We start from the raw sequence: 230,686 nt of genomic DNA, 5'->3' as shown, positions 1-230,686 counted from the left end.
TTACCATTGACTGATAGGGGGCTTATATTATAGTAATTTCAAAACCACTTGTGTCACCGCGCTTCAGTTAACTTTTTAATTTGGGCAAAGTGGACTTAACTTTTTAAGGAACAACCACTCGATAATGCTTGCCTTAATGTTATGAAAATTATAGTTATAATTTATGTGAATTTATTTGTAAAGGTTAAAACTGAGTGCATTATAAGTTAATGCTTGGCAACTATGAATTAAAAATAACCTTGCCTGATTACCCTATATTCTCTGATAACATATTTCATTTACTATGTTTTATCGCTTTTTATTCAATAATCATTTGTAGCTCTTGAAGAAATGGGCTGAAAAAAGCCGCAGATGTTGTATTAAAGGATGTATGGAAACTGAATATTATACCAAGTATCTTAACTATGATTCACATATAGAGTGTGACTAAAAAAGTATTACTACGTTCCCTCCCGTCAACGACAGCCAGCGGAGTAATTGTAAATTATATTGGAGTAATTCAAAGTATCGCTTTCTAATTTCACCATGGATCAGTTAACAGGAATTATTTGTCTGGCATTGCAAAAACAGAAATCCAATCTTCGAATTCCTTATTCGTTAATCGTGATGCTCAACTTTACCACAATACTCACTAAGCGTGTTGCTTAATAGTGAAATAAGGGTATTTTCGGTGATTGAAGTAAATTTTAGGCTGTTCTGAGATGGAAATTCCAAAGACCGGCACTAAGGAGTAAAAAGGTATCATCAATAAAGGGTCTACGATTCCGTAAAATTTGGGTCATACAACCGAGGCGCTTGATACCCGCGATGGCGTGTTCAACCGTAATACGGATGCCCGAGATTATTTTATTTTCTTGTTTTTGTTCAGGCGATAAAGGTCTTTTTCGAGTTCCTTTTTTTGGGATTTGTGTATTAGGATGCTGTTTATCTATACCCTGAAAACCGGTATCGGCCCAGATGGTTACCTCAGGGGGAATATGGCGAATTATATCGACTTTATCGAGTAAGCGTTTATCGTGACGGCGCCCATTTTTGATCATGGGGATAAATCCAATTTTCCTCGTTTCGTCAGTCATAATAAGCCCTTTTCGAGTGGTCTGTCTTTTCTTTCCCGAATACATTTTTTTTCGCGGACACAGATTCTTAGGCTTTTGGACAGGTCGCTCTGTCCCATCAATAAAGACGTCTTTAACTCCAGGAAAGGCGCGAAAAAATTCCTCAGCAGAGCGAATTTGACGAGCGGGCAAAACACATTCTCGCCCCAAGGTCATCTCTAAAACCGGCAATAATATTTTTACCCAGCGACATACCCGTGTTCTATCTAAACCAAAAAGAAGTCCTTGCAAATCATAGGTCGGATAACATTTTAAATACAATAAAATAAAAAGCAGTTTATCTAATGGGGTTGGGATAAATCCTTTCTGCCCTGCACCCATCTGCCGCTCGTGATCTTTTCGATTCTTTTTCCGATAAATCAAATAACAAGCTGAAAATTCAGCGGCTAAATTTTTCAATTCTTCGACTGATAATCCAATGATTGCTTTACATAAACGATTATCTCGTAACAACCGCTCTTTGTTGATCATTTCAAACCGTTATTTTCTAAGTTAAACCTCTTTTTATTGTCTATAGCGTGACAAAAAATGCAAGTCTCTATTCAGCAACTATTTTGTTGGGTCTTTTGGCCGGTTATTGTTTTGATTTGCTTGCTAAAATAACGGGTAAAAAATTTCCTATAAGCAGTATTCGTGTCAAAAAATTCTGTGCTCGCACCCAATTTAAATCTGATATAGCTAGGCGACTTAATTTTGATTACAAGGTGTGTTATGAGTTATACAATTGATTTTCGACGTAAAGTAATATCTGTAAGGAAAGCCGAAGGTTTAACAATTCGAGAAACTGCGAAACAATTCCGTATTGGAAAAGCGTCTTTAGTACGTTGGCTTAAACGACCAGAGCCAAAAAATTCAACGCCACGTAAGAGGAAGCTCGATAAAAATGCTTTAGCAAAAGATGTGGAACAGTATCCAGATGCTTACCAAAAGGAACGGGCAGAGCGATTCGGTGTTTGTAAAAAGACTATTTGGCAATCCCTTAAAAAGCTGGGATTAACCTATAAAAAAAACTCTATTCCATCCAAAAACCAACGAAAGCGACAAGCTGGCACATCAGCAAAAAAGACAACAGTATGAAAAAAAAGATAAATCTGTTGTTTTTATTGATGAAAGTGGTTTTTCACATGACACTCCACGAACTCACGGCTATTCCCCAAAAGGTCACCGTTGTTTTGGCCTGAAAAACTGGGGTGCTAAGGGAAGAACAAATGTTATTGGCGCTTTATTGGGAACAACCCTTTTTGCTATCGGATTATTTGATTGCAATATTAATCGTGATGTTTTTTATGTTTGGATCACAAAAATATTGCTCCCAGAACTTCCTGAAAATTCTGTTATTTTTATGGACAACGCTAGCTTTCACAAAGGTAAGAATATTGAACAGGCAATTATAAACGCAGGACACCAGATAGAATATTTGCCTGTGTATTCACCAGATTTAAATCCTATAGAACATAAATGGTCTCAAGCTAAACGTAAAAAGATGGAAACAGGATGCACTATCGATGACCTGTTTTTAATACATATGCTGTAATCAAAATTAAGTCGCCTAGCTATACCATAGCTGAAACGGAATTTGAACCGCCGGTAACCTTGGCAAAGGGGATAGAAAATACCGTTCAGTTTGAGTTAAAAAAATCATTAGATTAATAAAAAATTCTGTTTGCTTGATCGGTCGCAATTGAAATCGTTATCAGAGACAATGATTGTGTTAGAATACAGCACTTATTATTGAGGGCTGTATGCTAAACATCGTTTTATTTGAACCTGAAATTCCACCGAATACCGGTAATATTATTCGTCTATGCGCGAATACCGGTTGTCAATTACATCTCATTGAACCATTGGGTTTTACCTGGGACGATAAACGGTTACGGCGGGCAGGGTTAGATTATCATGAGTTTGCCAATATTAAGCGTCATCATGATTATTTTGCTTTTCTAACTAGTATTGCTTTGTCCAAAGCGCATTGTCAGACAGCATCTGCTAACCGTTTGTTTGCTTTGACAACCAAAGGAACGCCAAGTCATAGCAGTGTGGAATATCGGCTGGGAGATTATTTAATGTTTGGTCCGGAGACACGCGGTTTACCTGCATATGTTCTTGATGAGCTATCAACCAGTCAAAAGATCCGTATCCCAATGTTAGCAGATAGCCGCAGTATGAATTTGTCCAATTCCGTTGCAGTGGTGGTATTTGAAGCATGGCGCCAGTTGGATTACTCCGGTGCACTGTTGCGTGAGTAATTTTATTCACCACAGGCTGATGGCATGGTTAGATACCCTCACCAAAACCATGGATTGAGTTGCTAAAGTTTTGATCCATATCTAGTGAAGGTTTTTTGCTGTTTGGTGTTCCCACTTTGCGCGCTGGTACTCCTGCCACGGTAGTATGAGGTGGTACAGGGTGTAAAACTACTGAACCCGCGCCAATTTTAGCACCCTTGCCAATTTCTATATTGCCTAAAATTTTTGCTCCCGCCCCGATCATCACCCCTTCACGAACTTTAGGATGACTATCTCCACCTGTTTTGCCGGTTCCACCAAGGGTGACTGATTGCAATATCGAAACGTCATTTTCAACTACCGCCGTTTCTCCTATAACGATACCTATTGCGTGATCAAGCATAATACCGTAGCCAATACTAGCCGCGGGATGGGTATCAACCCCAAAAGAGACAGATATTTGGCTTTGCAGATAAGTTGCTAATGTCGTGCGATCCACTTTCCATAACCAGTAGCCGATACGATAAGCCTGTAAAGCATGAATGCCCTTTAAATATAATAACGGGATTGAATATTTGTCGACTGCCGGATCACGTTGCACGATAGCTTTTAGATCACGAGCGGCATAAGCGATCATTTGTTTATCGTTTTTATAAGCATCTTGAATGATCTCTCGAACGGCAATCGTTGGCATAATCGGGGTAGCTAACTTGTTTGCCAAGATATAACTTAACGCATTACCAAGATTATCATGTTTAAGTAATGTCGCATGAAAAAAACTGGCTAATATTGGTTCACAATTGGCTAAAATTTCACCCTCTTGCTTTATTATCGTCCAAATTTCCTCAAGTTGCTGTCGAGACATATTCACACTCTACTATTTTTAATGATCAAGAAGCACGTGTATCATTAGTTTCGTCTTTGGTTGCGCGGCTAAGTAACGTATTTGCCGCTTCGAGTACATTTTTATTACCGTACAGAACCTGATAGATTTGCTCGGTAATTGGCATTTCTACACCAACACGTTGCGCTAATGCACGGACTTCTTTGGTATTTAAGTAACCTTCAACCACCTGACCAATCTGCTTTTCAGCTTCTTTAGTCTGCATGCCTTGGCCGAGCAACATGCCAAAGCGACGATTACGCGATTGATTGTCGGTACATGTCAAAACCAAATCACCTAAGCCAGCCATTCCCATAAATGTAGAGGGTTGGGCACCCATAGCGATGCCTAAGCGGCTGATTTCAGCTAATCCTCGGGTGATCAACGCTGTGCGAGCATTGGCGCCAAATCCCATACCATCGGATATACCTGCACCAATCGCAATGACATTTTTGATCGCCCCACCTAACTGAACACCGATCATATCTGGATTTTTATAAACTCGAAAACTCTTTCCGCAATGGAAAAGTTGCTGTAGCTCTTCACTAAATTCTGTATTAGAAGCGGCTACCGCAATAGCAGTCGGTAAGCCGGCAGCCAGTTCTTTGGCAAAAGTTGGGCCGGAAAGAACAGCTAGCTGAATTTTATCTCCGAGCGTTTCGCGGGCAACGTCTTGTAACAGGCGTCCAGTCCCGTGTTCGAGCCCTTTTGTTGCCCAAATAATCCGTGAGTATTGCGTTAAGTAAGGTTGGATATTTTGCAAAACTTGATTAAATGCATGGCTTGGAACGACGATCAATATATTGTGGCTTGCGGTTATTGCCGTCTTCAGGGAAACTTCAGGTAACAAATTGTCTGGGAATGGAACGTTGGGTAAAAATGCTTGGTTGCAGCGGTCTTGTTGTAATTTTTTAATGTGCTGAGGATCATGTCCCCAAAGCAAAACGCGGTGGCCATTACAGGCAAGTGTAATGGCTAATGCGGTGCCATAAGAGCCGGCACCGATAATTGTCATCGAAACAGTATTCATTAAGCTTCCTGATGATCTGCCGAATTTTCAGTTTTGGCAGTATGCTGTTGTTGTAGATAGTTCATAAACAATGCATCAAAATTAACAGGTGCTAAGTTTAGTTGAGGAAAAGTTCCACGGCTAACTAAATTGGTAATACATTCACGCGCATAGGGAAATAAAATATTTGGGCAATAAGCGCCTAAACAATGAGCCATTTGGCTTTCTTCGATACCATCAATAGAGAAAATGCCTGCTTGTTGCACTTCACACAGGAAAGCGGTTTCTTCAGCGACGCTGGCGGTAACCGTGACCCGTAAGATAACTTCATAAACATGTTCAGCTAATTCATTAGACGAGGTGTCTAAATCTAATTTGACTTCTGGTTGCCACTCTTGCTGAAAAATATTGGGGGCACTTGGTGTTTCAAATGAGATATCTTTAGTATAAATTCGTTGGATCTGGAATACCATCTCTTCATGACTTTGTTCTGACATAATGTTAATTACCTTTTAAATTTCCTTATGATATTGAATTGTATAAACATAATTGCTGATGTGTCCGATGAATTACTTTTTGCCGCGGGCTAGAGGTAAATTTTCGCTAGACCAGCCGGTAATTCCTTCTTTTAGAATAAAGACACGTTCAAAACCATATTGCACCAGTTGTTCAGCAGGTTTAGATGCTTCCATGCCATTTGCTGAGACAACAATAATGGGTTTTTGTTTATGTTTTTCCAATTCTCCGATATTATTGTCTTTAATTTCTGATGGAGTCAGGTTAATTGAATCAATAATGTGTCCTTTACGAAAATCGTCACGGGAACGTAAATCAATACTGATCGCTTCTTCTTTATTAATCAATTGTATCGCTTGGGCACGGGTGATATTTTTTGTTTTAGCGAACAAACCCTTAAAGGTTAAGATAATTACAGCGATCAGCAAAGCGATCCAGGCCAGACTGAGTATTGGATGTCGGCTAATAAATTGCATGATTTCTTGCATCATGTGGGGTAATTACTCCCGTAGTTAGTAATAGATAGATCTAGGTTGCAAAGTATACCTTTGTCGCTGCGCAATTACAGCCAATTTGCAAAAATGACTAATTTTTTTGCAAATTAGTGTTCATACCGGCGATATTCGCCAGCGATATCAGTTAATTGATACCACTCAAAAAGTAGCTGAATGAAAGTAATACACGAGTTTCGCACCAATAAAAAAACGCTCTATTTTTAAGTTTAATTCAGCATAATATATAAATAGACAAAATCTTATAAATTAAAAGCAACTTATTGTAATTTAAAAAATTTATACATTTTAGTAACTTGCAAATTAACCATTGCTTTTAAGCCATTTCTGGAATTTTATATGCCTGTGCGAAACTCGTGTAATATTAATAATAACCTATGGTTATTTTATAATTTGTTGTATAAATGGAGAAATTAAGTTTTTTCAGTATCATCCTAAAAGAAGCAGAAATGTTTACTAATTATATTAATTGTCAATAATTTTAAGTGATATTGTTTCAGGATGCTGAACTAAGATGAACAATACCAGCCGATATGATTTAATCCTAATCCTTTTGGCTCTACTAAAGAGAGTAGTGGTTAAGTCGTTACTCTTTGTCTCGCTATTTATTATCTGGCCATTGATTACCACTGCCAATCCCATCAGTGACAATAAAGTAAAACTGAAAGATTTGTTATCAAATATTGCAGAAAAAGAGAAAAGTGTTAAACAGCAGCAAGCTGAAAGAAATCATTTAGTTGAGCAATTAAAAAATCAGGAAAAAAATATTGCTGCTGCTGGACGAGCATTACATGAAACACGTAAAAAACTTTCGCAGTTAGCAAAAGAACTGACGCAACTAAATAAAAATATTAGCCGTTTACAACAGCAAAAACAGCTCCATGAAACATTATTAGCTAAGCAGCTCGATGCCGCGTTTCGATTAGGTCAGCAAAAAGGGATTGAATTGTTATTTAAAGGTGAACAAGGACAACGAGAAGAGCGTATTTTAGCCTATTATAGCTACTTAAATGCAGCCAGAGAGCAAACGATTATTAAATTGCAGCAGACAACGACCTTACTCGCTGAGCAGAAACAACAGAAGCAGCAAACGCAATTGGCACAGAAAAAAAACTTAGCCAAACAAGATCAAGAAAAGAAAACGCTAGATTCGGCGCAGGATGCTAGAAAGAAAACTCTGTTATCTTTGGAATCGACTTTAAAAGCTGAGCAAAAAAGTTTGACGGTGATGAAACGTAACGAAACACTGTTGCGTAGTAAAATTGCCAGAGCTGAACGAGAGGCAAAAGTTAGAGCAGAAAGAGAAGCGAAAGAGGCGGCACATATACGAGCAAAACAACGGCAGGCACAGCAAAAAGGAACCACTTATCGTCCAACTGAAGATGAGCGGGCTCTGATGGCACGTACTGGCGGTTTAGGCCGTCCTGTTGGTCAGGCTCTGTGGCCGGTTCATGGCCAGATCCTTCATCACTATGGTGACAGTATTTCCGATGAATTACGCTGGAAGGGTATGGTGATCAATGCCGCTGAAGGAACAGAGGTTAAAGCCATTTCTGCCGGCCGTGTTTTACTGGCTGATTGGCTACAAGGCTATGGTTTGGTGGTGGTTATTGATCATGGTCAGGGAGATATGAGTTTATATGGTTATAACCAGAGTGCATTAGTGAATGTTGGTCAACAGGTTCGTTCGGGTCAGCCTGTTGCGTTAGTGGGTAGTAGTGGTGGACAGCAACGTTCCTCACTCTATTTTGAGATCCGTCGTCAAGGTAAAACCGTTAATCCACAGCCTTGGTTAGGGAGATAACAGTGCAAAAGCGGATTGTTTTGATAATCATGCTTCTATTGTTACTTGTAAGCGGACAAGTTAATGCTGGCAAATTAGCCATTGTGATTGATGATATTGGTTATCGTAAAACGGAAGACAATCAAATATTAGCTTTGCCGGTGGCACTTTCTATTGCCATTTTACCAGACTACCTTTATGGCAGAGAAATGGCCGAAAAAACTTATCAACAAGGGCGAGAAATTTTAATTCACATGCCGGTGAAGCGGATTAGCCATCAACCACTGGAAAAAAATACCTTAACGCCTGGGATGAGTGCCAGTGAAATAGAGCAGCATATCGTTGCTGCGGCCAAAGGTATGAATAATCATATGGGCAGACGGCTAATTTAGCGGCTATGATAAATGTTATGCGCGTACTTTCGCATTATGATCTCTATTTTCTCGATAGTGTGACGATAGCAAACACTAAGGTCAATGAAGTGGCTAAAGTTTTCACGTTGCCAACCATACGTCGCAACGTTTTTTTAGATGATATAAAAGCAGAAGTGCAAATTCGTAAACAGTTTGCCCATGCCATTTCATTTGCCCGTAAGCATGGTAGCAGTATTGTTATTGGCCACCCTCATCCTGCTACCATTGATATGTTACAACAAACATTATTTGAGTTACCTGATGATATTGAACTAGTGGCGGTTAGTACTCTACTGAACAATAAAATAAAAGATAAATTGGCGAGTCAAACGGTTAGACAAAATCCAAAGAAAGTTCCGGTGCAACCCTTGGCATTGCCGAAAGTTGTCAGCGGTTACTGCGAAATATCACCAGTCACAAAAGCATTATCGGGTATTGATTTAATGATATATTTTGTCGATGCGATGTATCATGATCCTGACTTAAAAAAACTATTTACTGAACAGAGAAAGCCACTTTTTGGCTAAATGTTTCATCATTCTAATAAAATAATAGCTGACAACAATGACACATTATTTTGTTCGCGTGAAAAAATTCGTCATAATATTTTTTTCTATGTCTTTAATAAATTAAGTGAAAATTGTGCTGACGCGTTCTGCTGTAATTTATTTTAATAGAGTAGTTAATTGACAAACATATTCACGAGTTTCGCACCAATAAAAAAACGCTCTATTTTTAAGTTTAATTCAGCATAATATATAAATAGACAAAATCTTATAAATTAAAAGCAACTTATTGTAAGTTAAACAAATTTATACGTTTTAGTAACTTGCAAATTAACCATTGCTTTTAAGCCATTTTTGGAATTTTATATGCCTGTGCGAAACTCGTGATATTGAGGAGTGCAACCGTTTTGTTGCTTCTGGTTAGTTATTCTATTTGGATAAATCAGATGAGTTACTGTAGTTATAGCTAGGCGACTTAATTTTGATTACAGCATATGTATTAAAAACAGGTCATCGATAGTGCATCCTGTTTCCATCTTTTTACGTTTAGCTTGAGACCATTTATGTTCTATAGGATTTAAATCTGGTGAATACACAGGCAAATATTCTATCTGGTGTCCTGCGTTTATAATTGCCTGTTCAATATTCTTACCTTTGTGAAAGCTAGCGTTGTCCATAAAAATAACAGAATTTTCAGGAAGTTCTGGGAGCAATATTTTTGTGATCCAAACATAAAAAACATCACGATTAATATTGCAATCAAATAATCCGATAGCAAAAAGGGTTGTTCCCAATAAAGCGCCAATAACATTTGTTCTTCCCTTAGCACCCCAGTTTTTCAGGCCAAAACAACGGTGACCTTTTGGGGAATAGCCGTGAGTTCGTGGAGTGTCATGTGAAAAACCACTTTCATCAATAAAAACAACAGATTTATCTTTTTTTTCATACTGTTGTCTTTTTTGCTGATGTGCCAGCCTGTCGCTTTCGTTGGTTTTTGGATGGAATAGAGTTTTTTTTATAGGTTAATCCCAGCTTTTTAAGGGATTGCCAAATAGTCTTTTTACAAACACCGAATCGCTCTGCCCGTTCCTTTTGGTAAGCATCTGGATACTGTTCCACATCTTTTGCTAAAGCATTTTTATCGAGCTTCCTCTTACGTGGCGTTGAATTTTTTGGCTCTGGTCGTTTAAGCCAACGTACTAAAGACGCTTTTCCAATACGGAATTGTTTCGCAGTTTCTCGAATTGTTAAACCTTCGGCTTTCCTTACAGATATTACTTTACGTCGAAAATCAATTGTATAACTCATAACACACCTTGTAATCAAAATTAAGTCGCCTAGCTATAACGTGGGATAAATGTTATTATCACCTAATATAAGCAACGATTAGATCGATTGAGTAGAGGTAAATCCAATGATCATAGTCACGGGTGGGGCTGGTTTTATTGGCAGCAATATTGTTAAAGCACTGAATGATATAGGGCGTAGCGACATTCTGGTGGTCGATAATCTTAAAAATGGCGCTAAATTTGTTAATTTAGTCGATTTAGATATTGCAGATTATATCGACAAAGAAGATTTTATTACCAGTATAATGGCTGGTGATAATATTGGTGAAGTTGATGCGGTTTTTCATGAAGGCGCTTGTTCATCAACTACTGAGTGGAATGGTCAGTATATGATGAATAACAACTATGAATATTCGAAAGAGTTACTTCATTACTGTGTTGAACGAGATATTGCGTTTTTGTATGCTTCTTCGGCTGCAACTTATGGTGGGCGCAGTGATCATTTTATTGAAGAGCGGCAATATGAAAAACCATTAAATGTATATGGTTATTCCAAGTTTTTATTTGATCAATATGTTCGTGGGCTTTTACCTCAAATTACTTCACAAGTTTGTGGCTTCCGTTATTTTAATGTTTATGGTCCGCGTGAGGGGCATAAGGGGAGTATGGCCAGCGTCGCTTTCCATTTAAATAGCCAAATCAATCAAGGGCAAAGGCCAAAACTTTTTGCCGGTAGTGAAAAATTCAAACGTGATTTTATTCATGTGAGTGATGTTGCTGCGGTTAATTTATGGTGTTGGCAAAATAAAATCTCCGGCATATTTAACTGCGGTACCGGTAAGGCTGATTCTTTTCAGGCGGTAGCTGATGCTGTAATCGCTTTTCATCAGGAAAAAAAACTGGCAGTGGAATATATTGCCTTTCCTGATAAATTGAAAGGTTGTTATCAGGCATTTACCGAAGCAGATCTCACCAAATTACGTGCTGCGGGTTACGATAAATCGTTCAAAACTGTGGCGGAAGGGGTTGCTGACTATATGCAATGGTTAAATTACAATGATTAAATGGAAATAGTATGAAGATACTGGTAGTTGGCCCTTCATGGGTGGGCGATATGATGATGTCGCAGAGTCTTTACCGTACTTTGAAGACCCTACACCCAGACGCAGAAATTGATGTTATGGCACCTGATTGGTGTCGGCCACTATTAAACAAAATGCCTGAAGTCAGGCAGGGCATATCGATGCCTTTGGGTCATGGTCGTTTAGCTATCAGTGTACGTCGTCAGCTTGGTATTCATTTACGTACTCAGCGTTATGATCAAGCCTATATTTTACCCAACTCTTTTAAATCTGCGCTGGTGCCTTTTTTTGCCCAAATACCAATACGGACAGGATGGCGCGGTGAGATGCGTTATTGGTTGCTAAATGATATTCGCCTATTAGATAAAGCCGCTTTTCCACAAATGGTTCAGCATTATGTGGCTTTAGCTTATGAAAAAGGCACTGTTAACAACGCCGATGAGATCCCCAAGCCTATTTTATGGCCGCAACTTTCGGTGACAGAAACCGAGATTGTCCAGAGTAAACGCATTTTTCATATTCCAGAACAGTTACCGATTATCGTTTTTTGTCCAGGTGCAGAATTTGGTCCAGCTAAACGCTGGCCAGCTTATCATTATGCTGAGTTGGCGCAATTATTATTTGCTGCCCATGGTTATCAAATTTTAATCTTTGGCTCGCAAAAAGATAGTCTTATCGGTGAAGATATTCGACAGTCACTTTCTGCAGATTGTCGGCAGCATTGTTTTAATCTGGCAGGTAAAACAACCCTGGAGCAGGCAGTTAATCTACTGGCATCTTGCCGAGCTGTGGTGACCAATGATTCTGGGCTAATGCATATTGCGGCAGCATTAAATCGGCCTTTGGTAGCACTTTATGGGCCAAGTAGTCCTGATTTTACGCCACCATTGTCAAATCGAGTAGAAATTATCCGTTTAATAACCGGTTATCATAAGGTGAGGAAAGGGAGCGCAGAGAGTGGTTATCATCAAAGTTTGATTGATATAAAACCCGAATGCGTGCTCACCGCATTAACTCAGTTATTGGCGGAGAGCCAATAGCCATGAAAGTGTTAATTGTTAAAACCTCATCGATGGGTGATGTGTTACATACTTTACCTGCACTGACTGATGCAGTTATGCACTATCCTGATATTCAGTTTGATTGGGTTGTTGAAGAAAATTTTGTCGAAATTCCACACTGGCATCATGCTGTTAAGCGAGTTATTCCGGTAGCTATTCGACGCTGGCGAAAAAATTGGCTGGCAAGATCTGTCAGGCAGCAAAGAGCCGTTTTTCGTGCTCAATTGCAACAACAAGAATATGATGCTGTGATCGATGCACAAGGATTATTGAAAAGTGCTTTTTTGATCACACGGTTAGCTAATGGTGTAAGTCATTGTTATGATTGGAAAAGTGCTCGCGAGCCTATAGCAAGCCTATTTTATGATTGTCGCTATAGTGTCAATAAACAGCTGCATGCGGTTGAACGTATCCGACAATTATTTGCCGATAGTTTACATTATAGTAAACCGACTATTGTCGGTGATTATGGTATTGCAGCCTATTTTTCGCCACCGGCTTTGGCAAAAGAAAACGATCCTTATATTATTTTTTTCCATGCCACCACACGTGATGAGAAACATTGGCCTGAGTCCCATTGGCGACAATTGATCACCGCTGTAGCAGCTAAAGGCTTGACAGTTAAATTACCGTGGGGAACCAATCTGGAACATCAACGTGCCCTGAGGCTGGCCGCTGGTTTTAAGCATGTTGAGGTATTGCCTAAGCTGTCATTAGACAAATTAGCTCAACAAATTGTCGCAGCTAAAGCGGTTGTCTCTGTTGATACAGGATTAAGCCATTTAACCGCTGCACTGAGCAAACCGAATATTGCCCTCTATGGCCCTACCGATCCGGGATTAATTGGCGGTTATGGTGAAACACAACAAGCAATTGTTTCAGCCGATGGTAATATGGCGACAATTAAACCGGATGAAATCTACCAACGATTAGTTTTAATAATAGAGAATAAATAGTGAAAATTTTTATCTATCTATTTGTTGACAGATAAGGCACAACCGAGCAAGGCAATTTACTCAGTTAAACTTAAGTTAGCTTTAGTAAAACTGTCAGGTTGATACAAATATAGGTAGCAATTTTGTGACAATGAAAATTTTCTTCCTATTTCATTGTAACTCTATTTTTAATGATAATTTTTTTCTGGCGCAATAAATCCCAAGCACATTGATTGCGGATCAGCGTTTGGTTCTGATTGGTAAATAATGGCTTCTTTTTTAATGGTAAATTGTGGCCAATGTTTTGACATCCGAGTAAAATTTTCTTGGCTACAATCTTTACCTTTTCGCCCTAATAATAAAGCACCATGTTTTTTAATTTTTTCTGCCGTAATATCGCGATAATAAACATTCGGTGGCTGATCTTCACTGCTATCCCAAGGCTGGATAGTGTGCGGTCTATCAGAAGCATAGATGATAAACCATTGATAAAGGTTATCTTCGCCACCAACATATTTTAATGGTTGACCATATTTTTGCCGCCAGCGCTGTTGTCCTTCTGCTGTGAGTGCTTTAATACCGATCATTTTCTGGCCAGCACCACGGATATTATAATTTAATACCAGGCAGTAACCTAAAAAGATCAGGCTGCCAATGATAATTAAACCAAAAAATGTCTTTCGTAGTGATTTCTTGGGCGAAATGGAGATAGAGCCAATAAATAATGGCGCCGCAATCATCATAAATGGTTGTAACCATTCGGTCATCCTCCCTCCATCATGAAACAAAAACCAACCGAAAATTACGGCCAAAGGAAGGAGCAAAATAAAATTAACTAATTTATTAGGTTGCTCTTTAGGCCAGCCTATTTTACCACCTAATAGATAGAGAATAATGGTAGCAATAACTAACGGATAGAAAACAGATAATGTTGAGCTGACAACATGCAGGTTAAAGCATTGTTCGATCTGTGAATCAACCCATTTAAAGGCAGAAAAATCATTTTCTAATAGCCAGAACAAATTAGGCAAGATCAATGCAAACCAAAGTGCAATTGCAATATAAAAAAGAGATTGCTGATAACTTTTGCGCACCTTAGGCACGAAAAGGGTTAATAAAAAAACCGTGCCAACCAGGGCCAATGTTGAATACTTACCCATGGTGGCCAAGCCAGATACCAGTGCAAAGGCAAGCCACCATTTAGGATGATCATAAACAGCACGCAGAAAGAAGAGCAGCACCCAGGGCCATAGAGTGACCAAAATATAGTTATCATTATAAGGGATGATATCAAAATTAATGATGCCTGATAAATTTAGTATCAATAATGCAAACCAAGCCAATTTAATTTTGTGGCTGAGGCGGTAAGCCAGTTGCCATACCCCTATCATACCAATAGCTATACCAACAAAGTGGATAAAATACCAATAAAAACTGTAGGAGAGGTTTAAGTAGATGGTGGGCCACATAACGGCACCAACAAACCAAGGGTTTTTGGGGGAGCCCCATTCACCATTCATTCCCCAGTTAACTGCTTCAACAGCATCGTAAGGTACGGTTGGATCTAAAAAATAACTTCCACAAATCCATAAAATTGCATAAATCGACACCCACAGATAGAGCAATATTTTTGAATTTGTGTTAGATAAAGGCATATTATTTTTCATCGTTAGTTATAAAATTGGTGGGTAAGGATCCCATTTATTTGAATTAAACCAGTAACACTATAATGAAGAAAAGACAAAATATGTAGTATTTGTTAAGTTATTATTGTTTAGTGAATTATCATAAGTGCTATTTTGTTATGGGTTTTAGCGATATTCAATATATTAAATAATATTCGTATTTAATGGGTTACTGGTGGCAGGTAGGGTTCCAGTAGCTTTAGTAATTTTTGCAATGCCCCTTGATTCTCATGTAAAACTTCTGCTGCTTGACGACCATGGTATAGACGATAATCTTCATCTTTAAGCAAATGGGAAACAGTAAGAGTTAAGGATTTACTATCATTAACCGTAATAAGACCATCTGCTTGTTTTAGTTTGGTACAAATATCTTTGAAATTGAAAGTATAAGGCCCCATTAAAACAGGAAGGGCATGTGCGGCTGCTTCTAAAGGATTATGCCCGCCTTTTTCGACTAAACTACCGCCGACAAAGGCCAGATCAGCAATACCATAGAGTAGCATCAGTTCACCCATGGTATCGCCAATAATAACTTGAGTATCCGTATTAGGAACTCGATTTTCACTACGGCAAATATAGCGTAGTTTAGCTTTTTGGGTTAACGCTTTTGCCTGTGCAAAGCGTTCCGGATGGCGAGGAACAAGGATCAGCAATAAGTCGGGAAATTGTTTTAATAGTTTAGTATGAGCCTGTAAAATAATTGACTCTTCTCCTTCATGGGTGCTGGTAGCAATCCAAACTGGGCGGTGCGGAGCCCATTGTCGACGTAATGTTATAGCTTTTACGGCCAATTCAGGGACGACAGAAATATCAAACTTTAGACTACCTGTAACATTCAATTTTTTTCTTGCTAAACCCAGTTTAATAAAACGTTCGCCATCTTCTTGGTTTTGTGCTGCGATTAAGGTGATTTTTTGCAATAACTTTTTGATAAAATAACCCAATTTTTGATAACGTGCCGCTGATCGTTCAGACAGACGGGCGTTAGCAATAACTAATGGGATTTTACGTTGTCTTAATTGAATAATAAGATTTGGCCAAAGTTCTGTTTCCATAATAATGGTTAATTTAGGATCTGCATAATTAAGGAAACGGCTTACAGATCCTGCCAAATCGTAGGGTAAATAGACATGTTGAACATCATCACCAAATGCAGATAAAACACGCTCCGAACCAGTTGGGGTCATGGTAGTAACGGTAATAGGTAGTGTTGGATAGTGATGGCGCAATGCTCTAACTAACGGAACCGCGGCTAAGGTTTCACCTACTGAAACAGAATGTAATAATATACCGCCGGGAATTACCTTACCATTACAAAAACCATATCGTTCACTCCAACGTTTGCGATAAGCGGGAGATTTGTGACTACGCCACAATAAACGTAACCAAATAATAGGTTGAATAAGGTAAATAAGTATTTGATATAGACGTAATAACATTCTATCACATTGACTGATTGAGATTAGCACTATAGTAGCATATTGCACATAAGAAAGTGCAATGAATATCTATTTAAATAGCGTTTTTATTCACCATTAAAGATAAAATTTTGTCCGCTAATTAAAATAAAACTAGTGATTAATTAAAAATATGATAGTAATTATCATTTATTTTCAAAAGATAATAAATTGTAGCTATTCTTAATCAATGACACGAGTTTCGCACCAATAAAAAAACGCTCTATTTTTAAGTTTAATTCAGCATAATATATAAATAGACAAAATCTTATAAATTAAAAGCAACTTATTATAATTTAAACAAATTTATACGTTTTAGTAACGTGCAAATTAACCATTGCTTTTAAGCCATTTCTGGAATTTTATATGCCTGTGCGAAACTCGTGAATGATAGGGATTTATTCTGTCAACATAATTATTCAATATGCTTAAACAATACGATAATATGTGTTCAGTTGTTCGTTATTAGTGAAAATAACTTTATGAAAAAAAAAGCAATTTACCCTGGTACTTTTGATCCCATAACTTATGGCCACTTGGATATTATAGAGCGCGCTGCCTTAATATTTGAACAGGTAATGTTGGCTATTGCTGATAGTTCGCGTAAAAATCCGATGTTTACCCTCGATGAACGTATTTTGTTTGCTAAAGAACAGACAAAACATTTAACTAACGTTGAAGTAATCGGGTTTTGTGGGCTCACGGTAAATTTTGCGCAAAAACACCAGGCTAATATTTTGATTAGAGGTGTGCGAACCGTGTCAGATTTTGAATATGAATGTCAGTTGGCTAATATGAATAGCCATCTAATGGCTGATCTAGAAACCATCTTTTTATTACCTTCTCTGAAGTTATCGTTTGTTTCTTCTTCTTTGATTAAAAATGTTGCCCGCCATGGCGGGGATATTTCATCTTTTATACCAGAACCAATAGCTAAAGCAATGTTGCAAAAAATTGAACAATAAAAACGAGTTATACTTAAGTTTATTTCTGGCAACTATGACAGAAAAAAGTACTGCGTTGCCCTAGCTTTATAGATTCAATCAGTTGACCACAATGGGTACAAGCTTGATCTTTTTTACCATAAACAAACAGTTGTTGAGCAAAATAACCCGGTTTTCCATCTGACTGTAAAAAATCTTTCAATGTTGTTCCACCCTGTTCTATTGAACGTTGAAGAACTTGTTTAATTTGAATAACTAAATTGCTGATCTCTTTTTTTGTCAATGAATGTGCAGCTCTGGTTGGCAGAATTTTGGCAGCGAATAGTGCTTCATTAGCATAAATATTGCCTATACCGACGACAACTTTATTATCCATTAACCAAGGTTTGATGGCGTTTTTTTTATTTTTTGCTCGTTGATAAAGATAATTGGCGTTAAAATCGATAGAAAGGGGTTCCGGTCCTAGATGGGAAAGTACAGAGCAATTAGCCAGGTCATTAGTCCATAACCAGGCACCAAAACGTCTGGGATCGGTATAACGCAATATTTTGCCATCGGCTAGAATCAAGTCGATATGATCGTGTTTTTCGGCTAATTGTTGCTTGGTTAAGATGCGTATACTACCTGACATACCCAAGTGAATGATTATCCAACCATGCAGGAACTGAATGAGTAAATATTTAGCGCGCCGTTTAACACTAATCACTGATTCATTGGCGATATGTACAATTTCTGTCGCTACCGGCCAGCGTAATTTGCTATTGCGTACTATGCTATATTGTATTTTATTACCAACCAAGTAGGGTTCAATTCCACGTCGGCTGGTTTCAACTTCAGGTAGTTCTGGCATAGATCCCTTTATTATGTAACTAGTCGTTAATGTTAATATATACTACTGTATCTTGTGTTGGTTAGTCGATAGAATAGAATGCGTCAATATGTTATCTGGAGTGCAAATGAAGAAGGTTATCTCTATAATTAATAAACGATTTAATTACTACTCTTATTGGAATTTAGGGATAGTGTTTTTTTTTATTGCTATTTATTTTCTTGATGGGGTTACGCGCTATAAACATTCCTTAGCTGGATTAATTTATCTTACTGCGATTATCTATTTAATTAAAGATAGAAAGCGAGCTTTTAGTATATTTAAGAATAATTTATTTTTATCTTTAGTGTTTTTTGTTGTGGCAATGCTTTGTTCATTAATTATTTCTAAAGATGTTAACATTTCGTTAAAAGCTATTAATAAAAGTGTTGTCGAAAAATTATTTATTACCGCAATAGCTATTGCGATAGTACTCTATCGAGAAAAAAGAAAGCATATATCTAATCTATTGATTTTCTCTTTAATTTTTTCTATGTTACCGTTAACCATTAAGGAAATTTTGCAATATATTAATGAATATCGTCAGGGTATCATGCCGTTATCAGCATTTGAACATCGATATATTTCTGATTGGTTAATATTTATTGTACCCGCTTTATTTACTTTGTGGTTATATAAAGGTGTAAAAAATAAGATCTTATTTTTCTCGCTTTCGGTTATTTTTGTCGCTATAACAATCGGCACATTACAACGAGGTACTTGGTTATCTATTGTGGTAGCATTTATTATCTGGTGTGTAGTAAAAAAAGAAATTAAATTGCCGGTTATTGCTATTATTGGTTTTAGTATTTTGTTGTCTGGTTTAGCAACAGTTAATCAAGGTCAGTTTGATAGATTATTTTTTAAATTAGAGCAGACCAATAGTAGTCATCGATATGGTAATGGTACTCAGGATTCAGCATTAGATTTGATTAAAGAGAATCCAATAACAGGTTATGGCTATGGCGAGCAATTATTTTATAAAATTTATAATGAAAGGGTAATTGATTATCCTGACTGGATTTTTAAACAATCGATTGGGCCTCATAATACAGTTTTGTCAATTTGGTTTGCCGCTGGAATATTTGGACTAATTACTACCCTCTATCTTTTTGTTTCAATTTTTATCTATTTATTTAATGGATATCGTAATAATACGGTAAAAGATGGTTTTTTGATTCTGATGTTGATATTTATCGGTGATATAATTGTTAGAGGTTTGTTTGAAACTGTAAATATTTCAAATATGGCTATTATAATAGGAATAGCATTAGCACTGAATAGCGATAAAAAATTGATCAATTAGCTAAGTGGAAACACCTATCTGTAAGGTGCTTTAAAATTATTTTTTTAGTAGTTTATATTTAATTGAACATAACAAACCATGCATATATTTATGTTGTAAAAATAGATGCTTATATTTTTCTTGCAGTTCCGTTCTCTTTTCTGCAATTTTTAGTGGCTGATTTTTCCACGGTGAGTGAATATATGAATTGAAAAAAAATTGACTGGCCGGATAATTAATACCCCAAGTATGCCAGGGTTTTGTGACGCCAGTATAGTGGATAAGAATGGTGCTATCAGTTATGGTATTTTTGTATTTGGATAAATCATGGTAAGCCAATTCATTTTTCAACGTATATATACAGTTGTAATCACGAGATAAATAGATGTTTTGCGTCTGAAATAATATATTTAGTGCATCTTGATCAAGGTATTTTAATTTACCAAAATTTGTTTTTCCGCGTACCAGTTCTAATGATTTTTTGGATAAATCATTTTCAATCCATTTCTTTAAATTCACATAGATTACTCCGGCATTAAAATATTTGCCATTTAAATCGGTTAACTTTAGTCGAGTCGCACTTGATTGCTGCATGTTGTCGACATCGAGTACCACGGCGGCAAAAGAATTCGCTAAGTTTAGCTGAAATAGTTTTTTTAGACTGCCTTTGCAAATAACATCAGCATCTAGATATAAAATAGAGTTTATGTTCGTACTTAAATATTCAAAAGCGATTAACCTAAAATAGGTGGCATAAGACCAGAAATCTGAGGTTGATAGTTGTTTTAATTCTTCAGCATCTAACAGATAAATAATTATATTAGAATTATACTTTGTTATCATTTTTTGGAAACATTGTATATATTCGTCATCAATATAATCAGTAAATAGGTGAAAATTGAAATCTGTATCAATATTATTTATTAATACGGAATTTATTGATATCGCTGCACCAAGTAGGAAATTTTTATCAACTCCATAAACAATGTTAAAATTTTTATTCTTTTCAAGAAGGTTTTTTTTTCCCGCAATGTTAAAACTTTGTTTTATAAAATGCCTCATGATAAACATAGCCCTTTAACTCTTTTAAAGAGAATTTTAAATTTTGCTAAATAATAGTGAGTATAATTCTTTAAACCTTCGTGGTCACGAGTTTCGCACAAAACTAATTTGGGTACGCAATAAAACACGGATGTGCTCAGTAATAGCATTTTTGATTACGTCCCAATTTTGTTGATAAAGGGTTATTTTTTCAGATATCCGACGTTTATGTTGTTCAAACCACGCAGAAATAACGAGAAAAATATGATTTCTTTGCGCTCGGCTCGTGCGAGCCTGACAGCGTTCAATACCACAATTTTGTTTAACTTCTCGATGATAAACTTCAACAGACCAACGGGCATCCATGATAGATTTGACGTATTGACGGGTGGGATTGTCTTTATTTGTTACTATGTAATCAATACGGCCGTTTTTGGCTGTAAATTTGAAAACAGTCACCCAACCGTAGCCTCGTAAGTGTATTGGAGTTCCTTCTTCTGAGATGTCTAACTTGTTCAGTTGTTTGTTATGGTTAACAATCCTGTTTTTCCTCCGCGTGGTTACCCAGACCCAACCATGAGAGCGAATTGATTTCAGATTATCCAGGCTAGAATACCAGGTATCCATCACTACCGCTTCTGGTATGATCCCTCTTTTTTTAGCAAGAGCGAGCATTTCGGAAAAGTGCGTGTTTTTTGTTTTTCCATCAGAATCTTTATCATAAATACGATAATCAATAGGAATTGATTCAACAGTTGTTAGATTATGCCAAAGTAAATTAACTAAACCTATGCCAGCAATAGCATCATGTTCATTACCTGAATATTAATAATAGACCATCTCTATTTTTTTACTACGTGTTTTGGCAATCAATGTATCATCGGCAATTAGTATGCAAGGGCTTTTTTGTCTATAGAAGGTTGAACTAATCGCCATAAGTCTTTAGGTCGAAAACATCTACTTTTAGCCATCGGCTAACAGTGTCATGAGATAAAGGCGATGGGCTTACTTCTGATAACGCCAAACCAGAGTATCTTACACTTCTTACTTGTAAGAATGTTTTATACACGAGTTTCGCACAGGCATATAAAATTCCAGAAATGGCTTAAAAGCAATGGTTAATTTGCAAGTTACTAAAACGTATAAATTTTTTAAATTACAAGTAAGTTGCTTTTTAATTTATAAAATTTTGTCTATTTATATATTATGCTGAATTAAACTTAAAAATAGAGCGTTTTTTTATTGGTGCGAAACTCGTGTTATAGATATTTTTAATGCATGGATAACCGGACAAAATATAAACACCCTAATTTTTTCTTGTTTTGAACTTTATACTTCTTTTTTGGAGATTGCGAAATTCGTGGTGGTATTTTCTTTGTTTGAATTTATGTTTAGCGAATACCTTAAAAGATGTACGCTTTCTGCTTTTAATAGCGGTTTATTTTGCCAGGGGAAAGCATTTTTTGCTTTTATGAATGGTTGGGAAAAAGGCGATATTGCCCACTCATGCCATGGCTTGGTCGGACCAATATAGTGAATAAAAATAGTATCAATAGCAAATGCAGCATGTTTAACACTTTTCAGACCATAATTTATACTATATTGAGTATTATATTTTTTGGCCAAATAGATTATTTTATTTGCCAGCAGAATATTTAAAACATCTTGGTTTAAAAAAGAGAATTTGTTTTTTAACGCATTATTTTTAAGTAACCTCATTGGCTGCGTTGAAATATCCTCTTCTGTCCAGCGATCAAGATTAATGAATAAAAATCCAGTATTAAAATATCCTTGCGAGATATTTTCTACTTCTAATTCGGATGCTCTTTTTTGCCACCATTTTTTATCTTTTTCTGTCACAACTGCAGCAATTTCATTATTATTGAAGTGAATATTTTGTAATCTATCTAAACTATTATTACATATGATATCTGCATCTAAGTATAAAATTTTATCTAATTCATTTGAAAAATAGTCAGCAATGATGAACCTAAAGTAGGTGGCATAGGACCAGTTTTTAGTACTAGATAATGATTTTAAGCTTTGATTGTTAACCAAATAAATATTTATTTCAATTTTATATTGTTGCGCAAAGGTATCGAATAAAGTTTCTTACTCATGATCAAAATAATCGGTAAAATGATTATTATTAATATTATGCAGTGCAATTGATGTTATCGAAATTCCGCAACCATATAAAAATTTTTGTCTACTCCATAGGCAATATGGAATTTAGGGTGACAATCAGCATGCAAATTTGGCGTTAAGCAGAGTTTTTGTGTAATAACTTTATGCTTGTCAAAATACATGTACTATACCTATTTCCTAAAATTTTTTATAAAACAAAACGGTTAGAGTTATAATTCTCTCCTAACGGTTCTTTCTTTTATTCTTTCTGCTTTAAAATTAGCGCTCGATATCAATTTTTGTTCATTGTTGAGAATATTTTTTAAATTATCAGAAAAATAAATCTGTATAAAACGAAAAATATCTCGTTGGGTTAAACCAATATTCAGTGATGAAAAATATAATCCAATCAAATCCTTATCTTTCCAACGTTTTGGTTCATGCTGACGTATTTGGGCACGATGCAAGTCAATGATTGAAATCTTTAATTTTTTTTCATCGCCGCCAAAGGGCAAATGTAATAAAAAATGGCAAATATAGCAATCGCGATGATTGACACCACATACATACATTTTACGTACTATTTCAGCCATTTGACAAATTAATATTTTTTAGTACTAAATTTGGGAGATGAATTTTTCCAATTTGCGCAGTACTCTTCTAAGCTAATGGTCGGAATAAGCGCTTCGGTAACAATAAATGACTTACGGCGTAAAGGATTAATTCCTTTTTGACCGAAAGCTTTACCATGCATAGTGTCAATGCCTGCCTCAGTTAGGCGATGGATTGCTTTCCATTCTCTATCCGCACCTAATACTGGTAAGCGTAAAGAAAATAGATTTTTTAGTATTTCTTTTAACGTAGTACCATAATGATATTTTGAGAAAATAACTCACGAGTTTCGCACCAATAAAAAAACGCTCTATTTTTAAGTTTAATTCAGCATAATATATAAATAGACAAAATCTTATAAATAAAAAGCAACTTATTGTAATTTAAACAAATTTATACGTTTTAGTAACTTGCAAATTAACCATTGCTTTTAAGCCATTTCTGGAATTTTATATGCCTGTGCGAAACTCGTGTAACTTTTTTCATTAAGCATAATGTTTTGCGTGTCTCTAATTGACGAAAGATTTTACCATCTAATTTTTCTATTTCTATAAAGGGATCTTTGCCTTGCCATAAGTTTTTAAAAGGTTGTTTAAGTTCAAGCATGCTAGCATCCCAAAATAATATCTGCAGCTTTTTCAGGCAAACTGTATAAATCTTGAGTATCAGCAAAGTGGCGTGCAGATTTCGACCATTGATTTAATAAAGATTTATTAGTTAAACTTGTTGTCAAAGCATTATTAAGATTTTTTTGTTTATAAGGCTCATCTATTACTATGCCACAATCAGCATGTTTGATATAGAACGCATAGCCACAAATCTCTGTTGTAATTACCGGTAAACCCGCTGCAATGGCTTCAATTAATACTATGCCAGCAGCTTCTTGATAGGCAGGATGAATTAACATATCAGCAGCAGCCATCAATTCTACGACATCATTGCGCCCCTGAAAAAATAAAACTTGTTTATCTATCCCAAAATTTTTTGCTAGCCGTTGATAACGGGTAGGTGAGTCTTGTCCTACTACCATTAACATAGTCTTATTTTTTATTTTGTTAGGCAGGGAAGCTATTGATTTGAGTGTTCTGTCTACGCCTTTACGTTTAAAATATGAACCGACTTGTAATAAAAGAAATTGGTCTTCAGAGATAGCATTTTTTTTACGATAAATTGGTTTTGCGTCAATAATTTGTTGGTCATATTTTCTACTAAGGTCAATGCCCGGTGGTAACAGATAAAAACGTGCGTCAGGTGTTTTGTAATGTTTTTTAAAATCATTAATTTGATGTTGGGTAAGCATTAATAATTTGGTGTGACTGTCTGCATCAAAAACCGCTTTTTCATAAGCGATATAATGTTTGTATCGTTTTGTCAGTTTATAAAAAAAACCTTTTTCTTTTTCAACTTTTTCTGCATAACAAACATCTGCTGCATAATAAATATCTAATCCTGGCATCTTATTAAAACCGACAATAATATCAGCAGGATGCTGGGTTAAATGTGTTTTGACCTGATGATAAAATGCTTCATTACGCCCATTATTCGTACGTGCTTTAACTGGGATTATGATAACGTTAATATCAGCAGGAATTTCACCATCCCATACCATTGTGTAAACACGTATTTGATGCCCTCGTTTTTGGCAAGCAGAGAGAATCTGAATGAAATCTCTTTGTAGTCCACCAAAAGGGAAATATTTATATAAACAAAATGCAATTTCCATCGAATTATATCTCTATCTCAGATTTTATGGTTTGTATATCCACTGGTAACATTTTTTTTATAGCGATAATAACATCTTTAACGGGAATTATTGATAGATACTTTTTATTACGATCACGTTCATGTCGTTCTGGCATTTTTTCATAATTGCCAGACCAAATTTGAATAACATTTTTACTCCATGGTTTCCAATATTGATGATCTGTCGCACCGAACAAGCAAATAATAGGGGTTTCTAATGCTGCTGCAATATGCATTGGTGCTGAATCTACACCGATGAATAAGGCGGCATGGCTAATTAGAGCACCTAATTCTGGAAATGTTGTTTTTCCTGCAAATTCGGTAATGGGTGATTGACGGCATTGTTGTGCAATATTAACCACACAGCTGATATCATCTTTACTCGGACCTGATGTTAGTATCACCTGGTATCCTCTAGATTGTAGATTATCAACCACCTCAGCAAATTTTTCATCATCCCAGCACTTAAATTTTTGTCTAGCTGTTGGTTGGATAACAACATAACTACTATGTACACCTAGAGATATTAATTGGTGATTAATTTTTTCCCAATCAGTTGGTTGGTAAGTCATTGTTGTACCCGAATATATAGTATTAAGTTGAAGTGGTTTTAATATTGAGAGATTTTGTTCAACAACATGTTTTCCCGTTGGTTTAACCATGTGTGTAAAACTTTCAGACCAATAGTTTGTATTTCTATGGTTGAATTGATGAGAAATTTTTATCTTGGCAGGGATACATCTTACCAAAAAAGGCACAATCCATTGATCAGCTAAATTTATAATTAAATCATAGTGATTTTTTCGTAGTTTATTGATTAATAAAATAAAATTAACTAATTTAGCTATTGTGTTATTTTTTTTGTTTTTAATGCCATAAAGTGCATGAATTTCTCTATTTTCAGACAAAATTGGTATTGTATCTTGATGGAGAAGAATATCAATTTTAGCGGCTGGATAATTTTTTTTGAGCGTGCTAACGACAGGTGTTGTCAGCAACATATCTCCATGAAATCGCATTTTAATGATCAAAATTTTTTTAAATTGTTTATCCACTTGCTGCAGTCACTCTTGAATTGTTTGTTTATAAGTTTATCTGATTTTTTGACCAATGTTATCACTATAAATTCAACAAATTTAAGATAGTTAATTTATTAGAGTAATCTAAATGGTTACCTATTTTGGCATTAAAAATAACTTTTATTTTAAAAATTTTCAGCAGATTTGAAAAAATAATAAAAATTTGAAGTTATGTAAAGTAAAGGATTTTTAATATTACCGATTATTTTAACAATAAAATTACTGAATTGTAATTTATTATCTACTATTTTCTAAATAGAAATATCCATAAATATTTTTAGAAAGTTTGAATCGATAGTAGTGAAAGATTATATGGCTAGTATGAAAATAAGATAACTCGATGGTTTGATTTAGTTTATTATAACAAAAATTGAATAATTTTGTTACTTTTCAAATTTCTGTTAACGGTTTGAGCAATTATGGTAATAATTTTAAAGGTAGTGTTCAAAAATCTGTGTCATATCTTAAACTCAAAAAAAAGAGGTATGACATATGAGAAATCAATCATTTAATTTTGATGAAGCGTTGAAACAATTACAATCAGGTAAAAATTTACTCGGTACGGATGGAATGCTCACACCACTCATAAAACAGCTGACCGAAGCTGCCCTGCAGGCAGAAATAGAACACTACCTATCGACAACAAGCGTGTTGCTTAATAGTGAAATAAGGGTATTTCGGTGATTGAAGTAAATTTTAGGCTGTTCTGAGATGGAAATTCCAAAGACCGGCACTAAGGAGTAAAAAGGTATCATCAATAAAGGGTCTACGATTCCGTAAAATTTGGGTCATACAACCGAGGCGCTTGATACCCGCGATGGCGTGTTCAACCGTAATACGGATGCCCGAGATTATTTTATTTTCTTGTTTTTGTTCAGGCGATAAAGGTCTTTTTCGAGTTCCTTTTTTTGGGATTTGTGTATTAGGATGCTGTTTATCTATACCTTGAAAACCGGTATCGGCCCAGATGGTTACCTCAGGGGGAATATGGCGAATTATATCGACTTTATCGAGTAAGCGTTTATCGTGACGGCGCCCATTTTTGATCATGGGGATAAATCCAATTTTCCTCGTTTCGTCAGTCATAATAAGCCCTTTTCGAGTGGTCTGTCTTTTCTTTCCCGAATACATTTTTTTCGCCGACGCAGATTCTTAGGCTTTTGGACAGGTCGCTCTGTCCCATCAATAAAGACGTCTTTAACTCCAGGAAAGGCGCGAAAAAATTCCTCAGCAGAGCGAATTTGACGAGCGGGCAAAACACATTCTCGCCCCAAGGTCATCTCTAAAACCGGCAATAATATTTTTACCCAGCGACATACCCGTGTTCTATCTAAACCAAAAAGAAGTCCTTGCAAATCATAGGTCGGATAACATTTTAAATACAATAAAATAAAAAGCAGTTTATCTAATGGGGTTGGGATAAATCCTTTCTGCCCTGCACCCATCTGCCGCTCGTGATCTTTTCGATTCTTTTTCCGATAAATCAAATAACAAGCTGAAAATTCAGCGGCTAAATTTTTCAATTCTTCGACTGATAATCCAATGATTGCTTTACATAAACGATTATCTCGTAACAACCGCTCTTTGTTGATCATTTCAAACCGTTATTTTCTAAGTTAAACCTCTTTTTATTGTCTATAGCGTGACAAAAAATGCAACTCTCTATTCAGCAACTATTTTAACGTCAATCGATACGCGTAAAAATGGCTATACTCGAAAAACGGTTAAATCGACATCAGGTCAATTTGAACTGAAAACGCCCAGAGACAGGTCAGGTGCTTTTGAGCCTCAGCTCATTAAGAAAAATCAGACAAAATTATCAGAGGATATTGATAACAAAATCCTATCGTTATTTGCATTAGGCATGAGTTATCGTGATATTCAAAAACATGTTGCAGAATTATATGGACTGGAAATATCAGATGGAGCTATTACGCATATTACTGACAAATTACTCCCTGAATTAAAAGCCTGGCAACAACGCCCTCTGGAGGCGCTCTATCCTTTTGTCTGGCTCGATGCCATTCATTTACAAGATAAAACATGATGGTCACTATATCAATAAGGCAATCTACACAGTACTTGGACTAACCACCCGATGGGCATAAGGAATTGTTAGGACTCTATATGTCTGAAACAGAAGGAGCACATCATTGGTTGAGCGTTCTGACTGACTTACATAACCGTGGTATACAAGATATTTTAATCGCTTGTGTTGACGGATTAAAAGGGTTTCCAGAAGCGATAGCCAGTATTTTCCCGCAGACAAAAGTTCAGCTATGCGTAGTTCATCAAATTCGCAATAGCTTACGTTATATTGCCAGTAAAGACCAAAAAGCCTTTATGGCTGATTTAAAGCCGGTTTATCGTGCAGATACTAAAGCGGCTGCTGAGCTTGTCCTTGATGAACTGGAAACGAAATGGGGTGAAAAATACCCGATAGTGCTAGAATCCTGGCGAAGTAAATGGGAGTTGCTCAGTGCTTATTTTCGATACCCTAAAGCCATTAGAAAACCCATTTACACGACCAATGCAGTAGAGGCGGTTCATCGGCAGTTTAGGACATTAACTAAAACCAAAGGGGCTTTTCCTAATGAAAACAGCTTATTAAAATTACTCTATATTGGCATCAATCAGGTATCCAACAAATGGACTATGCCGATTAGTAACTGGGCGTTAACCATTGCTCAATTGTCCATCTATTTTAAAGGGCGCCTAGATGGTATAATCAAAATATAAAATCCCCTGACACAGAATTATGAACACCCTCTTTGACGTGTTCGATTTCTTCTGAGACTTGCTCTACCTGATGCTCGATACTCTTTAACCGACGCTCCTGTGCAACGTTAGCTAATGCCATTGCCGCAATAATTTCATTGGCGCTTTGTGGTTTACTTTGCTGCTCCAGTTTATCAATCAGCGAGCGGCGAACGGCTTGTAGTGGTCAACTAAATTTGGCCACCTAAGTTGAGGTGATGTGCTTACCTCATAATTTTTATAGGTGCCGAAATGAGTAAAATAATTACTGCTGAATTTTAATGTGAAACCGCCAAATTAGTCCTTGACCAAAATTACACCTACCAGGAAGCCGCGAAAGGCATGAACGTCAGTCTTTCAGCGATTAGCCGGTGGGTAAGAGCCCTTCGTTTAGAACGTCAAGGGAAAACATCGCCTGGTCTGCCATTAACACCTGAACAAATTGAGTTCAGAGAAATGAAGAAAAAAATCCACCGGCTGGAAATGGAGAATGACATCTTAAAAAAGGCTACTGCGCTCTTAATGTCCGACTCACTGAAAAATTTTCGGTAGTTGAAAAGCTAAGAAAGCGTGTTGCTTAATAGTGAAATAAGGGTATTTCGGTGATTGAAGTAAATTTTAGGCTGTTCTGAGATGGAAATTCCAAAGACCGGCACTAAGGAGTAAAAAGGTATCATCAATAAAGGGTCTACGATTCCGTAAAATTTGGGTCATACAACCGAGGCGCTTGATACCCGCGATGGCGTGTTCAACCGTAATACGGATGCCCGAGATTATTTTATTTTCTTGTTTTTGTTCAGGCGATAAAGGTCTTTTTCGAGTTCCTTTTTTTGGGATTTGTGTATTAGGATGCTGTTTATCTATACCTTGAAAACCGGTATCGGCCCAGATGGTTACCTCAGGGGGAATATGGCGAATTATATCGACTTTATCGAGTAAGCGTTTATCGTGACGGCGCCCATTTTTGATCATGGGGATAAATCCAATTTTCCTCGTTTCGTCAGTCATAATAAGCCCTTTTCGAGTGGTCTGTCTTTTCTTTCCCGAATACATTTTTTTTCGCCGACGCAGATTCTTAGGCTTTTGGACAGGTCGCTCTGTCCCATCAATAAAGACGTCTTTAACTCCAGGAAAGGCGCGAAAAAATTCCTCAGCAGAGCGAATTTGACGAGCGGGCAAAACACATTCTCGCCCCAAGGTCATCTCTAAAACCGGCAATAATATTTTTACCCAGCGACATACCCGTGTTCTATCTAAACCAAAAAGAAGTCCTTGCAAATCATAGGTCGGATAACATTTTAAATACAATAAAATAAAAAGCAGTTTATCTAATGGGGTTGGGATAAATCCTTTCTGCCCTGCACCCATCTGCCGCTCGTGATCTTTTCGATTCTTTTTCCGATAAATCAAATAACAAGCTGAAAATTCAGCGGCTAAATTTTTCAATTCTTCGACTGATAATCCAATGATTGCTTTACATAAACGATTATCTCGTAACAACCGCTCTTTGTTGATCATTTCAAACCGTTATTTTCTAAGTTAAACCTCTTTTTATTGTCTATAGCGTGACAAAAAATGCAAGTCTCTATTCAGCAACTATTTTAGAGTGCTTTATCCGGTGAAAACTTTGTGTCGTATTTTTAATGTTCACCGAAGCAGTTATCGCTATTGGTGTCGGCCTAAGGAGCCAGATATTGAGCGGACGATAAAACGTAGCCTAGTCAGCGAAGCGTGGAACGTTAGTGGCGGCTCTGCTGGCGCAAGGACTATCGCCACGATGGTTACCAATACACACAACGTGAAACTTGGGCGGTGGTTAGCGGGTAAGTTGATGAAAGAATTAATCATCGTCAGTTGCCAAGAGCGAAAACATAAATACAACCGCGGTGGAAATGAACGTATTGATATTCCAAATCTGCTCAATAGGCAGTTCGCTGTTACAAAGCCTGACCAGGTTTGGTGCGGCGATGTAACCTATATTTGGACAGGCTCACGATGGGCCTATCTGGCTGTGGTATTGGATTTGTTTGCCCGAAAACCGGTGGGCTGGGCAATGTCATTTGCACCAGACTCAGAATTAACCGCCAAAGCACTACAAATGGCTTGGGAACTACGTGGGCATCCCAAACAGGTGATGTTCCATAGTGATCAGGGAAGTCATTATACCAGTCGTCAGTATAGGCAGGCATTGTGGCGTTATCAGATGACCCAAAGTATCAGTCGCAGAGGGAATTGTTGGGATAATAGTCCGATGGAACGATTATTCCGTAGTCTGAAGACCGAATGGGTGCCAACGACTGGCTACCAAAGCTTTAGTACTGCTCAGTCAGCCATTATTCGCTACATAACCCACTACTATAGCGATATAAGACCTCACTGGTATAACGGTGGATCAACGCCAAACGAATCAGAGCGACTGTTCCGTGAACAGTCAGGTAGGGTGGCCAAATTTAGTATGCCACTACAGCTTTCGATTCGCGCGAGGCGACGCGGAGCGCTTGCTTAAGCGTCATTTCGATAACTTCTGATTCCGTGTTGTTCATTTTTTGCACTACACTTTTTGTGTAGTACTCTCCTTCAAGCTCATCCTTAATTTTTTCAATAAATTTGTTATTCCTGTTCGGCGGTTCGCCGTATTCTTTTCGTCACGAGTTTCACACAGGCATATAAAATTCCAGAAATGGCTAAAAGCAATGGTTAATTTGCAAGTTACTAAAACGTATAAATTTATTTAAATTACAATAAGTTGCTTTTAACTTATAAGATTTTGTCTATTTATATATTATGCTCAATTAAACTTAAAAATAGAGCGTTTTTTATTGGTGCGAAACTCGTGTTCGTGTTTCGTTGACCATGACCAGTAATTGTTGTGAGTCTATCTTTTCACTGTCGGATAGGGTGATATTTTGTGCGTTCATTAGATTTTGCATGTAAAAATTCCTCAATAGTTAAATTGATGAAAGATTGCCCATATAAAAAGGGGCGTTAGGATTAATTAGTGGCGTTCTAAGAAATGGGTCAGTTCACCTTCGTACCAGTGGTTGTAAATATACGAGATGATTTAATAAAAAAAGCGGTTTTTATTTTTATTAAAAACTACTATTAATTATAAAAATTAAATTGTAAGGGGGATATCTGTGAATACTAGCGATGTATTAACAAACCATCTAATCTCGTTTATGGAGAAACAGGAAGATTTTTGGGATATAAAAGATACTGAATTATGCTTTGTTTATGCTAATAAAAGCGCATTTACTACTTCCCGCTTACCGGTGAACTTCAACATTGAAGGAAAACGAACCTTTGAATGCCCTGTTTCATGGAGTGAATGTGCTAACATAAGTGATACCTATGAACAAATTGTTCTTACATCTGGTAAGCCAATATTTTTTATTGTTACACACATTGCAGGAAAAGAGGGAATATTGCAGTCGTTTTTCGTTAAAAAAAAACCTTATTACAATCAGAGTAAAATTGTAGGCACTATTTGTCATGGGAGAAAAATATCACCTATATTATTACCAAAATATTTCTTTAAACAGCCAACAGCTCCTTCTATTTTAATCAATTATCCACCGAATAATTTATTTACGACTGAAGAACTGAATGTGCTATTTTTCGCGATGAAACTTATGAGTAATCAAGAAATCGCATTGCGTTTAGGTACCTATTCTTGTGTTGTAGAGCAAATAATCCGACAGATATATAAAAAGACTGATATTTATTCACGAAAACAACTGAGAGATTACGGGATAGCCGAAGGATTTGATAATTACTTCCCGCCATGTTTATTAAAGGGATTGTTATAAAAAATATTATGGGTTATTAGCTCAGTTGGTAGAGCAGTGGACTCTTAATCCATCGGTCGCAGGGAGGGTGTTCATAATTCTGTGTCAGGGGATTTTATATTTTGATTATACCATCTAGGCGCCCTTTAAAATAGATGGACAATTGAGCAATGGTTAACGCCCAGTTACTAATCGGCATAGTCCATTTGTTGGATACCTGATTGATGCCAATATAGAGTAATTTTAATAAGCTGTTTTCATTAGGAAAAGCCCCTTTGGTTTTAGTTAATGTCCTAAACTGCCGATGAACCGCCTCTACTGCATTGGTCGTGTAAATGGGTTTTCTAATGGCTTTAGGGTATCGAAAATAAGCACTGAGCAACTCCCATTTACTTCGCCAGGATTCTAGCACTATCGGGTATTTTTCACCCCATTTCGTTTCCAGTTCATCAAGGGCAAGCTCAGCAGCCGCTTTAGTATAGCTAGGCGACTTAATTTTGATTACAGCATATGTATTAAAAACAGGTCATCGATAGTGCATCCTGTTTCCATCTTTTTACGTTTAGCTTGAGACCATTTATGTTCTATAGGATTTAAATCTGGTGAATACACAGGCAAATATTCTATCTGGTGTCCTGCGTTTATAATTGCCTGTTCAATATTCTTACCTTTGTGAAAGCTAGCGTTGTCCATAAAAATAACAGAATTTTCAGGAAGTTCTGGGAGCAATATTTTTGTGATCCAAACATAAAAAACATCACGGTTAATATTGCAATCAAATAATCCGATAGCAAAAAGGGTTGTTCCCAATAAAGCGCCAATAACATTTGTTCTTCCCTTAGCACCCCAGTTTTTCAGGCCAAAACAACGGTGACCTTTTGGGGAATAGCCGTGAGTTCGTGGAGTGTCATGTGAAAAACCACTTTCATCAATAAAAACAACAGATTTATCTTTTTTTTCATACTGTTGTCTTTTTTGCTGATGTGCCAGCCTGTCGCTTTCGTTGGTTTTTGGATGGAATAGAGTTTTTTTTATAGGTTAATCCCAGCTTTTTAAGGGATTGCCAAATAGTCTTTTTACAAACACCGAATCGCTCTGCCCGTTCCTTTTGGTAAGCATCTGGATACTGTTCCACATCTTTTGCTAAAGCATTTTTATCGAGCTTCCTCTTACGTGGCGTTGAATTTTTTGGCTCTGGTCGTTTAAGCCAACGTACTAAAGACGCTTTTCCAATACGGAATTGTTTCGCAGTTTCTCGAATTGTTAAACCTTCGGCTTTCCTTACAGATATTACTTTACGTCGAAAATCAATTGTATAACTCATAACACACCTTGTAATCAAAATTAAGTCGCCTAGCTATATCTGCACGATAAACCGGCTTAAAATCAGCCATAAAGGCTTTTTGGTCTTTACTGACAATATAACGTAAGCTATTGCAAATTTGATGAACTACGCATAGCTGAACTTCTGTCTGCGGGAAAATACTGGCCATCGCTTCTGGAAACCCTTTTAATCCGTCAACACAAGCGATTAAAATATCTTGTATACCACGGTTATGTAAGTCAGTCAGAACGCTCAGCCAATGATGTGCTCCTTCTGTTTCAGACATATAGAGTCCTAACCATTCCTTATGCCCATCGGTGGTTAGTCCAAGTACTGTGTAGATTGCCTTATTGATATAGTGACCATCTGTTTTATCTTGTAATGAATGGCATCGAGCCAGACAAAAGGATAGAGCGCCTCCAGAGGGCGTTGTTGCCAGGCTTTTAATTCAGGGAGTAATTTGTCAGTAATATGCGTAATAGCTCCATCTGATATTTCCAGTCCATATAATTCTGCAACATGTTTTTGAATATCACGATAACTCATGCCTAATGCAAATAACGATAGGATTTTGTTATCAATATCCTCTGATAATTTTGTCTGATTTTTCTTAATGAGCTGAGGCTCAAAAGCACCTGACCTGTCTCTGGGCGTTTTCAGTTCAAATTGACCTGATGTCGATTTAACCGTTTTTCGAGTATAGCCATTTTTACGCGTATCGATTGACGTTGTCGATAGGTAGTGCTCTATTTCTGCCTGCAGGGCAGCTTCGGTCAGCTGTTTTATGAGTGGTGTGAGTATTCCATCCGTACCGAGTAAATTTTTACCTGATTGTAATTGCTTCAACGCTTCATCAAAATTAAATGATTGATTTCTCATATGTCATACCTCTTTTTTTGAATTTAAGATATGACACAGATTTTTTGAACACTACCTGAATACGGTAGTAAGCGTCGTAGACGGTCTACTGAGCTTTCATTGGCGAAATGATGACACTGGTTGTTTTGTTTCATCAACTCCGATTCAGACGATTCAAGGTATTTTATCTCTATTATGTCCGTTTATATCTCAGGAAGGATTTCCTAACTTGCCATCATATTCACGCTGCGTAGAGTTACTTCCGCGCAGTGCCTTAGCTTTAACGGCACTGTTTGAGTCAATTAAGGGAAAGTGCACGGGTCTGTCGGTTGCCAGATTCTACTCCTATAGCTGTGTGTGATAACTTACGGATCCGCCGGCATAAAGTCTTCGATGGGATAGCTGAACGAGGAAAAACCTCAACAGGTTGGTTCTTTGGTTTCAAACTTCATGTAATTATCAATCATTTGGGGGAAATACTTAGTTTTCGACTTACACCAGGAAACACAGATGATCGGAAACCATTACCTGAGCTGATAAAAGATCTTTCTGGTTGTTTGTATGCGGATAAAGGGTATTTATCGGCTTCACTGAAACAGCAACTGAAAACAATGGGAATTAACCTTATAACGAATATCAAGAAGAAAATGAAGCCTGTTGAACAGACTTGTTTCGACAAAGCCATCTTGCGTCATGGTTCTGTCATTGAAACGGTATTTGATGAGTTAAAAAATCTTTTTCAGATAGCGCATACGCGGCACCGCTCTCCTGCTAACTTTGTAGTGAATTTATTAGCCGGGCTGGTTGCATATTGTTTAATTCCATCTAAACCAAAGTACCGGTGGCAGGAACATCTCTTCAAGCATAATTGATAATGCTTATCCCGAACTTAGGTTAAATAATAGTATTCTCCTGTCCTAATTCATTATTCACACGAGTTTCGCACAGGCATATAAAATTCCAGAAATGGCTTAAAAGCAATGGTTAATTTGCAAGTTACTAAAACGTATAAATTTGTTTAAATTACAATAAGTTGCTTTTAATTTATAAGATTTTGTCTATTTATATATTATGCTGAATTAAACTTAAAAATAGAGCGTTTTTTTATTGGTGCGAAACTCGTGATTCATTTTCCTCACCCGGCAATGTTAACTAACATTCAGATTTATAGTGAACCTTTTATAAGAAAATTCCTATTTTTTTAATAATTGAAAAAAATCGATTACTAAATAGTGAATTAATTTTTTATTATAGATATTAATAGATTAAATTACTATTTGGGCTTCAAATTGATCAATAAAATATTGATTGAAATATATTTCAGTATTTAGCCAGTTAGTTTAATAAAATGACAATAGACAAACATTGGTGGCATAAAAGCACAATTTTATCTATATTGGAGGATTATTAAACTACATTATTCGTTTAATTTAGATAACATGCAAGTAATAATAGGAGAACGCATGATCACCTTTGATAAAAAAGTTTTATGGATGACATTTTTTATTAGTCCTCTTGCGGTAGCTAATGATAGCCTATTTACCGTTATGGATGACCCTGCAACGGCAAAAAAAGATATTGAAATGTCGATCTCAGGTGGTTATCAAGTACAAACAGGAAACTCAAAGAGTTCAAACTTAACAGCAAAATCAGCACTAACACTCTACTCTTCAAACTTAGCTTATAGCTTTTGGGGAAATGCTACCAATAACTCATCCAATGATAAAAGATCATCGGAAACCTATCAGTTAGGCGCCAGGACTCGATACAATTTAACTAAATATGATTATCTATTCGGCCAAGCTAGCTGGTTAACCGATAGATATAATGGCTTTGATTCTAAAGACGTATTTGCTGTGGGTTATGGCCGACAAATATTTTATGGGCCAATTCATTCACTAAAAGTTGAAGCTGGTCCAAGTGTCAGATATAAACATTTTACTAGTGATGGCCATGAAATAACAGGATTAGGCTACATTGGTGCAAACTATGAATGGAAAATTACTGATAATACGTCATTTAAACAAGGTATATCATTTTTTACCCGACTCAGCAATGACTCTTCCGCTCTCTCAGAAACCGCCTTACAAGTTGCCATGAGTGAACGCCTGTCACTCAATTTGATCTACAACGTTAACTGGAATGATAATCCTCCGTTCTCGGCACCAAAACGGATCAGCACCAAAACATCCATCCAATTAGGTTATGCTTTCTGATAAATCGATTATTAATACTAGTTTACTATAGCTAGGCTACTTAATTTTGATTACAAGGTGTGTTATGAGTTATACAATTGATTTTCGACGTAAAGTAATATCTGTAAGGAAAGCCGAAGGTTTAACAATTCGAGAAACTGCGAAACAATTCCGTATTGGAAAAGCGTCTTTAGTACGTTGGCTTAAACGACCAGAGCCAAAAAATTCAACGCCACGTAAGAGGAAGCTCGATAAAAATGCTTTAGCAAAAGATGTGGAACAGTATCCAGATGCTTACCAAAAGGAACAGGCAGAGCGATTCGGTGTTTGTAAAAAGACTATTTGGCAATCCCTTAAAAAGCTGGGATTAACCTATAAAAAAAACTCTATTCCATCCAAAAACCAACGAAAGCGACAGGCTGGCACATCAGCAAAAAAGACAACAGTATGAAAAAAAAGATAAATCTGTTGTTTTTATTGATGAAAGTGGTTTTTCACATGACACTCCACGAACTCACGGCTATTCCCCAAAAGGTCACCGTTGTTTTGGCCTGAAAAACTGGGGTGCTAAGGGAAGAACAAATGTTATTGGCGCTTTATTGGGAACAACCCTTTTTGCTATCGGATTATTTGATTGCAATATTAATCGTGATGTTTTTTATGTTTGGATCACAAAAATATTGCTCCCAGAACTTCCTGAAAATTCTGTTATTTTTATGGACAACGCTAGCTTTCACAAAGGTAAGAATATTGAACAGGCAATTATAAACGCAGGACACCAGATAGAATATTTGCCTGTGTATTCACCAGATTTAAATCCTATAGAACATAAATGGTCTCAAGCTAAACGTAAAAAGATGGAAACAGGATGCACTATCGATGACCTGTTTTTAATACATATGCTGTAATCAAAATTAAGTCGCCTAGCTATAATAACCTGTTTATTAGTAATTAATATTTTCAATAGACCTATCTAATTAGGTCTATTGAAAATATTATTAAAACTCTTGCAGGGTTGGACGAAACAGAATTTCATTAATATCAACATTTTCTGGTTGTTTTATAGCACGAGTTTCGCACAGGAATATAAAATTCCAGAAATGGCTTAAAAGCAATGGTTAATTTGCAAGTTACTAAAACGTATAAATTTGTTTAAATTACAATAAGTTGCTTTTAATTTATAAGATTTTGTCTATTTATATATTATGCTGAATTAAACTTAAAAATAGAGCGTTTTTTTATTGGTGCGAAACTCGTGATTTATTCTGTTTGTTCTGCTCACTCCTGGGTATTAGAAAGCGCTTTACAGCTAGCAAAAGAGAGAAAAACCGCACTCTTAATTGAAGCTACTTCTAATCAAGTACACGAGTTTCGCAATCTCCAAAAAAGAAGTATAAATTTAAAAACAAAAAAAATTAGGGTGTTTGTATTTTGTCCGGTTATCCATGCATTAAAAATATCTATAAAACGTTCTTACAAGTAAGCAGTGTAAGATACTCTGGTTTGGCGTTATCAGAAGTAAGCCCATCGCCTTTATCTCATGACACTATTAGTCTATGGCTAAAAAAGCAGGTGTTTTCGACCTAAAGACCTGTGGAGATTAGTTGAAACATCTATAGACAAAAAGCCCTTGTGTACTAATAGTTGACGATACACTAATTGCCAAAACACGTAGTAAAAAAATAGAGATGGTTCATTATCAGTATTCAGGTAACGAACATGATGTTATTGCTGGCATAGGTTTAGTTAATTTACTTTGGCATAATCTAACAACTGTTGAATCAATTCTCCTATTGATCACGAGTTTCGCACCAATAAAAAAACGCTCTATTTTTAAGTTTAATTCAGCATAATATATAAATAGACAAAATCTTATAAATTAAAAGCAACTTATTGTAATTTAAACAAATTTATACGTTTTAGTAACTTGCAAATTAACCATTGCTTTTAAGCCATTTCTGGAATTTTATATGCCTGTGCGAAACTCGTGTTGATTATCGTATTTATGATAAAGATTCTGATGGAAAAACAAAAAACACGCACTTTTTCGAAATGCTCGCTCTTGCTAAAAAAAGAGGGATCAAGCCCGAAGCGGTAGCGATGGATGCTTGGTATTCTAGCCGGGATAATCTGAAATCAATTCGATCTCATGGTTGGGTTTGGGTAACTACGCTGAGAAAAAATCGGATTGTTAACCGCAATATACAATTGAACAAGTTAGACATCTCAGAAGAAGGAACTTCAATACACTTACGAGGCTACGGTTGGGTGACAGTTTTCAAATTTATAGCCAAAAACGGCCGTATTGATTACAGAGTAACAAACAAAGACAATCCCACCCGTGAATACGTCAAATCTATCATGGATGCCCGTTGGTCTGTTGAAGTTTATCATCGAGAAGTTAAACCAAATTGTGGTATTGAACGCTGTCAGGCTCGCACGAGCCGAGCGCAAAGAAATCATATTTTTCTCGCTATTTCTGCGTGGTTTGAACAACATAAACGCCGTATATCTGAAAAAATAACTCTTTATCAACAAAATTGGCATGTAATCAAAAATGCTATTGCTGAGCAGATCAGGGGGGTTATTAGTATACACAAATTAGGTTTGTGCGAAACTCGTGTAAAAATAAAACTAAATTGTATAGGAAGTTTTGTTAAGCTCACGTTTAACTTGTTGGAATTAACCTTAATTTATTTTTATATAGAAATTTAAGCAGAAAACTTGCATAAAACAGGCAAAATTAATCTTGAAAATTAAAATTTTTAAATATAATTTGCATAAATTGAACGAATTAAATAACCACAATTAACCTGCGAGAGGGTGTTCATAATTCTGTGTCAGGGGATTTTATATTTTGATTATACCATCTAGGCACCCTTTAAAATAGATGGACAATTGAGCAATGGTTAACGCCCAGTTACTAATCGGCATAGTCCATTTGTTGGATACCTGATTGATGCCAATATAGAGTAATTTTAATAAGCTGTTTTCATTAGAAAAAGCCCCTTTGGTTTTAGTTAATTTCCTAAACTGCCGATGAACCGCCTCTACTGCATTGGTCGTATAAATGGGTTTTCTAATGGCTTTAGGGTATCGAAAATAAGCACTGAGCAACTCCCATTTGCTTCGCCAGGATTCTAGCACTATCGGGTATTTTTCACCCCATTTCGTTTCCAGTTTATCAGGCAAGGGTAGTGTTCAAAAATCTGTGTCATATCTTAAACTCAAAAAAAAGAGGTATGACAATATGAGAAATCAATCATTTAATTTTGATGAAGCGTTGAAGCAATTACAATCAGGTAAAAGTTTACTGGTACGGATGGAATACTCACACCACTCATAAAACAGCTGACCGAAGCTGCCCTGCAGGCAGAAATAGAACACTACCTATCGACAACGTCAATCGATACGCGTAAAAATGGCTATACTCGAAAAACGGTTAAATCGACATCAGGTCAATTTGAACTGAAAACGCCCAGAGACAGGTCAGGTGCTTTTGAGCCTCAGCTCATTTAAGAAAAATCAGACAAAATTATCAGAGGATATTGATAACAAATCCTATCGTTATTTGCATTAGGCATGAGTTATCGTGATATTCAAAAACATGTTGCAGAATTATATGGACTGGAAATATCAGATGGAGCTATTACGCATATTACTGAATTACTCCCTGAATTAAAAGCCTGGCAACAACGCCCTCTGGAGGCGCTTTATCCTTGTAGTGGTTGTAGTGGTCAACTAAAATTGGCCACTACAGTATCGTTACTTGGTCAGATCATCAAAAAACTTTTTCACACTATCTAAGAAACTCTTTGAACGAGGGCTGTTCTTGCCATCACTTTCACCATTCAAGGATTCACCAAATTCCTTCAACAATACTTTTTGTTTTTCATTTAGTTTAACCGGTGTTTCCACCAGGATGCGGCACATTAAATCTCCCGTCATACCACCACGAACAGGCTTCACACCTTTTCCTTTCATGCGGAAAATTTTTCCTGTTTGTGTTTCAGCTGGAATTTTGAGACTTACCCGACCATCAAGTGTCGGTACATCAATTTCACCACCCAGAGCCGCAATCGCAAAATTAATGGGTACTTCGCAATATAAGTTATTTCCATCGCGCTCAAAAATAGCATGTCTTGCGACATTGACCTGAACATATAGATCACCAGCTTGGGCGCCGTTTTCTCCGGCCTCACCTTCACCATTTAAGCGAATACGATCGCCTGTATTAACTCCTGGTGGAATTTTTACTGATAAAGTTTTGTATTTCTCTACTCGACCATGACCATGACATTTAATACAAGGTTCTTTGATGATTTGACCACGACCATGGCAAGTTGGACAAGTTTGTTGAACTGCAAAAAATCCTTGCCGGATTTGAACCTGCCCTGCCCCATGACAAGTTGAGCAAGTTTCTGGTTTCGTGCCTGGTTTAGCGCCACTGCCGTTGCAAACATCACATTTTTCTAAAGTCGGGATACGGATCTCTTTGCTGACTCCGCGAACTGCTTCCTCTAAGGTTAAGGTAATTTCGTACTGGAGATCAGCCCCACGAGCCGATCGCTGACGCCTACCACCACCAAAAATATCACCAAATACATCACCAAAAATATCACTAAAATCAGCACCCGAAGCAAAACCGCCGCTAAATCCACCGCCCATGCCACCTTGTTCAAAAGCTGCATGTCCATATTGATCATAAGCAGCGCGTTTTTGCGCATCAGTTAAAATTTCATAAGCTTCTTTAATTTCTTTAAACTTACTTTCTGCTTCCTTATCACCCTGATTTCGATCTGGATGATACTTCATTGCCAGACGTTTATACGCTTTTTTGATCTCTTTCTCGTCAGCGGTTTTAGTAACACCTAAAACTTGATAATAATCTCTTTTTGCCATATTTATTTTACCCTTAACACACGGAAACGGGCGTAGAGTTCCCCCAACGCCCGTACTCGGTTTTCAGTAACAGAGGAAATGATCCTTAACACCATTACTGTGCCCGCTAAGGGCCACTATTTTTTATCTTTATCCTTGTCGTTGACTTCTTCAAATTCAGCATCAACAACATTATCATCCTGTTTAGGTTGGGCGCCTGCGCCTGCATCAGAGGTGCCTGCTTGAGCCTGCTGTTGAGCTAACTCAAGTAGCTTGGCCGAAGCTTGAACCAAAGCTTGAATTTTCTCTTCAATGATGGCTTTATCTTCACCTTTCACAGCAGTTTCCAGCTCAGAAATGGCTTTCTCTATGTTAGCTTTATCATCAGCAGGTAACTTATCAGCCGCTTCTTCAACTTGTTTACGCGTACCATGAATCAATTGATCAGCCTGATTACGTACCTGAACTAACTCTTCAAACTTACGATCTGCTTCCGCATTTGCTTCTGCATCGCTTACCATTCTTTGGATTTCATCTTCCTTCAGACCAGAAGATGCCTTAATAGTAATCTTTTGCTCGCGGCCAGTATTCTTATCTTTAGCTGATACATGTAAGATACCATCAGCGTCAATATCAAAGGTAACTTCAATTTGTGGCATACCACGCGGTGCCGCTTGGATACCATCCAAATTGAACTGGCCTAATGATTTGTTATCACCTGAGCGTTTACGTTCACCTTGCAATACATGAATGGTTACTGCCGACTGGTTATCTTCTGCGGTTGAAAACACCTGACTATGTTTAGTCGGAATAGTGGTATTTTTGGCAATTAACGTTGTCATTACACCACCCATGGTTTCAATACCTAAAGATAGTGGAGTTACATCAAGTAACAAGACATCTTTCACATCACCAGCTAATACACCACCTTGCACCGCCGCACCCATAGCAACCGCTTCATCAGGGTTAACGTCTTTACGAGGTTCTTTACCGAAAAAGTCAGCAACCGCTTTTTGCACCATTGGCATGCGCGTCTGACCACCAACCAGAATGACGTCGTTTATGTCATTAACATTTAAGCCGGCATCTTGCAGTGCAACTTTCAGCGGCTCCATTAAGCGCTTAACCAAATCTTCAACCAGTGATTCAAGTTTCGCTCGAGTCACCTTAATATTCATATGTTTAGGACCACTTGCATCTGCGGTAATGTAAGGCAGATTGACATCGGTCTGTTGAGCAGAAGAGAGCTCAATTTTGGCTTTCTCTGCTGCTTCTTTTAAGCGTTGCATTGCTAGTGGATCATTGCGTAGATCAAAACCTTGTTCTTTCTTAAATTCATCGACCAAATAGTTGATCAGACGATTATCAAAGTCTCCACCGCCTAAGTGAGTATCACCATTAGTGGCCAGCACTTCATAGGTTTTTTCACCATCAACTTCATCAATTTCAATAATTGAAATATCAAAAGTACCACCACCTAAGTCATATACCGCAATGGTACGGTTACCTATTTCACGATCTAAACCATAAGCAAGCGCCGCTGCCGTTGGTTCATTAATAATACGTTTTACATCTAAACCTGCAATACGACCTGCATCTTTAGTTGCTTGACGCTGAGCATCATTAAAATAAGCCGGTACAGTAATAACAGCCTCAGTAACGGGTTCACCCAGATAATCTTCCGCCGTTTTTTTCATTTTTTTCAACACCTCAGCAGAAACCTGAGGAGGAGCTATTTTTTGCCCCTTAACATCCAGCCAGGCATCACCATTATCTGCGGCTATGATTTTATAAGGCATAATAGAAATGTCACGTTGAACTTCTTCATCTTTAAAGCGACGTCCAATCAGACGCTTAATGGCAAAAAATGTATTTTGTGGATTTGTCACAGCCTGACGTTTTGCCGGCTGCCCCACAAGAATTTCACTATCTTGAGTATATGCAACAATAGAAGGTGTGGTACGATCGCCCTCACTGTTTTCCAATACCCGCGCATTTGTGCCATCCATAATAGCTACACAAGAGTTAGTTGTACCCAGGTCAATCCCGACAATTTTACCCATCTAAACAGCCTCCAAAGGGAATTCTTAACCAATCTAGTTACCAACCTATATGAGGCTCAATGAATTTTTTTCAAGGGATTTTTTCCCTGACCTCAAAAAAAATCTACCTAACGAGAAACCTTGTGACAGGTTGATAGATTGACCATTGGTAACTACGCTATTTATTAATAGTGGGGACATAAAAATATTCATCAAGGGGAAAGTAAAAAAATATTTTTTAAATGAAAAGTCATTTTAATCTTTGTTTTGAACCAAACACTACCTATTATACTTGCTTTATGTAAGCCCTAATAGCATATAAAAATTTATATCCTATTGAATATTATATATTTAATGACATTTAGAGGAATGTATGAGTTCAAATAATATTGCCAATCCAGGCCCATTAGGTTTGATGGGTTTTGGTATGACAACCATTTTATTAAATATTCACAATGCTGGATTTTTTCCATTAACTTCAGTAATACCACGAGTTTCGCACCAATAAATTAAAAGCAACTTATTGTAATTTAAACAAATTTATACGTTTTAGTAACTTGCAAATTAACCATTGCTTTTAAGCCATTTCTGGAATTTTATATTTCTGTGCGAAACTCGTGTCAGGTAAAAATTTACTCGGTACGGATGGAATACTCACACCACTCATAAAACAGCTGACCGAAGCTGCCCTGCAGGCAGAAATAGAACACTACCTATCGACAACGTCAATCTATACGCGTAAAAATGGCTATACTCGAAAAACGGTTAAATCGACATCAGGTCAATTTGAACTGAAAACGCCGAGAGACAGGTCAGGTGCTTTTGAGCCTCAGCTCATTAAGAAAAATCAGACAAAATTATCAGAGGATATTGATATAGCTAGGCGACTTAATTTTGATTACAGCATATGTATTAAAAACAGGTCATCGATAGTGCATCCTGTTTCCATCTTTTTACGTTTAGCTTGAGACCATTTATGTTCTATAGGATTTAAATCTGGTGAATACACAGGCAAATATTCTATCTGGTGTCCTGCGTTTATAATTGCCTATTCAATATTCTTACCTTTGTGAAAGCTAGCGTTGTCCATAAAAATAACAGAATTTTCAGGAAGTTCTGGGAGCAATATTTTTGTGATCCAAACATAAAAAACATCACGATTAATATTGCAATCAAATAATCCGATAGCAAAAAGGGTTGTTCCCAATAAAGCGCCAATAACATTTGTTCTTCCCTTAGCACCCCAGTTTTTCAGGCCAAAACAACGGTGACCTTTTGGGGAATAGCCGTGAGTTCGTGGAGTGTCTGTCATGTGAAAAACCACTTTCATCAATAAAAACAACAGATTTATCTTTTTTTTCATACTGTTGTCTTTTTTGCTGATGTGCCAGCCTGTCGCTTTCGTTGGTTTTTGGATGGAATAGAGTTTTTTTTATAGGTTAATCCCAGCTTTTTAAGGGATTGCCAAATAGTCTTTTTACAAACACCGAATCGCTCTGCCCGTTCCTTTTGGTAAGCATCTGGATACTGTTCCACATCTTTTGCTAAAGCATTTTTATCGAGCTTCCTCTTACGTGGCGTTGAATTTTTTGGCTCTGGTCGTTTAAGCCAACGTACTAAAGACGCTTTTCCAATACGGAATTGTTTCGCAGTTTCTCGAATTGTTAAACCTTCGGCTTTCCTTACAGATATTACTTTACGTCGAAAATCAATTGTATAACTCATAACACACCTTGTAATCAAAATTAAGTCGCCTAGCTATAACAAAATCCTATCGTTATTTGCATTAGGCATGAGTTATCGTGATATTCAAAAACATGTTGCAGAATTATATGGACTGGAAATATCAGATGGAGCTATTACGCATATTACTGACAAATTACTCCCTGAATTAAAAGCCTGGCAACAACGCCCTCTGGAGGCGCTCTATCCTTTTGTCTGGCTCGATGCCATTCATTACAAGATAAAACAGATGGTCACTATATCAATAAGGCAATCTACACAGTACTTGGACTAACCACCGATGGGCATAAGGAATGGTTAGGACTCTATATGTCTGAAACAGAAGGAGCACATCATTGGCTGAGCGTTCTGACTGACTTACATAACCGTGGTATACAAGATATTTTAATCGCTTGTGTTGACGGATTAAAAGGGTTTCCAGAAGCGATAGCCAGTATTTTCCCGCAGACAGAAGTTCAGCTATGCGTAGTTCATCAAATTCGCAATAGCTTACGTTATATTGCCAGTAAAGACCAAAAAGCCTTTATGGCTGATTTAAAGCCGGTTTATCGTGCAGATACTAAAGCGGCTGCTTCTGCCTGCAGGGCAGCTTCGGTCAGCTGTTTTATGAGTGGTGTGAGTATTCCATCCGTACCGAGTAAATTTTTACCTGATTGTAATTGCTTCAACGCTTCATCAAAATTAAATGATTGATTTCTCATATGTCATACTTCTTTTTTTGAGTTTAAGATATGACACAGATTTTTGAATACTACTCTCTCCAAAGTTGTTTTCCCTCGTATAAAGTTGCCATAGGCGTTCGACCGCAACACATTTTTCCTTGATGAGTGCGTTGGTTATTATATTCCGCTAACCATTTATCTAAATCAGCTTGTAATTCATCTAAAGCACTATAGCTTTTCTTACGAAAAGCCACCTGATAGAACTCTTGTAATACAGTTTTATGAAAGCGTTCACAAATCCCATTAGTTTGAGGTGAACGGATCAATATCATTGATAGCGAGATAAAGTTGATAATCGTGATGTTCAACTTTACACAATACTCACTGCCTCTGTCCGTCAGTATACGTAACACCGGTAACTCATGCTGGGAATAAAAAGGGAGAACCTTGTCATTTAATAAATCTGCCGCCGTTATCGCGCTTTTTGTTGTGTAAAGCTTACAATGAACGACTTTACTGTAAGTATCAATGTAAGTTTGTTGATAAACACGACCAACGCCTTTTAAATGACCGACATAAAAAGTATCTTGTGAACCCAGATAACCTGGATGCGCTGTTTCAATCTCACCACAGGCTTCATCATCTTGCGCTTTCTTTTCTAGAGCACTGATTTGTGATTCTGACAGGATAATTCCTTCTGTTGCGATTTTATCTTCAAGCGCTTTTAGGTGTTTTGTAAAATTTTCGAGATTATGGCGCAGCCAAATAGAGCGAACGCCACTCCCCGAAACAAAAATGCCTTTTTTTCTTAGTTCATTACTACTGCGGTGTTGACCGTGTGCAGGGTATTCAATCGCATACTCAACTACAGCGCTTTCAATCTGTTCATCTACTCTATTTTTTACGTTAGGTACCCGTCGATTTTGATTAATTAAAGCGTCTATCCCACCATCGTTAACAAGTTCTTGATAGCGATAGAAAGTATCTCGGGATAACACCCATAACCTTACAGGCTTTTGATACGTTATGAAGCTCTTCAGCGAGGTTAAGTAACCCGACTTTATGTTTGATGATAGGATTATTTGTTTGATACATAGAATTACCTTTTATTTAATTATCTAATGATGTTAATTAAAACCGGTAACGTTCTTTTTCAAATCAGAATTGTCAGATTAAGTTAAGACTAACACAAAATATTTAAATCAAATTTAACCTGACAGGTACTGTATAAATAACCGGTAACTGTCAGATCAAGCCTGAGCGACTACAAATAATCAATATTTTGTATTAACTGTATATAGAATGTATTGAATTTTCTAACCATAAATTTTACCCAGTTTCGATATCGCTTTTTTTGCTAACATATTCATTATGGTTTTAGAGTCAAGATTTGCTGTGGTCAAACCTGTATTTTCTAAGTTTGTCTGCTTTAATTTCGCTTTATATAAAATTAGCTTCTATTAAGTTAGCATCTTTCTCAACGAAGCTTTTTAAAATTGCTTTTAGTTAAGTTTGCACCATTCAGATTAGCTTCTGTAATATTGGCTTTTTTCAAAATAGCGCCTTCTAGATTTGCATTGATTAAATTAGATTCTCTTAACACCGCTTTCATTAAATTACTTTTACTTAAATTTGCACTCTCTAAATTTGTTTGGGTCAGATTAGCTTCTTGTAAGACAGCGCCTTCTAGATTTGCGTTGCTTAAATTAGATTTTACTAATATAGCTTGGGCTAAATTGGTATAACTTAAATCTGCTTGGTGAAGATTAGCTTCTGCTAAATTTGCCTTTTCCAGATTTGCTCCATATAGATTTGCCTGATAAAAATCCGTTTCTATTAGAATAGATTGACTTAGGTCTGCTTTTTTTAAGTTCGCATATCTTAGTTTTGCTTGGTTTAGGTTTGCTCTGCTCAGATTTGCCCCTTTCATTTTTGTCGAAAACAGATTTGCATCTGTTAAATTTGTTTCAGCCATCTCTGCAAGTGTTAAATCTGAGGCGACAATGGTTGCCTTATTTAATTTTGCATACTGTAGATTTGCGTCAGCCAAGATAGATATTCTTATATCTGCTTCCTTTAAATCTGCATCAATAAGCGTTGATCCGATTAAATTAGTACCAAGCATTGTTACTTTATTTAACAAGGCTGAATTTAAATTTGCATTCTTTAATTGAGCCTGTTCTAGATTTGCTCCGTTTAGATTGGTTTGAATTAGCCTGGCTTTATTGAGTATTGAATGCGTTATATTTGCTTTTTCCAGATTTGCTCCGCTTAAGTCGGCCTCGCTTAGATCTGCGAATGATAAATTTGCTCCTTCTAAGTTAATTCCCGATAAATTTTTTCCAGATAGATTTATGCCGGATAAATCTATCTTACCTTCCTTCATGTTAACATTTACATTAAGCCGTTTTTGCAATAACAATAAAGTAGCGACATTTTTAAACTCTTTCTCACTTATTTCTGAAGTAAAACGCTCTCCTTTTTGTCCTTCAACGCTAATAGTTACCCTATCAGGAGAAGAATCACAGGGGCTAATTGTTACTAGACAACCTTTGAAATTAAATTCCATTTTCTCAGGCAAATGATAAGAGTTTGGATCAGCGCTCTTTTCTTCAATAGAGTGAGTTACTGCTTGAATAAAATTATCGTATTGCTTAGATAATTCCCTTTTGATCCCTCCTGCGGTAAAAAAATTTATTATATATTCAAGTAGTCCTTTCGGTGATGTTATTAAATTTTTACCTTCTACATTGTTAACATCCATTATATGATGAGCAAAACTTGAACAACGTTCTGCATTCAAATTTACGTATGCCATATTTTCTATTTTCCAAAAAGTATAAAATAAACTTCATCTGCTTATTTTGGTTTATCCATTTAATAACTTATCTGTGTTAAATAGTAATCAGTCTGTATCACATTTTAACATTGACACGAGTTTCGCACCAATAAAAAAACGCTCTATTTTTAAGTTTAATTCAGCATAATATATAAATAGATAAAATCTTATAAATTAAAAGCAACTTATTATAATTTAAATAAATTTATACGTTTTAGTAACTTGCAAATTAACCATTGCTTTTAAGCCATTTCTGGAATTTTATATGCCTGTGCGAAACTCGTGATTGATGGAGATTATTCAAATAATTAACATTATTGTGATGCCAAATGCGTCTAAGACTTCCAAAATAGCTAATATATTTGTGGTTTTTAATTAAATCCGTTTAACAATAAACTATTGTTTATTATAATATTTATTTTGGGTCCTTCCTAACATTTTCATAAAAGGTGGGCATTGCGCACCGCAGTATTTCACTAGCTAAACGTTTTTGAATTTGTGTCCCATGTCCCATGATATGGGAGGGTCACTTTTATTTTTATTTCATCGAGTTAACGAAAAATTATTTGGATTTTGTGTCCCCTGTTTTATGGGGCATGTCACACGCTATGCCCCATGTGTCCCAATGTCCCATTGATTGTGGAGAATGTCCCATGTCGACGATGAATATTTCTGAGTACGCCAAGCATACGGGTGTAAACCGTAAAACTATCTCGCGATGGATTAAAAGCGGAAAATATATCGTGATGCTCAATGGCGAGATTGATGTTGAAAGCAGTGATGAAAATCTAAAACAGTATCGTGACAGTCATGATCTTCGTATCCAAAACGCAAAGAAAAAACCAGCGCCTCATCAAGCAACGGTCATTGATACTCATGATTTTCAACAACGTGCAGAATCGTTATATGCTTCATTAGTATCAAATGATGAGCAAATCCGCAGTTTGGAAGCATCACGCGCTATCAAAGAGCACTATTTAGCTGAATTGGTAAAACTGGAGCACCGTATTAAATCGGGTGAAGTTCTCCCCTGGTTCGATATGATCAATCAGGTTGGAAAAGAATACGCGCGGATACGTACACGTTTAATCGCTATTGCGCCTGAACATGGCCCCAGACTGCGGGCATTAGCGAACACCGCAAACGACACACAGTTTGTCGCTACCTTGCAGGAAATCATTTATGAGGCCATGGAGGAGTTTAGCCTTGATGACTGTGAACAGGCGGGATAATGCATGACAGCTATTTACCGATGCCCTATTTCAAAAACGCATCGATATCACCCCCCCCCCCCCCCAGAAGCGTTATCACTCAGTAAATGGGCGAATAAATATGCAGTGCTCTCCAAGGAGAACAGTGCGCAAACCGGTAAATTTCGTTCTTTTGCCTATCAGGATGGCATTATGGATGCGGTGACTGATCCGGATGTCACGCAAGTCTCTGTCATGAAATCCGCCCTGGTTGGTTATACCAAAATCCTTGACCATGTGGTGGCCTATTATCTTTCATATGATCCGTCACCCATCTTAGTGGTACAACCGCGTGTGGAGGATGCCGAAGATTATAGTAAAACAGAAATCGCGCCGATGATACGCGATACCCCGAGACTCACGGCTATCGCCCCTGAAGCCAAAGCGAAAGACACTGGCCAGACTATCCTTAAAAAGCAATTTTCAAATGGGGCAAATTTAACCCTGGTCGGCGCGAATTCGCCAGGTGGTTTTCGACGTATTACCTGTCGCATTATTTTATTTGACGAGGTGGATGGTTACCCCTTTGGGGGGGCTGGCGCAGAAGGTGATCAAATCGCACTGGGTATAGCTAGGCGACTTAATTTTGATTACAGCATATGTATTAAAAACAGGTCATCGATAGTGCATCCTGTTTCCATCTTTTTACGTTTAGCTTGAGACCATTTATGTTCTATAGGATTTAAATCTGGTGAATACACAGGCAAATATTCTATCTGGTGTCCTGCGTTTATAATTGCCTGTTCAATATTCTTACCTTTGTGAAAGCTAGCGTTGTCCATAAAAATAACAGAATTTTCAGGAAGTTCTGGGAGCAATATTTTTGTGATCCAAACACAAAAAACATCACGATTAATATTGCAATCAAATAATCCGATAGCAAAAAGGGTTGTTCCCAATAAAGCGCCAATAACATTTGTTCTTCCCTTAGCACCCCAGTTTTTCAGGCCAAAACAACGGTGACCTTTTGGGGAATAGCCGTGAGTTCGTGGAGTGTCATGTGAAAAACCACTTTCATCAATAAAAACAACAGATTTATCTTTTTTTTCATACTGTTGTCTTTTTTGCTGATGTGCCAGCCTGTCGCTTTCGTTGGTTTTTGGATGGAATAGAGTTTTTTTTATAGGTTAATCCCAGCTTTTTAAGGGATTGCCAAATAGTCTTTTTACAAACACCGAATCGCTCTGCCCGTTCCTTTTGGTAAGCATCTGGATACTGTTCCACATCTTTTGCTAAAGCATTTTTATCGAGCTTCCTCTTACGTGGCGTTGAATTTTTTGGCTCTGGTCGTTTAAGCCAACGTACTAAAGACGCTTTTCCAATACGGAATTGTTTCGCAGTTTCTCGAATTGTTAAACCTTCGGCTTTCCTTACAGATATTACTTTACGTCGAAAATCAATTGTATAACTCATAACACACCTTGTAATCAAAATTAAGTCGCCTAGCTATACCTATCGACAACGTCAATCGATACGCGTAAAAATGGCTATATTCGAAAAACGGTTAAATCGACATCAGGTCAATTTGAACTGAAAACGCCCAGAGACAGGTCAGGTGCTTTTGAGCCTCAGCTCATTAAGAAAAATCAGACAAAATTATCAGAGGATATTGATAATAAAATCCTATCGTTATTTGCATTAGGCATGAGTTATCGTGATATTCAAAAACATGTTGCAGAATTATATGGACTGGAAATATCAGATGGAGCTATTACGCATATTACTGACAAATTACTCCCTGAATTAAAAGCCTGGCAACAACGCCCTCTGGAGGCGCTCTATCCTTTTGTCTGGCTCGATGCCATTCATTACAAGATAAAACAGATGGTCACTATATCAATAAGGCAATCTACACAGTACTTGGACTAACCACCGATGGGCATAAGGAATGGTTAGGACTCTATATGTCTGAAACAGAAGGAGCACATCATTGGCTGAGCGTTCTGACTTACATAACCGTGGTATACAAGATATTTTAATCGCTTGTGTTGACGGATTAAAAGGGTTTCCAGAAGCGATAGCCAGTATTTTCCCGCAGACAGAAGTTCAGCTATGCGTAGTTCATCAAATTCGCAATAGCTTACGTTATATTGCCAGTAAAGACCAAAAAGCCTTTATGGCTGATCTAAAGCCGGTTTATCGTGCAGATACTAAAGCGGCTGCTGAGCTTGCCCTTGATGAACTGGAAACGAAATGGGGTGAAAAATACCCGATAGTGCTAGAATCCTGGCGAAGTAAATGGGAGTTGCTCAGTGCTTATTTTCGATACCCTAAAGCCATTAGAAAACCCATTTATACGACCAATGCAGTAGAGGCGGTTCATCGGCAGTTTAGGACATTAACTAAAACCAAAGGGGCTTTTCCTAATGAAAACAGCTTATTAAAATTACTCTATATTGGCATCAATCAGGCAATAAAGTTCAGTAAGATTTTCCATAATTGTTTAATAATGCTCTACTCTTTAATCAAATTGTTAGAGTATTTTAACGAAATATGCACATTCAACTATTTGAATAGCAAGACTTTCACTTTATTTCTTATCCCGAACTCAGGTTATTTAATTTTTTATCTATTGGTATTAATTAAAACAATGCTTATTTTCCTAGTAAGGCTTGCTTTATTGCATTCAATTGACTCCCAATAGTGGCATTTAACATACCGACTTCGGTTTCTAAAATACAATCTTTCTCTTCTAATCTCGAATCTTCAACAATGTCGATATACTCAATTTCTGGTTGTATTTTATGTAGTTCGGTTAATTTACTTTGCAAAAAATTAACTTGCTTATGTGAAATGCGTAAGATAACTTTTTTATGTTGATGAACAAGCGCAAGATTTTGCGCTGATATTTTTATATAAAAGTTCATCAGGTTCATAATTAGCAATAATTTTTCGCATCGCTTCTATAGTGATGTTAACTAATTGGCTTTCAACTTGTTGATAAAAAATTTGGCAATTTATTAAAGTTTGATGAATAATTTCTGCTTGTTGTTGGGCTGATTGTGCCAAACCTTCTTGCCAGCCTGCAGTATAACGAGCTTGATAAATACTATCTGCATCATTTTCAATTTTTCTGGCATGCTGTTTGGCAATATCGATAAATTCTTGGCCATTAAGATAGGATTGATAATCGGCTTTTTTTAAAATTTTTATTTCATCGTTAATGACAATCTGATCATCTATTTGAGTAAATGGTAACATTGTAAATTTACTTCTTTGGTTATATTTTGACATAATATCTCTGCAACAAGTTTATACTTATCGGCTATGATAATATTTTTTTCTATCTTTCACGAGTTTCGCAATCTCCAAAAAAGAAGTATAAAGTTCAAAACAAGAAAAAATTAGGGTGTTTATATTTTGTCCGGTTATCCATGCATTAAAAATATCTATAGCACGAGTTTCGCACCGACAAATAAACAAGTTATTTTTAAGTTCAATTCAACATAATATATAATTCGCAAAAATTGCTAATTCAAATATAAATTATTGAAATAAACATATATTTTATATTATTTAGTATCTTGCGGATAAAACATTATTTTAGCTATTTTTAGAACTTTATATGTCTGGGCGAAACTCGTGTATAGAACATTCTTACAAGTAAGCAGTGTGAGATACTCTGGTTTGGCGTTATCAGAAGTAAACCCATCGCCTTTATCTCATGACACTATCACGAGTTTCGCACCAATAAAAAACGCTCTATTTTTAAGTTTAATTCAGCATAATATATAAATAGAAAAAACCTTATAAATTAAAAGCAACTTATTGTAATTTAAACAAATTTATACGTTTTAGTAACTTGCAAATTAACCATTGCTTTTAAGCCATTTCTGGAATTTTATATGCCTGTGCGAAACTCGTGACTATTAGTCGATGGCTAAAAGTAGATGTTTTCGACCTAAACTAAAGACTTATTGCGATTAGTTCAACCTTCTATAGACAAAAAAAGCCCTTGCGTACTAATTGCCGATGATACATTGATTGCCAAAACACGTAGTAAAAAAATAGAGATGGTCCATTATCAATATTCAGGTAATGAACATGATGTTATTGCTGGCATAGGTTTAGTTAATTTACTTTGGCATAATCTAACAACTGTTGAATCAATTCCTATTGATTATCGTATTTATGATAAAGATTCCGATGGAAAAACAAAAAACACGCACTTTTCCGAAATGCTCGCTCTTGCTAAAAAAAGAGGGATCATACCAGAAGCGGTAGTGATGGATGCCTGGTATTCTAGCCTGGATAATCTGAAATCAATTCGCTCTCATGGTTGGGTCTGGGTAACCACGCTGAGGAAAAACAGGATTGTTAACCATAACAAACAACTGAACAAGTTAGACATCTCAGAAGAAGGAACTTCAATACACTTACGAGGCTACGGTTAGGTGACTGTTTTCAAATTTACAGCCAAAAACAGCCGTATTGATTACATAGTAACAAACAAAAACAATCCCACCCGTCAATACGTCAAATCTATCATGGATGCCCGTTGGTCTGTTGAAGTCTATCATCGAGAAGTTAAACAAAATTGTGGTATTGAACGCTGTCAGGCTCGCACGAGCCGAGCACAAAGAAATCATATTTTTCTCGCTATTTCTGCGTGGTTTGACAACATAAACGTCGTATATCTGAAAAAATAACCCTTTATCAACAAAATTGGGACGTAATCAAAAATGCTATTACTGAGCACATCCGTGTTTTATTAGCGTACCCAAATTAGTTTTGTGCGAAACTCGTGACTTTTTTCCCTTGTGTAGATGCGATGTGAATATCGCCTTAACTTTATCAAGATAATGAAGTTGAGGATTGAAAGTTTCTACTGACAAAGGTTTATCTACTATCTCGTTGATGCCATCTATATCGGTAAAATCGGCAATATTTAATAACTCGCCCTCGTCAGGACTACAACGCCCATCAAACGGTATAAGTTCAGGCTCGTTCCCCCAAAAAGATTCGAATTGCTTACTAAACAATGCATTTATTTCAACTTGCAAAGATTCAGTAAGCGGAAATCTAATAATTCGCGCACCTAGAACGTCAATCAATACAAAAAGATTCATCAAGCCTATTCCTTAATTTGCCACACTAGTGTCTAAAATCCCATGTTCCCAAAGTTGCACAACATAATTCACAATAGTGATGTCATTTATTTTTCTTTTGGTTATTATCAGGTAGGTTATCCCGTCTGCGGTTTCAACTTCATAGAAATGATAGATAGCCAAACAAACCGAGAACAGGATTTACCTGAAAAGCGTGCGTGCTCCACAATACAAACAAAAGCATAAAGGCAGCCATAGCCCAAGCGCCCAAATCTGGTGCAGATACGCCTTTGAGTACCAACGGTAATACATAAGCAGTAAAAAAACCGATAACTTCTTTATCTGCGCTTTTTGCTTTTTTTATATTTATTGGTAAGCGTTCTAGATGTGAGCGTGCTTTATTGACGACAATAATTGCAGTCAATCCGAGAATAAGACATGCCACAAGAGCGATTACTGCAAATTGAAACTTATTACTTGTTACAAACACATATGTTAATGATATAGAAAGTGGAGCAATAGCAGTAAGCGCGAACAAAATATGGATGAGTCGGCTTAACATGCATTACCTCCTCCTTTCCAGTATCACAAAAAGCTTCAAATCATAATAAGATTATAACTGTTGAAATGAAAATACAACGCACATTTTGAAGGTATAAACCCCCCGCTTTCACGTGGGGCTATGCACTACTGCCTTATTTAACCTGAGTTCGGGATAAGCATTATCAATTGTGCTTGAAGATATGTTCCTGCCACAGGTATCTTTGGTTTAGATGGAATTAAACAATATTCAACCCGCCCGGCTAATAAATCCACTACAAAGTTAGCAGGAGAGCGGTGCCGCGTATGCGCTATCTGACAAAGATTTTTTAACTCATCAAATACCGTTTCAATGACAGAACGATGACGCAAGATGACTTTGTCGAAACAAGTCTGTTCAACAGGCTTCATTTTCTTCTTGACTGACACGAGTTTCGCACCAATAAAAAACGCTCTATTTTTAAGTTTAATTCAGCATAATATATAAATAGAAAAAATCTTATAAATTAAAAGCAACTTATTGTAATTTAAACAAATTTATACGTTTTAGTAACTTGCAAATTAACCATTGCTTTTAAGCCATTTCTGGAATTTTATATGCCTGTGCGAAACTCGTGTTGTGATTAATTTAGACATAACTATTTCTCCGTAGTTAAACGAATGGTTAAGGTTATTTGGGAATTAAAAAAGAGTGTGAATTTAAACTGAGATTTCAGTCAAAATTAGGCAAAACCAGAATTCACTATGAGCGGTAAGTAATTGATTTATGGTGAGTGAAATTGCTTATTTTCGCCTGTAAATGCATATATTAAATGGGCTATATTTTTTAACCGATTGATATTTAAGCTTTATTTTTTATTTAATATCTTATTACCATTAAATAAAGCTAAACTACCTTTACAACGACTTATATTTTTTTGACTCCTTACCCAACTTGCCACAATTAATAAGGTCGCTATCAACCAAGTAACCAGATTATTTGGCGGCCAAGATGAAAAGAAAACTAACAAGCCAATTCGCACATGAACACCCATTGAAAAAAGCTATGTCAGCCACGAAACATTGATATTAAATTTCCAAAGAACCACGTTGTTTATTTCTACTCTGTATCAATTGAATCATATGATAAAGACCATCATCATCAGGACGTCCATGATTCATCAACCAGTTGAACAAATCAGGATCTGCATACTCTAGTAAACGAACAAACAGACATTTCTCATCCTCCGTAAGTGAATCATATTCATACTCAAAAAAAGGCATAATGGCGATGTCCAACTCGCGCATTCCTCTACGACAAGCCCAGTGGATCCTGGGTTTATTATTGATATCCATACGATAAAATAACCTTAAAAACTTTTGTGAATAATTTTTGATTCCATATCAGAATTTAGCATAGCAAATTCTCATCAATATCGAAATGATTTAAGTAACATTTTTGTAAAAACCACAACTAACCACTAACTAAAAACTTTATATAGATAAATTATTCGACATTAATTTTGTTAGTTAATTTTAATAATATTACTTGCTTTGTCTGTTAGCTATTTTACCATTATGACTACTCTTATCCAAGTTACTAGCGGATGAACACATGACAAGCCTAAATAAATTTACACCAGCAACTTGTGAAATAGACCATCAATTACCCTTAACGTTAATGTCACTTAATGATTGGAGTTTCATCACAGCAACAGGGGTTGATGCTGAAAAATATCTACAGGGTCAATTAACCGCGGATATTGCTACATTAACTGCACAACAACATATATTTACCGCCCACTGTGATGCCAAAGGAAAAATGTGGAGCACACTACGTTTATTTCATTATAACCAAGGCTTTGGCTATATTTTACGCACTAGTGTGGCAGTAAAACAACTTACTGAACTGAAAAAATACGCGGTTTTCTCGCAAATAACACTCAGCCAGCAGCACAATACTGTGCTGTTAGGTGTTGCCGGCCAAGGAATTCGTGACGCATTGAGCAGCCACTTTTCTCTATTACCCGATAAGGAAAAGCACGTTATTCATCTAGGACAGGCGACTTTACTGCACTTTAGTTTACCGTTTGAACGTTTTTTAATTGTTACTGATAGCGCAACTGCCGCTGAACTGACAAAACATTTCCCCCAACATGGTGATAGTCAGCAATGGTTAGCTTTCGATATTGCCGCTGGAATTGCTAATATTGATGTTGAGAATAGTGAACAATTTATTCCTCAAGCCGTTAATCTACAGGCATTACCCGCAAGTATTAGTTTTCAGAAAGGCTGCTATAGCGGGCAAGAAACAGTCGCTCGAGCAAAATATCGCGGCGCCAATAAGCGTGCCATGTTTTGGTTAACGGGGACAGCAAATACGCTGCCAAAAACTGGAGATGCTATCGAGTGGAAAATAGGTGATAACTGGCGGCGCACTGGAACAGTATTAGCTGCTGTTACCATGACAAAAGGTTTTATTAGTGTGCAAGTTGTCATGAATAATGATATGCCTAAAGAGAGTATTTTTCGGCTGGTTGGCGAAACCAATAGTCAGCTCACTATTCAACCTTTGCCTTACTCATTGCCGGAAGAGGAATAGCATATCCGTCGATTGCTAATAAAAAGTTATTCAAATAAGCAGTTTTCATATTAGCAAAACAGGGATCCTGAAAATATCCCTGTTATAAAATCAATACCTCACGAGTTTCGCACCAATAAAAAAGCGCTCTATTTTTAAGTTTAATTCAGCATAATATATAAATAGAAAAAATCTTATAAATTAAAAGCAACTTATTGTAATTTAAACAAATTTATACGTTTTAGTAACTTGCAAATTAACCATTGCTTTTAAGCCATTTCTGGAGTTTTATATGCTTCACGAGTTTCGCACCAATAAAAAAACGCTCTATTTTTAAGTTTAATTCAACATAATATATAAATAAAAAAAATCTTATAAATTAAAAGCAACTTATTGTAATTTAAACAAATTTATACGTTTTAGTAACTTGCAAATTAACCATTGCTTTTAAGCCATTTCTGGAATTTTATATGCCTGTGCGAAACTCGTGAAAATATCATAATCGACTTTATGTTATAAACCTAAAGCATATTTAAGTAGCTTTTTCTTAACTGTATTTAGTCTTTGTACTAACATTAATGCTAAATTTCGGCCTGATTTTACACCCGCTAGCTGAGAACTAAACAGTGTATAAATAGTATCCATACCGGCCTGCATCAATTTGTTATCTGGCATCCTATCCTGTTGATAAGTCAGTAAAGTTTTTCGAGCATAAAAAGGTAATAAATAGGTCTTTGCATTAATCAATATTTTCAACAAACTATCAACATCACGGTAACCAAGATTAACGCCCTGACCGGCAAGTGGATTAATAGTATGAGCAGCATCGCCAATCAACGCTAGCCCCTCTTCAACATAACGATTAGCATGATGGCGGGTCAGTGGAAAACTCCCTTTAGCAACAACTTGCAGTGAGCCAAAGCGAGCAGGAAAAGCTGCCATAATTTCTTGCTTAAGCTGCTCCAGGGACATAACTTGCAGTTGTCTAATTCGGGCAGGTTTATCATACCAAACCAAACAGGCCCAATGATCAAATAACGGCAAAAATGCTCGCGGACCAGAAGGAAAAAATTGTTGCCAAGTAATATCCTGTTGCGGTTGGTCCATCTTAACTGTAATAAGCAGACATGATTGATTATATTGCCAACCGCTACTGCCAATTCCAGCTAAAGGTCGCACCTGAGAACATGCGCCATCAGCAGCAATAATTAACTTTGCCGATAGTCGCTGATTATTACTTAAAGTCATTTCCCACTGTTGATTCTGACGCTGCATTGCTACCAATTTGGCGGGACATAACAAGCTAAGATTGGGATATTGAAAAAATTGTTGCCATAATGCCAATTGCAAAACACGGTTTTCAACCATATAACCCAGTTCAGGTAAACCAAGGCTGTCTGCTTCAAACATCACATGTGAGTTTTCCCCTTCCCACGTTTCTAACCTTCGATAAGGGGCTGCGCGCATATTTAAAACACTATTCCACACACCAAGTTGCTTAAGTAGATCCACCGAAGTATAACTTAGCGCTGAAACGCGTAAATCAGGCTGCTCTAACGGATCGAAAGGTGCAGGTTTAGTGTGTTCAAGTAACAGGATCTGCCAACCTTCTTTGGCCAATCCAATTGCCATGGCTGCACCTATCATACCGGCACCAACCACTACAATGTCATAATTTTCATCTATTCTATTCATATCAACTTAGCTATCAATAGTCATCAATCTAATAGTAGGCCTAGTTTTTCTTAAGTCATTTACTAATAATCTATCCAACATACTGGTCACCGATGCCCCAAACGAATACAATACATATCAAAATTTTCTAATTTAATACATAATGTTCCCAGTATGACAGATTTTGCTACTGAAAACTTCGGATATACAAAATGTTGACGAATAAAAAACTATACATTAAAACCTGGGGCTGCCAGATGAATGAATACGATTCATCAAAAATGGCTGACCTGCTCAACAGCACCCATGGATATCAATTAACAGAGATAGCCGAAGAAGCCGATATTCTACTGCTAAATACCTGCTCAATTCGTGAAAAAGCGCAAGAAAAAGTATTTCATCAATTAGGGCGTTGGAAAAATCTAAAAGATATTAATCCCGATATTATTATTGGTGTTGGTGGTTGTGTCGCTTCACAGGAGGGGGATTTCATTCGTCAACGGGCTCCCAGTGTTGACATTATTTTTGGCCCACAGACTTTGCATCGTCTACCAGAGATGATCAATCAAGTCAAAGGTACACGTAGCCCAATCGTCGACATCAGTTTTCCAGAAATTGAAAAATTTGATCGATTACCGGAACCTCGAGCAGAAGGCACTTCAGCTTATGTTCCAATTATGGAAGGCTGTAATAAATACTGCTCATTTTGTGTCGTTCCTTACACGCGTGGTGAGGAAGTCAGCCGACCATGTGATGACGTTTTATTTGAAATCGCACAATTAGCTGCGCAAGGTGTGCGTGAAATTCACTTATTGGGTCAAAATGTCAATGCCTATCGTGGGGCAACTTTTGACGGTGCAATTTGTTCATTTGCCGAATTATTACGTCTGGTTGCCGCCATTGACGGCGTTGATCGCATCCGTTTTACCACCAGTCATCCAATTGAATTTACCGATGATATTATTGCTGTCTATGAAGATACCCCTGAACTTGTTAGCTTCTTGCATCTTCCCGTCCAAAGTGGGTCAGATCGTATTTTGACGATGATGAAACGGTCTCATACAGCCCTTGAGTATAAAAGCATTATCCGTAAATTACGTAAAGCACGACCCGATATTCTCATTAGCTCAGATTTCATTGTTGGTTTTCCGGGTGAAACAGAAGATGATTTTCAAAAAACCATGCAGCTTATTGCCGATGTTAATTTTGATATGAGTTTTAGTTTTATCTACTCACCACGCCCTGGTACCCCGGCCGCTGATTTACCTGACGATGTAAGCAAAGATGAAAAAAAACAACGCCTCTATCTACTTCAGCAACGTATTAATCAGCAAGCAATGAATTATAGCCGAACAATGTTGGGTAGCATTCAACGTATTCTGGTCGAAGGACCTTCACGTAAAAATATTATGGAACTTTCCGGCCGTGCCGAAAATAATCGGGTGGTAAACTTCGAAGGTAGCCAAAATATGATCGGAAAGTTTGTTGATGTCGAAATTGTCGATGTCTATGCCAATTCTTTACGCGGTAAAGTAGTTAAAACAGAAGATAGTATGGCATTAAGGAGCCAAGAATCACCCGAATCGGTTATTGCACGGACACGCAAAGAAGACGATCTCGGTGTAGCAAATTACCAACCTTAATATTAAGTAGAGAGACTCAGTGATCGCAAAAGATAATCCACAAATTGCCACCAGCGAAATATTTTTAGAGCCAGCCGATAACCAACGGTCAATCAGCCTTTGTGGCCCGTTCGATGATAATATAAAGCAATTGGAACGTAGACTCGGTATCGAAATTAATCGTCGAAATAACCGTTTCAAATTGATTGGCAAACCACTTAATATCAATGCAGCTAGCAACATTTTTCGCCGCCTATATGTTGATACAGCCCTTATACGTGGCATTATCCCTAACATTGTCCCTGAACAAATCCACTTATCTATTATGGAAAGTCAATTTCTTGAGCAATCCGTTGAAAATATTGGCAGTTACGACAAATTTTAAACATTAAAATCAAACGAGGCGTTGTCAAACCACGTACAGCGAATCAGGCTCAATATATTGCTAATATACATAGCCATGATATCACTTTCGGCATTGGTCCTGCCGGAACAGGTAAAACCGATCTCGCCGTTGCTGCTGCTGTTGATGCTTTAGAACGTCGAAAAATACGTCGTATTCTACTCACTCGCCCCGCTGTCAAGGTCGGCGAAAAACTCGGCTTTCTGCCAGGTGATCTTAGTCCGAAAGTTGATCCTTATTTACGGCCTCTTTATGATGCCCTATTTGAAATGCTGGGTTTTGAAAAAGTAGAAAAATTGATTGAGCGCAATGTGATTGAAGTGGCTCCATTAGCCTATATGCGAGGTCGCACACTCAATGACGCTTTTATCATTCTTGATGAAAGCCAGAACACCACCATTGAACAGATGAAAATGTTTCTGACCCGCATCGGCTTTAACTCTAAAACCGTGACACCGGCGATGTAACTCAAATTGATCTGCCTCGTGGCCAGAAATCAGGTTTACGCCACGCAATTGAAGTACTTTCTGAAGTTAAAGAACTTAGCTTTAATTTTTTTCATAGTGATGATGTAGTACGCCATCCTGTAGTAGCAAAAGTGGTTATTGCCTACGAAAACTGGGAAACAAAAGAACAAGAACGGAAACAGTTACTTCGTCAACAAAAAGAACCATCAAGCGCCCTATAGAAAAGGAGATATTTGCTTGCAATCAGTTATTCTTGATCTCCAGCTGGCCTGTAGCGATCATAATGGATTATTACCCAGTGAAACGACATTCCAACACTGGCTTGAAGCTTTCCTGCCACAATTTCAATCTGAAAGTGAAATCACAATTCGTATTGTCGATATAGCAGAAAGCCAATATTTAAATTTGACATATCGAGGAAAAGATAAACCAACAAATGTGCTATCCTTCCCTTTTGAAGCGCCAGAAAATATTACATTACCCTTACTTGGCGATCTGATTATTTGTCGTCAAGTTGTTGAAAAAGAAGCGATTGAACAACAAAAAAACCAGGATGCTCACTGGGCGCATATGGTAATACACGGTTGTCTTCATCTATTAGGTTATGATCATCTAAATGACTTTGAAGCAGAAGAAATGGAGACAATAGAAACTGAAATTATGCAAAAATTGGGTTATCCTGATCCTTATCAGCATGAAAAAGCATAACTATAATGCTACCTTTATGCTAAATAATTATGATACGATAAACTACTTAGAGAAATTTTAATAAAACTCCATGAGCGACGACCATCCTACAAACAATGATAATCATCACTCGAAAAAGAGTTTTTTCGGGCGCCTAAATCAATTATTTCACGGTGAACCCAAAAATCGTGATGACTTAGTTGAACTCATTCGTGATTCAGAGCAAAAAGATGTTATTGATCCTGATACCAGAGAAATGCTTGAAGGGGTAATGAATATTTCCGACGAGCGTGTTCGGGATATCATGATCCCACGCTCTCAGATAGTAACCTTAAAACGAAATCAATCGTTAGATGAATGCCTTGATGTGATTATCGACTCAGCACATTCTCGTTTTCCAGTAATTAGTGAAGATAAAGACCATATTGAAGGTCTATTAATGGCTAAAGATTTACTGCCATTTATGCGTACTGATGCTGAACCTTTCACTATCGATAAAGTATTACGTCCCGCCGTTGTTGTGCCTGAAAGTAAACGTGTTGATCTGTTATTAAAAGAGTTCCGTTCACAACGTTATCATATGGCAATTGTCATCGATGAATTTGGTGGCGTTTCTGGTTTGGTGACAATCGAAGATATTCTCGAATTAATTGTTGGTGAAATTGAAGACGAATATGATGATGAAGAAGACATTGATATTCGCCAGTTAAGCAAACATGCTTACTCTGTTCGTGCGTTAACCCAAATTGATGATTTCAACAAAGCATTTAGCACGCGCTTTAATGATGAAGAAGTTGATACCATTGGTGGCTTGGTGATGCAAGCATTTGGACATTTGCCTGCCCGGGGGGAAGTCATCACAATTGATGGTTATATGTTTAAAATTACCATGGCTGATAGCCGCAAAATCATTCAAGTTCAGATAAAAATTCCTGATGAAGCACCTATCCCAAATCTTATAGAAGAATAGCATTAATGAAAAAAATGCCACTCTATCACCGTCAGTGGTTACGAGCTTTGATCGCGTTAATTTTCGGGCTCTGCGGAACACTGGCTTTTTCACCTTTTGATATTTGGTTAGCCGCTCTTTTTTCTCTTTTTGGCTTACAGCTGCTAATTGTTAATTGCTCAAGCAAACAAGCAGGTTTAATAGCGTTTTGTTGGGGAATTGGTCTATTTGGCAGTGGTATTAACTGGGTTTATGTCAGTATTGCCGATTTTGGTGGTATGCCATTAGTGGTTAATGTCTTTTTAGTCATCTTACTGGCAGCTTATTTATCACTTTATCCCGCGCTATTTGCTTATCTACTCAATCGATTCTTTCCGCGCCTTAGTATTGCTCGCTTTATTTTTGCCGCACCAGCAATATGGCAAATAACTGAATATTTACGTGGCTGGATACTAACTGGTTTCCCTTGGCTGCAATTTGGTTATAGTCAAATCGACGGGCCACTTAAAGGCATCGCTCCGATATTTGGCGTTGAGATGATAACATTACTACTGCTGATTATTAGTAGTTGCTTAGTGTTTACTTGCCTAAAACGCAGAATTATTCCGCTAATTACAGCAATTATCTTATTATTGTTACCCCTAATATTTAAAAATTATCACTGGTTCACGCCGGTCGCAGAAAAAAAATCACAAATTGTTTTAGTTCAAGGTAACATCCCGCAAAGCTTAAAATGGCAACCAGGATTTCTCGAACAAACCATTAGTACTTATCTCGATCTCTCTAAACCTTATTTTGGCAATGCCAATATCGTTATCTGGCCTGAATCCGCTATTCCATCGATAGAATTGGATAATAACGTTTGGCTAACCTCATTAGATAAACTACTGCGCTTACAAAATACTCGCCTAATTACTGGTATAGTTGATGCTAAACCAAGCACACAGGGAGTGAGTAATTTTTTTAGTAGTATTATTGTGTTGGGAGAAAATAAACCTTACCAATATCCAACCAGTAATCGTTATCAGAAACACCACCTGGTGCCTTTTGGTGAATTTGTACCATTAGAAAATATTCTTCGACCAATTGCCCCTTTATTCAATTTACCAATGTCAAATTTTAGTCGTGGTGATTATGAGCAACAGCAGTTAATTGCTGGTAATATTCATCTAACTGCTGCTATCTGCTATGAAATTATTTTAGGCTCCCAAGTTAGAGACAACTTTAAATCAGATACCGATTTTCTATTAACGCTTTCAAATGATGCATGGTTTGGGCATTCTATCGGCCCATGGCAGCACTTTCAAATGGCGCGCATGCGGGCACTCGAGCTTGGTCGACCACTATTGCGTGCCACTAATAATGGTGTTACAGCAGTGATCAAACCTAATGGTGATATTCAGGCAGAACTTCCTCAATTCACTCGCTCAGTATTAAATACTGAGGTAACACCAACATCTGGTCTTACACCTTATGCACGTTGGAATAACTGGCCTATGTGGGCATTGGTTGCCCTATTTATCATATTGGCATGTTTTATTAAGCAAAAAGAAGACTAATCAATTTAGCATATATTAATCATCATCATGTCTTAACAACCGATGATACGGTTTTATCTTGTTTATTGATATTTATCATTAAATTTAGTTAATGAGCTCTTTTATTATAATTATTTGTTAAAACATTAACATTTTATTAATTTATATAGATTTATGCTGGTTAGCTATCTGAAAAAGGACTATTAATGATTTCTTTAAAAAATGTTTCTAAATGGTATGGACAGTTTCAGGTGCTTACTGATTGTTCGATGAATGTCAAAAGAGGGGAAGTTGTCGTTATTTGTGGCCCTTCCGGTTCAGGTAAATCAACATTAATAAAAACCATTAATGGCTTAGAACCGATTCAACGTGGTGAGATATATATTGATAATATTCATGTTAATGACAAAAAGACAGATTTGGCTAAATTGCGCTCAAAAGTCGGTATGGTATTTCAACATTTTGAATTATTCCCTCATCTATCAATTATTGAGAACTTAACACTAGCACAGATAAAAGTCTTAAACAGAGATAAAAAAACCGCTGAAAGTACTGCCTTAAAATTATTAGAGCGAGTTGGATTAGCTAACCATACCAATAAATTTCCAGCTCAATTATCTGGTGGGCAACAACAACGCGTTGCCATTACCAGAGCACTCTGTATGGATCCGATTGCGATGCTTTTTGACGAACCGACCTCCGCATTAGATCCAGAAATGATCAACGAAGTACTTGATGTAATGATAAAGCTTGCTAATGAAGGAATGACCATGATAGTAGTCACTCACGAAATGGGATTTGCTAAAAAAGTTGCTCATCGAATGATTTTTATGAACGAAGGAAAAATTATTGAGGATAGCAATAAAGACGATTTCTTTGCTGCGCCGAAATCAAAACGTGCTAAAGAATTTCTTGCTAAGATCATACATTAATTCCTCTATCCTTATTGGGTGACAAAAATCGTCGCCCAATCGGCTAATAACATTAAAATATAGCTAGGCGACTTAATTTTGATTACAGCATATGTATTAAAAACAGGTCATCGATAGTGCATCCTGTTTCCATCTTTTTACGTTTAGCTTGAGACCATTTATGTTCTATAGGATTTAAATCTGGTGAATACACAGGCAAATATTCTATCTGGTGTCCTGCGTTTATAATTGCCTGTTCAATATTCTTACCTTTGTGAAAGCTAGCGTTGTCCATAAAAATAACAGAATTTTCAGGAAGTTCTGGGAGCAATATTTTTGTGATCCAAACATAAAAAACATCACGGTTAATATTGCAATCAAATAATCCGATAGCAAAAAGGGTTGTTCCCAATAAAGCGCCAATAACATTTGTTCTTCCCTTAGCACCCCAGTTTTTCAGGCCAAAACAACGGTGACCTTTTGGGGAATAGCCGTGAGTTCGTGGAGTGTCATGTGAAAAACCACTTTCATCAATAAAAACAACAGATTTATCTTTTTTTTCATACTGTTGTCTTTTTTGCTGATGTGCCAGCCTGTCGCTTTCGTTGGTTTTTGGATGGAATAGAGTTTTTTTTTATAGGTTAATCCCAGCTTTTTAAGGGATTGCCAAATAGTCTTTTTACAAACACCGAATCGCTCTGCCCGTTCCTTTTGGTAAGCATCTGGATACTGTTCCACATCTTTTGCTAAAGCATTTTTATCGAGCTTCCTCTTACGTGGCGTTGAATTTTTTGGCTCTGGTCGTTTAAGCCAACGTACTAAAGACGCTTTTCCAATACGGAATTGTTTCGCAGTTTCTCGAATTGTTAAACCTTCGGCTTTCCTTACAGATATTACTTTACGTCGAAAATCAATTGTATAACTCATAACACACCTTGTAATCAAAATTAAGTCGCCTAGCTATAGCGCCTAAAGCGGGCTAGACTGACCATCTAAAATGCTACCCTCTAAAACAACACATCATTTGCATTAATAAAATTAATTTAACTTGATCGTTAAATAACCTGAGTTCGGGATAAGAAATAAACACGAGTCTCGCACCAATAAAAAAACGCTTTATTTTTAAGTTTAATTCAGCATAATATATAAATAGACAAAATCTTATAAATTAAAAGCAACTTATTGTAATTTAAACAAATTTATACGTTTTAGTAACTTGCAAATTAACCATTGCTTTTAAGCCATTTCTGGAATTTTATATTCCTGTACGAAACTCGTGATAAAGTGAAAGTCTTGCTATTCAAATAGTTGAATGCGCATATTTCGTTAAAATACTCTAACAATCTGGTTAAAGAGTAGAGCATTGTTAAACAATTATGGAAAATCTTACTGAACTTTATTGCCTGATGGATGATTTTTGTAAAGACTTCGAGCCAAAAATGCATGAAATTTTGCTGAATAACGGTAATAAGCGTCGTAGACGGTCTACTCAGCTTTCATTGGCTGAAATGATGACACTGGTTGTTTTGTTTCATCAACTCCGATTCAGCCAATTCAAGGTATTTTATCTCTATCATGTCCGTTTATATCTCAGGAAGGAATTTCCTAACTTGCCATCATATTCACGCTGCGTAGAGTTACTTCCGCGCAGTACCTTAGCTTTAACGGTTCTGTTTGAGTCAATTAAGGGAAAGTGCACGGGTCTGTCGGTTACCGATTCTACTCCGATAGCTGTGTGTGATAACTTACGGATCCGCCGGCATAAAGTCTTCGATGGGATAGCTGAACAAGGAAAAACCTCAACAGGTTGGTTCTTTGGTTTCAAACTTCATGTAATTATCAATCATTTGGGGGAAATACTCAGTTTTCGACTTACACCAGGAAACACAGATGATCGGAAACCATTACCTGAGCTGATGAAAGATCTTTCTGGTTGTTTGTATACGGATAAAGGGTATTTATCGGCTTCATTGAAACAGCAACTGAAAACAATGGGAATTAACCTTATAACGAATATCAAGAAGAAAATGAAGCCTGTTGAACAGACTTGTTTCGACAAAGCCATCTTGCGTCATCGTTCTGTCATTGAAACGGTATTTGATGAGTTAAAAAATCTTTTTCAGATAGAGCATACGCGGCACCGCTCTCCTGCTAACTTTGTAGTGAATTTATTAGCTGTGCTGGTTGCATATTGTTTAATTCCATCTAAACCAAAGATACCGGTGGCAGGAACATCTCTTCAAGCATAATTGATAATGCTTATCTCGAACTCAGGTTAAATATTTATCAATAGTTGTTGTTAGAGGCATTTATCCGCTATTCTATGCAGATCTAAAATATACTATATCATTCGCGGCCAATGCCGCATTATCGCCATAGGAACATCGGTGTCATGCAAGAACAATATCGACCAGAAGAGATAGAGCAATACGTACAACGTCATTGGGAAGAAAAACAATCATTTAAAGTAATAGAAGATAATAACAAAGAAAAATACTATTGCCTGTCAATGTTACCTTACCCATCTGGTCAGCTACATATGGGGCATGTTCGCAACTATACCATTGGTGATGTTATCTCACGTTATCAACGCATGCTAGGCAAAAATGTGCTGCAACCTATCGGCTGGGATGCTTTTGGTCTACCGGCAGAGGGTGCCGCAGTAAAAAATAATACCGCTCCAGCACCTTGGACTTATACCAATATCGATTACATGAAAAATCAATTAAAAATGCTCGGATTTGGTTATGACTGGAGTCGAGAGGTCACAACTTGTACACCGGAGTATTATCGTTGGGAGCAATGGTTTTTTACTAAGCTTTATGAAAAAGGTTTGGTTTATAAAAAAACCGCTACCGTTAACTGGTGTCCAAATGATTTAACGGTGTTAGCAAACGAGCAAGTCATTGATGGTTGCTGCTGGCGTTGTGATAACCCTGTCGAACGCAAAGAAATTCCCCAATGGTTCATAAAAATTACCGCTTATGCTGAAGAGCTACTTAATGATTTAGATAAACTCGATGGCTGGCCAGAGCAAGTTAAAACCATGCAGCGTAATTGGATCGGCCGCTCAGAAGGGGTTGAAATTACCTTTGAACTGGCAGACATGGATGAAAAGCTAACTGTCTATACTACTCGGCCGGATACTTTTATGGGGGTGACTTATCTCGCTATTGCAGCAACTCATCCGTTAGCAAAAAGCGCGGCAAAAAAAAATGCTAAACTTAGCACTTTTATTGATGAATGTCGTAATACCAAAGTTGCTGAAGCAGAAATGGCAACCATGGAAAAAAAAGGTATTGCCACCAATTTGTTCGCAATTCACCCGCTAACTAATGAAAAAATTCCGATCTGGATAGCCAATTTTGTGTTAATGGAATATGGTACAGGGGCAGTAATGGCGGTTCCAGGGCATGACCAACGTGACTGGGAATTCGCAACCAAATATCATTTACCGATCAAAGCGGTTATTGCTGATAATGAAGGACAGATCCCCGATCTAAAAGCGGGTCCGTTGACTGATAAAAATGCACTGATTAATTCAGGCAAATTTAGTGGCATGGACAACGAAACAGGCGCTAATGCGATTGCCGATAAACTGGTTTCACAAGGTTCGGCGCAACGTAAAGTCAATTATCGTCTACGTGATTGGGGGGTTTCTCGCCAACGTTATTGGGGAGCACCAATTCCTATGGTAACCATGGAAGATGGTTCTGTCATGCCAGTACCAGAACAACAACTACCTGTCATCTTACCTGAAGATGTGGTAATGAATGGCATCACAAGTCCTATCAAAGCCGACTCACAATGGGCCAAGACTAACATCAATGGTCATGCAGCATTACGTGAAACGGATACCTTTGATACCTTTATGGAGTCTTCCTGGTATTATGCCCGTTATACCTGTCCTAATTATGACCAAGGGATGCTAGATCCAGCCGCGGCCAATTACTGGTTGCCTGTTGATCAATATATCGGTGGTATTGAACATGCCATTATGCATCTATTATATTTCCGTTTTTTCCACAAACTAATGCGTGATGCAGGCTTAGTAAATTCTGATGAACCAGCTAAACGCCTGTTATGTCAAGGAATGGTATTAGCCGATTCCTTTTATTGCTTAGGTGAAAATGGACAACGAGTTTGGGTGTCACCCGTTGATGTAACTGTTGAACGGGATGAAAAAGGTAAGATTGTCAAAGCAACTGATCAGCATGGACATCAACTCTCCTATACAGGGATGAGCAAAATGTCTAAATCGAAAAATAACGGTATTGTTCCACAATTAATGGTAGAAAAATATGGGGCGGATACGGTTCGCTTATTTATTATGTTTGCCGCTCCGCCGGAACTTACTTTGGAATGGCAAGAATCAAGTGTAGAAGGTGCAAATCGTTTTGTTCGTCGTCTCTGGCGCACCGTTTTTGAACATACGCAAAAAGGTAAAACAGCGCCATTAGATAGCACCAACCTTACGACAGAGCAGAAAAACCTGCGGCGTGATCTACATAAAACCATCGCTAAAGTGACCGATGATATCGGCCGCCGTTATGCATTTAATACTGCGATTGCTGCTATTATGGAGTTCATGAATAAACTGACGCGAGCCTCCCATGATAGTGAACAGGATCGGGCATTAATACAAGAATCTTTAGAGGCTATTGTGCGGATGCTGTCGCCCATTATCCCCCATGCTTGCTTTATCCTGTGGAAAGCACTTGGTCAGCTGGAAGATATCGATAATGCGCCTTGGCCAGTTGCTGACGAACAAGCAAAAATAGACGATACTAAATTAGTCATTATTCAAGTTAATGGTAAAGTTCGTGGGCGTATTACTGTCGATATCAATGCATTACAAGATTCTGTGTTAGCTATGGCAACGCAAGAATATGGTGTGGCAAAATACCTTGAAGGTATGAACATCCGTAAGGTAATTTATGTGCCAGGCAAGCTGTTAAACCTTGTTGTCGGCTAACTTAATAAGGAGACCATGTGCGTTATTTAATTACCTTATTTCTAAGCTTAGCCATGTTGATCACGGCTGGCTGCGGATTTCGCCTACAAGGTACGACGCAAATACCTGAAGAACTAAAAACATTAAGATTAAGTAGTGATGATCCCTACGGCCCGCTGGCACGTGCAATTAGACAGCAATTACGCCTAAATAATGTCAACTTAATCGATGAAAATCTTCAGAATGTGCCGATTTTAAAAATAGTGGGGTCATCTGAAAACACCAAAACCGTTTCCATCTATCAAGACGGTAAAAGTGCAGAAAAACAATTAAATTTCTGGGTCAGCGCACAAATTATCCTCCCTAACGGCACTGTTTATCCGATCAAAACACGCGTCGAGCGCGCTTTCTTCGACAATCCGTTAGAAACACTAGCTAAAGACGCCGAAAACGAACTTGTTAAACAAGAAATGCGTGAACAAGCGGCTCGCCAGTTAATTCGTAAATTACTGATCGTTCATAGCACTATTCAGAATGAGCCAGAAGGATCAGTAGTTGTCGAGAAAGCGCTATCGGTAGACTCAGAATGATCCGTATTTACCCTGAGCAGCTAATTTCGCAGCTTACTGATAAGCTGCGAACCTGTTACCTGATTTTTGGCAATGATCCGCTTTTATCACAAGAAAGCATGGATAAAATTTATCAAGTTGCTCAACAGCAGGGTTTTTCTGAACGTTATACCTATTCGCTAGATACAAGCACCGACTGGGACACTATTTATCATCTTAGTCAATCACTTAGCCTATTTGCTAGCCGACAAATCCTGATCTTAATATTACCTGAAAGTGGCCCCACAACCGTCATAGCGGAAAAGCTGCTTAAGTTGGCTGAATTATTACATCCTGATTTATTACTCATATTATGCGGCGGCAAATTAACGAAAGCACAAGAAAATAGTGCCTGGTGCAAAAAAATAGGCCAAGATGGAGTCTATATTAATTGTCTAACACCAGAACAGTCCAGATTACCTCAATGGGTAACCCAACGAGCAAAAGCCATATCTGTTACTTTAGATAAACAAGCTAATGAGCTTCTTTGCTACTGCTATGAAGGCAATTTACTAGCTCTTAACCAAGCTCTTGAACGTTTATCACTCTTATATCCCGACGGTAACCTCACCCTACCTCGTGTCAAAGAGGCGGTAAATAATGCCGTTAATTTTACACCTTATCATTGGGTTGATGCGCTACTTGCAGGTAAAATTAAACGCGTTTGGCATATCCTACAACAATTACAACGCGAAGATCATGAAGCAGTGATTCTATTACGTATAATTCAACATGAACTCATATTGCTTTTGACATTAACACAACAAAATAGCGATAAAGATTTAAAAAAATTATTTGATCAGCATAAAATTTGGCAAGCCCGCCGCCCTCTCATTAGCGCTGCGCTACAGCGTTTATCACTTCGCGAACTACAGCTTGCAATACAGTTAATTACCCATGCTGAATTACATTTAAAACAAGATTATGGCCACTCAATTTGGCCAAAATTAGAAACTTTATCTATGCTATTGTGCGGTAAATCACTGCCCGAGAGTTTTATTAATGACTCAACAAACTAAGCAAACAGCTAATTCTAAATCTATTCAAGCACTATTTGGTGGTACCTTTGATCCTATTCACTATGGTCACTTACTTCCCGTTGAAGCGCTAGCCAAGCAAGTCGGTTTACAACAGGTTGTTTTACTTCCCAATCATGTGCCACCCCATCGCCCACAACCTGAAGCAACCGTTCAACAAAGATTGGCAATGATAAAATTAGCTATCAAAAATAATCCGCTATTTAGTATTGATACCCGTGAACTTAAACGTAAAACTCCCTCTTATACCGTTGAAACACTACTCTCTTTTCGGCAACAAATCGGTAGGCAAAAACCACTAGCCTTTATTATCGGACAAGATTCACTACTATCAATCAATACCTGGTTTGATTGGCAAAAAATTTTAGATCTTTGTAATTTATTAGTATGCGCTCGCCCAGGCTATACCACTTATTTTTCAATTCCATCAATGCAACAATGGCTAAAACATCATCAAGTGCATGAGCCGGAAATACTCAGCCATAAACCCTGTGGTGCCATATATCTGGCTGATACTCCCTTATTAAATATTTCTGCAACTGAAATTCGTGAACGAAAACGTGATAGAAAAAGTTGCAAAGATATATTGCCACCTGCAGTTTTGCGTTATATTGATAAACATCATCTTTATCAAAATTGCTCATAATTAACCAATAAATATAAAAAATTGACAAAAATACCCTTAAACTATTGTGAGTATATAAGGTGATTGGTAATATTTTGGCGCTTTTTACATTGCTGATGAAAATAAGGCATAATTTCCGATACTTTATCTTAAAACTAATTAAAATATTCAGCTGGTTGGTTTTACTAAAAATTAGATTAAAATATAGATTATCTTATGCTTATTTCTTTCAACAGAATTTTATAACTGAATAAAATATAACATTAATATTTTTTTATTTAACTTGAAATTAAAGGTGAACCTTTGCAAGGAACTGAACTCCAACAATTTATTATCGACAGGCTTGTCGATACAAAAGCGCAAGATATTGTCACTATTGATGTACGTGGAAAATCTAGCATTACCGATTGCATGATAATCTGTACCGGAACATCTAATCGCCACTTGACATCAGTTTCGGACAAATTAATTGAATCATGCCGTAAGACAGGAATAATTCCTCTGGGTGTTGAAGGACAAGGTGTTTCTGATTGGATCGTTGTCGATTTAGGCGATGCAATTGTTCATATCATGCAAAAAGATAGTCGCCGTATGTATGAACTTGAAAAACTCTGGAGTTGAATTTGAAATTACAACTGATTGCCGTTGGTAGCAAAATGGTTGATTGGATCCAAACCGGTTTTCAAGATTATCTTCATCGTTTTCCAAAAGATATGGCTTTTGAACTCATAGAGATCCCTGTGGGAAAAATACTGATCTCAAACGTATCATCGAGAAAAGAAGGAGAACAGAGTTGGCAAGGGTAACCGCATAATTACCCTTGATATACCAGGCACAAGCTGGACAACTTGCTGAACAATAAGATCAACGGAAACAAGATGGACCTAATATTAGCTTTCTAATTGGTGGCCCAGAAGGTCTTGCCTTTGCCTGTAAAGCAGCAGCAGAACAAAGTTGGTCACTTTCATCCTTAACAATTCCTCATCTTTTAGTTCGAATATTTGTTGTAGAGAGCCTTTACCGGGCATGGAGCATTACAACAAATCATCCTTACCATCGGGAATAACATATTTATGTAGGTTTTTAGTGTGAATGCGAAGAAAGAAACAAAAAAAAAGAAACTCACCCCTTTTCGCGATTACACCGCTGAATCTACTCTATTCATTCGTCGGGCGTTGATAGCTTTTATTATCATTGTGATATTAGTAAGTATTTTAATTGCTAATCTTTATCATCTACAAGTGGTTCGCCATGAAGACTACCAAACTCGCTCCAATGATAATCGGATAAAATTGGTTCCTGTTCCACCTAGTAGAGGTATTATTTATGACAGAAATGGTATTCCTCTCGCGTTAAACCGAACATTTTATCAGTTAGAAGTCATTCCTGAAAAAGTCGCTAATTTAACAGAACTATTGGCACAATTGCGTGATGTGGTTGATCTCACTGACGACGACATTGCAAACTTCAAAAAAGAGCGTAAACGTTCACGCCGCTTTACCTCTATACCGTTAAAAACCTCACTAGATGAAGTGCAAGTTGCACGTTTTGCCGTTAATCAATACCTATTCCCCGGGATTGAAGTCAAAGGTTACCAACGCCGCTATTACCCTTATGGCTCAGCGCTAACGCATGTTATTGGTTATGTAGCCAAAATTAATGATAAGGATATAGAACGTCTAGAAAATGATGGTCTACTAAAAAATTACACTGCCACCCATGATATTGGTAAATTAGGTATAGAACGGTATTACGAAAATATTTTACATGGCAAAACAGGCTATGAAGAGGTCGAAGTTAATAGTCGGGGAAAAGTCATACGCCAACTTCATGAACAAGCACCTCAGGCAGGCAAAGATATTTATCTCACTATTGATCTCAATTTACAAATTGAGATCGAAAAGTTGCTCACCACCAGCCGAGCTGCCGTTGTTGTAACAGATCCTCGCAACGGAGAAGTACTAGCGCTGGTATCTACCCCGAGCTATGACCCTAATCTATTTGTTAATGGTATCTCTAATAAAGATTACCAAGCTTTATTAAATAATCCTAATCGCCCGCTAATTAATAGAACTACCCAGGGATTATATCCGCCGGCCTCAACCGTTAAACCATTTATGGCGGTCGCAGCGTTAAGTGAAAATATTGTCACCGCCAACTCCACCATTTTTGATCCTGGTTGGTGGCAGTTACCAAATTCCGAAAAACGTTACCGAGACTGGAAAAAATGGGGACACGGTAGATTAAATGTCGTTAGAGCCATTATCGAATCAGCCGACACCTTTTTCTACCAGGTTGCTTATGATATGGGTATCGATCGTATCTCCGATTGGATGCAGAAATTTGGCTATGGGCATTATACTGGTATTGATCTTGCCGAAGAACGTTCTGGCATTATGCCAACCCGGAAATGGAAACTAAAACGCTACAAAAAACCTTGGTATCAAGGAGACACTATTCCAGTCGGCATCGGCCAAGGCTATTGGACCACAACGCCGATCCAAATGGCAAAAGCATTAATGACGTTAATTAATGACGGCACGGTTAAAATTCCCCATCTACTTTATGGCACTAAATTAGGTAATGCTATGCTGCCTTATGAGCAGAAAGAGCATATCCAAATTGGTGATATTCATTCAGGCTTTTGGGAGTTAGCTAAAGAAGGTATGTATGGCGTTGCTAATGCACCAAACGGTACAGCACGTAAAAGTTTTGCCAACACTCCCTACAAAGCTGCTGTCAAATCAGGTACGGCGCAGGTATTCAGTTATGAAACCTATAATGCAAGTAAATTGGCTGAGCACTTGCGTGATCATAAATTAATGATTGGATTTGCCCCTTATCAAAAGCCGACCGTTTCCGTTGCTATTATTCTAGAAAATGGTGGGGCTGGACCGGCCGTTGGCGATCTTGTCCGCAATATTCTTGATTATGTATTGCTTGGTAAAAAAACGATATCACAAACACCAGATACCAATGTATCTCCAGAAGAAGATCAGTAATATATGACCGATAAATCACATAAATTACCTATTTGGACACGTTTACATATTGATATTCCAATGTTGCTGATTATTCTTGCCTTAACGATATACAGTGTCATGATCATGTGGAGTGCTAGTGGGCAAGACATTTATATGATGCAGCGTAAGCTGATACAAATCGCGATTGGATTTGTTGTCATGATTGTTATGGCGCAGATTTCACCGCGTATCTATGAAAATTGGGCGCCCTACCTGTATATCTTTTGCTTAATGCTGTTAATTTTTGTCGATGCATTTGGGCAAATCAGTAAAGGTGCGCAACGATGGTTAGATCTTGGCTTCGTTCGTTTTCAACCGTCTGAAATTGCTAAAATTGCGGTTCCATTGATGGTTGCACGTTTTGTCAATCGCGATCTCTGCCCCCCCACCCTAAAAAATACCCTGCTGGCATTGATACTTATATTTCTCCCCACATTACTGATTGCCGCTCAACCTGATCTGGGCACATCTATTTTAGTTGCTGCCTCCGGTTTGTTTATCCTGTTCTTAGCTGGTATGAATTGGAAATTGATTGCCATTGCGGCCACGGGTATCGCTTGCTTTATTCCTATTCTATGGTTCTTTCTTATGCATGATTATCAACGAGATCGTGTTATGATGTTACTCGATCCAGAAACAGATCCACTTGGTGCTGGTTATCATATTATCCAATCTAAAATTGCTATTGGCTCAGGGGGATTATTTGGCAAAGGCTGGTTACATGGCACGCAATCGCAATTAGAATTTCTACCAGAACGCCATACTGATTTTATTTTTGCCGTATTAGCTGAAGAGCTCGGGTTAATTGGCGTAGTTATTTTACTGGTATTATATCTACTACTAATTATGCGAGGGTTAATAATTGCAGCTAATGCACAAAATACCTTTGGTAGAGTTATGGTTGGTGGCTTAATGTTAATTCTGTTTGTCTACACATTTGTCAACATTGGCATGGTTAGCGGTATCTTACCTGTAGTGGGTGTTCCTTTACCGTTGGTAAGTTATGGCGGCTCGGCATTAATCGTTTTAATGGCTGGATTTGGAATTATTATGTCAATCCATACCCACCGAAAATTTCTGTCAAAAAGCTTATAATCACGAGGTCTGTAATGCACTACCACTGGCTTATATTTAGCATTACTATAGCACTTTTAGCAGGCTGTGTTTCTCAAAGTAAACAAAATATCAATATGCCTATGGCGCCGGTACAAGATATATCAGGAGCAGAGCCGCGTTACGAACCTTATCACTCTGGCGCTAATAATGACTATCAACTTAATGGCCAAACTTATCAAATAGTAAAAGATCCTGCCCATTTCAGTGAAACAGGCTTTGCTAGCATTTTTGGCTCTGAAGTTATCGGTAAAACAACTACGACGGGTGAAAAAGCCAGCCCTTATGAGTTCACAGCTTCACACCCTACTTTACCTATTCCAAGTTATGCCCGTATTACTAATTTAATCAATGGCAGAATGATGATAGTCCGCATTAATGATCGAGGCCCCTATATAGCCGGTAAAAATATAGCGCTATCACAGGCAGCTGCCGATCGGTTAAATTTAATGCTAACTACACGTATTAAAATTGATCCAATTTTAGTTTCCCCTACCGGCAACTTAACTGGACCTGGCACGATTGGTGTTAATATTACGAAGCAGAGTTATGCCTTGCCTAAACCACCAAAATTAGAGACCCACTCCTCAAGCAGCAATCAATCAACAGCAGAAAATTACACTCACCAACCCGCTTTATCTCAATCAATACAATCAACAAAAATCCCTAATACGGTATCAACCAATATGGTGAGTCAAAATAATCCTGCTAATCCGTCGTCAATGAAATCAACAAGCGTGGCTACTGAACGTTATTTCGTACAAATAGGCGCGTTAAGTGATCAGGCTAGAGCAGCAACATGGCAACAGTCTGTTTCAAAAAAGCTAAACACACCTGGGCGTATTCAACCATTTAATAATATCTATCGCGTGCAGCTTGGCCCTTTTCAAAATGCTAAAATAGCGGAACAAATAAAAAACAAAATATTAATAGAATTAAATCAATCGAGCATTATCATAAATACCGAATAATCTATTGATTAATCAATAAAATCTCATTAGAGTAAAATAAAAAGCAACTGACCAGGCATCTCTGTTTCAGAAATAGTATATGACTTTTTAAGCTGATATTACGATGCCCACTCTATTAACATATTGCCAGCGGATCCCGTATATTATTATGAAATATGCAATTTTCTCCCGTTCTATTGGTAGCCTAATACTTAATATTAGCCTTATATTTTCCAGCACTCTATTTGCTAATAGCAATAATGCTATGCAAATCAACGTGATCCCTTCTGCACCAAATATTGACGCTGAAGCTTATATTCTTATTGATTATTATTCAGGCAAAGTGTTAGCGGAAAAAAATGCCGATCAACGTCGTGCCCCTACCAGTCTGACTAAAATGATGACAAGTTATATCATTGGTCAAACAATTAAAGCCGGTAAAATTAGCATGAACGATATCGTCACTATCGACGAGAATGCCTGGGCCACAGGTAACCCAGTGTTTAAAGGCTCTTCGCTGATGTTCTTAAAACCCGGTGATCGTGTCTCTGTATCTCAATTGATACGTGGTATTAATTTACAATCTGGTAATGATGCTTGTGTGGCAATGGCTGAGTATGTGGCGGGTGACGAAGCCAGTTTTGTCAAATTAATGAACAACAATGTTCAACAGCTTGGTTTAAAAAACACCCACTTTCTTACTGTACATGGCTTAGATGCTGATGGACAATATAGTTCCGCACATGATATGGCGCTAATCGGCCAAGCGCTGATCCGCGATGTTCCGGAAGAATATGCCATTTACAAAGAAAAAGAGTTCACTTTTAATAAGATCCGTCAATTAAATAGAAATGGTTTGTTATGGGATAAAAGCCTGAATGTAGATGGCATTAAGACAGGACACACTGCCGCGGCAGGTTACAACCTGGTTGCCTCCGCTACCGAAGGGAATATGCGACTCATATCTGTTGTATTAGGTGGTCATAGCAGTAAAGGGCGAGACACCGAAAGCAAAAAATTACTCACTTGGGGCTTTCGCTTTTTTGAAACCGTTAAACCATTAGAAGGCGGGGTGGAGTTTGCCTCTCAACCGGTTTGGTTTGCTAATACTGATCAAGCAAAATTAGGTATTGAAAACGATCTCTATCTGACCATTCCCCGTGGTCGTATGAAAGATTTAAAAGCTAGCTATACATTAAACAATATTGAACTACAGGCACCATTAGCGAAAAACCAAGTTGTTGGCACCATTAACTTACAATTAGATAATAAGATCATTGAACAACGGCCGCTCGTTGTCTTGAAAGAGGTCGATGAAGGTGGATTTTTTAGTAAAATATTAGATTATATTAAATTGCTTTTCCAGCGCTGGTTTGGCTAAAGATTGAAAAATAACATTGCAACCTCCTTATGGTAAATATATTCAATTTATAACTTAATTTTTTATTTAAGAAATATGAATAAATATACTATCTAAATCATATAACATTTAATATTGCAATAAGCGTGCTGGTAGTATTTTAGGAGAAGCTATGAAAACCAAACTGCATGAGTTACTAGAGTTTCCTTGCTCATTTACCTACAAAGTGATGGGGCTTGCTAAACCTGAGTTAACAGATCAAATCGTTGAAGTGGTTCAACGACATGTTCCGGGTGATTATGTACCATCGGTTAAACCAAGTAGTAAAGGTAACTTTCACTCAGTATCAATTACCATCACAGCAACCAATATTGAACAAATAGAAAAACTGTACGAAGAATTAGCTAAACTAGAATTAGTTCACATGGTGTTGTAGACATAAATTATTGTTGCGCTTGAAATTATAAACCCGAAGATAGCAGATTTTCGGGTTTATAATTTCAAGTGTCACGCTAACTATACTAGCAAGAATAATTTATGCAGGTTATACTGCATAATCATTGCGTATCCCTATCAGTGGCAGAAAAAGTTTGTTAAAAAAAACCATTATATTACGTCAATTTGGGCTGCATGCTTACCAACCCATTTCTGATGAGATGCATCAGTTTACTAAAAAACGCACGGTTGATACACTAGATGAACTTTGGCTAGTGGAACATTACCCTGTTTTTACCCAAGGCCAAGCGGGTAAAAAAGAGCACCTACTCGCGCCCGGGAATATTCCAGTTATCCAATCTGATCGTGGCGGACAAATCACTTATCATGGCCCCGGTCAGCAAATAATGTATATTTTATTAGACTTAAAGCGTAATCAAATTGGTGTGAGAGAGCTGGTAACTACACTGGAAAATACGGTAATTAACACTTTATCCGAATTTAGTATTACCGCCTACGCACAGCGCGAAGCCCCCGGGGTTTATGTTGAACAAAAAAAAATATGCTCTCTCGGGTTACGTATTCATAAAGGTTGTTCGTTTCATGGCTTAGCATTAAATATTAATATGGATCTTGCGCCCTTCGAACGTATTAATCCTTGTGGCCATGCCGGTATGCAAATGACGCAACTAAATGATTTAGTCCCTGGCAGCCAGGTTAAAGATGTCGAACCTTTATTAATAAAACATTTCTGCAACCTAATAGGATTTCAACTTGCAGAATAAGTTGTTACAATTTTTGTATAATTATTAAAAAAATTGAAACATGACATAAATAATGATCACATGTGATAGCATAAAATATATCTATTATTGATCCGCAGCAGGAACCTAATGGAACTGGCATAATTATGAGTAGACCAATTAAAATGGAGCGTGGTGTTAAATATCGTGACGCTGATAAAATGGCACTGATCCCTGTCAAAACAATAAGAACGGATCATACAGAAATTTTACCTAAACCTGAGTGGATGAAAATAAAACTTCCCGCTGATTCCAGCAGAATAAAAGAGATAAAAAACGCAATGCGTAAGAATGGCTTACACTCAGTCTGTGAAGAAGCCTCTTGTCCTAACCTCGCTGAATGCTTTAATCACGGTACCGCCACTTTTATGATTTTAGGGGCTATCTGTACTCGTCGCTGTCCATTCTGCGATGTTGCCCATGGACGTCCTAATGCCCCTGATCCTAATGAACCAGCAAAATTAGCAGAAACCATTAAAGATATGGGATTAAAATACGTTGTTATTACTTCAGTAGATCGTGATGATCTGCGCGATGGAGGAGCCCAACATTTTGCTGACAGCATTACCGCTATTCGAGAGAAAAATCCAAACATCAAAATAGAAACGCTAGTGCCTGATTTCCGCGGTCGTATGGATCTCGCCTTAGCAATTTTAGCCGCTGCGCCACCCGATGTTTTTAATCACAATCTTGAGAATGTTCCGCGTATCTATCGCCAAGTACGTCCTGGCGCTAATTACGAATGGTCATTACAACTACTAGCAAAATTCAAGCAAATGCATCCTGAAATACCGACAAAATCAGGATTAATGGTTGGACTAGGTGAAACTAATGAAGAAATAGTTGATGTTATGCGAAACTTACGCCGCCACGGCGTTACCATGCTAACCTTAGGCCAATATCTCCAACCCAGTCGGCATCATTTATCAATAAAACGTTATGTCAGCCCTAAAGAATTTGAAGAAATGAAAAATGAGTCAATAGCAATGGGCTTCACACATGTAGCCTGTGGCCCATTAGTACGCTCATCTTATCATGCAGATTTACAAGCGAAAGGCATAGAAATTAAATGATTTATCATTTAATTTCTATGCCAATATAAAAACCCGTCTCAATAATTGAGACGGACTATTATAAATTCTTATAGTAAATCAAATAGCGACAGCGTTTATAGCAGATGGCCCTTTCTCCCCCTCAGTAATATCAAACTCAACTTTCTGACCTTCGGCCAAAGTCTTAAAACCTTCGGTTTTAATAGAACTGAAGTGAACGAACACGTCTTTACTGCCATCTTCTGGAGTGATAAAACCAAAACCTTTTACTTCGTTGAACCACTTAACGCTACCTTTAACTTTTGACATCAATATTACCTTTACATAAATAAAAACACACAGTTTGTGTCTTATATAGTACAGCAAAAATTATGCTTCATTGTCTACTACTAAGATCACGAAATTAATAAAAAACTTAAATTATCATTGTAATATAGGATAACAACCTAAAAAACCAATAATAGTGTTTATAAATGTTTATTATAACATTTTTAGCCAATTTTTCGACTATTTCCATTCTTTTCATAATCTAAAAGCCAACTTTTTATATCTAACCCACCGCTGTAACCTACTAATTTACCATCATGACCAATAACACGATGACACGGAATAATAAGCGCAATAGGATTACGCGAATTCGCCATACCAACTGCTCTACAGAAATTAGCAGAACCTAGTGCAATTGCGAGTTCCTTATAACTCCAACATTGGCCATACGGAATTTCACCAAGTTGCCACCAAACTCTTTTCTGAAAATGGGTACCGGAAGGATTCAATATGACAGAAAAATTGTCTCTTTCACCATTAAAATATTCCTGTAATTCTTTTATACACTGTTCGGTATGAGCATTTTTACGTTCTTTTTCATTTATTTGGTTAACAAAATCAACACCGATTATTCCATTATTATCAGCGGTAATGTGAATGAAAGGTCTTGGAAAACCTTTTGGGGTAGAAAAATAATGGTGGTACATAACCACTTCCTTAAAATAGTGAACTATTTTAACAATTCATTTTATCCCGCAAACAAAATTACCGCTGTTGGCAAAAATATTTCTGCCTATTGGAATATTTGTTAAAAAATATAATAAAAATACAAATTAGATAACAGTATATATAGTATGGTTTAATAAAAATAAATCAAGATATAGTATTTATAATGGCTGATCAATTGTAAACTTAGTCATTACCAAATTAAGGAGCCAACAATGAATATTATCGTCTACAGTAAACCAGATTGTGTACAGTGCAATGCAACTTGTCTAGCACTAAAACGTAAAAATTTACCTTATGATGTCGTGGATCTAACCCAAGATCATGAAGCATTGCGTTTTATTACCAAATTAGGCTATCAGCAAGTACCCGTTGTTATAGCCGGTAAGCAACATTGGTCAGGCTTTCGCCCTGATATGATCAATCAATTAGCTAGTAATTAACATAATATGATGAAAACTCAGTCACTTATTTACTATTCCAGTAAATCGGAAAATTGCCATCGCTTTGTGCAAAGATTGGGCTTCCCTGCTACACGCATTCCTATTGATACGAATGAGATACTACCAAATGCGACCCAACCTTACGTTTTAGTGCTCCCTACCTATGGTGGCGGTGGCACAACCGGTGCTGTACCCAAAGCTGTTATTTACTTTTTAAATCAACCCCAAAATCGAAAGTTTTTACGGGGCGTCATTGCATCAGGAAATAGTAATTTTGGTGAAACTTACGCTATAGCAGGCAACATTATTTCCGCTAAATGCCAAGTACCATTGCTCTATCGTTTTGAATTACTCGGTACTGAACGGGATCTTCAACAAGTACGCCAAGGGTTACAACAATTTTGGCAACAACAAATGCAGTGAAGTAATACGGGAGCTTTCTTATGACAGTACAGCCTCAAGAACAACTCGATTATCATGCACTCAATGCAATGCTAAACCTGTATGATAAAGATAATAAAATTCAACTCGATAAAGATAAGCAGGCGGCCCATCATTACTTTCGCCACCATGTCAATCAAAACACGGTTTTTTTTCATAATTTACAAGAAAAACTGGATTTTTTAGTAGCAGAAAATTATTACGACTCGGCAATACTGGCACAATATGCATTTATTTTTATTAAAAAACTTTTCCAGCAAGCCTATAACCACAAGTTTCGTTTTCAAACATTTCTTGGTGCTTTTAAATATTATACTAGCTACACCTTAAAAACTTTTGATGGTAAGCGTTACTTAGAGCGTTATGAAGATAGAGCTTGCATGGTTGCTTTGACGCTTGCACAAGAAAATCAAGAGTTAGCTAGTCAAACTGCTAGATGAAATTATTAGTGGCCGCTTCCAACCAGCAACGCCCACTTTTTCAAATTACGGTAAAACAACAGCGAGGTGAACTGGTAGTATCTTGTTTCTTACTACGAATAGAAGATAACATGGAATCGATAGGCCGTTCTGTCAATTCCGCCTTGCAACTTTCAAAACGTGGCGGTGGCGTAGCTTTCTTATTGACTAATTTATGTGAAGCTGGGGCACCGATAAAACTCATTGAAAACCAATCTTCTGGCGTAGTACCTGTAATGAAAATGCTAGAAGATGCCTTCTCTTATACCAATCAACTTGGCGCAAGACAAGGGGCTGGAGCAGTCTATCTGCACGCCCATCACCCTGATATTTTAAGCTTTTTAGATACTAAACGTGAAAATGCCGATGAAAAAATCCGGATTAAAACCTTATCACTGGGTGTAGTTATCCCGGATATTACCTTTCATCTAGCTAAAAACAATCAAGATATATATCTTTTCTCACCTTACGATATTGAGCGCTGTTATATAGCTAGGCGACTTAATTTTGATTACAGCATATGTATTAAAAACAGGTCATCGATAGTGCATCCTGTTTCCATCTTTTTACGTTTAGCTTGAGACCATTTATGTTCTATAGGATTTAAATCTGGTGAATACACAGGCAAATATTCTATCTGGTGTCCTGCGTTTATAATTGCCTGTTCAATATTCTTACCTTTGTGAAAGCTAGCGTTGTCCATAAAAATAACAGAATTTTCAGGAAGTTCTGGGAGCAATATTTTTGTGATCCAAACATAAAAAACATCACGGTTAATATTGCAATCAAATAATCCGATAGCAAAAAGGGTTGTTCCCAATAAAGCGCCAATAACATTTGTTCTTCCCTTAGCACCCCAGTTTTTCAGGCCAAAACAACGGTGACCTTTTGGGGAATAGCCGTGAGTTCGTGGAGTGTCATGTGAAAAACCACTTTCATCAATAAAAACAACAGATTTATCTTTTTTTTCATACTGTTGTCTTTTTTGCTGATGTGCCAGCCTGTCGCTTTCGTTGGTTTTTGGATGGAATAGAGTTTTTTTTATAGGTTAATCCCAGCTTTTTAAGGGATTGCCAAATAGTCTTTTTACAAACACCGAATCGCTCTGCCCGTTCCTTTTGGTAAGCATCTGGATACTGTTCCACATCTTTTGCTAAAGCATTTTTATCGAGCTTCCTCTTACGTGGCGTTGAATTTTTTGGCTCTGGTCGTTTAAGCCAACGTACTAAAGACGCTTTTCCAATACGGAATTGTTTCGCAGTTTCTCGAATTGTTAAACCTTCGGCTTTCCTTACAGATATTACTTTACGTCGAAAATCAATTGTATAACTCATAACACACCTTGTAATCAAAATTAAGTCGCCTAGCTATAGACAATAAAAAGAGGTTTAACTTAGAAAATAACGGTTTGAAATGATCAACAAAGAGCGGTTGTTACGAGATAATCGTTTATGTAAAGCAATCATTGGATTATCAGTCGAAGAATTGAAAAATTTAGCCGCTGAATTTTCAGCTTGTTATTTGATTTATCGGAAAAAGAATCGAAAAGATCACAAGCGGCAGATGGGTGCAGGGCAGAAAGGATTTATCCCAACCCCATTAGATAAACTGCTTTTTATTTTATTGTATTTAAAATGTTATCCGACCTATGATTTGCAAGGACTTCTTTTTGGTTTAGATAGAACACGGGTATGTCGCTGGGTAAAAATATTATTGCCGGTTTTAGAGATGACCTTGGGGCGAGAATGTGTTTTGCCCGCTCGTCAAATTCGCTCTGCTGAGGAATTTTTTCGCGCCTTTCCTGGAGTTAAAGACGTCTTTATTGATGGGACAGAGCGACCTGTCCAAAAGCCTAAGAATCTGCGTCGGCGAAAAAAAATGTATTCGGGAAAGAAAAGACAGACCACTCGAAAAGGGCTTATTATGACTGACGAAACGAGGAAAATTGGATTTATCCCCATGATCAAAAATGGGCGCCGTCACGATAAACGCTTACTCGATAAAGTCGATATAATTCGCCATATTCCCCCTGAGGTAACCATCTGGGCCGATACCGGTTTTCAAGGTATAGATAAACAGCATCCTAATACACAAATCCCAAAAAAAGGAACTCGAAAAAGACCTTTATCGCCTGAACAAAAACAAGAAAATAAAATAATCTCGGGCATCCGTATTACGGTTGAACACGCCATCGCGGGTATCAAAGCGCCTCGGTTGTATGACCCAAATTTTACGGAATCGTAGACCCTTTATTGATGATACCTTTTTACTCCTTAGTGCCGGTCTTTGGAATTTCCATCTCAGAACAGCCTAAAATTTACTTCAATCACCGAAATACCCTTATTTCACTATTAAGCAATACGCTTATTGGAGCACTATTGTCACACTCATCCTCTTAAGAAAAAAATTGCCAGTGTCTTTCTCGAATCCTTTCTCTTCTATTCCGGATTTTACTTGCCAATGTACTGGTCAAGCCGAGGAAAACTAACCAACACGGCCGATCTTATTCGGTTAATAATTCGCGACGAAGCGATCCATGGCTACTATACCGGCTATAAATTTCAAAAATCACTCATCAAATATAGTGATAAAGAAAAAAATGAAATAAAAGATTTCGCTTATGAATTATTATTAAACTTATACGATAATGAAATTAAATATAGTGAATCTTTATATGATGACGTTGGTTGGACAGAGGATGTAAAAAAATTTCTTCACTATAATGCCAATAAAGCATTAATAAATTTAGGCTATGAGTCTCTTTTCCCAGAAGAGACGACTAATGTCAGCCCGGCAATCTTGTCAGCACTCTCACAAAATGCTAACGAAAACCACGATTTCTTTTCTGGTTCAGGTTCCTCTTACATCATTGGTAAAATGATCACCACAGAAGATGAGGATTGGAACTTTTAATTTATTAATATTCTATTAAATAATGATAAAAAAGCAGTTAAATAAATACGGCATACAATATTATATATGTATATTTTATTTAGCCTGCTTTTTATAGCTAGGCGACTTAATTTTGATTACAGCATATGTATTAAAAACAGGTCATCGATAGTGCATCCTGTTTCCATCTTTTTACGTTTAGCTTGAGACCATTTATGTTCTATAGGATTTAAATCTGGTGAATACACAGGCAAATATTCTATCTGGTGTCCTGCGTTTATAATTGCCTGTTCAATATTCTTACCTTTGTGAAAGCTAGCGTTGTCCATAAAAATAACAGAATTTTCAGGAAGTTCTGGGAGCAATATTTTTGTGATCCAAACATAAAAAACATCACGATTAATATTGCAATCAAATAATCCGATAGCAAAAAGGGTTGTTCCCAATAAAGCGCCAATAACATTTGTTCTTCCCTTAGCACCCCAGTTTTTCAGGCCAAAACAACGGTGACCTTTTGGGGAATAGCCGTGAGTTCGTGGAGTGTCATGTGAAAAACCACTTTCATCAATAAAAACAACAGATTTATCTTTTTTTTCATACTGTTGTCTTTTTTGCTGATGTGCCAGCCTGTCGCTTTCGTTGGTTTTTGGATGGAATCGAGTTTTTTTTATAGGTTAATCCCAGCTTTTTAAGGGATTGCCAAATAGTCTTTTTACAAACACCGAATCGCTCTGCCCGTTCCTTTTGGTAAGCATCTGGATACTGTTCCACATCTTTTGCTAAAGCATTTTTATCGAGCTTCCTCTTACGTGGCGTTGAATTTTTTGGCTCTGGTCGTTTAAGCCAACGTACTAAAGACGCTTTTCCAATACGGAATTGTTTCGCAGTTTCTCGAATTGTTAAACCTTCGGCTTTCCTTACAGATATTACTTTACGTCGAAAATCAATTGTATAACTCATAACACACCTTGTAATCAAAATTAAGTCGCCTAGCTATATTATCAATAACAGCTAGAAAATCAATTTTTTTAGTTGATAACATAAAGTAAACCTATCTTTACTGCTTTATAATAATCAATTACTCATATTATTCTTCTATAAAAAAACAAAAAATAATTAAATTTATAAATTAATTTAATTGGTAAATAAAAAATCATATTAAAGATTATTTAATAATACAAAAAATGCCACCCTCAAAGTAAAAATCAATTCATTTCCAATAATAACAAAGGGTTAAAAAGAAAAACATGATTTATAAAAAAATAATTTAGCAATAAAAATAACGTTTTATGCAATATTTGCTAAAAATTACACCCACCTTTTTGATTAATTTTGTTAAACATAGGGTTGTCAGCATATTTCATTATGTTAGGTTATATAAAACATAAATTTAAAGTAAGGATACGAAAAAATTAATACGCCAATTAACTAACCATAGGATATTGTTATTGCATGTCATTTAAAATAGAAGTGAAAAATTTGTACAAAATATTCGGAGATCATCCTAATCAAGCTTTTAAACTTATCAATAAAGGCTTAACTAAAGAACAAATATTTAATAAAACCGGTTTAGCTATTGGTGTTAAAGACGCCAATCTGGCCATTGAAGAAGGCGAAATTTTCGTCATTATGGGTCTATCGGGTTCAGGAAAGTCTACCCTAGTACGCCTCCTCAATCGCCTAATTGAACCGACCAAAGGCCAAGTCTTAATTGACGGCGAAGATATTGCTAATATTTCGCAGGAAAAATTACGTAAAGTACGGCGTAAAAAAATCAGTATGGTATTTCAATCCTTCGCGTTAATGCCCCATCTCGATGTATTAGATAATGTCGCATTTGGTATGGAATTAGCTGGTGTTGCCAAACCAGAACGAACAGAAAAAGCATTAGCCGCTTTGCGACAAGTTAATCTTGAACAATGGACACAATCTTTTCCAAACGAATTATCAGGTGGTATGCGCCAACGTATTGGCCTTGCACGAGCATTGGCTAATGATCCTGATATTTTGCTGATGGATGAGGCATTCTCTGCGCTAGATCCACTAATTAGAACAGAAATGCAAGATGAATTACTGTCATTACAAGGTGATAAACAACGCACGATTATTTTTATCTCTCATGATCTGGATGAAGCTATGCGGATAGGTGACAGGATCGCGGTTATGCAGGATGGTGTTATTATCCAAGTCGGTACCCCTGATGAGATCTTAAATAATCCGGTTAATAATTATGTTAAAACGTTTTTTCGTGGCGTCGATATTAGCCAAGTATTCTCTGCCAAAGATATTGCCCGCCGTCGACCCGACGCCCTGTTACATATTACTCCTGGTTTTGGCCCACGTTCAGCACTAAAAATACTGAATGATGAAGATCGTGATTATGGTTATTTAATTGAAAGAGGTCAAAAATTTATCGGTATCGTTTCAATCAACTCATTGGAACAAGCATTACACGATAAAAAAAATATTGAACAGGCAATCTTAACCTCACCTTGTGCTATTGATGCCAACACTCCACTTAATGAACTTATTTCAACTATTGCTCAATCTCCCTGTGCAGTTCCTGTTATTGGTGATAATCAACATTATATTGGCGTTATTTCTAAAGGGATCTTACTGCAAACATTGGATAAGGAGACAATAAATGGATAACCAAACTCACATAAATAAAGAAATAATTCATGACCCTTGGAACACTATAACGACAGAAACCTCTACAGATTGGTTAGACATCCCCGTAACCGGTGTACCAATAAAACATTTTGATATCATGCATCCCTTTCAACAGCCACTCATACCGCTAGACTCATGGGTTTCACATGCTATCGATTGGATAGTTTTACACTTCCGCCCATTATTTCAAGGGATCCGTCTGCCGATTGATTTTATGTTAAGTCGTTTTGAACAAATCCTAACAACATTACCTGCTACTTTTATCATTATTTGTTTCGCACTGTTAGCCTGGCAGTTATCAAATAAAAAAGTGGCAGTAGCAACTTTCATCTCATTGGTCTTCATTGGAGCTATTGGCGCCTGGCCAGAAGCAATGATAACTTTATCTCTGGTATTAACTTCCTTATTTTTCTGTCTGTTAATAGGTTTACCATTGGGAATATGGTTAGCAAATAGCAAACGAGCAAGCCAAATAATTCGGCCTCTACTAGATGCAATGCAAACTACACCAGCATTTGTTTATTTGGTACCTATTGTTATGTTATTTGGTATTGGTAATGTCCCTGGTATTGTCGTCACAATTATTTTTGCTCTACCGCCAATTATTCGACTAACTATTTTGGGAATAAGGCAAGTACCCGATGATCTTATTGAAGCTGCAGAATCGTTTGGTGCCAGTCGAAATCAACTTTTGTTTAAAGTTCAGTTACCGCTTGCTGCGCCTACTATCATGGCGGGAGTTAATCAGACATTGATGTTATCACTTTCAATGGTTGTTATTGCATCTATGATTGCTGTTGGCGGGTTAGGACAAATGGTACTAAGGGGAATTGGTCGATTAGATATGGGATTAGCAGCGGTAGGCGGTACTGGTATTGTTATATTAGCTATTATTCTGGATCGGCTAACCCAATCATTAGGTGAAAAAGCCTGCATAAAAAAAAATACCGCTTGGTATCACTCGGGGCCTATTGGCTTAATGACCTGTTTATTGCAAAAAACTAAAACTCGTTTCTGCAAATAAACATGATGTCATTTTTATCATATAAAAAATTTTAGCCTATTCATTTTGCGATACCCCCTAGAGAGGAAATCACATGCGTAAAACTATTTTCCTGGCTGCGGCTTTAACAACATTAATCAGTATTAAACTTTCCGCCACTGAACTACCAGGCAAAGGTATAAAAGTACAACCGATACAAAGCACAATTGCAGAAGAGACTTTCCAAACTTTGATTGTTAATAAAGCATTGGAAAAATTAGGCTATCAAATTTTGCCCATCCAAGAGGTCGACTATACCGTTGCTTACGCATCAATTGCGGCCGGTGATGCAACGTTTATGGCAGTCAATTGGCAACCATTACACAATGCCCAATATGCAGCGATTGGTGGAGATAACCGCCTATACCGTAAAGGCATTTATGTCAGTAATGCCGTTCAAGGTTATCTGATAGATAAAAAAACGGCGGATAAATACAACATCACCAACATAGCTCAATTTAAAGATGCTAATATTGCTAAATTATTTGATACCAATGGTAACGGTAAAGCCGATCTCACTGGTTGTAACCCGGGTTGGGGCTGTGAAGCCGCCATTAATAACCATTTAAATGCTTATCAACTAAACACAACCGTTGAACATAATCAGGGTAATTATGCGGCGATGATAGCGGATACCATCACTCGTTACAAAGAAGGTAAACCCATTTTCTATTATACCTGGGCACCTTATTGGGTTAACGCCGTGCTTAAACCGGGTAAAGACGTTGTTTGGTTGCAAGTTCCTTTTTCTTCACTACCAAATAATGATAAAAGTGATACCACTTTAGCAAATGGTAAAAATTATGGTTTTCCACCTAGTACAATGCATATCGTCGCCAATAAAATTTGGGCAGCAAAGAATCCTGCGGCGGCAAAACTATTTGCCATTATGGAAATTCCAATTACAGATATTAATGCCCAAAATCTTCGTATGCATAATGGTGAAGCTTCGCAAGCTGACCTTGAACGTCATGCTCAAGGTTGGATAAAAGCTCATCAACAACTTTTTAATAACTGGATAAAGATTGCTTTAAAAACTAACTAGCAAAAATCCTGTTGTTACACATTTTATGTGATTTTCTATAAATAGGCTGAATATTATCTTTTTAACCTTTTTTATATTATATGGCAACTTAATGGCAATAAAAACATTCGCCTTTATTTAAATGAATAAGGAAATTAATTTTTAACTTATCATCTAACAATCAAGTAGATAGCTAGTTTAGATTAACCATTGTTTATTTTAATTTATCTATATTTAATTTAATATTAGTGTTATAACAAAACAATTAATTAATATTAAATGTATATAATTTATTGCAAATAATATTTATTTTTTATTAATTGGATAATTAAATTATTTTGCAAATAAGAAGTTATAGACTATTTAAAGCTATTTTAAAATCTATTTTTCTTATATTAACATTTAAAATATTTATGAATTAAATACCAATAACAAAATAAATTTCGCGATAATAAATAACTATAATTGATAATTTTAGCTTTTGATATACCATTTAGATTGATTATGACAGTTGCTATCTTACCAACTGAAACTAATAAGGTATATAAATAATGGAAAGCACACAAACACAAAAAGAAACTTCATTTTCTCCCATAGAGCAATTACTTAATGAACGCAAACAGCAACAACAAAAATCAACTATTCCGCTACCCTATCAGCAAATTTTGCTAACGCGTTTATGTATGCATGTACAAGGGAAATTGTTAGAAAATAGAAATAATATGCTTAAAAAACAAGGAATTAATGAAACGTTATTTATGGCATTAATCATTCTCGACACCCAAACAACACATAGTATTCAACCGTCTGAACTTAGCGATGCTTTAGGCTCCTCAAGAACAAATGCAACGCGCATTGCAGATGAATTGGAAAATCGAAAATGGATTGAACGCAAAGAAAGTCACAATGATCGCCGATGCTTATATCTCCACTTAACCGAAGAGGGTTCAGACTTTCTAAAAAAAATACTTCCTCGCCAAAATGAAAATTTAGAAAAAATTTGGTCTGTTTTTAGCGCTGAAGAAAAAAATACTATCGAAAAATTGATGAGAAAGTTATTAGTTAAACTTGATGATCTTGACAATCAAACAGTATGTTGATGACTACCCCAAAACCATCCCAAATCATAAAAAATTATTAATAATAACCATACCGTTTCCAGTGGTATAATTATAAGCTACTGGAAACTTTTGCTTATTAAGCGTAGATTAAACATTAGTAAAATGAATAATATGGAGTTTAATACAACATGGGCGTTAATGAACAACAATTAACAGCGACTAAAACCCAAAAACGCCGAACTATAATTGTACTAGTTAGCATTTTTTTTATCATTACTGCACTAATATGTGGAATTTATTGGTTTTTAGTGCTCCGATACCATCAAAGTACTGATAATGCCTACATTGCAGGCAATCAAATTCAGATAATGTCTCAAGTACCTGGCAGCGTTATTACCGTTAATGTTGAAAATACTGATTTTGTAAAAAGTGGCACAGTGCTGGTTAAACTTGATCCCAGAGATGCTATTTTAGAATTGGAAAAAGCAAAAACTAACTTAGCTAACAGCGTCAGGCAAACCCATCAACATATGATTAATAGCCGACAGTATCAAGCTAATATCTCTTTTCGTCGTTCTGAACTGAATAAATTACAACAAGATCTTCAACGTCGCGAAATACTTGGCCAATCAAAAGTTATTGGTAAAGAAGAATTACAACATGCTCGTGAGGCGGTGACCAGTGCTAAAGCTGCCCTCGATGTGGCTGTTGAGCAATTTAATGCTAACCAAGCTATCGTGTTAGATACTCCACTAGATAAACAACCTACAGTTTTACAAGCCGCCACTGAACTTCGTAACGCTTGGCTAACATTAGAACGGACGCAAATTGTTACCCCTGTTGATGGGTATGTTTCACGTCGTAGTGTTCAAGTCGGCGCTCGTATCACCCCGGCAACACCGCTTATGGCGGTAGTACCAACTGACAATATGTGGATTGACACAAATTTTAAAGAAACTCAACTTGCCGATATTCGTATCGGTCAACCAGCAAAAATCACTACCGATTTTTATGGTAAAAACATTGTTTATCAAGGACGTGTTGAAGGCTTAGATATGGGAACAGGTAGCGCGTTTTCACTATTACCTGCCCAAAATGCAAGTGGTAACTGGATCAAAATTGTGCAACGCTTACCTGTTCGTATAACCATTGATACAGAACAATTAAAAAAATACCCTTTGCGGATCGGACTTTCCAGTGAAGTTACCGTCGATACAAGTGACAAAAATGGCCCAATACTTTCACGAAAAACTCGCAATAACCCAGCTTATCATACTAATGCGTTTAAAATTAATATGGCTCCTGTCGATCAACTAGTTGCCGATATTATTAATAATAATTCAGGAACAAAATAAAAGGAGCTAATCGTGGCTAAAGAGCCATTACAAGGTACAAAACTGGCATGGATGACATTTGCGCTATCACTAGCTACCTTTATGCAGGTTTTGGATTCAACCATTGCTAATGTTGCAATCCCAACTATCGCTGGTAATTTAGGTGCTTCTAATTCACAAGGTACCTGGGTGATCACCTCCTTTGGCGTAGCTAATGCAATTTCGATCCCCATCACAGGTTGGCTGGCCAAACGCATTGGAGAAGTTAAACTTTTTCTTTGGTCAACCGCGCTATTCACCCTAACCTCATGGCTATGTGGCATTGCCGGCAGTTTGGAAACATTGATTTTCTTTCGCATCTTACAAGGAATGGTGGCAGGTCCCCTTATTCCTTTGTCACAAAGCCTGCTGCTTAATAACTACCCTCCTCTTAAACGTAATATGGCGCTTGCACTTTGGTCAATAACAATTGTTATTGCCCCCATTTGTGGGCCGATCTTAGGTGGCTATATTAGTGATAATTATCACTGGGGATGGATTTTTTTTATTAATGTCCCATTTGGTATTGCTATTATTTTCATTATTATGCAAACACTCGCTGATCGTGAAACCGCAACGGAGATAAAGCCAATTGATACCATTGGATTAACATTACTGATCGTTGGTATCGGTGCATTACAAATTATGCTTGATCGAGGTAAAGAGCTAGATTGGTTTAATTCAACAGAAATTGTTGTGCTGGCAATAACCGCAGTAATTGCATTGAGCTTCCTTATTATTTGGGAACTGACAGATAATAACCCTGTTATTGATCTTTCCTTGTTCAAAGAGCGTAATTTTACTATTGGCTGTTTGTCACTAAGTCTGGCTTATATGCTCTACTTTGGTACTATTGTATTACTACCGCAGTTATTACAGGAAGTGTTTGGTTATACAGCAACATGGGCGGGTTTAGCCTCCGCACCAGTCGGGATTTTACCACTATTAATAACGCCATTGATCGGGCGATTTAGCCATAAAATTGATATGCGTATTATCGTTACTTTCAGCTTTATTGTTTACGCCATCTGCTATTATTGGCGAGCATGGACATTTGAGCCAGCGATGGATTTTGCCGCTGCAGCATGGCCACAATTCGTGCAAGGATTAGCTATTGCTTGCTTTTTCATGCCACTTACCACCATTACTTTATCTGGTTTGCCAGCTGAAAAGCTCGCCTCAGCATCCAGTCTATCAAATTTTGCCCGGACACTTGCCGGAGCGATAGGAACGTCTGTGACAACCACTTTATGGACACAAAGGGAAGCTATGCATCATGCCCACTTTACTGAAATTATTACCCCCTATAATCCAGAGTCGCAACAATTCTATGCAAAATTGTCCGCATTAGGATTAAATGAGCAACAGTCATCCGCTTATCTAGCAAAAATGATTACTGATCAAGGATTAATTATCTCAGCCAATGAAATTTTTTGGTTATCAGCGGGCGTTTTTATTGCTCTTTTAGTTTTACTTTGGTTGGCAAAACCCCCTTTCACTGCCGGCGAGAGCCAAAGCAGTGGCGGCGCACATTAATAGCGGAGACTGATAAAAAATAGGCTAGATAACAGAAATGATAGTTATTGAGATAGTTTTATACTAACTATCTCAATAAATATGACTAAATTTTATTTTTTTGCCACCGTTTAGCCAATATAATACCTGCAGCGACCGAAACGTTTAAACTTTCCACCTGACCTGTGCCACCAATACAGAGGTTTATACTAAGCGTGTTGCTTAATAGTGAAATAAGGGTATTTCGGTGATTGAAGTAAATTTTAGGCTGTTCTGAGATGGAAATTCCAAAGACCGGCACTAAGGAGTAAAAAGGTATCATCAATAAAGGGTCTACGATTCCGTAAAATTTGGGTCATACAACCGAGGTGCTTGATACCCGCGATGGCGTGTTCAACCGTAATACGGATGCCCGAGATTATTTTATTTTCTTGTTTTTGTTCAGGCGATAAAGGTCTTTTTCGAGTTCCTTTTTTTGGGATTTGTGTATTAGGATGCTGTTTATCTATACCTTGAAAACCGGTATCGGCCCAGATGGTTACCTCAGGGGGAATATGGCGAATTATATCGACTTTATCGAGTAAGCGTTTATCGTGACGGCGCCCATTTTTGATCATGGGGATAAATCCAATTTTCCTCGTTTCGTCAGTCATAATAAGCCCTTTTCGAGTGGTCTGTTTTTTCTTTCCCGAATACATTTTTTTTCGCCGACGCAGATTCTTAGGCTTTTGGACAGGTCGCTCTGTCCCATCAATAAAGACGTCTTTAACTCCAGGAAAGGCGCGAAAAAATTCCTCAGCAGAGCGAATTTGACGAGCGGGCAAAACACATTCTCGCCCCAAGGTCATCTCTAAAACCGGCAATAATATTTTTACCCAGCGACATACCCGTGTTCTATCTAAACCAAAAAGAAGTCCTTGCAAATCATAGGTCGGATAACATTTTAAATACAATAAAATAAAAAGCAGTTTATCTAATGGGGTTGGGATAAATCCTTTCTGCCCTGCACCCATCTGCCGCTCGTGATCTTTTCGATTCTTTTTCCGATAAATCAAATAACAAGCTGAAAATTCAGCGGCTAAATTTTTCAATTCTTCGACTGATAATCCAATGATTGCTTTACATAAACGATTATCTCGTAACAACCGCTCTTTGTTGATCATTTCAAACCGTTATTTTCTAAGTTAAACCTCTTTTTATTGTCTATAGCGTGACAAAAAATGCAAGTCTCTATTCAGCAACTATTTTACTGTCTTCCTGCCAAGCATTTTCAGTTAACCCATTACTTTCCTGCCCCAATAGTGTAACCTGAGTTCGGGATAAGCATTATCAATTATGCTTGAAGATATGTTCCTGCCACCGGTATCTTTGGTTTAGATGGAATTAAACAATATGCAACCAGCCCTGCTAATAAATCCACTACAAAGTTAGCAGGAGAGCGGTGCCGCGTATGCGCTATCTGACAAAGATTTTTTAACTCATCAAATACCGTTTCAATGACAGAACGATGACGCAAGATGGCTTTGTCGAAACAAGTCTGTTCAACAGGCTTCATTTTCTTCTTGATATTCGTTATAAGGTTAATTCCCATTGTTTTCAGTTGCTGTTTCAGTGAAGCCGATAAATACCCTTTATCCGCATACAAACAACCAGAAAGATCTTTTCACGAGTTTCGCACCAATAAAAAACGCTCTATTTTTAAGTTTAATTCAGCATAATATATAAATAGACAAAATCTTATAAATTAAAAGCAACTTATTGTAATTTAAACAAATTTATACGTTTTAGTAACTTGCAAATTAACCATTGCTTTTAAGCCATTTCTGGAATTTTATATGCCTGTGCGAAACTCGTGCTTTAGTGAAATTAGCGAATTTACCCATGATGACTTAGCGAATATGACACAAATCGATTATGACCGAGAAATGGCCTTTATCGCTATTAAAAAAAATTCCGAGATTATTGGAGTGGTTCGTGTGGTAGAAGATCCTGACAATCAGCAAGCAGAATTTGCTGTTTTAGTACGTTCTGATATGAAAGGTAATACACTTGGATATCAGTTAGTGGACAAAATTATTAGATATAGCCGTAGTCGAGGCACTCGACGACTTACTGCAATCACAATGCCTGAAAATAAAAAAATGCTACAGCTAGCACAAAAATTAGGTTTTAGTCTCGATATTCAATTTGAAAATAGTATTGTCAATCTTGATCTAGCACTATGAAGAAAATAATCTTGTAACCAAATAAATAGAACAAATAATGCAATAAATAGTGGCTGAACAATCGGTCAACATAGCTAGGATTAATAGATACAAAAAATCAAACTAATGGTATCATAAATCACCAATTTTCAATAAACCTAAACCAGAATATGTAATCTACTCCTTTAATAAAAAAGAGAAAATTTACACTGTGATGTTGTCCAAATTAAAAAAAGCAAAGCATCAACAATATCTTGAGCAATTAGCAAAATTACCTCAATCTGCTGCTGGAGTTGTCACCCTATACCAAACAGAAAGTTTTCGAAAAGCTCTGTTGGACAAAATTGCCAACGCTCAACGGTATATTTATATTACTGCACTTTACTTCGAACATGATGATGCAGGACGAGACATACTAAATGCGCTTTATCAAGCAAAAATGGCACGACCAGAATTAGATATCAAAATAATGGTTGACTGGCATCGTGCTCAACGTGGTCGCATTGGTGCAGATGCCAGCGCAACTAATGCCGATTGGTATTATCAAATGGCAATGGCACACCCAGGATCAGGTATCGCTATTTTTGGTATCCCCGTCAATACACGTGAGGCATTAGGTGTTTTACATCTAAAAGGTTTTATCTTCGATGATACGGTTATTTATAGCGGCGCCAGCATTAATGATGTCTATCTCCAGCAACACCAACGTTATCGTTACGATCGTTATCATATATTAGATAATGCCCAATTAGCTGCGACTATGAAAAGCTTTATCGACCAAAGCTTGCTATCTTCACCCGCCATCCAGCGTCTAGATCAAGCACATCGCCCCCGCAATACTCAAATTAAAAGTTTAATTAAACAATTTCGCCATAGCTTAAAAAGTTGTCACTATCAATTGCAAAATAATGCCACAAATGAAGAGTTAGCAGTAACTCCATTAATCGGTTTAGGCAAAAAAAACGAATTAAATAAAACTATTACGCATTTAATGAACAGTACAGAAAAGAAAATGACTATCTGTACACCCTATTTTAATTTACCCACTATTTTAACGCGTATAATTAGTAAATTATTGCGTGACGGCAAACAAATTGAAATTATCATTGGCGATAAAACGGCTAATGACTTTTATATTCCACCAGAAGAACCTTTTAAAATTATCAGTGCATTACCTTATTTATATGAAATTAACCTACGCCGTTTTATCTGTCGGTTACAACGCTTTGTAGATAACCAGCAATTAACTATTAGATTATGGAAAGACGGAGAAAATAGCTATCATTTAAAAGGAATTTGGATAGATAATAACTGGCAATTAATAACCGGTAATAATCTCAATCCTCGTGCATGGGGACTGGATTTGGAGAATGCAATATTAATTCACGATCCCCAAAAAGTTCTGTTGCAGCAAAAAAACAAAGAATTAAAATGTATAACAACTAATACTCATATTGTGAGTCACTATCAAGAGCTTGAAAATATCCAGCGCTATCCAGTAAAAATTAAAAAACTTATTCGCCGTTTACGCAGGATCCGCGTTGATAGGCTAATACGCCGCATTCTTTAATAGGTTAACTCAATTTCCGACCACAAAATAATGAGCTTTTTTTGTTTTAAAAATCAATGTGTTATCAATAATTAAAACGTCAAAAAGCCACCCATGGTGGCTTTCTTAACACAATGTAAGGTCTGGCAGCTCCCTACTCTCACATGGGGAGACCCCACACTACCATCGGCGCTACGGCATTTCACTTATGAGTTCGGCATGGGGTCAAGTGGGACCACCGCGCTATTGCTGCCAGACAAATTCTTTTTTATTTATCCCGTCTTATTTCGCTGCCTTCTGGCTTCGCTTTCACCCTGCTCACCTACCTCAGTACGCGACCAAGTCTCTGCCATCAGCAAAATTCGACCAGATTCAATCTCTGAACAAGCTAAAATTCTCTCTCTCAAAAACACCTTCGGTGTTGTTAGGTTAAGCCTCTCGGGTCATTAGTACTGGTTAGCTCAACGTATCGCTACGCTTACACACCCAGCCTATCTACGTCCTCGTCTCGAACACCCCTTATAGGACATTACTGTCAGGGAAGATTCATCTATATTAGTCTTAACTTAATCTGACAATTCTGATTTAAAAAAGAGCGTTACCGGTTTTAATTAACATCATTAGATAATTAAATAAAAGGTAATTCTATGTATCAAACAAATAATCCTATCATCAAACATAAAGTCGGGTTACTTAACCTCGCTGAAGAGCTTAATAACGTCTCAAAAGCCTGTAAGATTATGGGGGTATCCCGAGATACGTTTTATCGCTACCAGGAACTTGTTAACGATGGTGGGATAGACGCTTTAATTAATCAAAATCGACGGGTGCCTATGTAGTGGCATACTAAATTTGGCCACCTAAGTTGAGGTGATATGCTTACCTCATAATTTTTATAGGTGCCGAAATGAGTAAAATAATTACTGCTGAATTTAAATGTGAAACCGCCAAATTAGTCCTTGACCAAAATTACACCTACCAGGAAGCCGCGAAAGGCATGAACGTCAGTCTTTCAGCGATTAGCCGGTGGGTAAGAGCCCTTCGTTTAGAACGTCAAGGGAAAACATCGCCTGGTCTGCCATTAACACCTGAACAAATTGAGTTCAGAGAAATGAAGAAAAAAATCCACCGGCTGGAAATGGAGAATGACATCTTAAAAAAGGCTACTGCGCTCTTAATGTCCGACTCACTGAAAAATTTTCGGTAGTTGAAAAGCTAAGAGTGCTTTATCCGGTGAAAACTTTGTGTCGTATTTTTAATGTTCACCGAAGCAGTTATCGCTATTGGTGTCGGCCTAAGGAGCCAGATATTGAGCGGACGATAAAACGTAGCCTAGTCAGCGAAGCGTGGAACGTTAGTGGCGGCTCTGCTGGCGCAAGGACTATCGCCACGATGGTTACCAATACACACAACGTGAAACTTGGGCGGTGGTTAGCGGGTAAGTTGATGAAAGAATTAATCATCGTCAGTTGCCAAGAGCGAAAACATAAATACAACCGCGGTGGAAATGAACGTATTGATATTCCAAATCTGCTCAATAGGCAGTTCGCTGTTACAAAGCCTGACCAGGTTTGGTGCGGCGATGTAACCTATATTTGGACAGGCTCACGATGGGCCTATCTGGCTGTGGTATTGGATTTGTTTGCCCGAAAACCGGTGGGCTGGGCAATGTCATTTGCACCAGACTCAGAATTAACCGCCAAAGCACTACAAATGGCTTGGGAACTACGTGGGCATCCCAAACAGGTGATGTTCCATAGTGATCAGGGAAGTCATTATACCAGTCGTCAGTATAGGCAGGCATTGTGGCGTTATCAGATGACCCAAAGTATCAGTCGCAGAGGGAATTGTTGGGATAATAGTCCGATGGAACGATTCTTCCGTAGTCTGAAGACCGAATGGGTGCCAACGACTGGCTACCAAAGCTTTAGTACTGCTCAGTCAGCCATTATTCGCTACATAACCCACTACTATAGCGATATAAGACCTCACTGGTATAACGGTGGATTAACGCCAAACGAATCAGAGCGACTGTTCCGTGAACAGTCAGGTAGGGTGGCCAATTTTAGTTGACCACTACACAACGCCCAGTAATTTCGATTAACGCTCGCACCCTCCGTATTACCGCGGCTGCTGGCACGGAGTTAGCCGGTGCTTCTTCTGTCGCTAACGTCAATTGCTAAGGCTATTAACCTTAACACCTTCCTCACGACTGAAAGTACTTTACAACCCGAAGGCCTTCTTCATACACGCAGCATGGCTGCATCAGGCTTGCGCCCATTGTGCAATATTCCCCACTGCTGCCTCCCGTAGGAGTCTGAGCCGTGTCTCAGTCCCAGTGTGGCTGATCATCCTCTCAGACCAGCTAGAGATCGTCGCCTAGGTGAGCCTTTACCCCACCTACTAGCTAATCTCATATGGGTTCATCCGAAGGTGTGAGGCCATAATGGTCCCCTACTTTGCTCCTTAGAGATTATGCGGTATTAGCCACCGTTTCCAGTGGTTATCCCCCGCCTTCGGCCAGATCCCCATACCTTACTCACCCGTCCGCCACTCGCCGGCAAGGAAGTAAGCTTCCTTCCGCTGCCGCTCGACTTGCATGTGTTAGGCCTGCCGCCAGCGTTCAATCTGAGCCATGATCAAACTCTTCAATTAAAAACTTGATGCTCAAAGAATGTTTTACTGACCGTAACGCGCTTTTGTTCAACTCGCTTTGCCGGTGTTTTACCACCTTCGCCGCTGCCTACCAAAATAATGTTACTGCATATTAGTTCATATATGAATTAACTGTTTTGTCACTCTTCAAGACTTTAAAATCAAATATTTTTTGATGATGTCTTGCGAGTGCCCACACAGATTGTCTGATTAATTGTTAAAGAGCGTGCGACCTGGGCCGCAAGGTGGCATGTATTACGCTTTTCACCTGTAAAGTCAAGCAGTTATTTCTACTTTTCTTCACCTTCTTTACCCTGCGTCAAGAAAATTCAATTCAATCGATTCGTTCTATACTGACTCAGTGGGAGCGCGCATTATAGAGCGCCTAAAAATTTACTCAACTATTTTTTGCGTTTTTTATTTATATAAATATGTTTTATATGTTTTCGCCATAATGAATTAAAACACGAGTTTCGCACAGGCATATAAAATTCCAGAAATGGCTTAAAAGCTATGGTTAATTTGCAAGTTACTAAAACGTATAAATTTGTTTAAATTACAATAAGTTACTTTTAATTCATAAGATTTTGTCTATTTATATATTATGCTGAATTAAACTTAAAAATAGAGCGTTTTTTTATTGGTGCGAAACTCGTGTAAAATTCTACGAAATTAGCTCTATCTTATAGTATCCATTCAACTTTATGATTTAAAAAAGTTCAAAGATAAGACTATATGGTATTTTATTAAATCTAAATTCACTTCATTTGATTAAAAAATATTTAATAATATAAAATACAAATTTATCTATTCACTGTTTGTTAACTAATTCAAATAGTTTACTTAGGATAAAATAGTAATGACTTCTAATATAAGACCTTACTTGCATTCAAAACCTGTTATTGGAAATAGTGTGTTTATCGATCCAACTGCAGTGATAATTGGCGATGTACGTATCTCTGACAATGTAAGTATTTGGCCACTAACTGTCATACGCGATGATGTTAATTATATATCTATTGGAGCAAGAACTAATATTCAAGATGGTTCAGTACTTCATGTTACTCATAAAAATAAACTTAATCCTCAAGGATATCCTCTCATTATTGGCGAAGAGGTTACCATTGGACATAAAGTTATGTTGCATGGATGTACTATTGGTAACCAAACTTTAGTTGGAATGGGTTCAATTATTTTAGATGGCGCAAAGATTGAAGCTGATGTCGTTATCGGTGCAGATAGTTTAGTCACTCAAGGCAAAAAATTAGAAAGTGGTTATTTATATATTGGCAGTCCTGTAAAACAGATTAGAAGATTATCGTCAGAAGAGTTAGAAGGCTTAGTTCAGTCCGCAACTAATTATGACAATTGGAAAAATAATTACTTATAAGTGCATTATTAAAAATGCTATCCTCAATTGTTACCTGATATCGTTATCATTTTTTCCGTATAAATATACCAACTAATTTATGTTAGCATTTTCTTTTAATCGCTGTAATACAGATGAAATATCAGGTAATTTACCGTGCCATAGTTTAAAAGCAAAAGCCGCCTGACCGACTAACGTACCAATACCATCAGCATATTTTAATACTCCGTGGGTTTTCGCTAATGTTAAAAATGGTGTTTCATTTAATCGATAGAACATGTCATAACAAAAAACATTTTGCTTAAATATATTGGATGAAATAGCAGGAACTTCCCCTGCAACACCAGAAGATGTCGCATTGATCACTAAATCATACTCAGCGGAATGAATAGACTCCAACATCAATGAATTAATATGTCCTATAGCAGAAAATTGTTTTGCTAGTTTATCTGCTTTGCTAAATGTTCGATTCGTAATCGTTATTCGACAGCCATAATTTAAAATAGGAGCTATAACACCACGTGCTGCACCACCAGCACCAATTACTAATATATGCATTCCCTTTTCAATAAAGCGCAAACGCTCAAGATCTAAAACCAAACCTATTCCATCGGTATTATCACCAAGTAATCTATGATCATCTAACCTCTTGATAGTATTAATTGAACCACATATTTGAGCTTGTTCAGTTAATTCATGAACTTTATGGTAGGCTAATTCCTTGAAGGGTAAAGTAATATTTGCTCCCTTTCCTCCTCGGCAAAAAAAATCATCCAATTTTTCTTCAAATTTATTTAAAGGAACTAGCACTTTTCCATATTTATATTTAATACCAGTTTGCTCAGCAAATAATTTATGAATAAGTGGTGATTTACTATGTACTACTGGATTTCCAAATACCGTAAATTCTTCCATTTGCATTAACCTTTTCGATACAAGTGACCTGTCATTATATCTCGAATTTCAGATGGATTCTTATGTCCTCCAACAAAACCCTCTAAAACGGATACTTGGCCATTAAACTGGGCAATAACTTCTTCTTTTGTTCTGCATGGTGATAATCCATTTAAATTAGCACTAGTAGAAATCAATGGTTTGCCATATAAAAAACAAAGCTTTTTAATTAATTCAAAATTTGTAATACGAACTGCAAGTGAATCAAATTTTCCTGTTAACCATTTTGGTATGTCTTTTCCAGCGGGCACTACCCAAGTTATAGCTTCAGACCCTATTGAAAGCATCATTTCTTTTTGTAAATTAGTTAATTTATTATTATCAATATAAGGTGTTAATTGTTTATAGTCTCCAGCTATTAAAATTAGTCCTTTTTTCCATGAACGCTGTTTTAATAATAATAACTTACGGACTGCTTTATCGTTATCAGGATCACATCCAAGGCCAAAAACAGCTTCTGTCGGATAGGCTATAATTTTGCCTTCATTTAGCGCTAAAATAATATTCCGAAATGAAGGGGATATTTCATCAACCATACCAATTTATTCCATATATTTTTATTACTGCTGTTTATTACATAATTTATTTGCACAAAATATTTCCATATCTTGTAAAACCTTTTTTTCTATTAATAATGGATACTGACAGAAAGAACATTTACCAGAAATTGGTTTAGCATTCACCACAAATTGACACTTAGGATAACAATTACAACCATAAAATACTTTGCCAAAACGTGATATTCTTTGCAGTAATTCACCACCTTGACACTGTGGACATCCAACTAACGTTTCATCGGGTTTATCAATTAACTCTGTATGTTCACATTGAGGATAATAACTGCAACCAATAAACATACCAAAACGTCCTCGCTTCAACACCAAATTATGCCCACATTTGGGACAAAAATAATCTGGTAATTCTTTAATTATTTGGCTGTCTGCTGCTTGTTTTAATGACCGAACATAATCACATTTAGGATAATTAGAGCAAGCAACAAAAGACCCATATCCCCCATTTCGAATAATAAGTTCACCTTGACATTTAGGGCAATGCTCCTTATCTTCACCTGCCATTTTTCTAAAAAGGGTTGGCTTTTGCATTCTCATCTCACTTTAATTACTCAACTCTAATATATCCACCAGACACAAAGATAATTTTACTCATCAATTCAAATTCCAATAATTGAGCAGATACCTCAGTAATTGATAAGCCACTTCTTTCAGCAATTAAATCTATAGGCGTTGGTTCATAATTAATATAACGCAATATATTATTCATAGAATTATCGATCAATAGATTATCAGATAGGATTTTATTTTCTGGTAACCATTGTCGTCCACTGTTTAAATATTCAATAACATATTGGGGCGAAGAGGCTAAATAAGCCCCCTTGTTGAATTAACCAGTGATTACCTTCATATAAGGTATTTCCTAACGCACCTGGTAAAGCAAAAATATCTTTACCTTGCTCCAATGCACATTTAGCTGTAATTAATGAACCACTTTTTAATCCAGCCTCAATCACAATGACTGCTTTAATTAAGCCACTAACTTATACGATTTCGACGCGGAAAATTCTTGGCTAATGGAGGAGTATCTGGTAGATATTCTGATACTAACGCTCCTCTTGCTCCTTAATTTTATCCGCTAAACTAGTATGATAATTTATTTAAACCACTACCTAATACAGCAACAGTTATTCCATCATGCTTTAATGCAGTTTTATGGCTAATTCCATCAATACCTATTGCTAAACCACTGGTAATTGTAAATTTGTGAAGTACCAGTTCCTGACTAAATATTTGAGCCCATTTCTCACCATAAAAATCATTATAACGACTGCCTACCATAGCAATTTGAGTAGAAGAAAGCGCTTTCTCTTTACCAGCAACGAAGAGTATAATTGGTGGCGAATATATCTGTTATAATAAATATGGATAATTTGGATCGGATAACGTAATGAGTTTATGCTCGCTTACATCAAGCCATTTCATTGCCGCATAAATAGCTTTTGAATTTGCATGAATAAATTGTATACATTGATTAGGTGATAACCCACATGCCCGAAGAGAAGCAATTTTAACATTATTTAATGCAATAAGTTTCTCTACAATTGCAGCAGCATTAACAGTTGAAAGATGAGAGACCATTCTCATACGTAACCATATTTCCATTGGATCCATATACTTTCTAGACTTAATTGGCAATAAGTGTGTTCCATTTATAACCAATACTGTCAATCATAATGAGAAATGTCTAGAATAGGTATTAAATAACTTTCACTTTTTGGATATAGCTTTAAACATTTATGTCAGTATTAAATATATTACATTATCCAGATGAGCGTCTTCGCAAAATTGCAGAACCGGTAAAAAAAGTTGATGCAGAAATACAACGTATCGTGAATGATATGCTTGAAACGATGTATGAAGAAGAAGGTATTGGTTTAGCCGCAACACAGGTTAATATTCATCAAAGAATTATTGTTATTGACGTTTCAGAATCTCGTAATGAAAGATTGGTACTTATAAATCCTGTTATCCTAGAAACAGCTGGTGAAACTGGAATTGAAGAAGGTTGTCTTTCTGTACCGGAACAACGGGCATTTGTATCTCGTGCTAAATGGGTCAAAATTAAAGCCTTAGATGTCAATGGTAAAGAGTTTGAATTAGAAACTGATGATCTACTTGCTATCTGTATTCAACATGAAATAGATCATCTAAATGGCAAATTATTTATTGACTATCTTTCTGCATTAAAACGCCAACGCATTAGACAAAAAATTGAAAAGCTTGAACGTCTAAAAGCTAAAACAACAAAATGATATTTATCATATTTTATAATATAGGGATCTTTACGTGTCAGACTGTCTACGAATGATTTTTGCCGGCACCCCAGATTTTGCAGCACAACATTTAGCTGCATTACTCAGTATCAAGGATAAGTATCAAATTGTTGGCGTTCTAACACAACCTGATAAACCAGCTGGAAGAGGACGAAAACTCGCATCAAGCCCAGTAAAAACGCTAGCCGAAGAAAATAATATTCCTATTTTTCAGCCAACAACTCTAAAAATAACAGACAGTCAGCGCTGGATTGAAAATCAACATGCCGATATTATGGTTGTTGTCGCATATGGCCTAATTTTACCTGAAATTGTATTAAATATGCTACCAATGGGCTGCCTGAATGTTCATGGCTCACTACTACCCCGCTGGAGAGGCGCTGCGCCAATTCAACGCTCAATTTGGGCTGGTGATAAAGAAACCGGTATTACAATTATGCAAATGGATATTGGTCTGGATACCGGGGATATGCTTTACAAAATAAGCTGCCCCATTGAACTAAAAGATACCAGCGCAACACTATATCAAAAACTTGCAAAACTAGGCCCTATTGCACTCCTACATACTCTTGATTTACTCACTTCAGGTCAAGCAAAACCAGAAAAACAAAATGATACATTCGCTAGCTATGCTGAAAAACTGAGTAAAGATGAAGCATTAATTGATTGGACACTTTCGGCTGAACAAATTGAGCGATGTATCAGGGCATTCAATCCTTGGCCAGTAAGTTATTTTATTGTTGCAAATCAACCTATTAAAGTTTGGTATGCCGAAGTCATTGATCATGAAATTGACGCTTCACAGGGAACAATTTTAAGTGCCGATAAAACAGGGATTAAAGTGGCAACCGCGAAAGGTATTTTAAATATCTTAAAAATACAACCGGCCGGTAAAAAAATAATGTTAGCTAGTGATTTTCTAAACTCTCGTCACGGATGGTTTATTCCTGGCAGAATAATAAATTCACCATTGCAACCAAATTAATAATAAATTTCTTGTTTGCATTTATGATTAGTGGGTAATTATATTTAACATGAATAAAAAATATAACCTTAGAAGCATTTGTGCCCAAGTCATTGCCCAGGTTATTGATCAAAAAAAATCATTAAGCACTGTACTTCCCGAATGGCAAAAAAATATATCAGATAAAGATAAAGCTCTTTTACAAGAACTCAGTTTTGGTGTACTTAGAGTGTTACCCTTATTGGAATGGTTTATTCAACAATTAATAACTAAACCATTAAAGGGAAAAAAACGCATTATTCATTATCTTATTATGGTAGGAATTTACCAACTTCATTTTACTCGTATTCCCCCACATGCCGCGCTAGCAGAAACTGTTGATGGTGCTATCACACTGAAACACCCTCAACTAAAAGGCTTAATTAATGGTGTATTAAGACAATTTCAACGGCAAGAACAAACATTAAATGCAAAAGCCAATAATAATGAAAGCAATTATTTACATCCTAAATGGCTATTAGAAAAAATTCAGCAAGTTTATCCTGCTCAGTGGGAAGAGATTCTTGAGGCCAATAACCAAAAACCATCTATGTGGCTAAGAGTAAATCAATTGTATCATTCTACTCATGATTATCTAATACTATTACAACAAGCAGGTATAGAGGCCAGTTTAAGCAATGACAGTAAATTCGCTATCAAATTACAAAAACCGTGTGCGATTAACCAGTTACCAGGCTTTGACCAAGGTTGGGTAACAATTCAAGATTTATCTGCTCAACGATGCGTTGAATTATTAGCACCTAAAAATGGTGAATATATCCTTGATCTTTGTGCAGCTCCAGGTGGTAAGACAACTTATATACTAGAACTTGCTCCAAAAGCTGATGTTTTAGCGGTTGATATTGATGAACTACGAATAAAACGTATCCAAGAAAATCTTAATCGCCTAAAATTACATGCAAGAGTTATTGTTGGTGATGGACGTAGACCACTAGAATGGACATCGGGTGCGAAATTTGATCGTATATTGCTAGATGCCCCTTGCTCTGCGACAGGAGTGATTCGTAGGCATACGGATATAAAATGGTTAAGAAAACCGACAGATATCCAGCAGTTGGTTAAATTACAATATGAAATTCTAGAAGCTATCTGGCCTTATTTAAAAACCAATGGCATCCTGGTTTATGCAACTTGCTCTATTTTACCGGATGAAAACAAAGAACAAATACAGAAATTTCTTTTTCATCATCCTGAAGCATCTTTAAATAACAATATGGAACTGGGCCAACAAATATTACCCACTCAACGTGGAGGAGACGGTTTCTTTTATGCTTCTCTGATAAAAAATTAACACTACTATTTGAATAAATACTCAATCTGGCAGTAAGATAAAAATATAATGAAAATTATCATATTAGGTGCAGGACAAGTTGGTGGAACACTTGCAGAAAATTTAGTTGATGAAAACAACGATATCACTATCGTTGATACTAATACTGAACGTTTGCGCCAGCTACAAGATAAATTCGACCTAAGAGTTGTCAGTGGCCATGGCTCATACCCTAGGATCCTAAGGGAAGCCGGTGCTGAAGATGCTGATATGCTAGTCGCTGTGACAAATTCAGATGAAACTAATATGATTGCATGCCAAATCGCTTATTCTCTTTTTAACACGCCAAATAAAGTTGCTAGAATACGTGCATCTGAATATATCAAAGAAACTGAAAAACTTTTTACCCCTGATCACATAGCGATTGATTATCTTATTTCACCAGAGCAGCTTGTCATTGATTATATTTATAAATTAATCCAATATCCTGGTGCACTTCAGGTTGTTAACTTCGCAAGTGGCAAAGTAAGTATTGTTGCTGCAAAAGCCTACTATGGAGGTTCATTAGTAGGAAATTCCCTTTTAAATTTACGCGAACATTTACCCCATATTGATACCCGAATTGCTGCTATATTTCGCCAAGATAGACCCATTCGACCACAAGGATCCACTATTATTGAGGAAGGAGATGAAATCTTCTTTGTTGTAGCCACTGAGCATATTCGTGCTGTAATGAGCGAACTGCAACGACTGGAAAAACCCTACAAGCGAATTATGATAGTTGGTGGTGGCAATGTTGGTGCGGGTCTAGCAAAACAGCTAGAAAAAGATTACAGCGTTAAATTAATAGAACGTGATCAAAAAAGAGCAACGGAATTAGCAGAACTATTACATGATACAATCGTGTTTTATGGTGATGCTTCAGATCAAGAGCTTTTAGCGGAAGAACATATTGAGCAAACAGATGTTTTTATAGCACTGACTAATGATGATGAAGCCAATATTATGTCAGCTATGCTTGCCAAAAAAATGGGCGCAAAGAAAGTGATGGTTCTTATCCAACGTTCTGCTTATGTTGATCTTGTACAAGGAGGAGTCATTGATATCGCTATATCACCTCAACAAGCAACAATTTCCGCTTTATTAGGACATGTGCGTAAAGCAGATATAATCAATGTTTCATCCTTGCGTAAAGGCGTTGCTGAAGCGATAGAAGCTATTGCTCACGGCGATGAAAACACATCCAAAGTTGTTGGTAGAAAAATTTCAGAAATAAAGCTTCCTCCAGGCACAATTATCGGTGCTATTGTTCGTGATGATGAAGTCATCATTGCAAATAGCTATCATATTATCGAACATGATGATCACATCATTATGTTCATTACTGATAAAAAGCATGTTCCTGAAGTAGAAAAGATCTTCCAACCTAGCCCATTCTTTTTGTAAAATTTTTGATAGAAATATATTAATAGATATCATAATTTAAACATTATTATAAAATTTTACGTTCTATTTTGATTAACGGTAAGGGGACTATGAGCTTTTTAAAAGAATTCCGTGAATTTGCAATGAAAGGCAACGTTATTGATCTAGCTGTGGGTGTTATTATTGGTGCAGCATTTGGCAAAATTGTTTCTTCTCTTGTTGCAGATATTATTATGCCTCCCCTTGGATTACTTATCGGCGGTATTGATTTTAAGCAATTTCATCTTGTCTTAAGGGAAGCCCACGATAATATACCTGCTGTTACTATGAATTATGGTGTCTTTATTCAAAATATTTTTGATTTTCTAATCATCTCTATAGCAATTTTTATTGCGATAAAACTTATAAATAAATTGCGTCGAGAAAAAAAAGAAGCACCAGCAGCTGCACCAACTAAAGAAGTCACATTATTAACTGAAATTCGTGATTTATTAAAAAAACAAAAATAATCAAAACTAGTGGGTTAGTAATATGTAGTAGCTCAGACTTAATCTGACAGTTACCGGTTATTTATACAGTACCTGTCAGGTTAAATTTGATTTAAATCTTTCTCTCTCCAAAGTTGTTTTCCATCGTGTAAAGTTGCCATAGGAGTTCGACCGCAACACACTTTTCCTTGATGAGTGCGTTGGTTATTATATTCCGCTAACCATTTATCTAAATCAGCTTGTAATTCATCTAAAGCCCTATAGATTTTCTTACGAAAAGCCACCTGATAGAACTCTTGTAATACAGTTTTATGAAAGCGTTCACAAATCCCATTGGTTTGAGGTGAACGAGCTTTAGTTTTTGTATGATCAATATCATTGATAGCGAGATAAAGTTGATAATCGTGATGTTCAACTTTACCACAATACTCACTGCCTCTGTCCGTCAATAAGCGTGTTGCTTAATAGTGAAATAAGGGTATTTCGGTGATTGAAGTAAATTTTAGGCTGTTCTGAGATGGAAATTCCAAAGACCGGCACTAAGGAGTAAAAAGGTATCATCAATAAAGGGTCTACGATTCCGTAAAATTTGGGTCATATAGCTAGGCGACTTAATTTTGATTACAGCATATGTATTAAAAACAGGTCATCGATAGTGCATCCTGTTTCCATCTTTTTACGTTTAGCTTGAGACCATTTATGTTCTATAGGATTTAAATCTGGTGAATACACAGGCAAATATTCTATCTGGTGTCCTGCGTTTATAATTGCCTGTTCAATATTCTTACCTTTGTGAAAGCTAGCGTTGTCCATAAAAATAACAGAATTTTCAGGAAGTTCTGGGAGCAATATTTTTGTGATCCAAACATAAAAAACATCACGATTAATATTGCAATCAAATAATCCGATAGCAAAAAGGGTTGTTCCCAATAAAGCGCCAATAACATTTGTTCTTCCCTTAGCACCCCAGTTTTTCAGGCCAAAACAACGGTGACCTTTTGGGGAATAGCCGTGAGTTCGTGGAGTGTCATGTGAAAAACCACTTTCATCAATAAAAACAACAGATTTATCTTTTTTTTCATACTGTTGTCTTTTTTGCTGATGTGCCAGCCTGTCGCTTTCGTTGGTTTTTGGATGGAATAGAGTTTTTTTTATAGGTTAATCCCAGCTTTTTAAGGGATTGCCAAATAGTCTTTTTACAAACACCGAATCGCTCTGCCCGTTCCTTTTGGTAAGCATCTGGATACTGTTCCACATCTTTTGCTAAAGCATTTTTATCGAGCTTCCTCTTACGTGGCGTTGAATTTTTTGGCTCTGGTCGTTTAAGCCAACGTACTAAAGACGCTTTTCCAATACGGAATTGTTTCGCAGTTTCTCGAATTGTTAAACCTTCGGCTTTCCTTACAGATATTACTTTACGTCGAAAATCAATTGTATAACTCATAACACACCTTGTAATCAAAATTAAGTCGCCTAGCTATACGTAACACCGGTAACCCATGCTGGGAATAAAAAGGGAGAACCTTGTAATAAATCTGCCGCCGTTATCGCGCTTTTTGTTGTGTAAAGCTTACAATGAACGACTTTACTGTAAGTATCAATGTAAGTTTGTTGATAAACACGACCAACGCCTTTTAAATGACCGACATAAAAAGTATCTTGTGAACCCAGATAACCTGGATGCGCTGTTTCAATCTCACCACAGGCTTCATCATCTTGCGCTTTCTTTTCTAGAGCACTGATTTGTGATTCTGACAGGATAATTCCTTCTGTTGCGATTTTATCTTCAAGCGCTTTTAGGCGTTTTGTAAAATTTTCGAGATTATGGCGCAGCCAAATAGAGCGAACGCCACTCCCCGAAACAAAAATGCCTTTTTTTCTTAGTTCATTACTACTGCGGTGTTGACCGTGTGCAGGGTATTCAATCGCATACTCAACTACAGCGCTTTCAATCTGTTCATCTACTCTATTTTTTACGTTAGGCACCCGTCGATTTTGATTAATTAAAGCGTCTATCCCACCATCGTTAACAAGTTCCTGGTAGCGATAAAACGTATCTCGGGATACCACCCCCATAATCTTACAGGCTTTTGATACGTTATTAAGCTCTTCAGCAAGGTTAAGTAACCCGACTTTATCACGAATTTCGCACAGGAATATAAAATTCCAGAAATGGCTTAAAAGCAATGGTTAATTTGCAAGTTACTAAAACGTATAAATTTGTTTAAATTACAATAAGTTGCTTTTAATTTATAAGATTTTGTCTATTTATATATTATGCTGAATTAAACTTAAAAATAGAGCGTTTTTTTATTGGTGCGAAACTCTTGTTTATGTTTGATGATAGGATTATTTGTTTGATACATAGAATTACCTTTTATTTAATTATCTAATGATGTTAATTAAAACCGGTAACGCTCTTTTTTAAATCAGAATTGTCAGATTAAGTTAAGATTAATATAAGTAATAATAAATTTTTAAAATTAAGCAATACTAACCCACCCGTTTGCTCTTTATTATGTTTCATTTTTCTTTGATAACTCTCCCTTTTCCTTTCTTATTTTTTTAATTCGTTGCCTAAACAGAGGATCATACAGTATCGCTTCTACTGCACTCTTCTTTCATAATGCCTCGTTTATGCTGATAATTTGCCATACCAAATTCTCCAATATCAATGACTTTTTAAATAAACATCTATAAAATTTTATTTTATCCAAAACGGACATGTCATTTAATGTTTACTGGCGCCTTGTTCGAGGATCTCTAAAATTGAACATCCAGTACTAACATGTTTACTACCACAACAAGCCGCACTAAGCATTTTTAATGAATTCCTAATTCTCTCCATCTCTATAATTTTAATTTCAATCTCTTGCAAGCGAGCATCTACAATATTTTTCGACTCCTGGCAAGTATGATGAGCAGGATCAATGCGAATAGACAATAATTCTGAAATAGATTCCAAAGTAAAACCTAACTGCTTAGCATAACGAATAAAACGTAAACGTTGTAAATCTTTTTTGCTATAAAGACGATAACCACTTTCTGTACGATTAGGACGTTCCATTAACCCTTGTTTTTCATAGAAACGAATTGTATCGGTTGTAACATCTGCTAACTTAGCTAATTTACCTATATGATACATAACCACCTCTTATATATGTATAAATATTATCCACTATGATAGCAAACTATGAAATGACAAAAAGTTAATTTTTAGATAATAAAAAACCGGGATTAATCCCGGTTTTTTATGTAATTGCAAATTTATTCTGCAGTTACTTCTGCTTGAGACTCAACAGTACGATCAACAAGCTCGATGTAAGCCATCGGCGCATTGTCACCTGCACGGAAGCCACACTTCATAATACGAGTATAACCACCTGCACGGGTCGCGAAACGCGGTCCAAGTTCATTAAATAATTTTGCCACGATCTCATTATCACGAGTACGGGCAAACGCCAGACGACGATTAGCTACGCTATCGGTCTTGGCAAGAGTAATCAGTGGCTCAACGACACGGCGCAACTCTTTCGCCTTTGGTAAAGTTGTCTTGATAATCTCATGACGAACTAAAGAGCCAGCCATGTTACGAAACATAGCTTGGCGATGGCTACTATTGCGGTTCAATTGACGACCACTCTTACGATGGCGCATGACCTTATCCTTCTCAGTAAAACCTTAACCTGTGATCTTATTCATCAGCAATACTTGCTGGAGGCCAATTTTCTAGACGCATGCCTAGCGATAAACCTCTTGATGCCAAAACATCCTTAATTTCAGTAAGTGATTTTTTACCAAGATTAGGCGTTTTAAGCAACTCAACTTCAGTGCGCTGAACCAAATCACCGATGTAGTGGATAGCTTCTGCTTTTAAACAGTTAGCAGAGCGGACCGTCAATTCCAGATCGTCAACTGCGCGCAGCAGAATCGGATCAAACTCTGGCTTCTCATCTTTAACTTCAACCTTAGCAACATCGCGTAAATCAACGAAAGTTTCGAGTTGTTCAGCCAAGATAGTTGCTGCTCGACGAATCGCCTCTTCTGGATCGATTGTGCCGTTAGTTTCCATCTCGATAACCAGCTTATCCAAATCAGTGCGTTGTTCTACACGCGTCGCTTCAACATTGTAGGCAATACGCTCCACAGGGCTATAGCATGCATCAACTAATAAACGACCGATTGGGCGCTCATCTTCTTCCGAATGAATACGAGCAGAAGCCGGCACATACCCACGACCACGCTGTACTTTAATACGCATATTAATAGCAGCGCTTTCATCAGTTAGATGGCAGATAACATGTTGCGGCTTGACGATTTCGATATCATCATTAGGGGTGATATCGGCGGCAGTCACAGGGCCAATTCCAGATTTATTCAAGATCAGAATAACTTCATCTTTACCGTGAACTTTTACCGCCAGCCCTTTCAGGTTAAGGAGAATCTCCAGGATATCTTCCTGCACACCTTCTTTAGTGCTGTACTCATGCAGTACACCATCAATTTCAACCTCGGTCACAGAACAACCCGGCATAGACGAAAGCAAAATACGGCGTAGTGCGTTACCAAGAGTATGGCCAAAGCCACGTTCTAACGGTTCAAGGGTTACCTTGGCGTGCGTCGAACTAATTTGCTCGATATCAACCAGGCGCGGTTTAAGAAACTCTGTCACAGAACCCTGCATTGTGTCCTCTCTTTGGTACTAAGCTTTACTTAGAGTAAAGCTCGACGATCAGGTGTTCGTTAATGTCAGCAGACAGATCAGCACGTTCAGGAATACGTTTGAACACACCTTCCATCTTAACCGCATCAACCTCCAGCCAATTTGGCTTCTCACGCTGTTCAGCAAGTTCTAAAGCAGCCTTAATACGAGATTGTTTTTTTACTTTTTCACGAACGCTGATAACGTCATTCGGGGAAACCTGATAAGAAGCAATATTAACGACTTGACCATTTACCATGATAGCTTTATGGCTAACCATCTGACGTGCTTCCGCGCGTGTTGCGCCAAAGCCCATACGATAAACAGTATTGTCTAAACGACCTTCAAGCAAATTGAGCAAATTTTCGCCCGTATTACCTTTCAATCGTGTTGCTTCTTTATAATAGTTACGGAATTGACGTTCTAGAACACCGTAAATACGACGAACTTTTTGTTTCTCACGTAACTGAACACCATAATCAGATAGCCGCGGTTTACGTGCGCCATGCTGTCCTGGTGCCTGTTCTAATTTACACTTGGTGTCAATCGCGCGAACGCCAGACTTAAGAAAAAGATCTGTACCCTCGCGACGGCTCAGCTTGAGCTTAGGACCCAAATATCTAGCCATTTTCTTTCTCCAACAATCCTAAAAACGCAACGTAATTAAACACGACGTTTCTTCGGTGGACGACAACCGTTATGAGGAATCGGAGTCACATCAGTAATGTTAGTAATGCGGAAACCAGCCGCATTTAACGCACGGATAGTTGACTCACGGCCAGGACCAGGTCCTTTAACCATAACTTCTAAGTTTTTGATTCCGTACTCTTTCACTGCCTCGGCACAACGTTCTGCTGCAACTTGAGCGGCAAACGGAGTAGACTTACGAGAACCACGAAAACCAGAACCACCTGCGGTTGCCCAACCCAATGCATTACCTTGACGATCAGTAATGGTAACAATTGTGTTGTTAAAAGAAGCATGGATATGAGCCACACCGTCTGAAACTTGTTTTCTTACACGCTTACGTGCACGAATAGGTGCTTTTGCCATTATTTAATACCCCGACTATTTCTTGATCGGCTTACGCGGGCCCTTACGGGTACGCGCATTAGTCTTAGTACGTTGACCACGCACAGGAAGACCACGGCGGTGACGTAAACCACGATAGCAACCAAGATCCATTAAGCGCTTGATGCTTAGGGTAACTTCACGACGCAAATCACCTTCAACAATGTATTTAGCAACTTCGTCACGTAACTTGTCGATTTGCTCTTCAGACAGCTCACTGATCTTAACATGCTCAGCAATACCAGTTGCTGCACAGATTGACTGTGAGCGAGTTTTGCCGATGCCGTAAATCGACGTTAATGCGATTACGGTGTGTTGATCAGGAATGTTAATGCCTGCTATACGGGCCACTATGCACTCCTAAAGTTAAATACTGCATAACTGTGCTGAAAAGCCCGCTTTCAGGATACTCAAACAGTTATACATTTTCTTAGATAAAAAGTTTGGCTGGCTAATTTAGCCAGCTCAACCCAACTTTGCAAGAAAAAAATGCTTTTTTTAACCTTGACGTTGTTTATGTCTTGGTTCAACGCTGCAAATCACACGAACAATACCTTCGCGTCTAATGATTTTACAGTTACGGCATAATTTCTTGACTGAAGCACGAACTTTCATTTTTACTCTCCGTAACTTCCTAAGCAAATTAATTTAAAGACAATTATTTGCCTTTAAGATTTGCCTTTTTCAATGCAGACTCATATTGACTGGACATCATAAGAGTTTGCACTTGAGCCATAAAGTCCATAATAACGACGACAACAATTAGAAGTGAAGTACCACCAAAATAGAATGGAACTTTCATTGCGTCACGCATGAACTCCGGGATTAAGCAAATAAAAGTAATATACAATGCACCTACTAATGTTAGGCGTGTCATTACTTTGTCAATATACTTGGCCGTTTGCTCTCCCGGACGAATTCCTGGTACAAATGCACCGGACTTCTTCAGGTTATCTGCTGTCTCTCTCGGATTAAAAACTAATGCCGTATAAAAGAAACAGAAGAAGATGATTGCAGATGCATAAAGTAACACATAAAGCGGTTGTCCTGGCTGCAAATACATTGAAATAGCTGTCAGCCAGCCCCAACCTGTTCCATCACCAAACCAGGAAGCTATTGTACCTGGGAACAGTATAATACTGGAAGCAAAAATTGCAGGAATAACACCTGCCATATTTACCTTTAATGGTAAATGTGTGCTTTGTGCAGCATAAATGCGACGACCTTGTTGACGTTTTGCGTAGTTAACCACTATGCGGCGCTGACCACGTTCCATAAAGACAACAAAATAAGTCACAACAAATACTAAAACTGCAATCAACAACAACAGGAGGAAGTGCAAATCGCCTTGCCGAGCTTGCTCAATGGTATGGCCGATGGCCGGCGGGAGCCCCGCAACTATACCTGCAAAGATAATGATAGAGATACCGTTTCCAATACCTCTTTCAGTAATTTGTTCGCCTAGCCACATCAGAAACATTGTTCCTGTCACTAAACTAACAACAGCCGTGAAATAAAATGGAAAACCAGGATTGATTACCAACCCTCGCATTCCAGCCATATTTGGTAAACCTGTCGCAATACCAATAGATTGGAATATCGCCAATACCAAAGTACCATAACGCGTATATTGACTAATCTTACGGCGACCGGCTTCCCCTTCCTTCTTAATCTCTGCTAGCCGTGGATTAACTACAGTCAGTAATTGGACAATAATCGATGCCGAAATATACGGCATAATTCCCAATGCAAAGATAGAAGCACGACTAAGTGCACCACCAGAGAACATATTAAACATTTCAATGATGGTGCCTCTTTGCTGTTCAAGCAATTTGGCAAGCACAGTGGCATCAATACCAGGAATAGGAATAAAAGAACCAATACGGAAAACAATCAGCGCCCCAATAACAAACAAAAGCCTGCGTTTAAGTTCGCCTATGCCACCTTTAGCACTTTGAAAATCTAAACCTGGTTGCTTCGCCATCTGTAACTTATTCCTCGATTTTACCGCCAGCCGCTTCAATTGCAGTCCGTGCACCTTTTGTTACACGAAGACCACGTACAGTTACTGGACGATTAACTTCACCAGAAAGAATAACTTTCGCATATTCTATTTGAATGCCAACTATATTAGCAGCTTTCAGCGTATTCAGATTAATGACATCGCCTTCAACTTTAGCAAAGTCTGACAAACGAATTTCTGCAGTAATCATTGCTTTACGTGAAGTAAAACCAAATTTTGGTAAACGACGATATAGAGGCATCTGACCACCTTCAAAACCACGACGGATGCCACCGCCAGAACGAGATTTCTGACCTTTATGACCACGTCCGCCTGTTTTACCTAAACCGGAACCAATACCGCGACCTACGCGTTTAGGTGCATGTTTAGCACCTTCAGCTGGAGACAGAGTATTTAAGCGCATCTGTTACTCCTCAACTTTAACCATGTAGGAAACCAAATTGATCATGCCGCGGAGCGCTGGTGTATCTTCACGTTCTACAGTATGACCGATACGACGCAGACCTAAACCGATCATGGTTGCCTTATGTTTTGGCAAACGACCAATAGTACTGCGAAATTGTGTAATTTTAATAGTCTTAGCCATGGTCCATTACCCCAGAATTTCTTCGACGGATTTACCACGCTTAGCTGCGACCATTTCTGGAGACTTCATACTGTCTAAAGCATCCAGCGTTGCACGAACAACATTAATTGGGTTCGTGGAACCATAGGTTTTAGCCAGTACGTTATGAACACCCGCGACTTCCAAAACAGCACGCATTGCACCGCCTGCGATGATACCCGTACCTTCATAAGCAGGTTGCATAAACACACGAGAACCTGTGTGAGCACCTTTTACAGGATGATACAAAGTACCATTATTGAGAGCGACGTTTTTCATATTGCGACGGGCTTTTTCCATCGCTTTCTGGATTGCTGCCGGAACTTCGCGTGCCTTACCGTAGCCAAAACCAACACGACCGTTACCATCACCAACGACAGTTAGTGCTGTAAAACTAAAAATACGGCCACCTTTAACGGTTTTTGCTACACGATTTACCGCGATCAGCTTTTCCTGCAGTTCGCCAGCTTGTTTCTCGATGTGAGCCATCTTACACCTCTACCTTAGAACTGAAGGCCAGCTTCACGGGCAGCATCTGCCAGTGTCTGGACTCGACCATGATATTGGAAACCAGAACGGTCAAAAGCAACTTCTTTGATGCCTTTTTCCAACGCGCGCTCAGCAATTAATTTACCAACTGCTGCTGCGGCTTCTTTGTTTCCTGTGTACTTTACTTGCTCATTGATAGTTTTTTCTGTAGTAGAAGCAACCACCAAAGTTTCAGAACCGTTTGGTGCAATAACCTGCGCATAAATATGTCTAGGGGTACGGTGTACCACCAAGCGCGTTGCACTCAGTTCATGTAGTTTGCGGCGTGCGCGGGTCGCACGACGGATACGAGCTACTTTCTTATCCATAGTGTTACCTTACTTCTTCTTCTTAGCCTCTTTAGTACGCACGATTTCATCGGCGTAATGAACACCTTTACCTTTATAAGGTTCAGGACGACGGTAAGCACGCAATTCAGCTGCAACTTGGCCAATTGCCTGTTTATCTACTCCTTCCAACACAATTTCAGTCTGTGAAGGACATTTTGCAGTAATACCTGCTGGCAGTTCATGCTCTACCGGATGAGAGAAACCTAAGGACAAACTTATAGTATTGCCTTTAATAGCTGCACGATAACCGACACCACCCAGCTGAAGTTTCTTAGTGAAGCCTTCGGTAACACCAATAACCATTGCATTCAATAAAGAACGCGTCGTACCCGCTTGCGCCCATGCATCAGCAAAACCTTCACGAGCTGCAAACGTTAATTGATTATCAGCATGTTTGACTTCAACAGCTTTATGGATTGTACGAGTAAGCTCGCCATTTTTACCTTTAATCGCTATATCCTGACCGTCAAGTTTAACTTCTACGCCGGCAGGAATGACGACAGGTGCTTTTGCCACACGAGACATTCTTTCCTCCCGAATTAAGCTACGTAGCAGAGAATTTCGCCACCTAAACCTGCTTGGCGAGCTGCACGATCAGTCATGACACCTTTAGAAGTAGAAATAATCGCAATGCCTAAACCAGCCATAACCTGTGGTAACTCATCTTTTTTCTTATAGATGCGCAAACTTGGGCGGCTTACACGCTGAATGCTTTCTACAACAGCCTTACCTTGGAAATATTTCAATGTAATTTCCAATGTTGGCTTGATGTCGCCTTCAATTTTATAATCTTCAATATAACCTTCTTCCTTAAGCACTGTAGCAATCGCTACTTTTAGCTTAGCGGAAGGCATGTTGACCGCAGCTTTATTAGCGGCCTGACCGTTACGGATACGGGTTAGCATATCCGCGATGGGATCTTGCATGCTCATCTGTCTTTACTCCCGTGATTCAATTGGTGAAATTACCAGCTAGCCTTTTTAAGACCCGGGATTTCACCGCGCATAGCGGATTCACGGACTTTAATACGGCTTAGACCAAATTTCCGCAGAAAACCATGCGGACGCCCAGTTTGACGACAGCGGTTACGCCGACGAGAAGGGCTGGAATCACGTGGTAGCGTTTGCAGCTTAAGAACAGCATTCCAACGATCTTCATCAGATGTATTCACATCAGAAATAATAGCTTTCAATTCTGTGCGCTTTGCAAAGAATTTTTCAGCTAATTTTGCACGTTTTACATCACGTGCTTTCATTGATTGTTTAGCCATGAATACCCTGCCTTACTTACGGAACGGAAAGTTAAACGCCATCAACAGTGCAAGACCTTCATCATCTGATTTCGCACTAGTGGTGATAGTAATATCTAAACCACGTACACGATCCACTTTATCATAATCGATTTCAGGAAAGATGATTTGTTCACGTACACCCATGCTGTAGTTGCCACGACCATCAAATGATTTAGTGGATAAACCACGGAAATCACGGATACGTGGTACAGCAATAAAAATCAGACGCTCAAAGAATTCCCACATACGTTCGCCACGCAGGGTCACTTTACAGCCGATTGGATAGCCCTGACGGATTTTGAAGCCTGCAACAGATTTGCGCGCTTTGGTGATAAATGGTTTTTGCCCTGTTATTGCCGCTAAATCAGCAGCTGCATTATCAAGCAGCTTTTTATCAGCAACAGCTTCACCAACACCCATGTTCAGGGTGATCTTCTCGACCCGAGGGACTTGCATGACAGAATTGTAGCCAAACTGAGTCATCAGCTTTTGGACTACCTCGTCTTTATAGTAATCATGCAGTTTCGCCATCGTATACTCCAAAAATTACTTAATAGTTTCACTGTTAGATTTGAAGAAACGCACTTTTTTGCCATCTTCAATTCTAAAACCTACTCGGTCAGCCTTGCCTGTTGTCACATTAAAGATTGCAACGTTAGAAACATCAATTGCTGCTTCTTTTTCGACGATGCCACCTGGTTGATTCAGAGCCGGAACAGGCTTCTGATGTTTTTTAACCAGATTAATCCCTTCAACAATGACTTTACCAGAAGAAAGAACCTGTTTTACTTTACCGCGTTTGCCTTTATCTTTACCAGCTAACACGATAACTTCGTCATCACGACGGATTTTCGCTGCCATTGTGCCCGCTCCTTAGAGTACTTCTGGTGCCAGAGAGATAATTTTCATAAACTTCTCAGTACGAAGTTCACGAGTTACCGGCCCAAAAATACGCGTACCGATAACTTGCTCACTTGTATTGTTTAACAACACACAAGCATTGCCATCGAAACGAATGACAGAACCGTCAGGGCGACGAACACCCTTCTTGGTGCGCACCACTACCGCTTTCAGGACATCACCTTTTTTTACTTTACCGCGTGGAATTGCTTCTTTAACAGTAATTTTGATGATATCACCTACATCTGCGTAGCGACGGTGCGAGCCACCTAGAACCTTGATACACATTACGCGACGTGCGCCGGAGTTGTCGGCTACGTTCAGCATAGTCTGTTCTTGGATCATTTTAGTGCTCCGCTAAATGTCAACTACAACTAAGCCGCTTCTTATATAAATTGAAGAGGCAGTACAATTACCCATACATGAAGGCGCAGCATTATAACACCACAACATCAATATGGACAGAAAAAATAAACGGCCGCTTTATTAAGAGCCGCTTATTCTATTACTAAATGACTATCCTATTACAGAACAGCTTTTTCTATAACGCGAACAAGTGTCCATGACTTTGTTTTGGACAGAGGGCGGGTTTCACTGATTTCCACTAGATCACCGATACCACATTCATTGTTCTCGTCATGTACATGCAATTTGGTCGTACGACGGATAAACTTACCATATAAAGGATGTTTTACCATACGCTCAATAGCAACGACAATAGATTTCTCCATCTTATCGCTAGTTACACGACCTTGCAAAGTACGGATTTTATCGCTCATTACGCACCCGCCTTTTCAGTCAATAAAGTCTTAACGCGTGCAATATCACGACGTACTTGTTTCAACAGGTGAGACTGTTGCAGCTGTCCACTTACTGCCTGCATACTCAAGTTAAATTGCTCACGTAGCAGGTTAAGCAGTTCAGTGTTCAAATCTTCAACGCTTTTTTCGCGCAGCTCTTTTGCTTTCATTACATCACCGTCTTAGTTACAAAGGTGGTTTTGATAGGCAGTTTTGCTGCTGCCAACTTGAATGCTTCACGAGCTAGCTCTTCTGGAACACTGTCCATTTCATAAAGAACTTTACCAGGTTGGATCAAGGCAACCCAATACTCTACGTTACCTTTACCTTTACCCATACGCACTTCAAGTGGCTTTTCAGTAATAGGTTTATCTGGAAACACACGGATCCAGATTTTACCCTGACGCTTAACTGCACGGGTCATGGCACGACGTGCCGCTTCAATCTGACGTGCAGTCAGACGTCCACGCCCCACTGCCTTCAGACCGAAAGTGCCGAAGCTAACATCCGTACCTGCAGCCAGACCACGATTGCGGCCTTTATGCATTTTACGGAATTTCGTACGCTTTGGTTGTAACATCAGCGACTCTCCTTGCGGCCTTTACGCTGCTGCTTTTTAGGTTGAACTGTAGGTTTCTCTACCTGTTCAACAGCAGCCATACCACCCAGAATCTCACCTTCGAAGATCCATACCTTAACGCCGAGTACACCATAAGTGGTGTGCGCTTCTGCAGTGTTATAATCGATATCAGCACGCAAGGTGTGCAATGGCACACGGCCTTCACGATACCACTCAGTACGTGCAATTTCAGCGCCGCCTAAACGACCACTGACTTCCACTTTTATGCCTTTTGCACCTAGACGCATAGCATTCTGTACCGCTCGTTTCATAGCTCGACGGAACATAACACGACGTTCCAGCTGTGAAGCGATACTATCAGCAACTAATTTAGCATCCAGTTCAGGCTTACGTACTTCAGCAATATTGATTTGCGCAGGGGCACCAGCAATATCTGCTACTGTTTTACGCAGTTTCTCGACATCTTCACCTTTTTTACCGATAACGATACCAGGACGAGCAGTGTGAATAGTTACACGGATGCTCTTCGCAGGACGTTCGATAACGATACGTGAAATAGATGCCTTTGCCAGTTCTTTATTCAAATACTGGCGTACTTTAAAATCGCTGTCTAGGTTGTCAGCGAATTCTTTTGTATTCGCATACCAAGTAGAGTTCCAAGGTTTGACAATACCCAGGCGAATACCATTAGGATGTACTTTTTGACCCATTGCTAATCTCCAGAGTCTCAGCGATCGGACACAACCACAGTAATGTGGCTGGTGCGCTTCAAAATACGATCTGCACGGCCTTTCGCGCGAGGCATGATGCGTTTCATAGTTGGACCTTCGTTAACGAAAATTTTCGTAACTTTTAAGTCATCAATATCAGCACCATCGTTGTGCTCGGCGTTAGCGATAGCAGACTCAAGTACTTTCTTCACTAAACCAGCAGCTTTCTTGTTGGTATAGTTCAGAATTTCTAGAGCTTGCGACACTTTCTTACCGCGAATCAGATCAGCCACTAAACGAACCTTCTGAGCAGAAGAACGAGCGTGGCGATGCATAGCGATAGTTTCCATCTCTTCCTCCTACCTTAACGTTTCTTGGCCTTTTTATCGGCCGCATGGCCGCGATAAGTACGGGTCGGCGCGAATTCACCCAATTTATGACCAACCATTTCGTCGGTAACAAAAACTGGAACATGCTGACGACCATTATGGATAGCGATGGTCAAACCGATCATGTTAGGAAAGATCGTTGAACGACGGGACCAAGTCTTGAGAGGCTTTTTGTCTCCGCTTTCCACTGCTTTCTCTACCTTCTTCAGCAAGTGCAGGTCAATAAAAGGACCTTTCTTGAGAGAACGTGGCATGGTTTATCCTCTAATTATTTTTTAGAACGGTGACGTACGATATATTTATCAGTACGCTTATTGCTACGGGTCTTTTTACCTTTGGTTTGAACGCCCCAAGGTGTTACTGGGTGTTTACCAAAGTTACGACCTTCACCACCACCATGTGGATGGTCTACTGGGTTCATCGCTGTACCACGAACGGTAGGGCGAATTCCACGCCAGCGGCTAGCACCAGCTTTACCCAGAACACGCAGCATATGCTCCGCATTACCAACTTCACCTAATGTCGCACGGCAATCAGAAAGCACTTTACGCATTTCGCCAGAACGTAAACGGATAGTTACATAACTACCATCACGTGCAACGATTTGCACATAAGCACCGGCTGAACGCGCCAGCTGACCACCTTTACCCGGTTTAAGCTCAACATTATGAACCGTTGAACCGACAGGAATATTACGCATAGGTAAAGCATTACCTGCTTTAATTGCTGCATCTGCACCAGACTGAATTTGGTCTCCGGCTTTTAAGCCTTTTGGTGCCAGAATATAGCGACGCTCTCCATCTTTATAGATAACTAATGCAATATTCGCCGAACGATTTGGATCATATTCCAGACGCTCAACAGTAGCAGCAATACCATCTTTATTGCGTTTAAAGTCAATTAGACGATAATGCTGTTTGTGACCACCACCAATATGACGCGTAGTAATACGGCCATTATTGTTACGTCCACCGGTTTTGTTGATTTTTTCTAGCAACGGAGCATAAGGTTTACCCTTATGCAGCTCAGGGTTAACCACTTTAACTACGTGGCGACGGCCCGGAGACGTAGGTTTACATTTAACAACTGCCATTGTTCTTTACTCCTCCGACTTACTCTGAACCACCGATGAAGTCCAGATTCTGGCCTTCTTTCAGAGTGACGTAAGCTTTTTTCCAGTCGCTACGACGACCAATTCGCTGACCGTGGCGTTTGGTTTTGCCTTTAACTAGTAAAGTATTTACACCTTTGACTTCAACTTCGAACAGTTTCTGTACGGCAGCCTTAATCTCTGCTTTAGTCACATCTTTCGCTACTTTAAGCACGATGGTGTTACTTTTTTCCATCGCTGTAGAAGCTTTCTCAGAGACATGCGGCGCACGTAGTACTTTCAGCAGACGTTCTTCACGGATCATGCTAGCATCTCCTCAATTTGCTTCACAGCATCAGCAGTCATAACTACTTTGTCGAAGGCAATTAGGCTAACAGGATCGATACCGATTGCATCGCGAACATCAACTTTATATAAGTTACGGGCTGCTAAAAACAAGTTTTCATCAACCTCATTCGTGACGATCAATACGTCATCCAGCGCCATTTCCTTTAATTTTTGTACCAGAAGCTTAGTTTTCGGCGCTTCCAGTGCAAATTTCTCGACAACAATTAGACGATCCTGACGTACCAATTCAGACAAGATGCTTTTCAAAGCACCGCGGTACATCTTTTTATTTACTTTTTGACTGTGGTCCTGTGGTCTCGCTGCGAAAGTGACACCACCAGAGCGCCAAATTGGGCTCTTAACTGAACCAGCACGTGCACGACCAGTGCCTTTTTGACGCCATGGCTTTTTAGCAGAACCTGAAACCTCAGCACGAGTTTTCTGAGCACGAGTACCTTGACGAGCACCAGCTGCATACGCAACAACTACTTGATGCACAAGCGCTTCATTGAAATCACGCCCGAAGGTAGTTTCGGAAACAGTCAGCGCGCTTTGCGCGTCTTTCATTACCAATTCCATTCCTATCTCCTCGACGTTACGCCTTAACAGCTGGTTTTACAATCAGGTTGCTACCAGTCGCACCTGGAACAGCACCCTTGACCAACAGCAGATTACGCTCAGCGTCAACGCGTACTACATCCAGACTTTGAACAGTTACACGTTCATTACCCAATTGGCCTGCCATTTTCTTGCCTTTAAATACCTTACCCGGAGTTTGGTTTTGACCAATAGAACCCGGAACACGGTGTGACAAGGAGTTACCATGAGTAGCGTCCTGAGTGCGAAAATTCCAGCGTTTAACCGTACCAGCAAAACCCTTACCTTTGGAGGTACCAGTAACGTCGACTTTCTTGACGTCAGCAAAAATTTCAACACTAATGCTTTGACCTACAGTAAACTCTTCGTTTTCACTCAAACGAAATTCACGTAGGATACGGCCAGCTTCAACACCAGCTTTAGCAAAATGCCCAGCTTCAGGTTTCTTTACACGGTTTGCTTTTTTGCTACCGGTAGTAACCTGAATTGCATTATAACCATCTGTTTCCAGGCTCTTAACCTGAGTCACTCGGTTATTTTCAATTTCGATAACAGTTACAGGAATAGAAACACCATCTTCAGTGAAGATACGTGTCATTCCTACTTTCTTCCCGACTAAACCAATCATTGTTTCAACCTCTCAATCGCGCAACGACCTGATTAACCCAGGCTGATCTGCACATCTACACCGGCAGCCAGATCCAGACGCATCAGAGCATCAACGGTTTTCTCAGTTGGCTCAACGATGTCAACCAGACGCTTATGAGTACGAATTTCGTACTGATCACGTGCATCTTTATTAACATGCGGCGAAATCAGAACGGTAAAACGTTCTTTACGTGTAGGTAACGGGATCGGACCACGTACTTGAGCGCCAGTGCGCTTAGCTGTTTCAACGATTTCCGCAGTTGATTGATCAATTAAACGATGATCAAAGGCTTTCAGGCGGATACGGATTCTTTGGTTCTGCATGAGACCAGAGCTCCAACTATTTATAAACGTAAAAAATTACTCCTCGCACCCATTTCGATTGATAGGGGAGTGTAATCGTTGTCATAATAACCTCCAAATCGGAGGTATTGTTTTTTAACGCAGTTTTACTGCTTACTAGCCTTTACGGCCAGGCTCTTGAATTAAAAAGCCCGTGCATTATACGTAATTTCAAAATAAGAGCAAGCCGTAGATAAAAAAATTGCATAAAAATTTATTTATAAAAATCTTATGCGATAATATTTGTTAAAATCTTAATGAATACCGATTAAATCATGTCTCTTCACCCAGCTGAGATTGTAGGTAATTTTTTAGGTCTATGTTTGCTATCCAATCAATATGTTTTTCTTCATCCGTTAGTATTTCAATCATTAAATCGCGACTAACTGAATCCGCATAAGCAATTGCTGAACGCAAACCAAACCTTTCGCCCCATCCAATTCAAGCAGTAAATCTGATTTAAGCATTTCTTCAACATTCTCACCAATAATTTAATTTACCTAAAATCCTGCAAATTTGGTATACCTTCAAGAAAGAGGATCCTTTATATTATATTTATCAGCATGTTTCATCTCATCAATAGATTCTTCATATTCAATATCATTAAGACGTAATAAACCCCAATTTTTAAACATACGGGCATGTAAAAATATTGATTGATTGCAACAAGCTCATTGCCCAATAATGTATTTAAATGGGTTATGATTTTTTTATCGCCTTTCATTTTTTATCCTCCACTTCCAGTATCTAAAGTGTAGATAGAAATTATTAGACGAACAGAATAGAAAAATATTTTTATTGAAAAGCGAAGAGTAATTTATTAATTAAAACTAGGAAAGGTTCTTTGATAGCATTTAAATTTATTCTATTAATTCATTGTACTGCGTCAATATCAGTAACAACAGAAAAATTTATTTGCTCATTTTGAATTAGCTGAGTTGCTTGAGGCAAGCATTTTCCACAATGGCTACCAATAGATACACACTTCTTTAATCCACTAATGGATGTTATGTGATTATCGCGAACTAAAGTTTTTATTACTTTATCACTAATTCGATTACATAGACAGACATTTTTAATACCGAACAGTTAAAATCTCATCAGCAATACTAAATGATAATGATTTTCATTTCAATATTAGTTTGAGTTTATATACTCAAAAAATTAGATTATCGATAATAATTTTACAGCGATCATAATAAAAGAGGCTTTCGCCTCTTTTATTCAAATTTAATATCGAATCAAGCAATAATTTTAGCAACGACACCGGCACCGACTGTACGACCACCTTCACGGATCGCAAAACGCAATCCTTCATCCATCGCAATTGGCGCTATCAACGTCACTTTCATGTTGATATTATCACCTGGCATTACCATCTCTACGCCTTCTGGCAACTCGATTGTGCCCGTTACGTCCGTCGTTCTAAAATAAAACTGTGGACGGTAACCTTTAAAGAATGGCGTGTGGCGACCGCCCTCATCTTTGCTCAAAATATATACTTCTGATTCAAATTGAGTATGTGGATTGATTGAACCTGGTTTTGCTAATACTTGACCACGCTCTACATCTTCACGCTTGGTACCACGTAACAATACACCCACGTTCTCACCTGCACGACCTTCGTCCAGCAGTTTGCGGAACATTTCTACGCCCGTACACGTCGTTTTGGTCGTTTCTTTAATTCCGACGATTTCGACTTCTTCACCAACCTTAACTACACCACGCTCTACACGGCCTGTTACTACGGTTCCACGACCTGAGATCGAAAATACGTCTTCGATTGGCAATAAGAACGGTTTATCTATCGCACGCTCTGGCTCTGGAATATAATCATCTAACGCTTTCGCTAACTCTAGAATTTTCTCTTCCCACTCAGCAACACCTTCCAACGCCTTCAACGCTGAACCTTTGATTACCGGCGTGTCGTCTCCTGGGAAATCATACTGAGAAAGAAGTTCACGCACTTCCATTTCAACCAGTTCCAACAACTCTTCATCATCAACCATATCACATTTGTTCAGGAAAACGATGATGTAAGGAACACCTACCTGGCGACCTAATAGGATATGCTCACGTGTTTGTGGCATTGGACCATCTGTTGCTGCAACCACTAAAATTGCGCCGTCCATTTGTGCCGCACCGGTGATCATGTTTTTTACATAATCTGCGTGGCCTGGGCAATCAACGTGGGCATAATGGCGGGTTGGGGTATCATATTCTACGTGAGAGGTAGAAATTGTGATACCGCGCGCTTTTTCTTCCGGTGCATTATCAATTTGATCAAATGCACGTGCACTACCGCCATAAGTTTTTGCTAATACAGTGGTGATTGCTGCAGTTAAAGTTGTTTTACCATGGTCAACGTGGCCAATTGTACCAACGTTAACGTGCGGTTTTTTACGTTCAAATTTTTCTTTAGACATTAGATTGTCCTTCTAAGACACGGAATCGGTGGTTACACCACATTAACCAAGCAGTAAAAGTCATATACTCGTTGCTTGTTTTTTCGCAGGAAAAAAATCAGGGAACAATTAAGAACACATTCTAGGAGTGGTGCTGATAGGCAGATTCGAACTGCCGACCTCACCCTTACCAAGGGTGTGCTCTACCGACTGAGCTATATCAGCACATCTTGGAGCGGGCAGCGGGAATCGAACCCGCATCATCAGCTTGGAAGGCTGAGGTAATAGCCATTATACGATGCCCGCGATGAACCCGGCTACCTGACTTTAATCAGCTGCAAATTTTATCTTAAGTATTTTGCATTGAGGTAGCATTTTAAGCTGAACACTTAAGATGAAACTTATGGTGGTGGGAGAAGGATTCGAACCTTCGAAGTCTGTGACGGCAGATTTACAGTCTGCTCCCTTTGGCCGCTCGGGAATCCCACCTTTTACTTATATCCAAATTTTTAATGGTGCCGGCACCAAGAGTCGAACTCGGGACCTACTGATTACAAGTCAGTTGCTCTACCAACTGAGCTATGCCGGCACCAGGTGCTGCGCATTTTAGGTAGAGAACGAGCATGTTGCAACAAAAAAATTAAAATATTTATTCTTTTGCTTATAAAATACTCACTTTAACCTTTTTTGCTGCTTTTTTCTATAGTAAATGTTTAAATACTCAACAGTATAAATTTTTTATTTACTATTTACTCTAGTGAAAAATGACATCAAATTTTTCTCACTAACACGAGTTTCGCATAGGCATATAAAATTCCAGAAATGGCTTAAAAGCAATGGTTAATTTGCAAGTTACTAAAAAGTATAAATTTGTTTAAATTACAATAAGTTGCTTTTAATTTATAAGATTTTGTCTATTTATATATTATGCTGAATTAAACTTAAAAATAGAACGTTTTTTTATTGGGGCGAAACTCGTGACTAATAAAAACGTATCGTAAAACAGACAATATTATTTCATTGCTAAAAATAAAAAACGGATAAATTGTGATCAATTATTTAATTAATACAAAAAAACAGAAAAAACTCTACGCCTAAAGATATTCAATCGTTATTATGCAATCTATTTTTTTATTGGTTATGAATGATTATGACAACCTGTACACAGGTAAATGTTGACTTATGAAACAACAACAAAACTTTTCAATAACACCTTATTTAGAATTTGACCGTGAACATTGGGCAACATTACGTGATTCTGTTCCACTAGAGCTACTAACGGATAAAGAGCTGCTGGAACTAAAGGGTATCAATGATGAAATTTCAATGGATGAAGTAAATAAAATTTATCTTCCTATTTCACGGCTACTTAATTTCTATATCAGTTCAAATTTACGTAGACAAACCGTTTTACAACAATTCTTAGGTACTAATGGTACTAAAGTACCTTATGTTATCGGTATTGCAGGCAGTGTTGCAGTTGGTAAAAGTACCACAGCTCGCCTATTACAAACTTTATTAAGTCGGTGGCCCGAGCATCGTAAAGTTGATCTTATTACAACAGATGGTTTCTTATACCCAAATCAGATTTTAAACGAACGTGGAATAATGAAGAAAAAAGGATTTCCACAATCCTATGATATGCATCGTTTAGTAAAATTTGTTTCTGATATAAAATCTGGAGTCAAACAGGTTACCACTCCGGTATACTCCCATTTTACTTATGATATCGTTCCCGGTAAAAAGCAAGTGATTGAGCAGCCTGATATTCTTATTTTGGAAGGTTTAAACGTTTTGCAAAGCGGAATGGATTATCCACATGCTCCCCATCATGTTTTCGTATCTGACTTTGTCGATTTTTCAATTTATGTTGATGCCCCTGAAAATTTATTGAAAAAATGGTATATCAGTCGATTTTTGGAATTCTGCCAAGGTGCTTTTTCCGACCCTCACGCCTATTTCTACCATTATTCTAAATTAGAGCAAGAAGAAGCGATCAATACAGCTAAAACAATATGGGAAGAAATTAATAAAATAAATTTGGAAGAGAATATAATACCAACCAAAGAAAGAGCCAGTTTGATCATGACTAAAGGCTCTAATCATTCAATTACAAATGTTAGATTAAGAAAATAATTTCAAACATTGAGTCGATGATTGAGGGTGTTCATAATTCTGTGTCAGGGGATTTTATATTTTGATTATACCATCTAGGCGCCCTTTAAAATAGATGGACAATTGAGCAATGGTTGACGCCCAGTTACTAATCGGCATAGTCCATTTGTTGGATACCTGATTGATGCCAATATAGAGTAATTTTAATAAGCTGTTTTCATTAGGAAAAGCCCCTTTGGTTTTAGTTAATTTCCTAAACTGCCGATGAACAGCCTCTACTGCATCGGTCGTATAAATGGGTTTTCTAATGGCTTTAGGGTATCGAAAATAAGCACTGAGCAACTCCCATTTACTTCGCCAGGATTCTAGCACTATCGGGTATTTTTCATCCCATTTCGTTTCCAGTTCATCAAGGGCAAGCTCAGCAGCCGCTTTAGTATCTGCACGATAAACCGGCTTTAAATCAGCCATAAAGGCTTTTTGGTCTTTACTGGCAATATAACGTAAGCTATTGCGAATTTGATGAACTACGCATAGCTGAACTTCTGTCTGCGGGAAAATACTGGCTATCGCTTCTGGAAACCCTTTTAATCCGTCAACACAAGCGATTAAAATATCTTGTATACCACGGTTATAGCTAGGCGACTTAATTTTGATTACAGCATATGTATTAAAAACAGGTCATCGATAGTGCATCCTGTTTCCATCTTTTTACGTTTAGCTTGAGACCATTTATGTTCTATAGGATTTAAATCTGGTGAATACACAGGCAAATATTCTATCTGGTGTCCTGCGTTTATAATTGCCTGTTCAATATTCTTACCTTTGTGAAAGCTAGCGTTGTCCATAAAAATAACAGAATTTTCAGGAAGTTCTGGGAGCAATATTTTTGTGATCCAAACATAAAAAACATCACGATTAATATTGCAATCAAATAATCCGATAGCAAAAAGGGTTGTTCCCAATAAAGCGCCAATAACATTTGTTCTTCCCTTAGCACCCCAGTTTTTCAGGCCAAAACAACGGTGACCTTTTGGGGAATAGCCGTGAGTTCGTGGAGTGTCATGTGAAAAACCACTTTCATCAATAAAAACAACAGATTTATCTTTTTTTTCATACTGTTGTCTTTTTTGCTGATGTGCCAGCCTGTCGCTTTCGTTGGTTTTTGGATGGAATAGAGTTTTTTTTATAGGTTAATCCCAGCTTTTTAAGGGATTGCCAAATAGTCTTTTTACAAACACCGAATCGCTCTGCCCGTTCCTTTTGGTAAGCATCTGGATACTGTTCCACATCTTTTGCTAAAGCATTTTTATCGAGCTTCCTCTTACGTGGCGTTGAATTTTTTGGCTCTGGTCGTTTAAGCCAACGTACTAAAGACGCTTTTCCAATACGGAATTGTTTCGCAGTTTCTCGAATTGTTAAACCTTCGGCTTTCCTTACAGATATTACTTTACGTCGAAAATCAATTGTATAACTCATAACACACCTTGTAATCAAAATTAAGTCGCCTAGCTATATGTAAGTCAGTCAGAACGCTCAGCCAATGATGTGCTCCTTCTGTTTCAGACATATAGAGTCCTAACCATTCCTTATGCCCATCGGTGGTTAGTCCAAGTACTGTGTAGATTGCCTTATTGATATAGTGACCATCATGTTTTATCTTGTAATGAATGGCATCGAGCCAGACAAAAGGATAGAGCGCCTCCAGAGGGTGTTGTTGCCAGGCTTTTAATTCAGGGAGTAATTTGTCAGTAATATGCGTAATAGCTCCATCTGATATTTCCAGTCCATATAATTCTGCAACATGTTTTTGAATATCACGATAACTCATGCCTAATGCAAATAACGATAGAATTTTGTTATCAATATCCTCTGATAATTTTGTCTGATTTTTCTTAATGAGCTGAGGCTCAAAAGCACCTGACCTGTCTCTGGGCGTTTTCAGTTCAAATTGACCTGATGTCGATTTAACCGTTTTTCGAGTATAGCCATTTTTACGCGTATCGATTGACGTTGTCGATAGGTAGTGTTCTATTTCTGCCTGCAGGGCAGCTTCGGTCAGCTGTTTTATGAGTGGTGTGAGTATTCCATCCGTACCGAGTAAATTTTTACCTGATTGTAATTGCTTCAACGCTTCATCAAAATTAAATGATTGATTTCTCATATGTCATACCTCTTTTTTTTTGAGTTTAAGATATGACACAGATTTTTGAACACTACCCGATGATTAGCTTCGACTCAATTGTTCTAATTATCTGGCCGTAATGAAATTTCACCACCTATATAAGAAACAATTTCACCATTTTGTTCTAACAAAATTGCGCCGTGTTCATTAATACCTTTCACGATACCGATCTCAAGGTGGTCACCAATATGTAATCTTACTTTTTTATGTAAAAAATTATCCAACACCAGCCAACGTTTAATAAAAGGAACAAGACCATATTTCTCAAATTGCACTAATTCATGACGTAATGCCAAAATGATCTGACCTGCTATCACATTTCTTTCTATTTGAATACCAGCCTGCTCAAGATTAATCCATCCTTGATTAATATTTGTTTCATAATTACGACTCATTGCAATATTAAGCCCAATACCAATCACAATATGTGCCGCATCGCCAGTTTTACCTACCATTTCAATCAAAATACCTGCAAGCTTTTTTTCATTAAGATAAAGATCATTAGGCCATTTAACTTTTATATTACTACCGCTCAATTTATTAAGAGTCTCAGCTATCACAATCCCCGCAACCAAGCTCAGTCCCATGGCAGCAGCCGGCCCTTGGTCTAAATACCAGTACAATGATAAATAAAGATTACAGCCGAAAGGAGAAGCCCAATATCGACCACGCCTCCCTCTACCGGCTGTTTGATATTCTGCAACACAAGCATCACCAGAACTTAATTGATCGATGCGCTCAAGTAGATATTGATTGGTAGAATTAATAACCGGTTTTACAATTATATCTCCGCGTCTCACTAAACCATAAATTCGCTCGTAATCTAATAAATCCATTTTTCTAGTAAGTTGATAACCCTTACTAGTAATAGTATTAACCTCAATACCCCATTTACGTAGTGTGTGAATATGTTTATTAATACCAGCTCGGGTCATGCCAAGTAATTCACCTAACTGCTCGCCTGAATGTATACTACCCTCAGAAAGTATTTTGATGAGTTTTAAAGGAATAGTTACATCTTTCATGAAATAGCATCCATAGCGTTTACTTCACCATATTTACCAATAAAACGCACTTCTGGTTCTAGTGTAATAGCAAATTTCTCTATAACTTTTTTTCGGATATAACGGGCTAAATCTACAATATCTTCTCCAGTCGCATTATTTTTATTAATTAAAATCAATGCTTGCTCCTTATGTACTGCTGCGCCACCACATTGATAACCCTTTAGATCACATTGATCAATGAGCCATCCAGCAGCAAGCTTTACTGTACCATCGATTTGAGGATATTCTGAACATCGAGGATAATGGGCCTTTATTTCATTTGCCACCATACTAGAAATAACGGGATTTTTGAAAAAACTACCCGCATTTCCTACAAAAAATGGATCAGGTAACTTACTTTGCCGGATTTTACAAACAGCGTCAAAGATAGTTTCCGCTGTCACTGTTTGTGCTGCTAAGGAAGTCAAACCAGCATATGTTAATCTGGGTTGCCATAGTTTGTTAAGCTTCAGACCAACTGCAACAATAGCAAAATTTTCACGATATATATGCTTAAAAATACTATCCCGATAACCAAATTGACATTCAGCGGCATCTAAACGATATTGTTGACCATTATTCAGATAAACAATATCGACATAGTGACATGCATCTTTAAATTCCATACCATAAGCACCGATATTTTGTATAGGCGCAGCCCCTACAGATCCCGGAATTAACGCCATATTTTCTAATCCATAGATGCCATTTTTTATAAGTGTTTCAACCAATTGATGCCAATTATTTCCTGCGCCAACATGAATAAACCATTCCTTAGGTGATTCAATTATCTCTAACGCCGTAATTCGATTTAAAATAACTAGGCCATCAAAGTCACTAATGAAGAGAACATTACTCCCGCCGCCCAATAATAAAATAGGCCACCCTTTTAGTCGTGCATTTTTCCATAACATAAGCAACTCTTCTACTGAAGTAGCGGAGTATATTGCTTTTGCCTTAGCATCAAGACTAAAAGTATTATATTTTTTTAATTCATTATGATTATCAGAATGCATATATCAAAACTCAATTCATATATAGTAATTATATAGTCTATTAATGTAGATATATAGAGAATAGATAAGAATTACAAAATCAAACAATAAAACGTCAAAAAGCCACCCTTGAGTGGCTTTCTTAACATAATTAACCTGAATTCGGGATAAGCATCATCAATTATGCTTGAAGAGATGTTCCTGCCACCGGTATCTTTGGTTTAGATGGAATTAAACAATATAGCTAGGCGACTTAATTTTGATTACAGCATATGTATTAAAAACAGGTCATCGATAGTGCATCCTGTTTCCATCTTTTTACGTTTAGCTTGAGACCATTTATGTTCTATAGGATTTAAATCTGGTGAATACACAGGCAAATATTCTATCTGGTGTCCTGCGTTTATAATTGCCTGTTCAATATTCTTACCTTTGTGAAAGCTAGCGTTGTCCATAAAAATAACAGAATTTTCAGGAAGTTCTGGGAGCAATATTTTTGTGATCCAAACATAAAAAACATCACGATTAATATTGCAATCAAATAATCCGATAGCAAAAAGGGTTGTTCCCAATAAAGCGCCAATAACATTTGTTCTTCCCTTAGCACCCCAGTTTTTCAGGCCAAAACAACGGTGACCTTTTGGGGAATAGCCGTGAGTTCGTGGAGTGTCATGTGAAAAACCACTTTCATCAATAAAAACAACAGATTTATCTTTTTTTTCATACTGTTGTCTTTTTTGCTGATGTGCCAGCCTGTCGCTTTCGTTGGTTTTTGGATGGAATAGAGTTTTTTTTATAGGTTAATCCCAGCTTTTTAAGGGATTGCCAAATAGTCTTTTTACAAACACCGAATCGCTCTGCCCGTTCCTTTTGGTAAGCATCTGGATACTGTTCCACATCTTTTGCTAAAGCATTTTTATCGAGCTTCCTCTTACGTGGCGTTGAATTTTTTGGCTCTGGTCGTTTAAGCCAACGTACTAAAGACGCTTTTCCAATACGGAATTGTTTCGCAGTTTCTCGAATTGTTAAACCTTCGGCTTTCCTTACAGATATTACTTTACGTCGAAAATCAATTGTATAACTCATAACACACCTTGTAATCAAAATTAAGTCGCCTAGCTATATGCAACCAGCCCAGCTAATAAATTCACTACAAAGTTAGCAGGAGAGCGGTGCCGCGTATGCGCTATCTGACAAAAAGCGTGTTGCTTAATAGTGAAATAAGGGTATTTCGGTGATTGGAAGTAAATTTTAGGCTGTTCTGAGATGGAAATTCCAAAGACCGGCACTAAGGAGTAAAAAGGTATCATCAATAAAGGGTCTACGATTCCGTAAAATTTGGGTCATACAACCGAGGCGCTTGATACCCGCGATGGCGTGTTTAACCGTAATACGGATGCCCGAGATTATTTTATTTTCTTGTTTTTGTTCAGGCGATAAAGGTCTTTTTCGAGTTCCTTTTTTTGGGATTTGTGTATTAGGATGCTGTTTATCTATACCTTGAAAACCGGTATCGGCCCAGATGGTTACCTCAGGGGGAATATGGCGAATTATATCGACTTTATCGAGTAAGCGTTTATCGTGACGGCGCCCATTTTTGATCATGGGGATAAATCCAATTTTCCTCGTTTCGTCAGTCATAATAAGCCCTTTTCGAGTGGTCTGTCTTTTCTTTCCCGAATACATTTTTTTTCGCCGACGCAGATTCTTAGGCTTTTGGACAGGTCGCTCTGTCCCATCAATAAAGACGTCTTTAACTCCAGGAAAGGCGCGAAAAAATTCCTCAGCAGAGCGAATTTGACGAGCGGGCAAAACACATTCTCGCCCCAAGGTCATCTCTAAAACCGGCAATAATATTTTTACCCAGCGACATACCCGTGTTCTATCTAAACCAAAAAGAAGTCCTTGCAAATCATAGGTCGGATAACATTTTAAATACAATAAAATAAAAAGCAGTTTATCTAATGGGGTTGGGATAAATCCTTTCTGCCCTGCACCCATCTGCCGCTCGTGATCTTTTCGATTCTTTTTCCGATAAATCAAATAACAAGCTGAAAATTCAGCGGCTAAATTTTTCAATTCTTCGACTGATAATCCAATGATTGCTTTACATAAACGATTATCTCGTAACAACCGCTCTTTGTTGATCATTTCAAACCGTTATTTTCTAAGTTAAACCTCTTTTTATTGTCTATAGCGTGACAAAAAATGCAAGTCTCTATTCAGCAACTATTTTAAAGAACCAACCTGTTGAGGTTTTTCCTCGTTCAGCTATCCCATCGAAGACTTTATGCCGGCGGATCCGTAAGTTATCACACACAGCTATCGGAGTAGAATCGGCAACCGACAGACCCGTGCACTTTCCCTTAATTGACTCAAACAGTGCCGTTAAAGCTAAGGCACTGCGCGGAAGTAACTCTACACAGCGTGAATATGATGGCAAGTTAGGAAATTCCTTCCTGAGATATAAACGGACATGATAGAAATAAAATACCTTGAATTGGCTGAATCGGAGTTGATGAAACAAAACAACCAGTGTCATCACTTCAGCCAATAAAAGCTGAGTAGACCGTCTACGACGCTTACTACCGTTATTCAGCAAAATTTCATGCATTTTTGGCTCGAAGTCTTTACAAAAATCATCCATCAGGCAATAAAGTTCAGTAAGATTTTCCATCATTGTTTAACAATGCTCTACTCTTTAACCAGATTGTTAGAGTATTTTAACGAAATATGCGCATTCAACTATTTGAATAGCAAGACTTTCACTTTATTTCTTATCCCGAACTCAGGTTATTTATGATAAAGATTCTGATGGAAAAACAAAAAACACGCACTTTTCCGAAATGCTCGCTCTTGCTAAAAAAAGAGGGATTATACCAGAAGCGGTAGTGATGGATGCCTGGTATTCTAGCCTGGATAATCTGAAATCAATTCGCTCTCATGGTTGGGTCTGGGTAACTACGCTGAGAAAAAATCGGATTATTAACCATAACAAACAACTGAACAAGTTAGACATCTTAGAAGAAGGAACCTTAATACACTTACGAGGTTATGGTTGGGTGACAGTTTTCAAATTTATAGCCAAAAACGACCGTATTGATTACATAGTAACAAACAAAGACAATCCCACCCGTCAATACGTCAAATCTATCATGGATGCCCGTTGGTCTGTTGAAGTTTATCATCGAGAAGTTAAACAAAATTGTGGTATTGAACGCTGTCAGGCTCGCACGAGCCGAGCGCAAAGAAATCATATTTTTCTCGCTATTTCTGCGTGGTTTGAACAACATAAACGTATATCTGAAAAAATAACCCTTTATCAACAAAATTGGGACGTAATCAAAAATGCTATTACTGAGCACATCCGTGTTTTATTAGCGTACCCAAATTAGTTTTGTGCGAAACTCGTGCATATATAAATTAACTGTTTTGTTACTCTTCAAGACTTTAAAATCAAATATTTTTTGATGATGTCTTGCGAGTGCCCACACAGATTGTCTGATTAATTGTTAAAGAGTGTGCGACCTAGACCGCGAGGTGGCGTATATTACGCTTTTCACCTTAATTCGCGTTTATTCTTTTATTCACTTATTGATGAATAAGTCGCGATAACGGGTCAGCATTATAGGGGAGTTTCTGAAACTACAACTATTATTTACATTTTTTCTGTTTAAGTGCTCATTTATTGCTCTAACTTTGAATTGATAGTATCTATCGCTAGTTGCTAATAATGATCTTTAATCAAGGCGACTGAGTTCTTATAATACTATTGAAGAGGCACATATTACCTCTTCAAATAAGATTAACAATTTAATTTTATTTATTGCTTAGCAATAATAACACCTTTTTTAATATCTAAAGTTACTTGTTTGCCTGGCACTAATTTGCCTGATAGCATCTGTTCAGCCAATGGATTTTCTATCTCTTGTTGGATCGCTCGTTTCAAAGGGCGTGCGCCAAATACCGGATCAAATCCCGCTTCGCCTAATTTTTCTAACGCCACTGGCGTGATTTTTACTTTATAGCCTCGCTCTTCCATTCGCTTATATAAACGCGATAGTTGGATCTGCGCAATTTCTGTAATTTGCTCTTTATCGAGTGGATGGAATACTACTACTTCATCAATACGGTTAATAAATTCGGGTCGGAAACTACGGCTGACAACTTCCATGACGAGCTCTTTCATTTCGTCATAACCCAAACTACCAAAACGCTCTTGGATTAAATCCGAACCTAAGTTTGATGTCATAGTGACAACCGTATTACGAAAATCGACCGTTCTTCCTTGCCCATCGGTTAAACGTCCATCATCCAGAACTTGTAATAAAATATTGAAAACATCGGGATGCGCTTTTTCGATTTCATCAAGCAAAATAACAGAATAAGGGCGGCGTCGGATTGCTTCGGTTAAATAACCGCCTTCTTCATATCCTACATAACCTGGAGGTGCACCAACTAGCCTGGAGACTGTATGTTTTTCCATAAACTCGGACATATCAATACGTACCATTGCATCGTCACTATCAAATAAAAAATTTGCCAGTGCCTTACATAGCTCGGTTTTACCAACACCCGTAGGACCTAAAAATAAGAATGAGCCAATAGGCCGATTTGGATCTGATAAACCAGCACGGCTACGCCTAATAGCATTAGATACCACATCAACAGCTTCATTCTGACCAATGACACGCTTATGCAGATCCTGTTCCATATGGAGTAACTTTTCACGTTCACTTTCTAACATTCTTGAAACGGGAATGCCTGTCCAGCGCGCTAATATTTCTGCAATCTCTGCATCAGTTACTTTATTGCGCAATAACTTCATGGTGTGACTTTCCGTTTTAGTGGCAGCTTCAAGTTGTTTTTCTAATTCAGGAATTTTACCATATTGCAATTCTGACATTTTAGCTAAATCACCACTACGCCGAGCCTGCTCCATACTTATACGTGCGTTTTCCAATTCCGCTTTTATATGCTGTGTACCAGTAAGCTCTGCTTTTTCCGCTTTCCACTCTTCTTCTAGCTCTGAATATTCCCGTTCTTTTTCCGTTAGTTCTTCCTCTAACATTTTAAGCCGCTTTTTACTGGCGTCATCAGATTCCTTTTTTAGAGCTTGTTGTTCAAGTTTTAATTGAATAACTCGACGTTCTAAACGATCAAGCGCTTCCGGTTTAGAATCCATCTGCATCCGTAAGCTAGCGCCAGCCTCATCAATTAAATCTATTGCTTTATCAGGTAGCATACGATCAGAAATATAACGATTTGATAAACTGGCAGCAGCAACAATGGCAGGGTCAGTTATTTGTACATGATGATGCAGCTCATAACGTTCTTTCAGTCCCCTTAATATTGCAATGGTATCCTCAACGGTAGGTTCAGCAACATAAACTTTCTGGAAACGACGCTCTAATGCCGCATCCTTTTCAATATACTGTCGATATTCATCAAGTGTAGTCGCACCAACACAATGCAATTCTCCTCGCGCTAGTGCTGGTTTTAACATATTACCAGCATCCATTGCTCCTTCAGCTTTACCTGCACCAACCATAGTATGTAATTCATCGATAAACAGAATCACACTTCCTTCTTGTTTGGACAGATCATTTAAGACAGCCTTTAAGCGCTCTTCAAATTCGCCCCGATATTTTGCGCCAGCCAGCAAAGCACCCATATCTAAAGAGAGAACGCGTTTATTTTTCAGCCCTTCGGGTACTTCACCATTAACAATTCTTTGAGCGAGACCTTCAACAATCGCGGTTTTACCTACTCCTGGTTCACCAATTAAAACCGGATTGTTTTTTGTTCGGCGCTGGAGAACTTGTATCGTTCGGCGGATCTCCTCATCACGTCCAATAACAGGATCGAGTTTGCCTTGTTCAGCTCTTTCAGTTAAATCAATTGTGTATTTTTTAAGTGCTTGACGCTGCTCTTCAGCACCTTGGTCATTAACATTATCACCACCACGCATTTGTTCTATCGCCTTTTCTATATTTACTTTATTCGCTCCCATCGTTTTAAGCGTATCTGCCAGGGAGGTTTTGGCATCAAAAATTGCCAGAAGAAATAGCTCTGAGGATATAAACGTATCACCTAGCTGTTGCGCCAACTTATCACACAAATTTAAGTGCCGAATAAGATCGTTTGATGGCTGGATATCACCAGCAGTGCCATGCACTTGCGGTAAAGTATTGAGAATATCGTTTAATTTGTTACTAAGCTGACTGATATTAACCCCTATCGATGTCAATAAAGGACGTAATGTACCGCCTTCTTGATCTAATAAGGCAACCAGTAAATGTACTGGTTCAATAAATTGATTATCTTGTCCAATTGCTAAAGATTGAGCATCAGCTAGTGCTTGTTGAAATTTGTTGGTAAGACGATCCAAACGCATAATACCTCCAAAATACAATTGCAATCATTTATGCAGATTAAATGAGGTTTTATTTCATATTATTCAAGTTACTTACGATAAAAATCAGCTATTGATATAAAAAATAATAATTAATCTGATTAAAGATTTATTTTAACCAGATCAATGATGCCATTCGTCCTGTTACGCCATCACGCCGATAGGAAAAAAAACGCGTTGGCTCACTAACCGTACAATAGGTTCCACCATAAATATTTTGGACACCCACTGCATTTAATTTCAAACGCGCTAGCAAGTAGAGATCAGCGAGATATTTACCATTATCATAAGCTTTAAAACCTTGCACTAATTCTGCATCATGTTCAATAAAAGCATCCCTGACTTCACTGCCTACTTCAAATTTTTCCTCACTAATTGCCGGTCCCAACCAGGCCATAATAGAGGAACCCTGTGATTTAAATTGTTTTATTGCCTTTTCCAGGATCCCATCACACAAACCGCACCAGCCAGCATGTACGGCAGCAATTTCCGTACCTTGTTCGTTACAGAGTAAAACAGGCAAACAGTCTGCTGTCATCACGACACATACCTGTCCTCGCTCGCTACTATATGCAGCATCCGCTTGCCGATTACCATTTTTTTCGTTAGCCAAATCGATAATATGCATGCCATGTACCTGATTAAGCCAGTAAGGCTGTGTTGGTAGTTGTGCAATTTTCATTAAGCTACTGCGATTCTGTTCCACTAATCTCGTTTGATCTCCGACATGTAAGCCTAGATTGAAACTGTCATAAGGTGGCAAACTATCGCCACCAATACGGGTTGTACTACAAGCCATGACTGTTTTAGGTTGCGGCCAGTCCGGATATATTAAGCTATCCATTTACCAATCCATCTCATCTTTGTGCATCATTGCATCTGCTTTAAGTATATTAATTAGTATAACCATATCTGCAGGAATATCTGCGTGCCACTCCATTTCAATACCTGTACGAGGGTGATATAAACGTAACATCGTGGCATGGAGTGCCTGACGATCAAAATTGTTCATAACTTGACGAAACTCTTCCGAAACACCTTTTAATGGGCGTGGACGGCCACCATATACCGGATCGCCAACTAAAGGATGATTAATATGCGCCATGTGAACACGAATTTGATGCGTTCTACCCGATTCTAACCGCAATCTAAGCCTGGTATGAGCGCGAAAATGCTCCATCACCCGATAATGGGTAATAGCGGGTTTGCCCAGCGGGTGAATGGCCATATGTGTTCGCTTAGTTGGGTGACGAGCAATAGGTTCATCTACCGTTCCACCAGCAGTCATACGACCATTTACTACCGCTTCATATTCACGCGTAATCTCTCTTAGCTGTAAAGCTTCAACCAGATGAGTCTGGGCAGGTATCGTTTTTGCAATAACTATTAACCCTGTAGTATCTTTATCAAGCCGATGAACGATCCCCGCTCGTGGAACATTAATAATCTCAGGATAACGATATAAAAGTGCATTTAGTACCGTTCCATCAGGATTCCCTGCACCAGGATGAACCACTAAATCACGAGGTTTATTAATGACAATTATTTCGTCATCTTCATAAACAATATTTAATGGAATATTTTGTGGCTGCCAGCGCATATCATCTTCAATAAGTACATCAATGGCAATTTGTTCGCTACCAAATACTTTTTCTTTCGGCCTATTTATAATTTTGCCATTTACCTGCACTCTATTATCTAAAATCCACTCTTTTATTCGTGAGCGAGAATAATCAGGAAATAATTCAGCTAATGCTTGGTCTAAACGTTGGCCAAGTTGCGATTCTAGAATTTGCGCCTGGAGTTGTAATTGTTGAGCCATAAAATTATCTACAGTAAAGTTTACATTTTGACGGCAGTGCCGTTTTAATTAAAATATGTGCTATTGTAACTCATATTCCGTCAGGGGCTTTATGGAGATCGCCCCAAAAACATTCAGAGGAAATAACCACGTGATTAGAAGTATAAAATATCTGCTGGCAGCAGCCACATTGATTTTATTTGTTACCGGATGCTCCAGCAATAAGGATACTGTACCAGAAAGCTCTCCCACTGATATCTATACCAGCAGCCAAGAGAAACTACAAAACGGTAATTATAAAGGGGCAATTAAATTATTGGAAACCCTTGATAATCGTTATCCATTTGGCCCTTATGCCCAACAGGCTCAGCTGGATATGATTTATGCCTACTATAAATCAGCGGAGCTGCCATTAACGATAGCAACCATTGACCGATTTATTCGCCTGAATCCAACACACCCCAATATTGACTATGTTTTGTATATGCGCGGTCTTACAGCACAAGCGTTAGACGATAGTGCCCTACAAGATTTTTTTGGTATTGATCACTCAGATCGCGATCCTCAACATGCAATTGTAGCCTTTAGAGACTTTAGCCAATTGGTTCGTTTTTATCCAAATAGTCTGTATGCAACAGATGCTAGCAAACGTTTAGCCTTCCTAAAAGAGCGTTTAGCAAAATATGAACTGGCTATTATTAAATATTATAATAAACGTGGTGCTTATGTTGCTGTGATTAATCGCACTGAACAGATGCTAAAAAATTATCCTGATACCCAGTCAACACGCAATGCATTAAAATACATGGAAATAGCCTATAATAAGTTAGGTTTAACACAGGAAAAAAATAAGGTTGCAGAATTAATTGCAGCTAACCCTGCCTAGAAATTGTTAGAAACTATTGATTAAAAACAGCAAAGCTATTTTGCTGTTTTTAACTTTATAATAAAAAGAGTTTTAGCCAGATGCTAACTTTTTAAACCGATAAAAATAGCTCAATCAAGCAATAATGCAAAAAACCAGTATCTTATGCAAGTAGCAGGCATCTTTTTTTGATAATGCATCACAATCTCACTATTACTTTAACCAGAGACCAAATAAAACCAATCAAGATCACTTTTTTTCTATTAATTATCGCTATTCTGAAAACATCCACAACTCAATGATAAGTGAGGTAGCGATATGATAGTTAGTATAACAAGCAAATGCATAGAAATTACACCTGCTATACGTCACCACATTGAAGAACGTTTGAATAAACTTAGCAAATGGCGAGTTTAATTAATCCTCGCATTGTGCTATCAAAAGAGCCTCAAGAGTTTATTGTCGGCGCCAACATTCATACATCTAATGGAAAATTATTTGCTAGCGCAAAACATACACGAGTTTCGCACAGGCATATAAAATTCCAGAAATGGCTTAAAAGCAATGGTTAATTTGCAAGTTACTAAAACGTATAAATTTGTTTAAATTACAATAAGTTGCTTTTAATTTATAAGATTTTGTCTATTTATATATTATGCTGAATTAAAAATTAAACTTAAAAATAGAGCGTTTTTTTATTGGTGCGAAACTCGTGTATGTCTGAAACAGAAGGAGCACATCATTGGCTGAGCGTTCTGACTGACTTACATAACCGTGGTATACAAGATATTTTAATCGCTTGTGTTGACGGATTAAAAGGGTTTCCAGAAGCGATAGCCAGTATTTTCCCGCAGACAGAAGTTCAGCTATGCGTAGTTCATCAAATTCGCAATAGCTTACGTTATATGCCAGTAAAGACCAAAAAGCCTTTATGGCTGATTTAAAGCCGGTTTATCGTGCAGATACTAAAGCGGCTGCTGAGCTTGCCCTTGATGAACTGGAAACGAAATGGGGTGAAAAATACCCGATAGTGCTAGAATCCTGGCGAAGTAAATGGGAGTTGCTCAGTGCTTATTTTCGATACCCTAACCCATTTATACGACCAATGCAGTAGAGGCGGTTCATCGGCAGTAGAACATTAACTAAAACCAAAGGGGCTTTTCCTAATGAAAACAGCTTATTAAAATTACTCTATATTGGCATCAATCAGGTATCCAACAAATGGACTATGCCGATTAGTAACTGGGCGTTAACCATTGCTCAATTGTCCATCTATTTTAAAGGGCGCCTAGATAGGTATAATCAAAATATAAAATCCCCTGACACAGAATTATGAACACCCTCGCAAAAGAGATAGATCTTGCCGCCTTGTAATAACCATTTCGCCATTTTATCTTTCTCCAAGATGGTCGCCTATGGCCACGACTTGTCATTGCTTGTTAGTACTGGTATAACCCGATACCTATTGTCTCAATCTTTTGGTCCCTTTTATGTCACCGCGTTTTAGTCATGTTTTTCAATTTGGTCAACGCTGGCTCAATTGGCTTAATCGCCAACCCCCTGATAGTGTCCGCACTGTTGTGATGGAAACCATGGTAAAGCGGCACTTCGCTTATGGGGTGGTCAATTTGGCGCTGTCCTAACCCTCAATGTAATTCTGAGAAACGGGTTAAATTTACCTGCAAAAGTCGAAGCTGCCCACATTGTGGCGTCAAAGCTTGCCTACAATGGATTAACAATACGCTAGCTTGGTTACCCGAAGTTCCTTGGCAGCACATCACTTTTACCATGCATTGTGAATATAGCTAGGCGACTTAATTTTGATTACAGCATATGTATTAAAAACAGGTCATCGATAGTGCATCCTGTTTCCATCTTTTTACGTTTAGCTTGAGACCATTTATGTTCTATAGGATTTAAATCTGGTGAATACACAGGCAAATATTCTATCTGGTGTCCTGCGTTTATAATTGCCTGTTCAATATTCTTACCTTTGTGAAAGCTAGCGTTGTCCATAAAAATAACAGAATTTTCAGGAAGTTCTGGGAGCAATATTTTTGTGATCCAAACATAAAAAACATCACGGTTAATATTGCAATCAAATAATCCGATAGCAAAAAGGGTTGTTCCCAATAAAGCGCCAATAACATTTGTTCTTCCCTTAGCACCCCAGTTTTTCAGGCCAAAACAACGGTGACCTTTTGGGGAATAGCCGTGAGTTCGTGGAGTGTCATGTGAAAAACCACTTTCATCAATAAAAACAACAGATTTATCTTTTTTTTCATACTGTTGTCTTTTTTGCTGATGTGCCAGCCTGTCGCTTTCGTTGGTTTTTGGATGGAATAGAGTTTTTTTTATAGGTTAATCCCAGCTTTTTAAGGGATTGCCAAATAGTCTTTTTACAAACACCGAATCGCTCTGCCCGTTCCTTTTGGTAAGCATCTGGATACTGTTCCACATCTTTTGCTAAAGCATTTTTATCGAGCTTCCTCTTACGTGGCGTTGAATTTTTTGGCTCTGGTCGTTTAAGCCAACGTACTAAAGACGCTTTTCCAATACGGAATTGTTTCGCAGTTTCTCGAATTGTTAAACCTTCGGCTTTCCTTACAGATATTACTTTACGTCGAAAATCAATTGTATAACTCATAACACACCTTGTAATCAAAATTAAGTCGCCTAGCTATATTGGCCTATTATTCGCGCCAACCGTTGGCTTCTCGGTGAAATGAATCGATTAGCCGCTGATGTGATATTAACCATCTGCCGTGACCTCAATATCACCCGGGCGTTTTCACTGCCATCCATACCTGGAGACGAGACCCAAAATGGCATCCGCATATTCATTTTTCAACCACAGCCGGCGGGGTGACTAAATAAGAATACCTGGCGGGATATCAGCTTTTATCGCGAAAACATTATGACAATAAGCGTGTTGCTTAATAGTGAAATAAGGGTATTTCGGTGATTGAAGTAAATTTTAGGCTGTTCTGAGATGGAAATTCCAAAGACCGGCACTAAGGAGTAAAAAGGTATCATCAATAAAGGGTCTACGATTCCGTAAAATTTGGGTCATACAACCGAGGCGCTTGATACCCGCGATGGCGTGTTCAACCGTAATACGGATGCCCGAGATTATTTTATTTTCTTGTTTTTGTTCAGGCGATAAAGGTCTTTTTCGAGTTCCTTTTTTTGGGATTTGTGTATTAGGATGCTGTTTATCTATACCTTGAAAACCGGTATCGGCCCAGATGGTTACCTCAGGGGGAATATGGCGAATTATATCGACTTTATCGAGTAAGCGTTTATCGTGACGGCGCCCATTTTTGATCATGGGGATAAATCCAATTTTCCTCGTTTCGTCAGTCATAATAAGCCCTTTTCGAGTGGTCTGTCTTTTCTTTCCCGAATACATTTTTTTTCGCCGACGCAGATTCTTAGGCTTTTGGACAGGTCGCTCTGTCCCATCAATAAAGACGTCTTTAACTCCAGGAAAGGCGCGAAAAAATTCCTCAGCAGAGCGAATTTGACGAGCGGGCAAAACATATTCTCGCCCCAAGGTCATCTCTAAAACCGGCAATAATATTTTTACCCAGCGACATACCCGTGTTCTATCTAAACCAAAAAGAAGTCCTTGCAAATCATAGGTCGGATAACATTTTAAATACAATAAAATAAAAAGCAGTTTATCTAATGGGGTTGGGATAAATCCTTTCTGCCCTGCACCCATCTGCCGCTCGTGATCTTTTCGATTCTTTTTCCGATAAATCAAATAACAAGCTGAAAATTCAGCGGCTAAATTTTTCAATTCTTCGACTGATAATCCAATGATTGCTTTACATAAACGATTATCTCGTAACAACCGCTCTTTGTTGATCATTTCAAACCGTTATTTTCTAAGTTAAACCTCTTTTTATTGTCTATAGCGTGACAAAAAATGCAACTCTCTATTCAGCAACTATTTTAATGTGGCGATAACGGCATTATTGAGAAAACATTATTACACGCTCACCATTCCCGATGAGCTTAAAGCTGAAGGAAAAAGTAAAGCATCATGGAATCAATTACTTAACACTCACTACAAGCGCGGGTGGAATATTAATCTTTCTGATATTCTTTCCAATATTACCCATGTCACCCTTTATCTCGGATTTTATCTAAAGAAACCCCCTGTCTCGCTCAGTCGCTTAAAACATTATTCTGGCGAAAATAACATCACGTTACGCTATAGCTAGGCGACTTAATTTTGATTACAAGGTGTGTTATGAGTTATACAATTGATTTTCGACGTAAAGTAATATCTGTAAGGAAAGCCGAAGGTTTAACAATTCGAGAAACTGCGAAACAATTCCGTATTGGAAAAGCGTCTTTAGTACGTTGGCTTAAACGACCAGAGCCAAAAAATTCAACGCCACGTAAGAGGAAGCTCGATAAAAATGCTTTAGCAAAGGAACAGTATCCAGATGCTTACCAAAAGGAACGGGCAGAGCGATTCGGTGTTTGTAAAAAGACTATTTGGCAATCCCTTAAAAAGCTGGGATTAACCTATAAAAAAAACTCTATTCCATCCAAAAACCAACGAAAGCGACAGGCTGGCACATCAGCAAAAAAGACAACAGTATGAAAAAAAAAGATAAATCTGTTGTTTTTATTGATGAAAGTGGTTTTTCACATGACACTCCACGAACTCACGGCTATTCCCCAAAAGGTCACCGTTGTTTTGGCCTGAAAAACTGGGGTGCTAAGGGAAGAACAAATGTTATTGGCGCTTTATTGGGAACAACCCTTTTTGCTATCGGATTATTTGATTGCAATATTAACCGTGATGTTTTTTATGTTTGGATCACAAAAATATTGCTCCCAGAACTTCCTGAAAATTCTGTTATTTTTATGGACAACGCTAGCTTTCACAAAGGTAAGAATATTGAACAGGCAATTATAAACGCAGGACACCAGATAGAATATTTGCCTGTGTATTCACCAGATTTAAATCCTATAGAACATAAATGGTCTCAAGCTAAACGTAAAAAGATGGAAACAGGATGCACTATCGATGACCTGTTTTTAATACATATGCTGTAATCAAAATTAAGTCGCCTAGCTATATAAGAGCCACCGCACGAAAAAACAGGAAGACCTGGTCATGACATCCGATGAATTTATTACCCAGTTTGCGTCTCATGTGCCAGAAAAATGGTTTCACATGATCCGCTATTACGGCTTTTTAAGTCCATCAGCACGGATGCGAAAAATGTTAACGGAGGTTGTTTATCCCTTTAGCCCAGCAAGATAAAAAACCCGCTAAAAAAGTCACCTGGCGAAACATGTATCAACACGTCTTTAAAGTCGATCCACTTGCTTGTCTCTTATTGTGGGAAAAAATCACCACGAGTTTCGCACAGGCATATAAAATTCCAGAAATGGCTTAAAAGCAATGGTTAATTTGCAAGTTACTAAAACGTACAAATTTTTTAAATTACAATAAGTTGTTTTTAATTTATAAGATTTTGTCTATTTATATATTATGCTGAATTAAACTTAAAAATAGAGCGTTTTTTTATTGGTGCGAAACTCGTGGTATAAAAGTTCAAAACAAGAAAAAATTAGGATGTTTATATTTTGTCAGCTTATCCATGCATTAAAGATATCTACAAAACATTCTTACAAGTAAACAGTGTAAGATGCTCTGGTTTGGCGTTATCAGAAGTAAGCCCATCACCTTTGTCTCATGACACTATTAGTCGATGGCTAAAAAGCAAGTGTTTTCGACCTAAAGAGCTATGGAGATTAGTTGAAACATCTATAGACAAAAAAAGCCCTTGTGTACTAATAGCTGACGATACACTAATTGCCAAAACACGTAGTAAAAAAATAGAGATGGTTCATTATCAGTATTCAGGTAACGAACATGATGTTATTGCTGGCATAGGTTTAGTTAATTTACTTTGGCATAATCTAACAACTGTTGAATCAATTCCTATTGATTATCGTATTTATGATAAAGATTCCGATGGAAAAACAAAAAATACGTACTTTTCCGAAATGCTCGCTCTTGCTAAAAAAAGAGGGATCAAGCCTGAAGCGGTAGCGATGGATGCTTGGTATTCTAGCCTGGATAATCTGGAATCAATTCGATCTCATGGTTGGGTTTGGGTAACTACGCTGAGAAAAAATCGGATTGTTAACCGTAATATAACCTGAGTTCGGGATAAGCGATAGTTGTGAGAAAATAAAAATAGCCGATTTATCAAAAAATATTTTAAAATCAAGAAGATAAAAAAACAGGAAAATTCTTAGTGATAGCAGGTTAAAAAAGAAGCTATGTTTCTCTACTAAAATCATGAAAAAAACCAAAATTAATACTGTTTTATGTAATTATTTTAAATTAACTATTTGAATATGTCACGAGTTTCGCACAGGCATATAAAATTCCAGAAATAGCTTAAAAGCAATGGTTAATTTACAAGTTACTAAAACGTATAAATTTGTTTAAATTACAATAAGTTGCTTTTAATTTATAAGATTTTGTCTATTTATATATTATGCTGAATTAAACTTAAAAATAGAGCGTTTTTTTATTGGTGCGAAACTCGTGTATGTGATAAAAAATTAGGATCCTTATCCCGAACTCAGGTTAATATACAATTGAACAAGTTAGACATCTCAGAAGAAGGACCCTTAATACACTTACGAGGTTATGGTTGGATGACAGTTTTCAAATTTATAGCCAAAAACGGCCGTATTAATTACTTAGTAACAAACAAAGACAATCCCACCCGTCAATATGTCAAATCTATCATGGATGCCCGTTGGTCTGTTGAAGTTTATCATCGAGAAGTTAAACAAAATTGTGGTATTGAACGCTGTCAGGCTCGCACGAGTCGGGCGCAAAGAAATCATATTTTTCTCGCAATTTCTGCGTGGTTTGAACAACATAAACGCCGTATATCTGAAAAAATAACTCTTTATCAACAAAATTGGCATGTAATCAAAAATGCTATTGCTGAGCAGATCAGGGGGTTATTAGTATACCCAAATTAGGTTTGTGCGAAACTCGTGAATGTATTACTTTCTTGCATGAACCGTTTAGCATCTTGACCAAACCATTGGCTAATTCTCTCAAATTGAGAAATAAACTCTTCCTTATCTTTCTCTTTAAGCAATGCAACAGAATGACCAAAACTTTGGTAATATTTAGCAATTAAATCAATGTTTTGATCGGATGCCATAATAATATCTGCATAAAGCTGTGGATCCTGAGCAAACAGACGTCCAACCATTGCTAACTCTAATCGATAAATGGGCGATGAAAGGGTTAACAATTGTTGCAGATCGACTTTTTGTTCAGATAAATATTGTCCATAAGCAAAAGTAGTAAAATGACGAAGTGCCTGGATAAATCCCATACATTTATCATGTTCTACAGCATTGATTTTATGTAATCTGGCTCCCCAAACAGTCAATTGTTCTAATAACCATTGGTATGCTTGTGGATTTCTCCCTTCACAATAAATAATAACCTGTTTAGCAATACTATTTACATCTGAGCCAAACATGGGATGTAAGCCAACAACAGGCCCATTATGCACTGATAACATAGCTTCAAGCGGTTGCTGCTTAATAGAAGAGATATCCATCAATAATGTATCTTCAGACAATTTCGGCAATCTATGGATAACTTCTAGCGCTGAGTGGATGGGAACACTAATCATTACTACAGCCGCATTAGCCAATAATTCATCAGCCCTATCCCAATCTTGTTCGCTCAAACTATAAACTTCATAGCCCGAGAGTCTAAATAAGCGACTAAACAATTTTCCCATCCGACCTTGACCACCTACAATGATAATCAGCCCTAGATCAGCATTTAATTTTTTAAATCCTTGATTATTTTCATGCAGATAAGATTCTCGCATAATGCGACGTAAGATATCTTCAATCAGATCAGGGACAATACCTATTTTTTCCGCTTCTTTGCGACGCGCCTCCAACATTGAAGCCTCACGCTCTGGCACATAGATAGGTAACCCTTTTTGGCTTTTTACTTCACCAACTGCCGTCACTAATTGCATTCTTTTTGCTAATAAAGCTAGTAATGATTTATCGATTTCATCAATTTGTTGACGTAATTGTAATAATTCTGCTGACATCAATTTACCTTGAATTAACTTGCTTTTTCTAGGGTCTTAATTCGCTCTTTACGTATTGAACGAATTTTAGTATGTAATTTTCTTAATACTGCGTCTGTTGGTTTCCCAACTAATACAAGCATCAGTGACAAAAACACCATATTTCATTTTATAACGTAATTGTTCTGAAGATTGACTTCCTTCATTAATATGGCTTTCCAGCATCATACCCGTAATTGACCGATTACCATTTGTAATTTGTTCAATGAATAGATTCAACAACCTGCGGTTGACGGCGAAAATCTTTTTGGGAATTACCATGGCTACAATCAATCATTAAAGAGGGTGATAAATTAGCATTGCGCATCTGTATTTCGCAATTTGCAATATCTTGCACACTGTAATTTGGCTTTTCCCCTCCTCTTAAAATGATATGACCATCAGGGTTACCTTGTGTTTGTAATAAACAAACCTGACCTGATTGATTAATACCCATAAACCGATGTGGCATTGCGCAGCTTTCATTACATTAATTGCTGTAACTAAATTACTACCAGTACCATTTTTAAAACCAACCGGCATGGAGAGTCCTGAAGCCATTTCTGGAATTTTATATGCCTGTGCGAAACTCGTGGATGTGTTTGCGATTCAGTTGTTCTAGCACCTATAGCGGACCAACTAAATAAATCACCTAAATATTGTGGACTATTTGGATCAAGTGTTTCTGTCGCTAATGGCAATCCCATATCGACAAGCGATAATAGTAGTTTACGTGCGATATGTAGTCCTTTTTCCATATCAAAAGAACCATCCATCATCGGATCGCTAATCAGACCTTTCCAGCCCGTACTGGTTCGTAGTTTTTCAAAATAAACCCGCATGGCAATATATAAACTATCACTCAGTTTGATTGCTAACTGCTTTAAACAATGAGCATATTCCAGCGCTACATCCACATCATGGATAGAGTAGGGGCCATAAATGACTAACAACCGTGGATCACTATGCTGAATAATATCAGCAATAATTCGGCGAGATTGGCTAATTATTTGCTGGTTATTATGATCCAATGGATAATATTTTTTAAGCTTTTTCGGTGTAATTAAAATTTGTTCATCAGAAATATTAACATTATTAAGCTCATCTTTTTGCATGATCATTATCTTTACCTGTTTAACTTTTTTCCTACATTGCATTACACCGATTTGAAATTCAGCTATACGATAACATGAACTGTAAACAATACAATCCAATGACAACGACACATAGTAACATTTACTTTACTAATAAAATGAAAGCAGAACAAAAAATATATAATCTAATGAAAATAAACAAAAAAACTTACGCCTCAAATAAAGAAAAATATTTTCCCGTTTATAAAAAATTACACAAAAGATTTAATAAAAATAACAACGAATAATGCAATAAGCTGAAAATAGGTAATAAAAAAGCTCGCAAAAATTGCGAGCTTTTAAGATTTTAGGATGAAGCGAAGCGAAAAGCGAATTATTTAGTGTTCAAGCGCTCTTTAATACGAGCTGCTTTACCAGAACGCTCTCGCAGGTAGTACAATTTAGCTCTGCGAACAGCACCACAACGTTTAACTGTGATACTGTCGATAACTGGTGAATGTGTCTGGAATACACGCTCAACACCCTCACCATTAGAAATTTTACGAACAGTAAATGCTGAATGCAAACCGCGGTTACGAATAGCGATAACCACGCCCTCAAATGCCTGCAAACGTCTTTTAGAACCTTCAACCACCCATACCTTAACTTCTACGGTATCCCCTGGACGGAATGAAGGGATATTTTGCTTCATTTGCTCTTCTTCAAGCTGTTTAATAATGTTGCTCATAATTACTCTCTTACCCTAGGTAAACTGATATATACAAGACAGTGTGATACAATGTCTCAATTAATACGTTGCTGTTCTTCATATTCCTGTTGGAATTCTGCCAACAACATTCTCTGCTCGTCAGTCAGAGCTAGGCTTGTTAGAAGTTCAGGTCTTCTAAGCCAAGTTCGGCCTAGTGACTGTTTTCTTCTCCAACGCTCTATTTCAGCATGGTTGCCCGACAATAAGACACTCGGAACTTCCATACCTTCTAACACCTCAGGACGGGTATAGTGAGGACAATCAAGTAACCCAGTCATGAAAGAATCTTCTTCCGCTGATGCATGATGCCCTAATACACCAGGAATAAACCGGGAAATTGAATCGATCATTACCATTGCTGGTAATTCTCCTCCGCTAAGAACATAATCACCAATTGACCATTCTTCATCAATTTCAGTTTCAATGATCCGTTCATCAATACCTTCATATCGACCACAAACTAAAATAAGCTTTTTATTTGCCGTCAATTGGCAAACACCTTGCTGATTAAGTTTGCATCCCTGTGGTGAAAGATAAATTACTTTAGCATCTTCACCGATCTCAGATTTTGCTGCATGAATGGCATCTCTAAGAGGTTGTACCATCATCAACATACCTGGACCACCGCCATAAGGGCGATCATCTACAGTGCGGTGCCTGTCGTGAGTATAATCTCGCGGATCCCAACACTGTATATTCAATAGGCCATTTTTTACTGCACGACCTATCACTCCATACTCGGTTATTGCGCGAAACATTTCTGGAAACAGGCTAATAATCCCAATCCACATCTTGCGTTCCACTCATAAAATCTTCAATCGGCGTTTAAAATCCAGGATCCCAATCTACTTCAATTGTTTTAGTAGTAAGATCAACGTTTTTGATCACCTGTTCATCAAGAAACGGTATTAACCGTTCTTTAATACCGAATACATCTTTCAGATTTGCCTTAATTACCAGTACATCATTTGAGCCTGTTTCCATTAAATCTTGAACATAGCCCAAACTATAACCTTTAGTAGTTATGACCTGGCAACCAATCAGATCCTTCCAATAATACTCATTACCTTCAAGTATAGGTAGTTGTGCTGAATCGACGATAATTTCGCAATTAGCCATTGAATTAGCAGCACTTCTATCATCAATATGTTTTATTTTAATGATAATATCTTGGTTATGATGTTTCCAACCTTCTAATTCCAGTCGTTGCCACTGACCTGAACGTTGAATAAACCAAGGCTGATACTCAAAAATATCTTCGGTATATTCGGTGGATGAAAAAACTCTGAGCCAACCACGAATGCCATGCGCAGAGCCTAATTTTCCTAACACAATAGGATTAACAGGGATCTTAAGGCAAACCTCTTTGCTCACCACCGTAGTAAATTAAGCTGCTTTTTTTGCTTGTTTGATCAGTGTCGAAACACGATCAGAAACTGATGCACCCAACCCAACCCAATGCTCAACACGATCTAAATCTAGACGCAACTCTTCTGCTTTACCTGATGCGATAGGGTTAAAAGAGCCTATACGCTCAATAAAGCGACCATCACGCGCATTACGGCTATCTGTGACAACGATTTGATAAAACGGACGCTTCTTTGCGCCACCACGAGCTAAACGAATTGTTACCATAACATCCTCATTAGTTAACAAAACAACCAGACCCTATCTAGGAATAGAGTCTGGTTGTATATAAAAAGCCCCCCCTCCCCAGCATTTTACTCTTTTTAAGACAAAAAGCAATCAAAAGTACGAATTGTTTATTTAATGCCTGGTTGTTAACCGCCAGGGAAACCCTGTGGCATCATACCTTTCATCCCACGCATCATCTTAGCTAACCCGCCTTTTTTCATTTTCTTCATCATGCGCTGCATATCATCAAACTGTTTAAGTAGTCGGTTAACATCCTGTACCTGTGTGCCAGAACCGGCTGCAATACGCCGCTTGCGTGATCCCTTAATAATCTCTGGTTTTTGTCGTTCTTTAGTGGTCATCGAGCTAATAATCGCTTCCATTCTAACCAACACTTTATCATCCATTTGTGACTTAACCGCATCAGGAACTTGGGATATGCCTGGCACTTTACTTAACATACTCGCCATACCGCCCATATTTCGCATCTGTTTAAGCTGCTCAAGAAAATCATTTAAATCAAAACTATTCCCTTCTTTAAGTTTATGAGCAAGCTTCTCCGCCTTTTCACGGTCAACTTTGCTTTCTATCTCTTCAATCAGTGATAAGACATCTCCCATACCAAGGATACGAGAGGCAATCCTGTCAGGATAAAAAGGCTCTAAGCCATCAATTTTCTCGCCTATACCCAAAAATTTAATCGGTTTACCCGTAATATGACGGATTGATAATGCGGCACCACCACGAGCATCACCATCAATTTTCGTTAATATAATACCGGTTAATGGCAACGTTTCATTAAAAGACTTAGCAATGTTAGCGGCATCTTGCCCAGTCATCGCATCAACGATAAATAGGGTTTCAATTGGATTAATGGCGCGATGGATTGCCTGAATTTCTTCCATCATGGCTTCATCAACATGCAGACGACCAGCGGTATCGATGATTAGCACATCATAAAATTTTAATTTTGCATGTTGTAGCGCATTAGTCGCAATCTCAACGGGTTTCTCGCTTGTAGTTGATGGAAAAAAATCAATCCCGACTGTTTGAGTGAGTGTTTCTAATTGCTTAATAGCCGCAGGACGATAAATATCAGCAGAAACCACTAAAACCTTTTTCTTCTGTTTTTCTTTTAATAATTTGCCTAATTTAGCCACAGTGGTGGTTTTACCCGCACCTTGCAAGCCGGCCATAAGAATAACAGCGGGAGGTTGTACGGCTAAATTTAAAGCACTGTTCTCCTCACCCATCGCTTTAATGAGCTCATTTTGCACAATTTTAACGAATTCTTGGCCCGGTGTTAGGCTTTTATTGACATCTTGACCTACTGCACTTTCTTTTACCGATTGAATAAATTCGCGTACGACTGGCAAAGCAACATCAGCTTCTAATAACGCCATGCGAACTTCACGTAATGTTTCTTTAATATTGTCATCAGTCAATCTTCCACGGCCACTAATATTACGCAATGTACGCGAAAGTCTGTCAGTTAAATTATCAAACATGTGCTTAACTCAATTCTGTTAAAGGGATCTGCTGTCAGTTAATTTTTATTATAACACGATGATAATTCAATCTCTGCATCGAGTTTCATAAGAATAGTGAACAATTGTTGGAGGCAATGCTGGCAAACGCTATACTAATTAACTCACATTTAATAAATTAGCTAACAAATAAAAATATTATGCCAGTATTCGCTATTATCGCCATTAGTACCTATTTTTTGAGTGTGATACTCATCATGCCAGCTTTAGCTGGTAAACAAAAACTTTATGCCAGGCTGACACTCATATTAGCGGTTATTGCTCTGGTAAGTCATTGTATCGCATTAAAAACATTGATCTTTGTTAGCGGAGGCCAGAATTTAACTTTATTAAACTTAGGCTCTATCGTCAGTTTGTTAATTAGTATCATTATGACCATTGTTGCCTTTAACGGCCGCGCCTGGTTCCTACTACCAATCGTTTATAGTTTGTCTATTATCAACTTACTATTAGCAACCATTATGCCCGGTGAGTTTATTACGCACTTAGAAGCAAGTGTGGCGACTTTTATTCATATCGGATTAGCACTATTAGGCTATGCAACCCTGATAATTGCCGCTTTATATGCCCTACAATTAGCTTTATTAGACTATCAATTAAAAAATAAAAAATTAATATTTACACCTGATATGCCACCATTAATGGTTATTGAACGTAAAATGTTCCACATTATACAAGTTGGGGTCATTTTACTGACACTCACCCTCGGGACAGGAGGAATGATGTTTATGGATAATGTTTTTAATAAAGAAAACATCCATAAAGCTATTTTATCTATTTGTGCTTGGGTTATTTACATTATTTTGTTATGGGGTCACTTTCATCACGGATGGTGCGGTAGAAGGGTGATTGTTTTTAATCTGATTGGCGCATTTATTTTAACATTGGCTTTTTTTGGTAATCGATTACTACAGCATGTAATCGTCATTTAATTTTTTAGACTATTTTATGATTAACTAATGAACAAAATAGGAATTTTACCTTGGAGCAGGTCTCAACAAGTACTTTAATTATCATACTTATTGTCATGATTATCTTATCAGCCTATTTTTCTGCCTCAGAAACAGGAATGATGACCCTTAATCGATATCGATTACGCCATTTAGTCAAACATGGCCATCAAGCTGCTCGTCGCGTTGAATCACTATTAAAACAACCAGATCGCCTAATCAGTCTTATTTTGATTGGTAATAATCTGATTAATATATTGGCCTCATCGTTAGCAACTATTGTTGGTATGAGACTTTATGGTGATGTCGGTGTTGCCATCGCTACTGGTATCTTAACTTTTGTGATCCTGGTTTTTGCTGAAGTGCTACCAAAGACAATGGCGGCACTCTATCCAGAAAAAGTGGCTTTTCCTAGCAGTCTTCTACTTAAACCGCTACAGAAATTGATGTTACCCGTTGTTTGGTTATTTAACACTATCACCCTTATGTTCATGCATTTCTTTGGTATTAAATCATCCATTATTAGCAGTGATGCGATTAGCAAAGATGAATTGCGCACGATTGTTAATGAATCCAAAAGTAAACTTTCTCGCCGTAATCAGGATATGTTGATCTCAATCTTAGATTTAGAAAAAGTTACTGTAGGAGACATCATGGTTCCTCGCAATGAAATCGTTGGGATCGACGTTAATACCGAATGGAAATCGATTATCCGCCAATTAACTCATTCACCACACGGTCGAATTGTTCTTTACCGAGATACCCTTGATGATATTATCGGCATGCTACGTGTTCGTGAAGCCTATCGACTAATGGTCGAAAAGAAAGAATTTAACAAGCAAAATCTAATCAGAGCTGCGGATAAAATTTATTTTATTCCAGAGAATACGCCATTAAATACACAGCTAATAAAATTTCAACATAATAATGAAAAAGTAGGTATTATTGTTGATGAATATGGTGATATTCAAGGGCTGGTAACAGTAGAAGATATTCTTGAAGAGATTGTTGGTGATTTTACCACCTCAATGTCTCCCAGTTTAGCCGAGGAAGCTTTACCACAAACCGATGGTTCTGTATTAATTGATGGTACTGCTAATATACGAGAAATCAATAAAGCTTTTGATTGGCACTTACCGGTTGACGGCGCCAGAACTATAAATGGTCTGTTATTAGAAGAGCTAGGTGACATTCCAATGCTAAATACTGAAATCCTAATAGGTAAGTACCGTTTTATAGTATTAGCTATCAATGGTAACGTGATTAAACAAGTTAGAGCAATGCCTATTGACTTGCCCTTTACGATAGAACAAAAACCATCCTAGCTATCATTTTAGCCGCTTTTTATAGGCTATTTTATGGTGATAATTGCGTTAACTTTTCTTTCGATAACATTAATTCGTTATTTTTATTAACCACAATGCCACTTTCAATCACATTGCGAGCAATTTGCTGAGCTTCAACTAAAGAGTGCATTTCATAAGTACCACACTGATATTTATTTAACTCAGGTATTTGATTCTGAGTCGTCACTTTAAGTACATCTTGCATGGCCATTTTCCAGGCATCAGCAACAGATTGTTCATTAGGCTGGCCGATTAGACTCATATAAAATCCCGTACGACATCCCATCGGTGAAATATCAATAATCTCTACATCGCTACTATTGAGGTGATCACGCATAAAACCGGCAAATAAATGTTCTAATGTATGGATACCTTTCTCCGTTAATAGCTGTTTATTTGGCACACAAAAACGAAGATCAAATACCGTGATCGCATCACCATGAGGAGTCTTCATCGTTTTAGCAATACGCACAGCAGGTGCTTTCATCCGGGTATGATCAACCATAAAACTATCAAGTAATGGCATTACTGTGATCTCCAAAAAATTAATTTTTTACAAAATATATGGAACTTCCTTTCATATCGCAAGTCTTATTTTAGCAAGACGCGAAAATTGTTGTTATCATCCTATTCTCTAAGAGATTTTATTTTGGCCACTTCAAAGTGGCCATTTCTTTTATTCTTACCCGATATGTGTCTTTAAGTAGCGCTCAAAACTTATTTTATCCGCTTGTTCAATTGCAAACTGTTTGCTAATCGAGGTGTGACGAACATTAGTAAACTCAGTTTCAGTAATCACTTCATAATGTTCATTACTTAATTGTTGATAATAGGTCTTGGCCAATTGCAAACCATATTGACTAATACTTTGTTCAATCATCGGGGATAATATTTGGCCAGAATAAGTAAGATCTGGATTTTCAAACATTGCTATCAATTGAGAACAAATTTCACGATATCGCGTATTGCCACTAACATCTAACACATCAGCAACTCTAATTAAATCATCAAATAATATCTGCCCTACCTCTTTTAAAGGTCTCATTGATTCACCACAACCCACACCGATTATTTGTCCAGGTCTACGACCTTCAAGGATCACTCGATTCCAATTCGTGCGACAACAATTTAATTCTCTTTCATCTATCACGGGCGCATCCGCTAATACACACCAGATTAAAAAGAGATCAAGAAAATGGAGCTGCGCTTCATCAATACCAATGGCAGTAAATGGGTTAATATCCAAAGCTCTAACTTCAATATATTCGATTCCTCTGTTTAACAGTGCATCAGATAGCGATTCATCACCAATAAGTACTCGTTTGGGTCGAATCGGCGCATATAACTCATTTTCAATTTGTAAAATATTGGTATTCAGCTGCAAATGTTTACCATCTTTATTGTATATACCTAATTTTGTAAACTCGGGTGAAGGCTGTTTTATTGCTTGCTTAAGACCAGTAACATAAGTCGTTAGATCATTAAAGGTGATTTTCAGATCACTTTGAGATTTGTTGGCATATCCCAAATCACTCATTCGTAGCGATGTGGCATAAGGGAGATAATAGGTTCCTTTAGCTGTCTTCTCAAAAGGAAGATGCCTGGCATTTCCATGCAAAAAAAAACCACAAATTGCAGGCGAGGCTCCAAATAAATAGGGGATAACCCAACCAAAGCGGTAATAATTACGAATGAGTCGAAAGTAACCAGCAGAAATTTCATCTTTACCACTTTCGGCATCCTTAACACCAACCAACGCTTGCCAGAATTCAACCGGTAAAGAAAAATTATAATGGATCCCTGCAATTGTTTGCATTAACGCCCCATAACGATTCTTTAATCCTTCCCGATATAAAGTTTTAAAACGACCAATATTAGAAACACCATATTGAGCCAATTTAATGTTATCTTGGCACTCTATAAAACAAGGCATACTTAATGGCCACATCAATTCATGATCAAGATGACGTGCTGTATAACGATGTAAATCTCTTAAAAATGCCAGAACGTGCCCAATATTATTATCAACTGGGGTGATGAATTCCAACAAAGCTTCAGCAAAGTCAGTCGTGATCCATGGATGAGTTAACGCTTTCCCTAAACTATCAGGGTGCGGAGACTTAGCCAATCCGCCTGTTGGTGTAATTCTCAGTGTTTCACGTTCAATACCTCGACGAAGACCATGTAAAATATTAGGACGTGCCTCTAACCATGATAGCGCTTTTGATACATTCGGGATCAAATTAACCTCCCGTTATCCGTTCGTTATTTTTACTTTTAGAAAAGTTACTTTAGCGTAAATAATTAAAATTGTCGCCGTCTAGATTATCTAGAGCAAATCACTAAAGTAATCGTATATTTTATTAACAAACACATTTTAATTATAAAACAAAAAACCCTGCCATTGATTGACAGGGTTTTATGATATGGCGCATCCAGAAGGATTCGAACCTCCGACCGCTCGGTTCGTAGCCGAGTACTCTATCCAGCTGAGCTATGGATGCAATTTTTGTTTTGCTATTATTAAAGATACGCTAGTTAGCTTTAATAAACAATATTCTTTATTCTAAAATTAACGGCGCATCCAAAAGGATTTAAACCTCCACCGCTCGGTTCGTAGCCGAGTACTCTATCCAGCTGAGCTATGGATACACTATCAAAATGGCGGTGAGGGAGGGATTCGAACCCTCGATGCAGCTATTAACCGCATACTCCCTTAGCAGGGGAGCGCCTTCAGCCTCTCGGCCACCTCACCATCGAATAAGCAACGAGACAATTTCAAACCATCTCTCTGTTGCGTGGCGCTCATATTACTTTCCCAGACTTAGAAGTCAAACAATTTTTCCGATCTTTTTACGTTCTTTAGTTCGTTTGCACATTTCACAATCAAGATGAGTAGTGTAACAACGAAATAAAATAATATAGCATTCTATATTCACCAATAAAAAATCGTCAAAACAGGAAAATTAACAGAAAAAAACAGATCAAAAGTAGGTTCTTATCCTTTAATAAAGAAAACTATTCCAGAGTAAAATTAGTTAACCTAAACATTTTCTTTTTATAAGTTATGTCAGCTAATAATCTATTGATTTATCTGTAAGTATTTTAAAAAATGCGTTGGTATAGCTAGGCGACTTAATTTTGATTACAAGGTGTGTTATGAGTTATACAATTGATTTTCGACGTAAAGTAATATCTGTAAGGAAAGCCGAAGGTTTAACAATTCGAGAAACTGCGAAACAATTCCGTATTGGAAAAGCGTCTTTAGTACGTTGGCTTAAACGACCAGAGCCAAAAAATTCAACGCCACGTAAGAGGAAGCTCGATAAAAATGCTTTAGCAAAAGATGTGGAACAGTATCCAGATGCTTACCAAAAGGAACGGGCAGAGCGATTCGGTGTTTGTAAAAAGACTATTTGGCAATCCCTTAAAAAGCTGGGATTAACCTATAAAAAAAAACTCTATTCCATCCAAAAACCAACGAAAGCGACAGGCTGGCACATCAGCAAAAAAGACAACAGTATGAAAAAAAAAGATAAATCTGTTGTTTTTATTGATGAAAGTGGTTTTTCACATGACACTCCACGAACTCACGGCTATTCCCCAAAAGGTCACCGTTGTTTTGGTCTGAAAAACTGGGGTGCTAAGGGAAGAACAAATGTTATTGGCGCTTTATTGGGAACAACCCTTTTTGCTATCGGATTATTTGATTGCAATATTAACCGTGATGTTTTTTATGTTTGGATCACAAAAATATTGCTCCCAGAACTTCCTGAAAATTCTGTTATTTTTATGGACAACGCTAGCTTTCACAAAGGTAAGAATATTGAACAGGCAATTATAAACGCAGGACACCAGATAGAATATTTGCCTGTGTATTCACCAGATTTAAATCCTATAGAACATAAATGGTCTCAAGCTAAACGTAAAAAGATGGAAACAGGATGCACTATCGATGACCTGTTTTTAATACATATGCTGTAATCAAAATTAAGTCGCCTAGCTATATCTAACAATTAAAATCCGGCATTTGATTCATAATGTAAAAAAAATACTAAAAAAAGACATTTTTTACAATCTATCTAATTGGTTTTATAGGATACTAAACTTAAAAAAATACAGACATAAAATAGATGGCAATAAGAAACAGCGCTCATTCTATAAATATAATTAACATATACCTAAGAATGAACGCTTTACTAAAAATTACTGATTATCGGGCTGGCTTTTTTCAGCTTGGATCCGTTGATAAATTTCTTCACGGTGAACAGAAACCTCTTTGGGTGCATTAACCCCTATACGTACCTGATTGCCTTTTACACCCAGTACCGTTACTGTTACCTCATCGCCTATCATGAGCGTTTCACCAACTCGACGAGTCAGAATAAGCATTCTTTGCTCCTTGAAAATTAAAAAGAGTCGGGTCTCTAGGTTTCCCCCGCTATTATCCATCACACACCGTGAAAACGTAAAGCAATGATATTCACCTAAAGTATTTAACCTAAAGCAATCATCATACTAATATTGTAGCTAAAAATATAATTTTGTACTTAGGTCATTTAAAAACAATCCGTTAAAGGTTGCATAATTAAGTTATGCAACCCTCATGGTTAATTCATGTCAAGCGCGAATTAACCCACTCTTCAACTGATGCTAATGCAGCAGGAAGTGCTGTTATATTAGAGCCGCCCGCCTGAGCCATGTCAGGGCGACCACCCCCTTTTCCGCCTACTTGTTGCGCAACAAATGAAATTAAATCACCAGCCTTTATTTTAGCAGTCAAATCATTGGTTACACCAACAATTAGACTGACTTTATCATTACTTATAGTAGAAAGCACAATAATTGCTGATTTTAATTGATTTTTTAAGTCATCCACAATGATACGTAGCTGTTTAGGCTCAGTGTTATTTAACTGAGTAACTAATAGGTTAACTCCGTTAATTTTTTTAACTTGTTGACTTAAAGAAACGCTTTCTTGGGCAGCTTGTTGCCCTTTTAATTGATCTAACGACCTTTCTAATAACTTAACTTTATCTAATGTCATTTTAATTTTTTCCATTAGATTATTAGCATCACCTTTCATTAATTGGCCAATTTCAGCCAATAAATTGGATTGCTGATGAAGATCATCTATAGCAACTTGCCCTGTTATAGCTTCTATCCGCCGAATTCCAGCTGCCGTACCCGATTCGCTACTAATACGAAATAATCCTATATCGCCAGTCCGATTGGCATGAGTGCCGCCACATAACTCAATAGAAAAATCGCCGATACTGAGAACGCGTACCTGTGCATCATATTTTTCACCAAAAAGCGCCATCGCACCTTTTTCTTTTGCCGCCTCTAAATCCATTAATGTCGTTATAATAGGGTCATTTTTACGAATTTGATAATTTACGATATCTTCTATTTGGCGTATTTGCATTGGCGTCATTGCAGCAAAATGAGAAAAATCAAAACGCAAATATTTCTCATTCACTAAAGATCCTTTTTGGCTTACATGATTTCCCAATACATCACGCAAAGCGGCATGCAACAAATGGGTAGCTGAGTGATTGAGACGAATAGCTTTACAACGTTCAATGTCAATTCTTGCGTCGACCGAATTATTTACCGCTATTGAGCCAGTCATTACTTTACCAATATGTCCAATTGCTTGAGCATATTTTTGTGTGTCAGACACAGCAAATTGACAATGGCTATTGCTAAGTATACCGCTATCACCAACCTGACCACCTGACTCAGCATAAAAAGAGGTTTTATCAAGAATAATAATCCCTCCTTCACCTTGGTTTAATACATTGACAGGCTTACCATGATGAAAAATAGCCGTTACTGTAGCTTGTTGGTTGTTATTTTCATAGCCTGAAAAATCACTATGACTATCTACTTTAATGGCATCATTATAATCGATCGCAAATCCACTTGACTCTCGAGCTCGATATCTTTGCTGCTCCATCGCAGCGTTAAAACCTAACTCGTCGACTTTAATATCGCGTTCACGGCAAACATCAGCGATTAAATCAAATGGGAAACCATAAGTATCATAGAGGCGAAATGCAATTTCGCCAGCTAAAGTGTTGCCTTGTAATTGTGCTAATTCATCATCCAATAGTTGCAGTCCACGCGCTAAAGTACGAGCAAACTGTTCCTCTTCATTCTTCAATGTTTTTTCAATCGTTGCTTGTTGAGATCTTAGCTCATCAGCTGCCTTACCCATTACTTGAATCAATGGTGCAACTAATTTATAGAAAAATGTCTCTTTTGCTCCTAGCATATATCCATGACGAACCGCTCGACGAATAATACGACGCAATACATATCCACGTCCTTCATTAGCCGGAAATACCCCATCACCAATAAGAAAAGCGCTTGATCGAATATGATCAGCGATGACGCGTAACGATTTATTATTCAGATCCGATAAAGCAATCACTTTGGCAATAGCAGCAATTAATTGACGAAATAAATCAATCTCATAATTTGAATTAACATGTTGTAATACAGCGGCAATACGTTCAAGCCCCATACCTGTATCAACAGAAGGCGTTGGAAGTTCCTTTAAACTGCCATCAGACTGGCGGTTAAATTGCATGAAAACAATATTCCAGATTTCAATATAGCGATCACCATCCTCTTCAGGTGACCCTGGCGGCCCTCCCCAAATATGTTCACCATGATCATAAAAAATTTCTGTACAAGGGCCACAAGGACCGGTATCCCCCATTTGCCAGAAATTGTCAGAAGCATAAGGAGCACCCTTATTATCACCTATCCGAATAATACGCTCAGCAGGAATGCCAATTTCTTGCTGCCAAATATTATAAGCTTCCTCATCAGTGTGATAAACGGTGATCCAAAGTCGCTCTTTGGGTAAATTAAACCACTGCTCACTTGTCAGTAGTTCCCAGGCATATTTGATTGCATCCTGTTTAAAATAATCACCAAAGCTGAAGTTACCTAACATTTCAAAAAAAGTATGATGGCGAGCAGTATAACCAACATTCTCTAAATCATTATGTTTGCCTCCAGCTCGAACACAACGTTGTGCGGTTGTTGCTCGAGAATAAGCTCTTTTATCCAATCCCAAAAATACATCTTTAAATTGGTTCATGCCTGCATTAATAAACAATAATGTTGGGTCATTATTTGGTACTAATGAACTACTAGGTACAACTTCATGCCCTTTAGTATGAAAAAAGCCGAGAAACGCTTGACGGATCTCAGCGGTGCTTTTACTACTCATAATTATCCTGAAATCAAACTGGAAAAATAGATCTATGACTTGATGTAATAAACACATTTTTATCATCAATCAAGTTACCGACGGCATTTTTACCTGGCAAACCTCAGAAATCCTTAAATTGTTTTATGACTAAATCGGTGACAAGAATCTACTAACTGATGTGTTGTATTAATACATCGCTCAAATGCTCAAGCTTTATAGGTACACCTTTCCCTAAATATATCGTTTTCTAACTAATACAACAACGACTAGTCTGATTAGTTTAACATAAAACGATTTAACTATTATGCAGGGAAACTAACACTACATTAACACTATTTCATTATATTTATTTTCCTATCTATAGGGACAAAGCGGTTAAATTTTGTCTCCATCTACATTTAGAAAGATAATTTCCAATAGATAACTCCAGTGGCTAATTTCACTTAGTTTAAATTACGTATAAGCTATAGTTATCAGCTAAATAGAAGATTAAGGAAAGCAATAGCATAAGTCTAACACAAATTAATCAAAAACTGCGCCTGAATATATTAAGCCAATAATAACAATTTGCTATATATAACAAAACAAAGCACTTTTTGTAAAAAATGAACTAATCATATCCATTAATTGTTAATAATATTGTAAATCCTAAGACTATTTTATTAAAGTGTGTTTCAAATCATAATTCAATCTAACTTGTATTAATAACTAATTTATAATAAGCAAAAGGCCATATCCAGATAGAATATAGCCCATAGATTTAATCAATTTTATTTATTAAGTTAAAATTCTTCTGGTAATGAAATTTCCTCTACCGCTTCTGTCGCAAAATCAGAAGCGGCACTACTAAATTCACCAGCGTGATTAAGCAACATAGCCCGTAATTTTTTATCTAATTCAGTGTAAATTTGCGGGCGTTCTTTCAAATAAACTGTCGCATTTGCTTTACCTTGACCTATTTTCTCGCCATTATAACTGTACCAAGCACCCGCTTTTTCAATCAATTTATACTTCACACCTAGATCAATAAGCTCACTATAGATATTAATCCCTTCTCCGTACAAGATTTGAAACTCTGCTTGTTTAAAAGGAGCCGCAACCTTATTTTTTACTACTTTAACGCGAGTTTCGCTACCAATAACTTCTTCACCATTTTTGACGGAACCAATACGTCGGATATCAAGACGCACTGAAGCATAAAATTTTAACGCATTTCCACCGGTCGTTGTTTCAGGATTGCCAAACATAACGCCAATTTTCATTCGGATCTGATTAATAAAAATTAATAGTGTATTAGAATTTTTTAAATTTCCGGCTAACTTACGCATCGCTTGACTCATCATACGAGCAGCTAGTCCCATATGTGAATCACCAATTTCACCTTCAATTTCAGCTTTTGGTGTTAAAGCTGCTACAGAATCGACAATAATAACATCTACTGCCCCAGACCGAGTTAAAGCGTCACAAATCTCCAGTGCTTGTTCACCCGTATCCGGCTGTGAGCAAAGTAAATTATCAATATCAACACCAAGTTTTTTGGCATAAATAGGATCTAAAGCGTGTTCTGCGTCAATAAAAGCACAAGTCTTACCTTCACGTTGAGCTGCCGCAATAACCTGTAATGTTAACGTGGTTTTACCGGAAGATTCTGGGCCATAAATTTCAACAATACGACCTAATGGCAAGCCTCCCGCACCTAAGGCGACATCAAGAGATAATGAACCGGTAGAGATAGTTTCTACATCCATAGAACGATCTTCACCTAAGCGCATAATTGATCCTTTACCAAATTGCTTTTCAATTTGACCTAATGCGGCAGCGAGTGCTTTCCGTTTGTTTTCATCAATAGCCATTGTTTAACTCCCCCGAGCAATGAAGTGAAGATAATATTTCACTGCAGATAAGACGATTTGATATCGGTTGTTGATAATTATACTGTATAACCATCCAGTATCAAGTTAATTTTTGATTATTTCTTTCAATAATGTTGTTAGTGAAAATATCACGGCTTGGCGTCGGATTTGAATACGATCGCCTTTAAACAAGCAACAACGGGTTACTATCCTTGCAATAGAAAGGGATTTGCTAGCAAAACCAAACCAAACTGTACCAACCGGTTTCACATTAGTACCACCATCAGGACCGGCAATACCGCTAACTGAAACCGCAAAATCAGCATTAGCCCTAGCTAATGCTCTTTCTGCCATCTCTATGACAACTTGTTCACTAACAGCACCATATTTATGCAACGTATTTTCACTCACACCTAGCATATCATGTTTAGCTTCATTGCTATAAGTAACAAAACCTCGCTGAAAATAGGCAGAACTACCTGAAATATCAGTAATGACTTTAGCAATCCATCCTCCTGTACATGACTCTGCACAAGTTATTGTTTTACCCCGTTCTTTTAGGCTATTAGCAAGATTATTACTTAATTCATAGAGCAGCTGCTCACTATTCATTTTAGCCATTTTCCTTTTTCATACATCTTGCGATATAGATACCAAATCCAGAGGATGCCGATTGCTGTTGCAAAGGTTATAACCAAACACTATTCCTATCGTAATAAATAGAAATACCTGTTTTGAACGCTAATGAATAAAAGCCTAAGATAATTAGCATAGTGGTATTTTCACTTAAATTCTGAATAGCGACAGCGTTACCTGCACCAATCGTCTGTTTGCCTTTTTCTTGTAGCAAAGCATTAAACGGAACAACAAATAAACCACCTAATATAATAAGGATCAAATAAGTAGATAAAAGATGTTGTTGCATTGATAAAATAATAATTATCACACCCATAAAGATCCCTACCGGCATACAACGACTAACTTTATTGAATGCAATGATATGTGCCGCAAATCCGGCACCAATGATGATACCTACTGCCCACCACCCCATTAAGCAATGTAGGTGTAGTATTATCGGTAATATTAAGTGCTATTGGCACCCAGAGCACTAATAAAAAACGCAGTGCTACACTAGCGCCCCAAAAAAGACTGGTACCAATTAAAGAAAATCGCCCGCCATGATCACTCCAAAGTGTTTTAAATAGACAAATAAAATTGAAAATTAACTGACGAAAAACCCATTTTTGTTTATTTTTAGCCAGCGCTAATCGAGGAATATATAAATTAATCACCACCGCGATTGCATAAAACAGGACACACATAGCTAAAGCAAATAACAGATCGATATTGGAAAAAAAACCACCCGCAATAGAACCAAACAAAATTGCCTCTATTGTCGAAGCTTCGATAAAACCATTCGCTTTAACTAAATTATTGCCAGCGGTGAGCTCAGCTAAGATGCCATATTTTGCTGGCGAGTAAGCTGCTGCACCAATGCCAACTAAACCATAACAGAGAAAAGGATCCAGTCCTAACAGAATGCCTACCGCTCCGATCAACTTACTAATATTAGCTAATAACATGACCCGACCTTTAGCAAAACAATCTGCTATTTGTCCCACAAAAGGCGCTAATATAATATAAGTTAAAAACAAACACCACTTGTAAGATAGGTTGGCTCCAGTCGGGATAAAGCGCGGCTTTGAGTTGCGCTAAAATGAAAAATAATAGGGCATTATCAGCAAAAACAGAAAAAAATTGAGATAAAAGTAGCGCTTTTATACCTCTAGTTAATAGAGGCAGCGGCGATACTATTAAATCTTTCATCAAGACTCCTCATCCGCGATTTTTTTTTAACGCCACAAAATCCGGTTTCCCACTGCCGAGTACAGGAAATGTTTTTAGGTAGCGAATATCTCTTGGTACCGCTAATTCAGGTAATTCTTTTGCTGCCGCTAATAATCGACGACGATCTAATGTGTTATCGGTGGTGTATAAGATCAGACTTTCACCTTTATTATTGGTAGTTTTGATAACCACGCCATGCTGAGCATGGGGTGATAAACTGCCAGCAAGATGCTCGACTGTTTCTAGTGAAACCATTTCACCTGCTAGTTTTGCAAAACGTTTTGCTCTACCACGGATAATACAATAATCATCATTATCAAATTCAACAATATCACCGGTATCATACCATCCCTTCTCATTCTCTCCTTGGCTATTTTTTGCATGAGGCAATTCTAAATGATTAGGATACTCAACTCGTAAATAACCTAAGTTCGGGATAAGGATTCTAATTTTTTATCACATATTCAAATAGTTAATTTAAAATAATTACATAAAACAGTATTAATTTTGGTTTTTTTCATGATTTTAGTAGAGAAAAATAGCTTCTTTTTTAACCTGCTATCACTAAGAATTTTCCCACTTCTTTATCTTATTGATTTTAAAATATTTTTTGATAAATCGGCTATTTTTATTTTCTCGCAACTATCGCTTATCACGAGCTCAGGTTAAATAGCCTTTCATGACATTTGGACCACGTAACTGCAAACGGCCGGCTTTCTCAATACCTGACACCAGCAGTAGTCTGGTTTCTATACCAGGCAAAATTTGACCAACAGTATCAACTTTAGCCGCCATAGGAACGCTGATTGATACAATGGGGGCACATTCGGTCACACCATAGCCTTCAAGTATTCGGATACCAAATTTGTCGAACCAAATTTTTTTGTGCTTTCAATAAGTTTTTCAGCTCCCGCAACAACATAACGCACGCGCGCAAAATCATAAGGGTGAGCAAAACGAGCATAATGTGCCAGAAAAGTAGGAGTAGCAAAAAGTACCGTGCAATTTTTGTCATAAACCAACTCTGGGATCATCCGATAATGTAGTGGACTAGGATAAAGCAGGACATGACTACCTGAAAAAATAGGAATAAATAAACCTACCGTCAGCCCAAAAGCATGGAAAAGCGGTAATGCGGACATAAATCGATCTTTAGGCGTAAAATCAGCCACTGTTTTAACTTGCTCTACATTAGCTAATAAACTGGTATGGCTATGAACTACCCCTTTAGGCGTTCCCTCCGATCCTGAGGTAAAAAAGATCAATGCCACATCATCTGGTTTTGCTGGTATATAGCTAGGCGACTTAATTTTGATTGCAGCATATGTATTAAAAACAGGTCATCGATAGTGCATCCTGTTTCCATCTTTTTACGTTTAGCTTGAGACCATTTATGTTCTATAGGATTTAAATCTGGTGAATACACAGGCAAATATTCTATCTGGTGTCCTGCGTTTATAATTGCCTGTTCAATATTCTTACCTTTGTGAAAGCTAGCGTTGTCCATAAAAATAACAGAATTTTCAGGAAGTTCTGGGAGCAATATTTTTGTGATCCAAACATAAAAAACATCACGGTTAATATTGCAATCAAATAATCCGATAGCAAAAAGGGTTGTTCCCAATAAAGCGCCAATAACATTTGTTCTTCCCTTAGCACCCCAGTTTTTCAGGCCAAAACAACGGTGACCTTTTGGGGAATAGCCGTGAGTTCGTGGAGTGTCATGTGAAAAACCACTTTCATCAATAAAAACAACAGATTTATCTTTTTTTTTCATACTGTTGTCTTTTTTGCTGATGTGCCAGCCTGTCGCTTTCGTTGGTTTTTGGATGGAATAGAGTTTTTTTTATAGGTTAATCCCAGCTTTTTAAGGGATTGCCAAATAGTCTTTTTACAAACACCGAATCGCTCTGCCCGTTCCTTTTGGTAAGCATCTGGATACTGTTCCACATCTTTTGCTAAAGCATTTTTATCGAGCTTCCTCTTACGTGGCGTTGAATTTTTTGGCTCTGGTCGTTTAAGCCAACGTACTAAAGACGCTTTTCCAATACGGAATTGTTTCGCAGTTTCTCGAATTGTTAAACCTTCGGCTTTCCTTACAGATATTACTTTACGTCGAAAATCAATTGTATAACTCATAACACACCTTGTAATCAAAATTAAGTCGCCTAGCTATAAGCGCCTTTTTTGGCAATAGTAAGTGATATAGGATCTATTTTTTATCTTGCCAAGTCAGGGTATTTTGCAGATCTTCTAAAAAAATCCAATTGACTTCAGTAACCTGTTCAGGCAAATGTGATAACTTACCTTTTTCAATAAACTGACGAGAACTAAAAATTGTTTTAATGGAAGCCGCTTTGATGGCATTTTTTAAGCCATTGCTACCAGCAGTATAATTCATCATGGCAGGGATCCGGCCACGCAATATTGCGCCAAAAATAGTAGCCGCCGTCATTTTTGCATTAGGTAAAAGTAAGCCGATATGCTCATGCTGTTTGGTATAACGTTCAATAATAAGCCCCGCCGCTAAGGTTTTCTTGAAAAAACTTTTATAGCTGTCTTCTTTAAAACTAATATCTTCGATACAACCTGTGAAACGGCCAAAACATTTCATCGCAGCAAAATAAGCTTCCATTAATGTTTGCTGGCAACGGCTATGCAATCGAGCCTCTTTCATAATCTTATAAAGTTGTGCTCCCGCCAGCCGACGACGGTCTGCCGCTCGTTTCGCCTCAGGCATGGTAATTTTTGTTGCTGGTAAAATCGTTAATGTTATTTTAGGAAAATATTTAAGCTTAAAAATGCCTTTCAACCGACTGAAATAACTCAATTCAGGTCCATCAATTCTAATTGGAATAACTTTAGCAGCTGTTTTTGCCGCAACAAAAGCAGCACCATCATAAATTTTCATCAGTGAACCATGAACGCTAGTTCTTCCTTCAGGAAAAATGACGATCGGACGCCCTTTCTCTATTTCTCTAACTAAAGTTCGAATAGCCATTGGGTTGGCAGGATCAAGCGGAACAACATCGGCATAGAGTTTTAATAATTTAATAAAGCGTGGTGTGCCGATAGATGAATATAGCTAGGCGACTTAATTTTGATTACAAGGTGTGTTATGAGTTATACAATTGATTTTCGACGTAAAGTAATATCTGTAAGGAAAGCCGAAGGTTTAACAATTCGAGAAACTGCGAAACAATTCCGTATTGGAAAAGCGTCTTTAGTACGTTGGCTTAAACGACCAGAGCCAAAAAATTCAACGCCACGTAAGAGGAAGCTCGATAAAAATGCTTTAGCAAAAGATGTGGAACAGTATCCAGATGCTTACCAAAAGGAACGGGCAGAGCGATTCGGTGTTTGTAAAAAGACTATTTGGCAATCCCTTAAAAAGCTGGGATTAACCTATAAAAAAAACTCTATTCCATCCAAAAACCAACGAAAGCGACAGGCTGGCACATCAGCAAAAAAGGCAACAGTATGAAAAAAAAGATAAATCTGTTGTTTTTATTGATGAAAGTGGTTTTTCACATGACACTCCACGAACTCACGGCTATTCCCCAAAAGGTCACCGTTGTTTTGGCCTGAAAAACTGGGGTGCTAAGGGAAGAACAAATGTTATTGGCGCTTTATTGGGAACAACCCTTTTTGCTATCGGATTATTTGATTGCAATATTAATCGTGATGTTTTTTATGTTTGGATCACAAAAATATTGCTCCCAGAACTTCCTGAAAATTCTGTTATTTTTATGGACAACGCTAGCTTTCACAAAGGTAAGAATATTGAACAGGCAATTATAAACGCAGGACACCAGATAGAATATTTGCCTGTGTATTCACCAGATTTAAATCCTATAGAACATAAATGGTCTCAAGCTAAACGTAAAAAGATGGAAACAGGATGCACTATCGATGACCTGTTTTTAATACATATGCTGTAATCAAAATTAAGTCGCCTAGCTATAAACAGCAAAAAGCGGGCTAATAGGTAAAAAAAGAGCGAGCAGAATCCCATCTAAAAAAGAGACATGATTAGGTGTTATTAAACATCGCTCATATTCTTTAAGTTTTATTTCACCAACCACAGTTACGTGAGGTAGTGTTCAAAAATCTGTGTCATATCTTAAACTCAAAAAAAAAGAGGTATGACATATGAGAAATCAATCATTTAATTTTGATGAAGCGTTGAAGCAATTACAATCAGGTAAAAATTTACTCGGTACGGATGGAATACTCACACCACTCATAAAACAGCTGACCGAAGCTGCCCTGCAGGCAGAAATAGAACACTCCCTATCGACAACGTCAATCGATACGCGTAAAAATGGCTATACTCGAAAAACGGTTAAATCGACATCAGGTCAATTTGAACTGAAAACGTCCAGAGACAGGTCAGGTGCTTTTGAGCCTCAGCTCATTAAGAGAGGATATTGATAACAAAATCCTATCGTTATTTGCATTAGGCATGAGTTATCGTGATATTCAAAAACATGTTGCAGAATTATATGGACTGGAAATATCAGATGGAGCTATTACGCATATTACTGACAAATTACTTCCTGACACGAGTTTCGCACAGGAATATAAAATTCCAGAAATGGCTTAAAAGCAATGGTTAATTTGCAAGTTACTAAAACGTATAAATTTGTTTAAATTACAATAAGTTGCTTTTAATTTATAAGATTTTGTCTATTTAATATATTATGCTGAATTAAACTTAAAAATAGAGCGTTTTTTTATTGGTGCGAAACTCGCGCCTGAATTAAAAGCCTGGCAACAACGCCCTCTGGAGGCGCTCTATCCTTTTGTCTGGCTCGATGCCATTCATTACAAGATAAAACATGATGGTCACTATATCAATAAGGCAATCTACACAGTACTTGGACTAACCACCGATGGGCATAAGGAATTGTTAGGACTCTATATGTCTGAAACAGAAGGAGCACATCATTGGCTGAGCGTTCTGACTGACTTACATAACCGTGGTTACAAGATATTTTAATCGCTTGTGTTGACGGATTAAAAGGGTTTCCAGAAGCGATAGCCAGTATTTTCCCGCAGACAGAAGTTCAGCTATGCGTAGTTCATCAAATTCGCAATAGCTTACGTTATATTGCCAGTAAAGACCAAAAAGCCTTTATGGCTGATTAAAGCCGGTTTATCGTGCAGATACTAAAGCGGCTGCTGAGCTTGCCCTTGATGAACTGGAAACGAAATGGGGTGAAAAATACCCGATAGTGCTATAATCCTGGCGAAGTAAATGGGAGTTGCTCAGTGCTTATTTTCGATACCCTAAAGCCATTAGAAAACCCATTTATACGACCAATGCAGTAGAGGCGGTTCATCGGCAGTTTAGGACATTAACTAAAACCAAAGGGGCTTTTCCTAATGAAAACAGATTATTAAAATTACTCTATATTGGCATCAATCCGGTATCCAACAAATGGACTATGCCGATTAGTAACTGGGCGTTAACCATTGCTCAATTGTCCATCTATTTTAAAGGGCGCCTAGATGGTATAATCAAAATATAAAATCCCCTGACACAGAATTATGAACACCCTCTCACGCGAAAAAAAACTGGAATATTGCGCGCAATAATTTTATCAGCATATCTCTTTCCTTACTCCTTAATGTTATTGATCATTTTAGAGTACATCTTTCACCGAAGATGACTAACATGGCAAAATTAAGATCATACAAAGTATTTTTTATCGTTTTGCAAAAAATGGTCTATTTGGTAAACAATTTTTGTCGTCGGTAAGGCGGCATCAATAATGTAATCAGCGGTATCTAAATAGTAACCTTCTCTTTCATTCATTACTTCAGCTATCTCTTCTGCTAAGGGCTTACCTGTTAATGTTGGTCGTTGCGAAGTTTCAGGATCAGCAGACAAACGCCTAATCAATACATCAGGTGGAACTTGTAAATAAATAATACAGCCATTTTTTTTCATAAAATCACGATTTTCTTTCAGTAAAATAATCCCTCCACCGGTTGAGATCACTGAGTTTGGCTGTTGGATTGATCGCAAGACGCTAGACTCCAAATCACGAAAGCAATCCCAACCATCTCGTTCAACTAACTCGGCAATACTTATTTTAGCATTTTGTTTAACTAACAAATCGGTATCAAAAAAATGACACATCCTAGACTCAGCTAACGTTCTTCCTACTGTTGTCTTCCCTGCACCTCTTGGTCCAATAAGATAAAGCATGTCAAGTCGTCCTAATCGATAATTTATTTAATTAGTTAGAATATATATGTCAGCTTACAAGCGAGATTTAAAATTTACAAAAGTAAAAATCCTAAATTCCCACGATTAAAGTAAAGCCACACAACAACAGTGTGGCTCAAAAAATCGTGAAGCAATGACTCAAGAACGTGTTAAATTATCTCCATAACCAATCCATTTATAGGTTGTTAATGCATCTAATCCCATCGGACCTCTTGCATGCAGTTTTTGTGTGCTTACCGCAACCTCTGCACCTAAACCAAATTGTCCACCATCTGTAAATCGCGTACTGGCATTAACATAAACAACCGCAGAATCAACGCGCTGAACAAAATAATCAGCTTGTTGAATTGAGTGGGTCAAAATAGCATCAGAATGGGCCGTTCCATAATCCCGAATGTGGTTAATCGCAGCATCGATATCGTTCACGACTTTAACGTTAACATCAAGCGATAACCATTCATCGCGGTAATTCTGCTCCATCACTTCAACAACGCTTGCCGGGCTTGACTTTAAATAGGACATTGCATGCCGACTGGCATGTAGCGTCACATTTTGCTCAGCCATTTTCTTAGCCAAAAGCGGCAGAAATGTAGCCGCAATACTTTTATGAACTAATAAAGTTTCCAATGAATTACATGCACTCGGACTCTGTACTTTAGCATTCACAATGAGTGGCAGTGCTTTGTTAAAATCAATATGCTGATCGACATAAATATGACAGATACCAATGCCACCAGTGATCACAGAGATGGTTGATTGCTCACGGCATAGCTTATGTAAACCTACACCACCACGCGGAATCAACATATCTACATAGCGATCCATTTTCAGTAATTGGGTTACTAATTTTCTATCTGGATCATCAATAGATTGAACCGCTGCCTGTGGAATATCATTTTGTTGCAACGCTTGCTGAATAACTTTAACGATTGCTTGATTAGTCTGTGAGGTCTCTTTACCACCACGTAAAATTACCGCATTACCAGTTTTCAAACATAACGAGGCAACATCGATCGTTACATTCGGACGCGCTTCATAAATAACACCAATCACGCCCAGTGGAACACATCGACGTTGTATATTTAAGCCATTATCTAATAAACCGCCATCGAGTATACGTCCAACCGGATCAACCAATTGACATACCTTTCTTACATCATTCGCAATAGCATCTAATCGCTCAACAGTTAGCAATAGTCTGTCTTGCATAGCTGCACTCATATGGCCAGCTTTTGCTGCTTCCATATCCTGAGCATTAGCCGCTAAAATTGCATCACTCTGTTGTTGCAGGCAATCAACAATATCCATTAAAACATTATTTTTCTGTTTTGTATTTAACCCTGCCAGGTACCATGAAGCTTGTTTAGCCGCTTTGCCTATTTTTTCCAACATCATTTACTCACTATCATATCGTCACGGTGAACAGCAACAGCACCATACTCATAACCCAAAATTCGATTAATTTCTTGCGAATGATATCCTGCGATTAGGCGTAAAGCATCGCTATTATAATGAGTCACCCCATGCGCTAAATCTTTGCCTAATAAATTAAGAATACGCACAACGTCGCCGCGCGAAAAATTACCACTAATTTTCTTTATTCCTTTTGGTAATAATGAGCTGCCTTTATGCTGGATAGCCAAAGCAGCACCCTCATCGACAACAATTTCACCCGCCAAAGGCGCGCCAAAAATCCACCATTTTCGGTTTTCCATCGGCGTTTTTAAGCGATGAAATTTTGTTCCTACTTGCAGACCTTCGAGCACATTTGCGATCACATTAGGCTTATCACCGGCGGCAATAATCACTTCAATTCCCGCTCGGCCAGCAATGCCCGCTGCTTGCAACTTTGTTGCCATTCCACCAGTGCCTAAGCCGGTTACACTATCACCTGCCATGCATCTTAGTTCATCATTAATATCATGAACTTCAGTGATCAATTGTGCATTTGGATTGTTGCGGGGATCTGCGGTATACAGTCCCTCGATATCCGTTAATAATAGTAACTTATCCGCATTAGCTAAAATTGCAACCAATGCCGATAAATTATCATTATCACCAACTTTAATTTCGGCTGTCGCAACGGCATCATTTTCATTGATAACAGGAATAATACGGTTATCCAGTAACGCTTGTAATGTGTCGTGTGCATTCAAAAAACGTTCGCGATCTTCAATATCAGCTCGGGTCAATAACATCTGACCAATATGAATACCATAAATGGAAAACAACCGTTCCCAAAGTTGGATCAGATGACTTTGCCCAACCGCCGCGAGTAATTGTTTCGAAGCAGTTGTCTCAGGTAATGTTGGATAACCTAAATGCGCTCGACCAGCAGTAATTGCACCCGAAGTGACAATGATAATGTGGTGACCTTTTTCATGCTGCTGTGCGCATTGTCGCACTAATTCAACAATACGAGCCTGATCCAGACAACGCGATCCACCCGTTAATACACTTGTTCCTAATTTTATCACCAAAGTTTGGCTATTGTTCATCATGCTTCTGCCATTAACTCTCTATAACAATAAATATTTAGTCATCAGTTTTACCAAGTAAGAAGCGTTATGCCAACTGACATAACGCAATTTTAATGAAAAGTTAATATTCAATAGCTGTCAACAATATAAGCTATATATTAATTGCAACCATTTTGGGGCAAGGGGTTAATGTTAATTCCAATGTATTAAGTGAATCACTTAAACTTTTGTGGAATTCTTGCAATGTCTCTTCAAGCGACTTGATAATATTTGATTTATTAATTTCGATATTCTGCCAATTACCCGCTTTATCAAACATACCTAATTTATAATGATATACAAATCCGTCAAGTTCTCGTCTTAATTCCAACCACCATCCCCAAAATTCACGCTTTTCTGGAGCAGTCTTTGCATTAACACAAATAGCAAGACAGTCGAAAAAAAAGAGATCATCCTGACATTGAGATTCGCGGAGATAAGGTCCTAACCTGGTAAAATGCTTCAATAATTTACTTTTAGAATAATTTGAAGTTAAAGCCATAATAAGGATCTCCTTGTTGTTAAGCTACTTTTTTAGCAAATAAGGAAAAATAATCAAGTAATCACAACTATTATTCAATTTTGCTTTTCAACCAACTCACTACTGTAGAAAGTGACTGATGAAAATTTTGATACAGCGGCTTGGTTGGTAAAGTCAATAACTTACCTTCAATGGACGAACGTACGACAAGTAGTGCGTCTTCTTTAGGACTAAAAATATCATTTTGCCAGTTAACAGCCATAAACAATACAGAACAGCGACGCCCTAATAATCCCTGTTTTTTTAGCGAATAACAACTTAGTTCTGAACGTAAAACAGCTTCATCTACCTGATAGAAGCCTAATCGACTGGCAAAGAGGTCAATATTCATTACCAGTATTTGATCCTGATATTTTTGTTCAGTAAGCAAGCTGTGGACAATGGGCCCTAAAACTGCAACGTCTTTTAAGCGCTTGGGTTCTAAGCTAATCGAAGTGCAATATTGGCACCAAAACACAAACCAATTACACCTATTCGAGTATGATCGATCCATGGAATATTAGCCAATTGATTAAGTACCTGTTGATGCAGTGCGCTAGTATCCTGAGAAAGTTTATATTTAATAGAATAGCCAATTGATGGCATATCCAGGGTTAACATAGCAAAACCTTGCGGGGCCAGATAGTTGTTGAAAAAGCGATAATAATCTAGTTGTAAACTATCTAATGTGCCACAAATTAAAATCGTGGGACACGGGCCTTGGCTGGTATCCGGTAAATGTAAAAAACCAATCATCTCTTTTTTACCATCCGCTATTTTGCACGAGTTTCGCACCAATAAAAACGCTCTATTTTTAAGTTTAATTCAGCATAATATATAAATAGACAAAATCTTATAAATTAAAAGCAACTTATTGTAATTTAAACAAATTTATATGTTTTAGTAACTTGCAAATTAACCATTGCTTTTAAGCCATTTCTGGAATTTTATATGCCTGTGCGAAACTCGTGTTTTGAAAGAAATTTTTTTCAGGCGAAAATCGGTCAATTGCGCTGCATTTTCATAAGCTTTATTAGCTAAGAACACCGCTTGTTCGGCAAGATTATCACCTTTAAGATGAGAATATGCGGCAATACTATATAAATTAGCTGCCCGTAACCAAGCCTGGCTTGCTGCTATTTTTGTTGGCAATTTAAGTGCTTTTTTCTGCCAGCCCATCGCTTGTTGTGACCACTCATAAGCCCAATTTCCTGGCTGGTAACCAATTATGGTATCGAGTAAATTATCACAACTTCGAATACGATTATTTGCCGCAATACGACTTAATGCTGCTTCAATCTCCAACCCATCGTTGCCATGCCAAATCCATATTAGCCGGTTAAGCATACGATACCAACTAACATAACTCGTCCCTTCGAATGTTGAGCTATGCTTTAATAAATGCGTTTTAGGCACGCTATAAGTCACCAGAACAGAAGTTTCAGCTTTGATTTAGGCTTAACAGCTTTTCTGACAGATTTTTTTCACTCATACACGAGTTTCGCACAAAACTAATTTGGGTACGCTAATAAAACACGGATGTGCTCAGTAATAGCATTTTTGATTACGTCCCAATTTTGTTGATAAAGGGTTATTTTTTCAGATATAGCTAGGCGACTTAATTTTGATTACAGCATATGTATTAAAAACAGGTCATCGATAGTGCATCCTGTTTCCATCTTTTTACGTTTAGCTTGAGACCATTTATGTTCTATAGGATTTAAATCTGGTGAATACACAGGCAAATATTCTATCTGGTGTCCTGCGTTTATAATTGCCTGTTCAATATTCTTACCTTTGTGAAAGCTAGCGTTGTCCATAAAAATAACAGAATTTTCAGGAAGTTCTGGGAGCAATATTTTTGTGATCCAAACATAAAAAACATCACGGTTAATATTGCAATCAAATAATCCGATAGCAAAAAGGGTTGTTCCCAATAAAGCGCCAATAACATTTGTTCTTCCCTTAGCACCCCAGTTTTTCAGGCCAAAACAACGGTGACCTTTTGGGGAATAGCCGTGAGTTCGTGGAGTGTCATGTGAAAAACCACTTTCATCAATAAAAACAACAGATTTATCTTTTTTTTCATACTGTTGTCTTTTTTGCTGATGTGCCAGCCTGTCGCTTTCGTTGGTTTTTGGATGGAATAGAGTTTTTTTTATAGGTTAATCCCAGCTTTTTAAGGGATTGCCAAATAGTCTTTTTACAAACACCGAATCGCTCTGCCCGTTCCTTTTGGTAAGCATCTGGATACTGTTCCACATCTTTTGCTAAAGCATTTTTATCGAGCTTCCTCTTACGTGGCGTTGAATTTTTTGGCTCTGGTCGTTTAAGCCAACGTACTAAAGACGCTTTTCCAATACGGAATTGTTTCGCAGTTTCTCGAATTGTTAAACCTTCGGCTTTCCTTACAGATATTACTTTACGTCGAAAATCAATTGTATAACTCATAACACACCTTGTAATCAAAATTAAGTCGCCTAGCTATATGATCCCTCTTTTTTTAGCAAGAGCGAGCATTTCGAAAAAGTGCGTGTTTTTTGTTTTTCCATCAGAATCTTTATCATAAATACGATAATCAATAGGAATTGATTCAACAGTTGTTAGATTATGCCAACGTAAATTAACTAAACCTATGCCAGCAATAACATCATGTTCGTTACCTGAATATTGATAATGGACCATCTCTATTTTTTTACTACGTGTTTTGGCAATCAATAAGCCTGTTGCTCAATAGCAAAATTAATTATGACTTACAAAAAAACCAGCCTATGATGATAAAATCATCAATTTTTGCATTAAAAATAACCTATGTAAAATTAAAAAATAAACTATTTTTGTATTTTTTAGATGTATCTAACTTGTTTTTATTTTAAGCAACTTTATTTCACTATTGAGCAACATGCTTAATGTATCATCAGCTATTAGTACGCAAGGGCTTTTTTTGTCTTAGAAGGTTGAACTAATCGCCATAGGTCTTTAGGTCGAAAACATCTACTTTTTAGCCATCGGCTAACAGTGTCATGAGATAAAGGTGATGGGCTTACTTCTGATAACCACGAGTTTCGCACCAATAAAAAACGCTCTATTTTTAAGTTTAATTCAGCATAATATATAAATAGACAAAATCTTATAAATTAAAAGCAACTTATTGTAATTTAAACAAATTTATACGTTTTAGTAACTTGCAAATTAACCATTGCTTTTAAGCCATTTCTGGAATTTTATATGCCTGTGCGAAACTCGTGATAACGCCAAACCAGAGTATCTTACTCTGCTTACTTGTAAGAATGTTTTATAACCTGAGTTCGGGATAAGCATTATCAATTATGCTTGAAGATATGTTCCTGCCACAGGTATCTTTGGTTTAGATGGAATTAAACAATATACAACCCGCCCGGCTAATAAATTCACTACAAAGTTAGCAGGAGAGCGGTGCCGCGTATGCGCTATCTGACAAAGATTTTTTAACTCATCAAATACCGTTTCAATGACAGAACGATAACGCAAGATGGCTTTGTCGAAACAAGTCTGTTCAACAGGCTTCATTTTCTTCTTGATATTCGTTATAAGGTTAATTCCCATTGTTTTCAGTTGCTGTTTCAGTGAAGCCGATAAATACCCTTTATCCGCATACAAACAACCAGAAAGATCTTTTATAGCTAGGCGACTTAATTTTGATTACAGCATATGTATTAAAAACAGGTCATCGATAGTGCATCCTGTTTCCATCTTTTTACGTTTAGCTTGAGACCATTTATGTTCTATAGGATTTAAATCTGGTGAATACACAGGCAAATATTCTATCTGGTGTCCTGCGTTTATAATTGCCTGTTCAATATTCTTACCTTTGTGAAAGCTAGCGTTGTCCATAAAAATAACAGAATTTTCAGGAAGTTCTGGGAGCAATATTTTTGTGATCCAAACATAAAAAACATCACGATTAATATTGCAATCAAATAATCCGATAGCAAAAAGGGTTGTTCCCAATAAAGCGCCAATAACATTTGTTCTTCCCTTAGCACCCCAGTTTTTCAGGCCAAAACAACGGTGACCTTTTGGGGAATAGCCGTGAGTTCGTGGAGTGTCATGTGAAAAACCACTTTCATCAATAAAAACAACAGATTTATCTTTTTTTTCATACTGTTGTCTTTTTTGCTGATGTGCCAGCCTGTCGCTTTCGTTGGTTTTTGGATGGAATAGAGTTTTTTTTATAGGTTAATCCCAGCTTTTTAAGGGATTGCCAAATAGTCTTTTTACAAACACCGAATCGCTCTGCCCGTTCCTTTTGGTAAGCATCTGGATACTGTTCCACATCTTTTGCTAAAGTATTTTTATCGAGCTTCCTCTTACGTGGCGTTGAATTTTTTGGCTCTGGTCGTTTAAGCCAACGTACTAAAGACGCTTTTCCAATACGGAATTGTTTCGCAGTTTCTCGAATTGTTAAACCTTCGGCTTTCCTTACAGATATTACTTTACGTCGAAAATCAATTGTATAACTCATAACACACCTTGTAATCAAAATTAAGTCGCCTAGCTATATCAGCTCAGGTAATGGTTTCCGATCATCTGTGTTTCCTGGTGTAAGTCGAAAACTGAGTATTTCCCCCAAATGATTGATAATTACATGAAGTTTGAAACCAAAGAACCAACCTGTTGAGGTTTTTCCTCGTTCAGCTATCCCATCGAAGACTTTATGCCGGCGGATCCGTAAGTTATCACACACAGCTATCGGAGTAGAATCGGGGCAACCGACAGACCCGTGCACTTTCCCTTAATTGACTCAAACAGTGCCGTTAAAGCTAAGGCACTGCGCGGAAGTAACTCTACGCAGCGTGAATATGATGGCAAGTTAGGAAATTCCTTCCTGAGATATAAACGGACATGATAGAGATAAAATACCTTGAATTGGCTGAATCGGAGTTGATGAAACAAAACAACCAGTGTCATCATTTCAGCCAATGAAAGCTGAGTAGACCGTCTACGACGCTTACTACCGTTATTCAGCAAAATTTCATGCATTTTTCGATCGAAGTCTTTACAAAAATCATCCATCAGGCAATAAAGTTCAGTAAGATTTTCCATCATTGTTTAACAATGCTCTACGCTTTAACCAGATTGTTAGAGTATTTTAACGAAATATGCGCATTCAACTATTTGAATAGCAAGACTTTCACTTTATTTCTTATCCCAAACTCAGGTTTTTATAGATATTTTTAATGCATGGATAACCGGACAAAATATGAACACCCTAATTTTTTCTTGTTTTGAACTTTATACTTCTTTTTTGGAGATTGCGAAACTCGTGTCGTATTGACCTTATTCAGTTAAAAACTTTAGCAATGAAAAAGGGATGCGATTAGCATCCCTATATCATATACTTTATTTCAGTGATCAAAGCGAAATAAATAAAATAATTATTATTGTTCACAAAGCGGCTTAATAAAAACCTCTTTTTTCATATCCCAAGGTTGTTCTATCCAGGCATTTTGCGGTACATCAATAACATAATTATCAACTAATGGACGCCCAGCGGGTTTAGCAAAAATAGTCACAAAATATAGCCTTTGGGATACATATCCCTGATAGCTTGCGCTGTCCCGCCAGTATCGACCAAATCGTCGACCACAATATAACCTTCACCATCACCTTCCACTCGCTTAATAACCTTAAGTTCCCTCCGGCTATTATGGTCGTAACTTGAAATACAGACCGTATCGATATGGCGTCACAAGCAACAATAGCACTTGAAACAAGTCCACCGCGGCTAACCGCAATAATGCCTTTCCATTGCTTGGCAGGTAGTAAGCGTTGTGCCAAAGTACGGGCATGCATTTGCAATATATCCCATGTTACGATGTATTTTTCACTCATAAAATTCTGATCCCAACGACTAGAGACAATTTTGGAAAAGCACATTAGTGGAGAAAATATTGCGCGAGATTATAGTGATTTGTAATAACAAAAACCAGAAATTAATTAATATTATCACAATTAACTAAAGGAATAGATGTCAGAAGGTGATATTCTGAATTAATAAAATAAATAATATTTACCAAGACTGCGGAATTAATTAGCAATCTTAATAATAAAGGTAGTAATAGGAGATAAAACGTGCCTGAACTTTCACAGCTTTCACCACAGCCGCTTTGGGATATTTTTGCACAAATTTGTGCAATTCCTCATCCATCTGGACATGAAGAAGCACTTGCTTCCTATATTATTCAATGGGCGGAAAGCAAAAAACTTAGCGTTGAACGCGATAAAGTCGGTAATATTCTTATTCGCAAACCGGCAACAGCTGGCTTGGAAAATCTTCAGCCTGTCGTACTTCAAGCCCATTTGGATATGGTGCCACAAAAAAACAGTGATACTCAGCACGATTTTACTCAGGATCCTATCCGTCCTTACGTAGATAATGAATGGGTGAAAGCGCAAGGTACCACATTAGGTGCAGATAATGGCATCGGTATGGCCTCTGCTTTAGCTGTACTGGATGATGAGCATGTTAAACATGGACCAATAGAGGTTTTACTCACCATGACGGAAGAAACCAGCATGGTTGGTGCTTTTGGCATACAGCCAAATTGGCTACAAGCAGATATTCTGATCAATACCGATTCCGAAGAAGAAGGCGAGATCTACATGGGTTGTGCCGGCGGCGTTGATTTTACCACCACCTTTAAATTGGCAAGAGAAGCCATTCCAGCTAATCATATAATCTTCAAAATAACACTTAAAGGCTTAACCGGTGGTCACTCGGGTGGTGATATTCATTTAGGATTAGCTAATGCGAATAAACTATTGGCTCGTTTTCTAGCAGGCCATGCCAGTGAATTACAATTAAAGCTCATTCATATTCAAGGGGGTAGCTTACGTAATGCGATCCCTCGTGAGAGTGAAGCAATTATTGCAGTGCCCATATCAGTAGCAGCTAATTTAGAAACCAATAAAAATCACTATCTAGCAATGCTAAAATCTGAATTTGCAGCGATTGAAAAAAACTTAGTCATTACCCTTGATGAGACAACAACAGAATTATTAGCGCTAACCGCAGATTGTCAATCTCGTTTATTACACTTTCTCAATGCTGCGCCTAATGGTGTTATTCGGATGAGTGACGACATAAAAGAGGTTGTTGAAACTTCACTCAATACCGGCATTGTTAATATGGATGAAAAAAAGGCCGAAATTACTTTTTTAATTCGCTCATTAATTGAAACGGGCAAAGATTATGTTGTTAACATGTTGACATCATTATCGATGCTTGCCGGTGCGGAATGTGAACATAAAGGCAGTTATCCTGGCTGGAAACCAGATCCGAAATCCCCTGTCATGGCACTTGTTAGCGATATCTATCAGCAACTATTTGGCAAAACATCTAAGATCATGGTGATCCATGCTGGTTTAGAATGTGGACTATTTAAAAAGCCTTATCCTCAAATGGATATGGTTTCCATTGGGCCAACGATATATGGCGCCCACTCATCCGACGAGCGAGCTAACATTAAAAGTGTCGAGAAATACTGGCAACTGTTAACATCAGTACTTAAATCAATACCCGAAAAAGGTTAATAATTGTAGCAGGCTAAACTAGCCTGCTTTTCACCAGCTCAGTATCAACTGCTTCTCTATCTGTGGATTTTGTAAAGTGTAGTAGCTCAGACCTGATCTGACAGTTACCGGTTATTTATACAGTATCTGTCAGGTTAAATTTGATTTAAATCTTTTGTAGTAGCTCAGACTTGGTCTGACAGTACCGTGGTAGTGTTCAAAAATCTGTGTCATATCTTAAACTCAAAAAAAAAGAGGTATGACATATGAGAAATCAATCATTTAATTTTGATGAAGCGTTGAATCAATTACAATCAGGTAAAAATTTACTCGGTACGGATGGAATACTCACACCACTCATAAAACAGCTGACCGAAGCTGCCCTGCAGGCAGAAATAGAACACTACCTATCGACAACGTCAATCGATACGCGTAAAAATGGCTATACTCGAAAAACGGTTAAATCGACATCAGGTCAATTTGAACTGAAAACGCCCAGAGACAGGTCAGGTGCTTTTGAGCCTCAGCTCATTAAGAAAAATCAGACAAAATTATCAGAGGATATTGATAACAAAATCCTATCGTTATTTGCATTAGGACATGAGTTATCGTGATATTCAAAAACATGTTGCAGAATTATATGGACTGGAAATATCAGATGGAGCTATTACGCATATTACTGACAAATTTACTCCCTGAATTAAAAGCCTGGCAACAACGCCCTCTGGAGGCGCTCTATCCTTTTGTCTGGCTCGATGCCATTCATTACAAGATAAAACATGATGGTCACTATATCAATAAGGCAATCTACACAGTACTTGGACTAACCACCGATGGGCATAAGAAATTGTTAGGACTCTATATGTCTGAAACAGAAGGAGCACATCATTGGCTGAGCGTTCTGACTGACTTACATAACCGTGGTATACAAGATATTTTAATCGCTTGTGTTGACGGATTAAAAGGGTTTCCAGAAGCGATAGCCAGTATTTTCCCGCAGACAGAAGTTCAGCTATGCGTAGTTCATCAAATTCGCAATAGCTTACGTTATATTGCCAGTAAAGACCAAAAAGCCTTTATGGCTAAGCCGGTTTATCGTGCAGATACTAAAGCGGCTGCTGAGCCTTGATGAACTGGAAACGAAATGGGGTGAAAAATACCCGATAGTGCTAGAATCCTGGCGAAGTAAATGGGAGTTGCTCAGTGCTTATTTTCGATACCCTAAAGCCATTAGAAAACCCATTTATACGACCAATGCAGTAGAGGCGGTTCATCGGCAGTTTAGGACATTAACTAAAACCAAAGGGGCTTTTCCTAATGAAAACAGCTTATTAAAATTACTCTATATTGGCATCAATCAGGTATCCAACAAATGGACTATGCCGATTAGTAACTGGGCGTTAACCATTGCTCAATTGTCCATCTATTTTAAAGGGCGCCTAGATGGTATAATCAAAATATAAAATCCCCTGACACAAAATTATGAACACCCTCGTTACCAGTTATTTATACAGTATCTGTCAGGTTAAATTTGATTTAAATCTTTTTCTCTCCAAAGTGTGTTTTCCTCGTATAAAGTTGCCATAGGAGTTCGACCGCAACACATTTTTCCTTGATGAGTGCGTTGGTTATTGTATTCGTCTAACCATTTGTCTAAATCAGCTTGTAATTCGGCTAAATTACCGAAGATTTTCTTACGAAAAGCCACCTGATAGAACTCTTGTAATACAGTTTTATGAAAGCGTTCACAAATCCCACTGGTTTGAGGTGAACGAGCTTTAGTTTTTGTATGATCAATATCGTTGATAGCGAGATAAAGTTGATAATCGTGATGCTCAACTTTACCACAATACTCACTAAGCGTGTTGCTTAATAGTGAAATAAGGGTATTTCGGTGATTGAAGTAAATTTTAGGCTGTTCTGAGATGGAAATTCCAAAGACCGGCACTAAGGAGTAAAAAGGTATCATCAATAAAGGGTCTACGATTCCGTAAAATTTGGGTCATACAACCGAGGCGCTTGATACCCGCGATGGCGTGTTCAACCGTAATACGGATGCCCGAGATTATTTTATTTTCTTGTTTTTGTTCAGGCGATAAAGGTCTTTTTCGAGTTCCTTTTTTTGGGATTTGTGTATTAGGATGCTGTTTATCTATACCTTGAAAACCGGTATCGGCCCAGATGGTTACCTCAGGGGGAATATGGCGAATTATATCGACTTTATCGAGTAAGCGTTTATCGTGACGGCGCCCATTTTTGATCATGGGGATAAATCCAATTTTCCTCGTTTCGTCAGTCATAATAAGCCCTTTTCGAGTGGTCTGTCTTTTCTTTCCCGAATACATTTTTTTTCGCCGACGCAGATTCTTAGGCTTTTGGACAGGTCGCTCTGTCCCATCAATAAAGACGTCTTTAACTCCAGGAAAGGCGCGAAAAAATTCCTCAGCAGAGCGAATTTGACGAGCGGGCAAAACACATTCTCGCCCCAAGGTCATCTCTAAAACCGGCAATAATATTTTTACCCAGCGACATACCCGTGTTCTATCTAAACCAAAAAGAAGTCCTTGCAAATCATAGGTCGGATAACATTTTAAATACAATAAAATAAAAAGCAGTTTATCTAATGGGGTTGGGATAAATCCTTTCTGCCCTGCACCCATCTGCCGCTCGTGATCTTTTCGATTCTTTTTCCGATAAATCAAATAACAAGCTGAAAATTCAGCGGCTAAATTTTTTAATTCTTCGACTGATAATCCAATGATTGCTTTACATAAACGATTATCTCGTAACAACCGCTCTTTGTTGATCATTTCAAACCGTTATTTTCTAAGTTAAACCTCTTTTTATTGTCTATAGCGTGACAAAAAATGCAAGTCTCTATTCAGCAACTATTTTAATCCCTTCTGTCGCTATTTTATCTTCTAGCGCCTTTAGACGTTTTTTAAAATTTTCAAGATGATGACGTAGCCAAATAGAACGAACACCACTTCCCGAAACAAATTCTTAGTTCATTATGTAGTGGCATACTAAATTTGGCCACCTAAGTTGAGGTGATATGCTTACCTCATAATTTTTATAGGTGCCGAAATGAGTAAAATAATTACTGCTGAATTTAAATGTGAAACCGCCAAATTAGTCCTTGACCAAAATTACACCTACCAGGAAGCCGCGAAAGGCATGAACGTCAGTCTTTCAGCGATTAGCCGGTGGGTAAGAGCCCTTCGTTTAGAACGTCAAGGGAAAACATCGCCTGGTCTGCCATTAACACCTGAACAAATTGAGTTCAGAGAAATGAAGAAAAAAATCCACCGGCTGGAAATGGAGAATGACATCTTATAGCTAGGCGACTTAATTTTGATTACAAGGTGTGTTATGAGTTATACAATTGATTTTCGACGTAAAGTAATATCTGTAAGGAAAGCCGAAGGTTTAACAATTCGAGAAACTGCGAAACAATTCCGTATTGGAAAAGCGTCTTTAGTACGTTGGCTTAAACGACCAGAGCCAAAAAATTCAACGCCACGTAAGAGGAAGCTCGATAAAAATGCTTTAGCAAAAGATGTGGAACAGTATCCAGATGCTTACCAAAAGGAACGGGCAGAGCGATTCGGTGTTTGTAAAAAGACTATTTGGCAATCCCTTAAAAAGCTGGGATTAACCTATAAAAAAAACTCTATTCCATCCAAAAACCAACGAAAGCGACAGGCTGGCACATCAGCAAAAAAGACAACAGTATGAAAAAAAAAGATAAATCTGTTGTTTTTATTGATGAAAGTGGTTTTTCACATGACACTCCACGAACTCACGGCTATTCCCCAAAAGGTCACCGTTGTTTTGGCCTGAAAAACTGGGGTGCTAAGGGAAGAACAAATGTTATTGGCGCTTTATTGGGAACAACCCTTTTTGCTATCGGATTATTTGATTGCAATATTAACCGTGATGTTTTTTATGTTTGGATCACAAAAATATTGCTCCCAGAACTTCCTGAAAATTCTGTTATTTTTATGGACAACGCTAGCTTTCACAAAGGTAAGAATATTGAACAGGCAATTATAAACGCAGGACACCAGATAGAATATTTGCCTGTGTATTCACCAGATTTAAATCCTATAGAACATAAATGGTCTCAAGCTAAACGTAAAAAGATGGAAACAGGATGCACTATCGATGACCTGTTTTTAATACATATGCTGTAATCAAAATTAAGTCGCCTAGCTATAAGATGTCATTCTCCATTTCCAGCCGGTGGATTTTTTTCTTCATTTCTCTGAACTCAATTTGTTCAGGTGTTAATGGCAGACCAGGCGATGTTTTCCCTTGACGTTCTAAACGAAGGGCTCTTACCCACCGGCTAATCGCTGAAAGACTGACGTTCATGCCTTTCGCGGCTTCCTGGTAGGTGTAATTTTGGTCAAGGACTAATTTGGCGGTTTCACATTTAAATTCAGCAGTAATTATTTTACTCATTTCGGCACCTATAAAAATTATGAGGTAAGCATATCACCTCAACTTAGGTGGCCAAATTTAGTATGCCACTACAGAAAAAGAATCGAAAAGATCACGAGCGGCAGATGGGTGCAGGGCAGAAAGGATTTATCCCAACCCCATTAGATAAACTGCTTTTTATTTTATTGTATTTAAAATGTTATCCGACCTATGATTTGCAAGGACTTCTTTTTGGTTTAGATAGAACACGGGTATGTCGCTGGGTAAAAATATTATTACCGGTTTTAGAGATGACCTTGGGGCGAGAATGTGTTTTGCCCGCTCGTCAAATTCGCTCTGCTGAGGAATTTTTTCGCGCCTTTCCTGGAGTTAAAGACGTCTTTATTGATGGGACAGAGCGACCTGTCCAAAAGCCTAAGAATCTGCGTCGGCGAAAAAAAATGTATTCGGGAAAGAAAAGACAGACCACTCGAAAAGGGCTTATTATGACTGACGAAACGAGGAAAATTGGATTTATCCCCATGATCAAAAATGGGCGCCGTCACGATAAACGCTTACTCGATAAAGTCGATATATAGCTAGGCGACTTAATTTTGATTACAAGGTGTGTTATGAGTTATACAATTGATTTTCGACGTAAAGTAATATCTGTAAGGAAAGCCGAAGGTTTAACAATTCGAGAAACTGCGAAACAATTCCGTATTGGAAAAGCGTCTTTAGTACGTTGGCTTAAACGACCAGAGCCAAAAAATTCAACGCCACGTAAGAGGAAGCTCGATAAAAATGCTTTAGCAAAAGATGTGGAACAGTATCCAAATGCTTACCAAAAGGAACGGGCAGAGCGATTCGGTGTTTGTAAAAAGACTATTTGGCAATCCCTTAAAAAGCTGGGATTAACCTATAAAAAAAACTCTATTCCATCCAAAAACCAACGAAAGCGACAGGCTGGCACATCAGCAAAAAAGACAACAGTATGAAAAAAAAGATAAATCTGTTGTTTTTATTGATGAAAGTGGTTTTTCACATGACACTCCACGAACTCACGGCTATTCCCCAAAAGGTCACCGTTGTTTTGGCCTGAAAAACTGGGGTGCTAAGGGAAGAACAAATGTTATTGGCGCTTTATTGGGAACAACCCTTTTTGCTATCGGATTATTTGATTGCAATATTAACCGTGATGTTTTTTATGTTTGGATCACAAAAATATTGCTCCCAGAACTTCCTGAAAATTCTGTTATTTTTATGGACAACGCTAGCTTTCACAAAGGTAAGAATATTGAACAGGCAATTATAAACGCAGGACACCAGATAGAATATTTGCCTGTGTATTCACCAGATTTAAATCCTATAGAACATAAATGGTCTCAAGCTAAACGTAAAAAGATGGAAACAGGATGCACTATCGATGACCTGTTTTTAATACATATGCTGTAATCAAAATTAAGTCGCCTAGCTATAATTCGCCATATTCCCCCTGAGGTAACCATCTGGGCCGATACCGGTTTTCAAGGTATAGATAAACAGCATCCTAATACACAAATCCCAAAAAAAGGAACTCGAAAAAGACCTTTATCGCCTGAACAAAAACAAGAAAATAAAATAATCTCGGGCATCCGTATTACGGTTGAACACGCCATCGCGGGTATCAAGCGCCTCGGTTGTATGACCCAAATTTTACGGAATCGTAGACCCTTTATTGATGATACCTTTTTACTCCTTAGTGCCGGTCTTTGGAATTTCCATCTCAGAACAGCCTAAAATTTACTTCAATCACCGAAATACCCTTATTTCACTATTAAGCAACACGCTTAGAGTATCTTACACTGCTTACTTGTAAGAATGTTTTATAGATATTTTTAATGCATGGATAACCGGACAAAATATGAACACCCTAATTTTTTCTTGTTTTTAAATTTATACTTCTTTTTTGGAGATTGCGAAACTCGTGATTGTCTCAATTTAAATTTGGTTAGCGCTTATGGGGCTACTACTGCGATTTTTCATGTTTTTTGATAAACTCCCATCAAAATTTGCAAAATCATCTATTGAAAGTAAGGAATGAATATGAAGATCGCATTAACAGCTATAGTATTAGCAACACTCACCTCTGGTTGTTCGAGCCAATGGGTAAGGATCAACCTCAATGCTGAAGATTTTTCTTTCGCAAAAACTTTTTGCGAAAAACAGTCGGAAAATAAATTCCCTGTAAAAAATGAAGTAGCGCAAAGAACTAATGTTAAGCGTCATGAGATTTGGCAAAAAAATGAAAAATATCAAACGGTATTAATACCGGAGATAGATAGTTATGTTATTGATGTTAACAAAGATAGCCGTCGGCAGTTTTTTTATCACTGCATGAATCAAAAGGGCTGGAAATCAGAAACTAAATGGTTCTAATTTTTCTTGATCTGTGTTAATTGGCTCCTATAGCAAATTATCAAAGGAGATGAAACTCTAAAGCATAATGTGTTACTTAGTTTATTTCCTTATAAAATGATATGTTACTATCAACAATAGTCGTTAACAGTCACTGATAGTCGATAATTTAAAATTAATTCCATGTTTCATAACGTTTTTATTTTTCATCTTGGTAGAAGATAGCTGTTTTTAGTCACCTATTATAATCCTTGTGTCATGAAATTTATGTACATATAATATTATATAAAAAAACGCAAGGAGAAAAAATATGGCGGTGAGTGATTCTTGGTTAAGAGCGGTAAATGGTAAGCCGCAAGATAAAATGGTGACTAAATCAGACAGAGAGGGTTTATCAGTTCGCGTGACACCGAAAGGTAAAGTGATTTTTCAATATCGCTACCGCTGGCAAGGGAAAGGTGATCGGATAGACATTGGAACGTATCCGGCAATCAGTTTAAAAGATGCCCGTGATAGCGCACTTTTCTACCGTGGTGAACTGGAACAGCACAGAAACCCTAAAGTGGTTAAACTCACCCGTAAGCAACAGTCAATTGATGCGCAAACGGTTGAATCGGTTATTCGCGACTGGTGGGAAAAATCGCTTAAAAATGCACAGGTAAAAGCGGGTGAAATATTACGGTCATTTGAAATTTACGTCTTTCCTAAGATCGGCAATTTGCCCCATGACGAAACCCATTTGCATGTTTGGTTATCACTAATTGAAGAGGTGGTAAAAATAAAACCGACAATTGGTGCACGGATCTTACTTTATGCCAAAGCCGCGCATCGGTGGGGGATACGCAGGGGGATTATTTGTTTAAATCCGCTTATCGATGTAACATCACAGGATTTAGGGGTAAAAACGCAACAGGGTGAACGGGTATTAAATGAAAATGAACTCAGGGTATTATTTGCGTCAATTGATGCGCCAGACTATAACCCCAGAAACGCCTTGATAATCAAATTAGCGTTATTGTTTGGTTGCCGGATAGGCGAATTGCTAAAAGCGAAAATGACTGATTTCGATTTTGCCAAAGGAATATGGACAGTCCCGCCCGAAAATCATAAAACAGGGCGAAAAAGCAAAAAGCCGATTATCCGTCCAATCATTCCAGCGGCAGAAAAACTAATAAAAGCGGCTAAACAGTTAAGTCATGGCAATGATTATTTGTTTACAGTCTTAGAGGGTAAAACATTATGTGTAGGCGGTCATATTGTTTTCATTGCCGCTCTGAACAAAAAAATGGCTCATAAATTTGAGAATTACACTAACTGGTCAATTCACGATTTACGTAAAACCATGCGTACGGGGGTTGCGGAGTTAACCCAGCCCCATGTTGCTGAGATAATGTTAGGTCATAAATTACCAGGGGTTTGGCAGGTATACGACAAGCATACCTACCTAGAGGAACAGCGAGAGGCTTATGAACGCTGGTGGAATAAAATTAATCAAATCGTTTGCCATTCTTCCAATCTATAATATCCTGCCAGTCAAAATTAAGCTCATCGGATCTGTAGTAGCTCAGACTTAATCTGACAGTTGCCGGTTATTTATACAGTACCTGTCAGGTTAAATTTGATTTAAATCTTTCTCTCTCCAAAGTTGTTTTCCATCGTGTAAAGTTGCCATAGGAGTTCGACCGCAACACATTTTTCCTTGATGAGTGCGTTGGTTATTATATTCCGCTAACCATTTATCTAAATCAGCTTGTAATTCATTTAAAGCCCTATAGATTTTCTTACGAAAAGCCACCTGATAGAACTCTTGTAATATAGCTAGGCGACTTAATTTTGATTACAGCATATGTATTAAAAACAGGTCATCGATAGTGCATCCTGTTTCCATCTTTTTACGTTTATCTTGAGACCATTTATGTTCTATAGGATTTAAATCTGGTGAATACACAGGCAAATATTCTATCTGGTGTCCTGCGTTTATAATTGCCTGTTCAATATTCTTACCTTTGTGAAAGCTAGCGTTGTCCATAAAAATAACAGAATTTTCAGGAAGTTCTGGGAGCAATATTTTTGTGATCCAAACATAAAAAACATCACGATTAATATTGCAATCAAATAATCCGATAGCAAAAAGGGTTGTTCCCAATAAAGCGCCAATAACATTTGTTCTTCCCTTAGCACCCCAGTTTTTCAGGCCAAAACAACGGTGACCTTTTGGGGAATAGCCGTGAGTTCGTGGAGTGTCATGTGAAAAACCACTTTCATCAATAAAAACAACAGATTTATCTTTTTTTTCATACTGTTGTCTTTTTTGCTGATGTGCCAGCCTGTCGCTTTCGTTGGTTTTTGGATGGAATAGAGTTTTTTTTATAGGTTAATCCCAGCTTTTTAAGGGATTGCCAAATAGTCTTTTTACAAACACCGAATCGCTCTGCCCGTTCCTTTTGGTAAGCATCTGGATACTGTTCCACATCTTTTGCTAAAGCATTTTTATCGAGCTTCCTCTTACGTGGCGTTGAATTTTTTGGCTCTGGTCGTTTAAGCCAACGTACTAAAGACGCTTTTCCAATACGGAATTGTTTCGCAGTTTCTCGAATTGTTAAACCTTCGGCTTTCCTTACAGATATTACTTTACGTCGAAAATCAATTGTATAACTCATAACACACCTTGTAATCAAAATTAAGTCGCCTAGCTATACAGTTTTATGAAAGCGTTCACAAATCCCATTGGTTTGAGGTGAACGAGCTTTAGTTTTTGTATGATCAATATCATTGATAGCAAGATAAAGTTGATAATCGTGATGTTCAACTTTACCACAATACTCACTGCCTCTGTTCGTCAGTATACGTAACACCGGTAACCCATGCTGGGAATAAAAAGGGAGAACCTTGTCATTTAATAAATCTGCCGCCGTTATCGCGCTTTTTGTTGTGTAAAGCTTACAATGAACGACTTTACTGTAAGTATCAATGTAAGTTTGTTGATAAACACGACCAACGCCTTTTAAATGACCGACATAAAAAGTATCTTGTGAACCCAGATAACCTGGATGCGCTGTTTCAATCTCACCACAGGCTTCATCATCTTGCGCTTTCTTTTCTAGAGCACTGATTTGTGATTCTGACAGGACAATTCCTTCTGTTGCGATTTTATCTTCAAGCGCTTTTAGGCGTTTTGTAAAATTTTCGAGATTATGGCGCAGCCAAATAGAGCGAACGCCACTCCCAGAAACAAAAATGCTTTTTTTTCTTAGTTCATTACTACTGCGGTGTTGACCGTGTGCAGGGTATTCAATCGCATACTCAACTACAGCGCTTTCAATCTGTTCATCTACTCTATTTTTTACGTTAGGCACCCGTCGATTTTGATTAATTAAAGCGTCTATCCCACCATCGTTAACAAGTTCCTGGTAGCGATAAAACGTATCTCGGGATACCCCCATAATCTTACAGGCTTTTGAGACGTTATTAAGCTCTTCAGCGAGGTTAAGTAACCCGACTTTATGTTTGATGATAGGATTATTTGTTTGATACATAGAATTACCTTTTATTTGATTATCTAATGATGTTAATTAAAACCGGTAACGCTCTTTTTTAAATCAGAATTGTCGGATTAAGTTAAGACTAATACAGTTCAACAGGCTTCATTTTCTTCTTGATATTCGTTATAAGGTTAATTCCCATTGTTTTCGGTTGCTGTTTCAGTGAAGCCGATAAATACCCTTTATCCGCATACAAACAACCAGAAAGATCTTTTATCAGCTCAGGTAATGGTTTCCGATCATTTGTGTTTCCTGGTGTAAGTCGAAAACTGAGTATTTCCCCCAAATGATTGATAATTACATGAAGTTTGAAACCAAAGAACCAACCTGTTAAGGTTTTTCCTCGTTCAGCTATCCCATCGAAGACTTTATGCCGGCGGATCCGTAAGTTATCACACACAGCTATCGGAGTAGAATCGGCAACCGACAGACCCGTGCACTTTCCCTTATAGCTAGGCGACTTAATTTTGATTACAGCATATGTATTAAAAACAGGTCATCGATAGTGCATCCTGTTTCCATCTTTTTACGTTTAGCTTGAGACCATTTATGTTCTATAGGATTTAAATCTGGTGAATACACAGGCAAATATTCTATCTGGTGTCCTGCGTTTATAATTGCCTGTTCAATATTCTTACCTTTGTGAAAGCTAGCGTTGTCCATAAAAATAACAGAATTTTCAGGAAGTTCTGGGAGCAATATTTTTGTGATCCAAACATAAAAAACATCACGGTTAATATTGCAATCAAATAATCCGATAGCAAAAAGGGTTGTTCCCAATAAAGCGCCAATAACATTTGTTCTTCCCTTAGCACCCCAGTTTTTCAGGCCAAAACAACGGTGACCTTTTGGGGAATAGCCGTGAGTTCGTGGAGTGTCATGTGAAAAACCACTTTCATCAATAAAAACAACAGATTTATCTTTTTTTTTCATACTGTTGTCTTTTTTGCTGATGTGCCAGCCTGTCGCTTTCGTTGGTTTTTGGATGGAATAGAGTTTTTTTTATAGGTTAATCCCAGCTTTTTAAGGGATTGCCAAATAGTCTTTTTACAAACACCGAATCGCTCTGCCCGTTCCTTTTGGTAAGCATCTGGATACTGTTCCACATCTTTTGCTAAAGCATTTTTATCGAGCTTCCTCTTACGTGGCGTTGAATTTTTTGGCTCTGGTCGTTTAAGCCAACGTACTAAAGACGCTTTTCCAATACGGAATTGTTTCGCAGTTTCTCGAATTGTTAAACCTTCGGCTTTCCTTACAGATATTACTTTACGTCGAAAATCAATTGTATAACTCATAACACACCTTGTAATCAAAATTAAGTCGCCTAGCTATAATTGACTCAAACAGTGCCGTTAAAGCTAAGGCCACTGCGCGGAAGTAACTCTACGCAGCGTGAATATGATGCACGAGTTTCGCACCGACAAATAAACAAGTTATTTTTAAGTTCAATTCAACATAATATATAATTCGCAAAAATTGCTAATTCAAATATAAATTATTGAAATAAATATATATTTTATATTATTTAGTATCTTGCGGATAAAACATTATTTTAGCTATTTTTAGAACTTTATATGTCTGTGCGAAACTCGTGTGATGGCAAGTTAGGAAATTCCTTCCTGAGATATAAGCGGACATGATAGAGATAAAATACCTTGAATTGGCTGAATCGGAGTTGATGAAACAAAACAACCAGTGTCATCATTTCAGCCAATGAAAGCTGGGTAGACCGTCTACGACGCTTACTACCGTTATTCAGCAAAATTTCATGCATTTTTGGCTCCAAGTCTTTACAAAAATCATCCATTAGGCAATAAAGTTCAGTAAGATTTTCCATAATTGTTTAACAATGCTCTACTCTTTAACCAGATTGTTAGAGTATTTTAACGAAATATGCGCATTCAACTATTTGAATAGCAAGACTTTCACTTTATTTCTTATCCCGAACTCGGGTTAACAAAGAACGAATATAACCATTCGTGTTTCGTTATTGATTTTTATTGGGCAATGAAGCGTCTGAGAATAGTGTAAGTTTTTGAATGAGGATAAATAATGAATAATTTAAATTTAGTTAGTGAAAATTCTTTTATGACGACTAAAGATATTTGTAAGCATTTAAGAATATCGTCTAGGACATTAGACAGAAGAAAACGTAGTTATCATCCTTTCCCTGAACCAGATCTATCTTCTTCCGGATCATCAAACATGTGGTATTGCCATAAAGTTATAGAATGGCAAAAAATGGAAGTTGACAAATTTAATAAAGGAAAAATAATATAGAAAAATTTTATGGTAGTGTTCAAAAATCTGTGTCATATCTTAAACTCAAAAAAAAAGAGGTATGACATATGAGAAATCAATCATTTAATTTTGATGAAGCGTTGAAGCAATTACAATCAGGTAAAAATTTACTCGGTACGGATGGAATACTCACACCACTCATAAAACAGCTGACCGAAGCTGCCCTGCAGGCAGAAATAGAACACTACCTATCGACAACGTCAATCGATACGCGTAAAAATGGCTATACTCGAAAAACGGTTAAATCGACATCAGGTCAATCTGAACTGAAAACGCCCAGAGACAGGTCTGGTGCTTTTGAGCCTAAGCTCATTAAGAAAAATCAGACAAAATTATCAGAGGATGTTGATAACAAAATCCTATCGTTATTTACATTAGGCATGAGTTATCGTGATATTCAAAAACATGTTGCAGAATTATATGGACTGGAAATATCAGATAGAGCTATTACGCATATTACTCCCTGAATTAAAAGCCTGGCAACAACGCCCTCTGGAGGCGCTCTATCCTTTTGTCTGGCTCGATGCCACTCATTACAAGATAAAACATGATGGTCACTATATCAATAAGGCAATCTACACAGTACTTGGACTAACCACCGATGGGCATAAGGAATTGTTAGGACTCTATATGTCTGAAACAGAAGGAGCACATCATTGGCTGAGCGTTCTGACTTACATAACCGTGGTATACAAGATATTTTAATCGCTTGTGTTGACGGATTAAAAGGGTTTCCAGAAGCGATAGCCAGTATTTTCCCGCAGACAGAAGTTCAGCTATGCGTAGTTCATCAAATTCGCAATAGCTTACGTTATATTGCCAGTAAAGACCAAAAAGCCTTTATGGCTGATTTTAAGCCGGTTTATCGTGCAGATACTAAAGCGGCTGCTGAGCTTGCCCTTGATGAACTGGAATCGAAATGGGGTGAAAAATACCCGATAGTGCTAGAATCCTGGCGAAGTAAATGGGAGTTGCTCAGTGCTTATTTTCGATACCCTAAAGCCATTAGAAAACCCATTTATACGACCAATGCAGTAGAGGCGGTTCATCGGCAATTTAGGAAATTAACTAAAACCAAAGGGGCTTTTCCTAATGAAAACAGCTTATTAAAATTACTCTATATTGGCATCAATCAGGTATCCAACAAATGGACCATGCTGATTAGTAACTGGGCGTTAACCACATTGCTCAATTGTCCATCTATTTTAAAAGGCGCCTAGATGGTATAATCAAAATATAAAATCCCCTGACACAGAATTATGAACATCCACAATTTTATCAAGATGGTCGCCTATGGCGACGACTTGTCATTGCTTGTTAGTACTGGTATAACCCGATACCCTATTGTCTCAATCTTTTGGTCCCTTTTATGTCACCGCGTTTTAGTCATGTTTTTCAATTTGGTCAACGCTGGCTCAATTGGCTTAATCGCCAACCCCCTGATAGTGTCCGCACTGTTGTGATGGAAACCATGGTAAAGATTATGGCTTGCGGCACTTCGCTTATGGGGTGGTCAATTTGGCGCTGTCCTGACCCTCAATGTAATTCTGAGAAACGGGTTAAATTTACCTGCATAAAGTCAAGGTCACCTGGCGAAACATGTATCAACACGTCTTTAAAGTCGATCCACTTGCTTGTCTCTTATGTGGGAAAAAATTACTTTTCGCAGGAATGAATTTTGGATTGAATCGTAAAGAACTTATGGCACGTCACCATGATCTGGCTTGTTTGCGGTGGCGATAAAAACTCACGACAGGGTAGATCTATCCTTTTGTTCAAAATTGATTAATAATTAATCGTTTTTTAACCATCTATTCCGTTCCTTATATCAACCTTCAACATAATTTTGGCAAAATTTAGAAGAAAATAAAAAGGATTTCATCATGGCGCAGGTTAATGAGTAACCATTTCGGGTATTAATTTCTTATACATCAAGAAAATATTGCACGAGTTTCGCACAGGCATATAAAATTCCAGAAATGGCTTAAACGCAATGGTTAATTTGCAAGTTACTAAAACGTATAAATTTGTTTAAATTACAATAAGTTGCTTTTAATTTATAAGATTTTGTCTATTTATATATTATGCTGAATTAAACTTAAAAATAGAGCGTTTTTTTATTGGTGCGAAACTCGTGTCTATTTCGTTTTGTGTTCAATTAATGGCATCAAACTAGTACGGAAGCGATTATGCTTTACGACGTTCATCTGTTCACGGACACCAATCAGGCTTTCTTTAGCTTTATCAATATTAAGCGTTAATGCACTGACTGCATCTGCATTTTCTTGCAAAATATTGCCCCAGCTATCAATCACCATTGAGTGACCTCAAGTACGACGTTAACCATGCACGCCTATTTGTGCCGGCGCCAAAATAATACATTGATTTTCAATCGCGCGAGCTTTTAACAGTGGCTCCCAGTGAGCTTCACCTGTTAAACGTGTAAAAGCCAGCCGGCACAGCAATGAGATCCGCCCCTTGCATTCTTAATGCCTGAAACAGGCAGGGAAAACGTAAATCATAACAAATCGTCATTCCTAAACGGCCAACTGGCGTATCAACTACTGTAATATGTTCACCACGTTGATAAATTGACGATTCGTTATAAATACCTTGTTCATCTTCAATTATATTCACATCAAACATGTGAATTTTGTCATAGCGAGCACGAATTGCACCGTTATCATCAAATAACAGACTACTACTAGTGATAAGCTCAGGATCTTCGCGACTGATTAATGGCATAGAACCCACCAATATCCATACTTAATAATGGCGAGTCATTTCAACAATTGCACCTTGTAAAGGACCTTCTCCCTGTGATTCAGCAAAATTACGGTAACTGATATTATCACTAAACAACAGTGCATTTTCCGGTGTTAAAACCAATTTTACACTATTTGGCAATTGTTTAATCTGCTGCTCTATCTGAGCAAGGTTATGTTTAGTATTTTTACCACTACACAATTGTAATAGTGCAATATTGTCACTTGTCATCCTATTGATTCTCCTTCAATTGACGTAAAGTTTCATCAATTTTTGGTTGTTCCAGACTACCGGTAATTCGATAACGAATAACCGATATTTTACTCCATAATGGGCCCAATACTCTAGTTACGGCAAACACTGCCGCACCCGCAAGTGGATTAACGGCAAATGCTGTTGCAACACTTACCGTGGTTGAAATTTCAGGGGTAATAATAGCTTCTAAATTCATATCACGACGAACTAAATTAATTTTGCCATGTATTGTAATACCAGCCATTAAACCATCAATATAAAAATTATCAGTATTCAAGATGCCATTTTTTATATTGGCGTTACCCCGAATGGCATCAAACGCAAAGTCATTACTAAAAGTATCACTAAAATCCAATTGCAATTTACGTAAAAGTGCGTCAAAACTGATAAAACGCAACAACTGACCGGCTCCACCACCACCCATCTGAGCAATTGCTCCCTTAGCTAATTTAAAACTCAGATTACCGTTCAAACTAGCAACATCAGGTTGCCATGGTACTGCGGCCCAATTTAAATCAAAATCAATTTTAAAAGGCGCCTGTTTAATCGGCACTAGTATGCCGTAATAAGCAGCCAAATCATCAAATCGATTGCCTTTTAATATCCCTTTTATCGTTGTACTGTTTTGCTGATCTGCATGCCACATACCAGAGATTTTCAAATCAGTGGAGCTATTTATTAACGATCCTTCTTTTAAAATGAGCGTTTGTCTATTGCGTATGACTTGTGCTTTTAGCTCTCCAAGTTTATAGCCAGCAAGCCAACATTCTGAGCAATAAATATTCATATTTGGCCAAGCTGAAATATCATATCTTTGCGCAACGTTATTTATTGCCACATAATTCTGCTGTTGGAATGAAATTTCTGGATTAAAATAAAGATAGTTAATCTTAGCTTGCCAATTACCCTGTTTCGGAATACTTAAGCTTCCCTTCAAATTATCGCTATCTACAACAATTGTCGTTAATTCAGAGGTTTTATTAATGGTAAATGCCATATTATTCCATTGCTGTTTAGCAAAAGTGATCTTTGGCAAGTTAACAATAGCGATACCGGGTATTACAAATGATTTACCATAACTTTGCGGTGCTAAGTTTAATGAAGAAAATGAAGTCAACAATGAAAGCCATTTCGGATCATTGATTTCAGGTAAGTTGATCATAACTAATGGACTGTCGGGCAGAACAACACCTTTAGCTGTGTAAGGCTGAATGGCTACTTTTAGTAAACGAACTTGCTTGTCAGTAAATTGCCATTGGCTATTAAAGCTAACTTGCTTACCAACATCACCATAAATTTGTAATTGCAGGGTATCACCACTAGCACGAATTTGCATATCACCTAATTGCCTTACTTGCTCGCTATCCAAAGCAGGAAATTGGCTAGTAAGCTTATCTAATTTGCTATTCAGAGCAATGGATAAGGTTGGATTTTGCTTTAGTTGATTGGGTAATTGAATATTAACCTGTCCTTGCCAGGCTGTGCTACCTGCCAATTGACGTGTAATTGATTTAGGCAAAATAGCGATTTTTTTAGCTTGCCAATTACCGCCAACATTTACATTGATCTGGTAATTCTGTCGTTCATTAGTGGTATTAAATGTTAAATTTATCGGTTGGCCAAACCATTGAGCTTGTAACTTTTCACTTTTCAAATCACCGTTACGAAAATAAAAACGTCCCGTTAGCTGTTCCAACTGACTATCAATAGCCGTGATATCGACATCATTATTCTTAAGATCAACTTGACCACTAGCAATCACACTACCACTATTTCTCTCTAACGGAATATCAAGCATCAATTTGCCACTAACGTTACCGCCTATTTTCACTGCATCTAATGCCTTGCCAATCGAACCTTCCATCGGGCTGTGGATAAAATAATTACGGATCGCTTTTCCATCACCGGTAATATTAGATTTTATTAATAATTTAGATTGACTATAATCGGCAATATCTGCGCTAAGATCTACCGCTTTAGCATCACCTAATTTTACACTAGGTGCTGACATCCAAAGTCCATTACGTTCAAAATTAAGATCGATATCCAAATCAAAAATTGTCGGCCACTCAGGTTGATACTTAAAAGTCGCGTCTCGTAGCGGTACAACAACTTGAAATTGTCCATTATTCTTTTTAAAAGGAAAATTAGCCGGATCACCGTGAAAAACCATCGTGGCAGCATCAACATGACCGCTAATAATTGCTTTCGTCAGATAATCAGATAAATCTTTACCCATTAACGTGGTGGGAAAATAACGCCATGCATCACCCGCATCGGTCAATTTTGCGCCAGCCAAAATACTTAATATAGGTGGCTGACCTTTTGCTGTCTGATAACGAAAATCGCCGGTTGCCGATAGCGATTTTGCTTGCAGCGCCAGATCTTCACTCCAAATCTGGCGTGATTGGCCTTCTTCCGACCAAAAAATCGTTCCCTGTCCAGCAGAAATTTCTAATGGCGCTTTAAACATTGGCGCATATTCGATAAAACTATTATTTAAGTTAAATGAAAATCTTCCACTTTGCTGACTACCTCGCAATGAACCACTAAAATGGCTAACTGAAGGTATATCTTTCCAGCGTATCCAGCTAATATCTTGCCAGGTGACATCAATTAGCGCCTTCTCTGGCTTGCCCTGCGTAATATCCAATGCCAGTGCGACGAGTTGACCTTTTGGCTGACGTTTTTGCCAATCACTAATAAATTCAGGCGTGAAAAAAGAGAAAATAGGGATAATAGTTCTTAATCGCTCTAATTGAATATTATTAATCCGTATACGCCAGTGATTTTCATCTGCTTTTGATTGTGGTAAATAGAGTAGAGAAATTTGACCTTCAAGCCACTGTTGTTGATCAGTTTTTAAATGTTGTAGCTGTGGAATATTAAATAACCAACCATTCTCTTGACGATGCAGGGTCAGCAATAAATCATCAACAGCCAGCTGATGCTCTTGTCCATCAACCTGCCAATTTGCCTGTCCTTGATGCAACTGTAATTGCCCACCTTCGATACGGCTATCTTTGATAGTAATCCAGCTAGAAAGACTAAATACTGCATTTTGTAATCCAGTATTATCACGTAACCAACGACTTAACCAAGGGCGCAAATTTACATTATCTGCCTGTAAGTAAACCGTACCGCTATTAATCACGCCATTTTTATTACGAAGATTAAGTTTAATTTGAATGGCATCCTGATCTTGCTGCTGTTCAAAATTATCAAGACTGATAAATCCTTGTGCTCGATGATGTTCATTTTGATTTAACCAGGTCAGTTCAGGGATCTTTAAGGTCTTTTTTTCTGCCGACGGCGTCAAAAAAGTGATACGGCTTTTTTTTAACGTAAAAGAATCAAATTGCTGTAAAAACAATTCATCTAAAGCATCTAAATCAAAATGACTAAAATCACCTTCACTGACAAATTCAAGTGGTTTATAACAATCTGCATTTAATTGATAGAAAATAATATCCCGAAAACGGAGATGTAAAGAAAAGAGTGAACGCCATATATCAAGTGAAAATTTTATTTTCTTTACCTGAATATTCACTTTTTTCGTGCTGACACTGACATTAGAAAACGTTAATACTGGTCCAAAAGAGACCCATTCACCTTCAATATGACCAATTTTAAACGGTATTCCTGTTAATGATTGCAGTTGTCCTTCAAGTTGATTGCGATATTCATTAATTTGTGGAAGAAAAAGACGTAGTCCAATAATGGCCAATGCCATAATAAGTACTATTATTACGCTTATGGCTACCAATACCTTAGGTAGTCGTTTCACCCATCTCTCCTTCCAAAAGAAGTTACTACAATGGTAATCTAACCACTATCATAACTACATCATAACGATATCAAACTGTTCCTGACTATACAGTGACTCAATTTGGACTTTGACAGATTTGCCAACAAAAATTTCTACTTCGGCCAATATATGAGATTCATCACCATTTAATGCTTCAACAACCGCAGCTGAAGCATATACTAAGAAACGATTGGCATCGACAGTACGATTTATACGAACAATTTCCCGTAAAATTTCATAACAGACTGTTTCTACCGATTTTACTGTTCCTCTACCCTGGCAAGTCGGGCATTTATCACATAGAACATGTTCAAGGCTTTCACGTGTTCTTTTGCGTGTCATCTCGACCAATCCTAGTTGAGAAAAACCATTAATGGTGGTTTTAACCCGATCTTTTAATAATGATTGTTCCAACGATGCCAAAACACGACGACGATGCTCAGGATCAAGCATATCAATAAAATCGATAATAATAATACCGCCCAAATTGCGTAACCTTAACTGTCTCGCTATAGCTTGTGACGCTTCAATATTGGTATTAAAAATGGTCTCTTCCAGGTTACGGTGACCAACAAAAGCACCAGTATTAATATCAATGGTGGTCATTGCTTCAGTTTGATCAATGATGAGGTAACCACCTGATTTTAATTCAACTTTACGTTCTAAAGCACGCTGGATCTCTTTCTCAACATCATACAAATCTAATATTGGTAATGGTCCTTGATACAGTTCAAGTTTTACTGTCATTTCAGGCACATATTCATCAATAAAATCTTTTAATGAAATAAAAGTCAGGTTTGAATCAACACGGATCCGGTCTAATGAAGCACCGGCAAAATCACGAATGATACGATATGTTAAAGCCAGTTCACCATAAATCTGCATGCGAGACTTATGACGTTTTTTACGTTCAACAATTTTAGCCCATAAACGCTTCAAGAAAGCGGCATCTTGAGCCAGTTCATCATCACCGATTCCTTCTGCCGCAGTACGAATAATAAAGCCACCATTTTCATCACAAAATAGCTCAACAATATTTTTCAAACGTTCTCGTTCTTCTTCACCTTCAATGTTTTGGGAAACGCCGACATGAGAAGCGCCCGGCATAAAAACCAGATAACGGGATGGTAATGTGATATCCGTTGTTAAACGAGCACCTTTTGTTCCTAGCGGATCTTTAACCACCTGTACCATAATATCTTGCCCTTGCCGAACCAATTCGCCAATATCACGTACATGAAAGTTTTTTTGTTCATCGCCGGCAATGCACTCGGTGTGAGGCATAATATCTGAGGCATGAAGAAAAGCGGATTTTTCCAAGCCAATATCAACAAAGGCCGCCTGCATACCGGGCAAGACTCGACTCACACGACCTTTGTAAATATTACCTACAATGCCTCTTTTAGCTTCACGCTCAATATGAATTTCTTGTAACACCCCACCACCAATATAAGCCACCCGTGTTTCAGAGGGGGTTACATTGACTAATAGTTCAGCTACCATAGCTCTCCTTCCTATTATTTAACACTTATTTAACGCCAGAAGCTTGGTCAATAATTCATCTGTTTCAACTAACGGTAACCCTACTACAGCGTGATAACTTCCGACAAACCGCTTAACAAAACAGCCACCTTTACCCTGGATAGCATAAGCTCCTGCCTTATCCATCGGTTCACCCAACAAGATATATTGATCGATTTCTTTATTTGTTAATTGCCGCAATGTCACTTTGGTGACAATTAAATCATACAATGTCTTTCGCTTATCCGAGAACGCGATTGCAGTCATCACTTGGTGTGTTTTACCTGAAAGTTATCTTAATATATGTGCAGCATGGTTTTCATCTTTAGACTTACCCAAAATATTTCCGTCATTTACGACAATAGTATCCGCACCCAACACTGGGTAGGGTTTCTCTGCCATATCAACACCCGCCTGAGATTTTTCACATGTTAAGCGAATAACATACTCACTGGGTGTCTCTCCTTCATACCATAATTCAGATATATCAGGGAGAATAATGTCAAATAACTATCCTAGCTGCTCAATTAACTTACGCCTTCTTGGCGAAGCTGACGCTAAATAAATTCTATTTACCATAGAAAAACTCTCAGAAAAAATAGACACTTGGCTGCCCATTTTTAACGAACTAAAAACTGGCGTCTAACTTTGCGCAATAATAAAAACATCCAAGGCCACAAGATGGCATTAATCAAACAATTCCAGAATACTTCGGGATGAAATAATACTAGAGAGGAAAGAAACTCCGCCCAGAAGATCGTAAAATTCATAACCACTGATAATCCAGCAATAACAAGGGATTGTTGCCACAGTGCCATATTACGAAGAAGCTGATGTTTATACGATACCAAATAACAAATCATACTATAAGCTAATGCATGTACACCAAGAGCTGAACCTTGGATCAGATCCATAAAGATCCCCAAAAAAAATCCTGTGCCTACACTAACTCGATGCGGCAAAGCCATAACCCAATAAATTAAAATTAATGCTAACCATGTGGGGCGATAATAAATAAACTGCTCAGGCCAGGGCTCTTGCTCTAGGATTATTGCAATTAAAAAGGACAGCCAAATGATCCACCGCCCATTTCCACGGTATTGATCCATTTTATGTTTCCTTTAGTTGCCTTGATTTCACGGTAGCAATTCCTACTGAGCGACCAAAGGAGGTTGCTCGACATTTTTTTTCATTTCTGTTGACGGTAGCTGTGGCCCTTGAAGCTTGTTTGGGCCAGGAAACACCTGGGGCAGAATCTTCATTAAACGTTCATTTGCTGCGCGATATACTTCTGATGGAGGTAAAGGATGAGAAGGATCGCTAGAGTTTCCCCATAGCAATAAAAGATAGCGTAGTCTTTGTAAATCTGCGGTAGGCCGTGCATGGATAATCGTATAAGCGCGCTGGGTATCATGTTTTACGGAAGAAACAGTCGCAACTGGGTAACCTTCAGGAAAACGCCCGCCTAAACCAGAAGTAACTATTACATCACCAATACGTATATCAATATTATCTGGTAAAGATTCAAGTTGAAGATCATCACTACATCCTGTACCCACTGCTATAACCCGAATATCATTACGTAATACTTGTATAGGTAATGCATGCGTTGTGTCACAAATCAGTAAAACACGGCTATTAAACTGGCTCACTGCTATAACCTGTCCAACAACACCTTTATCACTAATAACAGGCTGGCCTTCATAAACACCATCATGTAAACCTTTATCAATCACAATTTGATCTCGATAAGGTGTATTCGCACCTGAAAGCACTTGAGTAACCATCATGTGTTCATCCTGACGTAGAGGTGAACCCAATAGCTCACGTAATCTAGCGTTTTCCTGTTTAAGTTGTCCAAGTAATAAATTATCTGCTTTTTTTAGTAAAACCTCTTTCTTCAATGCTTTATTTTCAAAAAGAAGTTGATCTCTTTTCGCCAATGCATCTGAAATATTATCAAGCAGTTCTCGCGGACCATTTGCCAAAAAATAAAAAGGACTAACAGCCGTGTCTAAATAACTACGTACTTTATTAAAAGTATCAAATTGACGATCAAAAGCAGCCAACGCGATTGCAACAACGATCGCAATAATAATACGTAATTGTAGGGATGGCCCTCGACTAAAGATCGGCTTCATGAGTTATTTTGATAAAAAATAAATAAACGTTAAACATTAACATCACTATACATAAAGTAAGGAGGAGCACCATCCTTAAGTTCCTCCTTCTATTGGTTAACGTCTAGTCATCACTAAACAGATCACCACCATGCATGTCGATCATTTCCAATGCCTTGCCACCACCGCGTGCAACACAAGTTAGCGGATCTTCAGCAACAATAACGGGAATGCCTGTTTCTTCCATTAATAGACGATCCAAATTACGCAACAACGCGCCACCACCAGTTAACACCATACCACGTTCAGAGATATCAGAAGCTAATTCTGGTGGACATTGTTCCAAAGCCAACATAACCGCACTAACAATACCGGTTAAAGGTTCCTGTAATGCTTCAAGTATCTCATTAGAATTAAGTGTAAAACCACGTGGTACGCCTTCAGCCAAATTACGGCCGCGCACTTCAATTTCGTAAACTTGATCTGTAGGATAGGCAGAACCGATTTTATGTTTAATCCGCTCAGCAGTAGCTTCACCGATTAATGAACCATAATTGCGACGAACATAATTAATGATCGCTTCATCAAACCGGTCACCGCCGATACGTACCGATGACGAATAAACAACACCATTTAATGAAATAACAGCAACTTCTGTCGTTCCACCACCAATATCAACCACCATTGAACCCGTTGCTTCGGAAACAGGCAAACCAGCACCAATTGCAGCCGACATGGGTTCTTCAATTAAGAAAACCTCGCGAGCGCCAGCACTAAGTGCTGACTCTCGGATTGCACGGCGTTCTACCTGGGTCGCACCAACAGGTACACAAACTAAGACGCGTGGACTTGGACGCATAAAGCTATTGCTATGAACTTGTTTGATAAAATACTGTAACATTTTTTCAGTAACATAAAAATCAGCAATCACGCCATCTTTCATTGGACGAATAGCCGCGATATTACCTGGCGTCCGGCCTAGCATCTGTTTTGCTTCATGACCTACAGCAGCAACGCTCTTAGGTGAGCCTGCGCGATCTTGACGAATAGCGACAACTGACGGTTCGTCTAACACAATACCTTGTCCTTTGACATAGATGAGAGTATTGGCGGTACCCAAATCAATAGACAAGTCGTTGGAAAACATGCCACGAATTTTTTTAAACATAACGAAAGGATAATCCTGCAAGCTGGAAACGAATGAAAATCCGTCTACTTTACCAACCACATGAAGCGACGACAAGGAGTTAATTAAATCGCTTCAATAAAAAGTGGCTAATTTTTTACAATACAAAAAACCACTACTACTGCTTATTCTCTATCAATCAATTACAGTATAAAGTAAACAACACCTTCATAAAAATCACTTAATGCACTTAATATAAAACTTTCTAACAAGAAAATTAACTATTTTAGATTAAAATATACCACTGTATTAAGTTTATATGACACTACATAATTATTAGTTGACATATGCTTCAAAGCAAGGTCAATTCGCTTTTTAATATTATATTAAAGTATAAAAGCCTGCCATGTTAATACGTTATTAAAGTAGCAATAAAAAATAATTTAAATGTAAGTATTAATTCTGCACGTTATTATTTATAACCTGAGTTCGGAATAAGCATTATCAATTATGCTTGAAGATATGTTCTTGCCACAGGTATCTTTGGTTTAGATGGAATTAAACAATATGCAACCCGCCCGGCTAATAAATTCACTACAAAGTTAGCAGGAGAGCGGTGCCGCGTATGCGCTATCTGACACGAGTTTCGCACCAATAAAAAAACGCTCTATTTTTAAGTTTAATTCAGCATAATATATAAATAGACAAAATCTTATAAATTAAAAGCAACTTATTGTAATTTAAACAAATTTATACGTTTTAGTAACTTGCAAATTAACCATTGCTTTTAAGCCATTTCTGGAATTTTATATGCCTGTGCGAAACTCGTGAATTACATGAAGTTTGAAACCAAAGAACCAACCTGTTGAGGTTTTTCCTCGTTCAGCTATCCCATCGAAGACTTTATGCCGGCGGATCCGGATCCGTAAGTTATCACACACAGCTATCGGAGTAGAATTGTAGTGGCATACTAAATTTGGCCACCTAAGTTGAGGTGATATGCTTACCTCATAATTTTTATAGGTGCCGAAATGAGTAAAATAATTTGTATTAGTCTTAACTTAATCCGACAATTCTGATTTAAAAAAGAGCGTTACCGGTTTTAATTAACGTCATTAGATAATTAAATAAAAGGTAATTCTATGTATCAAACAAATAATCCTATCATCAAACATAAAGTCGGGTTACTTAACCTCGCTGAAGAGCTTAATAACGTCTCAAAAGCCTGTAAGATTATGGGGGTATCCCGAGATACGTTTTATCGCTACCAGGAACTTGTTATAGCTAGGCGACTTAATTTTGATTACAGCATATGTATTAAAAACAGGTCATCGATAGTGCATCCTGTTTCCATCTTTTTACGTTTAGCTTGAGACCATTTATGTTCTATAGGATTTAAATCTGGTGAATACACAGGCAAATATAGCTAGGCGACTTAATTTTGATTACAAGGTGTGTTATGAGTTATACAATTGATTTTCGACGTAAAGTAATATCTGTAAGGAAAGCCGAAGGTTTAACAATTCGAGAAACTGCGAAACAATTCCGTATTGGAAAAGCGTGCTTAAACGACCAGAGCCAAAAAATTCAACGCCACGTAAGAGGAAGCTCGATAAAAATGCTTTAGCAAAAGATGTGGAACAGTATCCAGATGCTTACCAAAAGGAACGGGCAGAGCGATTCGGTGTTTGTAAAAAGACTATTTGGCAATCCCTTAAAAAGCTGGGATTAACCTATAAAAAAACTCTATTCCATCCAAAAACCAACGAAAGCGACAGGCTGGCACATCAGCAAAAAAGACAACAGTATGAAAAAAAAAGATAAATCTGTTGTTTTTATTGATGAAAGTGGTTTTTCACATGACACTCCACGAACTCACGGCTATTCCCCAAAAGGTCACCGTTGTTTTGGCCTGAAAAACTGGGGTGCTAAGGGAAGAACAAATGTTATTGGCGCTTTATTGGGAACAACCCTTTTTGCTATCGGATTATTTGATTGCAATATTAATCGTGATGTTTTTTATGTTTGGATCACAAAAATATTGCTCCCAGAACTTCCTGAAAATTCTGTTATTTTTATGGACAACGCTAGCTTTCACAAAGGTAAGAATATTGAACAGGCAATTATAAACGCAGGACACCAGATAGAATATTTGCCTGTGTATTCACCAGATTTAAATCCTATAGAACATAAATGGTCTCAAGCTAAACGTAAAAAGATGGAAACAGGATGCACTATCGATGACCTGTTTTTAATACATATGCTGTAATCAAAATTAAGTCGCCTAGCTATAATCTCGAAAATTTTACAAAACGCCTAAAAGCGCTTGAAGATAAAATCGCAACAGAAGGAATTATCCTGTCAGAATCACAAATCAGTGCTCTAGAAAAGAAAGCGCAAGATGATGAAGCCTGTGGTGAGATTGAAACAGCGCATCCAGGTTATCTGGGTTCACAAGATACTTTTTATGTCGGTCATTTAAAAGGCGTTGGTCGTGTTTATCAACAAACTTACATTGATACTTACAGTAAAGTCGTTCATTGTAAGCTTTACACAACAAAAAGCGCGATAACGGCGGCAGATTTATTAAATGACAAGGTTCTCCCTTTTTATTCCCAGCATGGGTTACCGGTGTTACGTATACTGACGGACAGAGGCAGTGAGTATTGTGGTAAAGTTGAACATCACGATTATCAACTTTATCTCGCTATCAATGATATTGATCATACAAAAACTAAAGCTCGTTCACCTCAAACTAATGGGATTTGTGAACGCTTTCATAAAACTGTATTACAAGAGTTCTATCAGGTGGCTTTTCGTAAGAAAATCTATAGGGCTTTAAATGAATTATAAGCTGATTTAGATAAATGGTTAGCGGAATATAATAACCAACGCACTCATCAAGGAAAAATGTGTTGCGGTCGAACTCCTATGGCAACTTTACACGATGGAAAACAACTTTGGAGAGAGAAAGATTTAAATCAAATTTAACCTGACAGGTACTGTATAAATAACCGGTAACTGTCAGATTAAGTCTGAGCTACTACACTACCAAAGCTTTAGTACTGCTCAGTCAGCCATTATTCGCTACATAACCCACTACTATAGCGATATAAGACCTCACTGGTATAACGGTGGATTAACGCCAAACGAATCAGAGCGACTGTTCCGTGAACAGTCAGGTAGGGTGGCCAATTTTAGTTGACCACTACAGTATGCCACTACATACCAAATTCTTTCAATTTACGAGTGATAGTATTTCTCCCCCAGCCGAGTAAGCGAGCGGCTTCTTGTTTATGACCTTTGGTATGGATTAAAGCGCATTCAAGCATTGTACGTTCAATCTGCGGTAAAACTTCCTGTAGTAAATCCTGTTTATTATTTTCGAGTGCGGTTTTTGTCCAATTGGCAAGTGGATCAAGCCATATTTCGTTATTTGCCGCAGGTTTCTTTTTAGGTGAATAGAGAAATTGTTGATTTTGTTGCAAATCGCTTGGCAGATCTTGCGGCAATATTACTTGGCTGGAAGACATCACTGTAAGCCAACGACAGACATTTTCTAACTGGCGTACATTACCCGTCCAAGGTAAAGACATTAAGATAGTTTCTGTCTGTGGCGCCAAAATTTTGCTCTCAACGCCAAGTTCTTGTGCTGTTTGGCGTAAAAAATGGCAGGCCAAATGTGGAATATCTGCAGTCCGTTCACGCAATGGTGGAAGCGGAATGCGGATGACATTGAGGCGATGAAAGAGATCTTCTCTAAATTTTCCTTCTTGTACTAGTTGCTCAAGGCATTGATGGGTTGCGGCAATGATACGGACATCAACTTTAATCGGTGTATAACCACCAACCCGATAAAACTGGCCTTCAGCCAATACGCGTAAAAGGCGGGTTTGAATATCAAGTGGCATGTCACCAATTTCATCGAGGAAAAGTGAACCATCATGCGCTTGCTCGAAGCGCCCTTGCCTGACCTGACTGGCGCCAGTAAAAGCGCCTTTTTCATGACCAAATAACTCAGACTCAATTAGATCTTTAGGGATAGCTGCCATATTTAGCGCAATAAAAGGCCCAGCTGCTTTAGGACTATGGCGATGAAGTGCATCCGCAATTAACTCTTTACCAGTGCCTGACTCGCCATTAATAAGTACACTAATCGAGGAGCGGGATAAGCGACCGATAATTCGATAAACTTCCTGCATGGCTGGTGCTTCACCAATAATCTTGGTGACAGGAGCGGTCGGAAAAGAATTTGATCCGCTACTCGGTTGTTGATTGCGATAATAATTAAGTGCGCGTTCAACCAACGATATCGTTTCGTCAATATCGAAAGGTTTTGGCAAGTAATCAAAAGCACCTTGTTGATAGGCATTAACTGCGGTATTGAGATCTGAATGGGCAGTCATAATAATAATTGGTAATTTAGGATGACTTTGTTTAAGTCGTGTCAGTAATGATAATCCATCGTTTTCTGGCATATGGATATCAGAGATTAAAACATCCGGACAGGTTTTCTCTAATGCAGCCAGTACACTTTGAATATCTTCAAAACTCCGACATTCCATGCTAGCATTATTTAACGCTCGTTCTAAAACCCAACGAATGGCATTATCATCATCAACGATCCACACCTTACCTTTTTGCATATCAGTTACCTAATTCTTATATAGGAAGATAAATCGAAAATTGTGTATGGCCAGGCCAACTGGAAAATTCGATCCTGCCAGCATGCTGGTCAATAATATTTTGTGCAATTGAGAGTCCTAAACCATTGCCACCTTTACGATGACTGACCCTTGGATAGAACAGCGTATCTTGTATCTGTGACGGGATGCCTGGACCATTATCTTCAATATCGATCCGGGCAGCAAGTCGATACGTTTTTCCATGTAATGTCACTTGAAATGCGGTGCGGGTCCGTATAGTCAAGGTTCCGCCGTTTTCTTCCATTGCTTGTATCGCGTTTTGGCTTAAATTGAGTAATACCTGTTCAATTTGTTCGGGATAGTGTGGAAACTCAGGTAAACTGGGATCATAGTCTTTTATTAGTTTAATATTTTTCGGTAGCGTCAGTGATATTAAATGGTAGGTACGCTCAACAACTTGATGAATATTCTGTTTTGTTTTTGCGCCAGGATGTTGGGGCCCAAGTAGACGATCAACTAAATTACGCAAGCGATCGGCTTGCTCAATAATAACTTGGGTATATTCCAACTGATTAGAATTAGAAAGGGTTTTGGCTAACAGCTGAGCTGCTCCACGTAAACCACCTAATGGGTTTTTTATCTCATGAGCTAAAGTACGGATTAACTCACGTGATGCGCTTTGTAATGATTGTTCTTGATCTAAACGGCGATGGTGATTGATTGGCGAAAATTCTAGCAAAATAAAGCATGGTGAAATGGACTGCGCACTGGTAGTCACGGTATAAGAGTGATTATTAATAACCAGAGTAACGTCATTATCGGTAAAGCTTAGATTTTTTTTTATTTTTTTTTGCATTAAATCCATATTAAGCGAACAATAATCAAACAGTACCGGTAGCGGTGTACCTAGTAATTTTCTTGGGCTAGCTAAAAAAAATTGGCGGCTAGCATGATTAGCGTAATGGATGATGAATTCATTATCGAGTAATAGAATATTATGCAATAAACAATCTAAAATATGATCGCCAATTGGTAAATTATCAATTTTCACTTGGTCTTACTCCTGCACCTTTTTAGTGCATATTAACACGAGTTTCGCACCAATAAAAAAACGCTCTATTTTTAAGTTTAATTCAGCATAATATATAAATAGACAAAATCTTATAAATTAAAAGCAACTTATTGTAATTTAAACAAATTTATACGTTTTAGTAACTTGCAAATTAACCATTGCTTTTAAGCCATTTCTGGAATTTTATATGCCTGTGCGAAACTCGTGATTAACATATTTGAGTATAAACCAAGGGTTTTTGTTCAATTATTATACAGAAAAAACCTCATCAAAAGATGAGGTAAATATTACAACACAACAAAAATACTCAGCGGAGAATGGCTTATCAAACGCTGTAGTATATTTCGAACTCTAATGGGTGAGGTGCCATCCGAATACGTTGAACATCATCTTTTAATAAGTTGATATAAGCGTCGATCGTTTCATCAGTAAAGACTTCACCCCGTTTCAAAAATTCCCGATCAGCATCCAATGCCTGTAGTGCTTCTTCCAGTGAACTGGCAACGGTTGGGATCTCTTGTGCTTCTTCTGCGGGTAAATCATATAAATTTTTATCCATTGCTTCACCCGGATGAATCTTATTAATAATTCCATCGAGACCTGCCATCAATTGTGCCGCAAAGGCTAAGTACGGATTGGCAGCCGGGTCTGGGAAACGAACCTCAATATGTGATGCTCTAGGATTAGCAACGATTGGAATGCGAATAGAAGCTGAACGATTACGTGCGGAGTAAGCCAACATTACTGGTGCTTCAAAACCTGGCACCAGACGCTTATAAGAGTTGGTGGATGGATTAGTAAAGGCATTTAAAGCTCGCGCATGTTTAATAATACCGCCAATATAATGAAGTGCCATTTCAGATAGCCCGCCATATTTATCACCGGCAAACAAGTTGCTGCCATTTTTTTCCAGTGACATATGACAGTGCATACCAGAGCCATTATCACCCACTAGTGGTTTTGGCATAAATGTTGCTGTTTTACCAAAAGAATGAGCAATATTGTGCACCACGTATTTGTATATTTGTGTTTCATCGGCCTTTTTAGTCATGGTATTAAAACGGGTAGCAACCTCGTTTTGGCCTGCGGTGGCAACTTCATGGTGGTGTGCTTCAACAATTAATCCCATTTTCTCCATGGTGGAACACATAGCGGAGCGCATATTTTGTGAAGAGTCAACGGGAGGGACAGGAAAATAACCACCTTTAACGCTTGGCCGATGACCTTTATTACCATCTTCATAGTGTGCGCCAGAATTCCAGGCTGCTTCAACATCATCGATATGATAATAAGCACCAGAAATATTGTTACCAAAACGAATATCGTCAAACACAAAGAATTCAGGTTCAGGTCCAAATAATATCGTATCTGCAATACCGCTACTACGTAAGAAATTTTCGGCGCGTTTAGAAATTGAACGTGGATCTCGTTCGTAGCCTTGATGAGTGTGGGGTTCTAGGATATCACAGCGAATAATTAGGGTTGAATCACTAAAAAAAGGATCTAATACTGCCGTCTCTGGATCAGGCATAAGCATCATATCTGACTCATTAATTCCTTTCCAACCGGCAATTGATGAACCGTCAAACATTTTACCTTCTTCAAAGAAATCTTGGTTAATTTGGTGAGCAGGGATAGTGATATGCTGTTCTTTACCTCTGGTATCGGTAAAGCGTAGATCAATATATTTAACATGGTGCTTTTTGATCATGGATAAAACATGCTCAACAGACATAAAGATTCTCCTGATTGGATCCTATTTTGAACATAGCGCCAAAAAGTTTTACTATAGTTATTAAGCGAAAATCATGCCAATTTTTTATAACTGATAATAAATGCTTTTTGAATGATTTATTAGTAAATAATCATAAATCGAATAATAAATCGCACTGTTTTTATGCAAATTTGGTGCTATCAAAGCACAATCATGGTGCAGTAATCGAAAAAAGATAGAGCTGGTCTTATTTTATTCCCTATTTAGTGGTTTATTTTTTCAAGATGGTCGCCTATGGCGACGACTTGTCATTGCTTGTTAGTACTGGTATAACCCGGATACCTATTGTCTCAATCTTTTGGTCCCTTTTATGTAACCGCGTTTTAGTCATGTTTTTCAATTTGGTCAACGCTGGCTCAATTGGCTTAATCGTCAACCCCCTGATAGTGTCGGCACTGTTGTGATGGAAACTATGGTAAAGCGGCACTTCGCTTATGGGGTGGTCAATTTGGCGCTGTCCTGACCCTCAATGTAATTCTGAGAAACGGGTTAAATTTACCTGCAAAAGTCGAAGCTGCCCACATTGTGGCGTCAAAGCTTGCCTACAATGGATTAACAATACGCTAGCTTGGTTACCCGAAATTCCTTGGCAGCACATCACTTTTACCATGCCTTGTGAATATTGGCCTATTATTCGCGCCAACCGTTGGCTTCTCGGTGAAATGAATCGATTAGCCGCTGATGTGATATAGCTAGGCGACTTAATTTTGATTACAAGGTGTGTTATGAGTTATACAATTGATTTTCGACGTAAAGTAATATCTGTAAGGAAAGCCGAAGGTTTAACAATTCGAGAAACTGCGAAACAATTCCGTATTGGAAAAGCGTCTTTAGTACGTTGGCTTAAACGACCAGAGCCAAAAAATTCAACGCCACGTAAGAGGAAGCTCGATAAAAATGCTTTAGCAAAAGATGTGGAACAGTATCCAGATGCTTACCAAAAGGAACGGGCAGAGCGATTCGGTGTTTGTAAAAAGACTATTTGGCAATCCCTTAAAAAGCTGGGATTAACCTATAAAAAAACTCTATTCCATCCAAAAACCAACGAAAGCGACAGGCTGGCACATCAGCAAAAAAGACAACAGTATGAAAAAAAAGATAAATCTGTTGTTTTTATTGATGAAAGTGGTTTTTCACATGACACTCCACGAACTCACGGCTATTCCCCAAAAGGTCACCGTTGTTTTGGCCTGAAAAACTGGGGTGCTAAGGGAAGAACAAATGTTATTGGCGCTTTATTGGGAACAACCCTTTTTGCTATCGGATTATTTGATTGCAATATTAATCGTGATGTTTTTTATGTTTGGATCACAAAAATATTGCTCCCAGAACTTCCTGAAAATTCTGTTATTTTTATGGACAACGCTAGCTTTCACAAAGGTAAGAATATTGAACAGGCAATTATAAACGCAGGACACCAGATAGAATATTTGCCTGTGTATTCACCAGATTTAAATCCTATAGAACATAAATGGTCTCAAGCTAAACGTAAAAAGATGGAAACAGGATGCACTATCGATGACCTGTTTTTAATACATATGCTGTAATCAAAATTAAGTCGCCTAGCTATATCCCAACAGTTTCCTCGGTGGCTCATGCTTTGGGTCATCTGATAACGCCACAATGCCTGCCTATACTGACGACTGGTGTAATGGCTTCCTTGGTCACTATGAAACATGACCGGTTTGGGATGACCACGCAGTTCCCAAGCCATTTAGTAGTGCCTTACTTGTTAATTCTGAATCTAGCGAAAATGACATTGCACAACCCACGGGTTTTCGGGCGAATAAATCCATTACTACCGCCCGATACGCCCATCGGGCACCTGTCCAAATATAGGTTACATCGCCACACCAAACCTGGTCAGGTCGGGTGACAGCAAATTATCTGTTGAGAATATTGGGAATATCAACGCGCTCATCTCCTCCCCGTTTGTATTGATGTTTTTTCGTTTGGCAACTGACAAGGTTTAACGATTTCACCAGATTACCTGCCAACCAACGGCCAAGTTTAACCCTGAGTGTATTGGTAACCATTGTGGCGCCAGCGGACCCGCCACTGACTTTTCCAAGCTACGTTTTACCATCTGGAGCCTTCGGCCGACACCAATAGCGATAACTGCTTCGGTGGATACTAAAAATACGACACAATGCTTTTACCGGATAAAGCGCTCTTAACTTTTCAACTACCGAGAATTTTTTAGTGAGTCCGACATCAAGAGCGCAGTAGCCTTTTTTAAGATGTCATTCTCCATTTCAAGGCGTTGAATTCTTTTCTTCATTTGCTTGAGCTCAACGTGTTCCGGTGTTAATGGCAGCCCAGGCGCAGATTTCCCCTCGCGTTCTAAAAGAAGTGTTTTTACCCATCGGCGTATAGCTGAAAGGCTTACATTCATCGCTTTCGCTGCTTCCAGGTAGGTGTAATTTTGGTCAAGGACTAATTGGGCGGTTTCACATTTAAATTCCGCAGTATATGTTTTACTCATTTTGGCACCTATAAAAATTATGAGGTAAGTATATCACCTCAACTTTAGGTGGCCAAATTCAGTATGCCACTACAATAGCCCAATGGAGCGATTTTTTGTAGTTTCTCTTCTTCATATATTGAATCATTTATCTATTAAAAACGTTAGTCTAGTTCTAAAAAAATTTAGATATATTCGAAACCTGCTCAATATTGATTAATCATTGGGTTATGTCATAAGTTAACCTCTAGTTCAGGATGATGCTTGGTTTTAATTTTAAATAATAAACTTTGTTAAAGGATATAACATATTTTGAGTTCTTATTTTGAAAGAAAAAAAATAATTTGGGGATTGATTTTTTTGCAATTTTTTTACATCATATTACCACATATTGCCTATTCATCACAACCAACTAAAAAATCTTATCCGTTAACTCCCTTTGAAAATTTAAGTCCAGAAAATTATCCTCTGGAAATGCCAGAAATTGAGGTAGTTGAAAAAGATGACGCAAAAAATACGAGAGTAAAATCTATTTTACCTGATTTAGACAGTTCTAATTTCGATCCAAAAGAAGAGGATACATTTGATAAGAAAATAGCTTCAGGAGTTACTCAGGTGAGTAATATTCTTCTAAACAAGGATCCATTAGAGACTTCTATTGGCTATGCAAAGAATATTGGCCTAGGATTAGTTAATCAACGAATTACCGGTTGGTTAAACCAATATGGTAAGGCCCGTGTTTCTTTTAATACAGATACTAAAATTTCGGGCGATTTTTTATTACCTATTATTGATAAGGAAAACAGTCTTCTTTTTAGCCAGTTAGGACTCAGAAATAATGCTGAAAGAAATACGGTAAACCTCGGTTTAGGATATCGCCAATATTGGAAAAAATTGATGTATGGTGTTAATACTTTTTATGATTATGACATTACCGGAGGTAATGCGCGTTTAGGAATTGGTGGTGAAACGTGGACAGATTATTTTAAACTTGCTGTAAATGGTTATTTTGGCTTGACTCAATCGCATCAATCAAAATTATCACGCATGGATGATTATGATGAACGTCCTGCAACAGGTTTTGACGTTAGCGCTGAAGCTTATTTGCCAAAGTACCCTCAATTTGGCGGTAGTGTTAAATATGAAAAATATTTTGGTAAAGGCATCGATCGTCACGCTAACCTTGATCCAACCCAATTAAATGATTATCCACAAGCTTTAAGTTTAGGAATAATTTACGCGCCTATCCCCTGTTAACCTTCAGAGGGGAACATTCAATTGGTGATCAGAATAATACAAAAATTAGCATGAATGTGAACTATCGTTTTGGGGGTATCACTTCAACAACAATTAGATCCTGATTCTGTTGATATAATGCGTAGTCTCGTTGGTAATAAGTATGATTTTGTCGACCGAAATTATGATATTCGTGATGCAATATAGTAAACAAGAATTAATAAATATTGCTTTACCTAAAGAGATAATTGGTGAAGCTAAAGAAATAAAGACAATCAATGTTAAGGTCAATAAAACAAAGTATGGTTTAAAAGATATAAAGTGGATTGTGGACCATCACTTTTCCACTGATGGGGGGAGAATTCAAAAAAATTTCACAGACTGAAGCGCAAATTATCTTACCACCTTATTCGAATTTTCAAAAGAATATTATATCAGCGCAGTAGGTATTGATAAAAACCATAATGAGTCAAATAAAGCCACAACAGTTATTCGGAGTATTCGATCTACAAACGACTTTAGTACAAATTTAATTATTACACCACCAGGAAAAACTCTCACAGCAAATAATAAAGATAGGTATGTTGTTACAGCTGAGATCAAAGATAAAAAAGGAAAGCCACTTAGTAATGAAAACATTACTTTTGAGATAAGTGGGCTGAATTTAATTAATGGTGAATCCGGCGCAACATTATCTTCTAGTAGTCATATTGATAATAAAAAACTCACCGTTAAAACAGATAGTAATGGAAAATCCTTCATTGAAGTTTTTAGTAAAACTGCCGGTAAAGGTAGCATTACAGCAACGATGGACAATGGAAATCATAAAAGTGCTACTATTAATTTTGAGTCGGATGAAAACACAGCTGAAATAAAAGACAGTAACTTAGAAGTTATCACTGATAATCAAATAGCAAATGGTCGAGCCGGAAAATAAGGTAAAAGCCGTCGTTACCGATAAGTATGGTAATGAAGTGCCGAACGTTATAGTCAAATTTACCGCGAGCAATGAAGCAATTCCCAAAACCGTAATGTTACTACCGACAATAATGGTAAAGCGATTTTAGTATTGTCAGTGAGCAAGCAGGACAAATGAAAATCACAGCCAATATTAATGGTTCTAATACAGAAAAAATTATTACTTTTTTAGCAGATGTCAGTACCGCGGAAATAGGCAGTGTAAAGCTTGATGATACTACGACGACAAAGATAGCAGATGGCAATCAGTATTTTACCTATACCGCACAATTGGTAGATAAAAACGTAATCCAGTGAAAGTAGCAAATAAGATTATTCGTTGGCATCAAGATAAAAACACGGATGTTAACGTGCCACCTACTAGTGAAACTGATGCTAATGGTCAAGCCAAAATTAGACTAACCAGCACAACAAAAGCCGTTGATAATGTAATGGTAAGTGCACAGTATGAAGATACCCCTCAACGGGAGGCTAATGAGAGAGTTAGTTTTATTGCCGATATCAGTACCGCGAAAATAGGTAGTATAGAGCTTAATGATACTACAACGACAAAGATAGCAGATGGCAGTCAGTATTTTACCTATACCGCACAATTGGTAGATAAAAACGGTAATCTATTAAAGATAGCTGATAAAGTTATCGATTGGCACTTAAATAAAAACACGAATGTTAACATGCCATCTACTAGTGAAACTGATGCTAATGGTCAAGCCAAAATTAGACTAACCAGCACAACAAAAGCAGTTGATAGTGTAGTGGTAAGTGCACAGTATGAAAATACCCCTCAACGGGAGGCTAATAAGAGAGTTAGTTTTATTGCCGATATCAGTACCGCGAGAATAGGTAGTATAAAACTTGATGATGCTACAACGACAAAGATAGCAGATGGTAGTCAGTATTTTACCTATACCGCACAATTAATAGATGATAATGGTAATCTAATAAAGATATCAAATAAGATGATTAGTTGGTATCAAGATAAAGACAATGCTGTTATTTTGCCAAAAACTAGTGAAACTGATGCTAATGGTCAAGCCAAAATTAGACTAACCAGCACAACAAAAGCAGTTGATAATGTGGTGGTAAGTGCACAATATGAAAGTACCCCTCAACGGGAGGCTAATAAGAGAGTTAGTTTTATTGCAGATAGTCATACCGCTCATATTGACAGCCTAAACGTCGATAAAGGAACTGCAACAGCAAACGGCTCTGATGTCATTACATTTACCGTAACAGTGAAAGATGCAAACGGTAATCTTGTTCCAAAAAATGAAATCGCTATTAGTCAGAGCCCAGAAGGGACAGGAACATTTGAGAATTTAAATGATGGAAAAATTATAACAGATGCTAATGGTCAGGCCACTTTTAGACTTAGAAGTAACAAAGCAGAAAATGTGACCGTAACAGCAGTTAACGATACCGATACAACGGGAAAAGAAAAGGTAGTTAACTTTGAGCCCAATGATAGTACAGCAACCATAGCGATAGAAAATGATAAAGATAGCGGAATAGCGAATGGCTCTGATGTCATTACATTTACCGTAACAATCAAAGACGGAAATCGTAATCCGTTTATCAATCATCAGTTGAATATCAAAACCACTTTAGGTGGTTTAAATCCTAAAACTGTTAAAACAGATCAGCACGGTAAAGCTACTTTTACGTTAGAGAGCAAAAAATCAGGCAATGCGACAACTGTTACTCACTCAGTCTAGTAAACAGCAAACTAGCAATGTCAGTTTTAAAACTGATAGCAGCACCGCAAGTATTGCCAGTCTAACAGCAGATAAGGATAGAGCAACAGCGAATGGCTCTGATGTTATTATATTTACCGTAACAGTGAAAGATGCAAACGGTAATCTTGTTCCCAAAAATGAAATCGCTATTAGTCAGAGCCCAGAAGGGACAGGAACATTTGAAAATTTAAATGATGGAAAAATTACAACAGATACTAATGGTCAGGCCACTTTTAGACTTAGAAGTAACAAAGCAGAAAATGTGACCGTAACAGCAGTTAACGATACCGATACAACGGGAAAAGAAAAGGTAGTTAACTTTGAGCCCAATAATAGTACAGCAACCATAGCGATAAAAAATGATAAAGATAGCGGAATAGCGAATGGCTCTGATGTCATTACATTTACCGTAACAATCAAAGACGGAAACCGTAATCCGTTTATCAATCATCAGTTGAATATCAAAACCACTTTAGGTGATTTAAATCCTAAAACTGTTAAAACAGATCAGCACGGTAAAGCTACTTTTACGTTAGAGAGCAAAAAATCAGGCAATGCGACAGTAACTGTTACTCATACTCAGTCTAATAAACAGCAAACTAGCGATGTCAGTTTTAAAGCTGATAGCAGCACCGCAAGTATTGCCAGTCTAACAGCAGATAAGAATAGAGCAACAGCGAATGGCTCTGATGTTGTTTATATTTACCGTAACAGTGAAAGATGCAAACGGTAATCTTGTTCCCAAAAATGAAATCGCTATTAGTCAGAGCCCAGAAGGGACAGGAACATTTGAAAATTTAAATGATGGAAAAATTACTACAGATGCTAATGGTCAGGCCACTTTTAGACTTAGAAGTAACAAAGCAGGAACGGTGACTATAACGGCAACAACTACCAATACTGATAAAGCAGGAAGAAAAGAAACTACAGTTTTTGACCCTGATACAAGTTCGGCACATGTTACCTCATTAAATAATAAATTAGATAAAAATTATGCAAGTGCAGATGGTAGAACTCCTGTTAAATTTATTGTAGAAGTAAAAAACAAGCAAGGTAGTGCGCTAGCAGATATTCCAGTTAAGATTACAACGACTCTAGGTCATTTTGCTGATAATAAAAAACAAGAGACAACAGTAAGAACGGATAAACGGGTAAAGTTGAATTTTCTTTAATAAGCAATGACGATGGTCAAGCAATGTTGCATGCATCCGTTACTGACAATCGGAATGATGTCGGGTAAAAAACTGACTTTGATTTTATCAAATATGATTTTTGAAATTAATGAAAAAAATAGAAGTATCATTGTTAATGGCTCGTTTCTGTATAAGGTCAAGTTAATTCCCTCACGCAATATTGAAAGCTATAAAGAAGGCGAATTTGTGAAGAATGATCTGATTGAATGGGTTTCAAGTAAGCCAAATATTGCTACTATAAATAATACTGGTTTAGTAACAGGAAAAAGCGCAGGAATTACTACTATTACTGCTAAAGGTAATCATGATGGATTTGAATTTATGGTAACATCAACGATTAACGTAAAAGAAAAAAAGTTCTCTCCTATTTATGGAGATCAAAATACAACGTTACATGAATATATAATCGAACCGCCAACCTATAGTCTTGTGTTTCTGGGGGATGGATTGTTGATCGATTAGGAACACCAGAAAACACATTAATGACTGGCGGTCCAGGTGGGAATATTGTAAACGTAAAAAATATGAATGATGTAAAATCATTTGAGGTGACGGTGGGAGATAATTATTTTGGTACAAAAAAGTCAAGGGAAAACGTTGAAGTTCGGAAAGTAGCCGATTTAAAACTTGATATGGATATAAATAAGGTAGAATATGTAGTTGAAGGAGTTTTTATTGGTCAAATAGTTATTACGTATAAGAATGGTCT

General features: G+C 37.7%; 222 protein-coding genes, 7 tRNA genes, 1 rRNA gene, 81 pseudogenes and 2 other annotated features. Of the genes and pseudogenes, 127 read left to right on the top strand and 184 right to left on the bottom strand.

Annotated features, from left to right (window positions below):
• Positions 1-686 precede the first annotated feature (686 nt).
• The gene (locus AYJ55_RS06325; RefSeq protein WP_063654927.1) at positions 687-1,586 is read right to left on the bottom strand and encodes a transposase family protein; all 900 of its coding nucleotides are present in this window, start codon (positions 1,584-1,586) and stop codon (positions 687-689) included.
• An 86-nt stretch (positions 1,587-1,672) separates the two neighbouring features.
• Between AYJ55_RS06325 and AYJ55_RS28240 the strand changes: the two are divergent.
• The 4 genes and pseudogenes from AYJ55_RS28240 to trmL form a co-directional block, all read left to right on the top strand.
• Positions 1,673-1,843, top strand: a pseudogene (locus AYJ55_RS28240) (UDP-N-acetylglucosamine 4-epimerase); the annotation flags it as partial.
• Positions 1,827-2,192: an IS630 transposase-related protein gene (locus AYJ55_RS06320; RefSeq protein ID WP_063653415.1), complete on the top strand. Its 366-nt coding sequence runs from the start codon at positions 1,827-1,829 to the stop codon at positions 2,190-2,192. The pseudogene AYJ55_RS28240 and the gene AYJ55_RS06320, both read left to right, overlap by 17 nt.
• The gene (locus tag AYJ55_RS06315; RefSeq protein ID WP_342668147.1) at positions 2,116-2,649 is read left to right on the top strand and encodes an IS630 family transposase; all 534 of its coding nucleotides are present in this window, start codon (positions 2,116-2,118) and stop codon (positions 2,647-2,649) included. Before AYJ55_RS06320 ends, AYJ55_RS06315 begins: the two co-directional genes overlap by 77 nt.
• A gap of 208 nt (positions 2,650-2,857) precedes the next feature.
• The gene (trmL, locus tag AYJ55_RS06310; RefSeq protein ID WP_063654926.1) at positions 2,858-3,361 is read left to right on the top strand and encodes a tRNA (uridine(34)/cytosine(34)/5-carboxymethylaminomethyluridine(34)-2'-O)-methyltransferase TrmL; all 504 of its coding nucleotides are present in this window, start codon (positions 2,858-2,860) and stop codon (positions 3,359-3,361) included.
• Between the two features lie 28 nt (positions 3,362-3,389).
• On the opposite strand, the gene cysE is transcribed toward trmL, so the two are convergent.
• The 4 genes from cysE to AYJ55_RS06290 form a co-directional block, all read right to left on the bottom strand.
• Positions 3,390-4,205: a serine O-acetyltransferase gene (gene cysE, locus AYJ55_RS06305; RefSeq protein WP_063654925.1), complete on the bottom strand. Its 816-nt coding sequence runs from the start codon at positions 4,203-4,205 to the stop codon at positions 3,390-3,392.
• Positions 4,206-4,230: 25 nt separating this feature from the next.
• Positions 4,231-5,253: an NAD(P)H-dependent glycerol-3-phosphate dehydrogenase gene (gpsA, locus tag AYJ55_RS06300; protein WP_063654924.1), complete on the bottom strand. Its 1,023-nt coding sequence runs from the start codon at positions 5,251-5,253 to the stop codon at positions 4,231-4,233.
• Complete coding sequence (gene secB, locus AYJ55_RS06295) at positions 5,253-5,729, bottom strand: protein-export chaperone SecB (RefSeq protein WP_063654923.1); 477 nt, start codon at positions 5,727-5,729, stop codon at positions 5,253-5,255. Before secB ends, gpsA begins: the two co-directional genes overlap by 1 nt.
• 72 nt (positions 5,730-5,801) lie before the next feature.
• A complete protein-coding gene (locus AYJ55_RS06290) occupies positions 5,802-6,239 on the bottom strand; it encodes a rhodanese-like domain-containing protein (RefSeq protein ID WP_032115786.1) in 438 nt (145 codons plus the stop codon).
• A 535-nt stretch (positions 6,240-6,774) separates the two neighbouring features.
• Here AYJ55_RS06290 and envC point away from each other — a divergent pair.
• Together envC and AYJ55_RS06280 are read left to right on the top strand one after the other, a co-directional pair.
• Positions 6,775-8,064 (top strand): murein hydrolase activator EnvC, encoded by a 1,290-nt coding sequence (gene envC / locus AYJ55_RS06285; protein WP_063654922.1) that lies wholly within the window; start codon positions 6,775-6,777, stop codon positions 8,062-8,064.
• A 29-nt stretch (positions 8,065-8,093) separates the two neighbouring features.
• Positions 8,094-8,983, top strand: a pseudogene (locus AYJ55_RS06280) (divergent polysaccharide deacetylase family protein).
• A gap of 464 nt (positions 8,984-9,447) precedes the next feature.
• Here the strand turns inward: AYJ55_RS06280 and AYJ55_RS06275 are convergent.
• Together AYJ55_RS06275 and AYJ55_RS06270 are read right to left on the bottom strand one after the other, a co-directional pair.
• A complete protein-coding gene (locus AYJ55_RS06275; RefSeq protein WP_063653499.1) occupies positions 9,448-9,936 on the bottom strand; it encodes an IS630 family transposase in 489 nt (162 codons plus the stop codon).
• Positions 9,905-10,270 (bottom strand): IS630 transposase-related protein, encoded by a 366-nt coding sequence (locus AYJ55_RS06270; RefSeq protein ID WP_063653415.1) that lies wholly within the window; start codon positions 10,268-10,270, stop codon positions 9,905-9,907. Before AYJ55_RS06270 ends, AYJ55_RS06275 begins: the two co-directional genes overlap by 32 nt.
• Before the next feature lie 106 nt (positions 10,271-10,376).
• On the opposite strand from AYJ55_RS06270, the gene rfaD reads away from it, so the two are divergent.
• The 3 genes from rfaD to rfaC are packed head-to-tail and all read left to right on the top strand — an operon-like array spanning position 10,377 to position 13,350.
• Positions 10,377-11,315 (top strand): ADP-glyceromanno-heptose 6-epimerase, encoded by a 939-nt coding sequence (rfaD, locus tag AYJ55_RS06265; protein WP_063654921.1) that lies wholly within the window; start codon positions 10,377-10,379, stop codon positions 11,313-11,315.
• Positions 11,316-11,326: 11 nt separating this feature from the next.
• Positions 11,327-12,373: an ADP-heptose--LPS heptosyltransferase RfaF gene (rfaF, locus tag AYJ55_RS06260; protein ID WP_063654920.1), complete on the top strand. Its 1,047-nt coding sequence runs from the start codon at positions 11,327-11,329 to the stop codon at positions 12,371-12,373.
• A 2-nt stretch (positions 12,374-12,375) separates the two neighbouring features.
• The gene (gene rfaC / locus AYJ55_RS06255; protein ID WP_063654919.1) at positions 12,376-13,350 is read left to right on the top strand and encodes a lipopolysaccharide heptosyltransferase RfaC; all 975 of its coding nucleotides are present in this window, start codon (positions 12,376-12,378) and stop codon (positions 13,348-13,350) included.
• Between the two features lie 167 nt (positions 13,351-13,517).
• Here rfaC and AYJ55_RS06250 read toward each other — a convergent pair whose 3' ends face one another.
• Positions 13,518-14,984, bottom strand: coding sequence for a glycosyltransferase family 39 protein (locus AYJ55_RS06250; protein WP_063655144.1), 1,467 nt, complete (start codon positions 14,982-14,984; stop codon positions 13,518-13,520).
• A 191-nt stretch (positions 14,985-15,175) separates the two neighbouring features.
• Complete coding sequence (waaA, locus tag AYJ55_RS06245; protein WP_063654918.1) at positions 15,176-16,453, bottom strand: lipid IV(A) 3-deoxy-D-manno-octulosonic acid transferase; 1,278 nt, start codon at positions 16,451-16,453, stop codon at positions 15,176-15,178.
• Between the two features lie 500 nt (positions 16,454-16,953).
• Here waaA and coaD point away from each other — a divergent pair, with 500 nt between their 5' ends.
• Positions 16,954-17,436 carry a pantetheine-phosphate adenylyltransferase gene (coaD, locus tag AYJ55_RS06240; RefSeq protein ID WP_063654917.1) on the top strand — a complete coding sequence of 161 codons (483 nt, stop codon included), beginning with the start codon at positions 16,954-16,956 and terminating at the stop codon, positions 17,434-17,436.
• 19 nt (positions 17,437-17,455) lie between these two features.
• On the opposite strand, the gene mutM is transcribed toward coaD, so the two are convergent.
• On the bottom strand, positions 17,456-18,265 hold the full coding sequence (mutM, locus tag AYJ55_RS06235) for a bifunctional DNA-formamidopyrimidine glycosylase/DNA-(apurinic or apyrimidinic site) lyase (RefSeq protein ID WP_063654916.1): 810 nt from the start codon (positions 18,263-18,265) through the stop codon (positions 17,456-17,458).
• Positions 18,266-18,353: 88 nt separating this feature from the next.
• On the opposite strand from mutM, the gene rfaL reads away from it, so the two are divergent.
• Entirely contained in the window at positions 18,354-19,589 is a 1,236-nt protein-coding gene (rfaL, locus tag AYJ55_RS06230) for an O-antigen ligase RfaL (protein WP_245677285.1), read from the top strand.
• Positions 19,590-19,625: 36 nt separating this feature from the next.
• Here rfaL and AYJ55_RS06225 read toward each other — a convergent pair whose 3' ends face one another.
• The 7 genes and pseudogenes from AYJ55_RS06225 to rfaQ form a co-directional block, all read right to left on the bottom strand.
• Positions 19,626-20,630: a glycosyltransferase family 8 protein gene (locus AYJ55_RS06225; RefSeq protein ID WP_063654914.1), complete on the bottom strand. Its 1,005-nt coding sequence runs from the start codon at positions 20,628-20,630 to the stop codon at positions 19,626-19,628.
• Positions 20,631-20,733: 103 nt separating this feature from the next.
• Positions 20,734-21,711: pseudogene (locus tag AYJ55_RS35660) on the bottom strand (IS701 family transposase).
• Between the two features lie 227 nt (positions 21,712-21,938).
• Positions 21,939-22,667, bottom strand: a complete 729-nt coding sequence (locus AYJ55_RS06215) for a glycosyltransferase (protein WP_245677284.1) — start codon at positions 22,665-22,667, stop codon at positions 21,939-21,941.
• Positions 22,668-22,966: 299 nt separating this feature from the next.
• Positions 22,967-23,622 (bottom strand): annotated as a pseudogene (rfaP, locus tag AYJ55_RS06210) (lipopolysaccharide core heptose(I) kinase RfaP); the annotation flags it as partial.
• A 143-nt stretch (positions 23,623-23,765) separates the two neighbouring features.
• A complete protein-coding gene (locus AYJ55_RS35655) occupies positions 23,766-23,954 on the bottom strand; it encodes a hypothetical protein (protein ID WP_063654913.1) in 189 nt (62 codons plus the stop codon).
• Between the two features lies 1 nt (position 23,955).
• Positions 23,956-25,071 carry a glycosyltransferase family 4 protein gene (locus AYJ55_RS06200; RefSeq protein WP_063654912.1) on the bottom strand — a complete coding sequence of 372 codons (1,116 nt, stop codon included), beginning with the start codon at positions 25,069-25,071 and terminating at the stop codon, positions 23,956-23,958.
• 4 nt (positions 25,072-25,075) lie between these two features.
• On the bottom strand, positions 25,076-26,146 hold the full coding sequence (rfaQ, locus tag AYJ55_RS06195; protein ID WP_063654911.1) for a lipopolysaccharide core heptosyltransferase RfaQ: 1,071 nt from the start codon (positions 26,144-26,146) through the stop codon (positions 25,076-25,078).
• Positions 26,147-26,662: 516 nt separating this feature from the next.
• Between rfaQ and AYJ55_RS06190 the strand changes: the two are divergent.
• Positions 26,663-26,809 (top strand): annotated as a pseudogene (locus AYJ55_RS06190) (IS256 family transposase); the annotation flags it as partial.
• A 57-nt stretch (positions 26,810-26,866) separates the two neighbouring features.
• Here the strand turns inward: AYJ55_RS06190 and AYJ55_RS28235 are convergent.
• The gene (locus tag AYJ55_RS28235; RefSeq protein WP_063653775.1) at positions 26,867-27,301 is read right to left on the bottom strand and encodes a transposase family protein; all 435 of its coding nucleotides are present in this window, start codon (positions 27,299-27,301) and stop codon (positions 26,867-26,869) included.
• Positions 27,253-27,765, bottom strand: coding sequence for a helix-turn-helix domain-containing protein (locus AYJ55_RS28230; protein ID WP_063653633.1), 513 nt, complete (start codon positions 27,763-27,765; stop codon positions 27,253-27,255). Before AYJ55_RS28230 ends, AYJ55_RS28235 begins: the two co-directional genes overlap by 49 nt.
• Positions 27,766-27,866: 101 nt before the next feature.
• Between AYJ55_RS28230 and AYJ55_RS06175 the strand changes: the two are divergent.
• Together AYJ55_RS06175 and AYJ55_RS30545 are read left to right on the top strand one after the other, a co-directional pair.
• Positions 27,867-28,909, top strand: a pseudogene (locus AYJ55_RS06175) (IS256 family transposase); the annotation flags it as partial.
• Positions 28,910-29,212: 303 nt separating this feature from the next.
• Positions 29,213-29,499: pseudogene (locus tag AYJ55_RS30545) on the top strand (transposase); the annotation flags it as partial.
• Between the two features lie 46 nt (positions 29,500-29,545).
• Here AYJ55_RS30545 and AYJ55_RS06165 read toward each other — a convergent pair.
• Positions 29,546-30,445: a transposase family protein gene (locus tag AYJ55_RS06165; RefSeq protein ID WP_063653812.1), complete on the bottom strand. Its 900-nt coding sequence runs from the start codon at positions 30,443-30,445 to the stop codon at positions 29,546-29,548.
• Between the two features lie 85 nt (positions 30,446-30,530).
• Between AYJ55_RS06165 and AYJ55_RS06160 the strand changes: the two are divergent.
• Positions 30,531-31,433: pseudogene (locus tag AYJ55_RS06160) on the top strand (IS3 family transposase); the annotation flags it as partial.
• On the opposite strand, the pseudogene AYJ55_RS32730 reads toward AYJ55_RS06160, so the two are convergent.
• A pseudogene (locus AYJ55_RS32730) lies at positions 31,390-31,572 on the bottom strand (hypothetical protein); the annotation flags it as partial. The pseudogenes AYJ55_RS06160 and AYJ55_RS32730 overlap by 44 nt on opposite strands.
• A 534-nt stretch (positions 31,573-32,106) precedes the next feature.
• Between AYJ55_RS32730 and AYJ55_RS06155 the strand changes: the two are divergent.
• Positions 32,107-32,736 carry a hypothetical protein gene (locus AYJ55_RS06155; protein WP_162505354.1) on the top strand — a complete coding sequence of 210 codons (630 nt, stop codon included), beginning with the start codon at positions 32,107-32,109 and terminating at the stop codon, positions 32,734-32,736.
• Between the two features lie 94 nt (positions 32,737-32,830).
• On the opposite strand, the pseudogene AYJ55_RS06145 reads toward AYJ55_RS06155, so the two are convergent.
• From AYJ55_RS06145 to AYJ55_RS06125, 4 genes and pseudogenes are all read right to left on the bottom strand, one after another.
• Positions 32,831-33,193 (bottom strand): annotated as a pseudogene (locus tag AYJ55_RS06145) (transposase); the annotation flags it as partial.
• A 23-nt stretch (positions 33,194-33,216) separates the two neighbouring features.
• Positions 33,217-33,705, bottom strand: coding sequence for an IS630 family transposase (locus tag AYJ55_RS06140; protein ID WP_063653499.1), 489 nt, complete (start codon positions 33,703-33,705; stop codon positions 33,217-33,219).
• A complete protein-coding gene (locus tag AYJ55_RS06135) occupies positions 33,674-34,039 on the bottom strand; it encodes an IS630 transposase-related protein (RefSeq protein WP_063653415.1) in 366 nt (121 codons plus the stop codon). The genes AYJ55_RS06140 and AYJ55_RS06135 overlap by 32 nt, the downstream gene beginning before the upstream one ends.
• 40 nt (positions 34,040-34,079) lie before the next feature.
• A pseudogene (locus tag AYJ55_RS06125) lies at positions 34,080-34,918 on the bottom strand (IS256 family transposase); the annotation flags it as partial.
• A gap of 51 nt (positions 34,919-34,969) precedes the next feature.
• Between AYJ55_RS06125 and AYJ55_RS25185 the strand changes: the two are divergent.
• The 6 genes and pseudogenes from AYJ55_RS25185 to AYJ55_RS35650 form a co-directional block, all read left to right on the top strand.
• Positions 34,970-35,765, top strand: a pseudogene (locus AYJ55_RS25185) (IS982 family transposase); the annotation flags it as partial.
• Between the two features lie 595 nt (positions 35,766-36,360).
• Entirely contained in the window at positions 36,361-37,113 is a 753-nt protein-coding gene (locus tag AYJ55_RS06115) for a DUF481 domain-containing protein (protein WP_063654904.1), read from the top strand.
• A 64-nt stretch (positions 37,114-37,177) separates the two neighbouring features.
• Positions 37,178-37,543, top strand: a complete 366-nt coding sequence (locus tag AYJ55_RS06110) for an IS630 transposase-related protein (protein WP_063654903.1) — start codon at positions 37,178-37,180, stop codon at positions 37,541-37,543.
• Positions 37,467-38,000 (top strand): IS630 family transposase, encoded by a 534-nt coding sequence (locus AYJ55_RS06105; RefSeq protein WP_162505291.1) that lies wholly within the window; start codon positions 37,467-37,469, stop codon positions 37,998-38,000. The genes AYJ55_RS06110 and AYJ55_RS06105 overlap by 77 nt, the downstream gene beginning before the upstream one ends.
• 317 nt (positions 38,001-38,317) lie before the next feature.
• Positions 38,318-38,464: pseudogene (locus tag AYJ55_RS32725) on the top strand (class II D-tagatose-bisphosphate aldolase non-catalytic subunit); the annotation flags it as partial.
• A 59-nt stretch (positions 38,465-38,523) separates the two neighbouring features.
• Positions 38,524-39,684: pseudogene (locus AYJ55_RS35650) on the top strand (transposase); the annotation flags it as partial.
• Positions 39,685-39,942: 258 nt separating this feature from the next.
• Here AYJ55_RS35650 and AYJ55_RS06090 read toward each other — a convergent pair.
• Positions 39,943-40,278: pseudogene (locus tag AYJ55_RS06090) on the bottom strand (transposase); the annotation flags it as partial.
• A 141-nt stretch (positions 40,279-40,419) separates the two neighbouring features.
• On the opposite strand from AYJ55_RS06090, the pseudogene AYJ55_RS32720 reads away from it, so the two are divergent.
• Positions 40,420-40,899: pseudogene (locus AYJ55_RS32720) on the top strand (transposase).
• Here the strand turns inward: AYJ55_RS32720 and dnaJ are convergent.
• Together dnaJ and dnaK are read right to left on the bottom strand one after the other, a co-directional pair.
• Positions 40,858-41,994: a molecular chaperone DnaJ gene (dnaJ, locus tag AYJ55_RS06080; protein WP_063654898.1), complete on the bottom strand. Its 1,137-nt coding sequence runs from the start codon at positions 41,992-41,994 to the stop codon at positions 40,858-40,860. The pseudogene AYJ55_RS32720 and the gene dnaJ overlap by 42 nt on opposite strands.
• Before the next feature lie 116 nt (positions 41,995-42,110).
• Positions 42,111-44,036 carry a molecular chaperone DnaK gene (gene dnaK / locus AYJ55_RS06075; protein ID WP_063654897.1) on the bottom strand — a complete coding sequence of 642 codons (1,926 nt, stop codon included), beginning with the start codon at positions 44,034-44,036 and terminating at the stop codon, positions 42,111-42,113.
• A 352-nt stretch (positions 44,037-44,388) separates the two neighbouring features.
• Here dnaK and AYJ55_RS25170 point away from each other — a divergent pair.
• Both AYJ55_RS25170 and AYJ55_RS25165 read left to right on the top strand, forming a co-directional pair.
• Positions 44,389-44,502 (top strand): annotated as a pseudogene (locus AYJ55_RS25170) (acetate uptake transporter); the annotation flags it as partial.
• Between the two features lie 97 nt (positions 44,503-44,599).
• Positions 44,600-44,890 (top strand): annotated as a pseudogene (locus AYJ55_RS25165) (transposase); the annotation flags it as partial.
• 23 nt (positions 44,891-44,913) lie between these two features.
• Here AYJ55_RS25165 and AYJ55_RS06070 read toward each other — a convergent pair.
• Positions 44,914-45,327 (bottom strand): annotated as a pseudogene (locus tag AYJ55_RS06070) (transposase).
• 47 nt (positions 45,328-45,374) lie between these two features.
• The gene (locus AYJ55_RS06065; RefSeq protein ID WP_063653415.1) at positions 45,375-45,740 is read right to left on the bottom strand and encodes an IS630 transposase-related protein; all 366 of its coding nucleotides are present in this window, start codon (positions 45,738-45,740) and stop codon (positions 45,375-45,377) included.
• A 40-nt stretch (positions 45,741-45,780) separates the two neighbouring features.
• On the opposite strand from AYJ55_RS06065, the pseudogene AYJ55_RS25160 reads away from it, so the two are divergent.
• Positions 45,781-46,331: pseudogene (locus tag AYJ55_RS25160) on the top strand (IS256 family transposase); the annotation flags it as partial.
• Here AYJ55_RS25160 and AYJ55_RS25155 read toward each other — a convergent pair.
• The 4 genes and pseudogenes from AYJ55_RS25155 to AYJ55_RS06045 form a co-directional block, all read right to left on the bottom strand.
• Positions 46,331-46,459, bottom strand: a pseudogene (locus AYJ55_RS25155) (IS256 family transposase); the annotation flags it as partial. The pseudogenes AYJ55_RS25160 and AYJ55_RS25155 sit on opposite strands and share 1 nt — an antisense overlap.
• A gap of 50 nt (positions 46,460-46,509) precedes the next feature.
• On the bottom strand, positions 46,510-47,418 hold the full coding sequence (locus tag AYJ55_RS06050) for an IS481 family transposase (protein ID WP_063654894.1): 909 nt from the start codon (positions 47,416-47,418) through the stop codon (positions 46,510-46,512).
• Positions 47,375-47,515, bottom strand: a complete 141-nt coding sequence (locus tag AYJ55_RS32715; protein WP_245677283.1) for a helix-turn-helix domain-containing protein — start codon at positions 47,513-47,515, stop codon at positions 47,375-47,377. Before AYJ55_RS32715 ends, AYJ55_RS06050 begins: the two co-directional genes overlap by 44 nt.
• A 382-nt stretch (positions 47,516-47,897) precedes the next feature.
• On the bottom strand, positions 47,898-49,223 hold the full coding sequence (locus tag AYJ55_RS06045) for a pentapeptide repeat-containing protein (RefSeq protein WP_063654893.1): 1,326 nt from the start codon (positions 49,221-49,223) through the stop codon (positions 47,898-47,900).
• Between the two features lie 698 nt (positions 49,224-49,921).
• Here AYJ55_RS06045 and AYJ55_RS06040 point away from each other — a divergent pair.
• On the top strand, positions 49,922-50,491 hold the full coding sequence (locus tag AYJ55_RS06040; protein ID WP_063655142.1) for a MerR family transcriptional regulator: 570 nt from the start codon (positions 49,922-49,924) through the stop codon (positions 50,489-50,491).
• A 105-nt stretch (positions 50,492-50,596) separates the two neighbouring features.
• Positions 50,597-51,169: a phage terminase large subunit family protein gene (locus tag AYJ55_RS06035; RefSeq protein ID WP_245677281.1), complete on the top strand. Its 573-nt coding sequence runs from the start codon at positions 50,597-50,599 to the stop codon at positions 51,167-51,169.
• Here the strand turns inward: AYJ55_RS06035 and AYJ55_RS25150 are convergent.
• Positions 51,100-51,588: an IS630 family transposase gene (locus AYJ55_RS25150; protein ID WP_222703438.1), complete on the bottom strand. Its 489-nt coding sequence runs from the start codon at positions 51,586-51,588 to the stop codon at positions 51,100-51,102. The two genes, AYJ55_RS06035 and AYJ55_RS25150, sit on opposite strands and share 70 nt — an antisense overlap.
• Entirely contained in the window at positions 51,557-51,922 is a 366-nt protein-coding gene (locus AYJ55_RS06030; protein ID WP_063653415.1) for an IS630 transposase-related protein, read from the bottom strand. Before AYJ55_RS06030 ends, AYJ55_RS25150 begins: the two co-directional genes overlap by 32 nt.
• Before the next feature lie 36 nt (positions 51,923-51,958).
• On the opposite strand from AYJ55_RS06030, the pseudogene AYJ55_RS06025 reads away from it, so the two are divergent.
• Positions 51,959-52,928 (top strand): annotated as a pseudogene (locus AYJ55_RS06025) (IS256 family transposase); the annotation flags it as partial.
• Between the two features lie 175 nt (positions 52,929-53,103).
• Here AYJ55_RS06025 and AYJ55_RS35645 read toward each other — a convergent pair.
• A complete protein-coding gene (locus AYJ55_RS35645; RefSeq protein ID WP_074167944.1) occupies positions 53,104-53,376 on the bottom strand; it encodes a FliH/SctL family protein in 273 nt (90 codons plus the stop codon).
• Positions 53,321-53,743 carry a hypothetical protein gene (locus tag AYJ55_RS06020; protein ID WP_162505350.1) on the bottom strand — a complete coding sequence of 141 codons (423 nt, stop codon included), beginning with the start codon at positions 53,741-53,743 and terminating at the stop codon, positions 53,321-53,323. The genes AYJ55_RS35645 and AYJ55_RS06020 overlap by 56 nt, the downstream gene beginning before the upstream one ends.
• A gap of 348 nt (positions 53,744-54,091) precedes the next feature.
• Here AYJ55_RS06020 and AYJ55_RS30530 point away from each other — a divergent pair, with 348 nt between their 5' ends.
• Positions 54,092-54,244, top strand: coding sequence for a hypothetical protein (locus AYJ55_RS30530; RefSeq protein ID WP_187153183.1), 153 nt, complete (start codon positions 54,092-54,094; stop codon positions 54,242-54,244).
• A gap of 130 nt (positions 54,245-54,374) precedes the next feature.
• Positions 54,375-55,238: pseudogene (locus AYJ55_RS31710) on the top strand (IS701 family transposase); the annotation flags it as partial.
• Here the strand turns inward: AYJ55_RS31710 and AYJ55_RS06005 are convergent.
• The 5 genes and pseudogenes from AYJ55_RS06005 to sdhE form a co-directional block, all read right to left on the bottom strand.
• Positions 55,198-55,581 (bottom strand): hypothetical protein, encoded by a 384-nt coding sequence (locus AYJ55_RS06005; RefSeq protein ID WP_162505349.1) that lies wholly within the window; start codon positions 55,579-55,581, stop codon positions 55,198-55,200. The pseudogene AYJ55_RS31710 and the gene AYJ55_RS06005 overlap by 41 nt on opposite strands.
• 136 nt (positions 55,582-55,717) lie before the next feature.
• Positions 55,718-56,119, bottom strand: coding sequence for a hypothetical protein (locus tag AYJ55_RS06000; RefSeq protein ID WP_063654887.1), 402 nt, complete (start codon positions 56,117-56,119; stop codon positions 55,718-55,720).
• Positions 56,120-56,256: 137 nt separating this feature from the next.
• A pseudogene (locus AYJ55_RS05995) lies at positions 56,257-56,529 on the bottom strand (transposase); the annotation flags it as partial.
• Between the two features lie 416 nt (positions 56,530-56,945).
• On the bottom strand, positions 56,946-57,131 hold the full coding sequence (locus tag AYJ55_RS35640; RefSeq protein ID WP_074167943.1) for a protein YgfX: 186 nt from the start codon (positions 57,129-57,131) through the stop codon (positions 56,946-56,948).
• Between the two features lie 34 nt (positions 57,132-57,165).
• Positions 57,166-57,432, bottom strand: a complete 267-nt coding sequence (sdhE, locus tag AYJ55_RS05990; RefSeq protein ID WP_063654885.1) for an FAD assembly factor SdhE — start codon at positions 57,430-57,432, stop codon at positions 57,166-57,168.
• A gap of 259 nt (positions 57,433-57,691) precedes the next feature.
• Here sdhE and ygfZ point away from each other — a divergent pair, with 259 nt between their 5' ends.
• Positions 57,692-58,678, top strand: a complete 987-nt coding sequence (gene ygfZ / locus AYJ55_RS05985; protein WP_063654884.1) for a tRNA-modifying protein YgfZ — start codon at positions 57,692-57,694, stop codon at positions 58,676-58,678.
• 492 nt (positions 58,679-59,170) lie between these two features.
• Here the strand turns inward: ygfZ and ubiF are convergent, their stop codons facing one another.
• Complete coding sequence (gene ubiF / locus AYJ55_RS05980) at positions 59,171-60,352, bottom strand: 3-demethoxyubiquinol 3-hydroxylase (protein WP_063654882.1); 1,182 nt, start codon at positions 60,350-60,352, stop codon at positions 59,171-59,173.
• Positions 60,353-60,543: 191 nt separating this feature from the next.
• Here ubiF and miaB point away from each other — a divergent pair, with 191 nt between their 5' ends.
• The 6 genes and pseudogenes from miaB (at position 60,544) to AYJ55_RS05950 (ending at position 66,929) form a co-directional block, all read left to right on the top strand.
• Complete coding sequence (gene miaB, locus AYJ55_RS05975; protein WP_063654880.1) at positions 60,544-61,974, top strand: tRNA (N6-isopentenyl adenosine(37)-C2)-methylthiotransferase MiaB; 1,431 nt, start codon at positions 60,544-60,546, stop codon at positions 61,972-61,974.
• Between the two features lie 43 nt (positions 61,975-62,017).
• Positions 62,018-63,044 (top strand): annotated as a pseudogene (locus AYJ55_RS05970) (PhoH family protein).
• A 16-nt stretch (positions 63,045-63,060) separates the two neighbouring features.
• Positions 63,061-63,531, top strand: coding sequence for an rRNA maturation RNase YbeY (gene ybeY, locus AYJ55_RS05965; RefSeq protein ID WP_063654878.1), 471 nt, complete (start codon positions 63,061-63,063; stop codon positions 63,529-63,531).
• A 70-nt stretch (positions 63,532-63,601) separates the two neighbouring features.
• Complete coding sequence (gene corC / locus AYJ55_RS05960) at positions 63,602-64,480, top strand: CNNM family magnesium/cobalt transport protein CorC (protein ID WP_063654876.1); 879 nt, start codon at positions 63,602-63,604, stop codon at positions 64,478-64,480.
• Positions 64,481-64,485: 5 nt separating this feature from the next.
• The gene (gene lnt, locus AYJ55_RS05955) at positions 64,486-66,018 is read left to right on the top strand and encodes an apolipoprotein N-acyltransferase (RefSeq protein WP_063654874.1); all 1,533 of its coding nucleotides are present in this window, start codon (positions 64,486-64,488) and stop codon (positions 66,016-66,018) included.
• Positions 66,019-66,203: 185 nt separating this feature from the next.
• The gene (locus AYJ55_RS05950) at positions 66,204-66,929 is read left to right on the top strand and encodes an amino acid ABC transporter ATP-binding protein (protein ID WP_063654872.1); all 726 of its coding nucleotides are present in this window, start codon (positions 66,204-66,206) and stop codon (positions 66,927-66,929) included.
• 82 nt (positions 66,930-67,011) lie between these two features.
• Here the strand turns inward: AYJ55_RS05950 and AYJ55_RS25125 are convergent, their stop codons facing one another.
• Positions 67,012-67,500 (bottom strand): IS630 family transposase, encoded by a 489-nt coding sequence (locus tag AYJ55_RS25125; RefSeq protein ID WP_063653499.1) that lies wholly within the window; start codon positions 67,498-67,500, stop codon positions 67,012-67,014.
• A gap of 17 nt (positions 67,501-67,517) precedes the next feature.
• A pseudogene (locus tag AYJ55_RS32710) lies at positions 67,518-67,835 on the bottom strand (IS630 transposase-related protein); the annotation flags it as partial.
• A gap of 449 nt (positions 67,836-68,284) precedes the next feature.
• Here AYJ55_RS32710 and AYJ55_RS05940 point away from each other — a divergent pair.
• From AYJ55_RS05940 to lipA, 14 genes and pseudogenes are all read left to right on the top strand, one after another.
• Positions 68,285-69,157, top strand: a complete 873-nt coding sequence (locus tag AYJ55_RS05940) for an IS982 family transposase (protein ID WP_063654870.1) — start codon at positions 68,285-68,287, stop codon at positions 69,155-69,157.
• 143 nt (positions 69,158-69,300) lie between these two features.
• Complete coding sequence (leuS, locus tag AYJ55_RS05935) at positions 69,301-71,883, top strand: leucine--tRNA ligase (RefSeq protein WP_063654868.1); 2,583 nt, start codon at positions 69,301-69,303, stop codon at positions 71,881-71,883.
• A gap of 17 nt (positions 71,884-71,900) precedes the next feature.
• Positions 71,901-72,452 (top strand): LPS assembly lipoprotein LptE, encoded by a 552-nt coding sequence (gene lptE, locus AYJ55_RS05930; protein WP_063654866.1) that lies wholly within the window; start codon positions 71,901-71,903, stop codon positions 72,450-72,452.
• Positions 72,449-73,489: a DNA polymerase III subunit delta gene (gene holA, locus AYJ55_RS05925; protein ID WP_063654864.1), complete on the top strand. Its 1,041-nt coding sequence runs from the start codon at positions 72,449-72,451 to the stop codon at positions 73,487-73,489. The genes lptE and holA overlap by 4 nt, the downstream gene beginning before the upstream one ends.
• The gene (nadD, locus tag AYJ55_RS05920; RefSeq protein ID WP_063654861.1) at positions 73,473-74,153 is read left to right on the top strand and encodes a nicotinate-nucleotide adenylyltransferase; all 681 of its coding nucleotides are present in this window, start codon (positions 73,473-73,475) and stop codon (positions 74,151-74,153) included. The genes holA and nadD overlap by 17 nt, the downstream gene beginning before the upstream one ends.
• 282 nt (positions 74,154-74,435) lie before the next feature.
• A complete protein-coding gene (rsfS, locus tag AYJ55_RS05915) occupies positions 74,436-74,753 on the top strand; it encodes a ribosome silencing factor (protein ID WP_063654859.1) in 318 nt (105 codons plus the stop codon).
• 2 nt (positions 74,754-74,755) lie between these two features.
• A pseudogene (gene rlmH / locus AYJ55_RS05910) lies at positions 74,756-75,198 on the top strand (23S rRNA (pseudouridine(1915)-N(3))-methyltransferase RlmH).
• Positions 75,199-75,220: 22 nt separating this feature from the next.
• Complete coding sequence (gene mrdA / locus AYJ55_RS05905) at positions 75,221-77,134, top strand: peptidoglycan DD-transpeptidase MrdA (RefSeq protein ID WP_063654857.1); 1,914 nt, start codon at positions 75,221-75,223, stop codon at positions 77,132-77,134.
• 3 nt (positions 77,135-77,137) lie between these two features.
• Positions 77,138-78,250 carry a peptidoglycan glycosyltransferase MrdB gene (mrdB, locus tag AYJ55_RS05900; RefSeq protein WP_063654855.1) on the top strand — a complete coding sequence of 371 codons (1,113 nt, stop codon included), beginning with the start codon at positions 77,138-77,140 and terminating at the stop codon, positions 78,248-78,250.
• A 14-nt stretch (positions 78,251-78,264) separates the two neighbouring features.
• Entirely contained in the window at positions 78,265-79,239 is a 975-nt protein-coding gene (gene rlpA, locus AYJ55_RS05895) for an endolytic peptidoglycan transglycosylase RlpA (protein ID WP_063654853.1), read from the top strand.
• Between the two features lie 148 nt (positions 79,240-79,387).
• The gene (gene dacA, locus AYJ55_RS05890; RefSeq protein WP_063655140.1) at positions 79,388-80,599 is read left to right on the top strand and encodes a D-alanyl-D-alanine carboxypeptidase DacA; all 1,212 of its coding nucleotides are present in this window, start codon (positions 79,388-79,390) and stop codon (positions 80,597-80,599) included.
• 151 nt (positions 80,600-80,750) lie between these two features.
• Positions 80,751-81,014: a DUF493 family protein YbeD gene (gene ybeD, locus AYJ55_RS05885; protein ID WP_063654851.1), complete on the top strand. Its 264-nt coding sequence runs from the start codon at positions 80,751-80,753 to the stop codon at positions 81,012-81,014.
• Positions 81,015-81,168: 154 nt separating this feature from the next.
• Complete coding sequence (gene lipB, locus AYJ55_RS05880; protein ID WP_162505347.1) at positions 81,169-81,798, top strand: lipoyl(octanoyl) transferase LipB; 630 nt, start codon at positions 81,169-81,171, stop codon at positions 81,796-81,798.
• A 125-nt stretch (positions 81,799-81,923) separates the two neighbouring features.
• Positions 81,924-82,889 (top strand): lipoyl synthase, encoded by a 966-nt coding sequence (lipA, locus tag AYJ55_RS05875; RefSeq protein WP_063654849.1) that lies wholly within the window; start codon positions 81,924-81,926, stop codon positions 82,887-82,889.
• A 78-nt stretch (positions 82,890-82,967) separates the two neighbouring features.
• On the opposite strand, the gene cspE is transcribed toward lipA, so the two are convergent.
• Positions 82,968-83,177, bottom strand: coding sequence for a transcription antiterminator/RNA stability regulator CspE (gene cspE / locus AYJ55_RS05870; protein WP_063654847.1), 210 nt, complete (start codon positions 83,175-83,177; stop codon positions 82,968-82,970).
• 182 nt (positions 83,178-83,359) lie between these two features.
• On the bottom strand, positions 83,360-83,842 hold the full coding sequence (locus AYJ55_RS05865) for a methylated-DNA--[protein]-cysteine S-methyltransferase (RefSeq protein ID WP_063654845.1): 483 nt from the start codon (positions 83,840-83,842) through the stop codon (positions 83,360-83,362).
• A gap of 234 nt (positions 83,843-84,076) precedes the next feature.
• Here AYJ55_RS05865 and AYJ55_RS05860 point away from each other — a divergent pair, with 234 nt between their 5' ends.
• The 3 genes and pseudogenes from AYJ55_RS05860 to AYJ55_RS28205 form a co-directional block, all read left to right on the top strand.
• The gene (locus tag AYJ55_RS05860) at positions 84,077-84,304 is read left to right on the top strand and encodes a glutaredoxin family protein (protein WP_032116215.1); all 228 of its coding nucleotides are present in this window, start codon (positions 84,077-84,079) and stop codon (positions 84,302-84,304) included.
• 9 nt (positions 84,305-84,313) lie between these two features.
• Positions 84,314-84,727 (top strand): class Ib ribonucleoside-diphosphate reductase assembly flavoprotein NrdI, encoded by a 414-nt coding sequence (gene nrdI, locus AYJ55_RS05855; protein WP_063654843.1) that lies wholly within the window; start codon positions 84,314-84,316, stop codon positions 84,725-84,727.
• A 20-nt stretch (positions 84,728-84,747) separates the two neighbouring features.
• Positions 84,748-85,691, top strand: a pseudogene (locus AYJ55_RS28205) (ribonucleotide reductase N-terminal alpha domain-containing protein); the annotation flags it as partial.
• Positions 85,692-85,714: 23 nt separating this feature from the next.
• Here AYJ55_RS28205 and AYJ55_RS05845 read toward each other — a convergent pair.
• On the bottom strand, positions 85,715-86,203 hold the full coding sequence (locus tag AYJ55_RS05845; protein ID WP_063653499.1) for an IS630 family transposase: 489 nt from the start codon (positions 86,201-86,203) through the stop codon (positions 85,715-85,717).
• Entirely contained in the window at positions 86,172-86,537 is a 366-nt protein-coding gene (locus tag AYJ55_RS05840; protein WP_063653415.1) for an IS630 transposase-related protein, read from the bottom strand. Before AYJ55_RS05840 ends, AYJ55_RS05845 begins: the two co-directional genes overlap by 32 nt.
• A 79-nt stretch (positions 86,538-86,616) precedes the next feature.
• On the opposite strand from AYJ55_RS05840, the gene AYJ55_RS05835 reads away from it, so the two are divergent.
• The gene (locus tag AYJ55_RS05835; RefSeq protein ID WP_063654841.1) at positions 86,617-87,447 is read left to right on the top strand and encodes a transposase family protein; all 831 of its coding nucleotides are present in this window, start codon (positions 86,617-86,619) and stop codon (positions 87,445-87,447) included.
• Positions 87,448-87,567: 120 nt separating this feature from the next.
• Positions 87,568-88,116, top strand: a pseudogene (locus tag AYJ55_RS05830) (ribonucleotide-diphosphate reductase subunit beta); the annotation flags it as partial.
• A gap of 116 nt (positions 88,117-88,232) precedes the next feature.
• On the opposite strand, the gene AYJ55_RS05825 reads toward AYJ55_RS05830, so the two are convergent.
• Together AYJ55_RS05825 and AYJ55_RS05820 are read right to left on the bottom strand one after the other, a co-directional pair.
• Positions 88,233-88,721 (bottom strand): IS630 family transposase, encoded by a 489-nt coding sequence (locus AYJ55_RS05825; protein WP_063653499.1) that lies wholly within the window; start codon positions 88,719-88,721, stop codon positions 88,233-88,235.
• On the bottom strand, positions 88,690-89,055 hold the full coding sequence (locus AYJ55_RS05820) for an IS630 transposase-related protein (protein ID WP_063653415.1): 366 nt from the start codon (positions 89,053-89,055) through the stop codon (positions 88,690-88,692). The genes AYJ55_RS05825 and AYJ55_RS05820 overlap by 32 nt, the downstream gene beginning before the upstream one ends.
• A 492-nt stretch (positions 89,056-89,547) precedes the next feature.
• Between AYJ55_RS05820 and proV the strand changes: the two genes are divergently transcribed.
• The 6 genes from proV (at position 89,548) to emrB (ending at position 96,804) form a co-directional block, all read left to right on the top strand.
• Entirely contained in the window at positions 89,548-90,747 is a 1,200-nt protein-coding gene (gene proV, locus AYJ55_RS05815) for a glycine betaine/L-proline ABC transporter ATP-binding protein ProV (protein ID WP_063654839.1), read from the top strand.
• A complete protein-coding gene (gene proW / locus AYJ55_RS05810; protein ID WP_063654837.1) occupies positions 90,740-91,792 on the top strand; it encodes a glycine betaine/L-proline ABC transporter permease ProW in 1,053 nt (350 codons plus the stop codon). The genes proV and proW overlap by 8 nt, the downstream gene beginning before the upstream one ends.
• Positions 91,793-91,865: 73 nt before the next feature.
• Positions 91,866-92,855 carry a glycine betaine/L-proline ABC transporter substrate-binding protein ProX gene (gene proX / locus AYJ55_RS05805; RefSeq protein ID WP_063654836.1) on the top strand — a complete coding sequence of 330 codons (990 nt, stop codon included), beginning with the start codon at positions 91,866-91,868 and terminating at the stop codon, positions 92,853-92,855.
• Positions 92,856-93,385: 530 nt separating this feature from the next.
• Positions 93,386-93,934, top strand: a complete 549-nt coding sequence (gene mprA / locus AYJ55_RS05800) for a transcriptional repressor MprA (RefSeq protein WP_063654834.1) — start codon at positions 93,386-93,388, stop codon at positions 93,932-93,934.
• A 149-nt stretch (positions 93,935-94,083) separates the two neighbouring features.
• Entirely contained in the window at positions 94,084-95,250 is a 1,167-nt protein-coding gene (gene emrA / locus AYJ55_RS05795; protein WP_063654832.1) for a multidrug efflux MFS transporter periplasmic adaptor subunit EmrA, read from the top strand.
• Positions 95,251-95,262: 12 nt separating this feature from the next.
• Complete coding sequence (gene emrB / locus AYJ55_RS05790; RefSeq protein ID WP_063654830.1) at positions 95,263-96,804, top strand: multidrug efflux MFS transporter permease subunit EmrB; 1,542 nt, start codon at positions 95,263-95,265, stop codon at positions 96,802-96,804.
• 85 nt (positions 96,805-96,889) lie between these two features.
• Here emrB and AYJ55_RS32705 read toward each other — a convergent pair.
• From AYJ55_RS32705 to AYJ55_RS05780, 3 genes and pseudogenes are all read right to left on the bottom strand, one after another.
• Positions 96,890-96,991 (bottom strand): annotated as a pseudogene (locus AYJ55_RS32705) (tRNA/rRNA methyltransferase); the annotation flags it as partial.
• Positions 96,992-97,046: 55 nt separating this feature from the next.
• Positions 97,047-97,946: a transposase family protein gene (locus tag AYJ55_RS05785; RefSeq protein WP_063654827.1), complete on the bottom strand. Its 900-nt coding sequence runs from the start codon at positions 97,944-97,946 to the stop codon at positions 97,047-97,049.
• A 170-nt stretch (positions 97,947-98,116) separates the two neighbouring features.
• Positions 98,117-98,440, bottom strand: a pseudogene (locus AYJ55_RS05780) (transposase); the annotation flags it as partial.
• Positions 98,441-98,639: 199 nt separating this feature from the next.
• On the opposite strand from AYJ55_RS05780, the pseudogene AYJ55_RS05775 reads away from it, so the two are divergent.
• Positions 98,640-99,008 (top strand): annotated as a pseudogene (locus tag AYJ55_RS05775) (GNAT family N-acetyltransferase); the annotation flags it as partial.
• A gap of 193 nt (positions 99,009-99,201) precedes the next feature.
• A complete protein-coding gene (gene pssA / locus AYJ55_RS05770; RefSeq protein WP_063654823.1) occupies positions 99,202-100,557 on the top strand; it encodes a CDP-diacylglycerol--serine O-phosphatidyltransferase in 1,356 nt (451 codons plus the stop codon).
• 120 nt (positions 100,558-100,677) lie between these two features.
• On the opposite strand, the gene rrf is transcribed toward pssA, so the two are convergent.
• Positions 100,678-100,793, bottom strand: a 5S ribosomal RNA gene (gene rrf / locus AYJ55_RS05765).
• A gap of 181 nt (positions 100,794-100,974) precedes the next feature.
• Positions 100,975-101,059, bottom strand: a sequence feature (23S ribosomal RNA rRNA prediction is too short).
• A 124-nt stretch (positions 101,060-101,183) separates the two neighbouring features.
• Between rrf and AYJ55_RS05760 the strand changes: the two are divergent.
• The 3 genes and pseudogenes from AYJ55_RS05760 to AYJ55_RS05745 all read left to right on the top strand — a co-directional run.
• Positions 101,184-101,369: pseudogene (locus AYJ55_RS05760) on the top strand (helix-turn-helix domain-containing protein); the annotation flags it as partial.
• A gap of 74 nt (positions 101,370-101,443) precedes the next feature.
• A pseudogene (locus AYJ55_RS05750) lies at positions 101,444-102,573 on the top strand (IS3 family transposase); the annotation flags it as partial.
• Positions 102,561-103,191 (bottom strand) — a sequence feature (16S ribosomal RNA rRNA prediction is too short). (Overlaps the previous pseudogene by 13 nt.)
• Positions 103,192-104,050: 859 nt before the next feature.
• Positions 104,051-104,581: a gamma carbonic anhydrase family protein gene (locus AYJ55_RS05745; RefSeq protein ID WP_063654822.1), complete on the top strand. Its 531-nt coding sequence runs from the start codon at positions 104,051-104,053 to the stop codon at positions 104,579-104,581.
• Between the two features lie 72 nt (positions 104,582-104,653).
• Here the strand turns inward: AYJ55_RS05745 and aroE are convergent, their stop codons facing one another.
• The 7 genes and pseudogenes from aroE to AYJ55_RS35090 all read right to left on the bottom strand — a co-directional run bounded on the left by aroE (position 104,654) and on the right by AYJ55_RS35090 (position 107,700).
• Positions 104,654-105,475 (bottom strand): shikimate dehydrogenase, encoded by an 822-nt coding sequence (gene aroE / locus AYJ55_RS05740; RefSeq protein WP_063655136.1) that lies wholly within the window; start codon positions 105,473-105,475, stop codon positions 104,654-104,656.
• 5 nt (positions 105,476-105,480) lie between these two features.
• Positions 105,481-106,050 (bottom strand): L-threonylcarbamoyladenylate synthase type 1 TsaC, encoded by a 570-nt coding sequence (gene tsaC, locus AYJ55_RS05735; protein ID WP_063654821.1) that lies wholly within the window; start codon positions 106,048-106,050, stop codon positions 105,481-105,483.
• Positions 106,051-106,074: 24 nt separating this feature from the next.
• Positions 106,075-106,617, bottom strand: coding sequence for a DNA topoisomerase family protein (locus tag AYJ55_RS05730; protein ID WP_063654820.1), 543 nt, complete (start codon positions 106,615-106,617; stop codon positions 106,075-106,077).
• A 16-nt stretch (positions 106,618-106,633) separates the two neighbouring features.
• Positions 106,634-106,810: a DprA-like winged helix domain-containing protein gene (locus AYJ55_RS35105; protein WP_342668143.1), complete on the bottom strand. Its 177-nt coding sequence runs from the start codon at positions 106,808-106,810 to the stop codon at positions 106,634-106,636.
• 58 nt (positions 106,811-106,868) lie between these two features.
• Entirely contained in the window at positions 106,869-107,042 is a 174-nt protein-coding gene (locus AYJ55_RS35100) for a DNA-processing protein DprA (protein WP_342668142.1), read from the bottom strand.
• Between the two features lie 22 nt (positions 107,043-107,064).
• Positions 107,065-107,418 (bottom strand): annotated as a pseudogene (locus tag AYJ55_RS35095) (DNA-processing protein DprA).
• A 21-nt stretch (positions 107,419-107,439) separates the two neighbouring features.
• The gene (locus AYJ55_RS35090; RefSeq protein ID WP_342668141.1) at positions 107,440-107,700 is read right to left on the bottom strand and encodes a hypothetical protein; all 261 of its coding nucleotides are present in this window, start codon (positions 107,698-107,700) and stop codon (positions 107,440-107,442) included.
• 125 nt (positions 107,701-107,825) lie between these two features.
• Here AYJ55_RS35090 and def point away from each other — a divergent pair, with 125 nt between their 5' ends.
• The 5 genes from def (at position 107,826) to mscL (ending at position 112,590) form a co-directional block, all read left to right on the top strand.
• Entirely contained in the window at positions 107,826-108,341 is a 516-nt protein-coding gene (gene def / locus AYJ55_RS05720; RefSeq protein WP_063654819.1) for a peptide deformylase, read from the top strand.
• 34 nt (positions 108,342-108,375) lie between these two features.
• Positions 108,376-109,347, top strand: a complete 972-nt coding sequence (gene fmt / locus AYJ55_RS05715; protein WP_063654818.1) for a methionyl-tRNA formyltransferase — start codon at positions 108,376-108,378, stop codon at positions 109,345-109,347.
• Between the two features lie 49 nt (positions 109,348-109,396).
• Positions 109,397-110,677: a 16S rRNA (cytosine(967)-C(5))-methyltransferase RsmB gene (rsmB, locus tag AYJ55_RS05710; RefSeq protein ID WP_063654816.1), complete on the top strand. Its 1,281-nt coding sequence runs from the start codon at positions 109,397-109,399 to the stop codon at positions 110,675-110,677.
• Between the two features lie 48 nt (positions 110,678-110,725).
• Positions 110,726-112,102, top strand: coding sequence for a Trk system potassium transporter TrkA (gene trkA, locus AYJ55_RS05705; RefSeq protein WP_063654814.1), 1,377 nt, complete (start codon positions 110,726-110,728; stop codon positions 112,100-112,102).
• A gap of 89 nt (positions 112,103-112,191) precedes the next feature.
• Positions 112,192-112,590: a large-conductance mechanosensitive channel protein MscL gene (mscL, locus tag AYJ55_RS05700; protein ID WP_063654812.1), complete on the top strand. Its 399-nt coding sequence runs from the start codon at positions 112,192-112,194 to the stop codon at positions 112,588-112,590.
• Positions 112,591-112,670: 80 nt separating this feature from the next.
• Here mscL and AYJ55_RS05695 read toward each other — a convergent pair.
• The 41 genes and pseudogenes from AYJ55_RS05695 to AYJ55_RS05505 all read right to left on the bottom strand — a co-directional run.
• A pseudogene (locus AYJ55_RS05695) lies at positions 112,671-113,024 on the bottom strand (integrase core domain-containing protein); the annotation flags it as partial.
• 166 nt (positions 113,025-113,190) lie between these two features.
• The gene (locus tag AYJ55_RS05690) at positions 113,191-113,679 is read right to left on the bottom strand and encodes an IS630 family transposase (protein ID WP_063653499.1); all 489 of its coding nucleotides are present in this window, start codon (positions 113,677-113,679) and stop codon (positions 113,191-113,193) included.
• A complete protein-coding gene (locus AYJ55_RS05685; RefSeq protein WP_063653415.1) occupies positions 113,648-114,013 on the bottom strand; it encodes an IS630 transposase-related protein in 366 nt (121 codons plus the stop codon). Before AYJ55_RS05685 ends, AYJ55_RS05690 begins: the two co-directional genes overlap by 32 nt.
• Positions 114,014-114,023: 10 nt before the next feature.
• Positions 114,024-114,729, bottom strand: a pseudogene (locus AYJ55_RS05680) (helix-turn-helix domain-containing protein); the annotation flags it as partial.
• A gap of 356 nt (positions 114,730-115,085) precedes the next feature.
• Positions 115,086-115,175 (bottom strand): annotated as a pseudogene (locus AYJ55_RS32700) (alternative ribosome-rescue factor A); the annotation flags it as partial.
• Positions 115,176-115,300: 125 nt separating this feature from the next.
• The gene (zntR, locus tag AYJ55_RS05675) at positions 115,301-115,714 is read right to left on the bottom strand and encodes a Zn(2+)-responsive transcriptional regulator (RefSeq protein WP_063654809.1); all 414 of its coding nucleotides are present in this window, start codon (positions 115,712-115,714) and stop codon (positions 115,301-115,303) included.
• Between the two features lie 122 nt (positions 115,715-115,836).
• Positions 115,837-116,226, bottom strand: coding sequence for a 50S ribosomal protein L17 (gene rplQ, locus AYJ55_RS05670; RefSeq protein ID WP_032116401.1), 390 nt, complete (start codon positions 116,224-116,226; stop codon positions 115,837-115,839).
• 37 nt (positions 116,227-116,263) lie between these two features.
• Positions 116,264-117,253 (bottom strand): DNA-directed RNA polymerase subunit alpha, encoded by a 990-nt coding sequence (locus AYJ55_RS05665; protein WP_063654808.1) that lies wholly within the window; start codon positions 117,251-117,253, stop codon positions 116,264-116,266.
• A 25-nt stretch (positions 117,254-117,278) separates the two neighbouring features.
• Positions 117,279-117,899: a 30S ribosomal protein S4 gene (gene rpsD / locus AYJ55_RS05660; RefSeq protein ID WP_063654807.1), complete on the bottom strand. Its 621-nt coding sequence runs from the start codon at positions 117,897-117,899 to the stop codon at positions 117,279-117,281.
• Between the two features lie 35 nt (positions 117,900-117,934).
• Positions 117,935-118,324 (bottom strand): 30S ribosomal protein S11, encoded by a 390-nt coding sequence (gene rpsK, locus AYJ55_RS05655; RefSeq protein WP_002919257.1) that lies wholly within the window; start codon positions 118,322-118,324, stop codon positions 117,935-117,937.
• 15 nt (positions 118,325-118,339) lie between these two features.
• Positions 118,340-118,693, bottom strand: coding sequence for a 30S ribosomal protein S13 (gene rpsM / locus AYJ55_RS05650; protein WP_032116398.1), 354 nt, complete (start codon positions 118,691-118,693; stop codon positions 118,340-118,342).
• Between the two features lie 147 nt (positions 118,694-118,840).
• A complete protein-coding gene (rpmJ, locus tag AYJ55_RS05645; RefSeq protein ID WP_032116397.1) occupies positions 118,841-118,957 on the bottom strand; it encodes a 50S ribosomal protein L36 in 117 nt (38 codons plus the stop codon).
• Between the two features lie 43 nt (positions 118,958-119,000).
• On the bottom strand, positions 119,001-120,326 hold the full coding sequence (gene secY / locus AYJ55_RS05640; protein ID WP_063654806.1) for a preprotein translocase subunit SecY: 1,326 nt from the start codon (positions 120,324-120,326) through the stop codon (positions 119,001-119,003).
• A gap of 7 nt (positions 120,327-120,333) precedes the next feature.
• Positions 120,334-120,768, bottom strand: coding sequence for a 50S ribosomal protein L15 (gene rplO / locus AYJ55_RS05635; RefSeq protein WP_063654804.1), 435 nt, complete (start codon positions 120,766-120,768; stop codon positions 120,334-120,336).
• 3 nt (positions 120,769-120,771) lie between these two features.
• Positions 120,772-120,951, bottom strand: a complete 180-nt coding sequence (gene rpmD, locus AYJ55_RS05630) for a 50S ribosomal protein L30 (protein WP_063654802.1) — start codon at positions 120,949-120,951, stop codon at positions 120,772-120,774.
• 6 nt (positions 120,952-120,957) lie between these two features.
• Positions 120,958-121,458, bottom strand: coding sequence for a 30S ribosomal protein S5 (gene rpsE / locus AYJ55_RS05625; protein WP_032116394.1), 501 nt, complete (start codon positions 121,456-121,458; stop codon positions 120,958-120,960).
• A 14-nt stretch (positions 121,459-121,472) separates the two neighbouring features.
• Positions 121,473-121,826: a 50S ribosomal protein L18 gene (gene rplR, locus AYJ55_RS05620; RefSeq protein WP_063654800.1), complete on the bottom strand. Its 354-nt coding sequence runs from the start codon at positions 121,824-121,826 to the stop codon at positions 121,473-121,475.
• A 9-nt stretch (positions 121,827-121,835) separates the two neighbouring features.
• Positions 121,836-122,372 carry a 50S ribosomal protein L6 gene (rplF, locus tag AYJ55_RS05615; protein WP_063654798.1) on the bottom strand — a complete coding sequence of 179 codons (537 nt, stop codon included), beginning with the start codon at positions 122,370-122,372 and terminating at the stop codon, positions 121,836-121,838.
• Positions 122,373-122,386: 14 nt separating this feature from the next.
• Positions 122,387-122,779: a 30S ribosomal protein S8 gene (gene rpsH, locus AYJ55_RS05610; RefSeq protein WP_026823166.1), complete on the bottom strand. Its 393-nt coding sequence runs from the start codon at positions 122,777-122,779 to the stop codon at positions 122,387-122,389.
• A gap of 32 nt (positions 122,780-122,811) precedes the next feature.
• On the bottom strand, positions 122,812-123,117 hold the full coding sequence (gene rpsN / locus AYJ55_RS05605) for a 30S ribosomal protein S14 (RefSeq protein WP_026823167.1): 306 nt from the start codon (positions 123,115-123,117) through the stop codon (positions 122,812-122,814).
• Between the two features lie 12 nt (positions 123,118-123,129).
• Positions 123,130-123,669 carry a 50S ribosomal protein L5 gene (rplE, locus tag AYJ55_RS05600; protein WP_063654796.1) on the bottom strand — a complete coding sequence of 180 codons (540 nt, stop codon included), beginning with the start codon at positions 123,667-123,669 and terminating at the stop codon, positions 123,130-123,132.
• A 15-nt stretch (positions 123,670-123,684) separates the two neighbouring features.
• Positions 123,685-123,999, bottom strand: a complete 315-nt coding sequence (gene rplX, locus AYJ55_RS05595) for a 50S ribosomal protein L24 (RefSeq protein WP_026823169.1) — start codon at positions 123,997-123,999, stop codon at positions 123,685-123,687.
• A 12-nt stretch (positions 124,000-124,011) separates the two neighbouring features.
• The gene (gene rplN, locus AYJ55_RS05590; protein WP_026823170.1) at positions 124,012-124,383 is read right to left on the bottom strand and encodes a 50S ribosomal protein L14; all 372 of its coding nucleotides are present in this window, start codon (positions 124,381-124,383) and stop codon (positions 124,012-124,014) included.
• A 179-nt stretch (positions 124,384-124,562) separates the two neighbouring features.
• On the bottom strand, positions 124,563-124,817 hold the full coding sequence (gene rpsQ / locus AYJ55_RS05585) for a 30S ribosomal protein S17 (protein WP_063654794.1): 255 nt from the start codon (positions 124,815-124,817) through the stop codon (positions 124,563-124,565).
• Complete coding sequence (gene rpmC, locus AYJ55_RS05580; protein WP_063654792.1) at positions 124,817-125,008, bottom strand: 50S ribosomal protein L29; 192 nt, start codon at positions 125,006-125,008, stop codon at positions 124,817-124,819. The genes rpsQ and rpmC overlap by 1 nt, the downstream gene beginning before the upstream one ends.
• Positions 125,008-125,418: a 50S ribosomal protein L16 gene (gene rplP / locus AYJ55_RS05575; protein ID WP_063654790.1), complete on the bottom strand. Its 411-nt coding sequence runs from the start codon at positions 125,416-125,418 to the stop codon at positions 125,008-125,010. Before rplP ends, rpmC begins: the two co-directional genes overlap by 1 nt.
• Complete coding sequence (rpsC, locus tag AYJ55_RS05570; protein WP_063654788.1) at positions 125,418-126,128, bottom strand: 30S ribosomal protein S3; 711 nt, start codon at positions 126,126-126,128, stop codon at positions 125,418-125,420. The genes rplP and rpsC overlap by 1 nt, the downstream gene beginning before the upstream one ends.
• Positions 126,129-126,145: 17 nt before the next feature.
• On the bottom strand, positions 126,146-126,478 hold the full coding sequence (gene rplV, locus AYJ55_RS05565) for a 50S ribosomal protein L22 (protein WP_026823175.1): 333 nt from the start codon (positions 126,476-126,478) through the stop codon (positions 126,146-126,148).
• 14 nt (positions 126,479-126,492) lie between these two features.
• Positions 126,493-126,771, bottom strand: a complete 279-nt coding sequence (gene rpsS / locus AYJ55_RS05560) for a 30S ribosomal protein S19 (protein ID WP_032116386.1) — start codon at positions 126,769-126,771, stop codon at positions 126,493-126,495.
• A 14-nt stretch (positions 126,772-126,785) separates the two neighbouring features.
• Positions 126,786-127,610, bottom strand: coding sequence for a 50S ribosomal protein L2 (rplB, locus tag AYJ55_RS05555; protein ID WP_063654786.1), 825 nt, complete (start codon positions 127,608-127,610; stop codon positions 126,786-126,788).
• A gap of 19 nt (positions 127,611-127,629) precedes the next feature.
• Positions 127,630-127,932 (bottom strand): 50S ribosomal protein L23, encoded by a 303-nt coding sequence (rplW, locus tag AYJ55_RS05550; protein WP_063654784.1) that lies wholly within the window; start codon positions 127,930-127,932, stop codon positions 127,630-127,632.
• Complete coding sequence (gene rplD, locus AYJ55_RS05545) at positions 127,929-128,534, bottom strand: 50S ribosomal protein L4 (protein WP_063654782.1); 606 nt, start codon at positions 128,532-128,534, stop codon at positions 127,929-127,931. Before rplD ends, rplW begins: the two co-directional genes overlap by 4 nt.
• Before the next feature lie 16 nt (positions 128,535-128,550).
• The gene (rplC, locus tag AYJ55_RS05540; RefSeq protein ID WP_026823180.1) at positions 128,551-129,180 is read right to left on the bottom strand and encodes a 50S ribosomal protein L3; all 630 of its coding nucleotides are present in this window, start codon (positions 129,178-129,180) and stop codon (positions 128,551-128,553) included.
• Positions 129,181-129,212: 32 nt separating this feature from the next.
• Positions 129,213-129,524, bottom strand: a complete 312-nt coding sequence (rpsJ, locus tag AYJ55_RS05535) for a 30S ribosomal protein S10 (RefSeq protein ID WP_001181005.1) — start codon at positions 129,522-129,524, stop codon at positions 129,213-129,215.
• A 291-nt stretch (positions 129,525-129,815) separates the two neighbouring features.
• Positions 129,816-130,266: pseudogene (bfr, locus tag AYJ55_RS05530) on the bottom strand (bacterioferritin).
• A 149-nt stretch (positions 130,267-130,415) separates the two neighbouring features.
• The gene (locus AYJ55_RS25105) at positions 130,416-130,622 is read right to left on the bottom strand and encodes a (2Fe-2S)-binding protein (protein WP_074167961.1); all 207 of its coding nucleotides are present in this window, start codon (positions 130,620-130,622) and stop codon (positions 130,416-130,418) included.
• A gap of 161 nt (positions 130,623-130,783) precedes the next feature.
• Complete coding sequence (gene tuf, locus AYJ55_RS05525; RefSeq protein ID WP_032116381.1) at positions 130,784-131,968, bottom strand: elongation factor Tu; 1,185 nt, start codon at positions 131,966-131,968, stop codon at positions 130,784-130,786.
• Positions 131,969-132,096: 128 nt separating this feature from the next.
• Positions 132,097-132,172 (bottom strand) — tRNA-Thr (locus tag AYJ55_RS05520).
• 6 nt (positions 132,173-132,178) lie between these two features.
• A tRNA-Gly gene (locus AYJ55_RS05515) sits at positions 132,179-132,253 on the bottom strand.
• A 98-nt stretch (positions 132,254-132,351) separates the two neighbouring features.
• A tRNA-Tyr gene (locus AYJ55_RS05510) sits at positions 132,352-132,436 on the bottom strand.
• 24 nt (positions 132,437-132,460) lie between these two features.
• Positions 132,461-132,536: transfer RNA gene (locus AYJ55_RS05505), tRNA-Thr, on the bottom strand.
• Positions 132,537-133,129: 593 nt separating this feature from the next.
• On the opposite strand from AYJ55_RS05505, the gene coaA reads away from it, so the two are divergent.
• A complete protein-coding gene (gene coaA / locus AYJ55_RS05500) occupies positions 133,130-134,083 on the top strand; it encodes a type I pantothenate kinase (RefSeq protein WP_063654781.1) in 954 nt (317 codons plus the stop codon).
• 54 nt (positions 134,084-134,137) lie between these two features.
• On the opposite strand, the pseudogene AYJ55_RS05495 reads toward coaA, so the two are convergent.
• The 10 genes and pseudogenes from AYJ55_RS05495 to AYJ55_RS05450 all read right to left on the bottom strand — a co-directional run.
• A pseudogene (locus AYJ55_RS05495) lies at positions 134,138-134,698 on the bottom strand (IS256 family transposase); the annotation flags it as partial.
• 20 nt (positions 134,699-134,718) lie between these two features.
• Positions 134,719-135,207, bottom strand: coding sequence for an IS630 family transposase (locus AYJ55_RS05490; protein WP_063653499.1), 489 nt, complete (start codon positions 135,205-135,207; stop codon positions 134,719-134,721).
• A complete protein-coding gene (locus AYJ55_RS05485; protein ID WP_063653415.1) occupies positions 135,176-135,541 on the bottom strand; it encodes an IS630 transposase-related protein in 366 nt (121 codons plus the stop codon). The genes AYJ55_RS05490 and AYJ55_RS05485 overlap by 32 nt, the downstream gene beginning before the upstream one ends.
• Before the next feature lie 37 nt (positions 135,542-135,578).
• Positions 135,579-136,226, bottom strand: a pseudogene (locus AYJ55_RS05480) (IS256 family transposase); the annotation flags it as partial.
• 83 nt (positions 136,227-136,309) lie between these two features.
• Complete coding sequence (gene birA, locus AYJ55_RS05475; RefSeq protein WP_063654779.1) at positions 136,310-137,272, bottom strand: bifunctional biotin--[acetyl-CoA-carboxylase] ligase/biotin operon repressor BirA; 963 nt, start codon at positions 137,270-137,272, stop codon at positions 136,310-136,312.
• Positions 137,269-138,309: a UDP-N-acetylmuramate dehydrogenase gene (murB, locus tag AYJ55_RS05470; protein ID WP_063654778.1), complete on the bottom strand. Its 1,041-nt coding sequence runs from the start codon at positions 138,307-138,309 to the stop codon at positions 137,269-137,271. The genes birA and murB overlap by 4 nt, the downstream gene beginning before the upstream one ends.
• Before the next feature lie 242 nt (positions 138,310-138,551).
• Positions 138,552-139,040 (bottom strand): IS630 family transposase, encoded by a 489-nt coding sequence (locus AYJ55_RS05465; RefSeq protein WP_063653499.1) that lies wholly within the window; start codon positions 139,038-139,040, stop codon positions 138,552-138,554.
• The gene (locus tag AYJ55_RS05460; protein ID WP_063653415.1) at positions 139,009-139,374 is read right to left on the bottom strand and encodes an IS630 transposase-related protein; all 366 of its coding nucleotides are present in this window, start codon (positions 139,372-139,374) and stop codon (positions 139,009-139,011) included. The genes AYJ55_RS05465 and AYJ55_RS05460 overlap by 32 nt, the downstream gene beginning before the upstream one ends.
• Positions 139,375-139,539: 165 nt before the next feature.
• Positions 139,540-140,439 (bottom strand): transposase family protein, encoded by a 900-nt coding sequence (locus AYJ55_RS05455; protein WP_063654777.1) that lies wholly within the window; start codon positions 140,437-140,439, stop codon positions 139,540-139,542.
• A gap of 85 nt (positions 140,440-140,524) precedes the next feature.
• A pseudogene (locus AYJ55_RS05450) lies at positions 140,525-140,965 on the bottom strand (transposase); the annotation flags it as partial.
• A 118-nt stretch (positions 140,966-141,083) separates the two neighbouring features.
• On the opposite strand from AYJ55_RS05450, the pseudogene AYJ55_RS05445 reads away from it, so the two are divergent.
• Positions 141,084-141,683 (top strand): annotated as a pseudogene (locus AYJ55_RS05445) (transposase); the annotation flags it as partial.
• Positions 141,684-142,111: 428 nt separating this feature from the next.
• On the opposite strand, the gene clpB reads toward AYJ55_RS05445, so the two are convergent.
• The 3 genes from clpB to rluD all read right to left on the bottom strand — a co-directional run bounded on the left by clpB (position 142,112) and on the right by rluD (position 146,525).
• Positions 142,112-144,685: an ATP-dependent chaperone ClpB gene (gene clpB / locus AYJ55_RS05440; RefSeq protein WP_063654775.1), complete on the bottom strand. Its 2,574-nt coding sequence runs from the start codon at positions 144,683-144,685 to the stop codon at positions 142,112-142,114.
• A 127-nt stretch (positions 144,686-144,812) separates the two neighbouring features.
• Positions 144,813-145,547: a purine nucleoside phosphorylase YfiH gene (yfiH, locus tag AYJ55_RS05435; protein WP_063654774.1), complete on the bottom strand. Its 735-nt coding sequence runs from the start codon at positions 145,545-145,547 to the stop codon at positions 144,813-144,815.
• Positions 145,548-146,525, bottom strand: a complete 978-nt coding sequence (gene rluD / locus AYJ55_RS05430; protein ID WP_063654773.1) for a 23S rRNA pseudouridine(1911/1915/1917) synthase RluD — start codon at positions 146,523-146,525, stop codon at positions 145,548-145,550.
• A gap of 91 nt (positions 146,526-146,616) precedes the next feature.
• On the opposite strand from rluD, the gene bamD reads away from it, so the two are divergent.
• The 4 genes and pseudogenes from bamD (at position 146,617) to AYJ55_RS35630 (ending at position 149,178) form a co-directional block, all read left to right on the top strand.
• A complete protein-coding gene (bamD, locus tag AYJ55_RS05425) occupies positions 146,617-147,390 on the top strand; it encodes an outer membrane protein assembly factor BamD (RefSeq protein ID WP_245677279.1) in 774 nt (257 codons plus the stop codon).
• A 297-nt stretch (positions 147,391-147,687) separates the two neighbouring features.
• Positions 147,688-147,884 (top strand): annotated as a pseudogene (hpf, locus tag AYJ55_RS25100) (ribosome hibernation-promoting factor, HPF/YfiA family); the annotation flags it as partial.
• Positions 147,885-148,085: 201 nt separating this feature from the next.
• Positions 148,086-148,483: pseudogene (locus AYJ55_RS35635) on the top strand (IS256 family transposase).
• Between the two features lie 500 nt (positions 148,484-148,983).
• A complete protein-coding gene (locus AYJ55_RS35630; protein WP_074167941.1) occupies positions 148,984-149,178 on the top strand; it encodes a transposase zinc-binding domain-containing protein in 195 nt (64 codons plus the stop codon).
• A 15-nt stretch (positions 149,179-149,193) separates the two neighbouring features.
• Here AYJ55_RS35630 and AYJ55_RS05410 read toward each other — a convergent pair whose 3' ends face one another.
• Together AYJ55_RS05410 and AYJ55_RS05405 are read right to left on the bottom strand one after the other, a co-directional pair.
• The gene (locus AYJ55_RS05410) at positions 149,194-149,682 is read right to left on the bottom strand and encodes an IS630 family transposase (protein ID WP_063653499.1); all 489 of its coding nucleotides are present in this window, start codon (positions 149,680-149,682) and stop codon (positions 149,194-149,196) included.
• Complete coding sequence (locus AYJ55_RS05405; protein WP_063653415.1) at positions 149,651-150,016, bottom strand: IS630 transposase-related protein; 366 nt, start codon at positions 150,014-150,016, stop codon at positions 149,651-149,653. Before AYJ55_RS05405 ends, AYJ55_RS05410 begins: the two co-directional genes overlap by 32 nt.
• Positions 150,017-150,165: 149 nt before the next feature.
• On the opposite strand from AYJ55_RS05405, the pseudogene AYJ55_RS35085 reads away from it, so the two are divergent.
• A pseudogene (locus tag AYJ55_RS35085) lies at positions 150,166-150,246 on the top strand (transposase); the annotation flags it as partial.
• Positions 150,247-150,346: 100 nt separating this feature from the next.
• On the opposite strand, the gene AYJ55_RS05400 reads toward AYJ55_RS35085, so the two are convergent.
• Entirely contained in the window at positions 150,347-151,246 is a 900-nt protein-coding gene (locus AYJ55_RS05400; RefSeq protein WP_063654770.1) for a transposase family protein, read from the bottom strand.
• Positions 151,247-151,334: 88 nt separating this feature from the next.
• On the opposite strand from AYJ55_RS05400, the gene AYJ55_RS25080 reads away from it, so the two are divergent.
• The 6 genes and pseudogenes from AYJ55_RS25080 to AYJ55_RS05375 form a co-directional block, all read left to right on the top strand.
• Positions 151,335-151,601, top strand: a complete 267-nt coding sequence (locus AYJ55_RS25080) for a transposase (RefSeq protein WP_074167940.1) — start codon at positions 151,335-151,337, stop codon at positions 151,599-151,601.
• 29 nt (positions 151,602-151,630) lie between these two features.
• Positions 151,631-151,990 carry an IS630 transposase-related protein gene (locus AYJ55_RS05395; protein WP_063653651.1) on the top strand — a complete coding sequence of 120 codons (360 nt, stop codon included), beginning with the start codon at positions 151,631-151,633 and terminating at the stop codon, positions 151,988-151,990.
• On the top strand, positions 151,987-152,448 hold the full coding sequence (locus AYJ55_RS05390) for an IS630 family transposase (RefSeq protein WP_063654041.1): 462 nt from the start codon (positions 151,987-151,989) through the stop codon (positions 152,446-152,448). Before AYJ55_RS05395 ends, AYJ55_RS05390 begins: the two co-directional genes overlap by 4 nt.
• Before the next feature lie 34 nt (positions 152,449-152,482).
• Positions 152,483-152,659, top strand: a pseudogene (locus AYJ55_RS28185) (transposase); the annotation flags it as partial.
• A 326-nt stretch (positions 152,660-152,985) separates the two neighbouring features.
• Positions 152,986-153,558: pseudogene (locus AYJ55_RS05380) on the top strand (transposase); the annotation flags it as partial.
• Between the two features lie 444 nt (positions 153,559-154,002).
• A pseudogene (locus tag AYJ55_RS05375) lies at positions 154,003-154,407 on the top strand (transposase); the annotation flags it as partial.
• On the opposite strand, the gene tyrA reads toward AYJ55_RS05375, so the two are convergent.
• From tyrA to ffh, 7 genes and pseudogenes are all read right to left on the bottom strand, one after another.
• On the bottom strand, positions 154,404-155,516 hold the full coding sequence (gene tyrA, locus AYJ55_RS05370) for a bifunctional chorismate mutase/prephenate dehydrogenase (protein ID WP_063654768.1): 1,113 nt from the start codon (positions 155,514-155,516) through the stop codon (positions 154,404-154,406). The pseudogene AYJ55_RS05375 and the gene tyrA overlap by 4 nt on opposite strands.
• 14 nt (positions 155,517-155,530) lie before the next feature.
• A pseudogene (locus AYJ55_RS05365) lies at positions 155,531-156,649 on the bottom strand (3-deoxy-7-phosphoheptulonate synthase).
• Between the two features lie 352 nt (positions 156,650-157,001).
• The gene (rplS, locus tag AYJ55_RS05360; protein WP_032115480.1) at positions 157,002-157,355 is read right to left on the bottom strand and encodes a 50S ribosomal protein L19; all 354 of its coding nucleotides are present in this window, start codon (positions 157,353-157,355) and stop codon (positions 157,002-157,004) included.
• Positions 157,356-157,411: 56 nt separating this feature from the next.
• Entirely contained in the window at positions 157,412-158,167 is a 756-nt protein-coding gene (gene trmD, locus AYJ55_RS05355; protein ID WP_063654766.1) for a tRNA (guanosine(37)-N1)-methyltransferase TrmD, read from the bottom strand.
• A 34-nt stretch (positions 158,168-158,201) separates the two neighbouring features.
• Positions 158,202-158,750: a ribosome maturation factor RimM gene (gene rimM, locus AYJ55_RS05350; protein ID WP_063654764.1), complete on the bottom strand. Its 549-nt coding sequence runs from the start codon at positions 158,748-158,750 to the stop codon at positions 158,202-158,204.
• 12 nt (positions 158,751-158,762) lie between these two features.
• Positions 158,763-159,011, bottom strand: a complete 249-nt coding sequence (gene rpsP / locus AYJ55_RS05345; RefSeq protein WP_063654762.1) for a 30S ribosomal protein S16 — start codon at positions 159,009-159,011, stop codon at positions 158,763-158,765.
• A gap of 146 nt (positions 159,012-159,157) precedes the next feature.
• Positions 159,158-160,519: a signal recognition particle protein gene (gene ffh, locus AYJ55_RS05340; RefSeq protein WP_063654760.1), complete on the bottom strand. Its 1,362-nt coding sequence runs from the start codon at positions 160,517-160,519 to the stop codon at positions 159,158-159,160.
• 179 nt (positions 160,520-160,698) lie between these two features.
• Between ffh and AYJ55_RS05335 the strand changes: the two genes are divergently transcribed.
• On the top strand, positions 160,699-161,490 hold the full coding sequence (locus tag AYJ55_RS05335) for a cytochrome C assembly family protein (protein ID WP_063654758.1): 792 nt from the start codon (positions 160,699-160,701) through the stop codon (positions 161,488-161,490).
• A gap of 50 nt (positions 161,491-161,540) precedes the next feature.
• A complete protein-coding gene (locus AYJ55_RS05330; protein ID WP_063654755.1) occupies positions 161,541-162,833 on the top strand; it encodes a CNNM domain-containing protein in 1,293 nt (430 codons plus the stop codon).
• 31 nt (positions 162,834-162,864) lie between these two features.
• Here AYJ55_RS05330 and luxS read toward each other — a convergent pair whose 3' ends face one another.
• The 5 genes from luxS to AYJ55_RS05305 all read right to left on the bottom strand — a co-directional run bounded on the left by luxS (position 162,865) and on the right by AYJ55_RS05305 (position 165,609).
• Positions 162,865-163,380 carry an S-ribosylhomocysteine lyase gene (luxS, locus tag AYJ55_RS05325; protein ID WP_063655130.1) on the bottom strand — a complete coding sequence of 172 codons (516 nt, stop codon included), beginning with the start codon at positions 163,378-163,380 and terminating at the stop codon, positions 162,865-162,867.
• A gap of 156 nt (positions 163,381-163,536) precedes the next feature.
• Positions 163,537-165,096, bottom strand: coding sequence for a glutamate--cysteine ligase (gene gshA / locus AYJ55_RS05320; RefSeq protein WP_063654753.1), 1,560 nt, complete (start codon positions 165,094-165,096; stop codon positions 163,537-163,539).
• Between the two features lie 185 nt (positions 165,097-165,281).
• Positions 165,282-165,358, bottom strand: a tRNA-Arg gene (locus tag AYJ55_RS05315).
• Between the two features lie 75 nt (positions 165,359-165,433).
• Positions 165,434-165,506, bottom strand: a tRNA-Arg gene (locus AYJ55_RS05310).
• A 10-nt stretch (positions 165,507-165,516) separates the two neighbouring features.
• Positions 165,517-165,609, bottom strand: a tRNA-Ser gene (locus AYJ55_RS05305).
• A gap of 404 nt (positions 165,610-166,013) precedes the next feature.
• Here AYJ55_RS05305 and AYJ55_RS25070 point away from each other — a divergent pair.
• The gene (locus AYJ55_RS25070) at positions 166,014-166,838 is read left to right on the top strand and encodes an IS630 family transposase (RefSeq protein ID WP_063657243.1); all 825 of its coding nucleotides are present in this window, start codon (positions 166,014-166,016) and stop codon (positions 166,836-166,838) included.
• Positions 166,839-167,060: 222 nt separating this feature from the next.
• Here the strand turns inward: AYJ55_RS25070 and csrA are convergent, their stop codons facing one another.
• The 10 genes and pseudogenes from csrA to AYJ55_RS05250 form a co-directional block, all read right to left on the bottom strand.
• Positions 167,061-167,246, bottom strand: a complete 186-nt coding sequence (gene csrA, locus AYJ55_RS05295; RefSeq protein WP_047255015.1) for a carbon storage regulator CsrA — start codon at positions 167,244-167,246, stop codon at positions 167,061-167,063.
• A 223-nt stretch (positions 167,247-167,469) separates the two neighbouring features.
• On the bottom strand, positions 167,470-170,103 hold the full coding sequence (gene alaS, locus AYJ55_RS05290; protein ID WP_063654751.1) for an alanine--tRNA ligase: 2,634 nt from the start codon (positions 170,101-170,103) through the stop codon (positions 167,470-167,472).
• A 764-nt stretch (positions 170,104-170,867) separates the two neighbouring features.
• A complete protein-coding gene (gene recA / locus AYJ55_RS05285; RefSeq protein ID WP_063654749.1) occupies positions 170,868-171,938 on the bottom strand; it encodes a recombinase RecA in 1,071 nt (356 codons plus the stop codon).
• A gap of 105 nt (positions 171,939-172,043) precedes the next feature.
• Complete coding sequence (gene pncC, locus AYJ55_RS05280; RefSeq protein WP_063655129.1) at positions 172,044-172,550, bottom strand: nicotinamide-nucleotide amidase; 507 nt, start codon at positions 172,548-172,550, stop codon at positions 172,044-172,046.
• A pseudogene (gene lplT, locus AYJ55_RS05275) lies at positions 172,547-173,765 on the bottom strand (lysophospholipid transporter LplT). The gene pncC and the pseudogene lplT overlap by 4 nt, the downstream one beginning before the upstream one ends.
• A gap of 9 nt (positions 173,766-173,774) precedes the next feature.
• Positions 173,775-174,239, bottom strand: a pseudogene (locus AYJ55_RS05270) (bifunctional 2-acylglycerophosphoethanolamine acyltransferase/acyl-ACP synthetase); the annotation flags it as partial.
• Between the two features lie 213 nt (positions 174,240-174,452).
• Positions 174,453-175,060: pseudogene (locus AYJ55_RS30525) on the bottom strand (AMP-binding protein); the annotation flags it as partial.
• On the bottom strand, positions 175,048-175,563 hold the full coding sequence (locus AYJ55_RS05260; RefSeq protein WP_162505341.1) for an IS630 family transposase: 516 nt from the start codon (positions 175,561-175,563) through the stop codon (positions 175,048-175,050). The pseudogene AYJ55_RS30525 and the gene AYJ55_RS05260, both read right to left, overlap by 13 nt.
• Complete coding sequence (locus tag AYJ55_RS05255) at positions 175,560-175,925, bottom strand: IS630 transposase-related protein (RefSeq protein ID WP_063653415.1); 366 nt, start codon at positions 175,923-175,925, stop codon at positions 175,560-175,562. Before AYJ55_RS05255 ends, AYJ55_RS05260 begins: the two co-directional genes overlap by 4 nt.
• A 76-nt stretch (positions 175,926-176,001) precedes the next feature.
• A pseudogene (locus AYJ55_RS05250) lies at positions 176,002-176,871 on the bottom strand (1-acyl-sn-glycerol-3-phosphate acyltransferase); the annotation flags it as partial.
• Between the two features lie 33 nt (positions 176,872-176,904).
• On the opposite strand from AYJ55_RS05250, the gene AYJ55_RS05245 reads away from it, so the two are divergent.
• From AYJ55_RS05245 to AYJ55_RS05225, 4 genes and pseudogenes are all read left to right on the top strand, one after another.
• Positions 176,905-177,270, top strand: coding sequence for an IS630 transposase-related protein (locus tag AYJ55_RS05245; RefSeq protein ID WP_063654740.1), 366 nt, complete (start codon positions 176,905-176,907; stop codon positions 177,268-177,270).
• Positions 177,194-177,727, top strand: coding sequence for an IS630 family transposase (locus AYJ55_RS05240; RefSeq protein WP_162505291.1), 534 nt, complete (start codon positions 177,194-177,196; stop codon positions 177,725-177,727). The genes AYJ55_RS05245 and AYJ55_RS05240 overlap by 77 nt, the downstream gene beginning before the upstream one ends.
• A gap of 211 nt (positions 177,728-177,938) precedes the next feature.
• Positions 177,939-178,344: pseudogene (locus AYJ55_RS05235) on the top strand (transposase); the annotation flags it as partial.
• A 189-nt stretch (positions 178,345-178,533) separates the two neighbouring features.
• Positions 178,534-179,320 (top strand): annotated as a pseudogene (locus AYJ55_RS05225) (IS256 family transposase); the annotation flags it as partial.
• Between the two features lie 161 nt (positions 179,321-179,481).
• Here AYJ55_RS05225 and aroL read toward each other — a convergent pair.
• From aroL to gpt, 16 genes and pseudogenes are all read right to left on the bottom strand, one after another.
• A complete protein-coding gene (gene aroL / locus AYJ55_RS05220) occupies positions 179,482-180,003 on the bottom strand; it encodes a shikimate kinase AroL (protein WP_063654736.1) in 522 nt (173 codons plus the stop codon).
• A gap of 159 nt (positions 180,004-180,162) precedes the next feature.
• Positions 180,163-181,416, bottom strand: a complete 1,254-nt coding sequence (gene proA / locus AYJ55_RS05215; RefSeq protein ID WP_063655127.1) for a glutamate-5-semialdehyde dehydrogenase — start codon at positions 181,414-181,416, stop codon at positions 180,163-180,165.
• Positions 181,416-182,525, bottom strand: a complete 1,110-nt coding sequence (gene proB / locus AYJ55_RS05210) for a glutamate 5-kinase (RefSeq protein ID WP_187153181.1) — start codon at positions 182,523-182,525, stop codon at positions 181,416-181,418. Before proB ends, proA begins: the two co-directional genes overlap by 1 nt.
• 130 nt (positions 182,526-182,655) lie before the next feature.
• Positions 182,656-183,045: a sigma factor-binding protein Crl gene (gene crl, locus AYJ55_RS05205; protein ID WP_063654735.1), complete on the bottom strand. Its 390-nt coding sequence runs from the start codon at positions 183,043-183,045 to the stop codon at positions 182,656-182,658.
• A 70-nt stretch (positions 183,046-183,115) separates the two neighbouring features.
• A pseudogene (locus AYJ55_RS28170) lies at positions 183,116-183,819 on the bottom strand (alpha/beta fold hydrolase).
• 159 nt (positions 183,820-183,978) lie between these two features.
• A complete protein-coding gene (locus tag AYJ55_RS05190) occupies positions 183,979-184,515 on the bottom strand; it encodes an alpha/beta hydrolase (protein WP_281181100.1) in 537 nt (178 codons plus the stop codon).
• 176 nt (positions 184,516-184,691) lie between these two features.
• Complete coding sequence (locus tag AYJ55_RS05185) at positions 184,692-185,180, bottom strand: IS630 family transposase (RefSeq protein ID WP_063653499.1); 489 nt, start codon at positions 185,178-185,180, stop codon at positions 184,692-184,694.
• On the bottom strand, positions 185,149-185,514 hold the full coding sequence (locus AYJ55_RS05180; protein WP_063653415.1) for an IS630 transposase-related protein: 366 nt from the start codon (positions 185,512-185,514) through the stop codon (positions 185,149-185,151). Before AYJ55_RS05180 ends, AYJ55_RS05185 begins: the two co-directional genes overlap by 32 nt.
• 36 nt (positions 185,515-185,550) lie before the next feature.
• Positions 185,551-185,793 (bottom strand): annotated as a pseudogene (locus AYJ55_RS05175) (IS701 family transposase); the annotation flags it as partial.
• A gap of 194 nt (positions 185,794-185,987) precedes the next feature.
• On the bottom strand, positions 185,988-186,134 hold the full coding sequence (locus tag AYJ55_RS30520) for a hypothetical protein (RefSeq protein WP_187153180.1): 147 nt from the start codon (positions 186,132-186,134) through the stop codon (positions 185,988-185,990).
• A 121-nt stretch (positions 186,135-186,255) separates the two neighbouring features.
• Positions 186,256-186,384, bottom strand: a complete 129-nt coding sequence (locus tag AYJ55_RS34445; protein ID WP_281181093.1) for a hypothetical protein — start codon at positions 186,382-186,384, stop codon at positions 186,256-186,258.
• Positions 186,385-186,390: 6 nt separating this feature from the next.
• A pseudogene (locus tag AYJ55_RS05170) lies at positions 186,391-186,714 on the bottom strand (transposase); the annotation flags it as partial.
• Between the two features lie 30 nt (positions 186,715-186,744).
• Positions 186,745-187,233 (bottom strand): IS630 family transposase, encoded by a 489-nt coding sequence (locus tag AYJ55_RS05165; RefSeq protein ID WP_063653499.1) that lies wholly within the window; start codon positions 187,231-187,233, stop codon positions 186,745-186,747.
• Positions 187,202-187,567: an IS630 transposase-related protein gene (locus tag AYJ55_RS05160; protein ID WP_063654726.1), complete on the bottom strand. Its 366-nt coding sequence runs from the start codon at positions 187,565-187,567 to the stop codon at positions 187,202-187,204. Before AYJ55_RS05160 ends, AYJ55_RS05165 begins: the two co-directional genes overlap by 32 nt.
• Before the next feature lie 39 nt (positions 187,568-187,606).
• A pseudogene (locus tag AYJ55_RS28165) lies at positions 187,607-188,148 on the bottom strand (IS982 family transposase); the annotation flags it as partial.
• 335 nt (positions 188,149-188,483) lie between these two features.
• Positions 188,484-188,937 (bottom strand): annotated as a pseudogene (gene gpt / locus AYJ55_RS05145) (xanthine phosphoribosyltransferase).
• 240 nt (positions 188,938-189,177) lie between these two features.
• Here gpt and AYJ55_RS05140 point away from each other — a divergent pair.
• From AYJ55_RS05140 to AYJ55_RS35615, 4 genes are all read left to right on the top strand, one after another.
• Positions 189,178-190,638, top strand: coding sequence for an aminoacyl-histidine dipeptidase (locus tag AYJ55_RS05140; RefSeq protein WP_063654723.1), 1,461 nt, complete (start codon positions 189,178-189,180; stop codon positions 190,636-190,638).
• A 245-nt stretch (positions 190,639-190,883) separates the two neighbouring features.
• The gene (locus tag AYJ55_RS35625; protein ID WP_074167935.1) at positions 190,884-191,231 is read left to right on the top strand and encodes a transposase; all 348 of its coding nucleotides are present in this window, start codon (positions 190,884-190,886) and stop codon (positions 191,229-191,231) included.
• 26 nt (positions 191,232-191,257) lie between these two features.
• Positions 191,258-191,746 (top strand): IS256 family transposase, encoded by a 489-nt coding sequence (locus tag AYJ55_RS35620; protein WP_425393777.1) that lies wholly within the window; start codon positions 191,258-191,260, stop codon positions 191,744-191,746.
• Positions 191,715-192,080 (top strand): transposase, encoded by a 366-nt coding sequence (locus AYJ55_RS35615; protein ID WP_425393776.1) that lies wholly within the window; start codon positions 191,715-191,717, stop codon positions 192,078-192,080. The genes AYJ55_RS35620 and AYJ55_RS35615 overlap by 32 nt, the downstream gene beginning before the upstream one ends.
• A gap of 62 nt (positions 192,081-192,142) precedes the next feature.
• Here the strand turns inward: AYJ55_RS35615 and AYJ55_RS05130 are convergent.
• The 3 genes and pseudogenes from AYJ55_RS05130 to AYJ55_RS25055 all read right to left on the bottom strand — a co-directional run.
• Positions 192,143-192,475, bottom strand: a pseudogene (locus AYJ55_RS05130) (integrase core domain-containing protein); the annotation flags it as partial.
• Between the two features lie 52 nt (positions 192,476-192,527).
• Positions 192,528-193,427 (bottom strand): transposase family protein, encoded by a 900-nt coding sequence (locus tag AYJ55_RS05125; protein ID WP_063653812.1) that lies wholly within the window; start codon positions 193,425-193,427, stop codon positions 192,528-192,530.
• Positions 193,428-193,512: 85 nt separating this feature from the next.
• Positions 193,513-193,617 (bottom strand): annotated as a pseudogene (locus tag AYJ55_RS25055) (IS481 family transposase); the annotation flags it as partial.
• Positions 193,618-193,704: 87 nt separating this feature from the next.
• On the opposite strand from AYJ55_RS25055, the pseudogene AYJ55_RS05120 reads away from it, so the two are divergent.
• The 3 genes and pseudogenes from AYJ55_RS05120 to AYJ55_RS05110 all read left to right on the top strand — a co-directional run.
• Positions 193,705-193,953 (top strand): annotated as a pseudogene (locus tag AYJ55_RS05120) (IS3 family transposase); the annotation flags it as partial.
• A gap of 36 nt (positions 193,954-193,989) precedes the next feature.
• Entirely contained in the window at positions 193,990-194,355 is a 366-nt protein-coding gene (locus AYJ55_RS05115; RefSeq protein WP_063653415.1) for an IS630 transposase-related protein, read from the top strand.
• Positions 194,352-194,813: an IS630 family transposase gene (locus tag AYJ55_RS05110; RefSeq protein ID WP_063654041.1), complete on the top strand. Its 462-nt coding sequence runs from the start codon at positions 194,352-194,354 to the stop codon at positions 194,811-194,813. The genes AYJ55_RS05115 and AYJ55_RS05110 overlap by 4 nt, the downstream gene beginning before the upstream one ends.
• A 22-nt stretch (positions 194,814-194,835) precedes the next feature.
• Here AYJ55_RS05110 and AYJ55_RS05105 read toward each other — a convergent pair.
• A pseudogene (locus AYJ55_RS05105) lies at positions 194,836-195,084 on the bottom strand (IS3 family transposase); the annotation flags it as partial.
• Positions 195,085-195,131: 47 nt separating this feature from the next.
• Here AYJ55_RS05105 and AYJ55_RS05100 point away from each other — a divergent pair.
• From AYJ55_RS05100 to AYJ55_RS05080, 6 genes are all read left to right on the top strand, one after another.
• Positions 195,132-195,641 (top strand): transposase family protein, encoded by a 510-nt coding sequence (locus AYJ55_RS05100; RefSeq protein ID WP_187153179.1) that lies wholly within the window; start codon positions 195,132-195,134, stop codon positions 195,639-195,641.
• A gap of 33 nt (positions 195,642-195,674) precedes the next feature.
• Entirely contained in the window at positions 195,675-196,040 is a 366-nt protein-coding gene (locus AYJ55_RS05095; RefSeq protein WP_063654718.1) for an IS630 transposase-related protein, read from the top strand.
• Positions 195,964-196,497: an IS630 family transposase gene (locus tag AYJ55_RS05090; RefSeq protein ID WP_162505291.1), complete on the top strand. Its 534-nt coding sequence runs from the start codon at positions 195,964-195,966 to the stop codon at positions 196,495-196,497. The genes AYJ55_RS05095 and AYJ55_RS05090 overlap by 77 nt, the downstream gene beginning before the upstream one ends.
• Positions 196,498-196,518: 21 nt before the next feature.
• Complete coding sequence (locus tag AYJ55_RS34440) at positions 196,519-196,821, top strand: transposase family protein (RefSeq protein ID WP_063654656.1); 303 nt, start codon at positions 196,519-196,521, stop codon at positions 196,819-196,821.
• Positions 196,822-197,127: 306 nt separating this feature from the next.
• Positions 197,128-197,460: a hypothetical protein gene (locus AYJ55_RS05085; RefSeq protein WP_063654716.1), complete on the top strand. Its 333-nt coding sequence runs from the start codon at positions 197,128-197,130 to the stop codon at positions 197,458-197,460.
• A 289-nt stretch (positions 197,461-197,749) separates the two neighbouring features.
• Positions 197,750-198,961 (top strand): tyrosine-type recombinase/integrase, encoded by a 1,212-nt coding sequence (locus AYJ55_RS05080; RefSeq protein WP_063654714.1) that lies wholly within the window; start codon positions 197,750-197,752, stop codon positions 198,959-198,961.
• Between the two features lie 90 nt (positions 198,962-199,051).
• Here the strand turns inward: AYJ55_RS05080 and AYJ55_RS05075 are convergent.
• The 8 genes and pseudogenes from AYJ55_RS05075 to AYJ55_RS28160 form a co-directional block, all read right to left on the bottom strand.
• Positions 199,052-199,255 (bottom strand): annotated as a pseudogene (locus AYJ55_RS05075) (IS481 family transposase); the annotation flags it as partial.
• 21 nt (positions 199,256-199,276) lie between these two features.
• Complete coding sequence (locus AYJ55_RS05070; protein WP_222703437.1) at positions 199,277-199,765, bottom strand: IS630 family transposase; 489 nt, start codon at positions 199,763-199,765, stop codon at positions 199,277-199,279.
• A complete protein-coding gene (locus AYJ55_RS05065) occupies positions 199,734-200,099 on the bottom strand; it encodes an IS630 transposase-related protein (RefSeq protein WP_063653415.1) in 366 nt (121 codons plus the stop codon). The genes AYJ55_RS05070 and AYJ55_RS05065 overlap by 32 nt, the downstream gene beginning before the upstream one ends.
• Positions 200,100-200,135: 36 nt before the next feature.
• Positions 200,136-200,975: pseudogene (locus AYJ55_RS05060) on the bottom strand (helix-turn-helix domain-containing protein); the annotation flags it as partial.
• Positions 200,976-201,072: 97 nt separating this feature from the next.
• Positions 201,073-201,435, bottom strand: a pseudogene (locus tag AYJ55_RS05055) (IS982 family transposase); the annotation flags it as partial.
• 17 nt (positions 201,436-201,452) lie between these two features.
• On the bottom strand, positions 201,453-201,914 hold the full coding sequence (locus AYJ55_RS05050) for an IS630 family transposase (protein ID WP_063654041.1): 462 nt from the start codon (positions 201,912-201,914) through the stop codon (positions 201,453-201,455).
• On the bottom strand, positions 201,911-202,276 hold the full coding sequence (locus AYJ55_RS05045) for an IS630 transposase-related protein (protein WP_063653415.1): 366 nt from the start codon (positions 202,274-202,276) through the stop codon (positions 201,911-201,913). Before AYJ55_RS05045 ends, AYJ55_RS05050 begins: the two co-directional genes overlap by 4 nt.
• 296 nt (positions 202,277-202,572) lie before the next feature.
• A pseudogene (locus AYJ55_RS28160) lies at positions 202,573-202,818 on the bottom strand (IS982 family transposase); the annotation flags it as partial.
• Between the two features lie 215 nt (positions 202,819-203,033).
• Between AYJ55_RS28160 and xis the strand changes: the two are divergent.
• The 4 genes and pseudogenes from xis to AYJ55_RS32695 all read left to right on the top strand — a co-directional run bounded on the left by xis (position 203,034) and on the right by AYJ55_RS32695 (position 205,025).
• Positions 203,034-203,261, top strand: coding sequence for an excisionase Xis (xis, locus tag AYJ55_RS05040; protein ID WP_063654702.1), 228 nt, complete (start codon positions 203,034-203,036; stop codon positions 203,259-203,261).
• 68 nt (positions 203,262-203,329) lie between these two features.
• A pseudogene (locus AYJ55_RS05035) lies at positions 203,330-204,522 on the top strand (IS256 family transposase).
• 129 nt (positions 204,523-204,651) lie between these two features.
• Positions 204,652-204,849, top strand: a pseudogene (locus AYJ55_RS35610) (IS91 family transposase); the annotation flags it as partial.
• Positions 204,850-204,881: 32 nt separating this feature from the next.
• Entirely contained in the window at positions 204,882-205,025 is a 144-nt protein-coding gene (locus tag AYJ55_RS32695) for a hypothetical protein (RefSeq protein WP_187153230.1), read from the top strand.
• Positions 205,026-205,420: 395 nt separating this feature from the next.
• Here AYJ55_RS32695 and AYJ55_RS05025 read toward each other — a convergent pair.
• The 9 genes and pseudogenes from AYJ55_RS05025 to AYJ55_RS25045 form a co-directional block, all read right to left on the bottom strand.
• Positions 205,421-206,279 (bottom strand): annotated as a pseudogene (locus tag AYJ55_RS05025) (carbon-nitrogen hydrolase family protein).
• 1 nt (position 206,280) lies between these two features.
• The gene (yhdP, locus tag AYJ55_RS05020) at positions 206,281-210,090 is read right to left on the bottom strand and encodes an AsmA2 domain-containing protein YhdP (protein WP_063654699.1); all 3,810 of its coding nucleotides are present in this window, start codon (positions 210,088-210,090) and stop codon (positions 206,281-206,283) included.
• Between the two features lie 54 nt (positions 210,091-210,144).
• Positions 210,145-211,614, bottom strand: coding sequence for a ribonuclease G (gene rng / locus AYJ55_RS05015; protein WP_063654697.1), 1,470 nt, complete (start codon positions 211,612-211,614; stop codon positions 210,145-210,147).
• 18 nt (positions 211,615-211,632) lie between these two features.
• Positions 211,633-212,133: pseudogene (locus AYJ55_RS05010) on the bottom strand (Maf family protein).
• A 119-nt stretch (positions 212,134-212,252) separates the two neighbouring features.
• On the bottom strand, positions 212,253-212,741 hold the full coding sequence (mreD, locus tag AYJ55_RS05005; RefSeq protein WP_063654695.1) for a rod shape-determining protein MreD: 489 nt from the start codon (positions 212,739-212,741) through the stop codon (positions 212,253-212,255).
• A 42-nt stretch (positions 212,742-212,783) separates the two neighbouring features.
• The gene (mreC, locus tag AYJ55_RS05000; RefSeq protein ID WP_063654693.1) at positions 212,784-213,773 is read right to left on the bottom strand and encodes a rod shape-determining protein MreC; all 990 of its coding nucleotides are present in this window, start codon (positions 213,771-213,773) and stop codon (positions 212,784-212,786) included.
• A gap of 103 nt (positions 213,774-213,876) precedes the next feature.
• Positions 213,877-214,920: a rod shape-determining protein MreB gene (mreB, locus tag AYJ55_RS04995; protein ID WP_063655124.1), complete on the bottom strand. Its 1,044-nt coding sequence runs from the start codon at positions 214,918-214,920 to the stop codon at positions 213,877-213,879.
• Positions 214,921-215,386: 466 nt separating this feature from the next.
• Positions 215,387-215,524, bottom strand: a pseudogene (locus tag AYJ55_RS30510) (IS982 family transposase); the annotation flags it as partial.
• 184 nt (positions 215,525-215,708) lie between these two features.
• A pseudogene (locus AYJ55_RS25045) lies at positions 215,709-215,834 on the bottom strand (transposase); the annotation flags it as partial.
• A gap of 186 nt (positions 215,835-216,020) precedes the next feature.
• Here AYJ55_RS25045 and AYJ55_RS28155 point away from each other — a divergent pair.
• Positions 216,021-216,158: pseudogene (locus tag AYJ55_RS28155) on the top strand (helix-turn-helix domain-containing protein); the annotation flags it as partial.
• 23 nt (positions 216,159-216,181) lie between these two features.
• On the opposite strand, the gene AYJ55_RS28150 reads toward AYJ55_RS28155, so the two are convergent.
• Positions 216,182-216,292: a transposase gene (locus AYJ55_RS28150; RefSeq protein WP_245677292.1), complete on the bottom strand. Its 111-nt coding sequence runs from the start codon at positions 216,290-216,292 to the stop codon at positions 216,182-216,184.
• Positions 216,293-216,337: 45 nt separating this feature from the next.
• Between AYJ55_RS28150 and AYJ55_RS31690 the strand changes: the two genes are divergently transcribed.
• The 5 genes and pseudogenes from AYJ55_RS31690 to AYJ55_RS32690 form a co-directional block, all read left to right on the top strand.
• Positions 216,338-216,505, top strand: a complete 168-nt coding sequence (locus tag AYJ55_RS31690) for a hypothetical protein (protein WP_222703430.1) — start codon at positions 216,338-216,340, stop codon at positions 216,503-216,505.
• On the top strand, positions 216,439-216,702 hold the full coding sequence (locus tag AYJ55_RS31685; RefSeq protein ID WP_063654689.1) for an IS630 transposase-related protein: 264 nt from the start codon (positions 216,439-216,441) through the stop codon (positions 216,700-216,702). The genes AYJ55_RS31690 and AYJ55_RS31685 overlap by 67 nt, the downstream gene beginning before the upstream one ends.
• Complete coding sequence (locus AYJ55_RS31680) at positions 216,686-217,147, top strand: IS630 family transposase (RefSeq protein WP_063654041.1); 462 nt, start codon at positions 216,686-216,688, stop codon at positions 217,145-217,147. The genes AYJ55_RS31685 and AYJ55_RS31680 overlap by 17 nt, the downstream gene beginning before the upstream one ends.
• Positions 217,148-217,167: 20 nt before the next feature.
• Positions 217,168-217,869 (top strand): annotated as a pseudogene (locus AYJ55_RS04975) (integrase core domain-containing protein); the annotation flags it as partial.
• Positions 217,870-217,927: 58 nt separating this feature from the next.
• Positions 217,928-218,083: pseudogene (locus AYJ55_RS32690) on the top strand (IS3 family transposase); the annotation flags it as partial.
• Between the two features lie 16 nt (positions 218,084-218,099).
• Here AYJ55_RS32690 and glnG read toward each other — a convergent pair.
• The 3 genes from glnG to glnA all read right to left on the bottom strand — a co-directional run bounded on the left by glnG (position 218,100) and on the right by glnA (position 222,331).
• Positions 218,100-219,524 carry a nitrogen regulation protein NR(I) gene (glnG, locus tag AYJ55_RS04970; RefSeq protein ID WP_063654687.1) on the bottom strand — a complete coding sequence of 475 codons (1,425 nt, stop codon included), beginning with the start codon at positions 219,522-219,524 and terminating at the stop codon, positions 218,100-218,102.
• A gap of 16 nt (positions 219,525-219,540) precedes the next feature.
• Positions 219,541-220,575: a nitrogen regulation protein NR(II) gene (gene glnL / locus AYJ55_RS04965; protein WP_063654685.1), complete on the bottom strand. Its 1,035-nt coding sequence runs from the start codon at positions 220,573-220,575 to the stop codon at positions 219,541-219,543.
• 346 nt (positions 220,576-220,921) lie between these two features.
• Positions 220,922-222,331 (bottom strand): glutamate--ammonia ligase, encoded by a 1,410-nt coding sequence (gene glnA, locus AYJ55_RS04960; RefSeq protein WP_063654682.1) that lies wholly within the window; start codon positions 222,329-222,331, stop codon positions 220,922-220,924.
• Between the two features lie 355 nt (positions 222,332-222,686).
• On the opposite strand from glnA, the pseudogene AYJ55_RS04955 reads away from it, so the two are divergent.
• Together AYJ55_RS04955 and AYJ55_RS25035 are read left to right on the top strand one after the other, a co-directional pair.
• Positions 222,687-223,059: pseudogene (locus tag AYJ55_RS04955) on the top strand (transposase zinc-binding domain-containing protein); the annotation flags it as partial.
• Positions 223,060-223,095: 36 nt separating this feature from the next.
• Positions 223,096-223,917, top strand: a complete 822-nt coding sequence (locus AYJ55_RS25035; protein WP_063654603.1) for an IS630 family transposase — start codon at positions 223,096-223,098, stop codon at positions 223,915-223,917.
• A 23-nt stretch (positions 223,918-223,940) separates the two neighbouring features.
• Here AYJ55_RS25035 and AYJ55_RS32685 read toward each other — a convergent pair.
• Positions 223,941-224,855 (bottom strand): annotated as a pseudogene (locus AYJ55_RS32685) (IS3 family transposase); the annotation flags it as partial.
• A gap of 453 nt (positions 224,856-225,308) precedes the next feature.
• On the opposite strand from AYJ55_RS32685, the pseudogene AYJ55_RS04940 reads away from it, so the two are divergent.
• From AYJ55_RS04940 to AYJ55_RS04905, 9 genes and pseudogenes are all read left to right on the top strand, one after another.
• Positions 225,309-226,277 (top strand): annotated as a pseudogene (locus AYJ55_RS04940) (inverse autotransporter beta domain-containing protein).
• On the top strand, positions 226,267-226,455 hold the full coding sequence (locus AYJ55_RS04935; protein WP_074167930.1) for a hypothetical protein: 189 nt from the start codon (positions 226,267-226,269) through the stop codon (positions 226,453-226,455). The pseudogene AYJ55_RS04940 and the gene AYJ55_RS04935 overlap by 11 nt, the downstream one beginning before the upstream one ends.
• Positions 226,456-226,503: 48 nt before the next feature.
• Positions 226,504-227,007 carry an Ig-like domain-containing protein gene (locus AYJ55_RS35605; RefSeq protein WP_162505335.1) on the top strand — a complete coding sequence of 168 codons (504 nt, stop codon included), beginning with the start codon at positions 226,504-226,506 and terminating at the stop codon, positions 227,005-227,007.
• Between the two features lie 155 nt (positions 227,008-227,162).
• Positions 227,163-227,345 (top strand): hypothetical protein, encoded by a 183-nt coding sequence (locus tag AYJ55_RS04930; RefSeq protein ID WP_063654672.1) that lies wholly within the window; start codon positions 227,163-227,165, stop codon positions 227,343-227,345.
• Complete coding sequence (locus tag AYJ55_RS04925) at positions 227,342-228,763, top strand: Ig-like domain-containing protein (RefSeq protein ID WP_063654670.1); 1,422 nt, start codon at positions 227,342-227,344, stop codon at positions 228,761-228,763. Before AYJ55_RS04930 ends, AYJ55_RS04925 begins: the two co-directional genes overlap by 4 nt.
• Positions 228,735-229,517 carry an Ig-like domain-containing protein gene (locus AYJ55_RS04920; protein ID WP_063654668.1) on the top strand — a complete coding sequence of 261 codons (783 nt, stop codon included), beginning with the start codon at positions 228,735-228,737 and terminating at the stop codon, positions 229,515-229,517. Before AYJ55_RS04925 ends, AYJ55_RS04920 begins: the two co-directional genes overlap by 29 nt.
• Positions 229,477-229,956 (top strand): Ig-like domain-containing protein, encoded by a 480-nt coding sequence (locus tag AYJ55_RS04915; RefSeq protein ID WP_063654666.1) that lies wholly within the window; start codon positions 229,477-229,479, stop codon positions 229,954-229,956. Before AYJ55_RS04920 ends, AYJ55_RS04915 begins: the two co-directional genes overlap by 41 nt.
• 30 nt (positions 229,957-229,986) lie before the next feature.
• Entirely contained in the window at positions 229,987-230,439 is a 453-nt protein-coding gene (locus AYJ55_RS04910; protein ID WP_187153176.1) for an Ig-like domain-containing protein, read from the top strand.
• Positions 230,440-230,459: 20 nt separating this feature from the next.
• Positions 230,460-230,686 (top strand): hypothetical protein (locus tag AYJ55_RS04905; protein ID WP_162505333.1); only part of this gene is annotated, 227 nt, incomplete at its 3' end.

Origin of the sequence: Candidatus Arsenophonus triatominarum (genome assembly GCF_001640365.1) — a bacterium.
GTDB lineage: Bacteria > Pseudomonadota > Gammaproteobacteria > Enterobacterales > Enterobacteriaceae > Arsenophonus > Arsenophonus triatominarum.
Note: the sequence above shows the minus strand (reverse complement) of the source record. Positions and strands in the feature narration are given on the sequence as shown.

Excerpts from the sequence above, each read along its gene's own strand:
- AYJ55_RS05860 (WP_032116215.1), top strand. The coding sequence starts at position 84,077 with ATGAATATTATCGTCTACAGTAAACCAGATTGTGTACAGTGCAATGCA.
- AYJ55_RS05050 (WP_063654041.1), bottom strand. The coding sequence starts at position 201,914 with ATGAAAAAAAAAGATAAATCTGTTGTTTTTATTGATGAAAGTGGTTTT.
- rpsP (WP_063654762.1), bottom strand. The coding sequence starts at position 159,011 with ATGGTAACAATTCGTTTAGCTCGTGGTGGCGCAAAGAAGCGTCCGTTT.
- AYJ55_RS05455 (WP_063654777.1), bottom strand. The coding sequence starts at position 140,439 with ATGATCAACAAAGAGCGGTTGTTACGAGATAATCGTTTATGTAAAGCA.
- lnt (WP_063654874.1), top strand. The coding sequence starts at position 64,486 with ATGAAAAAAATGCCACTCTATCACCGTCAGTGGTTACGAGCTTTGATC.
- AYJ55_RS05245 (WP_063654740.1), top strand. The coding sequence starts at position 176,905 with ATGAGTTATACAATTGATTTTCGACGTAAAGTAATATCTGTAAGGAAA.
- rng (WP_063654697.1), bottom strand. The coding sequence starts at position 211,614 with ATGGTAGCTGAACTATTAGTCAATGTAACCCCCTCTGAAACACGGGTG.
- miaB (WP_063654880.1), top strand. The coding sequence starts at position 60,544 with ATGTTGACGAATAAAAAACTATACATTAAAACCTGGGGCTGCCAGATG.
- rpmC (WP_063654792.1), bottom strand. The coding sequence starts at position 125,008 with ATGAAAGCAAAAGAGCTGCGCGAAAAAAGCGTTGAAGATTTGAACACT.
- dnaJ (WP_063654898.1), bottom strand. The coding sequence starts at position 41,994 with ATGGCAAAAAGAGATTATTATCAAGTTTTAGGTGTTACTAAAACCGCT.
- nadD (WP_063654861.1), top strand. The coding sequence starts at position 73,473 with ATGACTCAACAAACTAAGCAAACAGCTAATTCTAAATCTATTCAAGCA.
- AYJ55_RS35625 (WP_074167935.1), top strand. The coding sequence starts at position 190,884 with ATGAGAAATCAATCATTTAATTTTGATGAAGCGTTGAATCAATTACAA.
- emrA (WP_063654832.1), top strand. The coding sequence starts at position 94,084 with ATGGGCGTTAATGAACAACAATTAACAGCGACTAAAACCCAAAAACGC.
- rfaF (WP_063654920.1), top strand. The coding sequence starts at position 11,327 with ATGAAGATACTGGTAGTTGGCCCTTCATGGGTGGGCGATATGATGATG.
- leuS (WP_063654868.1), top strand. The coding sequence starts at position 69,301 with ATGCAAGAACAATATCGACCAGAAGAGATAGAGCAATACGTACAACGT.
- rplE (WP_063654796.1), bottom strand. The coding sequence starts at position 123,669 with ATGGCGAAACTGCATGATTACTATAAAGACGAGGTAGTCCAAAAGCTG.
- glnG (WP_063654687.1), bottom strand. The coding sequence starts at position 219,524 with ATGCAAAAAGGTAAGGTGTGGATCGTTGATGATGATAATGCCATTCGT.
- mprA (WP_063654834.1), top strand. The coding sequence starts at position 93,386 with ATGGAAAGCACACAAACACAAAAAGAAACTTCATTTTCTCCCATAGAG.
- AYJ55_RS04920 (WP_063654668.1), top strand. The coding sequence starts at position 228,735 with ATGCGACAACTGTTACTCACTCAGTCTAGTAAACAGCAAACTAGCAAT.
- trkA (WP_063654814.1), top strand. The coding sequence starts at position 110,726 with ATGAAAATTATCATATTAGGTGCAGGACAAGTTGGTGGAACACTTGCA.
- bamD (WP_245677279.1), top strand. The coding sequence starts at position 146,617 with ATGGAGATCGCCCCAAAAACATTCAGAGGAAATAACCACGTGATTAGA.
- alaS (WP_063654751.1), bottom strand. The coding sequence starts at position 170,103 with ATGAGTAGTAAAAGCACCGCTGAGATCCGTCAAGCGTTTCTCGGCTTT.
- AYJ55_RS04910 (WP_187153176.1), top strand. The coding sequence starts at position 229,987 with ATGCATCCGTTACTGACAATCGGAATGATGTCGGGTAAAAAACTGACT.
- AYJ55_RS35640 (WP_074167943.1), bottom strand. The coding sequence starts at position 57,131 with ATGGGTGTTCATGTGCGAATTGGCTTGTTAGTTTTCTTTTCATCTTGG.
- xis (WP_063654702.1), top strand. The coding sequence starts at position 203,034 with ATGAATAATTTAAATTTAGTTAGTGAAAATTCTTTTATGACGACTAAA.
- rpmD (WP_063654802.1), bottom strand. The coding sequence starts at position 120,951 with ATGGCTAAGACTATTAAAATTACACAATTTCGCAGTACTATTGGTCGT.
- rlpA (WP_063654853.1), top strand. The coding sequence starts at position 78,265 with ATGCACTACCACTGGCTTATATTTAGCATTACTATAGCACTTTTAGCA.
- AYJ55_RS05950 (WP_063654872.1), top strand. The coding sequence starts at position 66,204 with ATGATTTCTTTAAAAAATGTTTCTAAATGGTATGGACAGTTTCAGGTG.
- corC (WP_063654876.1), top strand. The coding sequence starts at position 63,602 with ATGAGCGACGACCATCCTACAAACAATGATAATCATCACTCGAAAAAG.
- rpsC (WP_063654788.1), bottom strand. The coding sequence starts at position 126,128 with ATGGGTCAAAAAGTACATCCTAATGGTATTCGCCTGGGTATTGTCAAA.
- AYJ55_RS05485 (WP_063653415.1), bottom strand. The coding sequence starts at position 135,541 with ATGAGTTATACAATTGATTTTCGACGTAAAGTAATATCTGTAAGGAAA.
- AYJ55_RS06135 (WP_063653415.1), bottom strand. The coding sequence starts at position 34,039 with ATGAGTTATACAATTGATTTTCGACGTAAAGTAATATCTGTAAGGAAA.
- rplX (WP_026823169.1), bottom strand. The coding sequence starts at position 123,999 with ATGGCAGCGAAAATCCGTCGTGATGACGAAGTTATCGTGTTAGCTGGT.
- mrdB (WP_063654855.1), top strand. The coding sequence starts at position 77,138 with ATGACCGATAAATCACATAAATTACCTATTTGGACACGTTTACATATT.
- AYJ55_RS05045 (WP_063653415.1), bottom strand. The coding sequence starts at position 202,276 with ATGAGTTATACAATTGATTTTCGACGTAAAGTAATATCTGTAAGGAAA.
- ubiF (WP_063654882.1), bottom strand. The coding sequence starts at position 60,352 with ATGAATAGAATAGATGAAAATTATGACATTGTAGTGGTTGGTGCCGGT.
- AYJ55_RS06225 (WP_063654914.1), bottom strand. The coding sequence starts at position 20,630 with ATGAGGCATTTTATAAAACAAAGTTTTAACATTGCGGGAAAAAAAAAC.
- holA (WP_063654864.1), top strand. The coding sequence starts at position 72,449 with ATGATCCGTATTTACCCTGAGCAGCTAATTTCGCAGCTTACTGATAAG.
- AYJ55_RS05820 (WP_063653415.1), bottom strand. The coding sequence starts at position 89,055 with ATGAGTTATACAATTGATTTTCGACGTAAAGTAATATCTGTAAGGAAA.
- murB (WP_063654778.1), bottom strand. The coding sequence starts at position 138,309 with ATGCATTCTGATAATCATAATGAATTAAAAAAATATAATACTTTTAGT.
- rpsQ (WP_063654794.1), bottom strand. The coding sequence starts at position 124,817 with ATGAGCGATAAAATCCGTACTTTGCAAGGTCGTGTAACTAGCGATAAG.
- nrdI (WP_063654843.1), top strand. The coding sequence starts at position 84,314 with ATGAAAACTCAGTCACTTATTTACTATTCCAGTAAATCGGAAAATTGC.
- mreB (WP_063655124.1), bottom strand. The coding sequence starts at position 214,920 with ATGTTTAAAAAAATTCGTGGCATGTTTTCCAACGACTTGTCTATTGAT.
- cspE (WP_063654847.1), bottom strand. The coding sequence starts at position 83,177 with ATGTCAAAAGTTAAAGGTAGCGTTAAGTGGTTCAACGAAGTAAAAGGT.
- AYJ55_RS06065 (WP_063653415.1), bottom strand. The coding sequence starts at position 45,740 with ATGAGTTATACAATTGATTTTCGACGTAAAGTAATATCTGTAAGGAAA.
- tuf (WP_032116381.1), bottom strand. The coding sequence starts at position 131,968 with ATGTCTAAAGAAAAATTTGAACGTAAAAAACCGCACGTTAACGTTGGT.
- coaD (WP_063654917.1), top strand. The coding sequence starts at position 16,954 with ATGAAAAAAAAAGCAATTTACCCTGGTACTTTTGATCCCATAACTTAT.
- dacA (WP_063655140.1), top strand. The coding sequence starts at position 79,388 with ATGAAATATGCAATTTTCTCCCGTTCTATTGGTAGCCTAATACTTAAT.
- rpmJ (WP_032116397.1), bottom strand. The coding sequence starts at position 118,957 with ATGAAAGTTCGTGCTTCAGTCAAGAAATTATGCCGTAACTGTAAAATC.
- pncC (WP_063655129.1), bottom strand. The coding sequence starts at position 172,550 with ATGAATAGTGAGCAGCTGCTCTATGAATTAAGTAATAATCTTGCTAAT.
- rfaL (WP_245677285.1), top strand. The coding sequence starts at position 18,354 with ATGTTATCTGGAGTGCAAATGAAGAAGGTTATCTCTATAATTAATAAA.
- proW (WP_063654837.1), top strand. The coding sequence starts at position 90,740 with ATGGATAACCAAACTCACATAAATAAAGAAATAATTCATGACCCTTGG.
- AYJ55_RS35655 (WP_063654913.1), bottom strand. The coding sequence starts at position 23,954 with ATGCTTGAACTTAAACAACCTTTTAAAAACTTATGGCAAGGCAAAGAT.
- AYJ55_RS25035 (WP_063654603.1), top strand. The coding sequence starts at position 223,096 with ATGAGTTATACAATTGATTTTCGACGTAAAGTAATATCTGTAAGGAAA.
- AYJ55_RS05255 (WP_063653415.1), bottom strand. The coding sequence starts at position 175,925 with ATGAGTTATACAATTGATTTTCGACGTAAAGTAATATCTGTAAGGAAA.
- AYJ55_RS05390 (WP_063654041.1), top strand. The coding sequence starts at position 151,987 with ATGAAAAAAAAAGATAAATCTGTTGTTTTTATTGATGAAAGTGGTTTT.
- sdhE (WP_063654885.1), bottom strand. The coding sequence starts at position 57,432 with ATGGATATCAATAATAAACCCAGGATCCACTGGGCTTGTCGTAGAGGA.
- AYJ55_RS06165 (WP_063653812.1), bottom strand. The coding sequence starts at position 30,445 with ATGATCAACAAAGAGCGGTTGTTACGAGATAATCGTTTATGTAAAGCA.
- AYJ55_RS05835 (WP_063654841.1), top strand. The coding sequence starts at position 86,617 with ATGATCAACAAAGAGCGGTTGTTACGAGATAATCGTTTATGTAAAGCA.
- birA (WP_063654779.1), bottom strand. The coding sequence starts at position 137,272 with ATGAAAGATGTAACTATTCCTTTAAAACTCATCAAAATACTTTCTGAG.
- AYJ55_RS06290 (WP_032115786.1), bottom strand. The coding sequence starts at position 6,239 with ATGATGCAAGAAATCATGCAATTTATTAGCCGACATCCAATACTCAGT.
- AYJ55_RS04930 (WP_063654672.1), top strand. The coding sequence starts at position 227,163 with ATGAAAATCACAGCCAATATTAATGGTTCTAATACAGAAAAAATTATT.
- rpsN (WP_026823167.1), bottom strand. The coding sequence starts at position 123,117 with ATGGCTAAACAATCAATGAAAGCACGTGATGTAAAACGTGCAAAATTA.
- proV (WP_063654839.1), top strand. The coding sequence starts at position 89,548 with ATGTCATTTAAAATAGAAGTGAAAAATTTGTACAAAATATTCGGAGAT.
- clpB (WP_063654775.1), bottom strand. The coding sequence starts at position 144,685 with ATGCGTTTGGATCGTCTTACCAACAAATTTCAACAAGCACTAGCTGAT.
- trmL (WP_063654926.1), top strand. The coding sequence starts at position 2,858 with ATGCTAAACATCGTTTTATTTGAACCTGAAATTCCACCGAATACCGGT.
- tyrA (WP_063654768.1), bottom strand. The coding sequence starts at position 155,516 with ATGTCAGCAGAATTATTACAATTACGTCAACAAATTGATGAAATCGAT.
- AYJ55_RS05785 (WP_063654827.1), bottom strand. The coding sequence starts at position 97,946 with ATGATCAACAAAGAGCGGTTGTTACGAGATAATCGTTTATGTAAAGCA.
- glnA (WP_063654682.1), bottom strand. The coding sequence starts at position 222,331 with ATGTCTGTTGAGCATGTTTTATCCATGATCAAAAAGCACCATGTTAAA.
- cysE (WP_063654925.1), bottom strand. The coding sequence starts at position 4,205 with ATGTCTCGACAGCAACTTGAGGAAATTTGGACGATAATAAAGCAAGAG.
- AYJ55_RS05730 (WP_063654820.1), bottom strand. The coding sequence starts at position 106,617 with ATGCAAAAGCCAACCCTTTTTAGAAAAATGGCAGGTGAAGATAAGGAG.
- AYJ55_RS05400 (WP_063654770.1), bottom strand. The coding sequence starts at position 151,246 with ATGATCAACAAAGAGCGGTTGTTACGAGATAATCGTTTATGTAAAGCA.
- ygfZ (WP_063654884.1), top strand. The coding sequence starts at position 57,692 with ATGACAAGCCTAAATAAATTTACACCAGCAACTTGTGAAATAGACCAT.
- proA (WP_063655127.1), bottom strand. The coding sequence starts at position 181,416 with ATGTTGGAAAAAATAGGCAAAGCGGCTAAACAAGCTTCATGGTACCTG.
- AYJ55_RS06270 (WP_063653415.1), bottom strand. The coding sequence starts at position 10,270 with ATGAGTTATACAATTGATTTTCGACGTAAAGTAATATCTGTAAGGAAA.
- AYJ55_RS05080 (WP_063654714.1), top strand. The coding sequence starts at position 197,750 with ATGGCGGTGAGTGATTCTTGGTTAAGAGCGGTAAATGGTAAGCCGCAA.
- AYJ55_RS05115 (WP_063653415.1), top strand. The coding sequence starts at position 193,990 with ATGAGTTATACAATTGATTTTCGACGTAAAGTAATATCTGTAAGGAAA.
- AYJ55_RS05685 (WP_063653415.1), bottom strand. The coding sequence starts at position 114,013 with ATGAGTTATACAATTGATTTTCGACGTAAAGTAATATCTGTAAGGAAA.
- AYJ55_RS05745 (WP_063654822.1), top strand. The coding sequence starts at position 104,051 with ATGACTTCTAATATAAGACCTTACTTGCATTCAAAACCTGTTATTGGA.
- AYJ55_RS05180 (WP_063653415.1), bottom strand. The coding sequence starts at position 185,514 with ATGAGTTATACAATTGATTTTCGACGTAAAGTAATATCTGTAAGGAAA.
- rplB (WP_063654786.1), bottom strand. The coding sequence starts at position 127,610 with ATGGCAGTTGTTAAATGTAAACCTACGTCTCCGGGCCGTCGCCACGTA.
- rluD (WP_063654773.1), bottom strand. The coding sequence starts at position 146,525 with ATGGCTCAACAATTACAACTCCAGGCGCAAATTCTAGAATCGCAACTT.
- AYJ55_RS31680 (WP_063654041.1), top strand. The coding sequence starts at position 216,686 with ATGAAAAAAAAAGATAAATCTGTTGTTTTTATTGATGAAAGTGGTTTT.
- AYJ55_RS05095 (WP_063654718.1), top strand. The coding sequence starts at position 195,675 with ATGAGTTATACAATTGATTTTCGACGTAAAGTAATATCTGTAAGGAAA.
- AYJ55_RS28235 (WP_063653775.1), bottom strand. The coding sequence starts at position 27,301 with ATGTATTCGGGAAAGAAAAGACAGACCACTCGAAAAGGGCTTATTATG.
- proB (WP_187153181.1), bottom strand. The coding sequence starts at position 182,525 with ATGATGAACAATAGCCAAACTTTGGTGATAAAATTAGGAACAAGTGTA.
- AYJ55_RS28230 (WP_063653633.1), bottom strand. The coding sequence starts at position 27,765 with ATGATCAACAAAGAGCGGTTGTTACGAGATAATCGTTTATGTAAAGCA.
- AYJ55_RS05405 (WP_063653415.1), bottom strand. The coding sequence starts at position 150,016 with ATGAGTTATACAATTGATTTTCGACGTAAAGTAATATCTGTAAGGAAA.
- AYJ55_RS05840 (WP_063653415.1), bottom strand. The coding sequence starts at position 86,537 with ATGAGTTATACAATTGATTTTCGACGTAAAGTAATATCTGTAAGGAAA.
- rfaD (WP_063654921.1), top strand. The coding sequence starts at position 10,377 with ATGATCATAGTCACGGGTGGGGCTGGTTTTATTGGCAGCAATATTGTT.
- AYJ55_RS25070 (WP_063657243.1), top strand. The coding sequence starts at position 166,014 with ATGAGTTATACAATTGATTTTCGACGTAAAGTAATATCTGTAAGGAAA.
- AYJ55_RS05110 (WP_063654041.1), top strand. The coding sequence starts at position 194,352 with ATGAAAAAAAAAGATAAATCTGTTGTTTTTATTGATGAAAGTGGTTTT.
- AYJ55_RS06030 (WP_063653415.1), bottom strand. The coding sequence starts at position 51,922 with ATGAGTTATACAATTGATTTTCGACGTAAAGTAATATCTGTAAGGAAA.
- AYJ55_RS35090 (WP_342668141.1), bottom strand. The coding sequence starts at position 107,700 with ATGGATCCAATGGAAATATGGTTACGTATGAGAATGGTCTCTCATCTT.
- AYJ55_RS04935 (WP_074167930.1), top strand. The coding sequence starts at position 226,267 with ATGCAATATAGTAAACAAGAATTAATAAATATTGCTTTACCTAAAGAG.
- rpsD (WP_063654807.1), bottom strand. The coding sequence starts at position 117,899 with ATGGCTAGATATTTGGGTCCTAAGCTCAAGCTGAGCCGTCGCGAGGGT.
- rpsH (WP_026823166.1), bottom strand. The coding sequence starts at position 122,779 with ATGAGCATGCAAGATCCCATCGCGGATATGCTAACCCGTATCCGTAAC.
- AYJ55_RS05460 (WP_063653415.1), bottom strand. The coding sequence starts at position 139,374 with ATGAGTTATACAATTGATTTTCGACGTAAAGTAATATCTGTAAGGAAA.
- mreD (WP_063654695.1), bottom strand. The coding sequence starts at position 212,741 with ATGGATCAATACCGTGGAAATGGGCGGTGGATCATTTGGCTGTCCTTT.
- rpsS (WP_032116386.1), bottom strand. The coding sequence starts at position 126,771 with ATGCCACGTTCTCTCAAGAAAGGTCCTTTTATTGACCTGCACTTGCTG.
- dnaK (WP_063654897.1), bottom strand. The coding sequence starts at position 44,036 with ATGGGTAAAATTGTCGGGATTGACCTGGGTACAACTAACTCTTGTGTA.
- rplP (WP_063654790.1), bottom strand. The coding sequence starts at position 125,418 with ATGTTACAACCAAAGCGTACGAAATTCCGTAAAATGCATAAAGGCCGC.
- tsaC (WP_063654821.1), bottom strand. The coding sequence starts at position 106,050 with ATGGTTGATGAAATATCCCCTTCATTTCGGAATATTATTTTAGCGCTA.
- ybeD (WP_063654851.1), top strand. The coding sequence starts at position 80,751 with ATGAAAACCAAACTGCATGAGTTACTAGAGTTTCCTTGCTCATTTACC.
- secB (WP_063654923.1), bottom strand. The coding sequence starts at position 5,729 with ATGTCAGAACAAAGTCATGAAGAGATGGTATTCCAGATCCAACGAATT.
- AYJ55_RS32715 (WP_245677283.1), bottom strand. The coding sequence starts at position 47,515 with ATGTATCAAACAAATAATCCTATCATCAAACATAAAGTCGGGTTACTT.
- csrA (WP_047255015.1), bottom strand. The coding sequence starts at position 167,246 with ATGCTTATTCTGACTCGTCGAGTTGGTGAAACGCTCATGATAGGCGAT.
- recA (WP_063654749.1), bottom strand. The coding sequence starts at position 171,938 with ATGGCTATTGATGAAAACAAACGGAAAGCACTCGCTGCCGCATTAGGT.
- AYJ55_RS06020 (WP_162505350.1), bottom strand. The coding sequence starts at position 53,743 with ATGTCAAAATATAACCAAAGAAGTAAATTTACAATGTTACCATTTACT.
- AYJ55_RS32695 (WP_187153230.1), top strand. The coding sequence starts at position 204,882 with ATGTATCAACACGTCTTTAAAGTCGATCCACTTGCTTGTCTCTTATGT.
- rplV (WP_026823175.1), bottom strand. The coding sequence starts at position 126,478 with ATGGAAACTATCGCTATGCATCGCCACGCTCGTTCTTCTGCTCAGAAG.
- AYJ55_RS06320 (WP_063653415.1), top strand. The coding sequence starts at position 1,827 with ATGAGTTATACAATTGATTTTCGACGTAAAGTAATATCTGTAAGGAAA.
- luxS (WP_063655130.1), bottom strand. The coding sequence starts at position 163,380 with ATGCCATTACTTGATAGTTTTATGGTTGATCATACCCGGATGAAAGCA.
- AYJ55_RS06200 (WP_063654912.1), bottom strand. The coding sequence starts at position 25,071 with ATGGAAATTGCATTTTGTTTATATAAATATTTCCCTTTTGGTGGACTA.
- rplR (WP_063654800.1), bottom strand. The coding sequence starts at position 121,826 with ATGGATAAGAAAGTAGCTCGTATCCGTCGTGCGACCCGCGCACGCCGC.
- aroE (WP_063655136.1), bottom strand. The coding sequence starts at position 105,475 with ATGGAAGAATTTACGGTATTTGGAAATCCAGTAGTACATAGTAAATCA.
- mutM (WP_063654916.1), bottom strand. The coding sequence starts at position 18,265 with ATGCCAGAACTACCTGAAGTTGAAACCAGCCGACGTGGAATTGAACCC.
- AYJ55_RS05395 (WP_063653651.1), top strand. The coding sequence starts at position 151,631 with ATGAGTTATACAATTGATTTTCGACGTAAAGTAATATCTGTAAGGAAA.
- AYJ55_RS34445 (WP_281181093.1), bottom strand. The coding sequence starts at position 186,384 with ATGCTTATCCCGAACTCAGGTTATAAAACATTCTTACAAGTAAGCAGA.
- mreC (WP_063654693.1), bottom strand. The coding sequence starts at position 213,773 with ATGAAGCCGATCTTTAGTCGAGGGCCATCCCTACAATTACGTATTATT.
- rpsE (WP_032116394.1), bottom strand. The coding sequence starts at position 121,458 with ATGGCTCACATCGAGAAACAAGCTGGCGAACTGCAGGAAAAGCTGATC.
- AYJ55_RS06325 (WP_063654927.1), bottom strand. The coding sequence starts at position 1,586 with ATGATCAACAAAGAGCGGTTGTTACGAGATAATCGTTTATGTAAAGCA.
- rpsK (WP_002919257.1), bottom strand. The coding sequence starts at position 118,324 with ATGGCAAAAGCACCTATTCGTGCACGTAAGCGTGTAAGAAAACAAGTT.
- rplS (WP_032115480.1), bottom strand. The coding sequence starts at position 157,355 with ATGAGCAACATTATTAAACAGCTTGAAGAAGAGCAAATGAAGCAAAAT.
- def (WP_063654819.1), top strand. The coding sequence starts at position 107,826 with ATGTCAGTATTAAATATATTACATTATCCAGATGAGCGTCTTCGCAAA.
- AYJ55_RS05160 (WP_063654726.1), bottom strand. The coding sequence starts at position 187,567 with ATGAGTTATACAATTGATTTTCGACGTAAAGTAATATCTGTAAGGAAA.
- rplQ (WP_032116401.1), bottom strand. The coding sequence starts at position 116,226 with ATGCGCCATCGTAAGAGTGGTCGTCAATTGAACCGCAATAGTAGCCAT.
- AYJ55_RS05065 (WP_063653415.1), bottom strand. The coding sequence starts at position 200,099 with ATGAGTTATACAATTGATTTTCGACGTAAAGTAATATCTGTAAGGAAA.
- rplD (WP_063654782.1), bottom strand. The coding sequence starts at position 128,534 with ATGGAATTGGTAATGAAAGACGCGCAAAGCGCGCTGACTGTTTCCGAA.
- secY (WP_063654806.1), bottom strand. The coding sequence starts at position 120,326 with ATGGCGAAGCAACCAGGTTTAGATTTTCAAAGTGCTAAAGGTGGCATA.
- AYJ55_RS35630 (WP_074167941.1), top strand. The coding sequence starts at position 148,984 with ATGGGGTGGTCAATTTGGCGCTGTCCTAACCCTCAATGTAATTCTGAG.
- zntR (WP_063654809.1), bottom strand. The coding sequence starts at position 115,714 with ATGTATCATATAGGTAAATTAGCTAAGTTAGCAGATGTTACAACCGAT.
- rplO (WP_063654804.1), bottom strand. The coding sequence starts at position 120,768 with ATGCGCTTAAATACTCTGTCTCCAGCTGAAGGTGCTAAACATGCACCT.
- rplF (WP_063654798.1), bottom strand. The coding sequence starts at position 122,372 with ATGTCTCGTGTGGCAAAAGCACCTGTCGTCATTCCTGCCGGCGTAGAA.
- rplW (WP_063654784.1), bottom strand. The coding sequence starts at position 127,932 with ATGATCCGTGAAGAACGTCTGCTGAAAGTACTACGTGCGCCGCATGTC.
- rplN (WP_026823170.1), bottom strand. The coding sequence starts at position 124,383 with ATGATCCAAGAACAGACTATGCTGAACGTAGCCGACAACTCCGGCGCA.
- aroL (WP_063654736.1), bottom strand. The coding sequence starts at position 180,003 with ATGCTTTATCTTATTGGACCAAGAGGTGCAGGGAAGACAACAGTAGGA.
- gpsA (WP_063654924.1), bottom strand. The coding sequence starts at position 5,253 with ATGAATACTGTTTCGATGACAATTATCGGTGCCGGCTCTTATGGCACC.
- AYJ55_RS05940 (WP_063654870.1), top strand. The coding sequence starts at position 68,285 with ATGGAAAATCTTACTGAACTTTATTGCCTGATGGATGATTTTTGTAAA.
- AYJ55_RS35620 (WP_425393777.1), top strand. The coding sequence starts at position 191,258 with ATGGACTGGAAATATCAGATGGAGCTATTACGCATATTACTGACAAAT.
- lipA (WP_063654849.1), top strand. The coding sequence starts at position 81,924 with ATGAGTAGACCAATTAAAATGGAGCGTGGTGTTAAATATCGTGACGCT.
- AYJ55_RS06115 (WP_063654904.1), top strand. The coding sequence starts at position 36,361 with ATGATCACCTTTGATAAAAAAGTTTTATGGATGACATTTTTTATTAGT.
- rplC (WP_026823180.1), bottom strand. The coding sequence starts at position 129,180 with ATGATTGGTTTAGTCGGGAAGAAAGTAGGAATGACACGTATCTTCACT.
- AYJ55_RS06155 (WP_162505354.1), top strand. The coding sequence starts at position 32,107 with ATGGAGAAACAGGAAGATTTTTGGGATATAAAAGATACTGAATTATGC.
- mscL (WP_063654812.1), top strand. The coding sequence starts at position 112,192 with ATGAGCTTTTTAAAAGAATTCCGTGAATTTGCAATGAAAGGCAACGTT.
- AYJ55_RS06250 (WP_063655144.1), bottom strand. The coding sequence starts at position 14,984 with ATGCCTTTATCTAACACAAATTCAAAAATATTGCTCTATCTGTGGGTG.
- AYJ55_RS05665 (WP_063654808.1), bottom strand. The coding sequence starts at position 117,253 with ATGCAGGGTTCTGTGACAGAGTTTCTTAAACCGCGCCTGGTTGATATC.
- rsmB (WP_063654816.1), top strand. The coding sequence starts at position 109,397 with ATGAATAAAAAATATAACCTTAGAAGCATTTGTGCCCAAGTCATTGCC.
- rfaC (WP_063654919.1), top strand. The coding sequence starts at position 12,376 with ATGAAAGTGTTAATTGTTAAAACCTCATCGATGGGTGATGTGTTACAT.
- ffh (WP_063654760.1), bottom strand. The coding sequence starts at position 160,519 with ATGTTTGATAATTTAACTGACAGACTTTCGCGTACATTGCGTAATATT.
- pssA (WP_063654823.1), top strand. The coding sequence starts at position 99,202 with ATGTTGTCCAAATTAAAAAAAGCAAAGCATCAACAATATCTTGAGCAA.
- AYJ55_RS06110 (WP_063654903.1), top strand. The coding sequence starts at position 37,178 with ATGAGTTATACAATTGATTTTCGACGTAAAGTAATATCTGTAAGGAAA.
- AYJ55_RS05125 (WP_063653812.1), bottom strand. The coding sequence starts at position 193,427 with ATGATCAACAAAGAGCGGTTGTTACGAGATAATCGTTTATGTAAAGCA.
- AYJ55_RS06040 (WP_063655142.1), top strand. The coding sequence starts at position 49,922 with ATGAATATTTCTGAGTACGCCAAGCATACGGGTGTAAACCGTAAAACT.
- proX (WP_063654836.1), top strand. The coding sequence starts at position 91,866 with ATGCGTAAAACTATTTTCCTGGCTGCGGCTTTAACAACATTAATCAGT.
- AYJ55_RS05335 (WP_063654758.1), top strand. The coding sequence starts at position 160,699 with ATGCCAGTATTCGCTATTATCGCCATTAGTACCTATTTTTTGAGTGTG.
- AYJ55_RS31690 (WP_222703430.1), top strand. The coding sequence starts at position 216,338 with ATGAGTTATACAATTGATTTTCGACGTAAAGTAATATCTGTAAGGAAA.
- AYJ55_RS05260 (WP_162505341.1), bottom strand. The coding sequence starts at position 175,563 with ATGAAAAAAAAAGATAAATCTGTTGTTTTTATTGATGAAAGTGGTTTT.
- rpsJ (WP_001181005.1), bottom strand. The coding sequence starts at position 129,524 with ATGCAGAACCAAAGAATCCGTATCCGCCTGAAAGCCTTTGATCATCGT.
- AYJ55_RS05085 (WP_063654716.1), top strand. The coding sequence starts at position 197,128 with ATGAAGATCGCATTAACAGCTATAGTATTAGCAACACTCACCTCTGGT.
- envC (WP_063654922.1), top strand. The coding sequence starts at position 6,775 with ATGAACAATACCAGCCGATATGATTTAATCCTAATCCTTTTGGCTCTA.
- crl (WP_063654735.1), bottom strand. The coding sequence starts at position 183,045 with ATGGCTTTAACTTCAAATTATTCTAAAAGTAAATTATTGAAGCATTTT.
- AYJ55_RS35645 (WP_074167944.1), bottom strand. The coding sequence starts at position 53,376 with ATGAACTTTTATATAAAAATATCAGCGCAAAATCTTGCGCTTGTTCAT.
- waaA (WP_063654918.1), bottom strand. The coding sequence starts at position 16,453 with ATGTTATTACGTCTATATCAAATACTTATTTACCTTATTCAACCTATT.
- trmD (WP_063654766.1), bottom strand. The coding sequence starts at position 158,167 with ATGTGGATTGGGATTATTAGCCTGTTTCCAGAAATGTTTCGCGCAATA.
- yfiH (WP_063654774.1), bottom strand. The coding sequence starts at position 145,547 with ATGGATAGCTTAATATATCCGGACTGGCCGCAACCTAAAACAGTCATG.
- coaA (WP_063654781.1), top strand. The coding sequence starts at position 133,130 with ATGAAACAACAACAAAACTTTTCAATAACACCTTATTTAGAATTTGAC.
- AYJ55_RS06000 (WP_063654887.1), bottom strand. The coding sequence starts at position 56,119 with ATGTTAAGCCGACTCATCCATATTTTGTTCGCGCTTACTGCTATTGCT.
- AYJ55_RS05865 (WP_063654845.1), bottom strand. The coding sequence starts at position 83,842 with ATGTACCACCATTATTTTTCTACCCCAAAAGGTTTTCCAAGACCTTTC.